Source organism: Pseudomonas yamanorum (genome assembly GCF_900105735.1).
GTDB lineage: Bacteria > Pseudomonadota > Gammaproteobacteria > Pseudomonadales > Pseudomonadaceae > Aquipseudomonas > Aquipseudomonas yamanorum.
The window spans coordinates 2602893-2833578 of record NZ_LT629793.1 but is presented as its reverse complement, the minus strand read 5'-3'; the positions used below and the strand labels follow the sequence as shown (position 1 = coordinate 2833578).

The window sequence follows — 230686 nt, the reverse complement described above, 5'->3', positions numbered from 1 at the left end:
TGCCACGGCGCCATCCGCGCTAATCGGCGCCTGGCCCTGCCGGAAATGAACGGTTTGCTGCGGGACATGGAAAACACCGAGCGCAGCGGCCAGTGCAACCATGGCCGACCGACCTGGACCCAGATGGGCCTGGACGACCTCGATAAACTGTTCTTGCGCGGTCGTTGATGAGTGCCTTGCCCCCCGCAATCTTCCTGATGGGCCCGACGGCGGCCGGCAAGACTGACCTGGCCATCGAACTGACCAAGGTCTTGCCATGCGAGTTGATCAGTGTCGACTCTGCACTGGTTTACCGGGACATGGACATCGGCACCGCCAAACCCTCAAAAGAGCTGCTGGCCCAGTACCCGCACCGGTTGATCAACATTATCGATCCCAGCGAGAGCTATTCGGCGGCTGATTTTCGTAATGATGCCCTGGCGGCCATGGCCGATATCACTGCGCGGGGCAAAATTCCGCTGCTGGTGGGTGGCACGATGCTCTATTACAAGGCTTTGCAGGAAGGCCTGGCAGACATGCCACCTGCCGATGCCCAGGTGCGCGCCGAACTTGAAGAAGAGGCTGCGCGCCTTGGCTGGCAAGCCCTGCACGACCAGTTGGCTGCGGTGGATCCAGTTTCCGCCGCGCGGATTCATCCCAATGACCCCCAGCGGCTGACGCGGGCGTTGGAAGTCTGGCGGGTCAGTGGCCAGACCATGACTGAACACAGGCTGAAACAAACTGCGCAAAGTGCTGAAGCAGGCGCCTCGGGGCACTCACAATTGCCCTATACTGTGGCGAATCTGGCCATCGCTCCGACGGATCGCCAGGTGTTGCATGAACGAATTGCACAAAGATTCACAATTATGTTGGAACAGGGGTTTGTGGAGGAGGTCGTAGCACTGCGTTCAAGAGGTGACCTGCATCCCGGGCTGCCTTCGATACGTGCTGTAGGCTACCGCCAAGTCTGGGATCATCTGGATGGCAAGCTGACGTCAGCCGAAATGCAGGAGCGCGGCATCATTGCCACGCGCCAATTGGCGAAGCGCCAGTTCACATGGCTGCGCAGCTGGACTGATTTACACTGGTTGGACAGTCTGGATTGCGACAATCTGTCACGCGCCTTGAAATACTTGGGAACGGTCTCCATATTGAGCTGAGTCCTTGCAATTGCCGTCTATCCTTGGGGGTGTGACGGCCATAAGCTATCTATTTTCCGATTTTTTATTATTGATCCTTAAAGGAGTGCGGCACATGTCAAAAGGGCATTCGCTACAAGACCCTTACTTGAATACTTTACGTAAAGAGAAAGTTGGGGTTTCCATCTATTTGGTCAACGGTATCAAGCTGCAGGGCACGATTGAGTCGTTCGACCAGTTCGTGATTCTGCTGAAAAACACCGTAAGCCAAATGGTTTACAAACACGCTATCTCGACCGTAGTGCCGGTTCGTCCGATTCGTCTGCCTAGCGCAACCGAAGAACAGGGTGACGCCGAGCCTGCACCGGGTAACGCCTGATAGGAGTCTCCTTTGTTCTTTGAGCGCCACGGTGGTGGTGAGCGAGTAATCCTCGTTCACTTGGATGGACAGGACCCTGAGGCGCGCGAAGATCCGCAGGAGTTTCAGGAGTTGGCAAATTCGGCCGGCGCCGAGACCGTCGCGTTTTTTAACGTGCCGCGTCATCGGCCAACCGCCAAATTCCTGATTGGCAGCGGCAAGGTCGAGGAGCTGCGCGATCTGGTCCATGCCGAAAAGGCCGATCTGGTGATTTTTAATCATATCCTCACGCCCAGTCAGGAACGTAACCTCGAACGAGTTTTCGAGTGTCGCGTGATCGACCGCACGGGTCTGATTCTCGATATTTTCGCCCAGCGCGCCCGTACCCATGAAGGCAAGCTCCAGGTAGAACTGGCCCAGCTTGACCACATGAGCACCCGGCTGGTTCGTGGCTGGACTCACCTTGAGCGTCAGGGTGGCGGTATCGGCATGCGTGGCCCGGGTGAAACCCAGCTGGAAACCGACCGGCGTCTGCTGCGGGTGCGCCTGCGACAGATCAAGGGCCGCCTGGAGAAGGTGCGCAGCCAGCGCGAACAATCGCGACGTGGCCGTATGCGTGCGGATATCCCGACCGTTTCCCTGGTGGGCTATACCAACGCCGGCAAATCCACGCTCTTCAATAACGTGACGAAATCGGACGTGTACGCGGCCGACCAACTGTTCGCGACCCTTGACCCGACCTTGCGCCGTCTGGAACTGGACGACCTGGGGCCGATTGTCCTGGCCGATACCGTGGGTTTCATTCGTCACTTGCCCCACAAGCTGGTCGAGGCATTTCGGTCTACGCTCGAAGAGTCGAGCAATTCCGACCTGCTGCTGCACGTGATCGATGCGGCCGAACCGGATCGCATGTTGCAGATTGAACAGGTCATGGTGGTACTGGGCGAGATTGGTGCCCAGGACTTGCCGATCCTCGAGGTCTATAACAAACTCGATTTGCTTGAAGGCGTTGAGCCACAAATCCAGCGCGACGAAAACGGCAAGCCCCAGCGGGTCTGGCTGTCGGCGCGTGATGGCAGTGGTCTGGAATTGCTTGAACAAGCCATTGCCGAGTTGTTGGGCAGCGATTTGTTTGTTGGCACCTTGCGCTTGCCTCAGCGTTTTGCTCGACTGCGTGCACAGTTTTTCGAGCTGGGCGCGGTACAGAAAGAAGAACACGACGAAGAAGGTGTCAGCTTGCTGGCCGTTCGATTGCCGCGCTCGGAGCTGAATCGGCTGGTCAGTCGGGAAGGTGTTGTGCCGACGGAGTTCATCGAACAACACACTTTGCAATAAAAGCCTGAGAAAGCGGTTGTGCCGCTGTGACAGGCATTCTGTAGCATTGGTCGGCGCGCCGTGGGTGCGTCTTTGCTTTATCAGATGGAGAGCGCTATGGCTTGGAATGAGCCGGGTGGCAACTCGAATAATCAGGATCCTTGGGGTGGTAAACGCCGCAATAATGGCGACCGCAAGGGGCCACCAGATCTCGACGAGGCCTTCCGAAAGCTGCAGGAAAGCCTGAATGGGTTGTTCGGTGGTGGAAAAAAACGTGGTGGTGGTGACGAAGGCGGTCGTACGAGCAAGGGCGGTGGTTACGGCCTGCTCGGCATCGGCCTCGTTGTGCTGGCGGCCGTCTGGCTGTACAGCGCCGTCTATGTGGTGGACGAGCAGGAGCAAGCCGTGGTGCTGCGCTTCGGCAAGTACTACGAGACCGTCGGCCCTGGCCTGAACATCTATTTCCCGCCGATCGACAAGAAGTACATGGAAAACGTCACGCGTGAGCGTGCCTACACCAAGCAGGGCCAGATGCTGACTGAAGACGAGAACATCGTCGAAGTGCCGCTGACCGTGCAGTACAAGATCAGCAACCTGCAGGACTTCGTGCTGAACGTCGATCAGCCGGAAATCAGCCTGCAACAAGCGACCGAAAGTGCCCTGCGCCACGTGGTGGGTTCCACCGCAATGGATCAGGTGCTGACCGAAGGTCGTGAATTGATGGCCAGCGAGATCAAGGAGCGCCTGCAACGGTTCCTCGATACCTATCGCACCGGTATCACCGTAACCCAGGTCAACATACAGAGCGCAGCTGCACCGCGCGAAGTACAGGAAGCCTTCGATGACGTGATCCGTGCCCGTGAAGACGAGCAGCGTTCGCGCAACCAGGCTGAAACCTACGCCAACGGCGTCGTGCCGGAAGCCCGTGGTCAGGCCCAGCGCATCCTTGAGGATGCCAACGGTTACCGCGACGAAGTGGTCTCCCGTGCCAAGGGTGAGGCAGATCGTTTCACCAAGCTGGTGGCCGAGTACCGCAAGGCACCGGAAGTCACTCGTGAGCGTCTGTACCTGGACACCATGCAGGAAGTCTTCAGCAACACCAGCAAGGTTCTCGTGACCGGCAGCAAGGGCGGGCAGAATAATCTGCTGTACCTGCCGCTGGACAAGATGATCGAAGGTGGTCGTAGCAGCACCAGCGCACCGGCTACCGGTTCAACTGCCGCTGCCAACGAAGCGAGCGCCCGTGCGGCCGCTGACTTGCTGCAACAGCAAACACGTACCAGGGAGAGTCGTTGATGAGCAATAAATCGCTGACCGCCCTGATTGTGGGCGTCGTCGTGGTCATCGCTGCCTGGAACTGCTTCTATATCGTGTCTCAGACCGAGCGCGCGGTGTTGCTGCAATTCGGTCGCGTGGTCCAGGCAGATGTCCAGCCGGGCCTGCATGTGAAAGTCCCCTACGTCAACCAGGTGCGCAAGTTCGACGGCCGCCTGATGACCCTGGATGCACCGACACAGCGCTTCCTGACCCTGGAAAAGAAAGCCGTGATGGTTGACGCCTACGCCAAGTGGCGCGTCAAGGATGCCGAGCGTTTCTACACCGCGACCTCCGGCCTCAAGCAGATTGCCGACGAGCGTTTGTCGCGCCGTCTGGAATCGGGCCTGCGTGACCAGTTTGGTAAGCGCACCCTGCACGAGGTGGTATCCGGTGAACGTGATGCGCTGATGGCTGACATCACGCGTTCGTTGAACACGATGGCGGAAAAAGAACTGGGCATCGAAGTGATCGATGTTCGGGTCAAGGCTATCGACCTTCCGAAGGAAGTGAACCGCAGCGTGTTCGAGCGTATGAGCACCGAGCGTGAGCGCGAGGCTCGTGAGCACCGTGCCAAGGGTAACGAACTGGCAGAAGGGATCCGTGCGGATGCCGACCGTCAGCGTCGCGTACTGTTGGCAGAAGCCTATCGCGAGTCTGAAGAGGCTCGTGGTGATGGTGATGCTCAAGCCGCCTCGATCTACGCCAAGGCCTATGGCCAGGACCAGGAGTTCTACGCGTTCTACCGTAGCCTGCGTGCCTACCGTGAAAGCTTCGCGAACAAAACCGACGTCATGGTGCTGGACCCAAGTAGCGATTTCTTCCGCTACCTGGAAAAGTCCAAGTAACCCGCATGTAGTCTGAGAATCACTCCGTCGGGCGGCTAAAATGCCGGGCGGGGTGATCCTTTCAGAAAACGGGTGTATGATGCGGCAGCCGGGAAATTCCCGGCTTTTTTGCGTCTGCATGTTTGATTGTGGCTTTGCTCCGCAGGCGCCACAGGTTTTTCGAGGAAAGTGCCCGACGAGGCCGATTGTTGGTCGTTCGTCACGTCGCTCTTGCGCGTGGTTTATGCAGGGGCCGGGTATTTTCTGCTTCACTCAAGGCTCGCCCGAGGGCTGGCCGCCCGGATCATAGGGGAATGGCGTAATGGCAACGGTAGACCGCTGGCTGCTGCCAGATGGCATCGAAGAAGTACTGCCACCAGAAGCTGCACGCATTGAAATCGCGCGCCGCCAGGTGTTGGATCTGTTCCAGAGCTGGGGTTACGAGTTTGTCGTGACCCCCCATATCGAGTACCTGGAATCCCTGCTGACCGGCGCGGGCCAGGACCTGGATCTGCGCACCTTCAAGGTCATCGACCCGCAATCGGGCCGGCAAATGGGCTTTCGTGCCGACATCACGCCGCAAGTCGCGCGCATTGATGCGCACACCCTGCGTCGCGAAGGGCCGAGCCGCCTGTGCTACGCCGGCAGCGTGCTGCATGCTCAACCGCGTGCGTTGTCGTCGTCCCGCAGCCCGATCCAGTTGGGGGCCGAGTTGTACGGCGATGCCAGCCCGAGCAGCGACGTGGAAGTCATCAGCTTGATGCTGGCCATGCTGCAACTGGCCGATGTGCCGGATGTGCACATGGACCTCGGGCATGTCGGCATCTACCGCGGCCTGGCCCGTGCGGCCGGTTTGTCGGGTGAAGTGGAACAACAGTTGTTCGATGCCCTGCAACGCAAGGCCATCGATGAAGTGATCGCCTTGACGGCGGGCGTGCCTGCTGACCTGGCCGGCATGCTGCGTGCGCTGGTGGATCTGTGTGGCGGCCGTGAAGTGCTGACCGCCGCCCGTGATCGTCTGGCGAATGCGCCAGCTGATGTATTGGCGGCCCTGGATGACGTGCTGGCGATTGCCGAGCAGTTGTCTGCGCGCTTCCCGCAGTTGCCGCTGTATTTTGATTTGGGTGAGTTGCGCGGCTACCACTACCACACCGGTGTGGTGTTCGCGGTGTTTGTCCCGGGTGTTGGCCAAGCCATTGCCCAGGGCGGCCGTTATGACGATATCGGCGCCGACTTCGGTCGTGCCCGTCCGGCGACCGGCTTTTCCACTGATTTGAAAACCCTGGTGACCCTGGGGCGTGCTGAGGTCGAGCTGCCGTCTGGCGGTATCTGGATGCCCGACAGTACGGACGCAGCACTCTGGCAGCAGGTTTGCCAGTTGCGCAGTGAGGGTCAACGTGTAGTCCAGGCCTTGCCTGGGCAGCCATTGGCCGCCGCCCGTGATGCGGACTGCGACCGGCAATTGATTCAGCAGAATGGGCTTTGGCAAGTATCGCCACTGGCTTCTTGAGTTTTCCTGCCGGCCGCTGCCGGCACCAAGTTTGCGCGAATGAGGACAAGTGTTATGGGTAAGAATGTCGTAGTCCTGGGCACCCAATGGGGTGATGAGGGCAAAGGCAAGATCGTTGATCTGCTGACCGAACATGCTGCCGCCGTAGTGCGCTACCAAGGTGGCCACAACGCTGGCCACACCCTGGTCATCGATGGCGAAAAAACCGTCTTGCACCTGATCCCGTCGGGTGTACTGCGCGAAGGCGTGCAGTGCCTGATCGGCAACGGCGTGGTGGTTGCACCTGACGCCTTGCTGCGCGAGATCACCAAGCTGGAAGAGAAAGGTGTGCCAGTGCGCGAGCGCCTGCGTATCAGCCCTTCCTGCCCGCTGATCCTGTCCTTCCACGTTGCGCTGGACCAGGCCCGTGAAAAGGCCCGTGGCGAGCTGAAGATCGGTACGACCGGTCGCGGCATCGGCCCGGCCTACGAAGACAAAGTTGCACGTCGTGGCCTGCGTGTAGGCGACCTGCTCAACATGCCGCGCTTTGAAGACAAGCTGCGTGAACTGGTGGATTACCACAACTTCATGCTGGTGGGTTACTACAAAGAGCCAGCCATCGAGTTTGAAAAGACCCTGGCTGAGTGCAAGGAATACGCTGAGCTGCTCAAGCCGCTGATGCTGGACGTGACTGCCGAGCTGCACGACCTGCGTCGCGCTGGCAAAGACATCATGTTCGAAGGCGCCCAGGGTTCGTTGCTGGACATCGACCACGGCACCTACCCGTACGTCACCAGCTCCAACACCACCGCTGGCGGCGTTGCGACCGGTTCGGGCGTTGGCCCGATGTTCCTGGACTACATCCTCGGCATCACCAAGGCGTACACCACGCGTGTGGGTTCGGGTCCATTCCCGACTGAACTGTTCGACGACGTTGGTGCGCACCTGGCCAAACAAGGTCACGAGTTCGGCGCAACTACCGGCCGTGCTCGTCGTTGTGGCTGGTTCGACGCCGTTATCCTGCGTCGCGCTATCGATGTGAACAGCATCTCGGGCATCTGCCTGACCAAGCTGGACGTACTTGACGGCCTGGAAACCATCAACATCTGCATCGGCTACAAAGATGCGGAAGGTAAGGATGTTGCCCCGACTGATGCTGACAGCTACGTAGGGCTGCAGCCTGTGTACGAAGAAGTGCCGGGCTGGACCGAATCGACCGTGGGTGCCAAGACCCTGGAAGAGCTGCCAGCCAACGCTCGCGCTTACATCAAGCGCGTCGAAGAGCTGATCGGTGCGCCAATCGACATTATTTCGACGGGCCCGGACCGCAACGAGACCATCGTTCTGCGTCACCCGTTCGCTTAATAAGCTGTTGATGTAAAAAGCAAAGGGCTCCTTCGGGAGCCCTTTGTCGTTTCCGGCTGGTAAACGGCACGGCCCTTGCTATGGTTCTTTCTTTCGCGGTGCTATCAAATTAATGGCACCCGTGGTGGAGGGATTCCCAGTGTCTGCCGTTCTCTCATTGTTACAAAGCCGGCTGTTGCGGCCGGTGTTCGTTACCCTAGGTATCGCTCTTTTGGTGCAAGTACTGGTGGCCGTCGCCCTGACGCGAAGCACCGTCACTGCATTGGAAGCGGATTTGGGCAATCGCCTGGGCGTCGACAGCCAGAAACTGTCCGGCGAGTTGGCTCAGGCCGGAAAGGAAGTCACCTCCAGTCTGGACAGTCTGTCTTCCAGTACTCGCCAGCGTCTGACGGCAGGGCTTTCCACGCGCCTGCAGGAAGAGCAGAAGCAACTGCGTGCGACCTTGGAAAAAGACCTGCAGGACTCTGCCAGTGACATGGCGCAACTGCTCGCCTCGGTGGCGCCGCGCGCCATGTGGGACAGCGACGTGCCGACGCTGTCTGAGTTTGCCCGCAGAGCCCAGCGCAATCCCAACGTGTTGTTTGTGGTGTATGACGACGCGGCTGGCGAACATCTGACCCGTTACCTCAACCGTGAAAACCCGATTAACCAGGCGCTGCTGGAAAAGGGCAAAGGCGAACGAGCTCTGGATAAAGTGCTGGACGCGGCGAAAAATGATCCCTCGGTGTTCTACGTCGAAGCATCCATCAGCCCCAATGGCGTAGAGATAGGCAAGGTCCGCATGGGGGTTTCGACCGCCGCAGTAGAGACTGACCTGGCCGCGCTGGATAAGCGTTTTGCTGCACTGATTGCCAGCGGTGACCAGTTAGTGGGCGACAGTCTCAAGGGGGCCGCTGCGGACAGCGCTGCAGCCATGGGCGCGCGTTTGCAGTCGGCACAAGCCACGGCCAGCCAGATGACCGCCAATACCACCAATGCCGTGCAAGAGGCGGCAGGCACCTTGCGTTGGCGCATCGGCATGGGCCTGGCGGTTGTTGGCTTTGGCGTGTTGTTGCTGATTGCTGTGGTGCTCGGCCGCCGGGTGGTCAATCGGCTGAAGCTACTGATTGCGGCAATGGACGATCTGGCGGCAGGCGAGGGCGACCTGACCAAGCGCGTGCAGATCAACAGTCGGGACGAAATCGGCGATATGGCCTCGGCGGTCAATCGCTTTGTGGATAAGTTGCAGCCCATCGTGCGCGAGGCGGGTGATGTGGCCCAGCGGACCGGCGTGGAAATCGGCGCGATGACCCTGCGCAATGCGGGTGCCGATGCGGCCGCCGGCTTGCAGCGTGATGAAGTGGCTGAAAGCCTGCGGGCGCTGTCGCAAATGGCTGACGAGGCTCAGGCGGAAAGCCATGCGATGCAGGCGGCGTTGCAGCAGGTGGTGGATATTCGCCAGGCGACCGATGAGAACTCACGTACTTCAGCCGAAGTCGGCAGCCTGATCGAGGCGTTGGCGGGGCAGGTGCAGGCCGGGTCCAAGGTGATCGAGCGCCTGGCGCAGCAGAGCGAGCAGATTGAGGTGGTGTTGACGGTGATCCACGGGATTGCCGAGCAAACCAACCTGTTGGCACTTAACGCGGCGATCGAAGCCGCCCGGGCCGGTGAGACCGGGCGTGGCTTTGCAGTGGTGGCGGATGAGGTGCGAGCCCTGGCCAGCAAGACCCAGAGTTCTACCGGAGATATCCAGGCCCACATCGTAGCCTTGCAGCAAGGCGCCCGTGAGGCGGTAGAGACCATCGGCAAGGCTGGGCGCCAGGCCAGCGAAGGTCTGCTGGTATTGCGCGATAGCGTGCGCCTGCAGCAGTCGGTGCAGGCCTCGGTGGAGCAGGTGCATGCAGCGATTGGCCTGGCGACACGTGCGGCTGAGCATCAGGCGCAAGGTGCGCATGCGGTGCGTGGGCGGGTGGAGATCATTCATGCCCAGGCCGAGCGCGCGGCTCAGGCAGTGGTGGAGACCACCGCCAGTGGCAAAGTGCTTGACGGGTTGGCAGCGCAGTTGAAGGCGAGCCTGGGGCAGTTCAGGGCTTGATGTTGGCTGTTCCGGCCTCATCGCAGGCAAGCCAGCTCCCACATTTGACCGCATTCCAGAGTTGGAACTCGGTCGAATGTGGGAGCTGGCTTGCCTGCGATGGCGGATTCAGCGGCTCAGATACATCCGCGTCGTAAGCAGATACACCGGCAGCCCCGACACTAGAATAAGCAGTGCGGCATAAGGCGCCGCTGCCGCGAATTCCACATTCGAGGTATGCGCCCACACGGCAGTCGCCAGTGTGTTCAATCCAGTAGGACTAAGCAGCAACGTCGCCGTCAATTCCTTCATCGCATCCAGGAACACCAGCGCAAATGCCGCGCCCAATGCGGGGAAAATAATCGGTAATGTCACCCGGCAAAACGCACTGAACGACGACGCCCCCAGTGTTCTCGCCGCTTCTTCCAGTTGGGGTGCCGCCTTGTTCAGTGCTGTGCGGATCGGCGCCTGGGCCAGGGGCAAAAACAGCAACGCATAAGCGATCAGCAACAACGCCGACGTCTGATACAGCGCCGGCACGTAATGCAGCGCGAAGTACACCAGCGTCAGCGCAATCACCAGGCCGGGCAGGGCGTGCAGCAGGTATGGCAGGCGTTCGGCCCACAGTGCGAGCTGGCCTTTATAGCGCACCACCAGCAAGCCCACAGGCACTGCAAACAACAGGCAAAGCGCGGCGCCGCCCAAGGACAATGCCAAGGAAGAAAGCAGCGCCTCGCTGATCTCTGCAATCGGAAATGCCGCTGAACTGCCCACGGCCAGCCAGTAACCCAGCATGCCCAGTGGAATGCCGCTGCCAATGATCGCCAGGAGCAGGCAATACAGTTGCCCCACCGCCGCCCATTTGCCGAGTCGAACCTGTTCGGCATGTCGCGCCGCGCCCTGGCCGGTGCGCACATGCCGGCCTTTGCCGCGTACCCGCAATTCCAGCCAGAGCAGTGTCAGGCACATCACCAGCAGCACCGCCGAGAGCATTGCCGCATTGGCGTTACTGAATTCCAGCTCGAATTGTTGATAGATCGCGGTGGTAAACGTCTGCAGGCCGATGATCGACAGCGCGCCGAACTCCACCAGCATGTGCAGGGCAATCAACAGCGCCCCCGCCAGTAGCGATGGCCACAGCAACGGCAAGGTGATGCGAAAGAACACGCCCCAGCGATTCAGTCCGAGGGTGCGGGCCGATTCTTCCAGGGACGGGTCAAGATTGCGCAGGGTCGCCGCCACCGGTAGAAACACCAGCGGGTATTTGGACAGGGTCATCACCAGGATCGCCCCGCCCAGCCCTTCGAAATTGGCGCTCAATGAAACCCAGGTGAAGCTGCTGACGAACGCCGGCACGGCAAACGGCAGGCACAGGATCACTCCCCATATCCGCCGCCCCGGCAGGTTGCTGCGTTCCAGCAGCCAGGCCAGCGACAAGCCGATCACGCCGCAGGCCACGGTCACACCGACCATCAGCGCCAGGGTGTTGCGCAGCAGCCCGAACACATAAGGCCGCCACAGCAAATGCACCGCCTCGGCCCATCCTGCTTGCCAGGCCTTGAGGCCGACATACGCCAGCGGCAACAGGCTCAGGCCTACCAGCAGCAGGACTGGTAGCAGCAACCAGATCGAAGGGCGTTTGCGTCTCGGCGTAAAACCCCCGCGCAAGGCGGGGGCGGGGAGCGATGGGTTCATCAGTTCAAGCCAACGTCACGTTCCAGTTCCAGGGCTTCTTCGGCGTTGCCCAGGTCGGCAGGGGTGACTTTCGGCGGTTGCAGCTCGCTGAAAGGCTTGAGGCCGCGGTTGGATTCCATGCCCTTGCGCAACGGGTATTCGGCGGAGGTGTTGGTGATCACCCGCTGGCCTTCTTCGCTGGCCATGAAGGCCAACAATTGCTGGGCTTCCTTTGGATGCTTGCTGGATTTCAGCGCCGCAGCGGCAGACACGGTGATCAGGCCGCCGGCATCACCGTCGGTGAAGTAGTGCAGTTGTGAATCCAGGTTGGTTTTTTCTTTCTTCAGGGCGAACCAGTAGTAGTTGTTCACCAGGACGGTGGCGACTTCGCCATTTTCCACGGCCTTGAGCGCAACCATGTTGTTGCTGTAGACCTTGCCGAAGGCGCGCAGGCCGGTCAGCCATTCTTCAGCGGCTTCGCGACCGTGCAGCTTGATGATCGCCACGGCCTGTTCCTGGAATGCGCCGCTGGTGGGTACGAAACCGACCTTGCCTTGCCATTCAGGTCCGGCGAAATCCAGTACTGACTTGGGCAGGTCTTTCTCGGCGATCAGTTTCGGGTTGAACGCTACGACGCGGGTGCGTGCGGTCACGCCCATCCAGGCACCGTTGGCGGCCACGTATTCCTTGGGCAGAACGTCGAGGGTGCTGGCGTCGATGGTCGCCAGCAGGCCTTGCTCGCCGAGTTTATTCAGCGGCGGTGATTCTTCGGTGTAGATCACGTCGGCAGGGGAGCGGTCACCTTCTTCGACGACCTGGCTGGCCAGCTGGTTGCTGCTGCCCTTGCGCACATTCACGTGGATGCCGGTCTTGGCTTCGAAGGCCTTGGCAAGTTCATCGCCGACCTCCTTGTGTTGGCCGTTGTACAAGGTCAGTGCAACCTTGTCGGCAGAATAGGCGGCGGGCGAGAGCAGGGTCAGGCCGAGCAGAGTGATGGTCAGGCCACGCAGAAGGGATGTCTTGAGACGGGTATCGCGGATCATCATCCGGGGTGTTCCTCACTTGAGTGCAACAAATCGTTGCTAGGATAAACGATAAAGTTTCTCAGGTGCGGTCATGGGGCAAATCGGTCTGGAAGTTTTCAGACCCCGGAAACGCAAAAACCCGCTTTCGCGGGTTTTTGTGAGACTCAAGGTTAAAACCTTGAGTTTAGAATTGGTGCCCAGAAGAAGACTCGAACTTCCACGACCTTGCGGTCACCAGCACCTGAAGCTGGCGTGTCTACCAATTTCACCATCTGGGCAGCATCAGCAACGTTGCCGCTGTTGATGGAGCGAACTATACGGAGGGCTTTTTGATCTGTAAACCCCTGATTTGATTTTATAAATCAACTTTATGGTTAAAAATCAAAGACCTGAAACGCAAAAACCCGCTTTCGCGGGTTTTTGTGAGACTCAAGGTTGAAACCTCAAGTTTGGAATTGGTGCCCAGAAGAAGACTCGAACTTCCACGACCTTGCGGTCACCAGCACCTGAAGCTGGCGTGTCTACCAATTTCACCATCTGGGCAGCATCGTCAACGTTGCCGTCGTCGATGGCGCGCACTATACGGACCACTTTTTGCGCTGTAAAGCCCAGTTATCAAAAAAGCCTGGAAAATTTCGCGGGCGGTCGCGCAAGGTGCATTCCGAGGGCTACAAAGTGCTTTTACGGGCTTGTTGACACCTGAAATTTCCCGTTTCAATACGCGTATGCCAAACTAACCCTCATATAGACAAGGTGAAAACTCTCTAATGGCCGATTGGCAGTCCCTCGATCCCGAGGCCGCTCGTGAAGCGGAAAAATATGAAAACCCTATTCCTAGCCGTGAACTGATCCTGGCGCATCTCGCCGATCGGGGTTCGCCTGCTAGCCGCGAGCAGTTGGTTGAAGAATTCGGTCTGACCACCGAAGACCAACTCGAAGCCCTGCGTCGCCGCCTGCGCGCCATGGAGCGCGATGCCCAGTTGATCTACACCCGCCGGGGCACCTACGCGCCGGTGGACAAGCTCGACCTGATCCTCGGTCGTATTGCCGGCCACCGTGACGGTTTCGGCTTCCTGATCCCGGATGATGGCAGCGACGACCTGTTCATGAGCCCGGCGCAAATGCGCCTGGTGTTCGATGGCGACCGTGCCCTGGCGCGCGTTTCCGGCCTCGACCGTCGCGGTCGCCGCGAAGGCGTGATCGTCGAAGTGGTGTCCCGTGCCCATGAGTCCATTGTTGGCCGTTACTTCGAAGAAGGCGGCATCGGCTTTGTCGTGCCGGATAACCCGAAGGTCCAGCAGGAAGTGCTGATCACCCCGGGGCGCAATGGCGCCGCCAAGGTCGGCCAGTTCGTCGAGGTGAAAATCACCCACTGGCCAACTGCGCGCTTCCAGCCGCAGGGCGATATCGTCGAAGTGGTCGGCAACTACATGGCGCCGGGCATGGAAATCGATGTTGCGCTGCGCACCTACGATATCCCTCACGTCTGGCCTGAGGCTGTGCTCAAAGAAGCCGCCAAGCTCAAGCCGGAAGTTGAAGAAAAAGACAAAGAAAAACGCATCGACCTGCGTCATCTGCCGTTCGTCACCATTGACGGCGAAGATGCCCGCGACTTCGACGATGCGGTCTACTGCGAAGCCAAGCCCGGCAAACTGCGCCTGTTCTCCGGCGGCTGGAAGTTGTTCGTCGCGATTGCCGACGTGTCCAGCTACGTGAAGATTGGTTCGGCCCTGGACAACGAAGCCCAGGTGCGCGGCAACTCGGTGTACTTCCCCGAGCGCGTCATCCCGATGCTGCCTGAGCAGCTGTCCAACGGCCTGTGCTCCCTGAACCCGAAAGTCGACCGTTTGGCCATGGTGTGCGAGATGACCATCTCGAAAACCGGCGAAATGACCGACTACCAGTTCTACGAAGCGGTGATCCACTCCCAGGCGCGCCTGACCTACAACAAGGTCAGCACCATCCTGGAACAGCCGAAAACCAGCGAAGCCAAAGCCCTGCGCGGTGAGTACGGCCATGTCGTGCCGCACCTCAAGCAGCTCTATGCGCTGTACAAAGTGTTGCTGGGCGCTCGTCACGTGCGTGGCGCGATCGACTTTGAAACTCAGGAAACCCGGATTGTCTTCGGTTCCGAGCGCAAGATCGCCGCGATCACCCCGACCACCCGTAATGATGCTCACAAGCTGATCGAGGAATGCATGCTGGCGGCCAACGTGGCCACTGCAGAATTCCTGAAAAAGCACGAGATTCCGGCCTTGTACCGGGTGCACGACGGCCCGCCGCCGGAGCGTCTGGAGAAGCTGCGCGCGTTCCTCGGTGAGCTTGGCCTGTCCCTGCACAAAGGCAAGGACGGCCCGACGCCGAAGGACTACCAGGCTCTGCTCGCGAGCATCAAGGACCGTCCGGATTACCACGTGATCCAGACCGTCATGCTGCGCTCCCTGAGCCAGGCGGTGTACAGCGCCGATAACCAGGGCCACTTCGGCCTGAATTACGAGGCGTACACCCACTTCACCTCGCCGATTCGCCGTTACCCGGACTTGCTCACGCACCGGGCGATCCGCAGCGTGATCCATTCCAAGCAGAACACCCCGCACGTCAAGCGCGCCGGTGCCATGACCATTCCGAAAGCACGGATCTATCCGTACGACGAAGCGGCCCTGGAACAGTTGGGCGAGCAGTGCTCCATGAGCGAGCGCCGTGCCGACGAAGCCACCCGCGACGTAGTGAACTGGCTCAAGTGCGAGTTCATGAAAGACCGCGTGGGCGAGTCGTTCCCGGGTGTGATCACCGCCGTGACGGGTTTTGGCCTGTTCGTCGAGTTGACCGACATCTACGTCGAGGGCCTGGTGCACGTCACCGCCTTGCCGGGTGACTACTACCACTTCGACCCTGTGCATCACCGCCTGGCGGGCGAGCGCACCGGTCGCAGCTTCCGTCTGGGCGACACCGTGGAAGTGCAGGTCATGCGCGTCGACCTCGACGAGCGCAAGATCGACTTCGGCATGCCTGATAAACCAGCCGAGCCGACTGGCCGTAAAAAACGTGGCGGCGAAACGACTGCGCCGGCCAGCAAAGGCAAAGGTGCTCCTGCGAAAGCAGCGGTCGCCGAGCCTGCGCCAGCCAAGCCTGCTCGTCGTTCGTCTGCCAAGGACAAGGCCCCCGAAGCCTACCGCCCAAGCGATGCTGCGGCGAAAAACGCCGAGCTGCGCAAGAGCCGCGAGTTGAAGCAGCAGTTGCTCAACGAAGCCAAAAGCGGCGGTAAAGCGGCGTCTGGGGGAAAGTCCCGCGAGGCGGAAAAGCCGTCGAGCAAGCCGAGTAAACACCGTAAAGGCCCGCCAAAAGCGGGTTCGGCCCCCGCGAAAAGCGGCGGGTCGCGCAAACCTAAGGCCAAGTCATGAGTCTGGAAAAAATCTACGGCGTACACGCCGTAGAAGCATTGCTGCGTCACCACCCGAAACGCGTCAAGCAGGTGTGGTTGGCTGAAGGCCGCAGTGAGCCGCGCGTTCAAGCGCTGGTCGAGCTGGCCAATCAGAACAAAGTTGCCATCGGCCAGGCCGAGCGTCGTGAGATGGACGTCTGGGTCGAAGGCGTTCACCAAGGCGTGGTAGCGGACGTAAGCCCGAGCCAGGTCTGGGGCGAAGCGATGCTCGACGAGCTGCTCGATCGCACCGAAGGCGCGCCGCTGTTGCTGGTGCTCGACGGCGTGACCGATCCGCACAACCTCGGCGCCTGCCTGCGTTCGGCGGATGCTGCCGGTGCGTTGGCGGTGATCGTGCCTAAAGACAAGTCGGCAACCTTGACGCCTGTAGTGCGTAAAGTTGCCTGCGGTGCGGCGGAAGTGATTCCGCTGGTGGCCGTAACCAACCTGGCGCGCACCCTGGAGAAACTCCAGCAGCGCGGCCTGTGGGTCGTGGGGACGGCGGGGGAGGCTGAGGTCAGCATTTATGACCAGGACCTCACCGGCCCGACCATCCTGATCATGGGGGCCGAAGGCAAGGGCATGCGCCGCCTGACCCGCGAGCATTGCGACTACCTGGTGCACCTGCCGATGGCCGGTAGCGTCAGCAGCCTCAACGTTTCAGTCGCAACGGGCGTCTGCCTGTTCGAAGCACAGCGTCAGCGCGGCGCCAAGGCTAAAGCCAAGAAATAAGGCATAAGAGCGACGCAAGACCCTGTGGGAGCCGAGCTTGCCCGCGATGGCGGTGTGTCAGTCAGCAGAGATGTTGCCTGTGCCATTGCCATCGCAGGCAAGCCAGCTCCCACATTTGTTTTGTGTTTGCCTTGATTCTGCGTTGTTCAAATAATCACCAATCACCTTGCGCCCTTTCTCCCCCTTCTCTACAATTGCGCCCCTTGCCTTCATGGCAGGCACGCATGTGCCTCCCTTCGGCAAGATCCATAAGTGTCATTCACTCCTTGTCTGACCGTTTTTGAGCGGCAGGCTACAACCCGTAAGGAGCATTCATGCGTCATTACGAAATCATCTTTTTGGTCCACCCGGATCAAAGCGAGCAAGTCGGCGGCATGGTAGAGCGTTACACCAAGCTGATCGAAGAAGACGGCGGCAAAATCCACCGTCTGGAAGATTGGGGTCGTCGTCAACTGGCCTACGCAATCAACAATGTTCACAAGGCTCACTACGTGATGCTGAACGTTGAGTGCACTGGCAAGGCCCTGGCCGAGCTGGAAGACAACTTCCGCTACAACGATGCAGTGATCCGTAACCTGGTCATCCGTCGCGAAGAAGCCGTTACCGGCCAATCCGAGATGCTCAAGGCTGAAGAAAACCGCAGTGAGCGCCGTGAGCGTCGCGACCGTCCTGAGCACGAAGGCGCTGAAAGCGCTGATAGTGATGACAGCGACAACAGCGATAACGCTGACGAGTAATCCACGGACCTTTTAAGGAGCCTATCAAATGGCACGTTTCTTCCGTCGTCGTAAATTCTGCCGCTTCACCGCTGAAGACGTGAAGGAGATCGATTACAAAGATCTCAACACTCTGAAAGCCTACGTATCCGAGACCGGCAAAATTGTTCCAAGCCGCATCACCGGTACCAAAGCTCGTTATCAGCGTCAGCTGGCCACCGCTATCAAGCGCGCCCGCTTCCTGGCCCTGCTGGCCTACACCGACAGCCACGGCCGCTGAGACCGGGCAGTCGACAAGTAGTAAGGGATTGAATGCATGCGCGCCTTAGCTGAGTTCATCATGCGCGGTCGTGTGCAGGCCACTCTCGTAGTGGCTGGATGTGCAGCATTGCCGTTGTTGTATTGGTTGGGTGCTGCCGCAGGTTGCCTTGTGCTCCTGCGGCGCGGTTTGAAGGACGCCCTTGGCGTTCTTGCCCTGGGAATACTGCCGGCCTTGGTCTGGTGGTTGAAATTCGATGATCCACGGGTACTTCTGGTACTGCTCGGTTCATCGACCCTTGCGTTGGTTTTACGCGCAAGTGAGTCCTGGGTCCGTACGCTGCTGGTCAGCGTGGCATTGGGGTTGGTGTATTCACTGGCGCTTGGCGCGGCTTTCCGCCCGCAAATCGAGGCGCTGGCGCAGGAGATCATAAAGATCCTGCCGCTGGCCCTCGGGGATCTCTACCAGCAGTTATCGGTAGAGGAGCGAGCGCGCTTTGCGTCAGTGGTTGCACCGATGCTGACCGGCCTGATAGCGGCACTGTTGCAGATTGTCAGCGTGCTGAGCCTGATTCTTGGGCGTTACTGGCAGGCGTTGTTGTATAACCCGGGTGGTTTTGGTCGCGAATTTCGCAGTATCAGAATCCCCGCTGGACCGGCGATGTTGCTGCTGGCGTTCATGGTGGTCGGGCCGACGTTTGGCCTGGCGCTGTTGGTGCCGTTGTGCAGCGTACCGCTGGTATTCGCCGGGCTATCCCTGATTCATGGGCTGGTGGCGCAAAAGCGACTGGGCAGATTCTGGCTGGTGGGGTTGTACGTGACGCTGTTGCTGTTCATGCAGCTGATCTATCCGTTACTCGTGGTCTTGGCCATTGTCGACGGCCTGATTGATTTTCGCGGTCGTCTGGCGCCGAAAGACGCCGATAACGCGAACGGTGAAGGTTAAAAGTTAGAGGATTTTCACATGCAACTGATCCTTCTGGAAAAAGTCGCCAACCTGGGCAACCTGGGCGACAAAGTGAACGTTAAGGCCGGCTACGGTCGTAACTACCTGCTGCCATACGGCAAAGCCACCGCTGCAACCGCTGCCAACCTGGCTGCGTTTGAAGAGCGTCGTGCTGAGCTGGAAAAAGCAGCAGCAGACAAAAAAGCTTCGGCCGAAACTCGCGCTGCCCAACTGGCTGAGCTGGAAGTGACTATCACTGCCACCGCCGGTGACGAAGGCAAGCTGTTCGGTTCGATCGGCACCCACGACATCGCTGATGCACTGACCGCCTCCGGCGTTGAAGTGCAGAAGAGCGAAGTTCGTCTGCCGAACGGCACCATCCGCAACGTTGGCGAATTCGATGTAGCCGTGCACCTGCACGCTGAAGTCGAAGCAACCGTACGCGTTGTTGTGGTAGCAGCTTAAGCAGCACCTAACTGACTGGCACCTCGCGTGCCGGGCGGTTAACATCGGGCACGATCCTGTTCACAGGTCGTGCCTTTTGTTTTTCTGGCTTTTGTTTTTCTGTAGCCCCTGATTCTCCAACTATTCCAAGTGGCCATGAACGATATCTCCGCACCTGAGCAATATGACCTGCAAACCGCCGCCCTGAAGGTGCCGCCACATTCCATCGAGGCCGAACAGGCCGTGCTCGGTGGCTTGATGCTGGACAACAACGCCTGGGAACGCGTGCTGGATCAAGTCTCGGACGGCGATTTCTACCGTCATGACCACCGCCTGATCTTCCGCGCCATTGCCAAGCTGGCCGACCAGAACTCACCGATCGACGTGGTGACCCTGGCCGAGCAATTGGACAAGGAAGGCCAGACGTCCCAAGTGGGCGGCCTGGGTTACCTGGGTGAGCTGGCGAAAAACACGCCATCGGTCGCCAACATCAAGGCCTATGCTCAGATCGTCCGTGCGCGGGCCACGTTGCGCCAACTGATCGGCATCGCCACCGAGATCGCCGACAGCGCGTTCAACCCGGAAGGCCGTACCGCTGAAGAGATCCTCGACGAAGCCGAGCGGCAGATCTTCCAGATCGCCGAAGCCCGTCCGAAAACCGGCGGCCCGGTCAGCGTCAACGACCTGCTGACCAAGGCCATCGACCGTATCGATACCCTGTTCAACACCGACAACGCCATTACCGGCCTGTCCACCGGCTACACCGACCTCGACGGCATGACCAGCGGCCTGCAGCCCGCCGACTTGATCATCGTCGCCGGCCGTCCGTCCATGGGTAAAACCACCTTCGCCATGAACCTGGTGGAAAACGCCGTGTTGCGCAGCGACAAGGCCGTCCTGGTTTACTCCCTGGAGATGCCAGGTGAATCGCTGATCATGCGTATGTTGTCGTCCCTGGGCCGCATTGATCAGACCAAGGTGCGTGCCGGTCGCCTGGAAGACGACGATTGGCCGCGCCTGACCTCGGCGGTCAACCTGCTCAATGACCGCAAGCTGTTTATCGATGACACTGCGGGCATCAGCCCCTCGGAAATGCGCGCGCGTACCCGACGCCTGGTGCGTGAGCATGGCGACATTGCCCTGATCATGATCGACTACCTGCAGTTGATGCAGATCCCGGGTTCCAGCGGCGACAGCCGGACCAACGAGATTTCCGAGATTTCCCGCTCGTTGAAAGCCCTGGCCAAGGAATTCAACTGCCCGGTGGTTGCCCTGTCGCAGCTCAACCGATCTCTTGAGCAGCGTCCGAACAAACGCCCGATCAACTCCGACTTGCGGGAATCCGGAGCGATCGAGCAGGATGCTGACGTGATCATGTTCGTATACCGGGACGAGGTGTATCACCCGGAGACCGAGCATAAAGGCATCGCAGAAATCATTATCGGTAAGCAGCGTAACGGGCCAATTGGCACCACGCGCCTGGCCTTTATCGGTAAATACACCCGCTTCGAAAACCTGGCGCCGGGCAGCTACAACTTCGAAGACGAGTAAAAAGCCGTCTCGCCAATTCCGACTGCAAAGGTCGGAATTGGTCAAAATTTGTGCTATATTCCGCGCCCGCGATTTTTCATCTCAACACCGGTCACCGTCATGCAAACAGCCAAGCCGTTATTTGACTATCCCAAGTACTGGGCCGAATGTTTCGGTCCTGCGCCATTCCTGCCGATGAGCAGGGAGGAGATGGATCAGCTTGGCTGGGATTCATGCGACATCATCATCGTCACCGGTGACGCGTACGTGGACCATCCGTCGTTCGGCATGGCAATCATCGGCCGGCTGCTGGAGTCCCAGGGCTTTCGCGTCGGGATCATTGCCCAGCCCAACTGGCAGTCCAAAGACGACTTCATGAAGCTCGGCGAGCCGAACCTGTTCTTCGGCGTCGCGGCCGGCAACATGGACTCGATGATCAACCGCTACACCGCCGACAAGAAAATCCGTTCCGATGACGCCTACACCCCCGGTGGCATGGCCGGCAAACGTCCGGACCGCGCGAGCCTGGTCTACAGCCAGCGCTGCAAGGAAGCTTACAAGCACGTGCCGATCGTACTCGGCGGCATCGAAGCGTCCCTGCGCCGCATCGCCCACTACGACTACTGGCAGGATCGCGTTCGTAACTCGATCCTGATCGACGCCTGCGCCGATATCCTGCTGTACGGCAACGCCGAGCGGGCCATTGTCGAAGTCGCCCAGCGCCTGTCGTGGGGCCACAAGATCGAAGACATCACCGACGTGCGCGGCACTGCGTTCATTCGCCGTGACACGCCTGAAGGCTGGTACGAGGTGGACTCCACCCGTATCGACCGTCCGGGCAAGATCGACAAGATCATCAACCCGTACGTGAACACCCAGGACATCCAGGCCTGCGCCATCGAGCAGGAAAAAGGCCCGGTTGAAGACCCGGAAGAGGCCAAGGTCGTACAGATCCTGGCCAGCCCGCGCATGACCCGTGACAAAACGGTCATTCGTCTGCCGTCCGTGGAAAAAGTCCGTGGCGACTCAGTGCTGTATGCCCACGCCAACCGCGTGCTCCACCTGGAAACCAACCCGGGTAACGCCCGCGCGCTGGTACAGAAGCACGGCGAAGTGGACGTGTGGTTCAACCCGCCGCCCATTCCCATGACCACCGAAGAAATGGACTACGTGTTCGGCATGCCTTACGCCCGTGTTCCACACCCGGCGTACGGCAAGGAAAAGATCCCGGCCTACGACATGATCCGTTTCTCGGTGAACATCATGCGTGGCTGCTTCGGCGGCTGCACCTTCTGCTCGATCACCGAGCACGAAGGCCGGATCATCCAGAACCGTTCCGAAGAGTCGATCATTCGCGAAATCGAAGAGATCCGCGACAAGGTGCCAGGCTTCACCGGCGTCATCTCCGACCTCGGCGGCCCGACCGCGAACATGTACCGCATTGCCTGCAAGAGCCCGGAAATCGAATCCGCGTGCCGCAAGCCCTCCTGCGTGTTCCCCGGTATCTGCCCGAACCTGAACACCGACCACTCGTCGCTGATCCAGCTGTATCGCAGCGCCCGTGCGTTGCCGGGTGTGAAGAAGATCCTGATCGCTTCCGGCCTGCGCTACGACCTCGCGGTCGAGTCGCCGGAATACGTGAAGGAGCTGGTGACCCACCACGTTGGTGGCTACCTGAAGATCGCCCCGGAACACACCGAGGAAGGTCCGCTCAACCAGATGATGAAACCGGGCATTGGCAGCTATGACAAGTTCAAGCGCATGTTCGAGAAGTACACCAAGGAAGCGGGCAAAGAGCAGTACCTGATTCCTTACTTCATCGCTGCCCACCCGGGCACCACCGATGAAGACATGATGAACCTGGCCCTGTGGCTCAAGGGCAACGGCTTCCGCGCTGACCAGGTGCAGGCGTTCTACCCGTCGCCAATGGCCACCGCCACGGCGATGTACCACTCGGGCAAGAACCCGCTGCGCAAGGTCACCTACAAGAGCGACGCGGTGACCATCGTCAAGAGCGAAGAACAGCGCCGTCTGCACAAGGCCTTCCTGCGATACCACGACCCGAAGGGCTGGCCGATGCTGCGTGAAGCCTTGACCCGCATGGGCCGTGCCGACCTGATCGGGCCGGGCAAGGAGCAACTGATCCCGTTGCACCAGCCGGCCACCGACAGCTACCAGAGCGCCCGTCGCAAGAACTCGACGCCGGCTGGCAGCCACAAGGTTGCGAAGGAAACCACCACCAGGATCCTCACCCAGCATACCGGCTTGCCGCCCCGTGGCAGTGACGGCAGCAACCCGTGGGACAAGCGTGAGCAAGCCAAGGCCGCGGCCATGGCGCGCAACAAGCAGGCCGCCAAGGAACGCACCGACGCCGCCAAGGGCAAAGGCAAGAAGCCAGCCCGCAAGCCGGTCGTACCGCGTTGATCGCAGCCTGAATCGCAAAACGCCAGCCTCGTGCTGGCGTTTTGCTTTCTAGCGGGTGGGTAGCCTGTTTGTTAAGGTGGCGCCCATTCGAGCGCCATCCCAGGCAAGCCAGCTCCCACATGTAACCGGGTTTCAGCATGAGAATGCGGTCGAATGTGGGAGCGGGCTTGCTCGCGAAAGCGCCAGTTCAGACACCACCCATTTCAAGGAAGAACACCCCCATGAGCAGCCCCCTGCTTGGCATCGGCATGGACTCCAACCGCTCCCAGTTCATGGCGCGCCAGCGCATCGAAAGCCAGATCAACCTGCCACGCCTGTTTGCTGCCATCGACGCCGATCCCGGCATTGTGGGGGCGGGTGTGGTGTATATCGATGCTGACTTCAATGTCGTCACCCTGCGCGAATTCAAACCGATTTGCAGCATCAGGCCCAAGCGCATCATTTTGCGTGAGGCGCAAAAATACATAGCCCCGGCACAGTTTGTGGAGCAGGTGAAGACCAACCCTCGGGAAGGGCGCCTCATGAGCGAGACGTTCGATATGGGGTTGTCATGCTCCGCTGCGGTGATCGGCTGGATCGTTGTCTTCAGCGGCAGCGTTGCCGTACCGTTTACGGCGGGTGCCAGTGCCTTTGTGGTCGGCATTGGTGTTACGGCGGCGCTGGCCAGCAGCGCGCAATGTGGGTTTGGCGTAGCGCGTACCTACAACGAAATCCTTGACCCCGATGCCAATGACCGTATGGATGACGCCGAATGGTACGGCGCTGTTTCCCCCATCCTTGATGCCGCTTCTTTGGTGGGTATCGGCACCGGCGCACTGACGACGGTGAGATTGCTCAAGGCCAACAAGGCCGCCGCGTTGGGCAAGAGTTGGTACGAACTGCTCAAGGGCTTGAGCCGCCAGGAACGCAAGAAGTTGACCAAGGAACTGCTAAGCCTGAGGGACCCCAGCCTGACGCCCAAGTTGCTCAAGTTGCAGCAGCGCACAGGCAAGCTGACGAAGAGTTTCAGCTCCACCGAAATTCGCCACGCAACCCTGACCCAAATGAAAGATGCGCTGGGTGGGATATTAGGCCTCACCGGCAGCTACCGTACCGGTAATGTTGGCGCCGCCAGCACCCTTGCAATTGGCTTGTACGAGGACCTGACGGAATGAACGGCTTTCCCGACATGGGCAGTTTTCTCGCACGCTATTTCCCGGTGTTCATGGGCACGATCTTCATGGCGATCTTTTCCGGGGCGTCTGCTGTATCCCTGGCGGGCGTGACTTATTTACGTGACGTTGATCCGGGGCTCAAATCCAGCTACTCCGGGATTGCCATTCTGGTGTTGGTCACGGTGATAGTGTTTGGCAACGTAATGATCGCGCGCGGACGCTCGTGGGCCACCGGCTTGATGGCGGGTTACCTGGGATGTTGCCTGCTGTTCGTATTGCCGATGATTCAATACACCTCTCACGTGCTGGTCTATGGCTCGGCTGTCCTCTTCCCGTTGTTGGGGTTATTGCTGCTCAACAGCAAGCGCCACCGCGAAATGCGCCAGAAACTGCGCGAAGTGCGCCACCTGCGCGAAGCCGTGATCGCCAAGCACAAAGCACGGTGACTGGGTAGATTCACCACCCACCCTCACACTCCCGCCACAAATATGTGCAACCCTCGCACCACGACGGCAGCCATCGCGCCGTTTTGGTGCTGTACTGCACCGGGTCCCACGATAAAGCGCAATGACCACTGCTCTGGCATAAGTCTTGCGCGCTTTGTTTTCATGCCCTGGCTCGCAGGAGGCCGCCGTGTCGATTCATGTCGCGTTGCACCACGTTACGCATTACCGCTACGACCGCGCGGTCGAGCTCGGCCCACAGATTGTTCGTCTGCGTCCGGCGGCTCATAGCCGCACTCGGATTCTGTCCTACGCGTTGAAGGTGCTGCCGGAACAGCACTTCATCAATTGGCAGCAAGACCCCCAGGGCAATTACCTGGCGCGTCTGGTGTTTCCGGAAAAAACTGACGAATTGCGCATCGAAGTCGACCTGGTCGCCGAGATGGCGGTATTCAATCCGTTCGATTTCTTCCTGGAACCCTACGCCGAAAAAATCCCTTTCAGCTACGCCGCCGATGAGCAGCGCGAGCTGGCGCCGTACCTGGAAACATTACCGCTGACCCCGCGATTCGCCGCGTATCTGGCGGGTATCGACCGCACGCCGTTGCCGGCGGTGGATTTTCTGGTAGGCCTGAATCAGCGTCTGGCCGCCGATATCGGCTACCTGATCCGCATGGAACCGGGCGTACAAACTCCGGAATTCACCCTGGAAAACGCCTCCGGTTCCTGCCGGGATTCGGCGTGGTTGCTGGTGCAACTGCTGCGTAACCTGGGCCTGGCGGCGCGATTTGTGTCTGGCTATCTGATCCAGCTGACCGCCGACGTCAAAGCCCTCGACGGCCCGTCCGGCACCGAGGTGGATTTCACCGACCTGCATGCCTGGTGCGAAGTGTATTTGCCCGGCGCCGGCTGGATCGGCCTCGATGCCACCTCCGGCTTGTTCGCTGGTGAAGGGCATATCCCGTTGGCTTGTAGTCCTGATCCTTCCTCAGCAGCGCCCATCAGTGGCCTGGTGGAACCCTGCGAGTGCGAATTTACCCACGAGATGTCCGTGGAGCGGATTTGGGAGGCCCCACGGGTTACCAAGCCCTACACCGAAGAGCAGTGGCTGGCGATCCAGGCCCTGGGCCGGCAGATCGACGGTGACCTGCTCAAGGACGACGTGCGCCTGACCATGGGCGGCGAGCCGACCTTTGTCTCCATCGACGACCCTGACGGTGCGGAATGGAACACCGCCGCTCTCGGCCCGGACAAACGCCGATTGTCTGCCGAGCTGTTCCAGCGCATGCGCAAGCACTACGCGCCCAAGGGCCTGGTGCATTTCGGCCAGGGCAAGTGGTACCCCGGCGAGCAACTGCCGCGCTGGTCCCTCAACTGCTACTGGCGCCGCGACGGCGTGCCGATCTGGCACAACAGCGCATTGATCGCCGATGAGCAACAAAGCTATGGCGCCGACGGCGTGATGGCCGGGCGTTTTCTGGCCAGCGTCGCCGAGCGCCTGAAACTGCCTGCGCAGTTTGTATTCCCGGCCTACGAAGACAATTTCTATTACCTGTGGCGCGAAGGCGCCTTGCCGCAGAACGTCACCGCCGAAGATCCGCGCCTGGAGGACAAGCTCGAGCGCGAACGCCTGCGCAAAGTCTTCAGCCAGGGCCTGGATAAAGTCATCGGCCAGGTGCTGCCGCTGGCGCGAACGGCGGCCAATGACCGCTGGCAGAGCGGCCGCTGGTACCTGCGGGACAACCATTGCCGCCTGGTGCCGGGTGATTCGCCCTTGGGTTATCGCCTGCCACTGGCCTCGCAGCCGTGGGTGACGGCGGCGGACTATCCGTTCGTACATCCCACCGATCCCAACCAGGACCTGCCCGACCTGCCGACCCCCTCACAGTTGCAAAGCCACGGTGAGTCGGCCGCCAGCAAAGACCGTATTCCTAAGATCGACGAGTCCGCGGACTGGCTGACCCGCACCGCCCTGTGTGCCGAAGCGCGGGAAGGCCGACTGTACCTGTTCATGCCGCCGCTGGAGCGGGTCGAGGATTATCTGGAGTTGGTGGCGGCCATCGAAGCCACCGCTGAAGAGCTGCATTGCCCGGTGCTGCTGGAAGGTTACGAGCCGCCGAGCGACCCGCGCCTGAGCAACTTCCGGGTGACACCGGACCCGGGCGTGATCGAGGTCAACGTGCAGCCGTCCGCCACCTGGGACGAGTTGGTGGAGCGCACCGAGTTTCTCTACGAGGAAGCCCGGCAAACCCGCCTCACCACAGAAAAATTCATGATCGACGGCCGCCATACCGGCACCGGCGGCGGTAACCATTTTGTGCTCGGTGGCGCCACGCCGAAGGATTCACCGTTCCTGCGGCGTCCCGATCTGCTGCGCAGCCTGATCAGCTATTGGCATAACCACCCGTCGTTGTCCTACCTGTTTTCCGGCCTGTTCATCGGCCCGACTTCCCAGGCGCCACGGGTCGACGAAGCGCGTAACGACGCGTTGTATGAGTTGGAAATCGCCTTCGCGCAGATGCCCGAAGTGGGTGAAGAGTGTCCGCCCTGGTTGGTGGACCGCCTGCTGCGCAACCTGCTGATCGACGTCACTGGCAATACCCACCGCGCCGAGTTCTGCATCGACAAGCTCTACTCGCCCGACGGTGCCACCGGCCGCCTGGGCCTGCTGGAACTGCGCGCCTTTGAAATGCCGCCCCACGCCCGCATGAGCCTGACCCAGCAGTTGCTGCTGCGGGCACTGGTCGCGCGGTTCTGGCGTGAACCCTATGCGCCGCCGAAGCTGGCGCGCTGGGGCACAGAACTGCACGACCGCTTCCTGCTGCCGCACTTTATCGAGCAGGATTTTGCCGACGTGATCGTCGAGCTGAACGCTGCCGGTTATCCGCTGCGGGCCGAATGGTTTGCCGCGCACCTGGAGTTCCGTTTTCCCAAGGTCGGTGACTACGCCGTCAGCGGTATCGAACTGGAACTGCGCCAGGCCCTGGAACCCTGGCATGTGCTGGGCGAGGAGGGCGCGGTGGGCGGCACGGTGCGTTACGTGGACTCGTCCCTGGAGCGATTGCAGGTCAAGTTGAGCGGGCTGCCGCCCCAGCGTTACCTGCTGACCTGCAACGGCATCCCGGTGCCGTTGCAACCCACCGGGCGCGTTGGAGAGTTTGTGGCTGGCGTGCGCTATCGCGCGTGGCAGCCGGCCAACTGTTTGCAGCCGACCATCCCGGTGCATGCGCCGCTGGTGTTCGATCTTTTGGACACGTGGATGCAGCGCTCGCTGGGGGGTTGCCAGTACCATGTCGCCCATCCGGGCGGACGCAATTACGACAGCCTGCCGGTGAATGCCAATGAAGCTGAAAGCCGGCGGATGGCGCGGTTTTTCCGTCTGGGGCACAGCCCCGGGAAATTGCCGGTGCCGAGTGTGGTGATCAATGATGAATTGCCGATGACCCTGGATTTACGGCGCTTCCCCAATAAGAATGACTAAATGCGATTCAAAATGTGGGAGCGGGCTTGCTCGCGAATACGGTGTATCAGAAACACATTAAGTGACTGACACGCCGCTTTCGCGAGCAAGCCCGCTCCCACAGTTGGATCGCGTGGTTTGTGAGTTAATCTGACTTCCCTTGCCCCTGCCGAGCGTTCCATGCCCGACTTGCTCGACCGTTACCCGCTGACTGCGGGCACTTATCACGAACTGCTGGACGACAGCGGCGCGGTTCGTGCCCATTGGCAGCGCCTGCTCGATCACCTGCAACGCAGCACTCCGGCGCAACTCGCCCAGCGCCAGGCCCTGCTGACCCGGCAGATCCAGGAAAACGGCGTGACCTACAACGTCTACGCCGACCCCAAGGGCGCCGATCGCCCTTGGGAACTGGACCTGTTGCCCCACGTGCTGGCCGCCGATGAGTGGAAGCAACTCTCCGCCGGCATCGCCCAGCGTGCGCGCCTGTTGAATGCGGTACTGGCCGATCTCTATGGCCCGCAACGCTTGATCGCCGAAGGATTGCTGCCGGCAGAACTGGTGTTCGGCCATAACAATTTCCTGTGGCCGTGCCAGGGTATCCAGCCGCCCGACGGCGCGTTTCTGCACCTGTACGCCGTGGACCTGGCGCGTACGCCGGATGGCCGCTGGTGGGTGACCGCCGACCGTACCCAGGCCCCGTCCGGCGCCGGTTATGCTTTGGAAAACCGCACCATCGTGTCCCGCGCCTTCCCGGACCTGTACCGCGACTTGCAGGTGCAGCACCTCACTGGTTTCTTCCGCACCTTGCAGGAAACCCTGGCTCGCCAGGCGCCGAGCGACGACCAGCCACCGTTGATCGTGCTGCTGACACCGGGCCGTTTCAACGAAAGCTATTTCGAGCATTTGTACCTCGCCCGCCAACTCGGCTACCCGCTGGTGGAAGGCGGCGACCTGACGGTGCGCGACGCCACGGTGTACCTGAAAACCCTCAGCGGCCTGCGCCGGGTGCACGCGATCATGCGTCGCCTGGACGACGACTTCTGCGACCCGCTGGAACTGCGCACCGACTCGGCCCTCGGCGTGCCTGGCCTGTTGGACGCTGTGCGCCAAGGCAATGTGCTGGTGGCCAACGCCCTGGGCAGTGGCGTGCTGGAATCCCCTGGCCTGCTGGGCTTTTTGCCGAAGATCAATCAATTCCTGTTTGGCGAAGAACTGATCCTGCCGTCCATCGCCACCTGGTGGTGCGGTGAAGCGCCGGTGCTGGCCGAAGCCCTGGAAAAACTGCCGGAGCTGCTGATCAAGCCGGCGTTCCCGTCGCAAAGTTTCGCCCCGGTGTTTGGTCGCGACTTGAACGACGAACAGCGCGAGGCCCTGGCCGAACGTATGCGCGCACGGCCTTACGCCTACGTCGCCCAGGAACTCGCGCAGTTGTCACAGGCGCCGGTCTGGCACACCGTCGACGATCACCTTCAACACCGCGCCATCGGCATGCGCGTGTACGCCGTGGCCAGCGCCGACGGTTACCGGGTTTTGCCCGGTGGCTTGACCCGCGTGGCAGCGGAAGCCGATGCCGAAGTGGTGTCGATGCAGCGCGGCGGTGCAAGCAAGGACACCTGGGTGCTCGGCGAACGCGCCCTCGGTACCGAACAATGGCGCGCCCAGCGGGCCATCGGCGCCCATGACCTGGTGCGGCGTGATCCGTACCTGCCGTCGCGGGTGGTGGAAAACCTGTTCTGGTTTGGCCGTTATTGCGAGCGCTGTGATGACAGCGCGCGCTGGCTGCGGATCGTCCTCGCCCGCTATGTCGACGGAGACGACCCGCTGGCGCTGCAGGCGGCCGTTGAGCTGGGTGAGAACCTGCGACTGTTACCGGAGGAGGGGGAGTTGCCTGAGCGGCTTCAGGCGGCGTTGCTCGGTGATGACTGGCCGTCGAGCCTGCGGGCCAACTTGCAGCGTTTGCAGTGGGCGGCGTCCCAGGTGCGCGGCAAGCTGTCCCGGGAAAACTGGCAGGCGCTGGTGGAATTGCAGCGCGAAGCCCTGGAGCTGGAGAGCGAAGAGCCGGACTTCGGCGAACTGCTGGATTTCCTCAACCGCCTGGTGATGTCCCTCGCGGCGCTGTCGGGCTTTGCCCTCGACGACATGACCCGCGACGAAGGCTGGCGTTTCTTGATGATGGGCAGGCGCATTGAGCGCCTGCAGTTTCTCAGCAGCAGCCTGGCGGCCTTCCTGCGCGGCGTGGCGGTGTTCGATCAGGCCGGGCTGGAATGGTTGCTGGAACTGGGCAACAGCAGCATCACCTATCGATCGCGCTACCTCGCGGTGCCGCAATTGATCCCGGTGCTGGACCTGTTGCTGCTGGATGAGCAAAACCCTCACGCGGTGCTGTTCCAGCTGAAACTGGTGAGCCGCACCTTGCGTCGCTTGAATGACGATTTCGGCGTGCCCCGGGAAACCGGACTGGCGCCATTGGTGGAGCGCCTGGCGCGCTTTGACTTGGGCTGCCTGGAGAACCCGCTGTTCGGCGAGTCCAGTGTGCGCGCTGCGCTGGACGGCCTGGCCGACCTGCTGCAAGCGGTGGCCGATGAAAGCGGGCAAGTCTCGGACCGCCTGGCCTTGCGCCATTTTGCCCATGTGGACGATGTCAGCCAGCAAACGGTGTCTGTGTGATGAGTGCCCGCTACCAGATTTTCCACGATACCCATTACCACTACGACAGCCCGGTGTCCCTGGCCCAGCAGCTGGCGCACCTGTGGCCGCGGCCTTGCGCCTGGCAGCGCTGCAGCTCGCAGCAACTGGAGATCAGCCCCGAGCCGACCTCGCGCCGGGATGAGCTGGACGTGTTTGGTAACCCGATCACCCGGCTGGCGTTCGAGCGGCCCCATGATGAGCTGTTGGTCAACGCCGGGCTGACGGTGGAAGTGCTGGCGCGGCCGGTGCTGGATTTCAGCCTGTCGCCGGCCTGGGACCAGACCCGCAACGGCCTGACCTACAGCAGCCAGCCGCTGTCGGCCGAAGTGATCGAGGCCTGCCGCTATCGGTTCGAATCGCCCTATGTGCATTTGAAGAAAAGCTTCGTCGAGTTCTCCGAAGACTGTTTCCCGGCAGGTCGCCCTTTGCTGCTGGGTGTGCAGGCGCTGATGGAAAAGATTTTCAGCGAGTTCACCTTCGATGCCGAAGCCACCCAGGTCGCCACGCCGCTGGTGGAAGTGCTGGAGCGCCGGCGCGGCGTGTGCCAGGACTTCGCCCACCTGATGCTCGCGTGCCTGCGCTCCCGGGGCCTGGCGGCGCGGTATATCAGTGGTTATCTGCTGACCCAGCCACCGCCCGGCCAGCCACGGTTGATCGGCGCGGATGCGTCCCACGCGTGGGTGTCGGTGTTTTGCCCGGTGTCGGGTTGGGTGGATTTTGACCCGACCAACAATGTGCAGCCGGCACTGGAACACATCACCCTGGCCTGGGGCCGGGATTTTTCCGATGTTTCGCCGTTGCGAGGGGTGATTCTGGGGGGAGGGAGCCATGACCCGGAAGTGCGGGTGACGGTGATGCCGCTGGAGTAATGCACAAGATCGTTCCCACGCTCCGCGTGGGAATGCTTGTTGTGACGCTCTGCGTCACCCTGCACATATCTCAAATCGGGACGCGGAGCGCCCCAGGATGCATTCCCACGCGGAGCGTGGGAACGATCACCTATTCAGCGTCTTTCGGTGCTTCGGTGTCGTCTGTAGCCACTGTACCTTCAGCATCCGGGTTCAGTGCACCGGCTTCTTCGTCGGCTGCAATTTTCTTGCGCTGCAGCTTTTCCTCTTTCTTCTGCTCTTTGGCCAAGTCTCTCTGACGTTTGGCGAAGGAGTAATTAGGTTTTGCCATGGGCGATCCTCTGGGGTCGAAGGTGAGGTTGAGCGGCGCGTATTCTGCCTTTAATCGCGTCCCAAGGGTTAATCGGGTTTTTGGTCCACCCATTTGGGCAAGACCAGCGGTTGCCAGGCATCCAGTACGTCAAGCAGCTCAGCCGGCGATTCGCTCATTTGCAGCATGGCACGATGCGGGGCCCGGACGAAGCCTTCGCCGACGATATGATCAAGAAAATCGGTCAACTTGCGGTAAAAGCCGTTCACTTCGAGCAAGCCCAGCGGTTTGCCGTGGTAGCCGAGCTGGCCCCAGGTCCAGACTTCGAACAGTTCTTCCAGGGTGCCCAGGCCGCCCGGCAGTGCAATAAACGCGTCGCTCAGCTCGGCCATGCGGGCCTTGCGGGCGTGCATGCCGTCGACCACTTCGAGGCGGGTCAGGCCTTTGTGGCCGATTTCCAGGACTTTCAGGCTTTCGGGAATGATCCCGATCACTTCACCGCCGGCTTCCAGCGCCGCATCGGCGACGATGCCCATCAGGCCCACGGCGCCGCCGCCGTACACCAGGGTCAGCTTGCGCTCGGCCAGCGCGCGCCCGAGGGCTACGGCTGCTTCACGGTAGGCCGGATTGGTGCCGCTGCTGGCACCGCAAAACACACAGACAGACTTCAAGGACATACCTGACTCCACTCAGTTGTGGCTAAAGAGTAAAGGCTGGCGTGCGTCTCTCAAAGGATTAAACCTCGCGTTGAGGCGTTTCGCAGGTGCCGCTGGCGCCACAGGCATAGGCGGCAAGCAGGCTGCGGAACAGGCTATTGAGGTGCATGGCTCGGACTCCGGAAGGGTGATGAGCCGATCATAGGCCGGCATCAGTACTTTGGCCGGTAGATTGTGTCGATGAGTCTGATAGCCTAAAGTTGTATACAATCTGTTGACTCAGATCATAAGAATTCCCGCCTGCCTCAGGCACCCTTGTCGCAATACGCGTTTTTTAAACCCTGCCCTGGAGATTCACATGTTTGCCAAACTCGTTGCTGTTTCCCTGCTGACTCTGGCTAGCGGCCAGTTGCTTGCTGCAGAGTGCAAGGTCACTGTCGACTCCACTGACCAGATGTCCTTCAACACCAAGGCCATCGAAATCGACAAGAGCTGCAAGACGTTCACCGTCGAGCTGACCCACTCCGGCAGCTTGCCGAAAAACGTCATGGGCCATAACTGGGTGCTGAGCTCCGCCGCCGACATGCCTGGCATCGCCAGCGACGGCATGGCCGCCGGTATCGACAAGAACTACCTGAAAGACGGCGACACCCGCATCATCGCCCACACCAAGATCATCGGTGCCGGCGAGAAAGACTCCGTGACCTTCGATGTATCGAAGTTGGCGGCAGGCACTGACTATGCGTTCTTCTGCTCGTTCCCAGGCCACATCTCGATGATGAAAGGCACTGTGACCCTGAAGTAATCACCCTTCAGGCAAAAAAAAGCGCCCTTCGGGGCGCTTTTTTTTGCCTGTAGACAAGCTGCTCTTGTGGCGAGGGAGCTTGCTCCCGCTGGGTTGCGGAGCAGCCCCAATAAGGTCACCGCGTAGCATCAGAAAAAGCGCTAAGCAGGTTTCAGGGGCCGCTTCGCGCCCCAGCGGGAGCAAGCTCCCTCGCCACAACAAGCCCTTTTGCCACAATGAGCTGCTGAGTTACCTCAGGGAGCAAACGGCATCACCCGCTTGTGCTCGGTCTTGCGATAGGTGTCGCAGATGATCTTGAAGGCTTCCTCGCGCACCGGCTCGCCGTGGAGGAACGCATCGATCTCGGCATAGGTCACGCCATGGGACGCTTCGTCCGGCTTGCCCGGCGACAGGTCTTCCAGGTCGGCCGTCGGGATTTTCTCCACCAACGATTCCGGTGCACCAAAGTGCCGGGCAATCGCGCGTACCTGATTCTTCACCAGCCCGCTCAGCGGCGCCAGGTCGCAGGCGCCATCACCGAACTTGGTGAAAAAGCCCATCACTGCTTCCGCCGCATGATCGGTACCGATCACCAAACCACCGGCCGCGCCGGCGATGGTGTACTGCGCCACCATGCGCATGCGCGCCTTGGTGTTGCCCAGTACGAAGTCACGGGAGACCGCGGCCTTGCCTTCAAACGCCGCCACTTCATTGGCCAGGGATTTCACCGCCGGGCCGATGTTCACCGTGTGGCGCTCATCGGGTTCGATAAAGTCCACGGACGCCTGGGCGTCGTGTTCGTCGAACTGGGTTTCGTAGGGCAGGCGCACCGCAATAAAGCGGTAGGCGTCGTCACCCTTGGCAGCACGCAACTCTTGCATCGCGCGCTGGGCCAGCAGGCCGGCGGTCAGGGAGTCGACGCCGCCGCTGATGCCCAGCACCAACGTCTTGAGGCCTGAATTGAGCAGGCAATCCTGGATAAAGGTAACGCGCCGGGCGACCTCCGCCTCAAGGGCGGCCTGGTCCTTGAACGGTGGTTGGACCTTGAGCTGTTCAGCAATCTCGCGCTGTACGGCTTGCATGATTCACTCCTTGCTGGGTAGGGCAGGTACTTTGAAAACGTGGCGCAAATAAGCGACGAAGTTCGGATCGGTGCAGTGGGTCTTGCCCGCTTCATCAGAGATCTTTGCGACGGGCTGGCCATTACAGGCGGTCATTTTAAGCACGATGCTCATCGGTTCCACACCTGGAATATCACAGGTCAGGTTGGTGCCGATGCCGAAGCTCACATTGATCCGACCACGCAGTGCGCGGAAAATCTCCAGCGCCTTGGGCAGCGAGAGGCTGTCGGAGAACACCAGGGTCTTGCTCATCGGCTCGATCCCCAGCTTGTGATAGTGGGCGATTGCCTTTTCGGCCCATTGCACCGGGTCACCGGAGTCGTGGCGCAGGCCGTCGAAGAGCTTGGCGAAGTACAGGTCGAAATCGCCGAGGAACGCATCGGTGGTGATGCAATCGGTCAGGGCGATGCCCAGCAGGCCACGGTACTCGCGCACCCAGCAGTCGAGGGCGGCGATCTGGCTGTCGATCAGCCGCGGGCCGAGTTGCTGGTGGGCCATGATCCATTCGTGAGCCATGGTGCCCAGCGGCTTCATGTTCAGCTCGCGGGCCAGGTGCACGTTGCTGGTGCCGACAAAACGCCCGGGGAAGTCGTGCTTGAGCACGTTCACCACTTCTTCCTGCACGCGGTAGGAGAAGCGCCGACGGGTGCCGAAATCCGCCACCTGCAATTCGGAAAGTTCTTCGACGCTGGCATTCGCCGTCAGCCAGTCGAACTTGCGATACAGCTGCTCGCGGGCCTGTTCGAGGATCACGGTCTGGTAGCGATAGCGGTTACGCACTTCGCTGACGATGGCGAGCATCGGCACTTCAAACAGGATCACATGCAGCCACGGCCCGCGCAGGCGGATAAACAGCTCGCCGTTTTCGATGCCGGTGTGCACGTAGCGCAGGTTGAAGCGAAACAGCCCGAGGAAACGCAGGAAATCCGGCTTCATGAAGCTGATGCGCTCCAGGAAACCCAACTGGTCGGGGCTCAGGCTCAGCTCGGCGAGGCGCTCGATCTGGTAGCGGATCTCCGCCAGGTACGGACGCAGGTCTTCACTGTTACGGCAACGAAACTCCCATTCAACTTCCACGTTCGGGTAGTTGTGCAGCACCGCCTGCATCATGGTCAGCTTGTAGAAGTCGGTGTCGAGCAGGTTCTGCACGATGCGATCGGCAAACACACTCTCGCTCATAACGGGAATCTCCAGACGGTTCGGCGATGGGCGCCGACCTTTACGCACAATTAAGGAATGGCGCTAGTGGCGCATAGACCTGTGCTGTTTTGCCAGTGATTTTTTTGAGGATGGCTACCAGCGCCATCGCAGGCAAGCCAGCTCCCACAGGTGAATGCATTCCAAAATGTGGGAGCTGGCTTGCCTGCGATAGCGGTATTGCAGACAAAGAAGCTCAATCAGACTCAACCTGCTCCATCATCCACTTCACAAAATCCCGCACCTTGGGCACTTCCGCCGAGTGTTCGGGGTAGGCCAGGTAATAGGCGTCCTGGCTCGGCATCGCGTGCTGCCAGGGGATCACCAGCTTGCCTTCGGCCAACTCCTCTTCCACCAGAAATCTGGGCAATAGCGCCACGCCGCAGCCCACTTGTGCGGCGCGGATGCACATATAAAAGGTTTCGAAGCGCGGCCCGTGGTAGCTGTGTTCGGTGTGATAACCCTGGGCGGCGAACCAGTCGTGCCAGCCCTGGGGGCGCGAGGCGTTTTGCAGCAGCACCAGTTCGCTGAGTTGTGTGGGGTCGGTAAACGGTTGCGCGGGCAGGCTGTCGGGCGAGCACACGGGCACCAGTTCTTCGCTGAACAGCTTCAGGCTTTCAGTGCCAGGCCGTGAGCCCTGGCCGAAGTAGAAGGCCAAGTCGGCCTTGCCTTGCAGCAGCTCGTCGGGCTCCTGTTCGTTGCACAGGTCCAGGTGAATCTGCGGATGCCGCAGTCGCCAGCCCTTGAGGCGCGGCACCAGCCAGCGCGCGCCGAAGGTGTAGGGCGTGGACACCCGCAGCACTTCAGTCTCGCCGCCATAGGAGCGCAGGTAATGGGTGGACATCTCCACCTGGGTGAGGATCTTGCGCACTTCCACCAGGTACAGATCGCCCGCCGGGGTCATCTGCAAGCGGCGGCGCACCCGGCGAAACAGCAGGTGCTGCAGCAGCTCTTCCAACTGCGCGACCTGTTTGCTGACGGCGCTCTGGGTGAGGTTCAGCTCCTCGGCGGCGCGGGTAAAACTCAGGTGGCGGGTAACCGCTTCGAAACACTGCAAGGCGGTGATCGAGGGCAAATGTCTTTTATTCAGCACGGCACGCCTCTTTTTGTTCTTAGCATGAATAAACGGAATGATATCTCGCCTAATCGTCGTTTGTTGGCAAGTCTTGGTCCAGCTACAAATAAGGTCTGGATCGCCGTGTGAACTGGCGGCGCATATTTCTGTTTGTGGATTGAAGGAGTGACCCATGGTTGCCGCATTGCTTGATCGTCTCGGGGTAAACCCGGCGCTGTACCAGTCGGGTAAACAACCCGTGCATTCGCCCATTGATGGCAGCCGGATTGCCAGTGTGCACTGGGAAGGCGCCGCCGAGGTGGAGCAGCAGGTCAGTCGCGCCGAGCATGCATTCGACGCTTGGCGCAAGGTGCCGGCCCCCCGTCGTGGTGAGCTGGTGCGCCAGTTCGGCGACGTGTTGCGCGAGTACAAAGCCGACCTCGGCGAGCTGGTGTCGTGGGAAGCCGGCAAGATCACCCAGGAAGGTTTGGGTGAAGTGCAGGAAATGATCGACATCTGCGACTTCGCCGTCGGCCTGTCGCGCCAACTGTACGGCTTGACCATTGCCTCCGAGCGCCCAGGCCACCATATGCGTGAAACCTGGCACCCGCTGGGCGTGGTCGGCGTGATCAGCGCGTTCAACTTTCCGGTCGCGGTATGGGCGTGGAACACCGCGCTGGCGCTGGTATGCGGCAACGCGGTGATCTGGAAACCCTCGGAAAAGACCCCGCTCACTGCCCTGGCCTGCCAGGCGCTATTCGAGCGCGTGTTGAAGAACTTCAGCGATGCGCCGCCGTACCTCAGCCAAGTGATCATCGGTGGCCGCGATGCCGGCGCCGCACTGGTGGATGACCCGCGCGTTGCGCTGATCAGCGCCACCGGCAGCACCCGCATGGGCCGCGAAGTGGCACCGAAAGTCGCCGCACGTTTTGCCCGCAGCATTCTCGAGCTGGGCGGCAACAACGCGATGATCCTCGGCCCAAGCGCCGACCTGGACATGGCCGTGCGCGCCATCCTGTTCAGCGCCGTCGGTACCGCCGGGCAGCGCTGCACCAGCCTGCGCCGCTTGATCGCCCATGAGTCGGTCAAAGAGGAAATCGTCACCCGCCTCAAGGCCGCGTATTCCAAAGTGCGCATCGGCCATCCGCTGGAAGGCAACCTGATCGGCCCGCTGATCGACAAGCACAGCTTCGAAAACATGCAGGATGCCCTGGAGCAAGCCTTGAGCGAAGGCGGCCGGGTGTTTGGCGGCAAGCGGCAGTTGGAAGACAAGTTCCCCAACGCTTACTACGTGTCGCCGGCCATTGTGGAAATGCCGGAGCAGAGTGATGTGGTGTGCACCGAGACGTTTGCACCGATTTTGTATGTGGTGGGCTATACCGATTTCGCTGAGGCGCTGCGCCTGAACAATGCGGTGCCACAGGGCCTGTCTTCGTGCATCTTTACCACTGACGTGCGTGAAGCTGAGCAGTTCATGTCGGCGGTGGGCAGTGATTGCGGGATCGCCAACGTCAACATCGGCCCGAGCGGCGCGGAGATTGGTGGCGCGTTTGGCGGTGAGAAAGAGACCGGTGGCGGGCGTGAGTCGGGTTCGGATGCATGGCGCGGGTACATGCGTCGCCAGACCAACACCGTGAACTACTCGCTGGAACTGCCGCTGGCCCAGGGCATCACCTTCGACTGAATCTCTGCTCGAAGTGCGGTCAATGTGGGAGCTGGCTTGCCTGCGATAGCATCACCCCGGTGTAACGGATGCACCGAGGTGCCTGCATCGCAGGCAAGCCAGCTCCCACATTTGATCGGGTTCGCACATCAACAATAGTGGTTTGTTAGGTCTCATCGGAGTCTGGCAATGGCATTACGCGAAGCATGTTTGTGGGAGCAACTCACCCCTGGCCGGCCGGATCGCGCTGCGCTCAAGGGCGAGGTCAAGGTGGATGTGTGCGTGATCGGCGCCGGGATCACCGGTTTGTCGGCGGCCATTCACCTGCTGGAACAAGGTAAAAGCGTCGCCGTACTCGAAGCCCATCGCACCGGCCACGGTGGTTCGGGGCGCAACGTGGGGCTGGTCAACGCCGGGATGTGGATTCCCCCGGACGAGATCGAAGCCGGTTTTGGCGAAGCGGTAGGCAGCCAGCTCAACCGCATGCTCGGCGCGGCACCGTCCCTGGTGTTCAGCCTGATCGACAAATACAACATTGATTGCCAATTGCGCCGCGAGGGCACGTTGCACATGGCGCATAACGCCCGTGGCGAGGCGGATCTGCGCAGTCGTGAAGAACAATGGAAGCGTCGTGGCGCACCGGTGGAGCTGTTGACCGGCGCGGCCTGTGAGCAAGCCACCGGTACCAAAAAGATTGCTGCCGCCTTGCTCGACCGACGTGCCGGTACCTTGAACCCAATGGCCTACACCAGCGGCTTGGCCAATGCCGCAGTCGGGCTGGGCGGGCAGTTGTTTGACCATTCCCCGGTCACCCGACTGGAACGCCAGGGCCAGCACTGGTCTGTGCAGACTGCCCAGGGCTCAGTGCAGGCCGAACAGGTGGTGATCGCCTCTAACGCCTACACCGAAGGTGAGTGGACTGAGCTGCGCCGCAACTTTTTCCCCGGTTATTACTATCAGGTGGCGTCGGCCCCGCTGACCGACGAAGCCGCACAACAAATTCTCCCAGGCGGCCAGGGCTCCTGGGACACCCGCCAGGTACTCAGCAGCATCCGCCGCGACGCCGAAGGCCGGCTGCTACTCGGCAGCCTGGGCAACGGCAACCAGAAACCCGCCTGGTTCCTCAAGGCCTGGGCCGATCGGGTGCAGCAGCACTACTTCCCGTACCTCAAACCGGTGCAGTGGGAATGTACCTGGACCGGCTGCATCGCCTTCACTCCGGACCACTTGATGCGCCTGTTCGAGCCGGCTCCCGGGTTGGTGGCGGTCACCGGTTACAACGGGCGCGGCGTGACGACCGGCAGTGTCGTGGGCAAAGCCTTTGCGGACTACCTGTGTCACCAGGATCCACAGGCACTGCCGATCCCCTTCGCACCGATGCAGCCGCTGGCTGGTGTGGGCCTGCGCAGCTGTTTGTATGAGGCGGGGTTCTCGCTGTATCACGCGGGCCAATGCCTGCGGATCGTGATCTGATCAACGAAATACCGCTCAGAAGCCTGCATTTTCTTAGCCGGCTACTAATCTGTATTGGTGCGAGTCGTAGCAGTAACGCACTGTAAATGTGCACTTCCGTTACGCACGCTGTTACAGGTTCAAGGGTGGCCGTTTAATGGCCGGGTTGCAGTGCTTGAACGGTCGGGTTGCACTTTATGGATCCAATGGTTGCACCCTGTTGAGATAGACGGTTGCACGTCCAATCAAAAGGCGCCCAAAAACCTGTAATAACAATGACACCGTGTCTTTTTGAATAATAAAAACGTAATGGCACGCCGCTTGCTCTGGGCTTTCGCTGAAAGTTTTTGAAGTGAAGCTGCAGTGCCAATTCAACAAAAACCTCGGAGCACCACTCATGTCCCAGACGTTTTACAAGAAAGGTTTCCTGGCCCTCGCCGTTACTGCGGCGCTGGGTGTTTCTGCGTTTGCTCAAGCTGATGTGAAGATTGGCGTAGCGGGGCCGATGACCGGTGCCAACGCGGCATTTGGCAAGCAGTACATGACAGGTGCCCAGGCGGCAGCCGACGTCATCAACAAGGCCGGCGGCATCAATGGCGAGAAAGTCGTGCTGGTTGCCGGCGACGATGCCTGCGAACCCAAGCAGGCCGTGGCCGTGGCCAACCGTCTGGTTGACCAGGACAAAGTGATCGGCGTGGTCGGGCACTTCTGCTCCTCGAACACCATTCCGGCCTCCGAGGTTTATAACGACGCTGGTGTGATCGCGATCACCCCAGGCTCCACCAACCCGCAAGTGACCGAGCGCGGCATGACCGCCATGTTCCGTATGTGCGGCCGTGACGACCAGCAAGGCATCGTGGCCGGCGACTACATTGTCGACGTGCTCAAGGGCAAGAAAGTCGCGGTTATCAACGACAAGGACACCTACGGCAAAGGTTTGGCAGACGCTACTGCGGCGCAGTTGACCAAGCGTGGCGTGAAGCCGGTGCTGGAAGAAGGCCTGACCCGTGGCGAGAAAGACTTCAGCGCCCTGGTCACCAAGATCCGCTCCACCGGTGCTGATGTCGTGTACTTCGGCGGCCTGCACCCGGAAGCCGGTCCACTGGTTCGCCAGATTCGTGAAGCCGGCTTGAAGGACGTCAAGTTCATGTCCGATGACGGCGTGGTCACCGACGAACTGGTAGCGACCGCCGGCGGCGCACAATACGTGGACGGCGTGTACATGACCTTTGGCGCCGACCCGCGCCTGCTGCCAGACAGCAAGGCCGTGGTGGAAGAGTTCCGCAAAAGTGGCACCGAGCCTGAAGGCTACACCCTGTATGCCTATGCTTCGCTCCAGGCCCTGGCCGCTGGCTTCAATGGCGCCAAGTCCAACAAGGGCGAAGACGCGGCCAAGTGGCTGAAAGCCCACCCGGTCAAAACCGTCATGGGCGAGAAGACCTGGGACGCCAAGGGCGACCTGAAAGTCTCCGACTATGTGGTTTACCAGTGGGACAAGGATGGCAAGTATCACCAGCTGGAAAAGCAGAAGTAATAGTTAGCGCGATGGGTTAGACGCCACTTGACCCTGTGGGAGCCGGGCTTTTGTGGGAGCTGGCTTGCCTGCGATAGCGTCACCTCGGTTTGACTGACATTCCGAGGTGTCTGCATCGCGGGCAAGCCCGACTCCCACACAAGCCAACTCTCACAAGGGGACGTGGTTGCCAGCCTCTTTTGTGTCTGTCTTTTCCTCCTAGAAGATCCGCACACCCACAGGTGTGCAGGCTCTCACTGCGTGAGATTGCGTTATGGATGGTATTTTCCTGCAGCAACTGGTCAATGGGCTGACCCTCGGGTCTGTCTATGGCTTGATCGCCATCGGCTACACAATGGTCTATGGCATCATTGGCATGATCAACTTCGCCCACGGCGAGGTTTATATGATTTCCGCTTACCTCGCGGCGATCAGTCTGGCACTGCTGGCTTACTTCGGCATCGAATCCTTCCCGCTGCTCATCCTTGGCACCCTGATCTTCACCGTCGTCGTCACTGGCGTTTATGGCTGGGTCATCGAGCGTGTCGCCTACAAACCGCTGCGCAACTCCACCCGACTGGCACCGCTGATCAGCGCCATCGGTATCTCACTGATCCTGCAGAACTACGCGCAGATCGCCCAGGGCGCCAAGCAACAAGGCATCCCGACGCTGCTGGCCGGCGCCTGGAGAGTCGACATCGGCACCGGCTTCGTGCAGTTGACCTACACCAAGGTGTTCATCCTGGTGGCCGCGTTTGTCGGCATGGGCCTGCTGACCTACATCATCAAGTACACCAAGCTCGGCCGCATGTGCCGCGCAACCCAGCAAGACCGCAAGATGGCGTCGATCCTCGGCATCAACACCGACCGGGTCATCTCCTACGTATTCGTGATTGGTGCCGCCATGGCCGCGTTGGCCGGTGTGCTGATCACCCTGAACTACGGCACGTTCGACTTCTATGCCGGCTTCATCATCGGCATCAAGGCATTTACCGCAGCGGTACTCGGTGGCATCGGTTCCCTGCCTGGGGCCATGCTGGGCGGGATCATCCTGGGTATTTCCGAGTCGCTGTTCTCGGGGTTGATCAACTCTGACTACAAAGACGTGTTCAGTTTCTCCCTGCTGGTGGTGATCCTGATTTTCCGTCCCCAGGGCCTGCTCGGTCGCCCACTCGTGGCGAAGGTATAACTATGTCTGCTGCCTACTCTATCGATATCAAGAAAAGTGTCGTCGATGCGGTACTCGCCGGGCTGATTTCGCTGATCGTGTTCGGTCCGATCGTCGGCGTAGTCCTCGACGGCTACAGCTTCAACCTGCAACCGGCGCGTGTCGGCATCCTGGTGGCCATTGTGATGGTCGGCCGCTTTGCCATGAGCCTGTTCCTGCAAACCCCCAGGGGCCTGCGGATTCTGCAAGGTTTTGAAAGCACCGGTTCCGGTGTACATGTACTCAAGCCCGACTACAAATCGCGCCTGCGCTGGATCATCCCGGCGTTGATCGTGATTGCCATCGTGTTCCCGTTCTTCGCCAACAAATACCTGCTGACCGTGGTGATCCTCGGGCTGATCTACGTGTTGCTGGGCCTTGGCCTGAACATCGTGGTGGGCCTGGCCGGGCTGCTCGACCTGGGTTACGTGGCGTTCTACGCCATCGGTGCCTATGGCCTGGCGCTGGGTTATCAATACCTCGGCCTGGGCTTCTGGACAGTGCTGCCGCTGGCGGCGATCTGCGCGGCGCTGGCGGGGTGCATTCTCGGGTTCCCGGTGCTGCGAATGCACGGGGATTACCTGGCAATCGTGACCCTGGGCTTCGGTGAAATCATCCGCCTGGTGCTGAACAATTGGCTGTCGTTTACCGGTGGCCCGAATGGCATGCCGGTGCCGTCGCCAACGTTTTTCGGGCTGGAGTTCGTGCGTAAGGCGAAGGATGGCGGGGTGCCGTTCCACGAGTTCTTCGGCATCGACTACAACCCCAACTTCAAATTCCTGTTCATCTACATCGTGCTGTTCCTGGTGGTGCTGCTGGTGCTGTACATCAAGCACCGCCTGACCCGCATGCCGGTGGGCCGCGCCTGGGAAGCCTTGCGCGAAGATGAAATCGCCTGCCGTTCCATGGGCCTCAACCACGTGCTGGTGAAGCTCTCGGCGTTCACCATTGGCGCTTCCACTGCCGGCCTGGCCGGGGTGTTTTTCGCCAGCTACCAGGGCTTCGTCAACCCGTCGTCATTCACCTTCTTCGAGTCGGCGCTGATCCTGGCCATCGTGGTATTGGGCGGCATGGGCTCGACCGTTGGCGTAGTGATTGCCGCGTTCGTACTGACCGTGGCACCGGAGCTGCTGCGCAGCTTCTCTGAATACCGCGTGCTGCTGTTCGGCGTGTTGATGGTGGTGATGATGATCTGGCGACCACGAGGCTTGATTCGTATCAGCCGTACCGGTGTAGTCCCACGTAAAGGAGTGGCGCCATGAGCAAGGAAGTCGTCCTCTCCGTGGAACACCTGATGATGCACTTCGGTGGCATCAAGGCCTTGAGCGATGTGAGTCTCAAGGTCGAACGCAACTCGATCTTCGCTTTGATCGGCCCCAACGGCGCCGGCAAGACCACGGTGTTCAACTGCCTGACCGGGTTCTACAAAGCCTCCGGCGGGAAGATCGAACTCAATGTGCGCGGCAAGCAGACCAACGTGATCCAGCTGCTGGGCGAGCGCTTCAAGGCCACCGACTTTGTTTCGCCGAAGAGCTTCGTCAGCCGGGTGTTCTACAAAATGTTCGGCGGCACCCACCTGGTGAACCGTGCCGGTTTGGCGCGCACCTTCCAGAACATTCGCCTGTTCAAGGAAATGTCGGTGGTGGAGAACCTGCTGGTGGCCCAGCACATGTGGGTCAACCGCAACATGCTCGCGGGCATCCTCAACACCAAGGGGTACCGCAAGGCAGAAAGCGATGCCCTCGACCATGCCTTCTACTGGCTGGAAGTGGTGGACCTGGTGGACTGCGCCAACCGCCTGGCCGGCGAGTTGTCCTACGGTCAACAACGCCGCCTGGAAATCGCCCGCGCCATGTGCACCCGGCCGCAGATCATCTGCCTCGACGAACCGGCTGCCGGCCTCAATCCCCAGGAAACCGAAGCCCTCAGCGCGATGATTCGTCTGCTGCGGGACGAGCATGACTTGACGGTGGTACTGATCGAACACGACATGGGCATGGTGATGAGTATTTCCGACCACATCGTGGTGCTGGACCACGGCAACGTGATTGCCGAGGGCGGCCCTGAAGCAATCCGCAATGATCCTAAAGTGATCGCGGCTTACCTGGGCGCTGACGAAGAGGAACTGGTATGAGTGAGCCAATCCTCGAACTGAAAGACCTGGACGTGTACTACGGCCCGATCCAGGCCCTGAAGAAAGTCTCGCTGCACATCAACGAAGGGGAAACCGTCAGCCTGATCGGCTCCAACGGCGCGGGTAAATCCACGCTGCTGATGTCGATCTTTGGCCAGCCACGGGCCGAGTCCGGGCAGATCATCTACCGCGGCGTCGACATTACCCACAAGTCGTCCCACTACATCGCCTCCAACGGCATTGCGCAGTCGCCGGAAGGGCGGCGGGTGTTCCCGGACATGACCGTCGAGGAAAACCTGCTGATGGGCACCATCCCGATTGGCGACAAGTTCGCCACCGAGGACATGCAGCGGATGTTCGAGCTGTTCCCGCGGCTCAAGGAGCGGCGTAACCAGCGGGCGATGACCATGTCCGGTGGGGAGCAGCAGATGCTCGCCATCGCTCGTGCGCTGATGAGTCGGCCCAAACTGTTGCTGCTGGACGAGCCGAGCCTGGGGCTGGCGCCGATTGTGGTGAAGCAGATCTTTTCCACGCTGCGGGAGCTGGCGTCTACCGGCATGACCATCTTCCTGGTGGAGCAGAACGCCAACCATGCGCTGCGCTTGTCGGATCGGGCATACGTGATGGTCAACGGCGAGATTCGCCTTACAGGCACCGGTAAGGAGCTGCTGGTGAATGAGGAGGTGCGTAACGCCTACCTCGGCGGGCATTAAGTCGTTCGCAGATCCAATGTGGGAGCGGGCTTGCTCGCGAAGGCGGTGTATCAGTCACATATGTATAGACTGACACTCCGCCTTCGCGAGCAAGCCCGCTCCCACATTTTTTTGCGTCGCCTGCAGGCTTTCCTGAAATTGTGGACAACAAATCCAGACACCTGCCAAAGCGCGACATATAGCCGCCGCAAATCCCTGTTTTGTCACAGTTTTGACTTGTCCCCAACCACTGTGGAACCAGCTGTGGGTAACGTGGGAGTAGCTGGCTGGAGGCCTTTGTTTTCGTGGCTTGTAGCGCGGTGGTTGTTTATTGAGCAGTGAGTTTTTCGCGACACCTCGAGGGTTTTGTCAACCTGTTTAAAGACACAGGTATATGACCGGAAGATGTCACTCCGGCCTGTGGATAAGTCTGTGACTAAACTCTGGAAAGAGTGCCGCAGAGGCCGGAATGACTGGCCTGGGGCCATCGTCCTGATTGCACCGTTTTGAACCGGGCTACATATGGCTCGCTCAAGGTCAAGCAAAAAACTTTTTGAATTGCACTGAAAGCCTTGTGTACTGCGGCTTTCAGCTTTTTGCACTTGCCCCCAAAGACTGTGGACGGGGCTGTGGATAAGGTGCGCGCACATGGCTGCACACCACGGCCTGTATGGCTCCCAAGTGATTGGTTGAATTTCGTACAGTATGAGCGGCATTCACCTGTGTCCACAGCGTGTATCAGTTGCCGCCAGCCCGGCAGCCGGGCATTCTGCTGGCTGATTTTTTACTCGTAGCCCTGCAAGGAGAACACCATGTCCAATACGCTGTTTATTACTGGCGCGACCTCCGGTTTTGGCGAGGCTTGTGCCCGCCGTTTTGCCGAAGCCGGCTGGAAACTGGTGCTCACCGGCCGTCGCGCAGAGCGTCTGAACGCCCTGTGCGCCGAGCTCTCCAAGCAGACCGAAGTTCTCGGCCTGGTGGTGGACGTGCGTGACCGCAAGGCCATGGAAGAGGCAATTGCCAACCTGCCGCCTTCCTTTGCCACGCTGCGCGGGCTGATCAACAACGCCGGCCTGGCGGTGGGCACCGACCCTGCGCCCAAGTGCAGCCTCGACGATTGGGAAACCATGGTCGACACCAACATCAAGGGCCTGCTGACCACCACCAGCCTGCTGTTGCCGCGCCTGATCGCCCACGGCCGTGGCGCCGGCATCATCAACCTTGGCTCCATCGCCGGCAGCTACCCGTACCCGGGCAGCCACGTGTATGGCGGCACCAAGGCCTTCGTCAAACAGTTCTCGCTGAACTTGCGTTGCGATCTGCAAGGTACCGGCGTGCGTGTGACCAACATCGAGCCGGGCCTGTGCGAAAGCGAGTTCTCCCTGGTGCGGTTTGCCGGTGATCAGGCGCGTTATGACGCGACCTATGCCGGTGCCGAGCCGATCCAGCCACAGGACATTGCGGACACGATCTTCTGGGTGCTGAATACCCCGGCACACGTGAACATCAACCGTCTGGAACTGATGCCGGTAAGCCAGACCTGGGCCGGGTTTGCGATTGAGCGTGGCGCCAAGGGCTAAGTTCGTCGAGCTGTGTGGCGAGGGAGCAAGCTCCCTCGCCACAGGTTTTTGTCAGCCTTGAATATGCGGCAAATCGGCCAAAACAGGACATAAGGTACACTCCACCCCTGAAAGCCCCGCCGCGCTGTGCGGTTCAAAGGTTTTGACAGGAGGATATGTGAGTAACCGAGGTGAGCAGTCGCTGCTCAAACAATCGACCATCCTGATGTTCGCCGTGGCGATCGCCGGGATCGTCACGGGTGTGGTGTCGGGCGCCCAATCGATTTTATTCGACGGCTTTTTCTCGCTGATCGCCACCGCCATCAAGGTGCTGATGCTGATCACGGCCAAGCTGATCGCCAAGAAAAGCAACGAACGTTTCCAGTTCGGCTATTGGCACCTGGAACCCATGGTGCTGCTGATCGAAGGCAGCTTCCTGCTGTTGATAGCCATCTATGCGTTTCTCAACGGTGTGTTCGGCATTATCAATGGCGGGCGCGATATCGAGTTGGGCCTGGTGATCATCTACGCAGCGGTGTTTACCGTCGTCGAGTTCGCCTATTTCTTCTATGTGCGTTATCGCAATCGCACGCTCAAGTCGTCGCTGATCCAGTTCGACAACATCAGCTGGCTGGTGGACGCGATGCTGTCGGTGGGGCTGCTGGTGAGCTTCCTGGCGGCGCTGTTGCTCAAGTCCCAGGGCTACGGGCAGTGGGCGGTGTACGTCGACCCGTTGATCCTGATCCTGCTGGCGTTGAGCATGCTGGCGCCGGCCTTCAAGATCCTGCGCCCGGCGCTGCGGGATGTGCTGGGAATTGTACCGGACCAACTGGACGGCAAAGTCCGCGAAGTGATGGACGCGGCCCAGGCCAAGCATGGTTTCGACGACTACGTGTCCTACGTGCAGAAGCACGGGCGGGCGCGGTTTATCGAGATTCATGTGGTGCTGCCGGCGGATTACCCGGTGGATAACGTCGCCACCCTGGACGGGCTGCGCGAAGAAATATCCACAGGGCTGGGCAAGCCGGACGCTGCCCGCTGGCTGACGATCAGTTTTACCGGGGATCGCAAATGGATTGCGTAAGGCCCAGGTAGCACGTCGCCAAGTGGTAAGGCGTGGTCGACGGCATGTCCCGTCGGCTGACTTGCCCCTTGGCATCCAGGCACTCATTCCAGCCTTTGTCGTGCAGGAAGCGCTGTTGCAGCGCCAGCAATTGGCGTTGCAGCACGGCTTCGCTGTTGGGCCGCAAGGTCAGCGCCCGCAGGTATTCGGCCTGGGCCCAGATGCGTTGGGTACCGTCGCGTAGGCTGCCGTCCAGGGCCAGCATGCCGCTGACCGCGCCGGTCAGGTTATCCACACCCTTTTGCTCGGCATAGCTGAACGCTTTGTTCAGGGACGCGTGCAGCGGTGTGCCTCGCAACAAGTTCGAAGACTCTAGCAGGAAGAACCATTCGAACTGGTGCCCCGGCTCAAACCAGTTATCCACAGCCCCCAGCGGTTTTTCCATCATCACGCCGTGCTGGCGGTCGATGAAGCGCTTTTGCATGGCGTTGGCCAGGTCCAGCAATGCGTCCTGGGTGACGGCGTCTTCACGCACGGCCAGCGTGGCGAGGAAGCCTTCGGCCAGGTGCATCAACGGGTTTTGTAGAGGGCCGGACTTGAGGGACGACCAGTTACGCTCCAGCACCGCTTCATACAGGCCGTCGCCGGTGGCGAAGCGTTCGGCGACCACTTCCAGGGCCGCGTCCAGTACCGACTCCACCAGAGATTCACGCACCTTGGCCCAATAGTGGGCGCAGGCAAAGATGATGAAGGCGTGGGTGTAGAGGTCCTTGCGTTTGTCCAGTGGCTTGCCGTGGGCGTCGATGCTGTAGAACCAGCCGCCGTGCTCGGCGTCGTGGAAATGCCGTTGCAGGGAACGGAACAGCGCGGCGGCGCGCTCCTCGGCAAAGGCTGCGCCGGGCTCGCCGATCAGGCTGGCGAACAGGTACAACTGCCGTGCGCAGGCCATGGCGCGGTAGCGTTGCGGGGGCAACGGCCGATGGTCGGCGTCCAGGGCCTCATAGGGCAGCGCCAGGTCGGCATTCCAGCCCGGGCCATGCCAGAGCGGCACGATCAGGTCGTGGAAGTGCGTCAACACAGCGGTCAATTGAGGCTTGAGGGCGGAGCTTGGAGCGATGGGCATCGGCTGGCGTCGTCACGGCAGGGGTGTTTGCGCGACATGGTATCAGGCTTGGGGGAAGTGGTGGCTGTGAGTCCGCCATCGCGGGCAAGCCCGGCTCCCACAGGTGATCGAGTACACCTGTGGGAGCCGGGCTTGCCCGCGATGGGGCCATTGGAAACGCTGAAAATCTCAGGCTGCGAGCAACCAAACCCCAGTCGCCGCCGAAGCCGCGCCCGCCACCCGCACCAACGGCGCTGCCGCCGCCGGCAGGAAGCGCACCACGGCATAACCCGCCGCATGCAGAACCGCTGTCGCACCCACGAACCCTACGGCATACGCCCAAGGGCTGGACATATCAGGCAGCTCCAAACCATGCGCCACGCCATGGAACAGCGCAAACAGTGCAGTCGCCGCCACCGCCACGAACAACGGTGGTCGCACCGCCAGCGCAACCGCCAGGCCCAGCGCCAGCACCGACGCGGCAATTCCGCTTTCCAGCGCCGGCAATGCCAGCCCTTCAAAGCCCAGCATTCCGCCGATCAGCATGGTGCCGACAAAGGTGCACGGCAGCGCCCAGCGTGCTGAGCCTTTTTGTTGGGCGGCCCACAAGCCCACGGCGACCATCGCCAGCAAGTGGTCGATGCCGCCCAGCGGGTGGCTGATACCGGCCACCAGGCCGTTGTCGCCGTGGCCGGGGTGGGCGAAGGCGAGAGCGGGAGTGAGCAGCAAGGCTGCGGCTGCGAGAAGTGTATTGAGGCGCATGGACAGGCTCCTTGTTGAGGTTGATCAGGCTGCGGTCAGCAAGCCCTGGCGTTCGATGAAGGCGACGATTTCTTCCAGGCCGACGCCGGTTTTCTGATTGCTGAAGACGAAAGGTTTACCGCCGCGCATGCGCTGGGTGTCGCTGTTCATAAGCTCCAGAGACGCGCCCACCAGCGGTGCCAGGTCGATCTTGTTGATCACCAGCAGGTCGGATTTGCAAATCCCGGGCCCGCCTTTGCGCGGCAGCTTGTCGCCGGCCGACACATCGATCACGTAAATGGTCAGGTCCGAGAGTTCCGGGCTGAAGGTGGCCGACAGGTTGTCGCCGCCGGATTCCACCAGGATCAGGTCCAGGCCGGGAAAGCGCCGGTTCAGTTGGTCTACCGCTTCGAGGTTGATCGAGGCATCTTCGCGAATCGCGGTGTGGGGGCAGCCGCCGGTTTCCACGCCGATGATGCGCTCGGGCGCCAGGGCCTGGTTGCGCACCAGGAAGTCGGCGTCTTCGCGGGTGTAGATATCGTTGGTGACCACCGCCAGGTTGTAGCGATCACGCAGGGCCAGGCACAGGGCCAGGGTCAGGGCGGTCTTGCCGGAGCCGACCGGCCCGCCGATGCCGACGCGCAGGGGTTGGGTGTTCATATGATTCTCCAAGATAAAGTGCCCTAGGAACGGAACAGGCGGCTGTACTGGCGCTCATGGGCCATGCACGCCAGGGACAGGCCAAAGGCGGCGCTGCCGTAGTGGTTGGGGTCGAGTTGGCTGGCGTCCTGCTGGGCTTGTTGCAGCAGCGGCAGCAGTTCACTGGTCAGGCGCTGGGCGGCTTGCTGGCCCAGTGGCAAGGTTTTCATCAGCACCGCCAGCTGGTTTTCCAGCCAGCTCCACAGCCAGGCGGCCAGGGCGTCGTCGGGGCTGATCTGCCAGGCGCGTGCGGCCAGCGCCCAGCCCAGGGCCAGGTGTGGTTCGGGTCGCAGGGCGAGAAACTCCCGCGCGGCGTCATCCAGTTCCGGCAAGCCTTTCAGCAGTTGGTGCAGGGAGTAACCCATCTGCCGGCTTTCCTGGTACAGCTCGCGGGTTTCGCGGCTGGCGCGGTGTTCCTCACACAACTGCGCGAGGCGTGGCCAGTCCTGTTCAGCGGCGGCCTTGCAGTGGGCGAGCAGCAGCGGCGCCTCGAAGCGCGCCAGGTTGAGCAACAGTTGATCACTGATCCACCGCCCGGCACTTGCCGGGTCGGTCACGCGGTCTTGCTCCACGGCCATTTCCAGGCCCTGGGAATAGCTGTAGCCACCAATCGGCAGCTGCGGACTGGCCAGACGCAACAGCGCCCAGGCTGGGTTCATAGACGTACGCCGAACTGATGCAGCTTGGGTGGGTAGTTGAAGTCTTCGTCGCCATGGCGGGAGTGATGGTGGCCACCGCCATAGGCGCCGTGTTCCGGCTGAAAGGGTGCCTCGATGGTTTCAGTCGTCGCACCCAACTGATCAAGCATGGCCTTGAGCACGTAGTCATCCAGCAGGCGCAACCAGCCGTTCCCCACTTGCAGCGCCACGTGGCGGTTGCCCAAGTGATAGGCGGCGCGGGTCAGTTCAAAGGCACTGCTGCAGGTGACGTGCAGCAGTTGTTCAGGCCGGGCGCACACGCGTACGACACGTCCGTCTTCGGCCTGTAGGAATTCGCCATCGTGCAGCGGCGGTTGACCGCGCTCCAGAAACAGGCCGACGTCTTCTCCATCGGCACTGAAACAGCGCAAGCGGCTTTTGCTGCGGGCTTCGAAATTCAGCAGCAACTCTGCGGCCCAGACGGGTTCGGGGGCGATTCGGCGGTGGATCACCAGCATCAGAAAGCTTCCAGCTATGAGCGATAAGCAAGCTAGAGCAAGGGTCTTGCCAACCACGCGGGGAGTAGGAATTCCCTGTAGGCAGGCGGCGTGTGCCACCTGATGGCGCAGGAAATTATTCCAAAATGTTTCATTTTGGTGCGCGAGTGGATTTATAGCACCGGATTCGGGCGCTCGGCGTTGAATTCCATGGCTCGTTGCATGAAATTTCTTTCATCTTTGGGGGTGGAAGAGTTGTTTCGGATTTTTCCCACGCAGTTACAGGATTAGGCGGTCATCGGGTTACGCGCTGTTTCATTAGGATTCCGCTCCGTGTTTAATTCTCAGCGGTTCCATCATGTACAAGTCATTTTTCTGTTTAATCATTGTCAGCTTGTCGCTCACCCTTTCATCCGCTTCGGCCAATCTCCATCGGGCCCCGGCATTTACCCCGCGGCCTTCTATCGACAACGTAATCGATCGTGCCCATGCGCTGCTGGGCACGCCCTACAAGTGGGGCGGCACCTCGGTGCGGCAGGGCTTCGATTGCAGCAGCTTTCTGGTGTACCTGTTCAAGACCGAAGCCAACATTCATCTGCCCCGCACGACGTCTGAGATGCACCGCTCAACCGCGGCCACGATCAAGCGCGATGCATTGCAACCGGGTGATGCCGTGTTTTTCAGGGGCAACGGGCGCGGCCAGGTCAGCCACGTCGGTCTCTATATAGGTGAGGGCAAATTCATTCACTCGCCCCGCACCGGCAAAAGCGTGCGCATCGATTCACTGGCCAACAGTTACTGGAACAAGAACTACACCACCGCCAAGCGTTTCCACGCCGTGCGCTGATTTATTCAGTGCTGCCCAAGCCTTGCCAATGCTTGAGGCCAATGAAGATAAAGCGCAGTTGCTGGGTGATCTTGGCTTGAGGCGTGAGGTGCGCAGGCAGCGCTTCGGCGGGCGGGTCGATGATGTCGGGCAGGGTGGCGAACACGCTCTTGACGATCAGGTCGGCCATTACGTGTAAACCGTCGGCATCCAGGTGCTGGAGCTTGGGCATCAGGGTCAGGTCGGCGGCGAGGTCGCTGGTGATGTCTTCGCGCAGGGCACCAATGGCTTGGCGCACGGCGAGGCTGCCACCGTATTGCTCGCGGGCCAGAAACAGGAATTGCGAACGGTTGGCGGCGACCACATCCAGGAAAATCCGTACCGAGGCATCAATGATGCCGCCCATCACGAATTCATTGTGGCGCACCAGGCGAATCGTCGCGCGAAAGGTCTGGCCGACTTCACTGACCAATACCAGGCCCAACTGATCCATATCGGCAAAGTGACGGTAGAAACCGGTGGGCACGATGCCGGCGGTCTTGGCCACTTCACGCAGGCTCAGGCTGCCGAACCCACGGCCACACTCCATCAGATGGCGGGCTGCGTCCATCAGGGCGAGTCGGGTCTGTTGCTTCTGTTCGGCACGGGGCAGCATTGGCAGGCGGGCTTTGTGGACAAGGACAGCGACGCACTCTAGCAAATCAGCTTTGCCAGCGTCGAACTTCAAAAGGGAGAAGGGCGTTGCGGTTCACACAAAGTCAAAGCCCGATCGGGTGATCGGGCTTTTTTCCAGGGCCAGCACGGGCTTAGCTCTGTGCTTGATGCAGTTCTGCCAGACGGTCAGCACCGCCTTCAGCTACGGAACCGGCGTAGGCGCGTTCGTTGGCTTGTTCAGCACCGCCTTCAACCAGACCTTTCTGTTCCAGGCGATCACGGCCACCTTCGGCAACAGCGTTGCGTTCCATCAGGCGATCAGCGCCACCTTCAACCAGACCTTTCTGTTCCAGACGATCACGGCCACCTTCAGCGACGCCTTCGGTGTAAGCACGTTTGTTGGCTTGTTCCGAACCGTTTTCAGTGATGCTGCCGTTGTAGTCGGTGTTGTTCTTGTCCGAAGCACCGCTGCGAGCCAGGGTTTGGCTGAAGTGGGAAGCATCGGCTTTCACTTGTGGGGTGGCCTGTTCAGCAGCTGGCAGGGCAAATGCGCTGGTGGCCAGGACGGAAAGTACAAAGCTTGCGAGTAATTGGCGTTTCATGATGGGTTGCTCCTTGGGAGGGCGATAAATTGGGTACAGGGCTAATGCTACTCTTGATAAGTCGATATAAAAGTTCATAAACACAATGGTAATAATCAACAGAATTGATTGTTCCCTGCGAGGGCTCTATCTCGCAGGTCTCAAGCCCGCGCTTTTGCACCGAGGTGGGTATTTTCGACACGATCGTGGGTAACAACGGTGCGTGGTTGATGATTGAAATTGTCTGATTGGTCAGGAAAGGCGGTTTTTACCGCTAATTCATCAATGGGGTTAAACCCCCGTGCCGTTTGTCAGTCGTAGCCATATAAGCTGTAGTCAAAACGTGCGCCCCAATGCGCCCGCTCAGTCGTAACCTGGAGTCCTGTGCAATGACGCGCACTCGTAAAATTCTCGCCTGGAGCTGCGCCAGCTTCGTTTTGTTAATCGCCATTGTGGTGTTGGTCCTGGTGTTCTTTGACTGGAACCGGATCAAGCCGCCGCTCAACGCCAAGGTCTCCGAAGAGCTGCATCGACCGTTTGCCATCAATGGCAACCTGGCAGTGGTGTGGCAGCGTGAGCCCGATGAAGGCGGCTGGCGCGCCTGGATTCCGTGGCCCCATGTGATTGCCGAGGACCTGACCCTGGGCAACCCCGATTGGTCGAAAACCCCGCAGATGGTCACCCTCAAGCGCGTGGAATTACGCATCTCGCCCCTGGCGTTGCTGGCCCAGCGCGTGGTGATCCCGCGTATCGACCTCACCGAACCGAGTGCGCAATTGCAGCGCCTGGCCGATGGCCGCGCCAACTGGACCTTCAAGTTCGACCCCAAGGACCCGAATGCCGAACCCTCCAACTGGGTGGTGGACATCGGCGCCATCGGCTTCGACAAAGGCCACGTGACCCTCGACGACCAAACCCTCAAGACCCAACTCGACGTAGTGATTGATTTGCTCGGCAAGCCAATTCCCTTCGGCGAAATAGTCGGGGACGCCGACGCCAAGAAGGCCCTGGAAAAAGGCTCGGCGCCGCAGGATTACGCGTTCGGCCTCAAGGTCAAAGGCCAGTACCACGGCCAGAAGCTCGATGGCACCGGCAAGATCGGTGGCCTGCTGGCGTTGCAGGACGCGGCCAAGCCGTTCCCGCTGCAAGCCCAGGCCAGGATCGGCGACACCAGCATCGCGCTGGCCGGCACCCTGACCGACCCGATGAACCTCGGCGCCCTCGATCTGCGCCTCAAACTCTCCGGCAGCAGCCTGGGCAATCTCTACCCACTCACCGGCGTGACCTTGCCGGATTCGCCGGCCTATTCCACTGACGGCCACCTGATCGCCAAGCTGCATGAGGCCAGTGGCGCGTCGTTCCAGTATGAAAACTTCAACGGTAAGATCGGCAACAGCGACATCCACGGCAACCTCGGCTACGTCGCCAGCCAGCCGCGGCCCAAACTCACCGGTGCGCTGGTCTCCAACCAGTTGTTGATGACCGACCTGGCGCCGCTGATTGGCGCCGACTCCAACGCCAAGCAAAAAGCCCGTGGCGGCGAAAGCAAGCAGCCGGCGACCAAGGTGTTGCCGGTGGAAGAGTTCCGCACCGAACGCTGGCGCGACATGGATGCCGACGTTGAATTCACCGGCAAGCGCATCGTCCACAGTGCCGAATTGCCGTTCACCGATCTTTACACCCACCTGGTGTTGAACGACGGCCAGTTGAGCCTGGAGCCCCTGCGTTTCGGCGTGGCCGGTGGCAAGCTCGACGCGCAGATTCGCCTTAACGGGCGTACTACGCCGATGGAAGGCCAGGCGAAACTCACCGCACGTAACTTCAAGCTCAAGCAGTTGTTCCCAACCTTTGAACCGATGAAAACCAGCTTCGGTGAACTCAACGGCGATGCGGATATTTCCGGGCGCGGCAATTCTGTAGCCGCATTGCTCGGCACGTCGAATGGCGATCTGAAGATGTTGATCAACGACGGCGCCATCAGCCGCGGACTGATGGAAATAGCCGGGCTCAACGTCGGCAACTACGTGGTCGGCCGCCTGTTTGGCGATAAGGAAGTGAAGATCAACTGTGCGGCCGCAGACTTCGGTATCAAGTCGGGCCTGGCGACGACTCGCCTGTTTGTGTTCGATACCGAGAACGCGATCATCTACATCGATGGCACCGCGAATATGGCCAGCGAGCAGCTTGACCTGACGATTACCCCAGAGTCCAAAGGCTTCCGCCTGTTCTCCCTGCGCTCGCCGTTGTACGTCAACGGGCCGTTTATCAAGCCCAACGCTGGTGTGAAGGCGGTGCCGCTGATGTTGCGTGGTGCGGGTATGGTTGCACTGGGTGTGATTGCCGGCCCGGCGGCGGGTTTGCTGGCGCTGGTGGCGCCGAGCGGCGATGAGCCGAACCAGTGTGCGCCGTTGCTGCAACAGATGAAGGAAGGCAAGGCACCTAAAACAGTGAAGGGCTAGCTGACAAAACCGGGAACCAAATGTGGGAGCGGGCTTGCTCGCGAAGGCGGTGGATCAGTCAAGAATGTGCCGACTGATCCACCGCCTTCGCGAGCAAGCCCGCTCCCACATGGGTTTTGCGGTGTGAGCTGTGTTAGTTACAGGTCCTTCAGAATATCCGCCATGTCGTCGGCGTGTTCTTCTTCCTGGGCCAGGATCTCTTCGAAGATCCGGCGAGTGGTCGGGTCTTTGTCGCCGATGTACTGGATGATCTCGCGATAGCTGTCCACCGCGATGCGCTCGGCCACCAGGTCTTCGTAGACCATTTCCTTCAGCGTATTGCCGGCCACGTACTGCGCGTGGGAGTTTTTCGACAGCAGGTCGGGGTTGAACTCCGGCTCGCCGCCCAACTGCACGATGCGCTCGGCCAGCTTGTCGGCGTGTTCGGCTTCCTGGGTCGCGTGCTCGAGGAATTCCTCGGCGGCGACATGCGCCTTGACGCCATTGGCCATGAAGTAGTGGCGCTTGTAGCGCAGCACACACACCAGTTCGGTGGCCAGTGATTCGTTGAGCAGACGCAGGATTTCCTGGCGGTCGGCGTCATAGCCTTCAGTCACGGCACCGTTTTCGACGTTCTTGCGGGCGCGGTCACGTAAAGTGGCTACGTCAGACAAATGTGAGTCAGTCATCTCATTCTCCTGGTACTAATCCGGTTTTGCGCCACGCTCTGTCGGCGTGATCGCTCACTGGTTGTGAGTCCCAGGCAACCCGAAAAGTTTTATCGGATTTTCCAGCGTGTGTCCCGACAGCCGCGCTTCCTCCTGCAACCACTCAAAAAACGCCCGGACCGGCGGATGCCGTTCACGCCCCGGCACGCACAGGGCGCTGTAGCCGGCGCCGTTGACGCGGATCTGTGGCCGGTAAGGCACCAGCAACCCGCTGGCGACGCTTTCCGAGACCAGGATATTGCTCGCCAATACCAGGCCCTGGCCGGCAATCGCTGCTTGCAAGGCGTAGTGTTCTTCGTCGTATTCGCGCAGTGGCGAAGCGGATTGCAACCAATCTTCCCCGGCTTTTTCGCACCAGGCCTGCCAGCCCAGGGCGTACAGCTTGGAGTTGTGCCAGCGCACGCTGATCAGGGTCGGGGTGCGCTCGCGCGCCAGGGCGACTTGTTCGGGGGAGCCATACACGGCAAAACACTCATCGAACAGGCACAAGCCGTAGAGGTTTGTGTAGTCGTCGATGCTGTAGCGGATCACCAGGTCGACGCTGGCGTCCTGCTGCAAATCGACGACGGCGCAGTTGGTGTCCAGACGCAGGCTGATATCCGGATGGGCGGCATAGAAGCGGCCGAGTCGCGGCACCAGCCACAGGGCAGCGAACGCCGGCGTGGTGGATAAGGTGAGATTGCCGGCGCTGCGTTGCGGGCGCAGGGTATCGACGCTTTGCGCGACGTCCAGCAGGGCGCCATGCAGGCTGTGGAACAGGCGCTCGCCGCGTTCCGTCAGGCGCACCTGGCGCGGCAGGCGCTCGAACAGCTGCACGCCGAGCCAGGTTTCCAATGAGCGAATCTGATGGGACACCGCCGTCGGCGTTACCGACAACTCCTGGGCGGCGGCCTTGAAGCTCAGCAGGCGCGAGGCCGATTCAAAGGCGCGCAGGGCGGTCAGGGGCAGCGAGGCAAACATGTGAGGCTCCATGGATGAATTCAGTTCATCCAAAACAATTATTGCTCATTTGTGAGGAAGGCCGCTCGACTCTAGATTTGTGCGTAACAGAGGCAGCCATTCAGGTTGCCTGAGTCTAGCGTGTGAAGGCCAACAGATGAAAAAAATGCTTGCGATCCATTCCAGCCCCCGCGGCGAACGTTCCCACTCCCGGCGCCTGGCCGAGGTGTTCCTGGTCGCCTGGCACACCGCCAATCCCGACGCGCAGCTGACCCGCCGCGAAGTGGGCCGGGCATCTATCCCCCACGTCAGCGAAGCGTTCATTGCCGCCAGCTTCCACCCGGAGCCGCAGGCAATGCCGTTGTCCATGCGCGCCGATTTGCAACTGAGCAATGAACTGGTGGCCGAGCTGGTCGAGCACGAACTGCTGGTGATTTCCGTGCCGATGTACAACTTCGGGATTCCCAGCGGCCTCAAGGCCTGGATCGACCAGATCGTGCGCATGGGCCACACCGTAGATATCACTCAGGACAGCCAGGGCATCGCCCACTACCAGCCGTTGCTGTTGGGCAAAAAGGCGCTGATCATCACCAGTCGCGGCGGCAGCGGCTTTGGCCCGGGCGGGGAAAACGAGGCGATGAACCACGCCGATCCGCACCTGCGGACCGCGCTGGGGTTTATCGGCATTGAAGACGTCACAGTGATCGCCGCAGAGGGCGAGGAGTCCGACCCGAGCGTGTTCCGTCGCTCCTGCGATGCGGTCGAAGGCCAACTGCGCGATCTGGCCGGGAGCTTCTGAGGTGTCCTGGCTCTTCCTGCTGATCGCTGCCGGGTTTGAGGTGACGTTCGCCATGGGCATGAAGTACGCCGACGGTTTCACCCGGCTGTGGCCATCGCTGGTCACCGTCATCGCGGCCGTGGGCGGGATCTACTTCCTGACCCTGGCCATGCGTGAGTTGCCGGTGAGCGTGGCCTACCCGATCTGGACCGCCATTGGTTCACTGGGCACGGTGTTTCTCGGGTTTGCGCTGTTGGGGGAGAGCCTGACGCTGATCAAGCTGCTGTCGGTGGGCTTGATCGTCGCCGGCGTGGTGGGGCTCAAGTAGCTTCAGGCGCGCCGACATTGCTGCGAACCGGTGTCGTCCAGCGCTCCGACAAAATCACCCCGCCCAAGGTCAGCAAGCCGCCCACCAGGTGATACATCGCCAGTTGCTCCTTCAACACCACGGCGGCAATCAACGCGGTAATCAACGGCAGCAGGTTGAAAAACAGCGTGGTGCGGCTTGGGCCGAGGGTCTTCACCGAATGCATCCACGCCAACGGCGCGAGCATCGAGGCCAACAGGCAGGCGTACAGCACCAGCGGGATATTCGACCAGCCAAGGCCGGCCTTGTCGGAGAGCAGGAACAGTGGAAACAGCACCACCACTGCCACCAGCACCTGCAAATACAGCAACACCAGCGGCGGCAAACGCAGCTGCCATTTTTTCAGCAGGGTGCTGTAGACCGCGTAGGCCAGCGTGGCCACCAGCATCATCGCGTCACCCATGTTCAGCCCGTGTTGCAGTAGCGCGCTGAGACTGCCGGCGGAAACCACCACCACCACGCCGGCGAACGACAGCACGGCACCGGTCAGGGCGCCTAAGGTCAGGCGTTGGCCAAGGCTGATGATGGCGGCGGTGAGGGCCATCAGCGGCATCAGCGACAGGATGATGCCCATGTTGGTGGCCGAGGTCAGGTTCGCGGCGTAATACGCCAGGCTCTGATACACCGCCATGCCCAGCACGCCGAGGATGAAGATCTTGCCCAGGTTGGGGCGAATCAGCGACCAATTGGCGATGACGGGTTTAAGCATGAACGGGGTAAACAGCACGCCCGCCAGCAGCCAGCGATAAAAGCCGATCTCGGCAGGGAAAATCGTCCCCACCGCGAGTTTGTTGACCACGGTATTGCCGGCCCAGATAAAAATGGCCAGTAACGGATAAGCGTATTGCATCGAAAGGAGCCTGTTGCGTCTATGAGCGGCGATTATCCTTTGTCTGGATCGAAGCCTATACTTCGATCCAGCCATCCGACCTTTGTATCCAGACAATATGCCGAAGAAGTACATCAACCTTCCCGATTTCGACCAGTTGCCGTCCCCGGTGTATTTCCGCTATTCGGAATTCGAGGCCGACACCCATGCCAGTGCGCACCAGCATGCCTGGGGTTCCCTGGACTACTCGGCCCGAGGCGTGATGCGTTTTGAAGTGGCCGGCAGCCGCTTCATGTCGCCGCCGCAGTACGCGGTGTGGATTCCGCCAAACACCCAGCACAGTTCCTACAATGCCCAGGCGATCGTCTACCGCTCGGTATATCTGGCGCCCGCCTTGTGCGAGCAATTGCCGGCGCAGCCGTGCACCCTGACCATCAGCGATATCCTCAAGGCGATCCTCAGTGATTTTGCCGAGCGTGACGTCAACATTCCTGAGAATGAAGCCGATGTGCGCCTGGCCCAGGTGCTGGTGGACCAGCTTCGGCAGGCCCCGGTGCACGATTGTTTCCTGCCGTACGCCAGCCATCCCGGGTTACTCAGCGTGCTGGAGGGTATGCAGGCCGATCCCGGGAATAACCGTGCGCTGGCCCAGTGGGCGGAGCAGGTACATGTCAGTGAGCGCACCCTGGCCCGGCAATTCGTGCGTGAGCTAGGGATGAGTTTCGGCGAATGGCGCCAACGCCTGCGTTTCCTCGCGTCCATCGAAGCGCTGGACAGCCCGCGCAGCGTCCAGGAAGTGGCCTTTGACCTGGGCTACAGCACCGCCTCGGCGTTTATCGCGATGTTTCAGCGCCAGGCCGGCTGCACGCCGGAGCAGTACCGTCGGACGAATATTCGTAGCAGGTGAACGTGTAACAGGGTTTGACTACACTGCTGGGGAGGCCGTGCCCCTCGGCACGGTAACAGGGAGAAAACTCCATGAAGATGCTGCGTATTCCGCTGTTGATGATGGGCTTGCTGTTGTGTTCCCAAGGCTTTGCCGCGACTGCCGCACAGACGGCTCAGCAACAAAAAATGACCACTTGCAACGCCGAAGCCAAGACCAGTGGCAAAACCGGTGATGATCGCAAGGCATTCATGAGCACCTGCCTCAAGGCCGCCCCGGCTGCCAACGACGCCAAGACCCTTACGCCACAGCAGCAAAAAATGAAAGACTGCAACGCCACGGCGAAAACCCAGGCGCTGACCGGCGATGCACGTAAAACGTTTATGAGCACCTGTCTGAAGAAATAATGATGCAGAACCCTGTGGGAGCTGGCTTGCCTGCGATTGCGACCTGACAGTCGATGCCTTCGTTGACTGACCCACCGCTATCGCGGGCAAGCCAGCTCCCACATTGGGCCGGGTTTAGACTTCTCGCTTGATTCACCCAAGGCTGGCAGACTGCCCATCCTTTAACGCCGTTCGTTTTGAGGCTGTATGCCAACGTTTTCTCAGCGTCACGTGTTGTTGTTGGTCAGTTGCGTGCTGATTTTTGGCGGGCTGCTGCTGGTTTTGCCGTTGAAGTTGCTGCCGAGCCTGCTGGCCGGGCTGCTGGTGTATGAGCTGGTCAACATGCTCACCCCGCAGTTGCAGCGATTAATCGAAGGCCGGCGGGCGCGCTGGTTGGCAGTGGCGTTGCTCGGGACTTTGATCGTCAGCATCCTGACCCTGATCTTTGCCGGGGCCATCAGCTTCCTGCTGCACGAAGCGGAAAACCCGGGGGCTTCCCTGGATAAATTCATGGGCGTGGTCGACCGAGCCCGCGGCCAGTTGCCGCCGTTTCTCGACGCGTACTTGCCGGCCAGCGCCGCAGAGTTCCGCGTGGCCATCGGCGAATGGCTGAGCAAACACCTCAGCGAATTGCAGTTGGTGGGCAAAGACGCCGCGCACATGTTCGTGACCTTGCTCATCGGCATGGTGTTGGGCGCGATCATCGCCCTGCAGCGGGTGCCGGACCTCACCAAGCGCAAACCCCTGGCGGCCGCGTTGTTCGACCGCCTGCACCTGCTGGTCCAGGCCTTTCGCAACATCGTCTTCGCCCAGATCAAGATCGCTGCGCTGAACACCGCGTTCACCGCGATCTTCCTCGCGGTGGTGCTGCCGCTGTGCGGGATTCACCTGCCGCTGACCAAGACGTTGATCGTGCTGACGTTCCTGCTGGGCCTGTTGCCGGTGATCGGCAACCTGATGTCCAACACCCTGATCACCATCGTGGCTCTGTCGCTGTCGATTTGGGTGGCGGTGGCGGCGTTGGGCTACCTGATTGTGATCCACAAGGTCGAGTACTTCCTCAACGCGCGGATCGTCGGTGGGCAGATCAGTGCCAAGTCGTGGGAATTGCTGTTGGCGATGCTGGTGTTCGAAGCCGCCTTCGGCCTGCCGGGGGTGGTGGCGGGGCCGATTTATTATGCGTACTTGAAGAGTGAGTTGAAGCTGGCGGGGATGGTTTAGGCATTGATGTTGCCTGGACTGGCCCCTTCGCGAGCAAGCCCGCTCCCACATTCGGCTGCATTCCAAAGTTGGAACTCGGTCAAATGTGGGAGCGGGCTTGCTCGCGAAGGGCGCGCCACGGTTTCAGCTAAAACTCAGTAGCCGTAGCGCTTGCTGGCCTCAATCGCCAGACCACTGCCGATACTGCCAAAGATATTCCCTTCCACATGCTGCGCATTCGGCAGCATCGCCGAGATGCTGTGGCGCAGCGCCGGAATCCCGCTGGAACCCCCGGTAAAGAACACTGTGTCCACCTGGGCCACGTCCACCGAGGCATCGTTGAGCAACTGGGTCACGCTGTTGCGCACCCGCTCCAGCAAGCCATCAATGGCCGACTCGAACAATGCCCGACTCAATTCCACGCTCAAGCCTGGTTCGACCCGGTCCAGCAGCACATGGCGGCTGTCCTGTTGGGTCAGCTGGATCTTGGTTTCTTCCACTTCCATCGCCAACCAGTGCCCGGCGCGCTGTTCGATCAGGTTGAACAGCCGGTCGATGCCGCCCGTGTCCTCGATGTCGTAGCGCATGCTGCCCAGCGCGAGCTTGGATTTCTGCGAGTACACCGAGTTGATGGTGTGCCAGGTCGCCAGGTTCATGTGGTGGCTGGTGGGCATGTAGGCGCCGCTCTTCATGCGGCTGCCGTAGCCGAACAGCGGCATCATGCCGGCCAGCGAGAGTTGCTTGTCGAAGTCGGTACCGCCGATATGCACACCGCCGGTGGCGAGGATGTCGTCGTGGCGGTTGTCGATCTGGCGGCGCTCGGGCGACAGGCGCACCAGGGAGAAGTCAGACGTACCCCCGCCGATGTCGACAATCAGCACCAGTTCTTCTTTCTCGATGGTGGACTCGTAGTCGAAGGCCGCGGCAATCGGTTCGTACTGGAACGAGATGTCCTTGAAGCCGATCTTGCGGGCTACGTCCACCAGGGTGTTTTCGGCTTCCTGGTCGGCCATCGGGTCGTCGTCGACGAAGAACACCGGGCGGCCCAGCACCACTTCGTCGAACTCACGCCCGGCGGTGGTCTCGGCACGGCTCTTGAGTTGGCCGATAAACAGCGCCAGCAGGTCGGTGAACGGCATGGCCGTGCCCAGTACGCTGGTGTCGTGCTTGATCAGCTTGGAACCCAGCAGGCTCTTGAGCGAGCGCATCAGCCGGCCTTCGTAGTTTTCCAGGTACTCGTGCAGGGCCAGGCGACCGTACACCGGGCGGCGCTCTTCGAAGTTGAAGAACACCACCGACGGCAGCGTGATCTTGTCGTCCTCCAGCGCGATAAGCGTTTCCATGCCGGGACGAATCCAGCCGACGGTGGAGTTGGACGTGCCGAAGTCGATACCGCAGGCACGGGCTGGGGATGGGTTTTTCATGTCAATCGGGTTCCGGTTGAAAAACGGCCGCGCAGTGTATGCCACCCGCGTGCAGATGCGTAGGCCGACTATCCGCTAAATACAACGGACTTGTTACCTTGAAAGCCCGGTGTTTGCCCCCAAATCCTCCCCATACGGTTGGTGGCTGCAGGATTCTGCCCGCAGCGCCGATAAACTTCTGACGCACCCTTCGGTCACAAGATTGAGATCGGTCAATCCAGACGCCGCAAACAGGCGCATGCTGTGACGCTGGCAGTGCGATATCGATAACGGACGGTGATACTCCCGATGGACTTCAAAGACTATTACAAGATTCTCGGCGTCGAGCCGACTGCCGACGACAAGACGATCAAGGCCGCCTATCGCAAGCTGGCGCGCAAATATCACCCGGACGTGAGCAAGGAAAAGGACGCCGAAGCCAAGTTCAAGGACGCGTCCGAAGCCTATGAAGCGCTGAAAAGCGCCGACAAACGCGCCGAATACGACGATCTGCGCAAATACGGCCAGCATGGCCAGCCGTTCCAGGGCCCGCCAGGTTGGCAGAGCCGTGGTGGCTATGGCGGCGGTGGCCAGGACACCGGCGACTTTTCGGACTTCTTCAGCTCGATCTTCGGTTCGCGCGGCAATGGTTTTGGTGGTGCCCAAGGCCGTAGCGCCGGGCGCCGGGGGCAAGATGTGGAAATGGAACTGCCGGTCTTCCTCGAAGAGACCCTGTCCAACGAGTCCAAGCAGGTCAACTTCCAGGTGCCGCAATACAACGCGGCCGGCCAGCACGTCAGCAACACCACCAAGAGCCTGAACGTGAAGATCCCGGCCGGTGTGGCCGACGGCGAGCGCATCCGCCTCAAGGGCCAGGGCGCGCCGGGGATTGGCGGTGGTGCCAATGGTGATCTGTACTTGATCATCAAGTTCGCGCCACACCCTAAATTCGATGTGGAAGGTGAGAACCTGATCATCACCCTGCCGCTGGCCCCGTGGGAGCTGGCGTTGGGCACGGAAGTGGCGGTGCCGACCCTCACCGGCAAGATCAACCTCAAGGTGCCCGCCGGCAGCCAGAACGGCCAGCGCATGCGCGCCAAGGGCCATGGCTTGTTGAACAAGGCCGGGCAGCGCGGTTACCTGTTTGTGCAACTCAAGGCGGTGATGCCGAAAAACACCGACGACGAGGTCAAGGCGTTGTGGCAGGAACTGGCACAAAAAGCCGCCTTCGATCCAAGAGAATCATGGAGTAGCTAACGATGAGCAGTCCCCGTTTGGTTCAAGTGAACATGGCAGAATTCTGTGAGGCCACCGACCTGTCGGTGGCCTACGTGATCGAAATCGTCGAGCACGGCATCGTTGAACCGGTGGGGACCAGTCCCGAGTCCTGGCGCTTTACCGATTACGAGCTGGCCCTGGCCAAGCGTGCCTCGGCGCTGCAAAAGGACTTGGAGCTGGAATGGGAAGGCGTCGCCCTGGCGCTCGACCTGCTGGAAGAAGTCCAGCAACTGCGGGCCGAGAACCAGATGCTTAAGCAGCGGCTGGGGCGGTTGGTGCAAACGCCGTAAGTCCGTCAGGCGATGTTGCAGCGCTCCTTGCATGGTACCCAGTCGCGCAGGGTCAGCGACCGAATCTCTTGCGCTTCCGCCACGGCCAGTTGCAGTTGCACATCTTCAGCCTGGGTTGTGTATTCGTCATCAGTCAGGCTGCCCGCAAGGTGCTCCTCGGATAACGCATTCAACCGCACATCATAGTGGTCCCTCAGGGCGCTGAACGCTTCCCCATACTGCTTGCGGATAAAGGCCTGCCAGAACTCACGGCCCAGCAGTGATTGTACGAAGGCCTTGGAGTTGTCCAGTCGTTCGATTCTGATGGCGACATTAGCCAGTATCTGCGGCGCCACTTGCCCCGTTGCGAGGTAGCGGGCCTCAATGGGTTGACCAGGCAGGCCAAGGCGGCGTGCCAAGCCCATGCGATAGGCCAGGCGGATTTCAATATCTTCGAGTTTTTCCAGGGCGGCGACTTTTTGTTCAGGAGTCATGCTCGACATGCGAATCATGCCTTCTCGAACCCGAATCTCCCCGCTGGCTGATTTTTCCACCTCGTCCAGGCGAAAGAGGCCCTTGCCCAACTCGTACAGTGCCGGTCCCGCCTCGCCATCGCTGGCCCCTTGTGTGGCTTGCCACGTCAGCACCTTGACCTCCATGTCACTGAATACCAGGGCCGCCCGATCACCACAGCGCGGGTCACCCGCCAGGTTGAACAGCTCTTCACACAAGCCATCGTCCCGTGCCGCGTCGAGCAGCTGCCACAGGCGTGATTGCAGGTCGGTGTAGCCGCGGCGGTACTCCGCCGATTCTTTAAGGTTGTCGAGGATGTCGAGGAAGATCTGCGCGCCGGGTTTTTCGGCAATCGACTCCCACAGGCTGCGTCTTATGTCGATTTCCTCGGGTGACAGACCGTCCATCCAGTGCTGGTATGCCGGCTCCGGTGTGTCGTCCAGCACCTGTTCTTGAGGGGTGCGAACCTCGACGGTCGCGGGCCGTGGCGCCCGATAACGCATCGCGTGTGCCTGCCGGCGCTCCGCAGCCTCGGGGTGGAGTAAGGTTGCATTGTTCCAATACTCAATCAACTGCCTGCGGGCTTCTGTGGTCAGCGGGTTACCGCCGATAAATGTGACGTTGTTGACGCGGATGACTGCCTCGGCCTCCTCGGGTGGCGGGTTGACTCGGGACTCGGGCAACTGCGTGATACGGTTCTCGGTCAGGTCAACGGTGTCCAACGCCTGATGTGGCCCCAGGCCCTGCGGCCACTCGGTGATCCCGGTGTTTCTCAAATTCACCCCGCGCAGGTTCGGCAGGGTACCGAAGTTGGGGGTACGCGCCAGGGGGTTGCGGCTCAGGTCGACCGTCTTGAGTGAGGTGAGCCCCTCCAGCAGATCCACGTCGGCCTCGGTCAGAGACAACCGGTTGCCCCTGAGGTCCAGGCGGGTGAGCCGGTTCATCCGGGCAACGCTGGGCGGGATTGAACGCAACTCGCCGTTTGACAGTTCGAGCCAACGGGTGTGGCTGAAGTGGCCGAGAAACTCATCCAGACTGTACAGGGATCGCATGCCCTGCAGTTTGATTGACCCTACGTGGCTGAAATCCGCTTCCAGCGCCGGCAAGTCACCGACGCTCAAACCGAGTGCTTCAAGCGTGTAACCGATGGGAGAACCATCACGGGCCAGGGCTTTGGGGGTCATGCGCCGCCAGCACTCCTTGAGGTTCCGGGCAAATTGCCGGCGGTGACTGGCATCCCCTACGCGAAGGTTGGCGTCGTCGGCCGCCACCAGGAACCGTTGTGCGGCCCAGGCGTCCAGCTGGCTGTTCAAGGTTTGCCATTGGCCTTCCAGGCGTGTCAGTTCGGCCGGCGCCCCGTCGCCTGCATCCAATACGAGTCGCTCGTTTTCATCCTCGCTGAAGCCGGGGAAAAGCTCCCTTGCCCGCAGCATTTCGTCGGTGTGGCTCAAGGGGACTTCGAATGCGCCAGGCTGGCCGCCGTTGCGCCAGCCCGGGCGGGTTCGTGAAAGGCGAGTGATGTACGCACGCATCTGTTGATTGGCTCGCGGGGTGAACGGGTTGTCACGCAGGCGGGTCATGCGGTTGAGACGGATGCTGGCCTCTACCTTTTCGGGAGCAGGGTTGAGCAGGCTGTCGGGCACCGCGCTCAGGTGATTGCCGGACAGGTCGACCTCCCTCAGCTCCGGCAATTCCAGCAGGCCCGTGGGCCACTGGTTGATCCGGGTGTAACGCAGCTCCAGCTTGCGCAATCGGAGCAGGGTGCTGAAATCGGGCAGGGCGCCCAAAGGGTTGTCGTTCAGGGACAGTTCTTCCAGGCGGCTCAGGCCGGCCAGTTGGCCGGCGCTGGTTTCGCTCAGGCGGATCGCATTGGCGGACAGGTCCAGGTGCGTCAGCTCCTTCATTGCCGTGATTGCTTCGGGCAGTTCGGTCAGCGTCTGGCGTCCGATACCGCCGACTTGCTTGAGGGTCATACGTTTCAGATTGGGGAAGTTGCCAAGGAACTGCCCGGCGCTCTCGGTGAAGCTCACCTGCTCGAGAACCAACTCCTCGACGTGGCCAAAGTCGGCGTTCACGTTGGGCAGGTTCACCTGGGCGCTGATTTCCAGGCGACGCCCGCTATTGGCCCCGGCACGGGCCACGGTCTGTCGGCGCCAGCAGTTCCTCAACGCATCGGCCGCCGACCGCTCCCGGCCGCCCGGGTCCACCCCAAATGGACGCCGGCTCGTCTCTTCACGGGCACTGCGTTTAACCCAGTCCTTGAGCGCGCGGTCGAGGGTGGCGTACTGGTTTTCCCTGCGCGTCAATTCACTGCGGGCATCGCTCCCGAGGGTCTCGATGAAGGCGTGTGCTTGCTCGTCGTTGAACCCCGGATACAGCTTGCGCACCCGCGTATGGGTGCTGCGCAGTTGATTGAGTTTGTGTAGCGGGGAGCCCCCTGGCAAACGCTGGTTTCCCGCCAACGGTTTGCGCAGCACCGGGTAATCCAGCAGCACCGAGCGTAGCTCATCCCGGGCCAATGGCGCTTGCCGGACCCGCTGCTTCAAAGTGCCGGCGTCCCGTGCCGCGTCGCCCAGCGCGCGGCGCTGGCCTTGTTCGAGCCGCGACAGAACAGCGCCATACAGGTCGGTGGTGCCGAACGATCCGTCTTCACCCATCGCCAGTTGCAGCGGCGGCGCGTCGGCAACTGGACCGACGGCGTCAATCAGCGGACCCTGTTCGCTGCCCAAGCGGATTTCTACCCGCAGGTTTGGGTCCCATCCCGGCAAGCTGGGCAACGTATGCAAGGCCAGGCGCCGACTGTCCTGGCTCTCCAATGCATCCAGGTACAACCCTTCATAGGCCCTTGCCATCCGCACTTGCTGCTGGCTTTCTCGCGCCAGGGCAGTGAGCCGAGGTGACAACTTCTGATGTCCACTCAGCGCGGTTAAATCCGCGTCCGTGGCCGTTTCCAGCAACTGCCCGGCAACCTCGGCCGGGAGACCGGAAAACAGGTCCATGAGCTGTTGTACCTGGGGCGAGCGGGCCAGATTATGGGCGCGGTAATCCGCGTCGAACAGCGAGGCCCGGCAGTCCCTGGCGGCCTGGGCAACTTCCCGGCGCCAGAGCATCGCCTGTTCGTCCAGCACACGAGGGGTAGGATCGAGGACCGCCGGATAGGTCAGGCCTTGTTGCGCCACCACGCGGTCGGTGACCGCCGGGTCAGCCTGCGCGTAATCCAGCGGATCATCGCTGCCCATTTGCTCGATAAACGTCTCAAGTCGCTGATGCAGGCGAAAGCGCTCAAGGCAATCGGTCAACAGGGCGGGCGGCAGTTGCAGGTCTACATGCAGTTGGCGCAGTTGATCGGCGGTGGTGCCACTCGCCAAGCGCACCTGTTCCAGTTGCGCGTCGCTCAAGCCTCGGGTGCGGTAGCCCAGGCGACGCATCAGCATCGGGCCGTCCCACGTCAGCGGCTCTTCGCCTTCATGCAGCCAGGCGCCCGCGCCGTTATGCGCCACCTGCGGGGCATAGGCGTCGGAGCGTGTGGGGTGTTGTATGCGATAGGTGTCACCGTCGGGCTCGGGTTTGAGCGCGTACAGTTGATCGTCGAGGGGCAGCAGGGGGTGTTGGCCGTGACTGTGCAACCCCAGGTCATCAACGGCAGCATTCCTGGGCAGCACGACTTCACTGCGATAGGGCGTAAGGTCCGGCTTCCACAGACGCGGCTCGCCGCCTGGCAGTTGAATAGGTTTGAGCTCCCGTACCACCGCTGGCGGTGCCGTCAGTTTCATCAGGCCTTTTCCGGCACCGACCGTCAAGGCCAGGGTTGCCAGGTTTTGCGCGACGTCGAACCAGTGGTCTTTCGCCGCCTCCCGGTCACCTTCGCTCCATTCCATCACCCCATCGAAGGTCTCATACAGCAACTGGCCCGCCATGGCGGCCAGCATGATTTCGCCGACCACCGGGACGAACGCCAGCGCCAGGCCAATCACGGTCGCGCCGCCTTCCAGCCAATGGGCGATTTTTTGTGCGCGCACCCGGGCGTCGACATCGGCGGTGGGCACTGCCTGGTTGCGGGCATCACTGAGGGCCTTGTCGCGCCCATGCTCAAACAGGTTGGTCCACAGATCGACGTTGCCTGCCCACAGGCCGCGTCTTGAGACCACCATCAAGTACAGGTCGGGAGCGTCCGTCCTTACAACCCTGCAGCCGGTTTTCGGTGGGGGAAGTTTCTGCGGCAGCACCGTATCTGCCAATACCGGGAAGGCGATGTGCAGCATCGTTTGGGTCACCGACGAGCGCGCCACTGTGTCGATTACGGAGGTGGAGCCGGCAGCGGGTTGCGTAAACCGGTTGAAGAACGCCGGCTTGTCGTGTTCATCGAGAAACCGGCTGAAAAAGCGTTGGTAGCTTGTGGGCCCCGGGAGGTCGTTACTGCCTGGCTCGCTCGGTTCTTTATCGCGCGTTATCCACTGACGGTTCAGTTCGGCTCTCAGCTCCCCCAGGTTGTCGTAGCGCTTGAGCGGGTGCTGCGGATCGTGGGGGAGATAGACGATGAAGTCAGTGGCGTATTGGTATTTTTCCACTGGCATAAACACCACGCTCCCCATCAGCGCGCGGTCCATTACGCTCAGGCAACTGAACCACACGGGCTTGCCACCCAGCGTGGGGTTGCGTTCGCCGTCGACAACCTTAAGCACCATGACGAAATCATCCGGGCGAATATCCTGCTTGAGCAACGCCAGGTACGCCGCGGCCCTGAGGGCGTCTTTCTGGCTGGTGATCACGGTGTCGCGCAACCGGGCGGCCACAGCTTCGTCGGTGGGCAGTAATACTTCCTTGAGGTGAGCCTGGTAGCGGGCACCCACGTCCAGTGTGCGGCACAACCTGATAAAGGCGGGCACTCTCAGCGTCTGGCTGATAGTGGGAGACGCACCCTCCCGGTCCGGGTGTTGGGTAAACCCGGAGGCGGGATCAAATGCGCCGTCTTCACCTTCGCTGGCTTCAAAGTTATGCAGGGTGGCCTGTATCAGTGAAACCTCGAGTACTTTGTATTCGCCGGCCTTGACCCCCAGCTTGCCGAGCTTCAGTGGCTCATACAAACGAAGATAGGTGCCTTCGACATCCACGCTGATGTTGAATTGTTCTTTCAGCGCGCTGTTGAGCAGGCCTGTGGCGAACGGCATGAGTGCCTGGATATTTGCCAGGTGTTTATCCACAGCGTGCTGAGATTTGAAACTGGTTTCATTGAACGCCTTCAACGTTCTTCGCTGCAGCGGCGATAAGCTGTCTATCCACTGCGCCTGTTCTAGCCTGGCCTGTTTCAGCGCGACTATCCGGTGGGCCGGCGCTTGCACCAACCAGTCTGGAATAGCCTGGCGAATGAACTCATTGTTGTCGTCTAAAGATGAGGCGGGAGTAACAGCGGGGGCATCCTGCATGGGGGCATTCCTTTGGATAGGCAAAGGAAAAAGGCTACTGAAAACCGCTGTGGATTAATAAGTCGAAAACCCGTTGGGTAACTCGCAATAGTTACCGCATCGGCCCCGGATTACGCATGGGTTGGCGACTTAATTACCCCTTGGAATCCACCCTGTATGCATCGGGCGTGGAGCTGCCTTTTGAGGGTTCAGGCAGGGGCGTTCAAACCATTCAAATAGCTACCGCCGAGTGCCAGGGGCGACTGATTAAGGTCATCGCCTTTATTTCCTCAACGGTACTCGTATATGTCAGCACCTCAAGCCTCTGCCCCTCTTTTGCCGGGCAGTGAAGGGCGTCACTATGCACAGATCAAGGCCGCCATCCCCGAGAGTCTGATCAGCGCATCCCCCGCACTGCGCGCAGCCATCAGGCAGGCCAGGCCAGAGATCCCCGTCTGGTACGCGGCCGCCACTGCGGAGCAGAGGGCGTTACTCAAAAAACTGTCAGAGGCAAGCTTCAAGTCCAACAAAGCGCTGGAGCAACTAACGGCCAGGGTGCAAGAGGTCAACGCGTTCGCCCAGCCATTGCTGGAGGCGGCGTTGAAGGCCGCGGGGTTTGAGCTGGACGTCAACCAGGTGCATCTGCGCCTCTATGTACCGGTCGAAGGACTAGCGACAGGCTACCGGACCAAGACCTTGTCCCTGTTGCAAGCGGCCTTGAATAATTTTGAGGAGCGTGAGACCCACGCCGGGTTCTCTGACAGTGCTTCAGGTTTTATCACTGCGCCCGGCGCGGATGGGCATTTCGAGCGCTATACCACGTCCCTGACAATCGAGACCTTCGCCCGGTTATGTCGCGACCTGGACTTGGGTAAGCGGTACCAGGAGCACCTCACTACCTACCTGTTGCCCGTGCAAACCGTGTCCAGGGGCTTGCTGCGCGAGCGTTTTATCAACCGGCAAAAGGATGCCTTCAGGGCTGCCGCCTACGTGGCGTTGCTCAAGGGGGATATTGGCAGTGACGACTATGCGCTGCTGCTGCGCATTGCCAATGGCGAGCGACGCATCAAGCTCGGTAACAAGCAGGTCTGGCATCGCTGGCCCACTATCATGGACCTGCAAATGCACGGCTGCCTCATGATCGACCCGAGCGTGGAGCATCGCTATGGGAGCTGGTTTATCGTCTATATCCCCGACCACCCCGACCATCCCATCAAGCGCTACGAAACCCATGCCGCGTACGTAGAAGAAACCACCCGCGAGCTGACCGCTTATAAACCCGAGGACTACTGGGATAGCAGAGGGGTTCAGGTCACGGCGCATCAACAGTTTTTCTCCCGGTTCATCGGGAAAAAATACCTGGCTTACTACTACGGGCGGTTCACCGAGAAACGCGTCGATGAACCCCTCAGGCGCGTGGCCCTTGGTCCTGATCCAGCGTGGCGACAGTACTACGCAAGAAAATCGCTCATCGAACTCCAGGCGATCAACGCCCTCTTAAAGTCCCCGCGACATATCAGCCGCACGCCGCAGGACCAGCCAAACCTGAACCTCAACGCCCACCCGATCAAGGGGCTGTGGATCGACGTCGATCCTTGGGACGAGCTGTACGCCGACATGCGCAAACGCGCACTCGACGATGCCTTGAGCATGGCGGTGCCCACCGCTCAAACCGACGCTGCCGGGCGTGACCGGCGGCTGGCGCATTTGATGAACATTGGCCTGTTCGCCGTGAACCTGGTGTCGATGATCATTCCTCCGTTGGGGGCAGTGATGGCAGTGGTCACGGCCGGGCAACTGCTGTACGAAGTGTTGGAGGGCGTGGTTGAACTCGGCCAGGGTGACCGCGAGGCCGGCTGGGCGCATATCGGTGATGTGCTGGACAACCTCGCGCAATTGGCGGTGGGCGGCGCTGCATTGCATTTCAGCGTGTCGCCATTTATCGAGGGGCTCAAGGCGGTCAGGCTGCCGTCGGGAAAGGCCCGCTTGTGGAAGCCCGACCTCGCGCCCTATGCGCAGGACATCCAACTGCCTGCGGGCTCGATTCCCGACCCGGCGGGGTTGCATACCGTCAGCGGGCGTCAGGTGGTGTCAGTGGACGGCAATCGCTACGCGGTGACCGCGCAAGACGAACCGGGCGTGTACCGGGTCCAGCACCCCAACAGGCCTGGGGCGTATGAGCCACAGATCGTCAACAACGGTTCAGGCGCCTGGACCCATGAAGCCGATGAGCCCCTGACGTGGCAAGGCGCTCCGCTGATGCGGCGATTGGGCCATGTGATGGAAAACCTGAGCGATACGCAGTTGGAGCAGGTGCGCAAGATCAGTGACACCGACGAAAGCGTGCTGCGCCGGTTGTATGTGGAAAGCGAGCCCACTCCGGCAATCACACTCGATACGGCGGTGCGCATGCGGGCTTACGGGCGTGCCGAAAGCTTGAGTGGGCAGATCCTTGCGGGGTCGATGTCGATGGACCTGGGCAGCTACGCTGCGTCGTTGATGGTGGAAATGCCCGGCTGGCCCTCCGGCAGGACCATCGAAGTATTTGACGGTCATGGCGCAAGCAGGACGTCTTCGCTTTACGGCCAACCTCATACACCCGGGACCAGTCTTATCAGCATCAGTCGCATAGACCTGTTCGGCGGCAAGCTGCCCGCGCTGATCGTCGAGAGTTTGCCCGAGGAGCAGCTTAAAAACCTGCTCGGCCAGAACCTGCCTTACGGGGCCGCGCCGCGTAGCCAGGCGTTGCAGGCGCGGCTGGGGATCCATGCAAAACAGTCCCTGCGGCGGGTGTTCGACAGCCTCTACCTCGGGCGGTCATCGCCTGACAGTGCTGAACTGCAACTGTTTGCGCGGGACTTCAAAAGCCTGCCCAAGGCGATGGCTCAGGAGCTGTTGGGCGGTGCCACCGCCGAGCAGCGGGCGGCCTTGATTGCCAAGGGCAAGATTCCCCTGGAGCTGGCGCAGCAAGCGCGCCAGAAGCTTGGGGAGTTACGCCTGACTCGAGCGTATGAAGGGCTGTACCTGGACGCGTTGGCCAATGCTGACACTGAGGCTCTGGTGCTCAATACCCTGGAGCGCCTTCCCGGCTGGCGAAACAACCTGCGCATTGAAATGCACGAAGGCTCGGTGAGCGGGCGCTTGCGTGCCAGCTATGGCCAGCCTGGGTCCAGCAACCTCAAGCTGTTGGTGCGAGTGGGCGATGGTCGGTATCAGGCGTTTGACACTCAAGGCAACGAGTTACACGGGGTCGATAGCTTGTACGCTTCCTTGCAGCACGCGCTGCCGGATGCGCATCGCCAGTCCCTGGGGTTAGCCGATGTGGGGCAGGGGCCGCAACTTGGAAAGCTGATTCAACAGCACGCCCTGTCCCGTGCCGGCCTGCGTAAGGTACTGGGCATGCAACCGTTGGACACACGCTTTTTCGTGCCGCCGCAGCGCTCTTCTCTCGGGCGGGTCGGTTATTCCTGGAGTGGCCGTGGAGGGGAGTCCTGGGAGCACAAAGTTCAGCAGCGTATCAAAGCCCTTTATCCCGCTTATGACGAAGCGCAGATTGCTCGACTGCGTGCACCTCACGCGCCGGCCGACGATACCTGGCTCATCTCCCTGGAGCAGGAGTACGAAACGCTCTGCTCCACGCTGGAGGCCTGGGAAGCATCACCGATCCAGGGTTATGGTGACGCCAATAGCGCTGAATACCGAGAGCAGCGTGCCATTCGTAAAAAACTGGGAAGGTTGTTGATTAAAGCCTGGCGGCGTGTGGGTAAGGTTGATGTGGATGTTTTCGGGAATACGCTGGGCCAGAAGATCGAACTGGAGGGAGTTGAGATACAACCTCAGCTGGGGTCGCTTCCGGCGCTGAGCGCCAACTTTGATCACGTCACTTACCTGGAAATCTCCGACGCGGAACTGACCGATGCTGTCGAGCCTTACCTGGCTCCCTTTCGCGGCTTGCGCACCCTCAACCTGAACCACAACCTGCTCACTCGCCTGCCCCTGTTGCTTGAGCATCTGCCCAGGCTTGAGGTGTTGAGCCTGGCGGAAAACGCGATTGTGCTGGACGTCGCGGCCGTCAACCGATTGAAGAATCTCACCCGACTCCACACACTCAATTTGGAGTCCAACCCGCTGGGCATGGCACCGGATATCAGCCGGATGGGCCGGCTGTTTCGGGTTCTTCTGGGCAATAGCGGGCAAAGTGTTTGGCCGACTGGCATCTTCGACATGCCCCGGCCACGCTGGTTTACCCTGATCCTGGAAGGTAACGCGCTTGAAGTGCCGACGGTCGAGCCAGGTTCAGTGAAGGCTGCGATTCTTGCGCGCACCCATGTCAGCCGGACCTTGCTGACGTCCGAGGGCCTGCACCAGCTCAAGCGGTATATCGAATCTGTTGGCATGGACCCGGAGCGGCAATTTCCACCCGGAGGGATGGAGGACAGCGCCCGATGGAAAGCCGGCCTCACCCACCGGGAGTGGGGCGCCTTGCAGTCCATATGGAATGCCGTGGAGGAGGCCAAGGGCGCCGAACCGTTCTTTAACGAAATCCGCAAGTTGAGGGAGTCTGCCGATGTCGTATTGGAAGGCTTCGAGGAAGACCTTACGGCCAAGGTCTGGCGAATGTTGCGCGCCATGGCCGATAACACCCGGCTGCGTGAGAAGCTTTTCGACATGGCGATGGCGCCTACCAGTTGCGTTGATGCGGGCACCCAGTTGTTCAATGCCATGGGGATCGAAGTGATGGTGTATGAGGCTTCGATCCACCCTGACCCCGACGTGGTCGCGCAACTGATGCTGACGGTGGCCAAAGGCAGGACTCGGCTCAACAAGCTGGGAGAAATTGCTCGCGCCCGAGTAGTGGCATTGAGTGAGCAAGGCCGCAAGTTCCCCAATGATCCGATTCGGCGAATCGATGCCGCTGGAAACCCCGAACGGGCTATCGATGAAGTAGGGATCTATCTGGCGTTTTCGACCGGGTTGGCCGAGCGGCTTGAGCTGCCCTGGCAATCAGGGGATGTAATGTACCCTGAGTCTGACGTCACCTCGCAGATGCTGGACGATGCTTTTGATCGGGTCATGGCATTGGAGGAGGGCGGCCTGCTCAGGGATGCCCTCGTCGAGTTGGACTTCTGGGATGAGTACCTTGAGCGCTCGACGCCCGCGGCCTTTGTCTGGCTGACGCGCAAAAGGGCGGCGCTGGAAGACTTGACGAGTGCCATGAATGATCTGGCGGCCAATGGTCGACTGCCTGAGTCGCAGAAGATGGCCCTGCGCAATACCCTGCGCAATTCGGCCCTGATGCTGGACAAGTCGGTTGAGGACTTCCCTCCCGGCACGCCCATGCACCAGGACGTCTATGATGCGCTTGCGGTGAAACTGCACGAGGAGCGCAAGGCGATTCTCCAGAGGCTCACTGACGAGGCTCTGGAGATCGCGCTTCAGAACAGAAAATAACGCTGCGCCATCGGCAGCACATCCGCCGGTTCACACCACAGCAACACACCGTCGGCCTTGACCTGATACGTCTGCGGGTCGACCTCGATATCCGGCAGGTAATCGTTGTGGATCAAGTCGGTTTTCTGCACCTCGCGGCAACCCTTGACCACGGCGATCTGCTTCTTCAAGCCCAACTGCTCGGGCAAGCCTGCCGCCAACGCCGCCTGGCTGATAAAGGTCAGGCTGGTGGCGTGCAGCGAGCTGCCGAAGCTGGCAAACATCGGGCGGTAGTGCACCGGTTGCGGCGTCGGGATCGAGGCGTTGGCGTCGCCCATCAGGCTTGAGGCAATCGCGCCGCCCTTGAGGATCAGCGTCGGCTTGATCCCGAAAAACGCCGGGCGCCACAGCACCAGGTCGGCCCACTTGCCCACTTCAATCGAGCCCACTTCGTGGCTGATGCCATGGGTGATCGCCGGGTTGATGGTGTACTTGGCGATGTAGCGTTTGGCGCGGAAGTTGTCGTTGCCTTCGCCGTCGCCGGGCAGTGGCCCACGCTGTTTTTTCATCTTGTCGGCAGTCTGCCAGGTGCGCGTGATCACTTCGCCGACGCGGCCCATGGCCTGGCTGTCGGAGCTGATCATCGAGAACGCGCCGAGGTCATGCAGGATGTCTTCGGCGGCAATCGTCTCGCGGCGGATGCGGCTTTCGGCGAAGGCCACGTCTTCGGCAATGCTCGGGTCCAGGTGATGGCAGACCATCAACATGTCCAGGTGTTCGTCGATGGTGTTGCGGGTGAACGGCCGGGTCGGGTTGGTGGAGCTGGGCAGCACGTTGGGGAAGCCGCAGGCCTTGATGATGTCGGGCGCGTGGCCGCCACCGGCGCCTTCGGTGTGGTAGGTGTGGATGGTGCGGCCCTTGAAGGCGGCGAGGGTGGTTTCGACAAAGCCGGATTCGTTGAGGGTGTCGCTGTGAATCGCCACCTGCACGTCGTACTCGTCGGCGACGCTCAGGCAGTTGTCGATGCTCGCCGGCGTGGTGCCCCAGTCCTCGTGCAGCTTCAAGCCAATGGCGCCGGCCTTCACTTGTTCGATCAACGGCTCCGGCAGACTGGCGTTGCCCTTGCCGGTGAAGCCGATGTTCATCGGAAACGAATCGGAAGCCTGGAGCATGCGCGCCAGGTGCCACGGGCCCGAGGTACAGGTGGTGGCGTTGGTGCCGGTGGCCGGCCCGGTGCCGCCGCCGATCATGGTGGTGACGCCGCTGGTCAGCGCCTCTTCGATTTGCTGTGGGCAAATGAAGTGGATGTGCGTATCGATGCCGCCGGCGGTGAGGATCATGCCTTCACCGGCGATCACTTCGGTGCTGGCGCCGACGCAGATGGTCACGCCGGGCTGGATGTCCGGGTTGCCGGCTTTGCCGATGGCGAAGATGCGGCCGTTCTTCAGGCCGACGTCGGCCTTGACGATGCCCCAGTGGTCGATGATCAGCGCGTTGGTGATCAGGGTGTCGACCACCTCATGGGCGAGCAGTTGGCTCTGGCCCTGGCCGTCACGGATCACCTTGCCGCCGCCGAATTTCACTTCTTCGCCGTAGACGGTGAAATCCTGTTCGACTTCGACGAACAGCTCGGTGTCGGCCAGGCGGACCTTGTCACCCACGGTGGGGCCGTACATGTCGGCGTAGGCTTGGCGACTGATTTTCATGTGTTTGCCCTGAGAAATTTGTGTTGAATGTGAAGTCGCTTTCGCAGGCAAGCCAGCTCCCACAGGGGAATGCATTCCAAAGGTGGGAGCTGGCTTGCCTGCGATGAGGCCCTAAAGGTCACCCATGATTTTCCCGGCAAACCCGAACACCCGGCGCTTGCCGCTCAATTCCACCAGTTCCACTTCACGACTCTGCCCTGGCTCAAAGCGCACGGCGGTGCCGGCCGGGATGTTCAGGCGCATGCCACGGCTGGCGGCACGGTCGAACGTCAGTGCGTCGTTGGTCTCGAAAAAGTGATAGTGGGAACCGACCTGGATCGGCCGGTCGCCGCTGTTGGCCACGCTCAAGGTGGCGGTGCGCCGACCCACGTTGAGTTCGATGTCGCCAGGCTGGATCTGAAATTCGCCAGGAATCATGCAGGTTGCCCCAGGGTCTTGAAGTAGATGGCGGTCGGGGTGTAGCGCCCGTCCGGGCTTTGGCAGTAGTCGGGCAATTCACCGATCTTGGTGTAGCGCAGCGACTGGTAGAACGCTTCGGCACCGGAGCCGGCTTCGGTGTCCAGGTACAGCAACCCGCGTTTGTACTGGCGGGCACTCAGTTCCAGGGCGCTCATCAGTTGCTGGCCGAGGCCGCGGCGCCGGGCTTCGCTGTGCACCAGCAGCTTTTGCACTTCGGCACGGTTCAGGCCGTTGGCTTTCATGCACAGCGCCAATTGCACGCTGGCGATGACGTGCTCATCACGCACCACCACCCACAGCAGCAGGCTGCCATCGTTAAGGCTGGCCTGCACGCCGTTGAGATAAGTGCCGGCCTGGGCTTCATCGAAGTCGGCCATGAAGCCCACCGATGCGCCGTGCTTCACGGCGTCCAGCAACAGCTCAATCAAACCCGGGCGGTAATGGGCAAAACTCTCGGCATTGACTCGACGCAGTTGGGCGTTCATCGGTGTCACTCCTTGGGCGGCGTAGCGCCTGGGTTGAGCGTCAGTTGCATGAAGGTCAGGTCCAGCCAGCGTCCGAACTTGGTGCCGACCTGGGGCATCTGCCCGGTGGTGATGAAACCCAAGCGCTCATGCAGGCGGATCGAGGCCTGGTTGCCGCTTTCGATGGCGGCGACCATCACGTGTTTGTCGCAGGTTTTCGCCCGCTCGATCAGCACCTGCATCAGCTGTGGGCCGAGGCCTTTGCCGCGCTGGTCGTTGCGCACGTACACCGAGTGTTCGACCGTGTGGCGAAAGCCTTCGAAGGGCCGCCAGTCACCGAACGAGGCATAGCCGATGACCTGCTCGTCTTCGATGGCCACCAGGATCGGGTAAAACTGCGATTGGCGGGCACTGAACCAGGCCTGGCGGTTGCCCAGGTCTACCGGTTGTTCGTTCCAGATCGCCGTGGTGTTCAGCACCGCGTCGTTGTAGATATCGCGAATCCCTGGCAAATCGGCGTGCACCGCATCACGAATCAAAAAGGACATGGCCGGACCTCAGGCGATGGGTTGGTGGACGGTGACCAGCTTGGTGCCGTCGGGGAAGGTGGCTTCCACCTGGATGTCCGGGATCATTTCCGGAATGCCTTCCATCACCTGTTCACGGGTGAGCAGGGTGGTGCCGAAGTGCATCAGCTCGGCGACGGTGCGGCCATCGCGGGCGCCTTCCATCAGCGCGGCGGAGATGTAGGCGATGGTTTCCGGGTAGTTGAGCTTCACACCGCGCGCCAACCGCCGCTCGGCCACCAGGCCGGCGGTGAAGATCAGCAGTTTGTCTTTTTCCCGTGGGGTCAGGTCCATCGTTCAAAGTCCTTCAAACAACATTCATAAAAACACTGAAGATCCGATGTGAAAGCTGCTTTATGTGGGAGCTGGCTTGCCTGCGATGCGGGCGACTCGGTATGTCTGATGTACCGAGGTGATGCCATCGCGGGCAAGCCCGTCTCCCACGGGGAGCAGGGTCGACTTTTGATCTTCATGTGCTCCAGATTCTCGGTGATACCGCCTCGCGGCCCAGTACGGCCGGGCGCAGCAGGCGCCACAGCGCGATCAGCCAAGCTCGCGCCAGCAGCGCTTCACTGGCCAGGCAGCGGGCCACCAGCAGGCCGGGCAATTGGGTCAGGTCGCCGCGTACCGCGTGGGGCAGGGAGCGGCATTGTTCGAGCAGTTCAGGGTCGATTTCGCCGGTCACCAGCAAGGTCGCAAACACCGGTTGCCCATCCAGCCCGATGGGCGAGTCGAGCAAACCGTCGGCGCCCACAATGCGCTGGCGTTCATGCCAAATCAACTGGCCGTCGCGGCGGATATCCAGGTGCGACTGGAAGTGCCCGAGGTCGAAACGCTCGCCGCTGGCGGGGCGCCCCAGGGCGACTACGTCCCAGTAAAACAGCCGGGCATCGCCTTGCAGGTCGATGCGAGTGGTGAGTTCGGCCTGGGCGGCGCTGAACACGATGGTCTCCTGCGGCAGCCATTCCAGCGTCGCACCCGCCTCAACCGTCAGCTCCAGTTTCTGATAGGCCGGCCCGCCGGCGCGGTACCACTTGGCCGCGCCGGGGCTGGTCAGTTGCGCCCAGGCGCCTTCGGCGACATGGGCCGTGATGTCGAGGCGATCACCGCCGGCAATCCCGCCCGGCGGGTGCACGATGATGTGCTGGCACACCTCGGGGCCTTCGGCGTACAGGTGCTTTTGCACCCGCAGCGGGCCGAGGTGACGGCGCATCACCGGGCGCGTGGTGTCGCCGAAGCACGCGTAGCCGAGTTCCAGCTCGGCGTGCCAGCTGGGGGTGAACAGCGCGGTGGGGGCAGGTAGGGTCATGGTCAGTGCTTATCGTTAGGACGCTACAGATTAGATCGTAACGAGCCCGCGCACACCCTCGCTTTCCATATTTTCTCCACGCCCCTGCTGGACGATTTCGCCTCGGGACATCACCAGGTACTGGTCGGCCAGTTCAGCGGCAAAATCATAGAACTGCTCCACCAGCAGAATCGCCATGTCACCGCGTGCCGCGAGCTTCTTGATCACCGCGCCGATCTCCTTGATCACCGACGGCTGGATGCCTTCGGTGGGTTCGTCGAGGATCAGCAGGCGCGGGCGGCTGGCCAGGGCCCGGCCGATAGCCAGCTGCTGTTGCTGGCCGCCGGACAAGTCACCGCCCCGGCGTTGCTTCATTTGCAGCAGCACCGGGAACAGCTCGTAGATGAAGGCCGGCACCTCTTTGGCCTCGGAGCCAGGGAAGCGTGACAGGCCCATCAGCAGGTTTTCTTCCACTGTCAGGCGGCCAAAAATCTCCCGGCCCTGGGGCACGTAAGCGATACCGGCGTGCACCCGCTGGTGCGGCTTGAAGCCGGTAATGGCCTTGCCTTCCCAGTTCACCGCACCTTCCTTGGCCGGCAGCAAGCCCATCAGGCACTTGAGCAAGGTGGTCTTGCCCACGCCATTGCGGCCCAGCAGGCAGGTGACTTCGCCGACTTTTACCTCAAAGGAAAGCCCGCGCAGGATGTGGCTACCGCCGTAGTACTGGTGCAGCTTGTCGACTTGCAGCATGTTCAAAATCTCCTCAATTCCTTGTGGGAGCTGGCTTGCCTGCGATACAGGCGACTCGGTGTATCAGCTGCACCGTGTCGATGCCATCGCAGGCAAGCCAGCTCCCACATGAAGCATCAGCGACCGAGGTAAACCTCGATCACCCGCTCATTTTCCTGCACCTGTTCCAGCGACCCTTCGGCCAGCACGCTGCCCTGGTGCAACACTGTCACGTGGTCGGCAATCGAGCCGACAAAGCCCATGTCGTGCTCCACCACCATCAGCGAGTGCTTGCCCGCCAGGCGCTTGAACAGCTCGGCGGTGAACTCGGTTTCGGCGTCGGTCATGCCGGCCACCGGTTCGTCCAGCAGCAACAGTTGCGGGTCCTGCATCAGCAGCATGCCGATTTCCAGGAACTGCTTCTGGCCGTGGGACAGCAAACCGGCGGGGCGGTTGACCGAGGCGGTCAGGCGGATGGTGTCGAGGACTTCGCTGATGCGGTCTTTCTGCTCGCCGCTCAAACGCGCCCGCAGGCTGGCCCACACCGACTTGTCGGTCTTCTGCGCCAGCTCGAGGTTTTCGAACACGCTGAGGGCTTCGAATACCGTGGGCTTCTGGAACTTGCGACCGATGCCGGCCTGGGCGATCTGCACTTCGCTCATGCTCGTCAGGTCCAGGGTTTCGCCGAACCAGGCCTTGCCGTGGCTGGGCCGGGTCTTGCCGGTGATCACGTCCATCAGCGTGGTCTTGCCCGCGCCGTTGGGGCCGATGATGCAGCGCAATTCGCCGACGCCGATGTACAGGTTCAAGTCGTTCAACGCCTTGAAGCCGTCGAAGCTGACGCTGATGTCTTCCAGGGTCAGGATGGTGCCGTGGCGGGTGTTCAGGCCTTTACCCGCAGCCTGGCCGAGGCCGATGGCATCGCGGGCGCTGCCCTGGTCTTTGTTGGGTTCAAGGATAGGTTCGAGCATAAATTCGGCCGTCGCTGTGATCCTCATTGGTCGCCCCTTTTCTTCAGCAGGCCAATCACACCCTTGGGCAAATACAGGGTGACGATGATGAACAGCGCACCGAGGAAGAACAGCCAGTACTCAGGAAACGCCACGGTGAACCAGCTTTTCATTCCGTTGACCACACCGGCGCCCAGCAGCGGGCCGATCAAGGTTCCGCGCCCGCCGAGGGCCACCCACACAGCGGCCTCGATGGAGTTGGTCGGCGACATTTCGCTGGGGTTGATGATGCCTACTTGCGGCACATACAACGCGCCCGCCAAACCACACAGCACCGCGCTCAACACCCACACGAACAGCTTGAAGCCACGTGGGTCGTAGCCGCAGAACATCAGGCGATTTTCCGCATCCCGCAGTGCCGTCAGCACCCGACCAAACTTGCTCTGGGCCAGGCGCCAGCCGATGTACAGGCTCGCCACCAGCAACGCCACGGTGGCCACAAACAGCACCGCCCGCGTGCCCGGTTCGGTGATGCCAAACCCGAGGATGCTGCGGAAATTGGTAAAGCCGTTATTGCCGCCAAACCCGGTCTCGTTGCGGAAGAACAGCAGCATCCCGGCGAAGGTCAGGGCCTGAGTCATGATCGAGAAGTACACGCCCTTGATCCGCGAGCGGAAGGCGAAGAACCCGAACACCAGCGCCAGCAAGCCCGGCGCCAACACCACCAGGCACATCGCCCAAAGGAAGTGGCTGGTGCCGGTCCAGTACCACGGCAACTCGGTCCACGACAAAAAGGTCATGAACGCCGGCAGCTCATCGCCGGACGCCTGGCGCATCAGGTACATGCCCATGGCATAACCGCCCAGCGCAAAAAACAGGCCGTGGCCGAGGGACAACATCCCGGCATAACCCCACACCAGATCCAGGGCCAGGGCGACAATGGCGTAGCACAGAATCTTGCCCACCAACGTCAACGTATAGGCGGAAACGTGCAGCGGGTTTTCCGGTGACAACAGCGAGAACAACGGCAGCGCCAGCAGCAGAATCAGTACCACTGCACCGACCGCGACGGTCACCTTGGGGCCGGCCTTTTGCGCGGCCGTGAGCATCAATGGCTGGTTCATCAGTCGATCACCCGTCCTTTCAGTGCGAAGAGTCCTTGCGGGCGTTTCTGGATGAACAGAATGATCAGCGCGAGGATCAGGATCTTGCCGAGTACGGCACCGATCTGCGGTTCGAGAATCTTGTTGGCTATCCCTAAGCCGAAGGCGGCCATGACGCTACCGGCCAACTGGCCGACGCCGCCGAGCACCACCACCAGGAACGAGTCGATGATGTAGCTCTGGCCGAGGTCCGGGCCGACGTTGCCGATCTGGCTCAGGGCAACACCGCCGAGGCCGGCGATGCCGGAACCGAGGCCAAAGGCGAGCATGTCTACGCGCCCGGTGGGCACGCCGCAGCAGGCTGCCATGTTGCGGTTCTGGGTCACAGCCCGCACGTTGAGGCCCAGGCGTGTCTTGTTCAGCAGCAGCCAGGTCAGCACCACCACAAACAGCGCGAAGGCGATGATCACGATGCGGTTGTACGGCAGCACCAGATTGGGCAGCACCTGGATCCCACCGGACAGCCACTCGGGGTTGGCCACTTCAACGTTCTGCGCGCCGAACACCAGGCGCACCAACTGGATCAGCATGAGGCTGATGCCCCAGGTGGCGAGCAGGGTTTCCAGTGGGCGGCCGTAGAGGTGACGAATCACCGTGCGCTCCAGGGCCATGCCGATGGCGGCGGTGACAAAAAACGCCACCGGCAGCGCGATCAGCGGGTAGAACTCGATGGCCTGGGGCACGTAGCGCTGCATCAGTAACTGCACCACATAGGTGGAGTAGGCGCCGAGCATCAGCATCTCGCCGTGGGCCATGTTGATCACCCCGAGCAAGCCGAAGGTGATCGCCAGGCCGAGCGCTGCCAGCAGCAGGATCGAACCCAGGGACATGCCGCTGAAGGCCTGGCCGAGAATCTCGCCCACCATCAGTTTGCGTTTGACCTGAGCGAGGCTGGTTTCGGCGGCGGTGTGTACCGTGGCGTCGGCTTCGACGCCGGGGGCGAGCAGGGCTTCCAGGCGAGTGCGGGCCAGCGGGTCGCCGGTGCCACCGAGCAAGCGCACGGCGGCCAAGCGCACGGCCGGGTCGGGGTCTACCAGTTGCAGGTTGGCCAGGGCGAGGCTGAGGGCAACGTGTACGTCGTCATTGGTTTCGCCGGCGAGTTGCTGGTCGAGGAATTTCAGCTGCGCAGGTTGTGCGCTTTTTTGCAGAGTCTGGGCGGCGGCAAGGCGCACCTTGGGGTCGGCGGCGAGCAATTCCTGGCTGGCTTGCACGTTGTCGATCAGGCCGCGCAGGCGGTTGTTCAGGCGTACGGTTTTGGTCTCACCGTTGACCGTGATCTGGCCTTGTTGCAGGGCGTCCACCAACTCGATGCGCGCCGGGTCGGGCTGGGCGGCCCAGTCCTGGAGCAGCTTGGCTTGTTGCATCGGGTTGGCGTTGATGAAGTCTTCGGCGTCGCTGGCGTGTGCGGCGAAGGGCAGCAACAGCAGGGCGGCGAGGATGAAGCGATATAGGGCAGTGGGCATACAAAATGTCCTGATCATGCACGGACAATGTGGGAGCGGGCTTGCTCGCGAAAGCGCTGGCTCAGTTTCGGATGCGTCGACTGACACACCGCTTTCGCGAGCAAGCCCGCTCCCACATTTAGACCGAGTCGGTCTTAGTTGCTCTTGACGGCGTAATCCGGCTTTTTGTCATTCCCCGGAATGTACGGGCTCCACGGTTGCGCCCGAATTGGCTCCTGGGTCTGCCACACCACCGAGAACTGCCCGTCAGACTGGATCTCACCGATCATCACCGGCTTGTGCAGGTGGTGGTTGGTCTTGTCCATGGTCAGGGTGAAGCCGGACGGCGCGGCAAAGGTCTGCCCGGCCATGGCTTCACGCACTTTGTCGACGTCGGTGGACTTGGCTTTCTCCACCGCCTGCGCCCACATGTGGATGCCCACGTAGGTGGCTTCCATCGGGTCGTTGGTCACGGCTTTGTCCGCGCCCGGCAGGTTGTGGGCCTTGGCGTAGGCTTTCCAGTCGGCGACGAATTTCTTGTTCACCGGGTTCTCCACCGACTGGAAGTAGTTCCAGGCGGCGAGGTTGCCCACCAGCGGCTTGGTGTCGATGCCGCGCAGTTCTTCTTCACCCACGGAGAAGGCGACTACCGGTACGTCGGTAGCCTTCAGGCCCTGGTTCGCCAGCTCTTTGTAGAACGGCACGTTGGAGTCGCCATTCACGGTGGAGATCACGGCGGTCTTGCCACCGGCCGAGAACTTTTTGATGTTGGCCACGATGGTCTGGTAATCGCTGTGGCCGAACGGGGTGTAGACCTCTTCGATGTCTTTATCGGCTACGCCCTTGGAGTGCAGGAACGAACGCAGAATCTTGTTGGTGGTGCGCGGGTACACGTAGTCGGTGCCCAGCAGGAAGAAGCGCTTGGCGCCGCCGCCTTCTTCGCTCATCAGGTATTCAACCGCCGGGATCGCCTGCTGGTTCGGCGCCGCACCGGTATAGAACACGTTCGGCGACATCTCTTCGCCTTCGTATTGCACCGGGTAGAACAGCAGGCCGTTGAGTTCTTTGAACACCGGCAATACCGATTTGCGCGACACCGAGGTCCAGCAACCGAACACCACGGCGACCTTGTCCTGGGTCAGCAACTGGCGGCCCTTTTCAGCGAACAGCGGCCAGTTGGAAGCCGGGTCCACCACTACCGGTTCAAGCATCTTGCCGTTCACGCCGCCCTTGGCGTTGATCTCGTCGATGGTCATCAGCGCCATGTCTTTCAGCGAGGTCTCGGAGATCGCCATGGTCCCGGACAGCGAGTGCAGAATGCCGACCTTGATGGTCTCGGCGGCCTGCACCGTCCAGGTCATGCCCATCGCGGCGATGGATGCCGACAGTGTGAAAGCCTTGATCAAGCTGCGACGCTTCATTGTGCAATCTCCATGACTCAATGATGTGATGAGGGAGTGATTGCAAAGGCTGTGCCGGGGCGCGCAATCGTGGTGCGCGCGAGCTGTGATCGGTCTGTGGGGGTGGGCGATGCACCAATGCGGCGCCATTCCCGGCGGCGTGTGCGCGCAGGCGCACCCTGATGGTGCCTGATGCCCCGAGCCTTAACTATCTAATGCCTGCGTCCAGCCAAACCCTTGAAAGTGAAGCCTGCCTGGCGCCCTCGGCAACCCAGGGACAGCGTCAGTTTTCTTAACTTCACTCAAGTGGCGATGGACATGGACAGTACTCACATTCAAGACGATCAAGCGGCGAGCATGCGCAGGCCGGTTCCCCATCTGGGGCCGGCATTCGTCACCGACCACGATGCCGCCCATTGGGCGCATCAACAGATCGGCAACCGGCGGGAGACGGTATTTGGCGGGCTGGTTTTCAAGCGTGATGACGGGATGTACCTGCCGACCGTACCGGTGGCCGGCACCGCCACTGCATTCGATTTCCAGAGCGACCTGCTCAAGGTCGATGCCAACAGGAATTTCCTGGCGTACGAGGGCCACAGCGTTCACGCCCTGTACAGTTCGCGCGCCGGGGACGGCGCCCGGCGCTCCGCGCAGATACAGCACTGGACAGACGCGCAGCGCCGCCTGGATCGCAGCTTTTTCCCCATCAATATCCTGCGCATCATCATCCAGGTGCGCAGGCTGTGCACCCGTTACTACCTGTCCGGGTTCTATGGTTCGCTCATCCAGTATGAAAGCAGCGGCTCTGCGACTGAGGCCAGCTTCTTGAGCAAGTTGATGGCGGCCAAGCCTGCGGCCGATTTCGACGACTACATCGCCTTTATCAATGAGGCGGCCAGAGCCGGTTACCTGCGGGTCATCGTTGCCAACGCCGAGTTGGGTGGAAAGCCTGGCCAACTGCTGACGCCGTGGACACTCAATCAAACCCTGTCGCAGATCGGGCAGGAGGCACTGGCGCCCCTCGCCAGCCCAGTCAGCCGCCGGTGGCAGGACGCGGTGCGAGCGGTTTTGCCGCCGCTGGGGTTCGCACGGCAGGAGAGCCACTTTGGCTATCTGTACAAAAGCGCGTCGAACCAGTTCGTGGCCGAATTTCCGTCGGACGAACTCAAGGCGGCGTTTGCGCTGACCAGTGGCAAGTTGTCGCTGCCTAAAGTGCACAAGGCGGACAGTGAGTTTTTAACCTTCGGTATTTACTGCTCCCTATCGCCGCAGGCGAAACCCACCGTGGCGAAGGAGTCGTGGCTGGCCGAAAATTTCTTCCCGGCTTCTGCGTTGGCTGCCGTGGCGATGATGGCGGGGACCGACGACCTGGGCTTGCACTTTTACTTGCGTGCCAACGACGGCGCGCTGCTGATGTACCACTGCACAGGCTCGCAGGCGCAGTCCCGGTTGTTCGCCAATTACGGTGCGGAGATCGACAGGCGCTTGAAGGACGGTACCTTGAGCCCTTCCGAGTTTGTCCGGCAGGTGGCCGCTGTGGGTACGCTGACGGTGGTTGAGCCCGGACGGGTATGGGACAAGGCCGGAGTGGTAGGACCGCAATGGCGGGCCTTCGCGAAAGTCCATGCGTCGCTGAGCCCTGCCTTCGTCACCGCCGATGACGCTGCACGCTACCTGCATTACACGGTGGGTTCACCCCACGGCTCTTTTCTCCAGGCTTACATCTTCAAGCGCAGCGATGGGCTGTTTGTGGCCTCCAGGCTGTCAGACCCTGACACGTGGCGGTCGTTGTGGGGTGGGGCATTGCCCGCCGACAACGCTGTGACGCGGGTCGAGCTTGAAGGCCACCAACTGGTTGGCGAGTTCAATCGACCTGTCTACGACCTGGCCGAGGTGCGTGCCAACTATCCTCAAAAAACCTCGCGACAACTGGCGCTCCTGATCAGTACACCGTCGACTCAAGCAATCGACATGACGCTGGTTTTTTCCGATCAGATCAAGGTGCTTTACACCAGCGGAACGAACGGTACGTTGATCAAATACGCTGTCAGCGGCTCTCGGGCCGAGCGTGAATTCGGCGAGTACCTGGCGCGAGTTGAGCGCGATGGCCAAGGTGTGGCCCGCGTACAAGGTTTTGACGGCACTCGTGAAGGGCTGATCAAAGAGCTGGTAAAACTCGGTGAGTTGACGGTGCTGCTGGCGGATGAGACCTGGTACAACGTCCAGGGCCGAGTCCCGGCCACCTGGGAACCCGAAACGCCTTTCGCCGCCGCAGCCCCCATTAATGCGCCCCTGAGCTGGGTTTTCACTGACCTGGCAACCGCCGCCCGTTATGCCCATGACCGTATGCAGGCAACGGCGGATGGCCGGCGAGTCGGCTGCATCCTCAAACACTCGAGTGCAGAGCAGTATGTGGTCAGCGAACCTTGCGCACCGATACCCGCCGGCGAAGCCCTTTTCGAGTTGGCGAATGTTTTTCGCAATGCCGGCCTGCCGCCAGGCTTCGCCCTGCGTGGCTGGTACTGCCGCAGCGAACCGGACGCCACCGGCATCGCCGCCGAACCCTGGCTGTACGAGGCGTTTATCGACACCACGGATTTTGCCCAGGGGATTGCCGCGCTGCGCATCCACCCCGAGAGCAATCCGGCCTTCTACCTCAGCACGGCGGACGGCGCTCAGCTGGCTTATGACGCTTCCGGCTCGGCCGAGGAAAGCCAGCTCTACCAGGTGCTGCCCGATGGCCGGGTAACGGACAACGGGCTGGGAGATGAGCTGCGAGCCGCTACCGTGACGCCCCACGAGATGATCCAAAAGGTCGCCGGCGCCGGGGCGCTGTCGGTGTTGCAACCGGGCACGTTGTGGGATGTGGCGGGGCTGGTCGCCGACACCTGGCGACCTTACGCCCTGGCACCTCGCCCGCAACTGAGCCGCGGTTTTCTCCAAATAGAAGACGCGGCACGCCACGCTCACGGGCAAATCGGCAGCTGGCGTGAGGGCGAATACTGCGGCTATATCCTGCAGCGTCCGGACGGCCTTTATGTGGCCACCGAGCCATTGCCGGCCAGTGACGCCGGGCGCTTTGCCCAGGGCGTTGTCTACCCCCAGGACGTCAAGGGCCGCTCACTGCTCCCGCCCCGTCACGTGCTGAAGGCCGTATACGGTTCCAGCCGAGGGGTTTCGCTGCTGGAACCCGAGCGCCTGCAGCGCCCGGGCTGGTCGCGGGACGATGCCTGTCTGGAGGCGCAGATGTTCAGCGCCCTGGACGTGCACACGCTGATCCGCAAACGCCAGCAGGTGTCCGTGGCCTACCTGTCGGGCGCCGAAGATTGTTTGCTGGCGTATGACCTGATCGACTCACCCGCCCAGGCGAGCCTGTTCAAGGCGCTCGACCCCTCGCCCCAACGCAGCCCGGCGGCCCTCAACCTGGCCAACGGCACATTGACGGCGATGGAGTGGATTCGGCAAGTAGCGGCGGCCGGCAGTGTGCGGGTGGTGCTGGGCAACCCGTTGTGGGGCGCGCCGGGGCTGATCACCGAGCACTGGCAGCCACGCCTGCCGATACTCCGGCGCGAACGGACGGAGCTGGTTGCCTATGGTCCGGCCTGCGCCAGTGCCGCTGACGCGGCTCGGGCACTGCACACGCGCCTGGACCATGAAGCACCGACGCAAACCGGTTTCGGTTTCATGCTCAAGCATCGCGATCAGGACGCTTTTGTCTGCTCCGAGCTTGTACCCGCCTGGGATAAGGCCGGGCTGTTCGCCTTGAACGCCGTGTTTGCCGTGGATGACGACGGCGAATTCATTTACCCGGCGGGTTATCAACTGCATGCCTTGGTTTACCGGCGCAACTGGATGCCACAGGGGCTGACCACCGCCGAACACTGGCTGGCACAGCATTTTATTTCGGCGGCGGATCTGGCCAGTGCCACCGTCGAGGCCAAGCGCCAACGGGAGACAGGCGCACTGACGGGCTTGCCGGTGTTTATCTCGACACTGGACCAGGCGCTGCTGCAGGTACAAACGCCGGTGTCATCGACGCTGTTCAACCCGGTGCGTCAGCCGTCGGGGGTCTTTGAAGACGTGCAGACCTTGATGGCCAGCGGGCAGCTCTCGGCAATCGGGTTTGTCAACGAAGTGGCGAAGTTGAGCTGGTTGAGCGTTTTGGTGCCGAGCGAATGCTGGGGGTTGGCGGGTAAGCTGGATGTCAGCCAAGCCCCATGGACCGCCTTCGCCAACTTTATGCGTCGCCCATTGAGCCCGCTGTTCAGTCATCAGGCCGATGCGGTGCGTTACGCCCACCAACAGCTGGGCACACAGCGCGACACGCTGCATGGCGGGCTGGTGTTGCAGCGCAACGGCAAGTTTGTCGCGACCCTGGCGGTGCCGGTGTTGAGTGAAGACTTCGACCCGAACGTCATCCTGCCGGGCCTGGACGTCAGCCAGGCGCTGCTGGCCCCCGGCTGGAAAATGGTCGCGCGCTACCGGTCACGTCCCGCCCGGGTGCTGGGGTTCTGGTTGCCCTCTGAAGAAAACGCGGTGTATCAAAACCTGTTCTCGACCAACGTGCTGGGGACTGCCCTGAAGTCAGGCCACCTGTGGACCCACGAATACCTGCTGACGCCCGATGGCTCACTCATCGGTTTCAGTACCCAGGACGTGGAGCGGAGCTTGCTCGCCCCGGCCCAGCGCAACGAAGCGACACAGTTGCTCAGCCACCTGGAAACCTCCCTGGCCCCCAACAGCCTGGCGCTGCACGACCCTTACAGCAATGCCGTCGAGCAGCAGATGCGCAGCGGCCGCAAGAGCCCCACCGAGCTGGTCAATCAGCTGGCGCGGGTGGGGACTTTGCAGGTACTGGAGGGCGGCCCGTTGTGGGGCACTGCCCAGCGTGTGCTGCCGGGCTGGATGCCCGGCCTGGCCTATGTTGCACCGCAGACGGCGGTCCATGCCGTGGCGGATCGGCAGCTGGGCCCGGTGTTCAAGCATGCCGACGACGCGGCACGCCATGGTCATCAATACGCCCAGGCGCGCACTGAACTGAGCTTCGGCGTGATTCTCAAGTCCTCCGACAATGGGCATTTTGTCGCCTGCGCGCCGGTCAAGGGGGATGACCTGGGCTTTGCTCTCGACCGGGCGTTCCTGCGCGGCCAGTTGCCCATCGGGTACAGCCTGCAAGGCCTGTATCTGAGACTCCCGCAGCGCGCGGCGCCCGAGTTGCCCCAGGCCGAAGGCTACGCGCAACTGATGGCTCCGGCCGTGGTGCTGGCGGCGCTGAGCTTTTCGCGGGTGGCACAGAGCGAGCGTTTCCTGGCGTTGTATGTGTCGTGCCCCGATGGCTCACTGTTTCGGTATCAGGCAGTGCAGATCGATCCGGATTGGGATTCCAGCCGTCGGCAGGCGGCGTATCTGAAACACCTTAACAGTCGTGGCAGCATCGACAGTCATGTGCTGAAACTGGTGGAGTCCGGCGAGCTGCGGGTACTCGACAGCAGCCCGTTCTGGGACGCCTTGTTGCCACGCATAAAGCGCCTGGCCACGACACTGGCAGTGCTCGATACCCGCCTGGCCCTTGGCCCGTTGTGCGCGCACCCGGACGATGCGGCGCGCCTGGCGTGGCAACAGGTTGTGCCGCTGGCGCACCAGCCGCGGCTGGGGGCGCTGCTGGGCAACGGCGACAGCGACACCTTCATCGCCGTGCAACCGGTGGCAGACCCGGGCCCCTCGGTGGCCGTGGGACTGCGGCCGGATACACCGGCCTACAAGGCACTGTTCGAGGGCATCATGAACCTCGGCTATCCCAGCACATCGACCCGCTACCCGGCGGGCTACAAGGTGATGGGCGTCCAGCAGTTGTTCAAACTCGACACCGAGCGCCAGCATCTGGGGGATCGCTACGAAGAAGGCCTGGCCCACAACTTCATTGCCCAGAAGGAAATTCGCGGGTTCATCGAGATGCTGCGCCAGGGCAAGATCGCGGGGGCGCGTTACTACTTCACCCCGGTGCACGGCGCGTTGATTGTCTATGAGCCCAGCTATCACGCGGACGAAAGCCAGTTGCTGCGGGATGACTGGATCGATGAAGACACGGGTGTGATGAAGGTCAAGCCCAGCGAGGTGATCCGTCGGTTGGCGACCTCGGGCAAGCTGACCATCCTGGAAACCGACCGCTTCTGGCAACCCCGCAGCCAGGTGGCACGGCGCTTGTTGCAGGCTTTCAAGCAGGCCGACCAGGGTGTTTAACGCTTGCGCATCAAGCCGATAAAAAACAGCCCGCCGATGGCCGCCGTGGCCACACCGATGGGCAGGTCTTCGGGGGCGATCATCGTGCGGGCCGCCACATCGACCCAGACCAGGAACACACTGCCCAACAGTACGCACACCGGCAGCAAACGCCGGTGTTCGGCACCCACAAGACGCCGGGCAATGTGCGGCACCATCAGCCCGACAAAGCCGATGGAACCGCTGATGGACACCAGCACGCCGGTCATCAGCGAGGCGATCAAAAACACCTTGAGCCGCACATTGCGCGCGTTCAGGCCCAGGGTCACGGCGGTCTGTTCGCCGGCCATCAGCGCGTTCAACGGGCGTGCCATCCCCAACAGCAACACCAGCCCCAGCAACACCGTGGCGAAGGGAATTGTCAGCAGTTCCCAACGCGCCAACCCGAGGCCGCCGAGCATCCAGAACATCACCGCCGAGGCCGCGCGATGGTCGCCCATGAACAACAGCAAATTGGCCACCGCCATCATCACGAACGACACCGCCACCCCGCATAGCAGCAGGCGGTCACTCTCCAGCCGACCGTTGCGACTGGCCACCGCCAGCACCACGATCATGCTCAGCAACGCGCCGATGAACGCCGCGATGGGCAGGGTCAGCAGGCCGATCACTTCACCCACATGCAACACCACGATCACCGCGCCGAGGGTGGCGCCGGAGGTCACGCCCAGCAGGTGCGGATCCGCCAGCGGGTTGCGCGTCACCGCCTGCAACACCGCACCAATCAACGCCAGCCCGGCGCCCACCAGGGCACCGAGCAACATGCGCGGTACGCGGATCAGCCACACGATATGTTCCTGCCCGGCGCTCCAGTCCACCTCGCCCATGCCGAAGGCTTTATGCAGCAAGATCCGCCACACCACGTCCACCGGCACCCGCGCCGAGCCGAACCCCAGCGAGACCACGCATGAGATCAGCAACAACGCGCCAAGGGCACTCAGCAGCAGGGCGTAGCGACGGGTAATCATTCGCCGTGGAACCCCTTGGCCAGGGTTTCAACCGCCAGCACGTTGTCGATGCCCGGCGTGGCTTGCACGTAGGGGATCACGATAAAACGCTGGTTCTTGATGGCGTCCACCGATTGCAGCGCCGGGTTGTTCAGCAGGAACTGCTCTTTTTGATCGGCGGTGATTTCGCTGTAGTCGACGATCACGATGACTTGCGGATTGCGCTCCACCACGGTTTCCCAGTTGACCCGGGTCCAGCTGGCGTCCACGTCATCCAGAATGTTGCGGCCGCCGGCGGCATCGATCAGCGCCTGGGGCATGCCCAGGCGGCCGGAGGTCATGGCGCGGTCTTCGCCGCTGTCGTAGAGGAACACGCGAGGTTTGTCGACCGGCAGGTTTTTCTGCACTTCGGCCACCTGTGCCTGCATCTGTGCAATAAGCGCATTGGCGCGGTCCTGCACGTCGAAGATCTTGCCCAGGTTGCGCAGGTCGTTATAGGTGTCTTCCAGGGTGGCCGCCGGGCGCTTCATCACGAAGGCACAGGACTCCGTCAGCTCATAGACGTTGATGCCCAACGGTTGCAGGGTTTGCGGGGTGAGGTCGCCACCGACGCGCATGCCGTAGTCCCAGCCGGCGAAGAAGAAGTCGACGTTGGCATTGAGCAGGGTTTCCACCGACGGGTATTTGCTCGCCAGTTCCGGCAGGCCGTCGAGGATCTGCGCCATTTCCGGCGTCACGGACTTCCAGCCGGTCACGCCGCTGTAGCCGGCCATGTGCGACTTGAGGCCCAGGGCGAGCATCATCTGGGTCATGTTGATGTCGTGGCTGACCGCGTGTTTCGGGGCCTCGGCGAAGGTCACTTCGCGGTTGCAGCTCTTGATTTTCAGCGGGTAATGGGTCGCTTCGGCGAACGCTTGAGCAGTGCCGAGCAGCAACGCGAGAGACAGCAGGGAGCGCAGGATCATGGTTGGGTTATCCAGGTAATTCGGGGGTAGCCGGACAAGGGGTGAGTGTCGATCAATGCTTCAACGCCGAACACTTCGCGCAGCAATTCGGCGGTCAGCACCTCGTGAGGTGTGCCGCTGGCGACGATGCGCCCGTGGTTGATCACGTACAGCCGATCGCAGAACGCGGCGGCCAGGTTCAGGTCGTGAATGCTGGCCAGGGTGCCGATGTTCAGGCGTTTGACCAGTTGCAGCAATTGCAGCTGGTAGCGCGGGTCGAGGTGGTTGGTCGGTTCGTCGAGGATCAGCAGTTGCGGTTGCTGGGCCAGGGCGCGGGCCAGGATCACCCGCTGCTTTTCACCCCCCGAGAGGGTGGCGAAGGCGTGGTCTTCAAAGCCCAGCAGGCCGACGGATTCGAGGGCCTGGCGGATCAGGTTGCGGTCTTCAAGGGTGTCGCTGTCGAACAGGCCCTTGTGAGGTGTGCGGCCCATGGCGACCACTTCATCCACCCGCAGGCCGAACGCATCGGGAAATTCCTGGAGCACCACGGCGATACGTTGTGCGCACCATTTCGAGGATTGCTTCCAGACGTTCTGGTGTTCCAGCAGCACCTCACCCGCAGCCGGTTTGCTGAACCGGTAGGCACAGCGCAGCAGGCTGGTCTTGCCGCTGCCGTTGGGACCGATCAGCCCGACAAACTCACCGGCACCCACCCGCAGGCTGGCATCACGCAGTTGGAACTGGTGATGGCAGTGCTCATGGCCGGGAGGGGCCCAGGCGAGGTCGGTGAGGTTGAGTGAGGTCATCTTTACTCTCAGGTCCAACACAGGACAAATGTGGGAGCGGGCTTGCTCGCGAAAGCGGTGGATCAGTAACAGATACAGTGCCTGACACACCGCATTCGCGAGCAAGCCCGCTCTCACATTTGGACAGTGTTGCGTTCAGTTAGAAGGTGTAGTCCGCCGTCACAAAGAACGACCTGGGCTCGCCCAGGATCCATTGCTGGCCGTCATTGTATTGGCTGACGGCGTAGGTGCGGTCAAACAGGTTATTCAATTGCAGGCCCAATGTCGTGTTGCGCATGGCTTTCCACGACACGCTGGCGTCGACCACGGTGTAGCTCGGCACTTCGCTGGTGTTGGCGGCGTTGGCGAAACGCGAGTCTACATAACGCACGCCGGCACCGGCGCGAACGTCGTCAGTGATGGCCTTGCTCAGCCACAGGTTGGCGGTGCGGCGCGGTACGTCGGTGGGGCGGTTGCCGTTGCGGGACACGGCCTGGCCGTTGACCACTTCAGAGAAGTCGTCGTACTGCGCACGTACGATGGCTGCGTTGGCTTGCAACTGCCAGGCGTTCGGCAATTGCAGGTCGAGGCTGGCTTCCAGGCCGTTGGAGGATTGCTGGCCGACTTGTTCCTTGAGGGTGGTGCCTGGGATGCTCACCAACAGCTTCTTTTTGACGATGTGGTAGGCCGCCAGCGTCCATTCACCCCGCGAGTCCCAGAACGCCTGCTTGAGGCCGATCTCGGTTTGCTTGGCGGTGGACAGGCCGAACTGCTGCTGGCTCGGGCTCAGGGTAATCAGGCTGCCGACGCCGTCGGTGCTGGTGGCGTACTGGCCGTATACCGAGGTGTCCGGGGTGATCGCGTAGACCAGGCCGGCTTTCCAGTTGTTGCCGGTGAAGGTCTTGTTGGAGTCGCTGCCATCCACCAGGGAGTCACTGTCGATGTGCACGTAATCGCGGCGCACGCCGGTGATCAGCGACAGTTGATCAGTCAGTTGCAGGCGGTTTTCGGCGAACGCAGCCAGCTGTTTGGTGGTGCTGACGGACTGCGGGACGAAGGGGCTGGCGCTTTCAAACGGTTGCGGTACCGGGTGGTTGATGTCCACCGGTTGGCCGGCGTTCGTCAGGTCATCGAACGGCGAGTTGCTGGCCAGGCGAAAGCGAATGCGGTTGTACTCCACCCCTGTCACCGTCTGGCTGTCGAGGCCGAACAGGGTGTGTTTGAAGGTAAAGGTCTGGCGGTCGCCGATCTGTTCCTGGTTGTGCTTGATGCCCAGGTAGCTCTGGCGCACCAGGCCGCCGTCGACGTAGTTGTAGCTTTCGGCGTTCTGCCAGCGGCGCTGGTTCTTCAGGTACGACAGTTCATTGGTGGCGGTGACGTTGTCGTTGATCTGCCACTCGCTGGTCAGGCGTGTCCACTGGTCGTTGTAGTGCTGGATATCGTTGCTGACGTTGTAGTTCTTGTCCCGCAGCCCCTTGTGCAACTGGCCGTTGATCAGCGGTGTGCCGTAGTCGTTTTGCGGGGTCTGGTCGCCGTAGTCGGAGGCCAGGGTGAAGCTCAGGTTATCCGCTGCTTGCCAGCGCAGGGCGCCGCTGACGAAGTCGCTGCCGGACTCGCCACGGTCGATGAAGCCGTTGCTGCGCAGGCGGTTGATGTTCAGGCGATAGCTCAGGGTGTCGGTCAGCGAGCCACCGCTGTCGAGGGCTTGCTGCTGGCGGTCATAGGAACCGTAGCCCAGGCGGACATGGTTCTCGATCTCGCCCTCGAAGGGTTTCTTCGCGATGGTGTTGATCACCGCGCCGGTGGCGCCCTGGCCGTACATCACCGAGGCCGGACCGCGCAGTATGTCCACCCGCTCCACAGACCAGGTGTCCACCGGGAAAGTGGAAGTGCCGGCGCCATCGAACATGCGGGCGCCGTCGTACAGTTGCAGCACCGAACTCTGGCCAGTGAAACCGCGTGCCGACAACGAGGTGCCGCCGTCGCCCGGCGTGCCGGTACGGCTGATGCCGGTGGCCCGGGAAATGGCGTCCTGCACCGTGGCATCGCCCCGTGCGCGAATCTGCTTGCCGGTCTGGCTTTCAACGCTGCCCGGGGTTTGCAGGGCTGTGAGGTTCAAGCGCGAACCTGCCGTGGTCGGGGTTTGCAGGTCGACGCGCTCGTCGTCGACGGCTGGGGCGGAGACGGCACTGGCGGGAAGCGTCAGGGCCTGGGCAGTGTTTTGCAGGGCGAGCAGGCACAGGCCGGACGCAAGGTACTTGTTCATCGGACGATAAATCGCTTCTTCGAGGCGGTACTCGCCGCTGGGCGCGGCGAGTGGGGGAACGCATTAAGTGTTACAACATAACACTTTGTGCGGCGTGGGCGAAAGCCCGCGTAAGACTACATAACGCCTCTAGGCAGGGCATCTCGTCTGTTTCACGCTGAACCTGAAGCAGATTCACGTTGGCCAAACAGACGTGAAAGCACCAGGCGATCCAACGCCCAGACCACGATCAATGAGGCGCCCACCAGCGGAAAGACAATCGCCAGCCCGAGCATGATCACCATCGCGGTTTTCCATTTCGGCAGGTCATGGCGCAGCGGTGGAACCCCCAGCCCACCCTGCGGCCGGCGCTTCCACCAGATCACCACACCGCTGATGGCACTGAGCAGGATCATCAGGCAAATCAGCAGCACGATGATCTGATTGACCACGCCAAACATCTTGCCTTCGTGCAGCATCACGCCGGACTCGGTAACCCGCGCCACGGTGTTGTAGTGCTCCCAGCGCACATCGGCCAGGACCTTGCCGGTGTATTGATCCACATGCAGGGTCGCGTCATTGCGCGGGTCATTGGCGAACACCGCGAGGGTGAACACGCCTTCGGCGGTGGTGGGGAAGGTGACGCTGTAGCCGGGCTCGACCTTGCGTGAGTTGGCGAGGTCGACCACCTGTTGCAGGCGGATACTCGGGGCTGCCGGGCCCTGGCTCATGCCGGCGTGCTTCATGTGCTCGGCATGCTCGCCAGACATCGGCATCGGCGTGTTTTCCATGGCCCACGGCACGGTCTGTTGGCTCGCGGTGTTGAGGCTGCGGGCCTGCTGGTCGGACTGCGGTACGTTGTTCCACATCGCCGCCGGGAATTTATTCCACAGTTCGGCATATTGCTTGCCCCAGAAGCCGGTCCAGGTCATGCCGCTGAGCAGCATCATCAGCAGGAACGCCGCGCCCCAGAAGCCGGCGACTGCGTGCAAGTCCCGCCAGAACAGCCGGCCACGGCTGCCCAGCCGTGGCCACAAAATGCCCGCTGCCGACTTGTTTCGCGGCCACCACAAGTACAGGCCCGAGATCACCAGCATCACGCCCCAGCCGGCAGCCAGTTCCACCAGGCGATCGCCGACGGTGCCGATCATCAACTCACCATGCAGCGCACGTGCTATGGCTTGCAGATTGTATTTGGAATCCTGTTCACCGAGCACGGTGCCGCTATACGGGTCGACGAATACAGTCACTTCGTGCCCGTCGTTACGCATCACGAATTGCGCGCTGCTGGTGGTGTCGGCAGGCGGCAGGTATTTGCTGATCTTGCCTTGGGGATACGCGGCCTGGGCGCGTTGCAGTTGCTCGTCGGCACTCAGTGCGTGTTCGGCGCTTTGCACCGTCAGCAGGTTGCCGTACATCAGCGGGTCGAGCTGAGGCTTGAACAAGTAGATGATGCCGGTCAGGGCCAGCAGCACCATGAATGGCGCAACAAACAGCCCGGCGTAGAAATGCCAACGCCAGGCCAGGTTGTAGAAGGAAATCTTGGGTGGGTTCATCAGGGTGTGCTCCGCAAAGGCTTGGATTTTTTGTGTTATCGAGGACGCCATCGCGAGCAGGCCGGCTCCCACAGGGGAATGCATTTCCACTGTGGGAGCTGGCTTGCCTGCGATGCTCTTAGAAGCTCATGTCCACCTTGGTCCAGAGCGTACGCCCCGGTTCCTTGATGGCTTGCGGGTCATTGGCCGGGTAGCCGAACCCGGCGTTGCCGGCCAGGTTCAGGTGCTCGGCGTACGCCTTGCCGAACAGGTTGTCGACGCCCGTGCTGACCTTGAAGTTTTTGTTGATGCGATACGCCGCGTTCAGCGAGAACACGCCAAAGCCCGAGCTCTTGTCGAAGTCCTTACCGACCACGTTGCCCTTGTTCTGGTCGATGCGGTTTTGCGCCGCGACCACCCGCCACAAAGCACCGGCACTCCAGTCGTCCTGGCTGTAGGTCAGCCCGAAGCGCGCATCCAGCGGCGGGATTTGCGGCAGCGGTTTGCCGTCGCTGCTGTTCTTGCCCCAGGCGTAGGCGAAGGTGGCATCGGCTTTCCAGTTGGCGGTCAGCTTGTACGCCGCCCCCAGCTCGCCGCCCATGATTCGTGCGTCGACGTTGCGCGCCTGGGAAGTGGTGCCCATCATTCCCGGCCGGTAGTCGAACAGGATGAAGTCGCGTACCTGGCCGACGTAGCCCGAGGCCCAGGCGTCAAGGTCTGCGGATTTGTATTGCAGGCCGAAATCCAGCTGGGTGGTTTTCTCGGGCTTCACACCATCAAAGGCATTCACTGAACCGACCGCCCCAGTGTTGGGGGAAAACAGCTCCCAGTAGTCCGGGAAACGTTCGGAGTGTCCTAGGCCGGCGTACAGGGTGGTCGGGCTGTCGGCCAGGTCGTGCTCGTAGCGCACAAAGCCCGACGGCAGTGTATCGGCGCGGGTGTTGCCGGCGGTGGGGTTGGGGCTGCTCATCATCCCGGAGCTGATGGTTTGCCGGAAATCCTTGGCCGAGGCTCGGTCCACACGAGCGCCAGTGATCAGGCGGTCGCGGTCGGCGGCGTACCAGGTCAGTTCGCCGAATACGCCGTAGTTGTGGAAGTTGGCGTCCTTGGTGCGGGGCAGGTCTTTGTAGGTGTCGACGCCCATGGCGCTGCGTTGGCGGTGCTCGTTGGTTTGCGCATCAAGGCCGCTGATCAACTGCACATCGGCCCAACGCCAGGTGGCCTTGATGCGTGCGCCGAGGGTGCGGCGGTCGACGTTGGACGCCATGGGGCCGGCCATCATCCCGGTGCCCGAAGGGACGCGCAGGGTGTAGTTGTCCATCACATGATCGGCGTAGTTGTAGTAGACCTGCGCTTCGACCTTATCCAGCACTTCGCCGATATTCGACTTCTCGAATCGCAACCCGAGGCTTTCGCGCAAAAACTGCGAGCCATCCATTCCACGTCCGGCGTAACGGGCTTCGCCGTCGCCACGGCCAGCGGTGAGTTCCAGCAGGGTGTCGGCGTCCGGGGTCCAGCCCACGGCCACGTCGCCGTTCCACTTGTCGTAGCGCGAGGCGACGGTGTCGTTGTTGCCGTCCTTGTAGTCATCGGCGTGGGCCTGGTTGCCTATCACCCGCACATAACCCAGCGGCCCGCCGGCTGCTGCGTCGACGACTTTGTCGAAACGCCCGTTGGAGCCCGCCAGGATGCTGGCGTTGACCCGCGTGCCCAACTCGCCGAATTGCTCGGGCTCGCGTTCGAACAGGATCGTGCCCGCCGAAGCACCCGGCCCCCAGAGCACGGTTTGCGGGCCTTTGATGACCGTCAGCTTGTCGTAGGTTTCCGGCGAGATATAGGAGGTGGGGGCGTCCATCCGGCCGGGGCAGGCGCCGAGCATCATGCTGCCGTTGGTGAGGATGTTCAGGCGTGAGCCGAACATGCCCCGCAGCACCGGGTCACCGTTGGTGCCGCCGTTGCGCACCAGGGCGAAGCCGGGGATGGTCTTGAGGTAGTCGCCGCCGTCGCTGGCGGGTACCGGTTGGCGCGGGTCTTTTGGGTTGGTGACGACGGTCAGTGGTGAGCTTGGGGCAATGGCGGTGATCACCGTCGGGCTCAGTTCGTTCTGGTCGGCATGCTCGTCGGCGTGGACCTGTGGAACCAGCAGCGCGCCACACAGAACGGCGAACACGGGAGTACATCCCAAACGGGTGTCAGCAGAAAACCTGGACATGAAAAATTCCATCAGTCATTCGTAAACAACACGGCCAGCAGCCTGCGGCTGTCTGTCTAAAGTCGGCCGGGGTGAAGTAACGGTGTGAAGTGCTTACGCGATGATGGGCGGGGCGCGGCTGCGGGCACCGGGGAACACGGTTTGCCGGGCATGCCCCAGGCGTGGGGCGGGGGTGAGGGCATTGGCGGGTGGCGGGCTGCCAAGGGTGACAAACGACACACTGCCCGGCAGCGCCGGGCAACTGAAAAGCAGGCTGCAATAGCCGCACTTTTCCCAGAGCACGTGGTGTTCGTCGGGGGCCTTGTTGTGGTCGGTCGCAGGCGATGCGTCGCCATGGCAGCTCGGCGCGTCCATGGACATTTCCATGGACATACCGGCGTGATGATCCATCGGCATCGCTTGGGAAATCAGCGGACCGATAAAGATCATCAGCATGGCGAACAGGCTGATCCAGCTTCCGCGCATAAGGCTCACAGGCTTACGGCGGTGCGGGGACAACCTGGCGCGTGGGGCGCCCATCAAGCGTTATCTATTGGGCGTGCATGTGCTCGTGGCCGGCCATGGGCGGTTGCTTCTGCACCGACACTTCCACCTTCACCGGCCCGGCCTTTTCAAAATTCAGGGTCAGCGGGAAATGCTGGCCGTCACGCAATGCGCTACGGTCCTTCAGGTCCAGCAGCATCACGTGGTAGGCCATGGGGGCGAACGTCAGGTCGCCTTTGGCCGGCACCGCGACGCTGGTCACCTGCTGCATCTTCATCAGATCGCCCTGCATCACATGCTCATGCAGCTCGGCCTTGGCGGCCACGGGCGTGTCGACGCTGAGCAGCCGGTCAGCGTTTTCGCCCTGGTTATGAATCACGAAATACGCCGCGACGGTTGGCGCGTTGGGCGGCAGTTCCTGGGACCAGGGTTCGCTGACCACCAGTTCGCCGACCTTGAAGTCTTCGGCATTGGCAGCAGCACACACCGGCAGCAACAACGCAGCCAGAAGCAGGGAAGATTTGAGCATGGCAGTTCTCCAGAACGGTTCTAAACGCAGTTCACTTGCGAAGAAATCAGACCGTTGGAGACGCGCGGGGGTTAAGGCTCGGCCATTGCTGGCGCGGGGTGGGGGATTGCAATGACGGCGGTGGCAAGTCTTGCACCGCGTCGAAACGAGCAAAGAACAGGCTTGGTGTGTGCCCGGGCAGCGCGACCAGAGGCGCCGAGCCCGAGCAACACCAGCAATGCTGCATGGTGGAGTGATCGTCCTGCTGCGGCGCCGGAATCTCCAGCTTGCCCAGGGCAATGGCTGTCAGTTTCGTGCCATTGGAGGAGCAGAAACTGCCCCAGAGCAGTTGGTCGAGGGCATTGTTCGAACGCTGCATCGCCCCGGCCATCGGCATGGCAAACGCATTGAACAGCACTGCAAAGCAGGCGATCCAGGCAAATGCAAAGCGTTGACGGGCCATGGCGGACAATCCGTAGGGTTAAGCGATCAGGTGGGTATTTAGCCTGATCGGGGGGGATAAGTAAAAAGGAGCGGTGTGGTTTGGTGTCGCAGTGCTGGATTCAGGATAGACGGGAATCAAGGATTTCCATTTTTTTCAAATGGGCTGCAATGTTCAGTGCGACAGCTGAACGCTGTGCCCGATTCGAATGTGGAGGTCATCCGCAGAAATTTCCGGCTGATCAGTGCGACGAATACAACTCATCAAAACAAAGAATTGGCGCCGACAAACCGATCACCGTAAAACTTCAAAAAAAAGGAAAGTACACTCCATGACCTTACTGATGTTTGTCCTGCTCAGCTTATTCGCCGGCTTCGCAGTGCCCTTGCAAGCCGGGACTAACGCAAAATTAGGCAGTCTCCTGGGCCACCCTTTGTGGGCAACCGCAGTTTCCTTGTTGGTCAGCCTGGTCGTTCTCATCGTTGTCATCATTGTTGTAAAAGCACCCCGTCCGAACTTGTCGGCGGTACAAGAAGGTCCGTGGTGGATTTGGATGGGCGGTGTCGCGGGTGTGTTTTACATCACCGTCGCCTTATTGATGGCCCCCCGGCTCGGCGCGCTGAACTTCATCATGGCGGTATTGGTCGGCCAGCTTATCGTTTCAATCGCGATTGACTATTTTGGCCTGATCGGCTTTCCCAAGCAGTCTCTTAATATTAATAAACTGGTCGGCGTAATCGTCGTCATTGGAGGTTTTCTTATTACTACGCGCACTTGAAAGCAAACGACGGGGTCACCGAAACAGAAGACTTCTTCATGTTCCCGAGTCAGGGATTGACGACAGCTATTATTTTTAAAAAGGTGAGGCAATGACTAACCAATCTGCAACTGCTACGTATGACGCCATTGGCGAACGCTTCGAGGCGTTCACGGACACGGCTTCCCAGCGCTCAGTAGAAACCGCGACGTTTTTCCATATGGTCGGTGATGTCAAAGGCAAATCCGTACTGGACCTGGCCTGCGGCTTCGGCTTCTTTGGTCGTGAGTTGTATCGCCAGGGCGCAAGCAAAGTGGTCGGGGTGGATATTTCCGCCTCGATGATTGACCTGGCTCGCAAGGAATCGGCGCGTAACCAGGAAGCGATCGAGTTCCACGTCAGCGATATCTGCGACCTGGGCATCCTCGGCAAATTCGACCTGGTGACCGCCGCCTGGCTGTTCAACTACGCCGACTCGCCGGCAAAACTGGACAAGATGTTCCAAGTGGTGGCCAAGAATCTCGCCCCTGGCGGCCGCGTCGTGGCCTACACCGTGGAGCCGACGTTCCAACTGCAACGCGGCAACTTCACCAAGTACGGCGTGCATGTGCTGACCGAAGAAGCCCACGAAGGCGGCTTTCGCCACCACGCTGAATTCGTCACCCAGCCACCCAGCGCCTTTACCTTTCATCGCTGGAGCCGTGAGCGTTATGAACTGGCGATCATGAAGGCCGGCTTCTCGCGTCTGCAATGGCAAAAACCCCTCATCTCCGAAGCCGAGCGGGCCAAACATCCTAAAGGCTATTGGGATGATTTCGAGCGCAACTGCCTGCAAACCGGGCTGATCTGCACCCTATGAAAGCCGGGCACGCGGCACCTGGGTGCGCGTGCCTTTTCTTTACAGCAGCAGGAAACCAAGCGTTATGACTTCCAAGGGTTTCAACCATTGGCCGGTGTTCGACGGCCCCCTGACCGCCGAGATGACCGACCGATTTTTGATGGGCCTGCCTGAGCACTTCCAGGACGCGCTTAACCTGAAGCTGCCCCTGGCCGCCTGGCGCCAGGTCTCGGAAGAGTCCATCGAACAGTTGGCTGAACGCGTGGAAAACCCGGTCTCGCCACTGGCCTGGCGCTATGCCGCCGCCCAACTGCTGGCCCTGACCATGGACCCACGGCTCGACGTGCTCAATCCGGCAATGATTCACATCAGTGGCGGCCAGGTCGAAATCGGCCTGCCAGAATCGGCGGTGGATCAAGTCATGCACGACCTGCAGGGTCTCGGCCTGGACCGAGACTGGATCGCCAAGGAAGTACCGCGACATCCGGTACACCTGCAACCCTACGCCATTGGCAAATACCCGGTGAGCAACCTCGAATACCGCGCCTTCCTCGAAGCCTCGGGCCAGGCGCGGATTCCCGAAAGCTGGGCGTTCGGCCAATATCCCAACGCGCGCGCCAATCACCCGGTGTACGGCATCACCGCCGAAGACGCCGACGCCTACGCCGCCTGGCTCAGCGCAGCCAGTGGCCAGGCCTTCCGCCTGCCCACCGAAGCCGAATGGGAATACGCCGCGGCCGGCCCGGAAAACCTCGAATACCCCTGGGGCCCGACCTTTCTGCCGCAGCATGCCAACACCGCCGAAATGGGTCTGTTCGACACCACCCCGGTCGGCTTGTTGATCGAAGGCGCCTCGCCCTTTGGCTGCCTGGACATGGCCGGCAACGTCGAAGAGTACGTCAGCGATGACTATGCCCCCTACCCAGGCGGCACGGCTATCACCGACGACCTAGTCACCGTGGTCGGTAACCATCGGATCGCCCGCGGCGGCAGTTTCACCCGCTTTCGCGACCTGACTCGCAATTGCCGACGCCACGGCAAATACCCGCGACAGATTTATGTAATGGGTTTTCGCCTCGCCAAGACCCTGTAGACCCCTCGCTGTTTTACAACGAATAAATTCAAACAAAAACGCGTTAATCATTCAGCATGGAAGGAACCGCAAATGACCCGCCTAAGCGTACGCAATCACGTTGATATTCCCTTGGATGACACGTCGCATCCCGGTACTTTTTATACGTTCAGTGGATTGGAAACCGCCCTCGAACATATTGTCATTAAACTGGGGCCGGCTAATCCGGTCAGTCCGTTAGTGCGGATTCATTCCGAATGCCTGACGGGTGACGTATTCAGTTCACAGCGCTGTGATTGTGGCCCTCAATTAAATGAGTCCATCGACCGTATGCGAGAAGTTGGTGGCTATTTGATTTACCTGCGCCAAGAAGGTCGCGGTATTGGCTTATATGCAAAGTTGGATGCTTACCGCCTGCAAGATTCTGGCATGGATACCTTCGAGGCGAATGCACACCTTAACTTCCCCGAAGATGATCGCGACTTTTCCATGGCCGCCGGCATGTTAAAAGCGTTGGATATCAAGCGTTGCCAATTGATAACTAATAATCCGGAAAAAGTTCAGGCCTTGGTTGATAACGGTATTATCGTCGATAAAGTCATTCCCACCGGCGTATTTGTCACGCGCCATAACACCCATTACCTGCAAGCCAAAGTCGATAAAAAAAATCACGTGATCAAGCTGGTGAAATAACTCGCTTGCGCGGCCGAATCATTCAGGTCGCCCGCAATAAGCCAACCTCAACATTAAGGATAATGACGCATGAGACATTTTGGCCCTATCAGCGGTATTGCAACGTTCAACGATACCTACGTCGCCACCGCTGGCTATGACAACCAGGTCATCCTCTGGGACGCAAAAACCAAAACCCCGATCCAGCGCGTACTCCACGACCACCTGGCCAACCAATGCGCGTTCAATGCCAGCGGCACGTTGCTGGTCAGTGCCAGCAGCGACTACACCGCCCGCGTCTGGGAAATTCCTTCGCTGCGCCTGAAGAGCGTGCTGGTCGGCCACGATGACGACATCGAAATGGCAGCCTTCTCGCCGGATGGCCAGACCATCGCCACCTGCTCCCGCGACCACACCATCCGCCTGTTCAATCTCAGTGGGCAAACCCAGAAGATCCTGACAGGGCATGAGGCCGATGTGATCTCGGTGTGCTGGTCCGCAGACGGCCAGACCCTGGTGTCGAGCAGCGATGACGGTTCGATCCGCCGCTGGGACGCCGCCTCCGGCGCGCAACTGGACATCATCGACCTCGGCGGTGTCGAGACCGACACCGTGGCCTTGTCCCGCGAAGGCATCATCTTTGCCGGTGACGACGAGGGCAAGATTTCGGTGATCAGCAGCAGCGGCACCTACCTGCAACCGGCCCACGCCGCCGGGATCAAACGCATTGTGTGGAACGACGCCCAGCGCCTCCTGGTCAGCCTGAGCTACGACCGCTGCGTAATGCTATGGAAACTGACTGCCGACAACCGCCTGGAAAAAACCGCACAGACCTCACTGCCAAGCATCATCTGGCCGCGCAGTTGCGCATTGCTCGGTGACCAGCGCATCGCCTTCGTGACCTTTGGTTCCACCTACGCCACCTGGGATTTCACTACCCAGCAATGGGACGTCAGCGGCATCGAGCCGGCCATCAGCCTAAACGCGGTGACGGTGGTCGGCGACGACATTTACAGCATCGGCGACGCCGGCATCCTGCAGATCAATGGCCAGCCCAGCACCAAGGCCGGCAGCCTGTGCAATTTCCTGCTACCATTCGGCGACAGCGTGTTGACCGGCGGGCAAATGGGCACGGTGTTCGACGCCAAGACCGGCGACGTGATCTACCAGCACCGCTCACCGCTCAACTGCGGCACGACCTTTGAAAAGGACGGTGAGCTGCACGCCGCGATTGGTACTTACACCGGCGAAGCCTTGATCTTCAACCTGAAAGATCAGCAGCCGCAGTTCCTGCGCGAAGTGCGCATGCATGAAAATGCGATCAAAGGCATCGCGGCGGATGAACAGTATTTGTTCAGCGTGTGCGCGACGGCGGCGGCGGCGTTTTTCCGCATTGCCGACTTCGAGCTTGAGACCTACCTCGATAAAGCCCACGACCGCATTTCCAACGGTTGCACACAGATCCAGGGCGGCTTTGCCAGCATCGGTCGGGACCTCAAGCTGCGCCTGTGGCAGGCTGGCAACAGCGAAGTCTATGACACACCCCACAGCCACTCGATCAAGTGCATTGCCATCTCCAAGGACCGCAAGATGATCGCCACGGGCAGCTACGGCGGTACCGTGGCCGTGTTCGACCTGGCCAAGCGCAGTTGGGCAAAGGTGGAGAAGATTACCGCCAGCGGTATCTCCTGCCTGACCCACGACGCCGAAGGCAGCGGCTTCCTCGCCAGTGCCTATGATGGCCGCATCTACCCGATCACCGCCCAGGCTTCGGCACGGCAAACGCGCCCATGACCCACTTCAGCGAAATCGACTTTCAACATATGCAGCATGCATTGTCGTTGGCCGAGCGCGGCAGTCACTCCACCTGGCCCAATCCTCGGGTCGGGTGTGTCATCGCCCACGGTACGCATATCGTGGGTGAAGGCTGGCATCGGCGTGCGGGTGGCCCGCACGCCGAAGTGTTTGCCCTGCGCCAGGCCGGTTCCCTGGCCAAGGGCGCCACCGCTTATGTGACGCTCGAACCGTGCAGCCATGTCGGCCGCACGGGGGCCTGCCATCAAGCGCTGATCGAGGCCGGCGTGGCGTGCGTGATCGTGGCCCATGAAGACCCGTTCAAGCAGGTCGACGGGCGCGGCATCGCCGAACTTCGCGCCGCCGGGATCGAGGTCAAGGTCGGCTTGCTCAACGTCGCGGCGTGGGAACTGAATCGGGGTTTCTTGTCCACGGTCAAGCGCAAGCGGCCCTGGGTGCAGTTGAAGATGGGCATGAGCCTGGACGGCCGCACCGCGTTGAACAATGGCAGTTCGCAGTGGATCACCGGCACCCGGGCGCGCGCCGATGTGCAGTACTGGCGCGCGCGCAGTGCGGCGATCCTGACCGGTAGCGGCACCGTGCTGGCGGATAACCCCTCGCTGACCGTGCGTGAAATGGCGTCCGCCGAGGCCATCGCGCCAGTACGGGTCATCCTCGACAGTCAGGCGCGCGTGCCGCAGACCGCACGGGTGTTCGACGACCGGGCGCCAAGCCTGCATGTAATGCACGAGCGCCATGTACCGCAAGACGCCAACGGCGAACGCCTGCTCGGCCTGCCGGGCAATCAGCAGGGTCTGGATCTGCATGCCCTGATGGCTCACCTGAGCGAGCGCGGCCTGCATGACCTCATGGTGGAAGCCGGCCCGACACTGGCCGGCAACCTGTTGCGCGCAGGCCTGGTCGACGAGTTGCTGCTGTACGTGGCACCGCGTCTGCTCGGCGACCTGGCACGGCCATTGGTGCATTTGCCGGAGCTGGAACACCTGACGCACTCACTGGACTTTGCCCTGTACGACGTCACCCAACTGGGGCAAGACCTGCGTTTACGCCTGCGCCCCGATCAATCGACCAGTACGGTATGAGCCACCACTTGCTTGACTTGATCGCGCAACCACGCATGTGCCGGATCGTCACAGAAACGCTGGTGCCAGATCTGCACAAACGGAAAGCGCGGAATGCTGAACGGTGGCGGCAATTGCACCAGGTCCGGGTTAAGCAGGGTGTCCTCCAGGGTTCGCGTCGCGACGGTGAGGATCAGGTCAGTGTTGTGCAACAGGCTTGGCGCGGTGCGCCAGTGCGGCACGCTCACGGCGATACGACGGCGCAAGCCCTCGGCGCGCAACACGCTGTCGACTTCGCCATTGGCGCCACCGTCCATGGACACCTGGATATGCGGGCGCTCCAGGTAGCTCTCCAGGTCCAGCATGCCTTCCTTGGACAAGGTCCGCCGGTCGAGCAGGCAGGAAAAACTTTCCTCGAACAACACTTCCATCGACACATCGGGCGTCAGGCTGGGGAACACCCCCAGGGCCAGGTCGATCTTGCCCTGCGCCACTTGCTCGAACATCCCGTGCCGGCTGCCCTGGGTCACCACCAGGGTGGTGTTCGGCGCCTCTCGACGCAGTCGCACCAGCAATTTGGGCAAGATAATCGCCGCGCCATAATCCGACATCGCCAACTGGAAGGTGCGTTGAGAGCGGGCCGCGTCGAAGTCGATGGACTTGCCGAACAGCGTTTCAATCTGGCTGAGAATCTCGCGCAGCGGGTCCTGGATGTTTTGCGCCATGGCGCTAAGCATCACCTCATTGCCCTTGCGGATCAGGATCGGATCGTCCAGCAGCACTCGCAACTTACTCAGGGAATGACTGATGGCCGGCTGGCTCAAATTCAGCCGCTCCCCCGTGCGGGTGACGTGTTTTTCGGTCAGCAGTGCATGGAGCACCACCAACAGATTCAAATCGATGTTGCGCAGTAAGACGGTGACCATGCGATGAATTCCATTTCAGGGAGCAACCCTTTAAAAAGGAGCAAAACATGCCTCAAATCAAACGAATTATTGAGACCGCGCTGTACGTGGATGACCTTGAGCGCGCCAAAGCGTTTTACAGCCAGCACCTGCAACTGGAAGTGATGGTTGAGAGCAGCGTGCTCGTCGCGTTCAACGTTGGCCAACAGAATACTCTCTTGCTGTTCAAACGGGGCGCCTCTGTACACACCAAGTATTTGAGCGGCGGCGAGATCCCGCCCCACGACGCCAGCGGGCGTATTCATATCTGTTTTGCCATCGATGCCGAAGACCTGCCGACCTGGGAGACGCGTCTGGACGCGGCCAATATCGCCATCGAAGGGCGTACGCACTGGCCCAAGGGCGGATCGAGCGTTTACTTCCGTGACCCGGATGCGAACCTCGTCGAACTGCTGACACCGGGCTGTTGGCCCATTTACTGATTGCTCTTCAAGGAATGAAGCTTATGCCTCACGTCAGCACTCCGGGACGTGCCGTTTCCCGAACCACCGTGGCATTGCTGATCGCCGCGCTCCTGTTGCTCGCCCTGGCCTGGGGCTTATGGCGCTGGAGCCATCCGGCCGTTGCCTCCTATGCCCCGGCGCCGATAAAAGTCGCGATTGCGCCGGTCAGCGATGCACCGTTCACCCGCTACCTGGAGGCCATTGGCGAACTGGAGGCGGTGCAACAGGTGAGCGTGCCCGCCGAAGTCGGCGGGCGCGTTGTGCAATTGCCGGTAGAGTCCGGCCAGCGTGTCGAGCGGGACCAAGTGCTGGTCAAGCTCAACGACGCGCCACAGCGCGGTAGCCTGATGCGCCTGCAAAGCGAGCTGGAAAACGCCAAGGTCAAGCTGGAACGTTCGCGCAGCCTGGTCAAGGTCAGCGCTATCTCCCACGAAGCCTTCGACAATGCCCAGACCGAGTACACCACGGCCCAAGGAGCCCTGCAGGAACTCAAGGCGCAGATTGATCAACTGACCATTCGCGCCCCTTTTGCCGGCACCCTGGGGATTCGCAAGGTGCACTTGGGGCAGTACGTCAATCCGGGCGACAGCCTGATCAACCTGGTCGGCGACCAAGGCCTGTACGTCAATTTCAGCGTGCCGGAACAAGCGCTGGCGCAACTCAAGGTCGGCAACCGCGTGAACGTGCAGCTCGATGCCCTGCCGGGGCAACACTACACCGCGCGCATCAGCAGCATCGACCCGTTCCTCGATCGCGCGCGCACCTTGAGTGTCCAGGCGCTACTGCAAGCGCCGACGCCCGGCGCCTTGCCGCGCATGTTCGCCAAAGTGCGCCTGCCCCAGCCGCTGCCGAGCAGTACCCTGACCGTGCCGGAAACCGCGATCACCTATAACGCCTATGGTGAAGATGTGTTTGTGGTGCAACCCTCGCCAGACGCCAACACCCCGCCGGTTGCACGGCGGGTGCTGGTCAAGACCGGCGAACGCCGGGATGGCCGGGTAGTGATCGACTCGGGGTTGAATCCGGGTGAACAGGTGGTGATTTCCGGGCAGATCAAGCTCAGCGACGGCGCCGCCATCGAACCCCTTGAGCGCACGGTGTTGAACGACGCCAACACGCCCGCGCGGCTGAGCATGTCCGGAGAGCAACCGTGAAATTCACCGACCTCTTTGTGCGCCGCCCGGTGCTGGCCCTTGTGGTCAGTCTGCTGATCGTGCTGGCCGGCCTCAAGGCTTACCTCGACCTGCCCGTGCGCCAGTACCCGCTGCTGGAAAGCTCGGTGATCAGCGTCACCACTGACTATCCCGGCGCTCCCGCCGAGCTGATGCAAGGCTTTGTGACCCAGCCGATCAACCAGTCCCTGGCCTCGGTGGAAGGCGTGGACTACGTCAGCTCGACCTCGGTGCAGGGACGCAGCCAGATCACCTTGCGCATGGCCCTTAATCAGGATTCGGCCAAGGCCCTGAGCGATGTGATTGCCAAGGTCAACCAAGTCAAATATCGCCTGCCGGAACAGGCCTACGACCCGGTTATCGAGCGCTCCGCTGGCGACGCAACGGCCGTGGCCTATGTGGGATTTTCCAGTGATTCGCTCAGCGCTTCGGCCTTGAGCGATTACCTCAGTCGCGTGGTGCAGCCGCTGTTTTCCACCATCGAGGGTGTGGCCAAGGTCGAGACCTTCGGCGGCCAGCGCCTTGCGATGCGCCTGTGGCTCGATCCGCAGCGCATGGCAGGCCACGGTATCAGCGCGGCTCAGGTCGAACAGGCCATCCGCGACAATAACTTCCAGGCAGCACCGGGGCAGATCAAGGGCCAGTACGTGGTCTCCTCGATCCAGGTCAATACCGACCTGAGCAGCCTGGATGAATTTCGCAACATGGTCATCAGCAACAATGGTGACCACCTGCTGCGCCTGCGCGACATCGCCACCGTCGAGCTCGGTTCGGCCGCCTATGAAACCAGTGCCTTGATGGATGCCAAGCCGGCGGTACATCTGGGTCTTTACGCAACGCCCAAGGGCAATCCGCTGCTGATCGTCGCCGATATCAAGCGCCTGCTGCCGGCCATCGAGAAAACCTTGCCGCCGGGGGTCAAGGTGGCGCTGGCGTTCGAGACCGCGCACTTTATCGAGGCGTCGATCATCGAAGTGATCGAGACCCTCATCGAAGCGATCCTGATCGTGGTGGTGATCATCTACCTATGCCTGGGCTCGGTGCGCAGCGTGATCATCCCCATCGTCAGCATCCCGCTATCGATGCTCGGCGCTTTGGGGCTGATGACGTTGTTCGGGTTCAGCATCAACCTGCTGACGCTGCTGGCGATGGTGCTGGCCATCGGCCTGGTGGTGGATGACGCCATCGTGGTGATGGAGAACATCCACCGTCATCTCAAGGAAGGCCGCACGGCCCTGCAAGCCGCGCTGTTCGGCGCACGGGAAATTGCCTCGCCGGTGATCGCCATGACCATCACCCTGGCCGCCGTCTATATGCCCATCGGACTGATGAACGGCCTGACCGGTGCGTTGTTCAAGGAGTTTGCCCTGACCCTGGCCGGCGCGGTGCTGGTCTCCGGGGTCATCGCCCTGACCCTGACCCCGGTGATGTGCGCCAAGCTGCTGCCCAGCCAGGAGCACGAAGGGCGCATGAGCCGCCTGGCCGAGCGCTTCTTCCAGCGTCTGGCGCGCCTCTACCAGCGCGCGCTGCTCGGCTCGTTGCGCAGGCGAGGGCTGATCCTGCTGCTGGGCGCACTGGTGCTGATCAGTCTGCCCTGGCTGTACGGGCAGGCCAGCAAGGAACTGGCGCCGAATGAGGACCAGGGCAACCTGCTGCTGGCGATCAAGTCACCGCAACACGCCAACCTCGATTACGTGGAGCGCTATGCCTATCAGTTGAGCGAGATTCTCGGCCAACTGCCGGAGACCGTCAGTACCTGGATCATCAATGGCAACGACGGGGTGGCGGCCAGCTTCGCGGGCGTCAACTTCAGCGAGTGGTCGCAACGTTCACGCAGCGCCGCGAGTATCCAGGCCGAACTGCAACAGAGCGTGGATGCGGTGGAGGGCAACTCGATCTTTGTGTTCCAGTTGCCGACACTGCCCGCTTCGACCGGCGGTTTGCCGGTACAACTGGTGATGCGCAGCACCGAGGACTACCGCTCGTTGTACCAGGCCATGGAAGAGCTGAAGACCCAGGCACGGGCCAGCGGCCTGTTTGCGGTGGTCGATAGTGACCTGGCCTTCAACAACCCGGTGACCCAGGTGCGCATCGACCGCAGCAAGGCCAACAGCCTGGGGATCCGCATGCAGGACATCGGCAGCACCCTGGCGGTGTTGATCGGCGAAAATTACACCAACCGCTTCGCCTTGCAGGGCCGTTCTTATGATGTGATCCCCCAGAGCCAGGCGTCGCGCCGCCTCACGCCCCAGGACCTGAATGCCTTCTACCTCGATACCGACGCCGGCCAGCAGGTGCCGCTGTCGACCGTGGTCAGCCTGCACAGCGTGATCGAGCCGAACAAGCTCAAGCAGTTCAATCAGCAGAACAGCGCGACCTTCCAGGGCATCCCGGCGCCGGGGGTCAGCCTGGGTCAGGCGGTGGCGTTTTTGCAGGCGCACAGCCAACAGCTGCCGGCCAGCTTCAGCCATGACTGGCAGGCCGATTCGCGCCAGTTCATTCACGAAGGCAATGCGTTGATGCTGACGTTCCTGTTTGCGCTGATCGTGATCTATATGGTGCTGGCCGCGCAGTATGAAAGCCTGACCGATCCGCTGATCATCCTGATCACGGTGCCGCTGTCGATCTGCGGCGCGTTGATCCCGCTGGCCCTGGGTTTGGCCACGATCAACATCTACACGCAGATTGGCTTGGTGACGTTGATCGGACTGATCAGCAAACACGGGATCCTGATGGTCGAGTTCGCCAACGAGTTACAGCTGCTATACCGCTGCACACCGGCTCAGGCGATCATTCGCGCGGCGCGAATTCGTCTACGCCCGATCCTGATGACCACCGCCGCGATGGTGGTTGGCCTGGTGCCGATGCTGTTCTCGTCCGGCGCCGGCGCCAGCAGTCGATTTGGCCTGGGGCTTGTGATCGTTATCGGGATGCTGGTGGGCACCTTGTTTACGCTGTTCGTGTTGCCGTCGGTCTACACCCTGCTGTCACGAGCGCATAAGCCGGTAATTGATTGGGAGGTGATAGAAAAAACAGCTGCAGGCTTCAAGCCTCAAGCTTAAAAGCAAACGGGCGTCCTGAGGACGCCCGTTTCAGTCAGTGCCTGTAGCCGGTGGAATCCGCACCTAAGACCTGTTGATCAACCTTATTGAAGCACTGGCCTCGGCCAACGCGCTGAGTTGCGACTTGGCATTTGTTCGTGTCAGGTCATAACGACTGTAATGCTTGCAGTACCGAGTTGACGGTCGTGAACTCCCGGTCCACCTCCGGCAACACCGGCCGCTTCAACACCAGCACCGGCACCCCACGCTCCCGCGCCACTTCCAGCTTTGGCTCCGTGGCGCTGCTGCCGCTGTTCTTGCTGATCAGTACATCAATCTGCCGGCGCTCAAACAACGCCCGTTCATCCTCGATCAAAAACGGTCCACGGGCACCGATCACTTCACAACGTTCATTGCCCGGATATACGTCCAGCGCGCGCAGCGTCCAGAACTGCTCGGAGGGGATTTCGTCGAGGTGCTGCAACGGTTCGCGGCCCAGGGTGAACAGCGGCCGCTTGAAGGGTTTCAAGGCTTTGATCAACTCCGCCCAGTCACTGACCTCGCGCCAGTCATCACCGGCCTGTGGCTGCCATGCCGGGCGGCGCAGGGCCCAGCAGGGAATGCCGCACACACCAGCGGCGCGGGCCGCGTTGGCGCTGATCTGCGCGGCATACGGATGAGTCGCGTCCACCACCCGTTCGATGCCTTCGTCGCGAATAAACTGCGCCAGGCCATCAGCGCCGCCATAGCCGCCGACGCGCACTTCACAAGTAAGGTCGGTCGGCACCCGACCAACACCCGCCAGGCTGTAGATATGCTCCGGCCCCAGTGTGCGGGCAATGGCCAGGGCTTCCGTCACGCCGCCCAGCAGCAGGATGCGTTTCATAGCGGCTTGATCACTTCCAGCAGGGTGATCGGCAGCGCCTGGCGCCAGGTATCAAAGTCCCCCAGTGGCTGGGCCTGGGCCACATGAATGCGGGTCAGTTCGCCGCCGTATTGTTCGCGCCAGGCCATCAGGGTCATTTCGCTTTGCAGGGTCACGGCGTTGGCCACCAGCCGGCCGCCGGGGCGCAGGTGTTGCCAGCAGGTGTCGAGCACGCCGTCGCGGGTGACGCCTCCGCCGATGAAGATGGCGTCGGGCGCTTCCAGGCCAGCGAGTGCGTGGGGCGCGGTGCCGCGAATCAACTGCAGGCCTGGGACGCCGAGTGCGTCACGGTTGTGTTCGATCAACAGTTGCCGACCTTCATCGGCTTCGATCGCCAGCGCGCGGCAACTGGAGTGGGCGCGCATCCATTCGATCCCGATGGAGCCGCTGCCCGCGCCCACGTCCCACAGCAGTTCGCCGGGCATCGGCGCGAGGCGGGCGAGGGTCATGGCGCGCACGTCACGTTTGGTCAGTTGGCCATCGTGCTTGAAGGCCGAGTCCGGCAGCCCCGCCAGGCGTGACAGGCGGGCTGTGTTGGCGTCGGCCACGCAGTCGATGGCCATCAGATTCAACGCGGCAATCGGTTCACCTGGCCAATCCCGGGCGATGCCGTCGATGCGCCGCTCATCCGGCCCGCCGAGGTGTTCAAACACCCTCAGACGACTTGCGCCAAAGCCACGCTCAGCCAACTGCGCCGCCATCGCCGCCGGGCTCTGGCCGTCATTGCTCAGCACCAGTAAACGCACGCCGCTGGCCAGGTGCGCATTCAGCGCCGCCAACGGCCGGGCAACCACCGACAGCGTCACTACGTCCTGCAACGGCCAGCCCAAACGCGCCGCCGCCAATGACACCGACGAAGGCGCCGGCAGAATCAGCAGCTCATCGGCGGGCACCTGCCGCGCCAGGCTCGCGCCCACGCCATAGAACATCGGATCGCCGCTGGCCAGCACGCACACCGCTTCACCGCGCCTGGCCAGCACCGGTTCCAGGGAAAACGGGCTCGGCCACAGCTGGCGTTCGCCACGGATACATACCGGCAACAAGTCCAGCTGGCGCTGGCCGCCAACAATGCGCGAGGCGCGCAACAGGGCGTGCCGGGCGTTTCTGCCCAGGCCCTTGAAGCCGTCTTCACCGATGCCTACTACCGTCAGCCAGGGCGACATATGAATTCCTTGAACGACATCCGACGGGCAGGCTTTTCATGCCGCCGGACAAAGCAGGCATAATACCGCGCCTTTACCCGTGAACCGGTAGCCCTGTGAAATCAATACCACCGTCCAATACCTTGCGTCCCTCGGCCTGTCCGGGGTTGCTGCGTATTGTCCAGGCGTTGGACGGCGGGATTTGCCGGATCAAGTTGGCCGGTGGTTCGATCCTCGCCGAGCAGGCCCTTGCCGTGGCCGATGCGGCCCTGGCCCATGCCGGCGGCGTGATCGAGGCGACCAACCGCGCCAACCTGCAGATTCGCGGAATAGGTGCCGAACAGGACGCATTGATCGCCGCCTTGCTGGCCGCTGACCTTGGGCCCAGAAGCGCCGCCGGTGACGATGTGCGCAACCTGATGCTCAGCCCCAGCGCCGGTATCGACCGCGAGATGCTGTTCGACACACGGCCGCTGGCTGACGAAATCCTCGCCACCCTGGAAACCCACCCGCGTTTCCATGAGCTGTCAGCCAAGTTCGCCGTGCAACTGGACGGCGGTGAAGCCCTGGCGATGCTCGAGCATCATCACGACCTGTGGTTGTCGGCGTTCGACGCCAATGGCCAGACGCTGTTGGCATTCGGCCTGGCAGGCTGCCCGGCGCAGGACGCGCCATTGGCCGCCGTGCCTTTGGCGCAAGGGCATGCACTGGTGGTGGCGGTTCTGGAGCTGTTCCTTGAACTGGCCCGGCCCGATCAAACCCGCATGCGCCACCTGCTGGCTGAAACGTCTGTGGATAACTTTCTGCGGCAGCTAAATCTGCCCTTGCAGCCGGTTGACGGCTTTTCACGCCATTCCAACCCCGCGCCGCTGCACCTGGGAAGTTATCCACAGCGTCAAAAAAACCAGGTCTACGTCGCTGCCGTCGCACCCTTGGGCCGCCTGGATTCGGCGATGCTCAGGGGCGCCGCGCAGCTGGCCGTCGACCATGGCGACGCCACCCTGCGTGTCACGCCATGGCAGGGCCTGCTGCTGCCCAATATCCGTGACGCGGCGGCTGTCATTGAACGCCTCGAACGGCTTGGCTTTTTGTGCTCGGTGGACCAACCCCTGGCGCGCCTGATCGCCTGCACCGGCTCCAGCGGATGCGCCAAAGGCCTGGCCGACACCAAGACCGACGCCCTGCAATTGGCAACGCTCGTGCCCGGCCACAGCGTGCACCTGTCCGGCTGCCCACGTTCCTGCGCCGCCGCACACACCGCGCCCGTCACCTTGCTGGCGGTAAGCCCCGGCCACTACGACCTCTATTTCCGCGACGCAGGCCAGCCCGGTTTCGGCCGCCTGCACGCGCGCACTCTTTCTATTGAAGCGGCGGGCGCCTTGTTGCGCGCCCACCCACGGAGCAACACCGATGATTGATTACATCCGCGACGGTCAGGAGATCTATCGCAACTCCTTCGCGATCATTCGCGCAGAAGCCAAGCTGGATCGCATTCCTGCCGACCTGGAAAAACTCGCCGTGCGGGTGATTCATGCCTGCGGCATGGTCGACGCGATCGACGGCCTGCAATTTTCCGAAGGTGCCGGCAAGGCCGGGCGCGAAGCCCTGGCCGCCGGCGCGCCGATCCTGTGTGATGCGCGGATGGTTTCCGAAGGCGTGACCCGGACGCGCCTGCCGGCCAACAATCAGGTGATCTGCACCCTGCGCGATGACAGCGTGCCGGCGTTGGCCCGCGAGCTGGGCAACACCCGTTCCGCCGCCGCCCTGGAACTGTGGCGCCCGCACCTGGAAGGTAGCGTGGTGGTAATCGGCAATGCGCCGACAGCGCTGTTCTACCTGTTGGAAATGCTCGACGCCGGCGCGCCAAAGCCCGCGCTGATTCTCGGTTTTCCGGTGGGCTTTGTCGGCGCCGCCGAATCCAAGGCGATGCTGGCGGCAGACAGCCGCGGCGTACCGTTCGTGATCATGCAGGGCCGCTTGGGCGGCAGTGCGATGGCCGCCGCCGCGGTCAACGCCTTGGCCACGGAGGTCGAATAATGCCGGCACGCGGACGTTTGATTGGCCTGGGCGTAGGCCCCGGTGACCCGGAACTGATTACCCTGAAAGCCCTGCGCCTGCTGCGCGAGTCGCCGGTGGTGGCGTACTTTGTGGCCAAGGGCAAGAAGGGCAATGCCTTCGGCATCATCGAAGACCATTTGGTGCCCCAGCAAACCCTGATGCCGCTGGTGTACCCGGTGACCACTGAAGTGCTGCCCGCGCCGCTGTCCTACGAGCAAGTGATCAGCGATTTCTACGACACCGCCAGCGTCGACGTTGCCGCACACCTGGATGCCGGGCGCGATGTGGCGGTGATCTGCGAAGGCGACCCGTTCTTCTACGGTTCCTACATGTATTTGCATGACCGCCTGGGCGAGCGCTACGACACTCAGGTGATCCCGGGTGTGTGCTCGATGCTCGGCGGCGCGTCCGTGCTGGGTGCGCCGCTGGTGTATCGCAACCAGAGCCTGTCGGTGCTCTCTGGCGTATTGCCCCATGACGAACTCAAGCGTCGCCTGGCGGATGCCGACGCGGCGGTGATCATGAAGCTGGGCCGCAACTTCACTAAGGTGCGTCAGGTATTGGAAGAGTTGGGGCTGGCGAGCCGGGCGTTGTATGTCGAGCGCGCGACCATGGCCAATCAGAAAATCGTCGCTCTGGACCAGGTCGATCCAACGTCCTCGCCGTATTTCTCGCTGATCATCGTTCCTGGTGAAAGGTGGCAAGGCTGATGACGGCTCCCGCGATTGTCATTCTGGGGCAGGGCAGTCTCGCCACTGCCCGGGCTATCCAGCAGGTGTATCCCGACGCACTGATCCACGGCCTGGCCGGACGGGTTGAAGGTGCGGATCAGTCCTATAACGAATTCGGCGCCAGCGTGCGCCAGTTGTATCAACAGGGCACGCCGATCATCGCCCTGTGCGCCGCCGGAATTGTGATCCGCACCCTGGCGCCGCTGCTGCTGGAGAAGGGCGTCGAGCCTGCCGTGCTGGCAGTCGCCGAAGACGGCAGCGCGGTGGTGCCGCTGCTCGGTGGCCTGGGGGGTGTGAACGTAATGGCGCGGGAAATCGCCGCCGCCTTGGGCGTTGCCGCTGCGATCACCACCAGTGGCGAACTGCGTTTCGGCACCTGCCTGCTCAACCCGCCCAGCGGTTATCAGCTCGGGGATCTGGAACTGGGCAAACGCTTTGTTTCCGATTTGCTGGCGGGTGAATCGGTGCGCATTGAAGGCGCGGCGCCATGGCTGGATCAGGCCAACTTGCCCCAGAACCAGCAGGCGCGTCTGGCGATTCACGTCGGCAGTGCCGAGCGTACGCCCGCCGCTAATGAACTACTGATTTATCCGAAAAACGTGTTGGTTACTTGCCAGTCGGGGCCGCAACTGGCCGCACGCATTCGTGCAGCGTTGCAGGATGCAGGGCTCGCCGTGCAGTCCCTGGCGTGTTTGCTGGCGTCTGAAACCGAGATGGCCGATTCGTCGCTGCATGAAGCTTCAATCGAGTTGGGGGTACCGTTGCGCTTCGCCAGTTTGGCGACCCAAACGGACATCGCCATCACGGTGGCCGATGCACCGCTGGACCTGTCCCAGGTCGGTCGTCCCCGTGGCCGCCTGGCGGTCATCGGTTTGGGCCCCGGCGCTGCCGAACTGATGGTGCCAGCGGTAAAGGCTGAACTGGCCCGCTGCACCGACGTGCTGGGTTACGAAACCTATGTGCGCATGGCCGGGCCGTTCCGCCCGGACCAGATCCAGCATTGCACCGACAACCGCGAAGAGATGCAGCGCGCCCGTCACGCCTTTGAGCTGGCGGCGCAGGGGCGTTCGGTGGTGGTGGTGTCTTCGGGTGACCCAGGCGTATTCGCCATGGCCGCTGCGGTGATCGAAGCCTTGCACGAGTCCAGCGACCCGGCCTGGCATCAGGTCGACCTGGAAATCCTGCCGGGTGTGTCGGCATCCCTCGCCACGGCGGCGCAGGCGGGGGCGCCGCTGGGGCATGACTTCTGCGTGATGTCGCTGTCGGACAACCTCAAGCCCTGGTCGATCATCGAGAAGCGCCTGGACCTGGCTTCCCAGGCCGACCTGGCGCTGGCGTTCTACAACCCGATTTCCCGTGCTCGGCCCTGGCAGTTGGGGCGCGCCCTGGAGATCGTCGCGCAGCACCGCACGGCCGAGACGCCCGTGGTGTTGGGCCGCGATATCGGTCGGCCGGGCCAGACCCTGCGAGTCACCACCCTGGGGCAACTGACCCCGGAGCAGGTGGACATGCGCACGATGGTGCTGATCGGTTCGTCCACCACCTGTGTATTCCCACGGGCCGGGGGCGGCGAATGGGTGTATACGCCACGTTGGTATGGCGAGAAACCCGCGTCCTGAACAGAGGTGGCCCCGCAATGGGGCCGCTTTGAAAGAGTCGCCAGGTGATGGAAGAAAGGTCTGCTTGCCAGGTGGTTCTTGCAGCGGGTCGAGTCTTATCTTTCGCTTCTGGTTGAAGAAAAATACGGCCTCTTTTCGCACCGCAGGTTGATCCCCAACGTTTACTCACCGTCGCCGCCAGCAGTGATTTTTCCTGCGCACCGCAGCGCGTTCTGCCTTCGATTTCCAGCACCTCAAAATCCCCGGCAACTCGACTAGTGTTGGCGTTAAGCCCCATGTTGGGGGTTATGGAGAAATGGCTATGGAGCGAAATAACAGACGGATCAACAGCGCAAAAAGGAGGAAGCTGATTGCCGCATACCGGCTTCCGGGCGCGTCCAGCTTGTCGCCGGGGTTGAGCGCGCCGGTGAAGCTCGAAGGTGATGATGAGCTGAACGCGGCAGTGGTGAACAACAGTGTCATGTCGTTTGTGGAAGGCATGACGAGCCTCAACAAGGAGTACACCCGCAAAAGCTATTTGCTGGCGAGCAGCTACGTCAGTGATGTATTGCGGATCGCCCGGGGAACAGAGGCCTGGTACAACGAATTCATCAAGGTGATGAGCAGCCTGGGCTGGATGCCGGTCAGGAGCAGTTTCGAGCGGGTATACACCACTCGCAAAGGGCTGTCGGTGCAGTTGGCGGCGCTGAATCTGGTGGCGGCCACGGTGGCCTCGACGTTCCTGTCCGGGCCATTGATCAGTGCACTGCCCAAGCGGGTGGGGGAGGCTATCGAAGCCTTGAAGCAACTCCCGGCTTCATTTGAGTTATTCAAACGAAATACCACGACCCATGAGGGCGGAGATTTCGGCTTGGCGTCCTGTTCGGAAACGGCGGGGGAAGTGTCGATGGTGCTGGTGACCTACAGTTCCCACGGCGTCAGCAAGCAGTGGGGCATGCCGTTTCTGGAGTGGGACAGTGCGTCCGTTGAAGCCTTCAGTGGCCGCACCTGCCTGGTGCTGAACAGTTCGGTGGTCAACGAAGCCACGATTCAACTGATGCGCGACAGCGCAGGGGACAAGGTCCGCCTGGCTATCGCCCAATACAGGATTTGACCTACGGCACCAGGTAACCGCGTACCCCGGTGAAGATGATTTGCGCTGCCAGTGCACACACAAACAACCCCATCAAGCGGCTGACAATCTGCAAGCCCTGGTCACCGAGAATGCGTTCGATACGGTTGGACAGGTACAGCACCACACCCACCGTAAGGCTGGCCAGGGCGATGCTGAGGATGGCGGTGATCTTATCGTCCCAGTGCGGCTGGCTGACGCCCATCACCAGCAGCGCACCGATGGTACCGGGGCCGACGGTCAGGGGGATGGTCAGCGGGACGATGGTCACGTCCTGCTGCACGTTATCGGTCTGCACCGCCGACTTGCCTTGGGCCATGCCCAGGGCCGAGATGAACAGCACACTGCCGGCGCCGATGCGGAAGGCGTCGACGGTGATGCCGAACACACTGAAAATCACCCGGCCGAACAGGTAGAGCAACACGCTTGATACCAGGGTGGCGAGGGCCACTTTCCAGGCCAGGCGCCGCCGCTCCTTGCTGGAGTAACCGCGAGTCAGGCTGATAAAGCAGGAAAGCACGAAGAAGGGGCTGTAGAGCACCAGCATCTTCAGGTAAACGCTGAATAGCACATGGAGCATGGTGGGAGCTCGCAGCGAAGGAGGGCGAGCGGGAGTTTATCAGGCCTGTGGCTGAGCGCTATCGGTGAAGCGACAACAATCCAATGTGGGAGCGGGCTTGCTCGCGAAAGCGGTGTATCAGTCAAACATGTATTGGCTGACACACCGCTTTCGCGAGCAAGTCGCACCGCCGCTCCCACATTTTGATCTGCGCCATGCCTGGGTCAGGTAGGTGCGTGCTCAGGGCGCTGTTGGCGCTGCGCCACCCAGTACTCCACCAGCTCGCGCAATTGCGACAACTCCACCGGCTTGGCCATGTGCCCGTCCATCCCGGCCTGGCGCGCACGCTCTTTGTGTTCCGAAAGAATGTGCGCCGTCAGCGCCACCACCGGGGTACGAATGCGCTGGTTGCTGACTTCCCACGCCCGCAGTTGCTGGGTGGCGGAGAAGCCGTCGAGGATCGGCATTTCACAGTCCATCAACACCAGGTCATACCGCTGGGTTTTCATCGCTTGCAACGCTTCTTCACCATTGCTCGCGGTGTCCGGCTGCAGGTTGAGCTTGCCGAGCATGCCACGAATCACCTTGGTGGAGATGCTGTTGTCTTCGGCCACCAGAATCCGGAAGTCATTCGGCACGGTCACCGGGACCGGTGCGCTGATCGCCGCCTGGCGCGGTTGCACAGTGCCCTTGCTGCGTTGGGTCAACTCGTCGGCAAGGGTGGTCTTGAGGGTGTAGCCGGCCACGGGTTTGGCGAGGATGCGTTTGATCCCGCAGTTGCGCGCGATGATCTTGCTCGGCGCATTGCTGATGCCGGTGAGCATGATCAGCAAGATGTCGTGGTTCAGGCTCGGGTCTTCCTTGATCTTCGCCGCCAGTTGCATGCCGGTCATGCCGGGCATGTTCTGGTCCAGCAGCACCACATCGAAGTAATCCCGCAGGTGCGCCTTGGTGCGCAGCAGCGCCAGGGCTTCCTTGCCCGAAGGCACGGCACTCACGTTCAGGCCCCAGGCCGTGCATTGCTGCACCAGCACTTTGCGGCAGGTGTCGTTGTCGTCCACCACCAGCACGCGCGCGCCCTTGAGCGGGCCGTCGAGGTCGGAGGTTGGATGTTCGAGACGTTCCGGGTCCAGTGGCAAGGTCAGCCACAGGGTGCTGCCTTGTTGGCTGCCACTCTTGATGCCGAACTCGCCGTTCATCAACAGGATCAACTGGCGGGCAATGACCAGGCCCAGATGGCCGCTCAGACGTGTGGCAGACAGGAAATTCTTGCTGTGCAATTCGCTGTGCAGCAGGGCGTCGCGCTCGGCGGGCTCCATCGGCAGGCCGCTGTCTTGCACCGCAATGCGCAGGCGCGGCTTGCTGCTGCGCTCGTCCAGCGCCACGACGATCAGCACTTCGCCTTCATCGGTTTTTTGCAGGGCGTTTTCCAGCAGGCTCAACAGTGCCTGGCGCAGACGCGTCGGGTCGCCGCTGATGACTCGTGGCACCTGGGGCTGGATAAAGCTGATCAGCTCGACGTTTTGCTGCTCGGCCTTGGCGCGGAAAATACTCAGGCAGTCTTCGATCAACGCGTTGAGGTCGAACTGCACGTCATCCAGTTCGATCTGCCCGGATTCGAGCTTGGAGATGTCGAGAATCTCGTTGATCAGCGTGAGCAATTCGTTGCCGGCACTGTGGATGGTTTGCACGTAGTCGCGCTGCTTGACCGACAGCGGCGTGCCCAGCAGCAGTTCGGTCATGCCCAGCACGCCGTTCATAGGGGTGCGGATTTCGTGGCTGATCTTCGCCAGGAACTCGGCCTTGGCGGCGATTTCGGCATTGCTCGCCGCCAGATCGCGGCTGAGGCTGAAGTTGTCTTCGGTGATGGCGCGCTGGCGTTCGCCCAAGGCCAGGCTCATCAACAGGCCGCTGAGGCAGATAAAACCGAGCAGGGTAACGATCAAGCCTTGGGGCGCCACCAGTGTCAGGCCCAGCAAGGCCGGCAGGATAATCAGCGTGCCGATGTTGAATATCACCATCGCCACCATGAACAGGCGCGCCGGGCGATAACCTTTTTGCCAGTGATAGGCAGAGACGAACAGCATGCTCAGGCCGGCCAGCGCCACCAGGGCGTAGGTGATGATGTTCAGCGGCAACGTATTGACGAACAGCAGCAAAAGCCCGCTGAGGACGATCAACAGAATGTCGGCCATCAGCAGTTTGTTCAGCGGATGCGGGCCAAGAGGCGCAAAGAAGCGATAGGCAAACATCAGCCCGCACGGCGCCGTCAGCAGCAGGGCGAGGTACGCGCCGGGGGTTTGTACCGCGTGCCAGTTCGGCAGCCACGGGCCGACCACATTGAGCAACAGCGCCAGGCTGAGCAGCAGCAACACTTCGCAGGCGGCGAGCCACAGGCTGCTGCGGGAGCGATGGTAGGCGTAGCGGGTCAGGTTATGCAGGATCAGCATCACCAGGCAGCCGAACAGCAGCCCGTAGATCAGCGTCTGGTTCTGGTTGGCCGCGGCGAGTACGGCGGGCTCCAGGGTGATGTAGGGGCGCAGCTCGTGTTCCGAGACCATGCGCAGGTACACGTCCAGCGGCTTCTGGCTTTGGGGCATCGGCAGCATGAAGTCGCTGCTGGGCAGCGGGCGCTCGGCCTGGGGCTGGCGGGTGCCGGTGGCTTGCTGCTCCACCAGGGTGTCGCCGTCGAGCACGTACAGGTTCAGATGTGCCAGGTCTGGGGCGAATACCCGTAGCACTTGCTCGTGCTTGCCGGGTTGCAGCCTGAAGCGCACCCACAACGCACCGTCCGGTTGCGCGGCGGTAATCCGGTCCAGTTCGATGGGGCTGAATTGATTGATGTAGCGGGGCGAGCGGATGTCGCTCAGTTGCAGATCGGCCTGTTCGTCAAGCAATACCGCCCAGCCACTGCCTTGTGCCGCGGCCTGGGCCGGAAGCAAGCAGAGCAAGGTCAGCAGACTGACAGTGAAACCTATGGCGATCCTGAGCCAGCGCACGGCGAAATCCCTTCGTAGGTTGATGCATGGGTATAACTATGCGCGGGGCCACAAGCGTAGGGCAAGGGCCAAGGGCCCCTGCCTAACCGAACGGATAGCTGTTTACTGACTTTCGCCACGCTCACGGGCAATGGCGCGGTAGCCAATGTCGGTGCGGTAGAAGCAGCCTTTCCAGTCGATCTTCGCCGCCAGCTTGTAAGCCTGTTGCTGGGCGGCATCTACGCTACTGCCCATGGCGGTTGCGCACAATACGCGACCACCGGCGGTGACGACCTTGCCATCCTTGAGCGCGGTGCCCGCGTGGAACACCTTGCCTTCCAGCGTAGCAGCCGCATCCAGACCTTCAATCACATCGCCCTTGGCGTAGTCGGCCGGGTAGCCGCCGGCGGCCAGCACGACGCCAACGCTTGGGCGCGGGTCCCACTGGGCTTCGACCTTGTCGAGGGCCTGGGCCAGCGCCGCCTCCACCAGCAGTACCAGGCTCGATTGCAGACGCAGCATCACCGGCTGGGTTTCCGGATCGCCGAAGCGGCAGTTGAACTCGATGACTTTCGGGTTACCGGCCTTGTCGATCATCAAGCCGGCGTACAGGAAGCCGGTGTACACGTTGCCTTCATCCGCCATGCCGCGCACGGTTGGCCAAATCACCAGGTCCATCACGCGCTTGTGCACTTCGGCAGTCACTACCGGAGCCGGGGAGTAAGCACCCATGCCGCCAGTGTTCGGGCCGCTGTCGCCGTCACCCACACGTTTGTGGTCCTGGCTGGTGGCCATCGGCAAAACGTTCTTGCCGTCGACCATCACGATGAAGCTGGCTTCTTCGCCGTCGAGGAATTCTTCGATCACTACACGCGAACCGGCTTCACCGAAAGCGTTGCCGGCGAGCATGTCGCGCACGGCGTCTTCGGCTTCGGCCAGGGTCATCGCGACGATCACGCCTTTGCCGGCGGCCAGGCCGTCGGCCTTGATCACGATCGGTGCACCGACCTCACGCAGGTAAGCCAGGGCTGGCTCGATCTCGGTGAAGTTCTGGTAGTCGGCGGTCGGGATCTTGTGGCGTGCCAGGAAATCCTTGGTGAAGGCTTTCGAGCCTTCCAGCTGGGCAGCGCCGGCGGTTGGGCCGAAGCAGTCCAGGCCACGGCTGCGGAACAGGTCCACAACGCCAGCCACCAAGGGCACTTCCGGACCGACGATGGTCAGGGAAACGTTTTTCTCGGCAAAGTCCGCCAGTTGCTCAAGGGCCAACACGTCGATGGCGACGTTTTCGCACTTGGCTTCAATGGCGGTGCCGGCGTTGCCGGGGGCGACGAAAACTTTCTGGACGCGTGGGTCCTGGGCAACTTTCCAGGCCAGGGCGTGTTCACGGCCACCGCTGCCAATGATCAAAACATTCATTTCAAAAACCTCGGATGACGCTGAATTCTGATCCTTCCCACGCTCTGCGTGGGAATGCCTCTTGTGACGCTCCGCGTCACGCTTTGGGACGCGGAGCGTCCCGGGCTCCATTCCCACGCCGAGCGTGGGAACGATCATCTGTTAGTGGCGGAAGTGGCGCATGCCGGTAAACACCATGGCGATGCCGGCTTCATCGGCCGCTGCAATCACTTCTGCGTCACGCATCGAGCCGCCTGGCTGGATCACCGCTGTCACGCCAGCCTTGGCCGCATTGTCCAGGCCGTCGCGGAAAGGGAAGAATGCGTCGGACGCCATCACCGAACCCTGTACCTGCAAGCCGGCATGCTCAGCCTTGATTGCAGCGATACGTGCCGAGTTCACGCGGCTCATCTGGCCGGCGCCAACACCGATGGTCTGGCGATTCTTGGCGTAGACGATGGCGTTGGATTTAACGTACTTGGCGACTTTCCAGGCGAAGATCAGGTCGTTGATTTCCTGTTCGGTCGGGGCGCGCTTGGTCACCACTTTCAGGTCGGCGCTGCCGATCATGCCGATGTCGCGGCTCTGTACCAGCAAGCCGCCGTTGACGCGCTTGTAGTCCCAGGCAGCGGCACGCTCAGCCGACCACTCGCCGCAGGCCAGCAGGCGCACATTGGCCTTGGCAGCAACGATGGCGCGGGCTTCTTCACTGACGGATGGGGCAATGATCACTTCAACGAACTGACGCTCGACGATCGCCTTGGCGGTCTCGGCATCCAGCTCACGGTTGAAGGCAATGATGCCTCCGAAGGCCGACTCGGTGTCGGTGGCGTAGGCCAGTTCGTACGCCTGGCGGATACCGCCTTCAGCGTCCGGGCTCACGGCCACGCCGCACGGGTTGGCGTGCTTGACGATCACGCAGGCTGGCTTGACGAAGCTCTTCACACATTCCAGCGCGGCGTCGGTGTCGGCCACGTTGTTGTAGGACAGCTCTTTGCCTTGCAGTTGGGTCGCGGTGGCGATGCCGACTTCAGCAGGCTTGGCCTCAACGTAGAACGCCGCGCTCTGGTGCGGGTTCTCGCCGTAGCGCATTTCCTGGGCTTTGATGAACTGGCTGTTGAAGGTGCGCGGGAACTGGCTGCGACCTTCAGTGCTCAGGGTTTCAGCCGCTTGGTTCACGGTGCCCATGTAGTTGGCGATCATGCCGTCGTAGGCGGCGGTGTGTTCGAAGGCCTTGAGCATCAGGTCGAAGCGCTGGGCGTAGGTCAGGCCGCCGGCTTTCAGGCTTTCCAGTACGTTGGCGTAGTCGCTGGCGTTAACCACGATGGCCACGTCTTTGTGGTTCTTGGCTGCCGAGCGAACCATGGTCGGGCCGCCGATATCGATGTTTTCGATGGCGGTCGGCAGGTCGCAGCCTGGCTTGTTGATGGTGGCTTCGAACGGGTACAGGTTAACGGCCACCAGGTCGATCGGCTTGATGCCGTGCTCGCTCATGATGGCGTCGTCGATACCGCGACGACCGAGGATCCCGCCGTGGATTTTCGGGTGCAGGGTCTTGACCCGACCGTCCATCATTTCTGCGAAACCGGTGTAGTCCGCCACTTCCACTGCGGCCACGCCGTTGTCCCGCAGCAGTTTGAAGGTCCCGCCGGTGGAGAGAATCTCCACGCCCAGGGCTTCCAGCTCCCGGGCAAATTCGAGGATCCCGGTCTTGTCGGAGACACTGATCAAGGCACGGCGGATCGGCAGGCGGGTAGTCTGGTCGGTCATTTCAATTTCCATCAAAAGCAAAGGAGTCAGCAAAAAAGGCGTCCGTTTTTACGCGGGCGCCTTTCTGGTTTGATTGAATGCTTACAGCAAATCGTACTGCTTGAGTTTCTTGCGCAGCGTGCCACGGTTCAGACCGAGCAGCTCACTGGCCTTGGTCTGGTTGCCCTTGACGTAGTTCATTACGCTTTCGAGCAACGGCGCTTCGACTTCGGAGAGCACCAGGTTGTACACGTCCGTGACGGCAGCGCCCTCAAGGTGGGCGAAATAATTGTGCAGCGCCTTCTCGACACTCCCGCGAAGGGTCTGGCCTTCTTCGCTCGGCGTGTTGAGGTGCTGTTTCAAATTGACGTTGTCGCTCACGGGTGTTGTTCCACTCACTAAAGTCTCGGTCATCATCGTCATGCGGCCACCCCTTCTCCGTCCCCTGTCACCAGGCTCTTGTAACGCTCGGTGAAGAACTCACGAACGTTGGCGCACTGTGCTTCCGTATCATCCAAACGATTGAAGTGGGCGCGAAACTCCTTGGCGCCCGGCAAGGTTGCGAGATACCAGCCCACATGCTTGCGAGCAATGCGTACGCCCATCACGTCTCCATAGAAGGCGTGCAGGGCGGCCAGATGCTCTAGCAGAATACGTTCCACCTCGATCAGCTCCGGTGCCGGCAAGGTTTCGCCGGTACGCAGAAAATGCTCGATCTCACGAAAAATCCACGGCCGCCCCTGGGCAGCCCGGCCAATCAACAGGCCATCGGCGCCGGTCGCGTGCAGCACGCGCCGGGCTTTCTCGGCCGAATCGATGTCGCCGTTGGCAAAGACGGGGATCGACACCGCCTGCTTGATCGCGGCAATGGTGTCGTACTCGGCTTCACCGGTGTAAAGGTCGGCGCGGGTGCGGCCATGCACCGCCAGCGCTGTAATGCCCGCCTGCTCGGCGATCTTCGCCACCGTCAGGCCATTCTTGTTGTCCCGGTCCCAACCGGTGCGGATCTTCAGGGTGACCGGCACATCCACTGCAGCGACCACGGCATGCAGGATCTCGCTCACCAACTGCTCATCCTTCAACAGGGCAGAACCTGCGGCCTTGTTGCAGACCTTCTTGGCCGGGCAACCCATGTTGATATCAATAATCTGTGCCCCCAACTCCACGTTGGCCCGGGCCGCATCCGCCAGCATTTGCGCATCACCGCCGGCGATCTGTACCGAGCGGGGCTCGGGATCACCTTCGTGGATCATGCGCATCCGCGACTTGCGGGTGTTCCACAAGCTCATGTCGCTGGTGACCATTTCCGAGACTACAAGCCCTGCACCCAAACGCTTGCAAAGCTGACGAAAGGGCTGGTCGGTGACGCCCGCCATCGGGGCGAGGATCAAGCCGTTGTGCAATGTGTATGGGCCGATGCGTACCGCCGACATAGGACTTCCCTGTTGTGGGGCCGGATCATTAGAGTTCGAAAAAGGGTTGGCATGATACCCGCTCTCGATGACTGGATAAAGGCTGAATTGGATAAAATCTGAACAGTTATTTTCTTATCGCCGCTGGTTTGGTCAAGGGCGGTGCAGTCAAGAATCCGCCGTCAAACCTTACCCCGTGTGCCGGATCACTCGGGAGAGTGGAAGCTCAGGCTGTAATTCACCGCTTTGTTGCCCGGGTCGAGGATATCCAGGGCAATGTGGATCGGCGTCTGGGAGGGCATCTCGGTCACGCCGGCCAACTCGCCGCTGAGGTATTCGGCGGGTTTGAAGCGACGACTGGCGATCATATTCCCGTTCATGTCGGCAAAGCGTAGCTCCAACAGCGGGAACGGTTGGGAGAATGTCGCGCGGTTATAGATGATTGCGTCCACCACCAGGGCGCCCGCGAACTCCGGGTGGCTGCGCACGACCAGATTGCTGCTCTTGATGTGGGCGATATCGACCCGTGAGGGCACGGTGCAGCCCAGTTTCGGGCACAGTTCTTGAAACCACGGGCGGTAGGCGTCCTGGCGTGCCAGGTCGTCGAATTGGTAGGCGACGTATTGTCCCGCCAGGCCGGCGGCGGCCAGCAACACCAGCAAGCCCCAGAACAGGCGGCGACCCCAGCCGGAGGCGCGCTTCTGGGAGTAGAGGTGCAGCGGATCGTCTTCCAGATCCGAAAGCAGGTCGTCATGGGCGCTGGCCTCGGGGCGAGGGCGCTTGCGTTTGGGCTGCGGGCGTTCGGGTTGTTCGGCTTCCGGCTCTTCTGCTACGGCGGTTACCGGTGGATCGAGTTCGTCATCGGTGGTGTTCGCGTGCAGCACTGGTTCGTCGTCGGGCTCGACCGCTTCAAACGACATCGACGGTTCGGTGCGCTTGGGTTTGCCGGGGCTTGCCTTTGCCGGTTGCGGTTCATCATCGGCCGGTTGCGGGGCTTGCGCCCGTTCATCCCGTGGCTCACTGAACAGGCTGGCGGCCCATTGCTCTTCCTCGGCCTTGGCCGTATCGCGGCTGGCGCTGAGGGCGTCTTCCTTTTGCCGACGGTCGGTGCCGGGTTGGCGACGGTCTGCACCCACAGGCTGGGTGTGTTGAATCTCGCGACGTTCCAGCTTGGCCAGTTCTTCGTCGAGGTCCAGGTTATCCAGGTCAAGCTCTTCGGCGTTCCATTGCTTCTGGCTGATGGCCCGCGGTGCTTCGGGTGGCGGTTCTGCTGCTGGTGGTGGCTCTACCGCTGTTGGTGCCTGGGGCACGGGCGCACTGGCGCGCTGCTCCAGCAGTTGGCGAGCGGCATTGAACACTTGCAGGCATGAGCCACAGCGCACCACGCCACGGGCCACGCTCAATTGAGCGTGGTTGACGCGAAAGCGTGCTTGGCAATGTGGGCACTGGGTGACGAAACTGTCGGTCATGCGGCCATCCGATTCATGCAGGCGCTCATTCTAGCGCCGACGACCACTGATGCGTACCCAGCCATCGCGGTTGGCGATCGGATCCAGCTCGAAATCCTGGGCGTAGGCGGCGGCAACGTCTTCGCCTTGTTCGGCGAGGATGCCCGACAGCGCCAGGCGGCCGCCCGGCTTGACCAGGCTCGACAGCTGCGGTGCCAGGGCGACCAGCGGCCCGGCGAGGATGTTGGCCACCAGTACGTCGGCTTGCACCTGGGGCAATTGCTCCGGCAGGTACAGCGGGAATTTCTCTTCAGCGATGTTATTGCGCCCGGCGTTATCGCGGGAGGCTTCCAGGGCTTGCACGTCGATATCGGTACCGACGGCTTCCTTGGCGCCCAGCAGCAGGGCGGCGATGGCCAGGATCCCTGAACCGCAGCCGAAGTCCAGCACGTTGCAGTCTTTCAGGTCCTGGCCGTCAAGCCATTCCAGGCACAGGGCGGTGGTCGGGTGAGTGCCGGTGCCGAAGGCCAGGCCCGGGTCCAGCAGCAGGTTGACGGCGTCAGGCTCGGGGGCGGCGTGCCAGCTCGGCACGATCCACAGGCGCTGGCCAAAACGCATCGGCTGGAAGTTGTCCATCCAGCTGCGTTCCCAGTCCTGGTCTTCGATGATTTCGCTGTGGTGTTCCGGCAGTGGGCCGCCGGTGAGCAGTTCCATATGGGCCAGTACGCTGGCGGCATCGGTGCCGTCTTCGAACAGGGCCAGCAGATGGGTGTGGGACCACAGCGGGGTGGTGTTGAGCTCAGGCTCGAAGATCGGCTGGTCTTCGGCGTCCATGAAGGTCACCGACACGGCGCCCACTTCGAGGAACGCGTCTTCGTAGGTTTCGGCTTGTTCTGGGCTGATGGCGAGACGGACTTGCAGCCAAGGCATGGCGGGCACCTTTGAAAAAATGAGTGTGCAGCGGGGTAGGGCTGCGAAAGACGCGCAAGTTTACGCGAGCGAACAGCAGAAGACGACTGTACTGCTGGTGTACACAGAACAAAAATGTGGGAGCGGGCTTGCTCGCGAATGCGGTGTTTCAGTCATGGATGTGTTGACTGGCATACCGCATTCGCGAGCAAGCCCGCTCCCACAAGGGGAATGTATCCATCCAGGAAAGACGGGTGGGCACAAACAACAAAGCCGCCCGAAGGCGGCTTTGTTGGGTGGATCACTTCGCTTACTGATTAGCCAGCTTGTGTTCCAGGTAGTGAATGTTCACACCACCTTCGCAGAAGCCTTCATCGCGAACCAGATCCCGATGCAACGGGATGTTGGTCTTGATGCCGTCTACCACGATTTCGTCCAGGGCATTACGCATACGGGCCATGGCCTCGTCGCGGGTGGCGCCCCAGGTGATCAGCTTGCCGATCAGCGAGTCGTAGTTGGACGGAACCTTGTAGCCGCTGTACAGGTGCGAATCCACGCGTACGCCGTTGCCGCCGGGCGCGTGGAAATGCTTGACCAGGCCAGGGCTTGGGATAAAGGTTTTCGGGTCTTCGGCGTTGATCCGGCACTCCAGGGAGTGGCCGTGGATCTTCACATCATCCTGGGTAAACGACAGCTTGTTGCCAGCGGCGATGCTCAGCATCTCCTTGACGATGTCGATACCGGTGACCATTTCCGAAACCGGATGCTCTACCTGCACACGAGTGTTCATCTCGATGAAGTAGAAACGGCCGTTCTCGTACAGGAACTCGAAAGTGCCCGCGCCACGGTAGTTGATGTCGATGCACGCCTTGACGCAGCGAGCCAGTACTTCCTGGCGAGCGGTTTCATCCAGGCCCGGTGCTGGCGCTTCTTCCAGTACCTTCTGGTGACGACGTTGCAGCGAGCAATCGCGGTCGCCCAAGTGGATGGCGTGGCCCTGGCCGTCGGACAGTACCTGCACTTCCACGTGACGTGGGTTGGTCAGGTACTTTTCCAGGTAGACCATCGGGTTGCCGAACCAGGCGCCCGCTTCGGAGCGGGTCTGCTTGGCGGCTTCGATCAGGTCTTCTTCCTTGTGCACCACGCGCATGCCGCGACCACCACCGCCGCCGGCGGCCTTGATGATCACCGGGTAACCGACTTCGCGACCAATGCGCAGGGCGGTTGCCTCGTCTTCAGGCAGCGGGCCGTCGGAACCTGGAACGGTTGGCACGCCGGCCGCGATCATGGCGTCCTTGGCTGATACCTTGTCGCCCATCAGGCGAATGGTTTCAGCTTTCGGGCCGATGAAGGCAAACCCGGATTTCTCTACCTGTTCGGCGAAATCGGCGTTTTCCGCGAGGAAGCCGTAGCCCGGGTGAATACCATCGGCACCGGTCACTTCAGCGGCGGCAATGATGTTCGAGACTTTCAGGTACGAGTTCGTGGCCAGTGGCGGGCCGATGCAGATGCTTTCGTCCGCCAGTTTCACGTGCATCAATTCGGTATCGGCCGTCGAGTAAACAGCGACGGTCTTGATGCCCTCTTCCTTACAGGCGCGCAGGATACGCAGCGCGATCTCGCCGCGGTTGGCGATCAGGACTTTTTGCAGTTTCTTCGCAGGTTTCAACATCGAAGGCGCTCCGCGGTTCAAACGATGGTGAACAGCGGCTGGTCGTACTCAACCGGCTGACCGTTTTCTACCAGGATGGATTCGATAACGCCGGCTTTTTCAGCCGTGATGTGGTTCATCATCTTCATCGCTTCAACGATGCAGATGGTGTCGCCCACTTTCACGGTTGCGCCGACTTCAACGAAGGCTGGCGAGGTCGGTGCCGGGGTGCGGTAGAACGTACCGACCATTGGCGACTTGACCACGAAACCGTTCAGTTTTGGAGCAGCCGGGGCTTCGGCAGCAGCCGCAACCGGAGCAGCAGCCACTGGCGCAGCGGCCGGAGCCGGCGCTTGCATCTGAGGTGCGTAGAACTGTTGGGCCGGGGTCTTGCTGTGACGGCTGATCCGTACGGATTCTTCGCCTTCCTTGATCTCCAGCTCGTCGATACCGGATTCTTCCAGCAGTTCGATCAGTTTCTTAACTTTACGGATATCCATGAATCATCAACTCCCAAAGGGTCGGTCAGGGGCGCTTGGCCGTGTCTTCAAGCTGTTCCAGGGCGGCCTCCAGGGCCAGTCGGTAACCGCTGGCGCCAAGGCCGCAGATCACTCCTACCGCAACGTCGGAGAAGTAAGAGTGATGGCGGAAAGGTTCGCGTTTGTGCACATTCGATAAATGCACTTCGATGAATGGGATGCTCACCGCCAGCAGCGCGTCACGTAATGCAACGCTTGTGTGCGTAAAAGCGGCGGGATTGATCAGGATAAAGTCCACGCCTTCGCTGCGCGCGGCATGGATGCGATCAATCAGTTCGTACTCGGCATTGCTTTGCAGGTAGAGCAGATGGTGGCCGGCATCACGTGCCCGTCGTTCCAGATCGAGGTTGATCTGTTCGAGGGTCACTGACCCGTAGACGCCCGGTTCGCGGGTGCCGAGCAGGTTCAGGTTGGGTCCGTGAAGAACCAGTAAGGTCGCCATCGGCTGTTCCTTGTTATTGATGTGGGCACGGTAGAACCCGGCGACTATGCCGCAAAGGCTTTGTGACTGTCCAGTTCTATGCAGTAGGCAGCACGATTAGCGAGGATTGCGCAAAATATGTGACCGCAAGGCTGAATCCGGTCAGTGTGGGAGCGGGCTTGCTCGCGAAGGCGGTGGTTCAGCCGCCACATGCGTTGACGGGTGCGCCGCCTTCGCGAGCAAGCCCGCTCCCACATTTTGATCTTCACAAGACAGGAGAGCCGGTTAGACGCGGAATGCCTGCACGGCGGTATTGAGTTGCCCGCCAAGTACCAACAAGTGCTCTCCCTGGCGGCGTCCCTGGCCAATTCGCAGCAAGTTGTCCTCACCCAGCTGGTGAATCCGCTCACTGTTATCGCGGATTTCGCTCACGGCACCACTCTGCTGGGCGGTGACATCGGCAATCCGCACCGCAGTGTCGGAGATGGTCTGGATTGCCCCGACGATTTCATCCAGTGCACCATCAGCCGCCTGGGCCTGCTCGGCGGTGGCTTCGGCGTGTTCGACCTGGGCGCGCATGCCCTCCACCGACTGCCGGGCGGCGGTTTGCAGGCCGGCGATCAGGTGCTGGATTTCGGCGGTGGCGCCGGCGGTGCGTTGGGCCAGGGAGCGCACTTCATCGGCTACCACGGCGAACCCGCGCCCGGCCTCACCGGCCCGGGCGGCTTCGATGGCGGCGTTCAGCGCCAGCAAGTTGGTCTGGTCGGCAATTGAGCGAATCACCGTGAGTACGCCGCCGATGGTTGCGGATTCCTCGGCGAGTTTCTCGATCATCTGCGCATTTATCTGCACTTCGCCGACCAAGGCGTGCAACCCGGTCAGGCTCAGGCCGATCACCCGTTGGCCCTGTTCCACGGCTTGGCCTGCACTGCGGCTGGCCTGGGCGGCCTGGCTGGCGTCGCCGGCAACCTGCTGGATCGTGGCTTCCAGTTCGCCCAGGGAATCGCGAATCTGCGCGGTGTCACCGGCCTGGCGCTCGGCACCGTCGTGCATGCCGCTGCTCAATTCGGCCAGGGCGCTGCTGCTGCCGGCCACTTGCTCGGCGTTGCCGCGGATGGTGCCCACCAAGTCCACCAGATAAGCACGCAGGCGATTCAGGGACTCTTCGATATCGTGCAGTTCGCGGTTGGTCTTGCCCAAGGCAATGTGTTGGCTGAAGTCGCCTTCGGCCCAGGTGGACAAGGCGGGCGCCAGGTTGGTCAGCACCCGCGCCAGGCGTCGCTGCAAGGTGTCGATCAACAGCGCGATCAGCAAAATCAGGCCGATCATGACGCCTTGCATCAGCCGCACTTCACCCTGGATCTGCGCATGCTGGGCCCGCACCACCGGCCCCAGCCCGGCAATGGCTTGCTGCACCGCGTTGATTTTCAGGTGGGTGCTACTGGCCAGTTCGGTGCGTTGCTGGATTTGTTCGCGGGTGCGTTTCAGCTCGGCGGGGTAGCGAGTCAGCAGGCTGTTGAGTTCGCGCTTGAGGTCGACGCCGGTGTCTTGGGCCACGGCTTTTTCAGTGTTTTCCAGGCCCATCATGGCCGAGAAATCGTCGGTACTGGACTCGCTGCTGGCGGTCACCCCCAGTAATGGCAGTTGCCCCAGCAGGTCAGCCTGGCTGCGGATATTGCTGACTTCGCGCTCCACATCGTCAGCCAGTTCGCTGCGCCCGCTGCTTACCAGCTTGTCTCGGGCCAGGGAGAGTTTGGCCAGGTGCTGGGACGCCGCGAGCAACGGCGGCAGATAACGCGCCGCGTCGGGGGAGGTGACACCGCTGGCGTACTGATTCATTTGCTCCAGATTGGCGCCGAGCTCGCGTTCGGCTTGCAGCAGCAAGGCCTGCGGGTCGCCCGCCAGCTTGCCGGCGGCCAGCAGGTCGGTCTTGCTGAAGTTATCCAGGTCTTCCAGGCTGGGGCGCAGGTTTTGCGCCAGGTCTGCGGGTAACTCATCCAGATGCTGCAACAGGTTTTCCAGGCTCTGGCTGGCGCTGCTCAGGCGCAGGGCGTCGCCGCTGGCCAGGTAATCGTCGATATTGCGCGCGGCCTGGTTTTGAAAGGTCTGCGACAGGCCGAGGTAGCGCTCCATCAACAGATAGGGCCGCTCCAGGGCGCGTTGCGACCACCAGAGCGTCGCGCCCAGAGCCAGGCAAACGGCGACCAGAAGGAGGGTGTTCAGATTCGTCAGCAGCTTCAGGCGCATGCGTGGTTTCAACCGACAGCAGAAGTAAGTGCCTGAAGTTATTGCGTTTCTATTACAGAGTTATGACGGATTCGGTGGATTCCGGTGAAAAGGTGGCACTTTGCTTTGATGCGCGCGCCGACATCACCCGGTTACGCCCCGCATCCTTGGCGCGGTACAGCGCCTCGTCGGCCTGGGCCGCCATCATCAGGCTGTCGGAGCCATCACACAGTTCCACCACGCCGGCGCTGAAGGTGCACCACAAATCCTGGGGCTGGGCGGGGTAGTGAATCTCGGCAAAGCGCCCACGGATTTCGTCGAGCACTTTGCAGGCGGCGTCGAGATCGGTGTCGGGCATCACGATGGCAAATTCTTCACCGCCGTAACGGCCTATATAGTCGGTCTTGCGCAGGCGCTGCTTGAGAAACAGCGCGAGGCTTTTGATCACCCGGTCGCCCATGGGGTGGCCGTGGCTGTCGTTGACCCGCTTGAAGTGGTCGATGTCGAGCATCGCAAAGCTCAGTGGCTTGCTCTCGCGGCGTGCGCGGAAGCTGCAGTCTTCGAGCAATTGCAGGATGTGCGTATGGTTGTACAGCCCGGTGAGGCTGTCGCGCACCATCCGCGCCTTGAGGTTGCGCGCCCGCGCCGCACGGTTGCGTACGGTGGTAATCAGGTGCCGCGGCTTGATCGGCTTGGTGAGGAAGTCGTCGCCGCCTTCGCTCATGGCGTCCAGTTGCTTGTCCAGGTCGTCTTCGGCCGAGAGGTAGATGATCGGCACGCTGACGTAGCGGTCGTTGTGGCGGATCACCTTGGCCAGTTCGGTACCGGTGCAGGCCGGCATATACATGTCGAGGATGATCAGGTCGGGCTGGAAATCCGCCAGCTCGGCCATGGCCTGGATCGGTTCGATCAGCGTGCGGGTGACGATGCCGGCGCTGTTGAGCAGGCGCTCGGTGTGCATCGCCTGGGCCCGCGAGTCGTCGATAATCAGCACTTTATAAGGTTCGTACTGGGCGACGCAGGTCAGTACTTCGATTTTTTCCAGCAGGCTCGACGCCTCCAGGGTTCCGGTGAGGAACTCCTGGCCGCCGGCGCGCACGGCGGCCAGGCGGGTGGGGGTGTCGGTTTCGTGCAGGCTGAAAAACAGCAGCGGCAGTTTTTGCTCCAGGCCTTCCTGGGCTTCGGCGGCGAGTTTCAAGCCCAGGCCGGTGCCGCAGAAATCCACATCCATGACGATGGCTGCCGGCAATCGCTCGGCCATCGATGAGCGAAATGCTGCCACGCTGTCGAGGGACTGGGCACTCAAGCCGAAAAACTCCAACTGCTTGGCCAGGCGCTCGGCGCGGTCGTGGTCGGCCAGCATCACGTAGATCGGCTTGCGCATCGGCGGCAGGAGGGTTTGTTCCAAGTGGTCGCCCTGGCGCAGGCCGGTACGGGACAGGCGCTGCATCAGGCGATTGAGTTCGGTGATCAGGTGGCTGCTCAGGCGGCCGCGGTTGTCGTCCACCGCCTTGAGTGAAGCGTTGATCTGGTGCGCCAGTTGGCCGTGCTCCGGCTGCTCGAAGCGTTCGGCAAAACGCAGCAGGCGCAGGTTGGCCTCGCCGAGTTCGGTCAAGTCGGCGGTCGACCATTCGCTGCGTTGCAGGCGCTGCCAGATCTCAAGAATTTGACGTGCCTGATGAATTACCCGCTGGGCAAAATGGTGCTTGAGACGCTCACGGCTGGGGTCTTCTGGCTCGGTCATATCCTGACTACTAGTTAGGCTGCATGCTGAGGTCGAACTGATGGCTCTATGCTAGCACCTCTTTTCCGTTGCACGAGTGTCATACGTCAATTAACTGCAAGGTCGCAGAGATTCATTTATCGACCATGCAGTCGCGCGGGCGTAAACAGCGTGCATCCTTTATAGTCGAACCGCGTACTCGCGCCACCCTGGCTAAAAGCGCCGCACTGCTCGGCACGATGGGGCAGGGTTGTGGTCGTAGCTATTGAACTCAAGTGATTGAAAGGATATCGCCATGCTGGACTGGAAAAACCGCGCAGGCAGTGCAAAGGGCCCGGCCCCTGAAACCAAGTCGGCCCCCCGCAGCTATTTCCGTAACCTGCTGATGAGCCGCGCGTTGCTCTCGCTGGTTGCGTTGTACCTGTTGGTCACCGGTGCCCTGGGTTGGTACTGGAGCGAAGAGCCTGCGTTGTTCCCGGTCCAGCAGAATGCGCAAATTGCCGCCGAGAAGGATGGCAAGCAGATGGTGGTGGGCTTTACCACCGTCGAAACCCTCAAGACCGTGGTAGGCACCCTGCTGAACAAGCCGGGTGGCTACATTTCCAACGACCGTTTCCCACCGGGCCTGTGGATGGACAACATGCCGAGCTGGGAATACGGCGTGCTGGTGCAGGTACGTGACTTGACCCGTGCCTTGCGCAAAGACTTCGCCCGTTCCCAGTCGCAGTCGGCGGAAGACGCGGACCTGGCCAAGGCCGAGCCGCGCTTCAACTTCGACAACAAGAGCTGGGTGCTGCCGTCCAGCGAGTCGGAATACCAGGAAGGCATCAATTCCCTGAGCCGCTACGAAGCGCGTTTGTCTGACCCGAATCAGCGCGGCGCGCTGTTCTATGCCCGTGCCGACAACCTGAACAACTGGCTGGGTGATGTGGCGACCCGTTTGGGTTCGCTGTCGCAACGGCTGTCGGCCAGTGTGGGTCGGGTCAAGCTCAACACCGCGCTGAAAACCGAAGCGCTGGCGCCGGGTGAAGTGCCGCAGGTCGATGAAGAAGTGGTGGAAACCCCATGGATGCAGATCGACAACGTGTTCTACGAAGCCCGCGGCCAGGCCTGGGCCCTGTCCCACCTGCTGCGCGCCATCGAAGTAGACTTCGCTGATGTGCTGGCCAAGAAGAACGCCACCGTCAGCGTGCGCCAGATCATTCGTGAGCTGGAAGCTTCGCAGGAACCCGTGTGGAGCCCGATGATTCTCAACGGCAGTGGTTTTGGCATCCTGGCCAACCATTCGCTGGTGATGGCCAACTATATTTCCCGGGCCAACGCTGCAGTGATCGACTTGCGTCAGCTCCTGAACCAGGGTTGATGATGGACGCTTCCACCAGGGAGGCTGCGCACCGCGCCGCCTCCGACGCCGAACTGATTGCCTGGGTCGACGAGCAGGACAACCTGCTCGGCAGCCTGGTGCGCTCCGACCTGCGCCAGCGCGGGCTAATCGGGCGCTGCACCTTTATCTTCCTGTTCAACTCTGCCGGTGAGCTGTGTGTGCACCGGCGCACCCTGAGCAAAGCCATGTACCCGGGGTTCTGGGACACGGCGGCGGGCGGAATGGTGGCGGCCCACGAGTCCTACGCCGAATCGGCGGCCCGTGAGCTGGAAGAGGAACTGGGTGTCAGCGGCGTCGAACTGACCGCCCACGATCACTTCTACTTCGAAGACGGCGACAGCCGGCTCTGGTGCACCTCGTTCTCGGCTGTATGGGACGGGCCCCTGCGAATCCAGCCGGAAGAAGTCATGGAGGCGCGCTTTCTGCCCCTGGCGACGGTGCTGGAGGAGGCCGAGCAAAAGCCCTATTGCCCGGATGCCCAGGAAGGCTTGCGTCGTTATTTGGCCCTGCGTCGCTAAAGTTGCATAAATTGGCGCCATTTGGCTCTTAGCAAGGGGCCTTTTTGCCGTTACACTGCGCGACTTTTCAGGCTGAACCGCTCTCGCGGTTCAGTAGCGCTGCCCCTGCCTGAGTGGGGCTTCGCGGTCGATGATCCCATCGATCAGTCTTTGTCCTCCCAAGAGGATTGCCGGTGGCCAAAAAAGCCGCATCCTTCGCCGCCCTTGGTGGCCTGGTATTTTCCACCGACGCAGGTCGACACTGCCCGGACTGTCGCCAGCCCGTGGACGCGTGTACCTGCAAAACAACCCTGATTCCCGAAGGCGATGGTATTGCCCGCGTCCGTCGCGAGAGCAAGGGCCGTGGCGGCAAGACGGTGACCACCATCACCGGCGTGCCCCTGGCCGAAGATGCCCTGAAGGAGTTGGCCACGATGCTGAAAAAGCGCTGTGGCACGGGTGGTGCCTTGAAAGACGGCATCATCGAGATTCAGGGCGACCACGTCGAGTTGCTGTTGGCCGAGCTGATCAAGCTGGGTTACAAGGCGAAGAAATCCGGCGGTTAGCAGCTTCTGTGAAAACCACCCCGATGACCCGCTTGCTGAACGCGAACTGTCGTCTCCATGGTTTTCACAGAGCCTGTTCCTGACCGGTGTCTAAACTCTGTCCTGCAAGTGGGGTCTACCCCTCTCACAGGCAAATCGTCATTTTCATTCTTTAGACTGCGCCAGCCTCTGATCAGGCCGGTGCACTTCGACTTCATTTATAGGGGACTTCGATGTCCGTACGACGCACACGCAAAGACGATGGCAGCCAATGGACAGTTGCGGACAGCCGCAGTGTTTACGGGATTCGCCATTGGGGGGCCGGGTATTTCGCGATCAATGATGCCGGTCGCGTTGAAGTCCGTCCGAACGGCCCGAACAGCACGCCTGTCGACCTGTACGAGCAAGTAGACGAGCTGCGCAAAAGCGGCCTGTCCCTGCCGTTGCTGGTGCGCTTCCCCGACATCCTGCAAGACCGCGTGCGCCAGCTGACCGGTGCCTTCGACTCCAATATCGAGCGCCTGGAATACCAGAGCCAATACACCGCGCTGTACCCGATCAAGGTGAACCAGCAGGAAGCGGTGATCGAGAACATCATCGCCACCCAGGACGTGTCCATTGGCCTGGAAGCCGGCTCCAAGCCTGAGCTGCTGGCCGTGCTGGCCCTGGCCCCGAAAGGCGGCACCATCGTCTGCAACGGTTACAAAGACCGTGAGTTCATTCGCCTCGCGCTGATGGGCCAGAAGCTCGGCCACAACGTATTCATCGTGATCGAGAAAGAATCCGAAGTCGGCCTGGTGATCGAAGAAGCCGCCAACCTCAAGGTCAAGCCTCAGGTGGGCCTGCGGGTGCGCCTGTCGTCCCTGGCGTCGAGTAAGTGGGCAGACACCGGTGGCGAGAAATCCAAATTCGGTCTGTCGGCGGCGCAACTGCTGTCGGTGGTCGAGCGCTTCCGCGCGGCGGGCCTGGACCAGGGCATCCGCCTGCTGCACTTCCACATGGGTTCGCAGATCGCCAACCTGGCCGACTACCAGCACGGGTTCAAGGAAGCCATTCGTTACTACGGCGAACTGCGCAACCTCGGCCTGCCGGTGGACCACATCGACGTGGGCGGCGGCCTGGGAGTGGACTATGACGGTACCCACTCGCGTAATGCCAGCTCCATCAACTACGACATGGACGACTACGCCGGCGTGGTCGTGGGCATGCTCAAGGAATTCTGCGACGCGCAAAGCCTGCCGCATCCGCACATTTTCTCCGAGAGCGGCCGTTCCCTGACCGCCCACCACGCCATGCTGGTGGTGCAAGTCACCGACGTCGAGAAACACAACGACGACGTGCCGCTGATCGAGAACAAGGAAAGCCTGCCGGAAACCGTGCAATGGCTGGTGGACCTGCTGGGCCCGACCGACATTGAAATGGTCACCGAAACCTACTGGCGCGCCACTCACTACATGAGCGACGTGGCCACCCAGTACGCCGACGGCAAGATCACCCTGGCAGAAAAAGCCCTGGCCGAGCAGTGCTACTTCGCCGTCTGCCGCCGCCTGCACGACTCGTTGAAAGCCCGCCAGCGTTCCCACCGCCAGGTGCTGGACGAACTCAACGACAAGCTGGCCGACAAGTACATCTGCAATTTCTCGGTATTCCAGAGCCTGCCGGACACCTGGGCCATCGGCCAGGTGCTGCCGATCCTGCCGCTGCATCGCCTCGACGAAGAGCCGCTGCGCCGTGCGGTGCTGCAGGACCTGACCTGCGACTCCGACGGCAAGATCAAGCAGTACGTCGACGAGCAAAGCATCGAGACCAGCCTGCCGGTGCACGCCGTGAAAGAAGGTGAGGACTACCTGCTGGGGATCTTCCTGGTGGGTGCCTACCAGGAAATCCTTGGCGACATGCACAACCTGTTCGGTGACACCGACTCGGTGAACATCTACCAGCGCGAAGACGGTTCGGTGTACAGCGCCGGGATCGAGACCCACGACACCATCGAAGACATGCTGCGCTACGTGCATTTGTCGCCGGAGGAGTTGATGACTCACTACCGTGACAAGTGCGCCAGCGCGAAGATCACGGCGGCGGAGCGGACTCAGTTCCTGGATGCGTTGCGTCTTGGTTTGACGCGTTCGTCGTACCTGTCCTCGTAAGTACACCGACTTCAAGGTAGACCCGGCTCTAATGTGGGAGCCGGGCTTGCCCGCGATGACGGAGTATCAGGCAGCCAATGGGCTAGCTGACCCACCGCCATCGCAGGCAAGCCAGCTCCCACCTTTGATCAGCGTTTTGGCAGTACCCTCCTTATAGGGCCTGAACGATGTCGGGCAAACTCCTGCAAGTGTTCACCCTGGCCATCGCGACGCTGCTCGCAGCCTGCTCCCCGATCAAAGTGCTCAACGCACTCACCCCCACCAGCACCTTCACCAAAACATCTTCCATCGCCTACGGCGACGACCCCCGCCAGAAACTCGATATCTACCGCCCCGTCACCGCCTTGCCCGACGCGCCCGTCGTGGTGTTTTTCTATGGCGGCAGCTGGAACAGCGGCTCAAAGGATGACTACGGTTTCGTCGGCGAAGCCCTGGCTTCGCGCGGCATCGTGGTGGTGATCGCCGACTACCGGCTTTACCCACAAGTGCGCTACCCACTGTTTTTGCAGGACGGCGCCCAAGCAGTTGCGTGGGCGCATCAGCACAGTGCCGATTACGGTGGCGATCCCCGCAAGCTGTATGTGATGGGCCACAGTTCCGGTGCGTACAACGCGGCAATGCTGGCGCTGGACCCACAGTGGTTGGCCGGGGTCGGCCTGTCGCCGTCAGTCTTCAAGGGATGGATCGGCCTCGCCGGGCCGTATGATTTCCTGCCGATTGAAAACCGCGAGGTGCGCCCGGTGTTCTTCTTCCCGGATTCGCCACCCGATTCCCAACCCATCAACCACGTCAGCCATGACGCGCCGCCGAGCCTGTTGATTGCCTCGGTGGACGACAACCTGGTCAACCCCACGCGTAATACCGGCGGGTTGGCGAACAAGCTGCGGGCGGCGGGCGTGCCGGTGGAGGCGTTCTACTTCACCAAGACCAGCCACGCGACATTGGTGGCCTCGATCTCCCGGCCGCTGCGCTGGCTGGCGCCCGTGTTGGACCGGGTCACGGCGTTTATCAAGTTCACGCCGGGCCAGTGAGCCAGCGGTCCTGTTTGTTCAGGCGCCAGGCAATCGCCCACAGCGTCAGGCTGCGCAGGGCCATGAACAGCAGGAAGGTTATCCACAGGCCGTGATTGCCCAGGCCCTGCAAGGCCCAGGCGAAGGGCAGCACAATCACCACCGTCAGCAGCATGCCGTTGCGCATTTCCCGGGCGCGGGTGGCGCCGATGAACAGGCCGTCCAGCAGGTAGCTCCACACCGCAATCAGCGGCAACACGGCGAGGTAGGGCAAGTAGATATCGGCGGTTTCGCGCACGCTCGGGATGTCGGTTTGCATGGCGATAAACAGGTGGCCGAACACGGCGAACAGGATCGCGAAACCGACGCTGGCCAGCAGCGACCAACCACAGGCCACCACCAGCGAGCGGCGCAAGGCGTGGCGGTCGTGGGCGCCGATGGCGTGGCCGCATAACGCCTCCACAGCATGGGCCAGTCCGTCCAGGGCATGAGCCGTCAGCAACAAACCATTCAGCAGCAGCGCGTTCGCCGCCACCGTGGCATCACCCAAGCGAGCGCCTTGCACGGTAATCATGAAAAACACCGATTGCAGGGCCAGGCTGCGGATGAAGATATCGCGGTTCACCGCCAGCAGCGGGCGCCAGCTTTGCCATAGTTTGAGCGCGGCCCAGGCGATATGGCCGGGGTAGGCCCGCAGGGCTTTTTGGGTGAGGGCCAGGCCAAGGAGGGCGCCGGTCCATTCGGCGATCACCGAGGCCCGGGCCGAGCCGACCACGCCCCAGTCCAGGCCCAGCACGAACCACAGGTTGAGGGCGATGTTGACGAGGTTGGTGGTCAGCAGAATCGCCAGCGGTGCGCGGGCGTTCTGAGTGCCGAGGAACCAACCCACCAGCGCGTAGCTGGCCAGGGCGGCCGGCAGGCCGAAGAGGCGGGTGTGGAAGAATTCGCGGGTCAGTTGGTTCAGTTCGGGCGAGGGCTGCATCCAGTCCAGCACCAGGCCGCTTAACGGAATGCCGATACTGCCGAGCAACATCGCCAGGCCCAGCGCCAGCAGTAGTCCTTGCAACAGAATCTGCCGCAGTGCGGCCCCATCACCGCGCCCGGCGGCCTGGGCGGCAAACCCGGTGGAGCCCATACGCAGGAAGCCCATGGCCCAGGCGAGGAAGGTGTACAGGCTGGCCCCGACGGCCACGGCACCGAGTTGATGGGCGTGGGGCAGGTGGCCGATGACCATGCTGTCTACCAGCGCTACCAGCGGCACGGAAATGTTCGACAGGATCATCGGCGCGGCGAGGGCCCACACGCGGCGGTGGGTGGGGCGGTCGCGCCAGTCGGTTAGCAGGGAAGTCATGCGGGCTCCTTTGGGGAGCGGTAGTGTAACTGGCTGCACGCTCATCTGTTGCCTGGGCGATCGCTATCGCGGGCAAGCCCGGCTCCCACACTTGGAATGCATTCCCCTGTGGGAGCTGGCTTGCCTGCGATAGCGATCACCCAGGCAATGAAGGCTTAAGTTTTACGCGGGTGCAGGCATTCGATTGAGCGGTCGACGGTGGTCTTGGCAATTTCCAGCAGATGCCAAACCGCCAGGATCTTCGCCCGCTGTGGACTCTCCAGCAGCTCGCTGCAATCAAGCGCAGTCGCCGAGGCGCTGCTCAGCAGGCTGGCGGTGTAGAGCAGGGAATCTTCGAATTGCGCTCACTAATTCCGGGCGACTAAACCCGATCACTGATAGGCAGTGAAGGAGCGAAGACTAGCCACCGGTCCGGGCAGGCACAAGGCTGAAAGATTGTCTCGGAAACGTCCCTCAAATTAAAGGGATTTGCCTTGCTCGCCCTTTATTAATGCACCACCCAACTGAGCACCCAGAGCCCGAGCATCAACCAGATAATCCCCATGATGATTGAAGCCCGCATAAACGCGCGCACCGCCGAGTACAGCAGCATCAAGCCGATAATCAGCATGAGGATGCTGATGATCGAGGTGTCCATCCCTAAGGATCTGGACAGCCCGTCGACAAAGTCGCCGCCCGCGTGGGACAGGGTGTTGAACAGCCCGCTGAACAACTCGACGATAAAGTGGATGATCTGGCCGATCTTGAGACCCAGCCATCCGAAAAAATCTGTTTGCATGTGTGTGTCCTGATAAGACGGTGGGCGTAGCTGCCGAACCTGAGCCTTTGTTCGTTATTGGCCCAAGCTAGTTCCCTTCTAGCATAGAGGTTTACGGGCCGCAGGGATTCACTTGCCTTCGCGCGGCTTGCGCCCGAAGCTATACACCTTCAGGAGCCCCCCATGAATCTCGACCACCTCACCGAACGCCTGCACCGCATCCGCGATACCAACGACTGGAAGCAATTCCACAGCCCCAAGAACCTGGCGATGGCCGCCAGCGTTGAAATGGCCGAGCTGGTGGAGATATTCCAGTGGCTGAGCGAAGACCAGTCGCGCCAGTTGCCCGTCGACAAACTCGCCCATGCCGGCCAGGAAGTGGGCGACGTTGTGCTGTACCTGCTGCTGTTGTGCAGCGAATTGGGGTTGGACATGGATCAGGTGGTACAGGCCAAACTGGCCGACAGCGAACGGCGGTTTGCCAAATGAGTGACCGTCATTTCGACCAGCTTGCCACCCGTTTCGCCGAGAAGATCTACGGCGGCGCCAAGGGCGCGATTCGCCTGGCGGTGCTCCAGGCCGACCTGATTGAAGCGCTGCCGGATCGTCCGCTGCGGGTACTGGATATCGGTGCCGGCCTGGGCCATATGTCACTGTGGCTGGCCGAGCGCGGCCACGACGTGACCCTGGCGGAACCCGCTGAGCCGATGCTCGAAGGCGCCCGCCAGCGTTTCGCCGAAGCCGGGCAGACCGCCACCTTCATTCAGGCACCCTGGCAAGACCTGCTCGGCCAGCTCACCGAACCCTACGACCTGGTGCTGTGCCACGCCGTGCTGGAATGGCTGGCCGAACCCCACGCGATCCTGCCGGTGTTGCACCAGTTGACCGCACCCGGTGGCTGGCTGTCCCTGGCCTTCTACAATCGCGATGCGTTGATTTACCGCAACCTGCTCAAAGGCCACTTCCGCAAAATGCGCAAGAACGACATGGCCGGTGAAAAGCAGAGCCTCACGCCGCAGCAACCCCTGGACCCACGGGAGTTGGCGACGCAACTAGAGGGCCTGTGGCAGGTCGAAACCCAAAGTGGCGTGCGGGTGTTCCACGACTATATGCCGGTGGAATTCCAGGCCCGCGCCGAGTTGCTGGATTTGTTGGAGATGGAGCTCGCACATCGTCGTCACCCAAGCTTTGCCGGACTTGGGCGTTATTTGCACTGGATCTGCCGTCCGGTTTAAGCGGCCCAGTCTGCGGAGGTCGAAATGAAGCGCTGTCTTGGACTGATCCTGCTGGGCCTGGGCCTGGCGGGTTGCCAAAGCCCCAACCCGTATGTGGCGGCATCCGCCCCGATGCCGCCGGCCCCTGCCCAGGCGGCCAACACCTTTGATGCCAGCGCCTACCCTGCGCCGGTGCGCGACTATGGCGCCTATCGCAGTTGGGCCTGGCTCAACAACCAACTGCCGGCGGGTTCGGCCTGGGCCGATTCGGCGCAGATCGCCGAGGCCGTCAGCGGCGCCCTCGACCAGCGCGGCCTGCGCCCTTTGCATGACAACCGCGCCCCCGACCTGCTGGTGAGCGCCGATGTGCGCCTGGAAAAGCGCCTGCGCCAGGTTCAGGACGACTATGGCTACGGTTACGGCGGCTATAACCGCTACGGCAACGGCTACGGCATGTACAACAGCGTGCCGGTGGTACGCACCTATGAAGTGACAGTGGCGGTGGCGCGCATCAGCTTGTTCGACGCGCGTACCCGCCAGCCGGTCTGGAGCACCAGCGCCGAAACCACGAGCCAGGGCAGCCTCAGCGAACGCGCCGATTCCCTGCGTGAGGCGATGCAAAAGGCAATGACTGCCTACCCACCCAGTTAGCAGCTATTCTCATCTCAGGCCCGGATCGTCTTTTGGAGAACAACCATGCTTCGTCGTATTGCTGCACTTGCTGTTGTTGTGTTGCTGGGCGGTTGCCAGACCAGCCAGGTCAACCATGATTTCGACGCCAGCCGGGACTTTGGCGCGTACCGCAGTTGGAGTTGGAAAGAACCCGCGCTGCAATACCGCCCGGATGACCCGCGGATCAAGAGTGACCTCACCGAACAGCGCATCCGCCAGGCCGTGGGCGAGCAACTCGACCAGCGTGGCCTGCGCCCTGCGGCGCCGGGTACTAAGGCTGACCTGAATGTGCAGACCTACCTGATCGTCGAAGACCGCCAGCAACAAGTCACCACCAACTACGGCGGCGCCTGGGGTGGCCCGTGGAATGGTTATTGGGGCGCGCCGATGTATAACGAAACCCGCAACATTACCTACAAGGTCGCCACCATCCAGATCGACTTGCTCGACGGCAAGGACGGCAAACTGGTGTGGCGTGGCAGCGATGAGCAAATCCTCGCCAGTTCGCCCGAGCCACAGGACCGCAGCGCCGCTATTCGTGCCACGGTGACCAAGGTGCTGTCCAACTACCCGCCTCATTAATTGCTTGATCAGCCCTCCGCCAGTCGCCGATCTATGGCGACTGGCCTGCAGCCCCCGCCGCTCTTGACTACACTCCCAGGCAACACAGGAGAGTAAGCGCTCGGCAATCTGCCGGCAAAGGAGTGCTCGATGTCTCTTCGACTTCGTTCCGGTCGCCTGCCCGGGTATGCAAGGCAGCGTGGTGCGATTGGCTTGATTGCGGCCGTGACCCTGGGCATCGCCTTGGTATTCCTGTTGCTGGTTATCGATAGCAGTCGCCTGTACCTGGAAAAGCGCAAGTTGCAGTCCGTGGCCGATACGGCAGCCCTGGAGGCTGCCAATCGTGGCGGGCAATGCGCACCGAGCACCACGGCCAACGATTACGCCACGCAGAACGCCACGCGCAATGGCTTCACGATTGTCGCCAACACCCGGGCACTGGCGGTCACCTGCGGCACGTTGGTGACCAATGCCAGCAATCAGCGGGTCTTCAGCGCCAACGCCACTAAAAACGATGCGATTCAGGTGGTAGCCTCCGAGACCGTGGCGACCAGCGTCGCCGGCGGCATATGGAACATGGTCAACGGTACTGCGGTGACCGCGCAGACGACGGTGAATGCAGTGGCGGTCGCCGCACTGGGGCCGCCGCTGGCGTCATTGACCATTCGCAGCACGGCGTTGGTCGTGGATACGAACAACGCGCCCCTGCTTAACGCGCTGACCGGCGGATTGTTGGGCGGCGCCGTGAATCTCTCGGTGGCGGGCTGGAACGGCCTGATCAACACCAATATTTCTTTGCTGAGTTACCTGAACCAACTGAAGCTCGACCTGGGGCTGACGGCCGGTGGTTATACACAGGTACTGGGCAACACCATCGCGGTTGGCCAACTGATTCAGTCGGCAATCAATGTGCTGGACCCCACGCATACATTGTCGGCCACTGCGACCATTGCCAGCCTACAGGCCCTGAAAGTCGCAGCGGGTGCGACCACGGTGGTGCTGGGCAATGTGCTGTCGGTGGAGAGTGGTGCCAGCGTCGCCGCCCTGGCGGTCAACATGCGGGTGTTCGACCTGATTCAGGGGTTCGTGCAATTGGCCAACAAGCAAAACGGACTGGTGGCCAGTTTCCCTATCAACTTGCCGGGGGTGGCGCAAATCACTGCCAGCGTCCAGGTGTTGCAGCCGCCACAGCTGTCGGCCATCGGTAACCCGGCGCTTGCCACGGCGGCCGGGCAGAATCCCATGACCGGCCCAAACCGGATTTACGTACAAACGGCTCAGTTACGCACGAAGCTGTCGGTTAACCTGCCGATACTCAACACCGTCTCCACGCTGACTAACGCGGTGACCGGGTTGGTGAGCCCGCTGCTGGGTACGTTGGACGCGCTGCTCAGCCTGAACCTGGTCGGGGTGATCAATTCGTTGACCTGTGCGATCTCGTGTACTTCGCCGGTGTTGCAAGTGCTGCCGCCGCCGGTGGGTATCGATATCGAGCTGGATGCGGCGAGTGCCGCCAGTTGGGTCACCGGTTACAGCTGCGCCAGCCCGACCACTAAAACCCTGACCACGGCCACCAACACATCACTGGTCAATCTGCGGATGGGCCAGATTGCCAGCAGCAGCGTTTTCGGGACTGGCCCTACACCCCCTACGGTGGTGGTGACGCCGTTGAAGATCGTCGATATCGGTACGAAGACCTGCACATTAATTGTGTTCTGCAATCCGGTGGTGATGGGCGTAGGCGGAGGGTTGGGGTTATCGGCCAATATTTCGGCAGGCGGTACCTACAACATTCCCTACACCTACCAATCGCCGAATTTGCCGGAGATTTCCCAGCCACCGTATTACTCCAGCTACAGCACCACCAATATCGTCAGCGGCCTGACCGATCCGGTGAACGGCGTGACGGCCGGGCTTAACCTGAATATGTACGGGCCTACCCCCGGCAACGCGAACCTGCTGGGCAACCTGATCGGCGGCCTTGGATCGGTTTTAAGCGGCGTGACCACGGCGTTGCTCAACGTGTTGAATGCCACGCTGATACCCTTGATCAATTCGTTGGTGAATACCCTGTTGCTGGGGCTGGGAGTCGACCTTAACCAGGTCGGCGTGGGCGCCAACCTCAGTTGCCACTCGGGTAATGCGTATCTGGTGATCTAAACCTCGCTCACCGCCGGCAACTCCACACAAAACTTCGCCCCATGTTCACTGTTGGCGACGCTCAACCGGCCGCCCATGTTCTCGACAATGCCATAGCTCACTGATAACCCCAGGCCGGTGCCCACGCCAATCGGCTTGGTGGTGAAGAACGGTTCGAAAATCCGCTCCAGCAGCCGTGGGTCAATCCCGCCGCCGTTGTCCTCGACCCAGATGCGCACGTGACGGCTGTCGTGTTCGATCTGCACCGAGATCCACGGCCGCAGGTCGCGGTCGTGTTCGCGCTTGCTCAGCAGAGCATCGCGGGCGTTGACCATCAGGTTGATCAGCACCTGCTCCAACTGGTCGACGTAGCCTTTGACCTGCACCGCAATGTCCGTCTGCGTCACCCGCAGTTCTATGCCTTTGCCACGCAGGCCTTCAGTGAGCAGCGACAAGGTGCCTTCCACCGCCTGCGCCGGGTTGAAGGGCTGTTGTTCGACTTCAGAGCGGCGGCCGAACACGCGCATATGATCCACCACGCGGGCGGCTCGCTGGACCTGGGAGTCGATGCGCTGGAGTTTTTCCGTCAGGTAGTCGATCTGTGCATCACCGTTGCTCAAGCGCTTGAGCACGTTGACGATGGCCATGCGCATCACATTCAGCGGCTGGTTGATCTCGTGGGCCAGGCCGGTGGCCATTTCGCCGAGGGTGGCCATTTTGGCGCTTTGGGTCAGTTGCTGCTGGGAGCGGCGCACTTCGGTGTTGTCGCGGCCCACGGCCTGCACTTCCTGCAACTGGCCCTGTTCGTCGAATACGCCCCGGTCCGACCACACCCACCAGGCATGTGTGCGCCCCGGCAATTGCAGGCTGATTTCGGCGGTGCTCACGGGGAACTCCGGGGTCAACTGCCGGATGCGCTGCACAAATGCCTCGCGTTGTTCTTCGGACAACCACTGGCTGAGGTTCATGCCCGGCAGTTGTTCAGGCAGGCACTCCATGTAGTTGGCCAGGGGGGTATTACCGAAGGTCAGGGTCAGGTCCGGGCGGTAACGGCAGATCATCGCAGGGGAGTCTTCCACCAGGATTCGATAGCGTTCCTCGCTTTCCTTGACCCGTTGCGCCGCCAGGGTCGTCTCGGTCACATCCAGCCACAGGCCCACGGCTTCCACGGGCAACCCGAGATCGTCGCGTAGCAGTCGGGCTTCATCCAGCAGCCAGTGGTAATCGCCCTGTTTGTCGAGCACTCGGTAGCGACTGCGCACGTTGCCTTCGCGCAGCAGTCGGCGGGTACGGTCGAAGTAGAGGTCGCGGTCTTCGGGGTGGATCCATTGGTTCAGCGTCGCCGGGGTGAAGTCGGCCAGGGTGCGGCCCAGCAGCGGCAGCAGGCTGTCGCTGAAGAACACCGGTTGCAGCGTGCCTTCGACGTAGCGCTGCACGTAGATCACGGCCGGGGAGCTGGCGATCAGGTTGTCCAGGCGTGCGTGGGCGGCGGCGGCCTGTTGAGCCTGGTTTTTTATATCGCTGATGTCGAGCATGAAGCCCACCAGGCGGCGGTGCCCGCCCGAGCCCAGCGCTTGCCCCTGTACGCGGTACCAGATGGGGTTTTGCGTCGGGTCGGTAGGTTGCAGGCGAACGCTGGTGGACAGCGGCTTGCCCAGGGTCTTGAGGTCTTGCAGGCGGCTGGCGAGCTCTTCCCGGTCGGCAGGGTGAATCAGCTTGAGCCACATCGGCAACGAGAGCCGTGTGGTGGACTCGCCGTGGTTGAGGGTGTGCAGCAACTGCGGGGCGAGTTCAATGTCCTCACTGTGGGGGGGCAGTTCCCACCAGCCGGTGCCGAGCAGTCCCTGCAGGGCGTCGAGGCGCTCCAGTTGCTGCTGATGGTGCTGTTCGCGCAGGCGGCCGAGCAACGGTGCGGCGAGGGCGGCGGTCAGTTGCAGCCAGTCACGGTCGCTGGTGTGTTCCTGGCGGCTATAAAGGCCGCACAGCAACCATGCACCCACGCCATGACCATCGTGATAGGGCACCAGAAAACCATCGGTATTGCCAAACAGCCCTTGCAGGCGCGGGTGGTCGCTGTGGCCTCGGTTTACCCCCAGGCTCACCGGCGCTGTACCGCCCAGGCTGTCGAGGCTGGCGCCCAGGGCTTGCCCGTTGCTCCAAAGTGCCGGAGCGTCGTGGGATGTGTAACAGCCCTGGATACACCACTCCTGGCCCTGCTCGTCCAGCAAGGCAATCGCAGTGCAGGGGACGTGCCAGTGCTGGGAGATGGTCTGGAGAGTGTCTTGCAGCACCTCGGGCAGGCGCGTCAGGCTGCAGACCCGTAGTTGCTCGCTGATCTGGTCGTTTACGCGCTGATTGTGTTCGCGTCGCTGAGTCAGTTGGCGATGGGCAATCAGGTCGCCAATGTCCAGCAATTGAAGGAGCCAAGCCTTGCCCTCGGGTTGAACCCAGCCGCGGGTATGCAGGGTTTGCCCGGCAAGCCCTTTGAACTCCAGGTCCAGGCTTTGCCCCTGCCAGTCGCCGGGCGTGCCTTCAATCACCAGGCTGCTCATCGGCGTGAGGTATTCGAGCAGCAAGGCAGGCTGGTGCGGTTGCGCGGCGGGCTGTTCCAGCCGATGGCGCAGCGGGCCCTGGATGTCCAGCACGCGGCCTTGGGCGTCCAGGTAGAACAACAGGGCGGCGGTGGTGGGCAGTGCTGCCGGCGCGTCCGCATCCAGGTGGTTGCCACGGCCGAGCAGGCGGCCGAACAATTTATCCCCTGAGGTCAAAACTGCATGCTCGATTGGGCCGAAAGCGTGGGAGGCAGGGCGGGGACGGTCCCAAAGCCTGGCAGTACCAGAAACGGCAACACGTTCTGAAGGCTGGACGTTGGATAGTTGATTTGCACCGTCAACAGCGAGCTCGCGCTATAGGTTGCCGTGACATACGTGGGCAGGAACTTGAACGACGAGGGGATCCAGGACAATTGTGCCTGCGCCGCGGCGACGGCCTGATTGGGCAGTGCCGTTATGTAGTTAGGCGTGGAGGGGTCCAGCGCGACGCTACGCCTTACGCCTTCAGCGGCGGCTTGGGTAAAGGACTGCATCAACAGTAACGGCAGGCTGTAGCTGACCAGACCATAAAACACGGCAAAAAAAATCATGAAGACCATCGCGAACTCCAGCGCGGCGGCACCTTTTTGCTTTCTAGGGAGGTCTTTTTTCATGACTCGTCTACCCTGACTACCACTACCTGATATCAGCATAGAATCAATCAGCAAAAAGGGATTTTTTTTACGTGATTCAAAGCCTCGTCCTATTCGTTTGGCTGGCGCTGTGCGCTGTGCAAGATATCCGTCTACGTCAGATCTCCAACCGCTTGACCCTCGGCGCAGGCTTGCTGGCGCTGGTTTACCTGCTCTGGAGCGGTACCACCTGGCTCGGCGCGCCTGCCGCCGAGGGTGGCGGGGCATTTGCCCTGGCGCTGTTGTTTACCCTGCCGGGTTACGCGCTGGGCCGTCTGGGGGCCGGTGACGTGAAGTTGATCGCGGCATTGGGACTGGCGACCAACTACCTCTACGTATTGGGCACTTTCATCGGCGCAGGCCTCGCCAGCGCGGCGTGGCTGCTGCTGGCCCCCAGGCTGTGGCCGCTGATGAATCAAGAGCTTAAGAACACCTTGCAGTACCTGCATCCGGAACGCTCGGCCAGACAGCCGTTCGTGCCGTTTTTATGGGTCGGGTTTTGCCTGGCCTGGCTTTGGATCCCATTAGTCGCCACGTAGGCTATCGCTATGTACATAGTAGGAAAGTACGTCTACGTTTATGGGTATGTTGTATAGGAAAGTGGTCGGAATGGATCGGTCGGTCTTTGGCTTGCCCAGGCATGGAGTAGCGCGTGAACAAGCTTACCTCTGAAGTGAAAGTGCTCGTTGTCGATGATCAGCCCCTGATCGTGGAAGAGCTTTGCGAATTTCTTGAAAGCAACGGTTACCGTTGCGTCCCTTGTGCCTCCAGCCAGCAAGCCATCGAGCGTTTTCGCGACGATGCCGAGATCGGCCTGGTACTGTGCGATCTGCATATGCCGGACATGGATGGCATCGAACTGGTCCAGGCTCTGCAACGCCTGGCCGGCAAGCAACGGGTCTTTGAGGCCATCATGTTGACGGGGCGTGCGGACAAGCAAGACGTGATCAAGGCCCTGCGTGCCGGGATTGCCGATTACTACCAGAAGCCAATCAATCTGGGCGAATTGCTTGAAGGGTTGCAACGCCAGGTTGTGGCGCTGCAAGACCGGCAGAAAAACCTCGACCTGGGGCATCTGAACCAGAAGCTGCAGTTTCTCTCGGCGTCCATCGACGATCTTTATCATGACCTCGACAAGGTGCGCAGCAGCCCGCAGTCGACCCTGTCGAATGAAGCCGATGGCGAAGTCAGCGACACTGACCGCGTTGAAATACCGGCGATCTTCAATCAGTTGTCCCCACGCCAGTTGGATGTCGCCAGGCTGGTAGGCAAGGGCCAGACCAACTATCAGATTGCCTGTGAGCTGGGCATCACCGAAAACACGGTGAAACTCTACGTGTCCCAGGTGCTGCGCCTGACCCATATGCACAACCGCACCCAGTTGGCGCTGGCGCTATCGCCGAATAACTCACCGGCACGCCAGCGCGTGACTGCCCACTAGTTACTGCTGCCGCCGCCTGGGGTGTTGCCGCCCTGTTTCTGGTCGTAATACTCAGGAATAGGGTGTTTGTAACTCTCCAGCAGGCGTTGCATGGTCAGGTCACGTTCAGCGGGCGTGGCCTTTTGCAGGTGGGTGGATGCTTGTTCGCCGCTGACTTGCAGCTGCAGCCAGCCTTCGGTCTGTTTTTGCTGTGGCGACGAAGGTCCTGGTTCAATAGCCAACGCCGTCAGCGGCAGGCTGGCGAACAGCAGAGTGGCGAGCCGTGTGAGTTTCATCCTGTGTACTCCCTTCAAACCTATTTGACCGGCGCTTGCAGTGCGTCGCTTACGGTTGCGACCTGATCTTTGGGTGGTGTCGCCGGTGAGGCCGGTGCCTTGAGTTGCTGCGCCCGGGCTTGGGCCTGCGTCACTTGTTCCGGGCTCAGGCCCATGCGGCTGGCCACTTGTGCGGCTTGTTCCCAATTGTCCTGATAGATCATCAGCGTCACCAGATTGATGGCCGCCAATTGATCACTCTGCTTGAGCTCCATGGCTGTGAGGAATTCAAAGCGTGCGTCTTCCAGGCGCCTTTGATTGAGGTACACAACACCCAGGTCGTTACGGATTTTCTCGTCGGTGGGCGACATCCTGGCCGCGCGTTGCAAGTGCGCCATGGCTTGGCCGTTGTCCCCCCTGGCAGCAGCCAGCTGCCCAAGGCCGTGCTCGCCTTCGGCGGCCATGCAGGTGCCGAGCAGGCTGCGGTACAGCGGTTCGGCTTCGCTGCGGCCCAGCAGGCGGTACACCTTGGCCTGGCGCTGGCGCACCTGGGGCAGGTTGTCCGGCAGGTTTTGCAGGTTGGCCAGGCTGGCGTGAAGCTTGCCCTCGTTGGCCATGTCGTCGGCCAGGTTCAGTGACAACTCCTGATTGGAGTTTGGCTTGGCACAACTGCCTTGTGCGCTGAAGCCCGCCCACGGCAGTTGCCCGTTGCTGGCACAACCGCCTAACAACAACAGGCTGCAGGCGATCATCAATGTCTTCATTGCATGTCCTCTCAAGGCGCGAAGGCTTTGGCAATGGCGATAAAGCCAGGGCCGGCCAGTACGATCAGTAACGCAGGAAACAGGAACAGCATCATCACCACGGACATCTTGGCGGACATCTTGGAGATGTATTCCTGCAAGCGGGTCAGGCGCCGGTCATCCAGCAGTTGCTTGAGCGACTGCAGCGACTTCATCGCACCACCGCCCTGATGCAGCAGTTGCTGGAGGATCAGGCACGTGTCGCTGAGCTCATCGACGGCCAGCATCTCGCTGGCCTTGTTCAACTCCTCGCCCAACTCCAGCCCGGAATCGACGCGTGCCAGCACCAGGCGCAGTTCGGCGGTCAGCACCGGCAACAGTTTCTGCGCGTCGTATGCCATGACCCTGAGCGCCTGCTCTACGGCCATGCCTGACTCAAACAGAATGCGCACCAGGGGAATGAAGGTTGCCACTTCCCGGGCGATTTTGTCCTGGCGCCTTTTGGCGAGTGAAACCAGGATTCGCTTGGGCAGCAGGTAGCCGATGATCAGGGCCAGCAGGGGGATCACCCACCCATGCTCGGTGCCGGGAAAAAACAGCTCCAGTGCCAGCGCGGTCAGGCCCATCAGAAGTATCGGCGAAGCGATCTGGCAGGCGGCGAACATCGAACGCTGGCTGGCCTTTCTCCAGCCCATGCGGTTGAGCAGGGTTTGGGTTTCGTTATCGAGGCTGACGGTGCGCTGGCCGATCCGGGTGCTGCCCAGTTGGTGCAACCACTCACTCATTTTGTCGTTACGGCTTGGCTCGCCTTGCAGCCTTTGGGTGACCAGGCGTTGCTGACGACGACTGCTCAAGATGTTGGTCACCAGCAGCAATAACGCGGCAAGAAATAATACGGCACTGATCACTATCGCCATCTCAGATACTCCGCAACATGCGCCACAGCGCCACGCAGCCGATGACTTGCAAGGCGAACGCACCGAGCATCAGGCGTTGGCCGCTGTGGTCATCCCACATGGCCATCAGGTACACCGGATTAACGATCAGGAAGTAGCCCGCAACACTCACCGGCAGCACTGCGAGTACCAATGCGGTCACCCGGGTTTCACCCGTCATGGCGCGTAATTGCCGTGCGCCCTGGTCGCGCTCGCGAATCATCTTGATCAGGTTTTCCAGCAGCTCGCTGGCGTTGCCTCCGTAGCGGTGGTTGACCTTGAGGCCCAGGGCAAACAGGCGCAGTTCATCCTGTTCATAAAATTCGGCATAGTCATGAGCGGCCTCTGGCAGGCTGACACCCAGTTGCACATTGCGCTTGATGCGGCCCATGGATTTTTTCAACGGGTCGTCACTGGCATCGATGCCGCTCAGGATGGCGTCCGCCAGGGTGCGTCCGGATTTGAGGCTGCGCACTGCGTGGTCGAGCAACTGCGGCAGTTGCTCGACCATTCGGCGCAGCCGGCGCTGGTAGCGTACGGCGATGTACAGGCGCAGTGCCAAGGGCGGTGCCGCCACCATGACAAACAGGCCTATCCACTCGCCTACCAGCCACCCCAGCAGGGCACCGAAGGCCCAAAGGCTCAGCCACAGGCCCAGGCGTTCGGTCGGCCTGCCAAGGCCTGCACGGATAAAGGTGCGTTCCAGGCGGGTGGCTACTGTGTTGTCTTTCAGGGACTGGGGTTGCCCTTCGGCCAAGCGCTCCAACACCCTGTCGGTCTGGGCCTTGCGCAAACCGTTGCGCATCAGGCCTATCCCCAGCACCAGAAGGGCCACGGCGAGCAGGCTAAGCAGAATCGGACCGATCATGGGATGGCCTCCTAACCCGGCAGGTGACTTTCTTGGCGCAACTTGTCACCGGCCGGATTGACGGCTTCCCGCAGGAAGCCGAAGCCGGTGCGCTTGTCGTGGCGGAACAGGGTATTGGTGACATACACGTCCTCGCGTATGCCCACCACTTCCACCACTTCGCTGACACAGCGGCGGCCATCGGGCAGGCGCGTCAGCTGGATCACCACATCCAGGGCCGCGCAAATCATTTGCCGCAGGGTTTTTTCCGCCACCACCCGCCCGGTGAGACCCACCAGGGTTTCCAGTCGCAGCAACGCGTCCTGGGCATTGTTGGCGTGGACGGTACTCATTGATCCGTCGTGGCCGGTGTTCATGGCGGTCAACACATCGATGACTTCCACGCCCCGGATCTCGCCGAGGATGATCCGGTCGGGCCGCATCCGCAGGGCGTTGCGGATCAAGTCACTGGCTTTCACCTCACCATGGCCCTCAGCGTTGGGCGGCCGGGTTTCCAGGCGCACGACGTGGGGATGGCCCAGCTGCAACTCGGCCACGTCTTCGATGGTGACCAAGCGCTCGCGAGGGTTGATCAACTGGCTGAGAATGTTCAGCAGTGTGGTTTTACCGGTGCCGGTACCACCGCTGATCAGGATGTTGCAGCGCTTGCCGACGGCGTCCTGGAAGAATTCGAAAATCCCTTGGTCGATGGTTTGCATGGCTACCAGGTCGCTGCTCTTCAGCATGTCTTTGCGAAACTTTCGAATCGACAGGCAGGGGCCGTCCAGGGCAATCGGCGGGATGATCGCATTGACCCGGCTGCCATCGGGCAGGCGCGCATCCACCATCGGCGACGACTCATCCAGCCGGCGTCCCAGGGGCGCTAGGATGCGCTGCATTACCCGCTCCACATGGTGGTCGTCAATGAAGCGCAAATCACTTTGTTGCAGCAGGCCATCGCGCTCGACGAACACCCGATGCGGGCCGTTGACCAGGATCTCAGTGACCGTCGGGTCCCGCAGCAGTACTTCCAGCGGGCCGAAACCGGTCAGTTCATCGACGATCTCTTCTGCCAGGCGTTCCATCTCGTAGCGGGAAATCGCCAGGTGCATACGTGTGATGTATTCGGCGACCTTGTCGATCACAAACTGCGCCAGGGATTGGCGTGAGCTCTCCAGGAGGTTTTTTCCCGACTCTTCGATGGCATCGATGATGTAGCGATGCAGCACCAGTTTCAGGCCGTCATGATCGGTGTTGCCGGCGCTACCGCGCGGGGTAACGCCAAACAGCTTCTCGCCGTTCATTTGGTCCTCAGAAGGCGGTTAAGCCAGTTGGTGGAGGGTTTTTCCAGGCCTTCGGAGCGTTTTGCCAGGCGCTCGCCCAAGGCACGCAGCGCTTGCGTCAGGCTTTCCCGCGGGGCCAGCGAGAATAAGGTTTGCGCCTGGTTTTTGGCACTCAGGCGAACTTCCGGGCTCCAGGGCAATACGGCGATCACTTCCAGCCCGAAGCTTTTGCCCAGCGCTTCCGAGTCGGGGGCGGCACCCTTGAGGTAGCGGTCGACCAGCAGCCGGGCATGGTCCAGCTTCATGCCTTTTTCTCGCCACAGGTTGAGTACCGCCAGGTTACGGCGGCAGTCCGGTACGCTTTGGTCGGTACACCACAATAGTTTGTCGCAATGGCTGACAAAGGTGCGCAAGGCTTCGCTGTCGGGTTGGCCGGTCAGGTTCACCACGATGTGCTGGAAGTGCTGGCGCAGGGCACTGAGCAACATGTACAGCTCAGCTGCACTGGTGCGGTCCAGCGGCTCATCGTTATTGTGATAGGCGAGAATGCGCAGGCCGGCTTCGGCCGAGGTGAAGGCGCTGTTGATCAGGGTGGAGTCCAGGCGTCGCAAGTGGCGCAGGGCATCGCCGAAATGGAAAGAGCTTTCCAGCCCCAGCAGCGCCAGGCTGTCAGCGAGAGGCAGGCCCAGGTCGAGCAACAACGTTTGCTGCCCGCTTTTTTGCACCACCAACGCCAGGTGGCTGGCGATCAGCGCACCGTCGGCATTGCCTTGGGTGCCGTAGAGTACGGTCAGCCCGCCCAAGTGGGCATTCGGGGTAACGGCCGGCAAGCGTTTGCTCAGGCGCCGAACCAGGCCGGCAACCTCACTGGCGCGCGAGCCGTAGGCGACGAAATCCCGCGCACCGGCACGCATCGCGTTCAGCACAAGCTGGTTGTCCATGCCATCGCCCAAGGCCACGATGGCAAGCAGAGGCTTGGCCTCCAGGGCGCCTTCGATCAGGGCGCACTGGGTGGTCACGTGTTCACGGTCCAGGCCAATAAACACCAGGTTGGCAAACGTCACGTCCACCAGTGCCAGCAGTTCATCGAGGCTGCCGGCGCCGGCGCTGACCACCTGTCCCAAGGGCGCAAGCGCCCCCTGAAGCCATTCCAGATCCGTGGTGTTGCGGGTAATTGCCAAAAAGGTCTGGCTCAGGCTTTCGCTCATTCGGACAGTCCACTGCGGCGGTCGAAATTACCGTTTTCGAGGAAATACAGGCGGTACCAGTTCGGGTCGTAATTGCGCAGTTTTTCACCCGGCAATGAGGGCAGCTTGGCGTTGGCGGCCAGCGGCTGTACCAGGTGCGGGGTGACGATCATAAGCAGCTCTTTTTCCTGGCGGCTGACGTTGGAGTCGCGAAAGAACGCACCGAGGATCGGGATGTCCCCCAGGCCGGGGAATTTGCTGACGCTTGAGGTGTTGTTGGTGCTGATCAGGCCGCTGATCACGAAGCTTTCGCCGTCGGCCAGGGAGATGCTGGTGTCGGTGCGCCGGACCGTCAGTGCTGGCACCGAGATACCCTGGATAGTGACTGCGTTGCTGTAGTCCAGCTCACTGACCTCTGGCGCGACCTTCAGGGAAATTCGCCCATGGTCGATGACGGTCGGGGTCAGGGTCAGGCGGATGCCGAACTCTTTGTATTCGATGGAGATGGTGTTGCTGCCGCTGCTGGGCACCGGGATTGGTACTTCACCACCGGCGAGGAAGGTTGCACTTTGCCCGCTGAGCGCCACCAGGCTCGGACGGGCCAGGGTGTAGGCAAACCCACTGCTTTCCAGGGCGTTGATCATGGCCGAGACACGGCCACCGCCGAAGCCGATGTTGAAGGTGTCATTGTTCACCGGCAGTCCGCGAAATCCCGTGGCCGCCGCGTTGGCGACATTGTTGGGGGCGCCGAACAAAAAGTTGCCGCCCCGGCCAAAGATCGAGGTACTGGCTTCCTTGAGTTTGGTGCGGCTCACTTCCACAAAGCGGATGTCGGTTTGCACCTGGCTGGGCAACGTCGGGTCATCGGACGGCGACAGGGCCAGACTGGTCAGGGCCGACGTGGCCTTGCCCTGGACAAACACCATGCTCTGGCGCGGGCTGCTGGAACAGGCCGTCCAGACCATCAGGCTGGTGGTGCCGGAGGCGACGCCAGTGAGCAGGAACGCCTGGTTGCCATTGACCTGCACGTCGGCCACTTTTGGATCGCCAATGGCCAGCCGCGTAATCGGTACCGGCGATTGGATCGCCTGTTGAGCGCCTTCACCCAACTCCAGTACCGCCGGCAGTTGGCCCAGGCCTGTGCAGTTGCCGGACGCCGCCAGCGCCACCTCGACAGGCAGGCTCAAGGCGAAGAGACCCCAGAGTACTCGTGAAAAAAACCACACGGAACGACTGCTCATTCAAGGCATCCTTAGCTCTTTCAGGGCGTTTGTTGAGTCACCTGGTTGCCGCGTATTACCTCGACCCCCGAGCGTTTTGGAGCGCCATTGGCTGGGCCGATGCTGTTGAGGGGCACCGGGCTGAAGGACAGTTGGTTGAACTGATAGAGATCGCGCTTGGTGTTTTCCAGGTTGATCGCGGACTCCGTTTCACCGGCCCAGTACTGGCTCAGCAATTGTTCGTCGGCGCTGCGTACGGCCAGGCGCAATACGCCGGATTGGGCGGCGAGCATCAGCCGGCTCATGAGCTGCTCCGGTACGGCGAGGACGACCGTACGTGCGCTGGCACGACTCTGTTGTGCCTTGAGTTTTTCATCCGCGGTGGTCGGTGGTACAGAGCCTGGCTGGCCATCGTTGGTCAGCCCCAATTGGTCGCCCACACTCAGCAGACGCAAGGCGGGCACGATGACTTGTGCAGACTGCTGCGGGTTGCCGCCTTCCTGACGCAGGAAGAGCAGGACGTCCACATAATCGCCCGGGGTCAGTTGCCCGCCGGCACCGATCACTTCATCCACCGCTACGGCGAGGGCGCGCTCGTTGGGACGGATCATCCGCGCCAGGGTGCCGCCGGGGTTGAAGCTTTCCTCCGTCAGCCAGGTACCGGCCGACAGCGGCCGCCAAGGGACTTTGCCCACGGCCTGGTCGAGGCGGGTCAGGCTGCCGGCAGGTACGGTGCGCAGTCTTTCCAGGACCAGGTCGGCGGCGGTGAGCTCAACAAAAGGTGCAACGTCATGGGCCAGGACCACCACCGGTTGGCGTGTCTGGTCTTCGGTGACGGGCTGCACCACTTCAGGTGATTGGGCCACGGGCGGGGGGACAGGGGCAGGGCGGCTGAGAACCAGGCCCCAGTAGCCTGCAATCAGTGCACCTACCAATAGCAGCCCGGCGAGGATCAAGCTAATCCGACTGTTCATGAAGGCTCTCCCTTTCCTGCTGCATCCACTGCGCTTTCCTACTAATGCCTGCGTATTCGGATCGCTTCGAGCTTCTAACTATTTCGCTATTTGAAGGTAGTTCAGCTAGGACAAAACGCCATTACCGGGCGAAAAATATCTCCAGAACCTCTGCAAAAGTTGGATTTTTGGCGTCAGCCCGCCGACTAATACTTTGTGATTAATCAGTTCTTACAGTTGTTGGTATGGGGTTTGTTGACAATGCTCTAGTGGCACACCGAAATCATTTTTGTGATGCCGCGATACCAGCGCCGTTGGCGCAAAGGAGAAGTCATTATGTTCCTTGATCTTATTCGCATGGGTTTCATCAAAGTCCAGGTTTTTTTCTATTCGAAAGAGGGCGCGTCGGGTATCGAGTATGCTCTGGTAGCGGCGATGGTTGCGGTGGCGCTGGCTGCTTTTATTACACCCATCCGGACGGCGATAACCGGCGTCTTTACTGCGATACAGGCTGCCATTCACACCTGACCCCTGGTCCTCGCGCAAGCACGTGCAGGTTCCGCTGAATGATCTATTGCGTATCAGGCATTTTCCCATGAACGCCTCTTTGTCTCCCCGGCAACAAATCCTTTTGGTGGATGACGAAGAGGACGCCCTTATTGAACTGGCGGAGTCGCTGGAGAATGAGGGCTTTGTCTGTTTTACCGCCACCTCGGTCACCTTCGCTTTGCAGGAGCTGACCCTGCACCCCGATATCGCCCTGGTGATCACCGACCTGCGCATGCCCGAGGAGAGTGGTATTTCCTTGATCAAGCGCCTGCGCGAACACACCGCTCGCCAGCACCTGCCGGTGATCGTCATGTCTGGCCATGCCGAGATGGATGATGTCAGCGACATGCTGCGCTTGCAGGTGCTGGACCTGTTTCGCAAGCCGATCTATCTGGTGCGCCTGATCGACACCCTCAACAACCTCTTCCCCATCCCGAAAATCAGACTGATGTAGGAGCGAGCTTGCTCGCGAAAAACGTCAACGATAACGCGGGCAGTCTGGTTCCCCGCGTTGTCTGGACGCTCTTCGCGAGCAAGCTCGCTCCTCCAGGGGTCAGAGTTGGTAGCTGAAACTCAGCGTATACCGCGGCCGCCGATTGAAGCTGTCCAGGGCGATGTCCGACATCGGCTTGGCCGCTTCCAGCGCAATGTTGTAGTACTTGTTATCCCCGAAGCGCAGGCCCACCGCCGCCGATGACATGTTGTTGCCCTTGACCGGCAGCTCGTTGAACCAGGTCTTGGCCTTGTCCAGCACCACATACGGCTGCAGGATTTTTACCCACTCGCCACTGCGGTTGAAGCTGTAGTTGACCTCATACGCCACGCCCCAACCCTTGTCGCCCGAGCCCTGGTCATCCGGATAACCACGCCCGAAATTCTGCCCGCCGAATGTCGCGCGTTCGCTGTCGGGCAGGGTGTCGTTGCTCCAGTAGAAGGCACCCGATGCCACGCCTTGCCAGTGGTCGAAGAACTTGTTGCTTTGCACCCCCGACAGACGCAGGCGGAAGAATTCCAGGTCCGGCTGCGTGCCTTCGATATCGCTGTGGGTGCGTGCCCCCAGGCCGTTGATTCCCTGGTAGAGCCCGGCGCTGAGAATCCGCAGCTGGCGGTCGTCGGACTTGCGCCAGTCGCCCTCGAACGCGAGGGCTCGCAGGTCGGTTTCCACGTCGAAGCGCAGCGGGTAACCCACGAGTTGATAGCGGGTAGTTTGGTCCACCGCGTAAAGGCGCGTGCCAAGGGTCAATGACTCCGTGGGGGAGGCAATCAAGGGGTGAGACAGGCCGATGGAGTAGCGGTCAATCGCCTGGTGCGGCTTGAGCTCAAAGCCACCGTCCAGTTGTACGTTGCTGTTGGGGTCGGCGCGGTAGCGTTCAGCGTTGAGTACCAACTGGCTGCCTTCGGCATTGATGAACTGGCTGTAGCCCAGGCGGTAGTAATGCTCATCATCCTTGCCCGGCGGGAACAGGCCACTGAGGCTCAATTGCTCGCCCATCGAGGTCTGGGAGTTACTGGTGGCGGCCAGCAGCGCCTGCGTGCCGCTACGGTTGTCTTCGTCCAGGCTCATGCTGGTGGTGAACGGTTTGCGGCTGGCCTGGATCTGCATGTGCGTGCCGCCATCGGTGGTGCCGGGTGGCGGCACTTGTGCCTGCAACGTCACACCCGGGATACGCCCCATCAGCGTGGTGTAGCGCTCGAAGGTCTTGCGGGTCAGCGGGCGTTCACCCAGCAGCTTGGCCGCCAGCTTGTCGACGTAGGCCGAGACTGAGCCGATGTCGCCCTGCACGTTGTAATCCTTGATGTAGCCCTCCACCAGCACCACGTGCACCAAGCCATTTTCGAAGCGCTGGTCGGGCAGGTAGGCGTAAGACAACAGGTAGCCGTCCTGCTGGTAGCGGCGGGTGATGCCGCGGGTGGCTTCGATCAGTTGGGCGAGGGTGGTTTCGTGGCCAATCAGCGGCTCGAAAACCTGGGCCACGTCCTTGAGTGGATAGATCGTGCCGCCGTCGATTTGCAGCTTGCGGATGGTCACTTTGGTGTCCATCAACAGCGGCTGGTTCTGGGTGGCGGCCGGCTCGGGCAACTGGGTCTGCGGCGTGACCGGGCGATAGGCGTCGGCGGGGAGGTTGGGCACCGGCAGGTTGCGAATGGTGTCGTTGCTGTTGAGGAAGCTGGGCAGGGTCTCGGCGTGGACACTGGCAGCAATCAGGGTGAGTAGAAACAAAGGCGTCAAGGCGCGCATAGGACACTCCATGGTCAAACTGCAGCAGCGTTTCGCGGATTCCCGCCGGGCTCTGGGGCGCGGTTCGGGAGGGCCTTTCACTGGCCAATAAAAAAGACGAGAGACTCATTGGAATCTCTCGTCTCAACCAAGCGTAGGCGCTGGAGGGGAGGCCGTCTAATGGCCAGGTGCAATTCTATTTTTTGCCGGTCAGCCCGCCGAGCAAGCCGCCCAGGCCTCCACCGGTGTTTGTGTTTGCAGTGCCTCCGGCGGATGCGCTGGCACCCACGTTCAAGCCGCCGAGCAGGCCGCCACCGCTACTGCTGGTACCTCCGGTGACCAAGCCGCCCACCGAGCCGACAGTATTACCCACTGCATTCAGGGTACCGCCTACGGCGTTGGTGATCGGGTTGGCATTGGCTGCCGTCAGGTTGGTGCCCAGACCGCTGACTGCGCCGCCGACTTGGGTCACCAGGCCGTTCACCGGTGCACCGATACCCGTGCTGGTGCCGATGTTTTGGGTCAGCCCGGTAACGCCCGTCGTCACTGGGTTCAGTGCGGCGCCGACATTGGTCGCCAGACCCGCGACCGGAGCCGTGGCGCCGGTGTTGGCTACGCCATTGCCGCCAATCAGGGTGCCGAGGGACGCGACGGTGTTGCCCACGGCACCACCGGTTACGCCCGCAGCACTGACAGTGCCATTGGTGTTGCCGATGTTCAGCCCGTTGCCGACGTTGGCGACGAGGCCACCGACCAGCTCAGGCAGACCCGATTGCGGGGCCGTGGTTGCCGGATTGACGTAGCCACTCGACTTATCAAGGGTGGTGCCGACGCCAGTCAACACGCCGCCGACGAGTGTCCCGACAGGGTTGCCTGCACCGCCGGCACCGGCCACCTGGCCACCCAGGCCGGTGACAGTGGCGCCCACTTTATCGATCAAGCCACCGACCGGATTGCCCAGGCCCGTCTTATTGCCCAGATTACCCGTGGTGTTTTCCACCAGAGAGACGACGGGCACCAGTACGCTTTTACCGACCGTATTGGTCAAGCCGCCCAGTGGCCCGGTGGTGCTGGCCGTGCTCAAGGTGTCGCCAAGCATGGTCACGGTTTGGCCGACTTTATCGACCAGGCCACCTGCCGCGCCGCCTACACCGCCGGTCAAACCTCCGACCACGGGAATGCCACCCAACGTAGTGCCCAGGGACTTGCCGGTGTTGGACACGCCGGTACCAAGGTCGGCCACGCCATCAGCCACACCGGCAACGGTGGTGCCCAAGGCGTTGCTATTGGTACCCAGGGTGCCCAGGCCGTTAGTCAGGCCGCTGCCGATGCTGTTGACGGCAGTGCCCGTAGCGGTGACTAACCCGCCAGCGGTAGTGCCGACAATTGGCACCGTGGTCAGGGTCGTACCCAGATCGCCCACTGCGGTGCCGACATTACCGACAACACCGCCTACAGCGCCCACTACCTGGCCGGTGACCAGAGGAGTGGTGGAACCTGTACCGCCACCGGTGCCACCGCCAGTACCACCACCTGTGCCGCCACCAGTACCGCCACCAGTACCTCCGCCGGTGCCGCCACCAGTACCTCCGCCGGTGCCGCCACCTGTGCCGCCACCAGTACCTCCGCCAGTGCCACCACCTGTGCCGCCACCAGTCCCTCCGCCAGTGCCGCCACCGGTACCTCCGCCGGTGCCACCACCAGTACCTCCATCTGTGCCGCCACCGGTACCACCGCCAGTGCCTCCGTCAGTGCCACCGCCGGTACCGCCGCCAGTGCCGCCACCCGTTCCGCCCCCCGTTCCGCCGCCACTACCACTGCCAGCATCCGGAGATGACGCCGCAACGCTACTGTGATGACCACCACCACCGCTGCTGCAGCCTCCGAGGCTAACTGCCAGAATCAGGGCCAGCGCGGTACTTGCTTTCCACAACACGACTTGAGTTTTCATGATTGAGTTCCTTGCACCAGATACAGCCTTTGCTGTTATCGAAGTTCGCTGTTTCTAGGGGCAGCGATACATTCGTCCGTTGTGGCTATAACAGACCCGGGTGCGTTATCTCGCAATGCTCAACTTGGTATTAACAATTTATATACAGATAGAGTTAGTCTGCTTAGCGACTAATACCAAGGATGTAGTGGGGGAGGGTTTAGAAGCTGCGAGGTGTTTAAAATCATAGGGTTAATAAAGATAGCGGGCTATCGATAGCCCGCTATAACTTAGGATGTATATATACAATTTATCAGGAGATTGGCCGCCAACGCCCCGTCATGTGTTCAATATCCCCGGCGCCCTTTAGTTGTAACTCGCCACTGGAGCCGGCGGCACTTGTCAGTAAGGTTACTTCACTGGGTAAGCGCACCGGCTTTTTAAACTCGACGTCTATTTCGATATTGGCCGCAGGCAAATGCTCGCTCAGTGCGGCCAGTGTGCGTGCCTTGTTCCATAACCCATGGGCGATGGCCTGGGGGAAGCCAAACAACCTGGCAGTGAGGGCACTCAAGTGAATCGGGTTGTAGTCGCCGGACACCCGGGCGTAGCGGCGGCCGATGTCGGTGGGGGCTTTCCAACGGGTCAGCTCGCTGACGCTGGTAGGGGCTTGCAGGGTGTGGTCCGCCGCAGCGCCATCGAGTTTCACCCCGCGACAGAGCATCCGGCTTTCGGCTTCCCACAGCAGCCCCAGTGAATCCTCGACCGTGGTTACGATATCGAAGGTCGCGCCCTTGGCATGGGGCTGCAAGTTCTGCGCGTAGACACCGACGGTCAGGTCACTCACACCTCCCAATGGGCGCAGGATGCGGATCCGGTTGCTCAGGTGGATCAACCCCAGCAGCGGGAATGGAAACGCCTTGTCGGTGAGCAATTGCATCTGCAGGCCGAACGCCAGGATATGGGGATAAGTGGCCGGCAGTACCGGGCTCTCGGCAAACCCGCAGACCTTGCGATAGGCGTCCACATCCTTGGGGTTAACGCTGACCCGGCAGCGCAGCCCTTGTTGCGGCAACGTGGTACCGGTGATCTTGCGCTTGAGCGCCGCACGCCAATACAGCGGCGGCAGAGACGGGGTGCTGCCTAATGTGTGCCACTCCATGTTTACGCTCCCAATAGACTTTGCCCACACACCCGCAACGCTTGCCCGCTGACCGCGCCCGATCCAGGTTGGCCGAGCCAGGCCACCGCTTCGGCAACGTCCTGGGGCAAGCCGCCCTGGCCCAGGGAGCTCATGCGCCGCCCGGCCTCACGCAAGGCGAAGGGAATATGTGCGGTCATCTGGGTTTCGATGAAGCCTGGGGCCACGGCGTTGATGCTGATCCCGCGTTCCCCCAGCAACGGCGCCCACGCCTGTGCCAGGCCGATCAGCCCCGCCTTGCTCGCGGCGTAGTTGGTTTGCCCGCGATTGCCGGCGATTCCGCTGATGGACGCCAGCAGCACCACGCGGCCGTTGTCGTGCAGGGTGCCGCCGTCCAGCAGCGCCTTGGTCAGCACTTGCGGCGCGTTGAGGTTGACTGCCAATACCGCGTCCCAGTATTCGGGCGTCATGTTGGCCAGGGTTTTATCGCGAGTGATGCCGGCGTTGTGCACCACGATGTCGAGGCCGTCCGGCAGGTGTTCGATCAACTGGGTGGCGGCGTCTTCGGCACAGATATCCAGGGCGATGCTGCGGGCGCCCAGGCGCGCGGCCAGGGCATCGAGGTCGGCCTTGGCTTGGGGCACGTCCAGCACAATCACCTCGGCGCCGTCACGAGCCAGGGTTTCGGCAATCGAGGCACCGATACCTCGGGCCGCCCCGGTCACCAGTGCCTTGCGCCCGGCCAGTGGTCGGGTCCAATCCTCGACCTGGGTCGGGCAGGCATTCAAACGAATCACTTGGCCTGAGATGTAGGCGCTTTTGGGTGAGAGGAAGAACCGCAGCGCACCTTCCAGCTGGTCTTCGGCGCCTTCGCCCACATACAGCAACTGCAGGACGCCGCCGCTGCGCAGCTCTTTCGCCAACGAGCGGCTGAAGCCTTCAAGGGCGCGCTGGGCGCTGGCGGCGAACGGGTCGCTGAGGCTTTCCGGAGCGCGGCCAAGGATCACCAGATGCGCGCTGTGATCGAGGTTCTTCATCAACGGCTGAAAGAATTCCCGCAGCTGCTTGAGTTGATCGGTGTGCTGCAACTGGCTGGCGTCGAACACCACGGCCTTGAGCTTGGGCCCGTGGCCGGGAATCCAGGTGGTTGCCGTCGACGATTCGGTGCCGTAGCTATAGATAGCGTCGGTCAGCTTATTGGCGAATGGCAGGATTTTTGTTGCCAGCGGGCCGCCGCCGATCAGCAGCGCACCCTCCACCGGGCGCAGGCGTCCAGCCTGCCAGCGTTCCAGGCGCACCGGTGACGGCAGGCCAATGGCGGCGACCAGGCGATGGCCGAGGCTGGAGTTGGCGAAGTCGATATAACGGTCAGACATGGAACGCTCTCCGAGTGCTGGGGTTCAAACGGTGGACCATCAATAGGTGAAAGTCGTTCGATTGAGCCTAGGCTAGGCTCAGAGATTCACCCCATAACCTCAAGGGAGCTTTCCATGACTCAATTGCGCCGTGTAGCGATCATTGGCGGTAACCGCATCCCCTTCGCCCGCTCCAATGGCCCTTACGCCACGGCGAGCAACCAGGCGATGTTGACCGCCGCCCTGGAAGGCCTGATCGAACGCTACAACCTGCACGGCCTGCGCATTGGCGAGGTGGCCGCCGGGGCGGTGCTCAAGCATTCCCGGGACTTCAACCTGACCCGCGAGTGTGTACTGGGCTCGCGGCTGTCACCACAAACCCCGGCCTACGATATCCAGCAGGCTTGCGGCACGGGGCTGGAAGCCGCGTTGCTGGTGGCGAACAAGATTGCCCTGGGGCAGATCGAAAGCGGGATTGCTGGCGGCGTCGACACCACGTCTGATGCGCCGATCGGGGTGAATGAGGGGTTGCGCAAAATCTTGCTGCAGGCCAATCGCAGCAAATCCATGGCGGATAAATTAAAAGTCCTGTTACAACTTCGCCCCCATCACCTTAAGCCGGAACTGCCGCGCAACGGCGAACCGCGCACCGGGTTGTCCATGGGCCAGCACTGTGAATTGATGGCGCAGACCTGGCAGATCCCCCGCGCCGAGCAGGATCAGCTGGCGTTGGAAAGCCACCACAAAATGGCCGCGTCTTACGCTGAGGGCTGGCAAAACGATTTGCTCACGCCCTTTCTTGGCCTGACCCGCGACAACAACCTGCGCCCTGACCTGACCCTGGAAAAACTCGCCAGCCTCAAGCCGGCCTTCGAGCGCAGCGAAAAGGGCACCCTTACCGCTGGTAATTCGACGCCGCTCACCGATGGCGCCTCGTTGGTGCTGCTGGGCAGTGAAGCCTGGGCCAAGGAGCGCGGTTTGCCGATCCTCGCCTACCTGCGCGATGGCGAAGCGGCGGCGGTGGATTTCGTCAACGGTGCCGAAGGCTTGCTGATGGCGCCGGTGTATGCCGTGCCGCGCTTGCTGGCCCGCAATGGCCTGACGCTGCAGGACTTCGATTACTACGAGATCCACGAAGCCTTCGCTGCCCAAGTGTTGTGCACGCTGAAGGCCTGGGAAGATCCGGAATACTGCAAGACCCGCCTGGGGCTGGACGCACCGCTGGGCTCCATCGACCGCAGCCGCTTGAACGTCAAAGGCAGCTCTTTGGCCGCCGGTCATCCGTTTGCCGCCACTGGCGGGCGGATCGTCGCCAACCTGGCCAAGCTGTTGGACGCGGCTGGCAAGGGCCGGGGCCTGATCTCGATCTGCGCCGCCGGAGGCCAGGGCGTCACCGCGATTATTGAGCGCTGATCTCGGCTATGATTCGGCCGCCGGTCAATTTGGCATATTGGATGCATTCTTAAGCGGTCAAAGGTCGGTACCCTCTCCCCGCGGCGAGAGGATTGCCGTATAACGAGTGCCATACGCGTGTTTGGTAATAAAGGACCCACAATAAAAGCTGATGAAGACTCCTAAACGCATTGAACCCCTGATCGAGGACGGTCTGGTCGACGAGGTGCTGCGCCCACTCATGAGTGGTAAAGAAGCAGCTGTTTACGTGGTGCGCTGCGGCAACGAGTTACGTTGCGCCAAGGTCTACAAGGAGGCGAATAAACGAAGTTTTCGTCAGGCGTCCGAATACCAGGAAGGCCGTAAGGTCCGCAACAGCCGCCAGGCCCGGGCCATGGCCAAGGGCTCCAAGTTCGGCAAGAAAGAAACCGAAGACGCCTGGCAGAACGCCGAAGTAGCAGCGCTGTTTCGTCTGGCCGGTGCGGGCGTTCGCGTGCCCAAGCCGTACGACTTCCTTGAAGGCGTGCTGCTGATGGAGTTGGTGGCCGATGAATACGGCGACGCGGCGCCACGGCTGAACGACGTGACGCTGGAGCCGGACCAGGCCCGCGAATACCACGCCTTCCTGATTACCCAGATCGTGCTGATGTTGTGTACCGGCCTGGTGCACGGTGACCTTTCCGAGTTCAACGTGCTGCTGACGCCGACGGGCCCGGTGATCATCGACCTGCCCCAGGCGGTGGATGCGGCGGGCAACAACCACGCGTTCACCATGCTGGAACGGGATGTGGGCAACATGGCTTCCTACTTCGGGCGCTTTGCCCCGGAGTTGAAGAAGACCAAGTACGCCAAGGAGATGTGGGCGCTGTACGAAGCCGGCACTCTGCACCCGGCCAGTGTCTTGACCGGCGAGTTCGACGAGCCGGAAGAGCTGGCTGACGTGGGCGGTGTTATCCGCGAGATCGAAGCGGCGCGGCTCGATGAAGAGCGTCGCCAGGCGATCCGTGCGGCCGATGATGCTCCACCGAGCAAAGCGTCGGAAGAGCCACCGCCGCCGCCTTGGATGCAGTGATCTAACGGCGAGTGGATATCCAACTGTGGGAGCGGGCTTGCTCGCGAAAGCGGTGGTTCAGTCAACTGATGTATTGACTGACACTCCGCATTCGCGAGCAAGCCCGCTCCCACATTTGGTTCCGCGCATGTCTGGTTAAACTTGCTCAGGCGCAACAACTGCCCGACGCCAACTCCTTGAGAATCGGGCAATCCGGCCGATGATCACCCTGGCAGTGTTCCACCAGGTCCTGCAACGTATCGCGCAACTGCCCCAACTCGCGGATCTTCTGGTTCAGCTCATCGATGTGCTGGCGGGCCAGCGCCTTCACGTCGGCACTCGCGCGCCCTCGGTCTTGCCAGAGGGTCAGTAGCTTGCCGACCTCCTGAAGGGAGAACCCCAGGTCCCGCGATCGCTTGATAAACGCCAGGGTGTGCAAATCATCGGCGCTATAAATGCGGTAGCCGCTGTCGGTGCGATGGGCGGCTTTCAACAAACCGATGGACTCGTAGTAACGAATCATCTTGGCACTCAGGCCGCTTTGGCGTGCTGCTTGGCCAATGTTCATGGACGTTCGTCCTCCAGATCCTTGGGTTTCCAGGTTTTCAACAGCAGCGCATTACTCACCACGCTGACACTGGACAGGGCCATGGCCGCGCCGGCCATCACCGGGTTGAGCAGGCCGAACGCGGCCAGCGGAATGCCGATCAAGTTATACACAAAGGCCCAGAACAGATTCTGTCGAATTTTCGCATAGGTCTTGCGACTGATTTCCAGGGCGGCGGGCACCAGTCGTGGGTCGCCGCGCATCAGGGTGATCCCGGCGGCGTGCATGGCCACGTCGGTACCGCCGCCCATGGCGATGCCGATGTCGGCCGCGGCCAGGGCCGGTGCGTCGTTGATGCCATCGCCGACCATCGCGACGACGCCGGTCTTTTTCAGCTCGGCGACCGTGGCGGCCTTGTCGGCGGGCAGTACTTCGGCGTGCACGTCATCGATGCCCAGGGCGTCGGCGACCACGCGGGCGCTGCCACGGTTATCGCCGGTCAGCAGGTGGCTGCTGATATGCCGCGCCTTGAGTGCTTGTATCGCTTGCAGGGCGCCCGGTTTAAGCGTGTCACCGAAGGCGAACAAACCCAGTACGCGAGGCTGCGGGCCTTGCTCGATCAGCCAGGACAAAGTGCGGCCTTCGGCCTCCCAGGCGCTGGCCGAGTCGGCGAGATCACCGGTGCTCAAGCCGGTTTCTTCCAGCAGGCGACGGTTGCCCAGCGCCAGTTGCCGACCGTCGAGAGTGCCTGCGATGCCGCGCCCGGTCAGGGACTGGCTGGCGCTGACATCAGCCACGTTCAAGCCCTGTTCGGCGCAGGCATCCAGCACTGCCTTGGCCAGCGGGTGTTCACTGCCGCGTTGCAGCGCGCCGGCCTGTTGCAGCAGGACCGCTTCATTGCCATCGACGGCGGCCAAGTGCGCAATTTTCGGGGTGCCGGAGGTCAGGGTGCCGGTCTTGTCGAACACCACGGAGCTGACTTCATGGGCGCGTTCCAGGGCTTCGGCGTCCTTGATCAGAATGCCATGGCGGGCGGCGACGCCGGTGCCGGCCATGATGGCGGTGGGTGTAGCGAGGCCAAGGGCGCAAGGGCAAGCGATCACCAACACGGTCACGGCATTGATCAGCGCAACTTCCAACGGCGCGCCATACAGCCACCAGCCGGTCAGCGTGGCCACGGCCAGCACCAGCACCACCGGCACGAACACCTGGCTGACTTTATCCACCAGCTTCTGGATCGGAGCCTTGGCGGCCTGGGCGTCTTCCACCAGGCGGATGATCCTTGCCAATACGCTCTCTGCACCAAGAGCCAGGGTGCGCACCAGCAGCCGGCCTTCGCCGTTGATGGCGCCGCCGGTGACGGCATCGCCCGGCTGCTTCGGCACCGGCAGACTTTCACCGCTGATCAGCGCTTCGTCGGCGTGGCTTTGGCCTTCGACTACTTCGCCGTCCACCGGGAAGCGTTCGCCGGGTTTGACCAGCACCAGGTCATTCAGCTTGAGGGCGGTGATGGCAACGTCCTGCTCGCGGCCATCGATCACTTGAATCGCCCGCTCCGGGCGCAAGGCTTCCAGGGCGCGGATGGCACTGGCGGTCTGGCGCTTGGCGCGGCTCTCCAGGTATTTGCCCAGCAGGACCAGGGCGATCACCACGGCCGAGGCTTCGAAATACAGATGGGGCATCGTGCCGGCGGACGCTGTGAGCCATTCATAGATACTCAGGCCGTAACCGGCGCTGGTGCCGATGGCTACCAACAGGTCCATATTGCCGGCCCCAGCGCGTACGGCTTTCCAGGCGGCGATATAGAAGCGTGCGCCGAAGATGAACTGCACCGGGGTGGCCAGGGCAAATTGAACCCAGGCCGGGAGCATCCAGTGCAGGCCGAACGGTTGCACCAGCATCGGCAGCACCAACGGCGCGGCGAGCAGGATCGCCAGCAGCAGCGACCAACGCTCATGGCTCAGGCGTTGTTCCTGGCTGGCCTGGGTGGCGGTTTCGCTTTGGGGCAGGGTGGCGGTGTAGCCGGCCTTGTCGACGGCGGCGATCAGCACGCTGGGGTCCATTTGGCCGAGCACTTCAATGTGGGCGCGTTCGTTGGCCAGGTTGACGCTGACGCTTTGCACCCCGGGCACTTTGCCCAGTGCCCGTTCAACCCGCCCGGCACAGCTGGCGCAGGTCATGCCGCTGATCGGCAGGTCGAAGGTGGTGGATCCGTTCATGGGCAGTACTCCAGGAGAGATTGCCCATAGGATCAACCTTGACCTGTGGGGAAGGTCAAGGCACTTTTTACTGTAGGAGCGAGGGGGACGCCTAGTGCTTGCTCGCGAAGGTCGTGAACGATAACGCGCCTATCCTGAATGAACGCGGCGCTCTCAGGTTTTTCGCGAGCAAGCTCGCTCCTACAGGTTTTCGGGGCTTAATACTCCAGTGCTGCCGGCTTCAGGTACATGCCGTCCGGACCTTGCGCGATACGCAACTTGCGCACGTCGCCCGCCTTTAATGTGATGTTTTGCGCAGGTGGCGCGAGCATGCCCGGCAAGCACCCCTGGGATTGCCCCGGCAACAACTTCAGGCGCAACGACACATTCCCGGCCGGCAAGTTGAACGAGGTGGCCTGCTCCTGGAACAGCCGCCCGGCCAACTGGTCCTGGATGTACAAGCCAATCTCGCAGTTGGTGGGCACTTCCAGGCGCTCCCGGGAAATAATCAGCACCGCATAATCTTCATCTGCGCTGACCGGTGGCACAGCAGCAAACAAGCCCATCAGGCTGACAAGGCCAAAAAACGACCAGCGCATGGTGAATTCTCCGAGGTTTACATCGTGGATAGGTGCAGCTTGGCCGAGGGCGCGAATGAATGCCAGCCCGGCCGATGTTTTCAGAACTTGACCTTGCCATCGTGGCAAGGTCAAAACTGCGGGCAACCTCATCAAAGGAGTCATGTCATGCAAGTATTCAGCGTTGAAGGAATGACCTGCGGCCACTGCGTTCGCTCGGTCACCCAGGCGGTGCAGGATAAGGACCCGGCGGCCAGCGTGCGCGTCGACCTCGCGGCAAAGGAAGTCGGCGTGGAAAGCAGCCTGCTGTCGCCGGCGGAGGTGATCAACCTGATCAGCGAGGAAGGCTACAGCGTCAAGCTCGCCTGACTTTCTGATAGTTAGCGAGCTAACTTAATGTTCAAGGCACCCATGCCCGGCTAGACTGTCGGGCTGCCGACTCACCTGGGTGCCTGATGAACCTTCGTATAATTCTGATTTTGGGGGCCTTGAGCGCGTTTGCGCCGTTGGCCATCGACTTCTACCTGCCGGGTTTTCCGGCCATGGCCGTGGCATTCGGTACCGACGAAAAACACATTCAGCTGACCTTGGCCGTGTACTTCACGGGCCTGGCAATCGGCCAGTTGATCTATGGGCCGCTGGCGGACCGCTTTGGCCGACGCGGGCCGCTGCTCAGCGGTGTCACCCTGTTTACCCTGGCGTCGTTCGCGTGTGCGTACGCGCCTTCCCTGGAGTGGCTGATCGGCGCGCGTTTCGTCCAGGCCTTGGGCGGTTGCGCAGGCATGGTGATCTCCCGGGCGGTGGTCAGCGATAAATGCGACGCGGTGGGCTCGGCCAAGGTGTTTTCCCAATTGATGCTGGTCACCGGGCTGGCCCCGATCCTCGCGCCGTTGGCGGGCGGGGTGATGGTCGGTATCTGGGGCTGGCAGTCGATATTCCTGGCGCTGACGGCATTCAGCGTGATGGCGGCCATCGCGGTAGCGGTCGGGCTGCCGGAAAGTTTCCCGGCCCATCAACCGCGCCAGCCGCTTTCGGGCGCGTTGCGCCAGTACGGTCGGTTGCTGTCGGACCGGGTGTACCTGGGCTATGCCTTGACCGGTGGCATCTCGATTGCCGGCATGTTTGCCTACATCGCGGGCTCGCCTTTCGTCTTTATCAAACTCTATGGCGTGCCCGCCGAGCACTATGGCTGGGTATTCGGCTCCAACGCCGCCGGCTTTATCCTGGTGGCACAGGTCAATGCGCGTCTGCTGGCCTCGCGCGGCCCGGCGTTTCTGCTGTCGCGCACGGTGTGGGTCTACCTGGCGGCGGGCCTGTCGTTGCTGGCCATTACCGCTTTGCGCACTGACGCCTTGTGGCCACTGCTGGTACCGCTGTTTATCTGCATCGCCAGCCTGGGCTGCATTCTGCCGAATACGTCGGCCTGCGCTATGAGCGGGCAGGGCGCACGGGCGGGCAGCGCGTCGGCGTTGCTCGGGTGCATTCAGTTCGGTGTGGCAGCAGGCGCTGCATCGTTGGTCGGCGTGTTGCACGACGGCACGGCGATGCCGATGGCAATGGTCATCAGCTTGTGTGGCGTGCTTGCGGTGACGTTCGCGATGCTGACCCGGCGCCTGCAGCGCCAACGGGCACTGCAAGCGGCGGACTGAGCGGGTCAGCCAGCAGAACGCTGCTGGCTTTCGGGGAATCGGTGAGGGGCCTGGATACGGGTTTGCAGGGTGTCGGCAAACGCGCGGGCTTCGGCCTCACTGCGGAAGGTAAAGGCGTTGTGGTCGAGACGGACCTGCCATTTGTTGCCTTCGGATCTTGCTAGCGCTTTTATCAGGATCTTCATTGCTGACTTCCTCACGTAAATTGCGTGGCAAAGGCGGCCAATATAAACCCGAATACGCTCACAAATATGACAAGGATCAAGTCTCTGACTAGCGGTGTCGTCCATTACTCACATGAATAACAGACGACACTGACAGAACCTTTCGTTAGAACCCTTCCAGCACGATCTTGCCCTTGGCCTTGCCGCTTTCCAGCAGTTCGTGGGCGCGGCGCAGGTTGGCCGCGTTGATCACGCCAAAGTGCTCGCCCACCGTGGTTTTCAGGGTGCCGGCGTCGATCAGTTCGGCGACGCGATTGAGCAGGTTGTGCTGCTCGATCATGTCACTGGTCTCGAACATCGAGCGGGTGTACATGAACTCCCAATGCAGCGACAGGCTCTTGCGCTTGAGCTTGCTGACGTCCAGCACCTTGGGATCATCGATCAGCGCCAGTTTGCCCTGGGGAATCAGCGCTTCCACCAGTTGGTCCAGGTGCTGGTCGGTCTGGGTCAGGCTGGCGACGTAGTTCACCTGCGGATGGCCGGCGTTTTTCAGCTCTTCGCTCAGCGGTTTGCTGTGGTCGATCACCAGGTCGGCGCCCAGGTCCTTGGCCCACGTTTGGGTTTCAGGGCGGGAGGCGGTGCCGATGACTGTCAGGCCGGTGAGCTGTTTCGCCAATTGGGTCAGGATCGATCCCACGCCACCGGACGCACCGACGATCAGCAGGCTTTGGCCTTCATCGGTCTTGCCTTCACGCACTTGCAGGCGTTCGAACAGCAACTCCCAGGCGGTGATGGCGGTCAGCGGCAGGGCGGCCGCGTCGGCGAAACCCAGGGTTTTCGGCATGTGGCCGACGATGCGCTCATCCACGGTGTGCAGTTCGCTGTTGCCGCCGGGACGTACCAGGGAGCCGGCGTAGAACACCTTGTCACCGACCTTGAACAGGCTCACTTCACTGCCCACGGCCTTGACCACACCGGCCACGTCCCAGCCCAGCACTTTGGCGGCACCGTTTTCCGGGGCGACGTTCTGGCGCACCTTGGTGTCCACCGGGTTCACCGAGATGGCTTTGACTTCCACCAGCAGGTCGCGAGGGCCGGCGACCGGTTCTGGCAGTTCGATGTCTTGCAGGGATTTTGGATCGTTGATGGGCAATGCAGCGTAGTAGGCAATGGCTTTCATGAGGGTTTCCAAAAAGGGGTCGGTTGATCAGGCAAGAAACTTCAGGCGCTTGAGTTCGAAATGCTCGAGCACGTCGGCAGCCTTGGCGCGGAAATTCTGGATATGGGCGCTCTGGTCGTGGTCGGCCAGCGCGGCGTCGTCACTCCAGCGTTCGAGCATGTAGAAGGTCTCGGGGTGTTGCAGGTCCTGATGCAGGTCGTACTGCTGGCAGCCGGCTTCGGTGCGGGTCGGCTCCAGCAGCTCGCGCAGCAGGGTTTCCAGGGTAGCCTGTTGGCCGGGTTTGGCGATCAGCGTGGCGATGACGTTAAAGGCAGCGGACATATTCGACTCCAGACACGTGATGAACGGGATGGACAGATAATTGGCTATTTCTCTCGAAGATAAAACCCGCTAAAAGAGCAGTCTCTTTCAATGTTTTTTTGATAATGGGCGGTCGACGTGCTGCGTTTTGATGACTTGCAGTTGTTTGTGCGTGCGGCAGACCTGGGCAGCCTTTCGGCGGCGGCGCGGGTCATGGACATGTCGGCGGCGGTGGCCAGCGCGGCGTTGAAGCGTATCGAGCAGCAACTGGGCGCGCGGTTGCTGGCGCGCTCCACCCGCAGCCTGCGCCTGACCGCCGAGGGTGAGGGCTTTCTGGAGTACGCCCGGGCCGCCTTGAGCAGCCTGGATGAAGGCCGGCGCTTATTGGCCAGTGGCCAGGACCAGGTCAGCGGGGTGCTGCAACTGTCGGCGCCGTCGGACTTTGGTCGTAACCAGCTGCTTCCCTGGCTGGATGAGTTTCAGCGTGAATACCCCGACTTGAGCGTACGCCTGCTGTTGGGCGACCGGATTGCCGACCTGTTCCGCCAGCCGGTGGACATCGCCTTGCGCTACGGTGAACCCGAAGACTCCAGCCTGATCGCGCTGCCCATCGCCCCGGACAACTACCGCGTGCTCTGCGCCGCCCCCAGCTATCTGGCGCGGCATGGCGAACCGCGCCATCTGGAGCAGCTCACCCAACACAATTGCCTGCTGTATATGCTCGGCAGCCGGGTGCATGACCATTGGGGTTTCAACGATGGCAAGCGCGACGTCAGCCTGACGGTGACCGGTGACCGATTCAGTGACGACGCCGATGTGGTGCGGCGCTGGGCGGTGGCTGGGGTGGGTATCGCCTACAAGTCCTGGCTGGATGTGAGCTCTGATGTGCTGGCCGGGCGCCTGCGCCTGATCCTGCCGGAGCTGCGGGGCGAGCGCACGCCGCTCAACCTGTTGTGCGCCCATCGAGCGCAGCTGAGCAAGCCGATCAATCTTCTGCGGGAAATGCTCGTTGCTCGTTGTGCGACATTGACTGCGCAGTTGCCGGAGCGGTCGGCCTCTACACCCTGACTCCGGGAATATCGGGAAATTTCCTTCAGCCTCTGTCCTTGGTTGCGCTGTAAGACGGCACGGAACCGGGCGTTTTCACGCTTATACTTTTCTGCGAACTGCAGCAGACGAATGATTCAACAGGGAGTGAATGAGCACATGGAACAGGCACCTTGCATCAGTCAGATTGCCACTTTGCTGGCCGACCCGAAACGTACCGCAATGGTCTGGGCGTTGATGGATGGCTCGGCCAAACCCTCCGATGAATTGGCTCTACTGGCGGGGCTGTCGCCGGCCTCGGCCAATGCTCACCTGACGCGATTGACGGCCGGCGGCCTGCTGCGCGTCGAAGCCCGTAGCGGCAAACGCTTTTTTCGTGTGGCCGCTGCCGACGTAGGGGCTGCCGTGGATGCCTTGGCCTGTACCACCATGGCCAGAATCACCCGCAGCACGCCCGCTCATTCCCAGTCCCTGATTGCGCCTGCGGCATTACGGCGGGCCAGGCTTTGCCAGGGGCATCTCGGTGGCGAGCTGGCGGCGGGGTTGTATCAACGGATGATGACGGCAGGGTGGATCGAGCGTGCGGAGCAGCGCACGGAAGTGACGCCCCTTGGCGCACGCAAACTCGCAGCGCTGGGGATTTTTACCCAGGCACTGGCTCAGCCGATCGTGTGCGATTGTTTTGATTGGAGCGAACAGCAGCCGCACCTGGGCGGTGCGTTGGGGGTCGCGCTGTTGCAGCTGTGTTTGCAGTCGAACTGGGTCAGTGTGATCAATGAGTCCCGGGCGCTGCAGGTCAGTGAAGCCGGGCAACTGGAAATTGCCCGGCTCGCCAGACCGGTCGGTGATTAAGGCTTGACCAACCGTGCATCCAGGCTGTTTTGCGCCAGACGTTTGGCCTGGTCCTGGGTCATGCCCAGGGAGGTGTACAGCGCATGGAAGTTCTCGGTGACATAACCGCCGAAGTACGCCGGGTCATCCGAGTTCACCGTGACCTTCACCCCACGCTCGAGCATGTCGAGGATGTTGTGTTGCGACATGTCGTCGAACACGCACAGCTTGGTGTTGGACAACGGGCACACCGTCAGCGGGATCTGCTCGTCGATGATCCGCTGCATCAGGCGTTCGTCTTCAATGGCGCGTACACCATGGTCGATACGCTGGATTTTCAGCAGGTCGATGGCTTCCCAGATGTACTCCGGCGGGCCTTCTTCGCCGGCGTGGGCGACGGTCAGGAAACCTTCGTGACGGGCACGATCGAACACGCGCTGGAACTTGCTCGGCGGGTGACCCATTTCCGAACTGTCCAGACCCACGGCAACAAACGCATCACGGAACGGCAGCGCCTGGTCGAGGGTTTTCTCGGCCTCTTCTTCGCTCAAGTGGCGCAGGAAGCTCAAGATCAAACCACTGGTGATGCCCAGTTGTTGCTCGCCGTCTTTCAACGCGGCAGCGATGCCATTGAGCACCACTTCGAAGGGCACGCCACGGTCGGTGTGGGTCTGTGGGTCGAAGAACGGTTCGGTGTGGATCACGTTCTGCGCCTTGCAGCGCAGCAGGTAGGCCCAGGTCAGGTCGTAGAAGTCCTGGGAGGTGCGCAGTACATCGGCGCCCTTGTAGTACAGGTCGAGGAACTCTTGCAGGTTGTTGAAGGCGTAGGCCTTGCGCAGGGTTTCGACGTCGTTCCACGGCAGCGCGATCTTGTTGCGTTCGGCCAGGGCAAACAGCAGCTCAGGCTCCAGCGAGCCTTCCAGGTGCAGGTGCAATTCAGCCTTGGGCAGGGCGTTGAGCCAATCGTACATTTATAAATTCTCATCAGGTGCAATGGCGGCATTCTACAGGCGCACGCCGAAATAATCGGCAAAACCTGACCAAGCGGTGAGCATCCGCGATCGTCGTGCAAGCGATGCGTGAACTAAGGTGTAACGAAACGTTAGCGGCGCGGTGCAGTCTGTACCCCATCAATGACGGATTCGCCGCGTTTAAAAGGCCTGCAATGCTCACATCTATCAAGCAAGAAAAATTCATGCTGCTGGCGCTGATTGCCGCCATCGCCGCTTACCCGCTGGAGCACTGGATGCTGGGCAGCGGGCAGATGGTGGCGCTGCTCAGCGGCATCGCGCTGATTGGCTTTATCGTCGTGGCCTCGATGCGCGTGGCCCATCACGCCGAGCAACTGGCGGAAAAGGTCGGCGACCCCTACGGCACCATGATCCTGACCCTCGCCGCGGTGCTGGTGGAAGTGGTGATCCTGGCGATCATGATGAGCAACGAGCCGTCGCCGACCCTGGTGCGTGACACCATTTATTCGGCGGTGATGCTCGATATCAACGGCATCCTTGGCCTGGCTGCACTGATGGGCGGGATCAAGCATGGCGAACAGTCCTACAACGACGATTCGGCACGCACCTACAGCGTGATGATCCTAACCGCCATGGGCGTGTCGATGGTGGTGCCGGAATTTATTCCCGAGGCCGACTGGAAAATCTACTCGGCCTTCACCATTGGCGCGATGGTGGTGCTCTACACGTTGTTTCTGCGGATGCAGGTGGGGCCCCACAGTTATTTCTTCAGCTACAGCTACCCGGAAAAGCGCCGCAAGAAACAGCCGGAAGAAGAGTCGCCGCCGATCAACCTGGCGTTCTCCATCGGAACCCTGGTGTTTGGCGTGATCGTGATTGGCGCGTTGGCCGAGGTGATGTCCAAGACCCTCGACCTGGGCCTGGAAGGAACGGGTGCCCCACCGGTGATCACGGCGATCATCGTGGCCGCGATTTCCGCCGCCCCGGAGATTCTGACTGCGTTGCGCGCGGCGCTGGCCAACCGCATGCAGTCGGTGGTGAACATCGCGCTGGGTGCGTCGCTGTCGACGGTGATCCTGACGGTGCCGGTGATGGAAGCCATGGCCTTGTACACCGGCCAACCGTTTCAGATGGCAATGACGCCGGTGCAGACGGTGATGGTGTTTATTACGCTGATCGTCAGCGCGATCAACCTCAACGATGGCGAAACCAACGCCATCGAAGGGATGACCCATTTTGTGTTGTTTGCGACGTTTATCATGCTGTCGCTGTTGGGGTTGTAACCGATCCTGAACACACCGCAGAAATAATTGTGGAAACCGGGCTTGTGTGGGAGCGGGCTTGCTCGCGAATACGGAGTGTCAGTCGCCAGATATGTTGACTGACCCAACGCTTTCGCGAGCAAGCCCGCTCCCACATTTGGAAAGTGTTTCTTCAGTTAAGTCCGGTTGATCAGTTCCCGCGCCGCCTGGCTGTGATCGGCAATCAAACCTTTCAAATCAAGGCCCTCGACCTGCCCGTCGATCACCCGCCATTTACCGCCAACCATCACCCGGTCCGCCCGGTCGGCGCCGCACAGCAGCAGGGCCGAGATCGGGTCGTGGCTGCCGGAAAAGCGCAGCTCATCCAGTTTGAACAACGCCAGGTCGGCCTGTTTGCCTACGGCCAGTTCGCCGATGTCGCTGCGACCAAGTAACTGCGCCGAGCCTTTTGTAGCCCAGCCCAATACCAGCTCCGGGGTGATCTTTTCCGCGCCGTAACGCAGGCGCTGGATGTACAGGGCCTGGCGCGTTTCGAGGATCATGTTCGATGCATCGTTGGATGCCGAACCGTCCACGCCCAGGCCAATGGGCGCGCCGGCGGCGAGCAGGTCGAGGGTCGGGCATATTCCGGAAGCCAGGCGCATGTTCGAGCTCGGGCAATGGCAGATCCCGGTACCGGCAGCACCGAGGCGCGCGATTTCTTCCGGGTTGAAGTGAATGCCATGGGCCAGCCACGTGCGCGGGCCGAGCCAGCCGACGCTGTCGAGGTAGTCCACGGTGCGCAAGCCGAAACGCTGCAGGCAGAAGTCTTCTTCGTCGAGGGTTTCTGCCAGGTGGGTGTGCAGGCGCACGTCGAGGTTGTTGGCCAGTTCGGCGCTGGCTTCCATGATTTCCGGGGTGACGGAAAACGGGGAGCAGGGCGCCAGGGCGATCTGGATTTGTGCGCCGTCGCCGCGCTCGTGGTACTGACGGATCAGGCGGCGGCTGTCTTCAAGGATCACCTCGCCCTGCTGCACGGTTTGTTGCGGTGGCAGCCCGCCGTCGGCTTCGCCCAGGCTCATGGAACCGCGAGTCAGCATGGCGCGCATACCCAGTTCGCGCACGCTGTCGACTTGCACGTCGATCGCCTGTTCGAGGCCGTCCGGGAACAGGTAGTGGTGGTCTGCCGCGGTGGTGCAGCCTGAGAGCAGCAATTCAGCCAGGGCCACTTTGCTCGCCAGGGCGAGTTTTTCCGGGGTGAGTCGGGCCCAGACCGGGTACAGGGTTTTCAACCAGGGGAATAGCGGCTGGTTAACTACCGGTGCCCAGGCGCGGGTCAGGGTTTGATAGAAATGATGGTGAGTGTTGATCAGCCCCGGAAGGACGACATGCTCGCGGGCATCGAAGACTTGTCCGCAGGGCATGGCAGGCTCTTGGCCGAGGCCAAGGACTTCGACGATCACACCGTCCTGCAGCACCAGGCCGCCACGGGCGTCGAGGCCATTGGCGGTGAAAATCGCGAGGGGGGTTTTTAACCAGATACGGGTCGCAGGCATTGGCCGGCTCCTCTGAATGATGGGTTCAGGTTTGCCAGCTCAGTGTTGCCCTGTCTGCTGATCCAGGGTCGCCGGGAAGGGCGAGGTGCGCAGTTTACGTGTGGATCGTTATCGACGGCAATCGGCCGATAACGATCCCGGGTTGTTTACCAGGCGATGGTGTCGCCTTTGTAGTCCACAAAGTGATGGCCGCCTTTGCCGCTGTAGGCATTCACTTGGTCGATCAGGCCGCGCACGCTGGTGGGCACGTCGATGTGTGCGTTTTCGCCGCCCATGTCGGTTTTCACCCAGCCCGGGTGCAACGACAGTACGGTCAGTTTCTGGTCGCCCAACTGGGTGACGAAACTGTTGGTCATGGAGTTGAGGGCGGCCTTGCTGGCTTTGTAGAGCGCCAGGTCCGAGCCGTCGGGGATGGTCACGCTGCCGAGGATCGAACTCATAAAGGCCAACACGCCAGTATCGGGGCGGATCTGCCCGACGAAACGCTGGGCCAGGTTGATTGGCGCCACGGCGTTGGTGAAGAACAGTTGGCCGACTTCAGCCAGGGTGGCGTGGCCCGGTTCCTGATTGGCCGGGCCTTTGACGCCGGCGTTGACGAACAGCAGGTCGAAGGTTTTTGCCTTGAGGCGCTGGCTCAGGGCGATCACGGCCTGTTGGTCATCCATGTCGAGCTTTTCGATCTGGACCGGGCCCAGGGCCTTCAAGGCATCGGCCTTTTGCGGATCGCGCACGGTGGCGGTGACGTCCCAGCCGTCCGCCAGCAGTTGCTTGGCCAGGCCAAGGCCCAGGCCCCTGGAGGCGCCGATAATCAGTGCGGTTTTTGAAGTGGACATGAATGGCTTCCTTTGACGGTGGAGGTTCACGGGTTCAGTGGACAACGCTGGCCGAGCCTTTGCTGCAACTCCTGGCGCAGTTGGTCGAGTTCGGCGATGCGGGTTTCGATCAGGTTAAGCTTGTCTTGCAGCAGTTGGGTCACGGCGCTGTCGGGGTCTGGAGCTTGCCATAGTGCGCCGACGCTGTTGCCGATTTCACCCAGGCTGAAGCCCAGGCGCTGGGCGGTCTTGATGTAAAGCACCAACTGCACCATGTCGGCGGGATAGTCACGGTAACCGTTGGCACTGCGTTGCGCGGCAATCAATCCGCGTTGTTCGTAGAAGCGCAGGGTGTCGCGGCTGACCTGGCTGGCCTGGGCTAATTCGCCGATACGCATGCAGAGGGCTCGAAGGGGCTTGACCCTGGAGCATACTCCAGGCTTTAGCGTGCTGGCTTCTTGAATTGAAGGAGCTTGCTGCTATGTGGACTGCACACCAATACCGTCAACTGGTTCGGGCCAGCGGCTGGTACGACTTGATCGTCACCGCGGCGCTGGTCACCCCCTGGACCTTTGTTCTGCTGCACAACGCCTTGGTGGCGTTGAATCTGCCCGGCGAACTGCCACCGTTCGCGCCAGTGCATATGTTGATGGCCAACCTGATGGGCTCGATTGTGTGCGTGTGGTCAGTGCTGCGAATCCGCGATCCCCAAGCGATATTTGGCCGCTATGACGCGGCCGGCCGGGTGTTATTTGCCACTTGGCAGATTTACGCGCTGGCCCACGGCGCAAGTTTAGTGCTGGTGATTGTCGTGGTGTTTGAAGTGCTGTGGGCGGTAGCGCAGTTGATGCCGGTGCGCCGTCCGGCAAGTTGATCAAAAAATGCTCAGTTACGCCGGGGCGTTGCGGGCTCTGCCGCCGGCTCACTCTTGCACGGGTTATCCACAGGTTGCTCCACAGTAATTGTGCGCAAGCGTGTTCGGTGGATATAAGCGCTGCGGCCCTTTGTTCTAAAGGACATAACCCGCCTAACTGACTGTTTTTGAGCCGGATTAATACTTTAGTGTGGCGGGCTGAGCAAAAACTGAACAACCGCCTGAAAGGCTTGTGACAGAAGGGTTACAGGCGAGTGTGCTCAGGTTATCCACAGGCAGGTGCACAGCAGATGTGGGCAGTTTCAGCGCTCTAGCAGAATGCGCCCGCGGCTCAGGTCGGCGAGCTGAGTTTGCAAGGTGTCGATATGCGCTTCGCCGAGGGCCAGTTGCAGGTCGACGCCATTGGCGGTGAAGGTTTCTTCCATCACCAGCCCGCCCAGTTCGGCCACCCGTAGCTTCACCAACTGCAGCTCGGCAAAACCACAGGAGCAACTCAGTGGCACACGTTTGATCAGCTCGACGCGTTCGGCCGCTTGCAGGCACTTGTTGGCGCCGCCGCCATAGGCCCGGGCCAGGCCGCCGGTGCCCAGTTGGATGCCGCCGTACCAGCGGATCACCAGCACTACGACCTGGTCGCAGTCCTGCGCCTCAATCGCGGCCAGAATCGGGCGCCCGGCCGTGCCGCCGGGCTCGCCGTCATCGTTACTGCGGTATTGGTCGCCCAGTTTCCAGGCCCAGCAGTTGTGCGTGGCATTCAGGTCGCTGTGCTGGTCAATGAAGGCCTGGGCGTCCTGAGGGGTGCTGATGGGGGCGGCGAGGGTAATAAAGCGGCTTTTGCGAATTTCTTCGCGAAACTCGCAAAGGCCGGTAAGCGTGAAAGGCATGGGCAACTTCGTTTAGAGGGCCGGCTTGATGCCACAGCCTTTGAGAATGATGTGGATAAGGTTGGTGCCAGCGTCTTCCATGTCCTGCTTGGTCAGCTTGGTACGCCCGGTCACGCGGCAGATTTGCGTGGCAAAGTCGGCGTAATGCTGAGTGCTGCCCCACAGCAGGAAGATCAGGTGCACCGGGTCGATAGGGTCCATCTTGCCGGCGTCGATCCAGGCCTGGAATACCGCCGCACGGCCGCTGAACCAGGCGCGGTAGTCCTGGCTGAAATATTCGGTCAGGCACTCACCGCCGCTGATGATCTCCATCGCGAAGATCCGCGAGGCTTGTGGCTGGCGCCGGGAAAATTCCATCTTGGTGCGGATATAGCGGGTCAGCGCTGCGGCGGGGTCGTCCTCGGCGGTCAGGGTGTTGAAGGTGCTGTCCCAGAGTTCGAGGATGTTGCTGAGCACGGCAATGTACAGGCCCAGCTTGTTGGTGAAGTAGTAGTGCAAGTTGGCTTTCGGCAACCCGGCACTCGCCGCGATGGTGTTCATGCTGGTGCCCTTGTAGCCATGACGGGCGAACTCGTCTTCGGCAGCCTGCAAAATCGCTTGTTCGTTCTTTTGCCGAATGCGGCTTGCAGGTTTTCCGGCGTGGTTGCTGTGGGCAGGAACTTCGAGGCTCATGGAGGTTTCCGTGCAGATCGATGAATACGACGTGTGCACAGATAACCCACCCTCAAGCCCCAGACAAGTCCCGATACGATAAAACCGTCAAAGCGGCTCCAGAGTGTCGCTTTCCAGGGCCCGGTTTGCGGCATCTGCGGTGGCTTTGGGTTCAGGCAGTAACAAGCACAACGCAATGGCGGTCAGGCCGCCGCTGGTGATGGCGGAGTCGAACAGGTTCTGCACCAGCGTTGGCATCAGGTGCAGCAGGTTCGGTTGGGCCGCGATCCCCAGGCCGACGCCAAACGAGGTGGCGATGATCAGCATGCTGCGCCGGTCCAGCGGGGCCTGGGCGAGGATGCGCACGCCGGCGGCGGCGACACTGCCGAACATCACCAGGGTTGCCCCACCCAGCACCGGCTTGGGGATTTGTTGCAGCACCGCGCCGATCAGCGGAAACAGCCCGAGGCAAAACAGCACCACGCCGATGTACAGGCCGACGTAACGGCTGGCGACGCCGGTCAGTTGGATCACGCCGTTGTTCTGGGCAAAGGTGGTGTTGGGGAAGGCGCTGAAGGTGGCGGCGATCATGCAGCTGATGCCGTCCCCCAGCACGCCGCCCTTGAGCCGGCTTATATAGGAAGGGCCGCTGATGGGTTGGCGGGCGATCATGCAATTGGGGGTGAGGTCGCCGACGGTTTCGATGGTGCTGATCAGATAAATCAGTGCCACCGGCAGGAAAGCGCTCCAGTCGAAGTTGAAACCGAAGTGAAACGGTGTGGGCAGGCTGATCAATGGCAAGTCAGGCAGCGCTTGGGGCACCAGTTTTCCGCTGAACCAGGCGGCGAGGCTGCCCAATGCCAGGCCGATGATAATGGCACTGAGGCGTACCCATGGGGTGTTCGAGCGGTTGAGCAGGATGATGGTCATTACCACGAACACACCGAGTGCCAGGTTGGTCGGGGCGCCGAAGTCCGGGGCGTTGAAGCCGCCACCCAAGTCGGTGATACCGACCTTGATCAGGCTGATGCCAATCAGGGTGATGACGATGCCGGTGACCAGGGGTGTGATCACTCTTCTCAGTTGGCCGATAAACCGGCTCAACACCACCTGCACGGCTGCACCGAAGAAGCACACGCCAAAGATCATCGCCAGGATGTCTTCCGGGCTGCCGCCGCGTTGCTTGACCAGAAAACCTGCCGACAACACCGCACCGAGAAACGCGAAGCTGGTGCCTTGCAGGCAGATCATCCCGGCGCCAATGCCAAACGGCCTACGCGCCTGAATGAAGGTACCTACACCGGAAACCATCAATGCCATGCTGATCAGGTAGGGCAGGTGAGCGGTCAGGCCGAGGGTGGAGCCGATGATCAGTGGGGGAGTGATGATGCCGACAAACGCGGCCAGTACATGCTGCAACGCAGCAAGCAATGCAGGCAAAGGTTTGGGCCGATCGTTGAGGCCGTAGATCAGGTCACTTGGGTTTTCGGATTCTGGCGACATGGTGGGGAGCTCATGGCTGATGGTTCGAGATCCCCTTGTCTTGCAAAAAGCTGTCCAGCTGCTCAGGTTTTTCTGCGAGGCCCGTGTTAGCGCGTTGCGGCCAGACTTTCGAGGAAGCTTTCCAGCACCAAATGAGGGCGACGGCCCTTGCGCGTGACCGAAGCGAGGCTCAAATCGTAAAAGCGTGTAGCTGGTTTCAGCGCGCGCAGTCGGCCTTGTTGTACCCACAGACTGGCGTAGTGGTCGGGCAGGTAGCCGATGTAGCGGCCGGTCAGGATCAGGAAGGCCATGCCTTCGCGGTCCGAGGCGCTGGCGGTGCAGTTGAGTGCCTGGTAGTGCGCCTGGATATCGGCGGGCAGGCGGAAGGTCGGGGCGATGGCGTCCTGGCTGTTGATGCGTTCGTCGTCCAGTTGCTTGTCGTCGGCGTAAAACAGCGGGTGGCCGACTGCGCAGTAGAGCAGCGAGCGTTCGCTGTACAGCGGCTGGTATTCAAGCCCCGACAGGGCGCTGGCCTGGGGGACTACGCCGACGTGCAGGCGACCGTCGAGCACACCTTGTTCGACTTCATTGGGGGCGATCATGCGGATCTGGATCTGTACGTCCGGGCCGCGCTCCTTCAATTGCGCCAAGGCGTGGGTGATGCGCATGTGGGGCAGGGTGACCAGATTGTCGGTCAGGCCGATGATCAGCTCGCCGCGCAAGTGCTGGTGCAGGCCGTTGACCTCGGTGCGGAAACTTTCCAGGGCGCTGAGCAGCTGCAACGCCGACTGGTACACCTCGCGCCCTTCCTCGGTCAGGGAAAACCCCGCCCGCCCGCGTTGGCACAGGCGTAGGCCGAGGCGTTGCTCAAGATCACTCATTTGCTGGCTGATGGCCGAGCGACCAATCCCCAGGACGGTTTCCGCCGCCGAGAAGCCGCCGCATTCCACCACGCTGCGAAAGATGCGCAACAGGCGGATATCGAAGTCGCTGACTTGGGCCAGTGGGTCGGGTCGACGGCTGCTCATAGTTTAGTGAAGGCCTGACTGAAGGTTAGAAGAGTTGGATTTCACCGACTTTATCCCCGTGGCAATTTAGCTGCAACAACGCTTTTCAAATCCCTACGCTGCCTTTCGCCTTGCGAGGTTTTGCTCATGAACATGCCCGAAAACGCTCCGTCCACCCTGGCCAGCCAACTGAAGCTGGACGCGCACTGGATGCCGTACACCGCCAACCGCAACTTCCATCGTGACCCGCGTCTGATCGTGGCGGCCGAGGGCAGCTGGTTGACCGATGACAAGGGGCGCAAGGTGTATGACTCGTTGTCGGGTCTTTGGACCTGCGGCGCCGGGCACACCCGCAAGGAAATCCAGGAAGCGGTCTCCAAGCAACTGGGTACGTTGGACTACTCGCCGGGCTTCCAATACGGTCATCCATTGTCGTTCCAACTGGCAGAAAAGATTACCGACCTGACCCCGGGTAACCTGAACCACGTGTTCTTCACCGACTCCGGCTCCGAGTGTGCCGATACCGCCGTGAAGATGGTGCGTGCGTACTGGCGCCTGAAAGGCCAGGCGACCAAGACCAAGATGATCGGCCGTGCCCGTGGTTACCACGGTGTGAACATCGCCGGTACCAGCCTGGGCGGCGTCAACGGCAACCGTAAGATCTTTGGTCAGGCGATGATGGATGTTGACCATCTGCCTCACACCCTGTTGGCGAGCAATGCGTTCTCCCGTGGCATGCCGGAGCTGGGCGGTATTGCCTTGGCGGATGAGCTGCTCAAGCTGATCGAGTTGCACGATGCGTCGAACATCGCCGCAGTGTTTGTTGAACCGATGGCAGGCTCTGCTGGCGTGCTGGTTCCGCCACAGGGTTACCTGAAGCGTCTGCGTGAGATCTGCGATCAACACAACATCCTGCTGGTCTTCGACGAGGTGATCACCGGCTTCGGTCGTACCGGTTCGATGTTTGGTGCTGACAGCTTCGGTGTGACCCCGGACCTGATGTGCATTGCCAAGCAAGTCACCAACGGTGCGATTCCGATGGGCGCGGTGATTGCCAGCACTGAGATTTATCAGACGTTCATGAACCAGGCGACGCCTGAGTACGCGGTGGAATTCCCACACGGTTACACCTACTCGGCTCACCCGGTGGCATGCGCGGCTGGCTTGGCGGCACTCGACCTTCTGCAGAAGGAAAACCTGGTGCAGAGCGTGGCCGAAGTCGCACCGCATTTCGAGAATGCGCTGCACGGCCTGAAGGGCAGCAAGAACGTGATCGACATTCGTAACTACGGCCTGGCCGGTGCGATCCAGATTGCGCCGCGTGACGGTGATGCGATTGTGCGTCCGTTCGAAGCCGGCATGGCTTTGTGGAAAGCCGGCTTCTACGTGCGCTTTGGCGGCGATACCTTGCAGTTCGGGCCAACCTTCAACAGCAAGCCGCAGGACTTGGATCGCTTGTTCGATGCGGTCGGCGAAGTGCTGAACAAGATCGACTGATTTCTCCTTCTATATAGAACAACTTTTCAGGAGCCCTGCATGAGCCTCATCCAGCATTTGATCAACGGCCAACTGGTGACCGAGAACGGTCGCACGGCTGACGTGTATAACCCGTCGACTGGCCAGGTGATTCACCAGGTGCCGTTGGCCAGCCGCGAAACCATTCAAAGCGCCATCGACTCGGCCAAGGCGGCCTTCCCGGCCTGGCGGAATACACCACCGGCCAAGCGTGCCCAGGTGATGTTCCGTTTCAAGCAATTGCTGGAACAGAACGAAGCGCGGATCTCCCAACTGATCAGCGAAGAGCACGGCAAGACCCTGGAAGATGCGGCGGGTGAGCTGAAGCGTGGGATCGAGAACGTGGAGTACGCGTGCTCGGCGCCGGAAATCCTCAAGGGTGAGTACAGCCGTAACGTTGGCCCGAACATTGACGCATGGTCTGACTTCCAGCCGTTGGGTGTGGTGGCGGGTATTACGCCGTTCAACTTCCCTGCAATGGTGCCGCTGTGGATGTATCCACTGGCGATCGTCTGCGGCAACTGCTTCATCCTCAAACCGTCGGAACGTGATCCAAGCTCGACGCTGCTGATTGCACAACTGTTGCAGGAAGCGGGCTTGCCTAAAGGTGTGCTGAGTGTGGTGCACGGCGACAAAGGCGCGGTGGATGCGCTGATCGAAGCGCCGGAAGTCAAAGCGTTGAGCTTTGTGGGTTCGACGCCGATCGCCGAGTACATCTATTCGGAAGCTACCAAGCGCGGCAAGCGTGTACAGGCGCTGGGCGGGGCGAAGAACCATGCGGTGCTGATGCCGGATGCGGATCTGGACAACGCAGTCAGTGCCTTGATGGGCGCGGCGTATGGTTCGTGCGGTGAGCGTTGCATGGCAATCTCTGTTGCCGTGTGTGTTGGCGACCAGGTAGCGGATGCGTTGATTGCCAAGTTGGTGCCGCAGATCAAGGCGCTGAAGATTGGTGCGGGCACTTCCTGTGGCTTGGACATGGGGCCGCTGGTGACTGGCCAGGCGCGGGATAAAGTCAGTGGCTATATAGAAGACGGCGTTTCTTCGGGCGCTGAGTTGGTGGTCGACGGGCGTGGGTTGAGTGTTGCGGGCCATGAAGAAGGTTTCTTCCTGGGCGGTAGCTTGTTCGATCGCGTGACCCCAGAGATGCGTATCTATAAAGAAGAGATCTTCGGGCCGGTGCTGTGCGTGGTTCGGGTGAGCAGTCTGGAAGCGGCTATGCAACTGATCAACGATCACGAGTATGGCAACGGTACCTGCATCTTCACCCGTGACGGTGAAGCGGCGCGGTTGTTCTGTGACGAGATTGAAGTGGGCATGGTTGGCGTCAACGTGCCGTTGCCGGTGCCGGTGGCGTATCACAGCTTTGGTGGCTGGAAGCGTTCGCTGTTTGGCGACTTGCATGCCTATGGGCCGGATGGGGTGCGTTTCTACACCCGTCGCAAGGCGATTACCCAGCGCTGGCCGCAACGGGCCAGTCATGAGGCGTCGCAGTTTGCCTTTCCCAGCTTGTAAGTTCGGTCAGTAGAAGGCCGGCCCCTTGGGGCCGGCCTTTGCTTTTCAGGGCTTTTTTGACCGATATGACAGTATTGTGAAAAAAGGTGTTGACGGCAGATTCTGGAAGTCTATAATTCGCCCCACTTCCGGCGCAGTCGAAACGGAAAACTCCTTGGTAAACAAAGAGTTATGTAGGTTTCGACAGCGGGCTGCTTCAGATCATCGAAGCCCAGAAGGAGTTGATAGGGACGTGTTGTTTAGCTCTATTAACGGTTCGATCTTCTCGGTCGAAAGCGGAGAAAAAGAGGTGTTGACAGCAGCGTGTAACGCTGTAGAATTCGCCTCCCGCTAACGAGAGATCGGAAGCGCAAGTGGTTGAAGTTACAAAGGAAACTTTGAAAACTTCTGAAAATAATCACTTGACAGCAAATGAGGCTGCTGTAGAATGCGCGCCTCGGTTGAGACGAAAGATCTTAACCAACCGCTCTTTAACAACTGAATCAAGCAATTCGTGTGGGTGCTTGTGGAGTCAGACTGATAGTCAACAAGATTATCAGCATCACAAGTTACTCCGCGAGAAATCAAAGATGTAACCAACGATTGCTGAGCCAAGTTTAGGGTTTCTTAAAAACCCAAAGATGTTTGAACTGAAGAGTTTGATCATGGCTCAGATTGAACGCTGGCGGCAGGCCTAACACATGCAAGTCGAGCGGTAGAGAGAAGCTTGCTTCTCTTGAGAGCGGCGGACGGGTGAGTAATGCCTAGGAATCTGCCTGGTAGTGGGGGATAACGTTCGGAAACGGACGCTAATACCGCATACGTCCTACGGGAGAAAGCAGGGGACCTTCGGGCCTTGCGCTATCAGATGAGCCTAGGTCGGATTAGCTAGTTGGTGGGGTAATGGCTCACCAAGGCGACGATCCGTAACTGGTCTGAGAGGATGATCAGTCACACTGGAACTGAGACACGGTCCAGACTCCTACGGGAGGCAGCAGTGGGGAATATTGGACAATGGGCGAAAGCCTGATCCAGCCATGCCGCGTGTGTGAAGAAGGTCTTCGGATTGTAAAGCACTTTAAGTTGGGAGGAAGGGCAGTAAATTAATACTTTGCTGTTTTGACGTTACCGACAGAATAAGCACCGGCTAACTCTGTGCCAGCAGCCGCGGTAATACAGAGGGTGCAAGCGTTAATCGGAATTACTGGGCGTAAAGCGCGCGTAGGTGGTTCGTTAAGTTGGATGTGAAATCCCCGGGCTCAACCTGGGAACTGCATTCAAAACTGACGAGCTAGAGTATGGTAGAGGGTGGTGGAATTTCCTGTGTAGCGGTGAAATGCGTAGATATAGGAAGGAACACCAGTGGCGAAGGCGACCACCTGGACTGATACTGACACTGAGGTGCGAAAGCGTGGGGAGCAAACAGGATTAGATACCCTGGTAGTCCACGCCGTAAACGATGTCAACTAGCCGTTGGGAGCCTTGAGCTCTTAGTGGCGCAGCTAACGCATTAAGTTGACCGCCTGGGGAGTACGGCCGCAAGGTTAAAACTCAAATGAATTGACGGGGGCCCGCACAAGCGGTGGAGCATGTGGTTTAATTCGAAGCAACGCGAAGAACCTTACCAGGCCTTGACATCCAATGAACTTTCTAGAGATAGATTGGTGCCTTCGGGAACATTGAGACAGGTGCTGCATGGCTGTCGTCAGCTCGTGTCGTGAGATGTTGGGTTAAGTCCCGTAACGAGCGCAACCCTTGTCCTTAGTTACCAGCACGTAATGGTGGGCACTCTAAGGAGACTGCCGGTGACAAACCGGAGGAAGGTGGGGATGACGTCAAGTCATCATGGCCCTTACGGCCTGGGCTACACACGTGCTACAATGGTCGGTACAGAGGGTTGCCAAGCCGCGAGGTGGAGCTAATCCCAGAAAACCGATCGTAGTCCGGATCGCAGTCTGCAACTCGACTGCGTGAAGTCGGAATCGCTAGTAATCGCGAATCAGAATGTCGCGGTGAATACGTTCCCGGGCCTTGTACACACCGCCCGTCACACCATGGGAGTGGGTTGCACCAGAAGTAGCTAGTCTAACCTTCGGGAGGACGGTTACCACGGTGTGATTCATGACTGGGGTGAAGTCGTAACAAGGTAGCCGTAGGGGAACCTGCGGCTGGATCACCTCCTTAATCGACGACATCAGCTGCTCCATAAGTTCCCACACGAATTGCTTGATTCATTGAAGAAGACGATAAGAAGCAGCCCGAAATTGGGTCTGTAGCTCAGTTGGTTAGAGCGCACCCCTGATAAGGGTGAGGTCGGCAGTTCGAATCTGCCCAGACCCACCAATTTTGTGTGGGAAACGCCTGTAGAAATACGGGGCCATAGCTCAGCTGGGAGAGCGCCTGCCTTGCACGCAGGAGGTCAACGGTTCGATCCCGTTTGGCTCCACCACTACTGCTTCTGAAAGTTTTGAAAGCTTAGAAATGAGCATTCCATCGTTGTGATGGTGAATGTTGATTTCTAGTCTTTGATTAGATCGTTCTTTAAAAATTTGGGTATGTGATAGAAAGATAGACTGAACGTTACTTTCACTGGTAACGGATCAGGCTAAGGTAAAATTTGTGAGTAATTGCGAATTTTCGGCGAATGTCGTCTTCACAGTATAACCAGATTGCTTGGGGTTATATGGTCAAGTGAAGAAGCGCATACGGTGGATGCCTTGGCAGTCAGAGGCGATGAAAGACGTGGTAGCCTGCGAAAAGCTTCGGGGAGTCGGCAAACAGACTTTGATCCGGAGATGTCTGAATGGGGGAACCCAGCCATCATAAGATGGTTACCTTACACTGAATACATAGGTGTATGGAGCGAACCAGGGGAACTGAAACATCTAAGTACCCTGAGGAAAAGAAATCAACCGAGATTCCCTTAGTAGTGGCGAGCGAACGGGGACTAGCCCTTAAGTGGCTTTGAGATTAGCGGAACGCTCTGGAAAGTGCGGCCATAGTGGGTGATAGCCCTGTACGCGAAAATCTCTTAGTCATGAAATCGAGTAGGACGGAGCACGAGAAACTTTGTCTGAATATGGGGGGACCATCCTCCAAGGCTAAATACTACTGACTGACCGATAGTGAACTAGTACCGTGAGGGAAAGGCGAAAAGAACCCCGGAGAGGGGAGTGAAATAGATCCTGAAACCGTATGCGTACAAGCAGTGGGAGCAGACTTTGTTCTGTGACTGCGTACCTTTTGTATAATGGGTCAGCGACTTATTTTCAGTGGCGAGCTTAACCGAATAGGGGAGGCGTAGCGAAAGCGAGTCTTAATAGGGCGTCTAGTCGCTGGGAATAGACCCGAAACCGGGCGATCTATCCATGGGCAGGTTGAAGGTTGGGTAACACTAACTGGAGGACCGAACCGACTACCGTTGAAAAGTTAGCGGATGACCTGTGGATCGGAGTGAAAGGCTAATCAAGCTCGGAGATAGCTGGTTCTCCTCGAAAGCTATTTAGGTAGCGCCTCATGTATCACTGTAGGGGGTAGAGCACTGTTTCGGCTAGGGGGTCATCCCGACTTACCAAACCGATGCAAACTCCGAATACCTACAAGTGCCGAGCATGGGAGACACACGGCGGGTGCTAACGTCCGTCGTGAAAAGGGAAACAACCCAGACCGTCAGCTAAGGTCCCAAAGTTATGGTTAAGTGGGAAACGATGTGGGAAGGCTTAGACAGCTAGGAGGTTGGCTTAGAAGCAGCCACCCTTTAAAGAAAGCGTAATAGCTCACTAGTCGAGTCGGCCTGCGCGGAAGATGTAACGGGGCTCAAACCATACACCGAAGCTACGGGTATCACCTTCGGGTGATGCGGTAGAGGAGCGTTCTGTAAGCCTGTGAAGGTGAGTTGAGAAGCTTGCTGGAGGTATCAGAAGTGCGAATGCTGACATGAGTAACGATAATGGGTGTGAAAAACACCCACGCCGAAAGACCAAGGTTTCCTGCGCAACGTTAATCGACGCAGGGTTAGTCGGTCCCTAAGGCGAGGCTGAAAAGCGTAGTCGATGGAAAACAGGTTAATATTCCTGTACTTCTGGTTATTGCGATGGAGGGACGGAGAAGGCTAGGCCAGCTTGGCGTTGGTTGTCCAAGTTTAAGGTGGTAGGCTGGAATCTTAGGTAAATCCGGGATTCTAAGGCCGAGAGCTGATGACGAGTTATCTTTTAGATGACGAAGTGGTTGATGCCATGCTTCCAAGAAAAGCTTCTAAGCTTCAGGTAACCAGGAACCGTACCCCAAACCGACACAGGTGGTTGGGTAGAGAATACCAAGGCGCTTGAGAGAACTCGGGTGAAGGAACTAGGCAAAATGGCACCGTAACTTCGGGAGAAGGTGCGCCGGTGAGGGTGAAGGACTTGCTCCGTAAGCTCATGCCGGTCGAAGATACCAGGCCGCTGCGACTGTTTATTAAAAACACAGCACTCTGCAAACACGAAAGTGGACGTATAGGGTGTGACGCCTGCCCGGTGCCGGAAGGTTAATTGATGGGGTTAGCTAACGCGAAGCTCTTGATCGAAGCCCCGGTAAACGGCGGCCGTAACTATAACGGTCCTAAGGTAGCGAAATTCCTTGTCGGGTAAGTTCCGACCTGCACGAATGGCGTAACGATGGCGGCGCTGTCTCCACCCGAGACTCAGTGAAATTGAAATCGCTGTGAAGATGCAGTGTATCCGCGGCTAGACGGAAAGACCCCGTGAACCTTTACTATAGCTTTGCACTGGACTTTGAATTTGCTTGTGTAGGATAGGTGGGAGGCTTTGAAGCGTGGACGCCAGTTCGCGTGGAGCCAACCTTGAAATACCACCCTGGCAACTTTGAGGTTCTAACTCAGGTCCGTTATCCGGATCGAGGACAGTGTATGGTGGGTAGTTTGACTGGGGCGGTCTCCTCCTAAAGAGTAACGGAGGAGTACGAAGGTGCGCTCAGACCGGTCGGAAATCGGTCGTAGAGTATAAAGGCAAAAGCGCGCTTGACTGCGAGACAGACACGTCGAGCAGGTACGAAAGTAGGTCTTAGTGATCCGGTGGTTCTGTATGGAAGGGCCATCGCTCAACGGATAAAAGGTACTCCGGGGATAACAGGCTGATACCGCCCAAGAGTTCATATCGACGGCGGTGTTTGGCACCTCGATGTCGGCTCATCACATCCTGGGGCTGAAGCCGGTCCCAAGGGTATGGCTGTTCGCCATTTAAAGTGGTACGCGAGCTGGGTTTAGAACGTCGTGAGACAGTTCGGTCCCTATCTGCCGTGGACGTTTGAGATTTGAGAGGGGCTGCTCCTAGTACGAGAGGACCGGAGTGGACGAACCTCTGGTGTTCCGGTTGTCACGCCAGTGGCATTGCCGGGTAGCTATGTTCGGAATAGATAACCGCTGAAAGCATCTAAGCGGGAAACTAGCCTCAAGATGAGATCTCACTGGAACCTTGAGTTCCCTGAAGGGCCGTCGAAGACTACGACGTTGATAGGTTGGGTGTGTAAGCGCTGTGAGGCGTTGAGCTAACCAATACTAATTGCCCGTGAGGCTTGACCATATAACACCCAAGCAATTTGTATGCTCCAAGCTGAAAGGCGAAAGAGACCAGATTGCGGTGTGTGAAGACGAAACGAACCGAAAGTTCGAAAGACTCACAAAACACCGAAGCTATCACATACCCAATTTGCTGAAGCGAGGCCAACTGGCCACGACTCAGTACCCGAATTTCTTGACGACCATAGAGCATTGGAACCACCTGATCCCATCCCGAACTCAGCAGTGAAACGATGCATCGCCGATGGTAGTGTGGGGTTTCCCCATGTGAGAGTAGGTCATCGTCAAGATTAAATTCCGAAACCCCTGATTGCTAACGCAATCAGGGGTTTTGTTTTGGGCGGTCGAAAACATTCCGGCCGACCTCGCTTGCAGCTTGAAGCCGCCTTCAATGCTAAAGTCCATCCCTCGATTTTGCTTTTCCCAAGGAAGCCGTTATGCCGGATGCGACGTCCCTCAGTGCTGGATTCATGGTGGTTCACGGCAACCGCCTGGATGAGCTGCGCAGCCTGGTTGTCAGTTGGATGCGTCGTTACCCGCTGGCTCCCCTCGAAAACGAAATCGCCTTGGTACAAAGCAACGGCATTGCCCAATGGCTCAAACTGGCGCTGGCCGAAGACCCTGAAGATGACGACATGGGCGGCTGCGGCATCGCTGCCGCAATCGACGTACAACTTCCCGGCAGCTTCATGTGGCAGCTCTATCGCATGGTCCTGGGCAAAGATGAAATCCCGGCCAAGTCCCTGCTGGACAAAGCCCCACTGACCTGGCGTCTCATGCGCCTGCTCCCCGAACTGATCGACCAGCCCCACTTCGAGCCCCTGCAACGCTTCCTGACCCACGACACGGACCTACGCAAACGCTACCAACTGGCAGAACGCCTCGCCGACCTGTTCGACCAATACCAGGTCTACCGTGCCGACTGGCTGGAAGATTGGGCTGCCGGGCGTCATCAACTACGCAATGGCCGAGGCGAATCCAAACCCCTGAGCCCAGCCAACTGCTGGCAAGCCGAACTATGGCGTGCCCTGCTGCTGGATGTCGGAGAGGAGGGCATGGCCCAGAGTCGTGCCGGTGTTCACCAGCGCTTTATCGAGCGCATCAACACCCTCGAAAAGGCCCCGGTTGGCCTGCCTTCCCGCGTGATCGTTTTCGGCATTTCTTCCCTGCCAGCCCAAGCCCTGGAAGCGCTCGCCGGCCTCGCCCGTTTCAGCCAAGTGCTGCTGTGCGTGCACAACCCATGTCGCCACCACTGGTCTGACATCGTCGCCGACAAAGACCTGCTCCGAAACGAATACAAACGCCAGGCCCGCAAAACCGGAATGCCGGTCACCATCGACCCACAAACCCTGCACCAGCACGCCCACCCGCTGCTCGCTGCCTGGGGGAAACAAGGTCGCGACTACATCAACCTGTTGGACAGCTACGACGACCCCAACAGTTACCGCTCGGCATTCCGCGACGGCCGTATCGACCTGTTCAGCGAGAGCGAGCCCACCACCTTGCTCAACCAGCTCCAGGACGACATCCTCGAACTGCGCCCGCTCAACGAAACCCGCGAACTCTGGCCAAGCGTCGACCTGAAGCGCGACACTTCCATCCGCTTCCACATAGCCCACAGCGCCCAACGCGAAGTAGAAATTCTCCACGACCAGCTACTCCAGCGCTTCAGCGCCGACCCCACGCTACGTCCACGGGACATCATCGTCATGGTCCCCGACGTCGACAGCTACGCGCCGCATATTCGTGCCGTATTCGGCCAACTTGATAGAAGCGACCTACGCTTTATTCCGTTCACACTGACAGACCAAGGCCAGCGCGGCCGCGACCCATTGCTGATCGCCGTCGAACACTTGCTCAAGCTCCCCGACAGCCGCTTCCCGGTCAGCGAAATCCTCGACCTGCTCGACGTCCCGGCCCTGCGCGAACGCTTCGGCATCAAGGAGCGCGACCTGCCGACCCTGCACCGCTGGATCGAAGGCGCAGGCATCCGCTGGGGCCTCAACGCCGAACAACGTGCGGGTCTCGGCTTGCCCCAGGAGCTGGAGCAAAACAGCTGGCGTTTCGGCCTGCGCCGCATGCTCCTGGGCTACGCCGTCGGTACGGGATCTGCCTGCGACGGCATCGAGCCTTACGATGAAATCGGCGGCCTCGACGCTGCCTTGATCGGCCCGCTGGTCGCGCTGCTCGACGCACTGCACGACGCCCACCAGGCACTGTCACAACCCGCCGCGCCAACAGAATGGGGCGAGCGCCTGCAAAACCTGATGCAGCTGTTTTTCCTCCCGAGCAACGAGCACGACGACTACCTCCTGGGCCAACTCGAGCAACTGAGAGAAACCTGGCTGGAGACCTGCGAGTCCGTTGGCTTGCACGACGAGCTACCCCTGACCGTAGTCCGTGAGGCCTGGCTGGCAGGGCTCGACCAGGGCCGACTGTCCCAACGCTTCCTCGCAGGTGCTGTCAATTTTTGCACCCTGATGCCCATGCGTGCGATCCCGTTCAAGCTGGTGTGCCTGCTGGGCATGAACGACGGCGACTACCCGCGTGCGCAACCGCCGCTGGACTTCGACCTGATGGGCAGCGACTACCGCCCAGGTGATCGATCACGGCGCGAAGACGACCGCTACCTGCTGCTCGAAGCCCTGCTCTCGGCCCGCGACCAGCTCTACATCAGCTGGGTTGGCCGCAGCATCCGCGACAACAGCGACCGCCCGGCATCCGTCCTGATCGGCCAGTTGCGCGACCACATCGCCAGTGGTTGGCACACCACCAGTGGCGACCCCCTCCTGGAAGCCACCACCCAGGAACACCCGCTCCAGCCCTTCAGCGCCCGCTATTTCCACGAAGGTGACGAGCTGTTCAGCTACGCCCGCGAATGGCAGTTGCTCCACGCAACCCCGGACAGCCTCCCCGAGACTGACAGCCTCGCACCCTACACCCAGGAAGAACCGCTGAGCCTCGGCCAACTGCAAGACTTCCTGCGCAACCCGGTCAAACATTTCTTCAGCCAGCGTCTGAAAGTGTTTTTCGAAGCCGCCGAAGTTCCGCTGGAAGATGAAGAACCCTTCGTCCTCGACGCACTGCAGCGCTATAGCTTGAGCGACAGCTTGCTCACGGCGGCACTCACTCGCCCCGACAACCTCGACGAAGCCCTCAACGCCCAGGCCCTGCGCCTGCAAGGCAGTGGCTTGTTGCCGATGGTTGGTTTCGGCGAATGCCTGCGTAAAGAACTGATAGAACCTTTGCCTGATCTGCTGCAACGTTACCAGCAGCTCCTGGCCCTTTGGCCCACCCCGCACACCAGCGCCGAGCCGATCAGTTTTGAGCATCAGGGCATCCAGCTGGAAGGTTGGATCAGCGGCCTGCATCAACGCAGCGACGGCAGCTTTCTAAGCGTCACCGCCATCCCCAACAGCATCGGCTCGATCAAGACCCGCAAGTGGCATCGCCTGATTCGCCCGTGGGTGAACCACCTGGTGGCCTGTGCCTGCGGACTGCCATTAAGCACCGGCCTGGTTGCGAGCGACGACACCCTGCTATTGGCCCCGCTGGAGCAAGCCACCGCCCAGGAGCTCCTCGGTAACCTGCTGCTCGCCTGGAAAACCGGCATGAGCGAACCGCTGCCGATCGCCGTTAAAACAGCGTTCGCCTGGCTCGGCCAAACCGACCCGGCCAAAGCGCAAGCCGCCGCCAGCAAAGCCTACGAAGGCGACGGCCAAACCACCGACGGCGAGCGCCGTGAAAGTCCCGCGCTCACCCGCCAGTTCCCCGACTACGCGGCCTTGATCGCCAGCGAAGAATTCGAGGGTTGGTGCGAAACCCTCTATCGACCGTTGATCAACGCCCCCTGGCGATCACTCACCAGCGCGGAGGCCAGCGCATGAGCGGCACAAAACCCCTGGCCCTGGCGTTCCCGCTCAAGGGTAGCCAGCTGATCGAAGCCAGCGCCGGCACTGGCAAGACGTTCACCATCTCGGCGCTTTACCTGCGTCTGGTACTTGGCCACGGCGGTGACGAGTCGGGCTTTGGCCGCGAGTTGCTGCCGCCGCAAATTCTCGTCGTGACCTTCACTGATGCCGCCACCAAAGAGCTGCGCGAACGTATCCGTATCCGCCTGGCGGAAGCCGCACGTTTTTTCCGTGAAGAAATCGAAGAACCCGATGCACTGATCGCCGAACTGCGCGACCAATACAGCCCCGAACAATGGGCCGGCTGCGCCAATCGCCTGGACATCGCTGCCCAATGGATGGACGAAGCGGCCGTCTCGACCATCCACAGTTGGTGCCAGCGCATGCTGCGCGAACACGCTTTCGACAGCGGCAGCCTGTTCACACAGACCCTGGAAACCGACCACAGCGACCTGCTCGGCGAAGTGCTACGCGACTACTGGCGATTGTTCTGCTACCCGATGCACGACGACGCATTGAACTGGGTGCGCAACAATTGGGGCGGCCCGGCAGCGCTGATGCCACGGGTACGCGCGTTGTTCAACAGCGAGCGGCCCATGGATGAAACTCGCGACCCCGCCGAGCTGATCAACGAATGCCTACAAGAACGCCGCCAAGCCCTCGTCGCGCTCAAGGCGCCCTGGCAACAATGGGCAGAAGAGTTGCGCAACATTTGCCTCCAGGCCGTCGCTGCCAAAGCCGTCGATGGTCGCAAGATGCAAGCGCGTTACTTCGAGCCCTGGTTCGAAAAAATCAGCGCCTGGGCGGCTGATGAATCCCTTGAGCAACTGGACATCGGCACTGGTTTCACCCGCCTGACGCCCGACGGCATGGCCGAAGCCTGGAAAGGCGAACCACCACGCCATCCGGGTATCGATGCCATGGCCAGCCTCAAGGTCAGCCTCGACGCCCTGCCAACGCCGGATGCCGCCGTGCTGCAACACGCCGCCGGCTGGGTAGGAAAACGCTTCGAAGAAGAAAAGCGCCGGCGCGCCGAAATGGGCTTCGACGACATGCTGATCCGCCTCGACGCCGCCCTGCAAGCCGACGGCGGCGAGCGCCTGGCCAGTGTGATCCGCGAGCAATTCCCGGTCGCCCTGATCGATGAATTCCAAGACACCGACCCGGTGCAATACAGCATCTTCGACAGCATCTACCGCATCGAAGAAAACCACCTCGACAGCGGCCTGTTCCTGATCGGCGACCCGAAGCAGGCGATCTACGCCTTCCGTGGTGCCGACATCTACACCTATCTGCGGGCGCGCCAATCCACCACCGGCCGCCATCACACCCTGGGCACCAACTTCCGTTCGAGCCACGCCATGGTCGAGGCGGTAAACCATGTGTTCCAGCGCGCCGAAAAAGGCCGTGGCGCGTTCCTGTTCCGCGAACCCGACGGTACGAATCCGGTGCCGTTCCAGTCGGTATTGTCTCAAGGCCGCAAGGAACAACTGCAGGTCAACGGTCAGACGTTGCCCGCGCTGAACCTCTGGCACCTGCCCACCGACCAGCCGATCTCCAACGTGCTCTACCGCCAACAGCTGGCCGCGACCTGCGCCAGCCAAATCGTTGCATTACTCAACGGCGGCCAGCAGGGAACTGCGGGATTCCTGAGTAAAGACGGTAGCTTCAAAGGCGTTCTGCCGTCGGACATCGCCATCCTGGTGCGCGATGGCAAGGAAGCCCAAGCTGTGCGCAGTGAGTTGGCTGCCCGTGGCGTACGCAGCGTTTACCTGTCTGATAAGGATTCGGTGTTCGCCGCCCAGGAAGCCCACGACCTTCTGGCCTGGCTCAAGGCTTGCGCCGAGCCGGACGTCGAGCGCCCGCTGCGCGCCGCCTTGGCCTGCGTCACCTTGAACCTGTCACTACCCGAATTGGAGCGTCTGAACCAAGACGAACTGGCGTGGGAAAAACGCGTGATGCAGTTCCGCGACTACCGCACGATCTGGCGCACCCAAGGTGTGCTGCCGATGCTGCGTCGTCTGTTGCACGACTTCCAATTGCCGCAAACCCTGATCACCCGCAGCGATGGCGAGCGGGTACTGACCAACCTGCTGCACCTCTCGGAATTGCTGCAACAGGCGGCCGCGGAGCTGGACGGCGAGCAGGCATTGATTCGCCATCTGGCCGAACATCTCGCGCTCTCCGCTCAGGCCGGTGAAGAGCAGATCCTGCGCCTGGAAAGCGATGAGCAACTGGTCAAAGTAGTGACGATCCACAAGTCCAAGGGACTGGAGTACGACCTGGTCTTCCTGCCGTTTATTTGCTCGGCAAAGCCGGTGGACGGCAGCCGCTTGCCATTGCATTACCACGACGCAAACGGCAAATCCCAAGTCAGCCTCAAGCCCACCGCCGAGCTGATCGCCCAAGCCGACGACGAGCGCCTGGCCGAAGACCTGCGCCTGTTTTACGTGGCGCTGACCCGCGCCAAACACGCTTGCTGGTTGGGGATCGCAGACCTGAAGCGCGGCAATAACAACAGCTCGGTGTTGCACCTGTCGGCCTTGGGCTACCTGCTCGGCGGCGGTGCTTCACTGGGCGAGTCCGCCGGCCTGACCCGCTGGCTGCTCGACCTGCAGGAAGGTTGCCCGGCGCTGCATTACGCAGAAATGCCCGAAGCCGATGCGGTCATATTCCACCCGCCGCGCAACGAAGCCACTTTGCTCGCGCCGCTGTTGCCCAAACGCAAGGCCGCAGAAAACTGGTGGATTGCGTCCTACAGCGCCCTGCGTATCGGCGAGAGCATGAGTGCTGCGAGCCTTGAAGCGCCGGAGAGCCCACAAGCGCAGAAGCTGTTCGACGACGAACGCCTCGACCCGGATGCCCCGCGCGAAGTGCCGGCTTCCGGTGGAGATATTCACCGCTTCCCACGTGGGCCAAACCCTGGCACCTTCCTCCACGGCTTGCTGGAATGGGCGGGCGGCGAAGGCTTCAACGTGACTCCGGAGGCCATCGAAGATGCTGTCGCCCGCCGCTGTAACCGGCGTGGATGGGAAGGCTGGATCGGTACTCTCAGCGGCTGGCTCGGGCACCTGTTGCAAGCCCGGCTGCCGCTGGGCAACGGGCAGATGGCCCTCAATGAGTTGCAGCACTACCAGATCGAAATGGAATTCTGGTTTGCCAGTCACAAGGTCGATGTCCTCGCGCTCGACAAACTGGTGTGCCAGCACACTCACAATGGCGTGTCCCGCGTGGCCGCCGAACCGGTGCTGCTCAACGGCATGTTCAAGGGCTTTATCGACCTGACCTTCGAACACGAAGGCCGTTACTACGTGGCTGACTACAAATCCAACTGGCTCGGTCCTGACGATTCGGCCTACACACAACAGGCCATGGAACTGTCGATCCTCGATCATCGTTACGACCTGCAATATGTCCTTTACCTGCTGGCCCTGCATCGCCAGCTTAAGGCTCGCCTGCCGGATTACGACTACGACCGCCACGTCGGTGGCGCGTTGTACCTGTTCTTGCGCGGCACCCATTCCGCGAGCCAGGGCGCGTATTTCACCCGTCCGCCCCGGGAATTGATCGAAGGCCTGGACCTGCTGTTCCAAGGCAAACCGCTACCACCCAAGGCCGAGCCCGCCTGGGAACAAGGAGAGCTGCTATGAGCCTGTCGCCGTTACCGCTTGAGGAGTTGACGCCCCTCAGTCGCGCCGCCGACCTGGTGCAATTGCTCAATCTCTGGGTGCAGCGCGGCTGGTTGCGTGCGTTGGATAAAGCCTTCGTCGGCTTCCTCCATGAGCTTGATCCCCAGGCTGATCCCCTGGTGTTGCTGGCCGCCGCCCTGACCAGCCACCAACTGGGCCACGGTCATGTGTGCCTGGACCTGTTCGAAACCCTCAAGGCGCCGGACTTTGCTCTGTCGCTGCCGCCCGAAGGCGATGCGCAAACGGGCGTCATGCTGTTGCCATCGCAATTGCTCGACGGCCTGGACGGCGCCCATTGGTGCCATGCCCTGGCCGCCAGCCGCCTGGTGGCACTGGCCGTCGATGGCAGCGAGGACGCGCAAAGCCGGCCACTGGTGCTGTCGGGCAAACGCCTGTATTTGCGCCGCTACTGGACTTACGAGCGACGTATCGACAGCGCCCTGCGCCTGCGACTTGCCACCCGGGAAAGCGTTGCCAACGATCTGCCCGAGCGTTTGAATCGCCTGTTCGACCAGGCCCCGCCGGACGGCGTTGTCGACTGGCAAAAACTCGCCTGCGCCCTGGCCACACGCGGTGCATTCAGCATCGTCACCGGCGGCCCGGGCACCGGCAAGACCACCACGGTGGTGCGTTTGCTTGCGCTGTTGCAGGCACCCGCGGTAGAGAACGGCAGCGCGTTGCGCATCCGCCTGGCGGCACCTACCGGCAAGGCGGCCGCGCGCTTGACCGAGTCCATCAGCCAGCAAGTGCTGTCGCTGAAAGTGCCGGATGCGGTGAAGGAAAAAATCCCGACCCAGGTAACCACCGTTCACCGGTTGCTGGGCAGCCGGCCCGGCACCCGACACTTCCGACATCACATCGGCAATCCGTTGCCCCTGGATGTGCTGGTGGTAGACGAAGCCTCGATGATCGACCTGGAAATGATGGCCAACCTGCTGGATGCCTTACCACCCCATGCCCGTCTCGTGCTGCTGGGCGACAAGGACCAGTTGGCCTCGGTTGAAGCCGGTGCGGTGCTGGGTGATTTGTGCCGCGATGCCGAAGCCGGTTTCTACAGCCCGCAAACCCGCCAGTGGCTGCAACAGGCCAGCGGCGAAGACCTCGGCGCCAGCGGCTTGCAGGAAGACCTCGACGGTAGCCACCCCTTGGCGCAACAAGTGGTGATGCTGCGTTACTCGCGGCGTTTCGGCGAAGGCAGCGGCATCGGCCAATTGGCCCGTTGGGTCAACCAGCAAAACCCTGAACAGGCCCGCAAATTGCTGGCCGCCCGCAGCCATGCCGATCTGTTTTGCGTCAGCCTCAAGGGCGAGCACGACCATGCCCTGGAGCGCCTGGTGCTGGACGGCCATGGTGAAGGTGCCCTCGGTTATCGCTATTACCTGAAGCTGCTGCAGACGGCGCGTCCGTCCCTCGACACTCCACGGGATGACGAAGCCTGGACGCTCTGGGCGCAAAAGCTGCTGAAAGCCTTCGATGCATTCCAGTTGCTCTGCGCCGTACGCAAGGGCCCGTGGGGTGTCGAGGGCTTGAACCTGCGCATCACCGCCGCGCTGCTAAAGGCCCGGCTGATCGACAACGACCAGCAATGGTACGAAGGGCGCCCGGTGTTGATGACCCGCAACGATTACGGCCTGGGCCTGATGAACGGCGACATCGGCATCGCCCTGAAACTGCCCGAGAGCGACGGTGGGCCGCAGGTGCTGCGCGTGGCGTTCCCGCGTAACGATGGGCAGGGCGGCGTGCGCTTTGTGCTGCCAAGCCGGCTTAACGATGTGGAAACCGTTTATGCGATGACGGTGCACAAATCTCAGGGCTCTGAGTTCACCCACACCGCACTGATTCTGCCGGATGCCCTGAACCCGGTGCTTACCAAAGAATTGATCTACACCGGTATCACCCGGGCCAAGGACTGGTTCAGCCTGATCGAACCCCGAGGGGGCGTATTTGAAGAGGCGGTGAGTCGCAAGGTGAAGCGCTTGAGTGGACTGATGCTGGAACTGGGCACTTGATCGATAAAGAAGCTGACCGATGGGTCATCTAAATTTTCTGATCCAAATGTGTGATTTTTCTTAATAAAATGTCGGAATCCTCCTGGGTGTCGCCTCGGGGGTTTTCCGCCGTTGTGCTATCGTTGCGGCATCATCCCGAGAAGATCAAAGAGAATCGCTGCATGAACGTGGCTGTCTCGCCCACAGAGCGAAGTTTGAGCTGGAGACGAATGCTGCTGTTGGCGCTTCTGTGGATCTTCACGCCTCTCGCTTTTGCCCAGCCCCTCGCCGGCATGGCTGATCAGCGAGCCAAGTCGGTCACGCAGGTGGTCCTCGGAATCCTCAGTTACGCCCGTTGGCCGGTAGAACCCGCGCAATTGCGCCTGTGCATCGTCGGGCCGACCCAATACACCGATGACCTGGTCAAAGGCACCACCCAGGCTACCGGCCGTCCGGTAGTGGTCCAGCGTTTGCTGGCTGACCATCCGGACATCGCCAATGCCTGCGATGCCGTTTACATCGGCCAATTGACCAGCGATGAGCGCAGCCGCCTGTTCGCATCACTGATCGGCCATCCGGTGCTCAGCATCAGCGAAGGCGGCGATCAATGCACCGTGGGCAGCCTGTTCTGCCTACGGGTGGCCGACGAGCAGGTGTCGTTCGAGGTCAACCTTGACTCGGTTGCCCGCAGCGGTGTGCGCATTCATCCGAGCGTACTGCAACTTTCCCGACGTCGAGCGCCGGGGTCATGAGTATCGATAAAGGGCCAGTGCGGCCTACCTTGCGTTCGGTGATCGGGCGTGGGCACCTGAGCCTGGCGCTGCTGGCAGTCGGTATGGCGAGTATTTCCCTGACCCTGCTCGGCGTGCTCGCGCTACGGGTGTATGCCGACCACAACCTGCACCTGATCGCCCGCTCCATCAACTACACCGTGGAAGCGGCGGTGGTGTTCAACGACAGCGCGGCGGCCACTGAAGCATTGGCCGTGATTGCCTCAGAAGAAGAGGTGGCCGAGGCCGAAGTCTTCAACGTTGAAGGCAAGCAACTGGCACATTGGGAGCGCCCGGAAACCGGGATGCTGTCGATGATTGAGCTTCAGTTGGCGCATGCCTTGCTCGAGCAGCCCATCACCCAGCCGATCCTGCACCAGGGCCAGGTCATCGGCAGCGTGCACCTGACAGGCCACGGCGGCAGCCTGTTGCGCTTCCTGCTCAGCGGCCTCGCCGGGATCCTGGTGTGCACCGCCCTCAGCGCCTGGGTTGCACTGTACCTGGCGCGGCGTCTGTTACGCGGCATCACGGGGCCGTTGCACAGCCTGGCCTCGGTGGCCCACGCCGCCCGCAGCGAGCGAGCGTTTGACCGGCGCGTACCGCCGGCGAAAATCGCCGAACTCGACAGCCTGGGCAACGACTTCAATGCCTTGCTCGACGAACTGGAAGCCTGGCAGACCCACCTGCAAAGCGAAAACGAAACCCTCGCCCACCAGGCCAGCCACGACAGCCTGACCGGTCTGCCCAACCGTGCGTTTTTCGAAGGCCGGCTGATCCGCGCCTTGCGCAGCGCCGCCAAGCTCAACGAGAAAGTGGCGGTATTGTTCCTGGACAGCGACCGCTTCAAAGACATCAACGACAACTTCGGCCATGCCGCTGGCGATGCAGTATTGGTGGCAGTGGCCACGCGCATTCGTGCGCAACTGCGCGAAGACGATTTGGTGGCACGCCTGGGCGGCGATGAATTCGCCATTTTGCTGTCACCTCTGCACAGACTCGAGGACGCCCAGCGCATTGCCGAAAAAATCATCGCCAGCATGGACGCGCCCATTGCGCTGCCCGGCGACGCCCACGTATTGACCTCACTCAGTATCGGCATCGCCGTCTACCCTGATCATGGCGCCACCCCCGGTAACCTGCTCAACGCCGCCGACGCGGCGATGTACCAGGCCAAACGGCTCTCCCAGGGTGGTCAGCAAACGGCGGAATCCGAGTCTCCCGCCGCCAACGTTCAACACAGGAGTTGATCCCTTGTTCTCGACCGCACGCTTTTTATTCATCACCTTGCTCGTGGCCTTGCTCGCCCTGAGTGGCTGCCAGACACCGCCGCCCAAAGGCCTTACACCGGCGCAAATCGCCGTGCTCAAACAGCAAGGCTTCGAACTGACTGACGAGGGCTGGGCCTTCGGCCTGTCGGGCAAGGTACTGTTTGGCAGCGATGTCGAAAGCCTGAATGCCCCCAGCACCGAGATCGTCCAGCGCATCGGCAAGGCGCTGATGGGTGTGGGTATTGAACGCGTGCGGGTTGACGGTCACACCGACGCCTCGGGCAAGGAAACCTACAACCAGCAACTTTCCCTGCGCCGGGCCAAAAGCGTCGCGCACGTGTTGGCAGGCGTTGGCATGAAGGAGGAAAACGTACAACTGCGCGGGCTGGGCAGCAGCGAGCCGGTGGCGTCCAACGCGACAGCGGCGGGGCGCACCGAGAATCGCCGGGTGTCGATTGTGGTAATTGCGGACTAGTCTGGCTTTCGGGCAATTCGAGTTGGAATGCAATCAATGTGGGAGCCGGGCTTGTCCGCGATAGCGGTGTATCAGTTGATGTATTGGGTGACTGACACACTGCTATCGCGGGCAAGCCCGGCTCCCACAGTTTATTTAATCCGCAAACACCATCTCCCGCGTTTCCCCCATCAACAACGGCTGATTCTGCTCCGTCACCTCACGGATGTAATCCCACAGCAGGGTGATCCGTTTCAACTTCCTCAAATCCTCGCGGCAGTACATCCAGAACTGCCGCGTAATGTTGATCTCCTTGCCCAGCACCGGCAGCAACCGCGGATCCTGCGCTGCCAAAAAGCACGGCAGGATCGCCAGCGAGCGCCCTTGCTGCGCCGCCACGTACTGCGCAATCACGCTGGTACTGCGCAAGCTCGCGCTGGCGCCGGGCACCACATTCGCCAGGTACAACAGCTCTGAACTGAACGCCAAATCATCCACGTAGCTGATAAACGGATGCTCGGCCAGGTCCGCTGCGCGCTGGATGGGCGGGTGCTGGTCCAGGTATTCCTGGGTCGCGTACAACTGCAGCTTGTAGTCGCACAGTTTGCAGCACACGTAGGGCCCATGCTCCGGCCGCTCAAGAGCAATGACGATATCCGCCTCGCGCTTGGACAGGCTGATGAAGTGGGGCAGGGGCAGGATGTCCACGGAGATCGCCGGGTAGGTGTCGACGAAGTGGCTCAGTTGCGGGGTGACGAAGAAGCTGCCGAAACCCTCGGTGCAGCCCATGCGCACGTGGCCTGACAACGCCACGCCGGAGCCGGAAACCTGTTCGCAGGCCATGTGCAAGGTGCTTTCGATGGACTCGGCGTAACCCAGCAGACGCTGGCCTTCGGTGGTCAATACGAAGCCGTTGGTCCGGGATTTTTCAAACAGCAGAGTGCCCAAGGATCCTTCAAGGGAGGTAATGCGCCGCGACACGGTGGTGTAGTCCACCGCCAGGCGCTTGGCGGCGACGCTGGCCTTGCGGGTGCGGGCGACTTCGAGGAAAAACTTCAGGTCATCCCAGTTCAGGGAGCCTAATGACGTGATGTTTTTTTGCATATTGGACCGGCTTTTATGTGCGTTCTTATTAGAAGTTTGCACATCTATACTCCAAAAACAGTCCGAACGCCTCATCCTCAAGGCGATTCAACGCCTTGGTTCTCTGCATACCTACAAGAATTGGAGACCACATGAACGCATCTGCCGATATTTCCGTGCAACAGGTCAAGCTGCTGATCAACGGCGAGTGGGTCGAGTCCAAGACCACTGAATGGCAAGACATCGTCAACCCCGCTACCCAGCAAGTACTGGCCCGTGTGCCGTTTTCCACCCCAGCAGAAGTCAACGCTGCCATTGACGCCGCCCATCGCGCCTTCCAGACCTGGAAGCTGACGCCGATCGGTGCGCGCATGCGCATCATGCTCAAGCTGCAAGCCTTGATCCGCGAGCACTCCAAGCGCATCGCCGTGGTCCTTAGCGCCGAGCAGGGCAAGACCATTGCCGACGCGGAAGGCGATATTTTCCGTGGCCTGGAAGTGGTCGAGCATGCGTGCTCCATCGGCACCCTGCAGATGGGCGAATTCGCTGAAAACGTCGCGGGCGGTGTGGATACCTACACCCTGCGCCAGCCGATCGGCGTGTGCGCGGGCATCACCCCGTTCAACTTCCCGGCGATGATTCCGCTGTGGATGTTCCCGATGGCCATTGCCTGCGGTAACACCTTCGTACTGAAACCTTCTGAGCAGGATCCGCTGTCGACCCTGCTGCTGGTTGAGCTGGCGCTCGAAGCCGGCGTGCCAGCCGGTGTGCTGAACGTGGTTCACGGCGGCAAGGATGTGGTGGATGCGTTGTGCACCCACAAAGACATCAAGGCGGTGTCCTTCGTCGGCTCGACCGCCGTGGGGACTCACGTCTACGACCTTGCCGGTAAACACGGCAAGCGCGTGCAATCGATGATGGGCGCCAAGAACCACGCCGTGGTGCTGCCGGACGCCAATCGCGAGCAAACCCTGAACGCCCTGGTCGGTGCCGGTTTCGGCGCGGCTGGCCAGCGTTGCATGGCGACTTCCGTGGTGGTGCTGGTGGGCGCGGCCAAGCAATGGCTGCCGGACCTCAAGGCCCTGGCGCAAAAACTCAAGGTGAATGCCGGCAGCGAAGCCGGTACCGATGTGGGCCCGGTGATCTCCAAGCGCGCCAAGGCACGTATTCTCGACCTGATCGAAAGCGGCGTGAAAGAAGGTGCCAAGTTGGAACTGGATGGCCGTGGCATCAAGGTTCCAGGTTTCGAGGACGGCAACTTCGTCGGCCCCACCCTGTTCTCCGGCGTGACCACCGACATGCAGATCTACACCCAGGAAATCTTCGGCCCGGTGCTGGTGGTGCTGGAAGTCGACACCCTCGACCAAGCCATCGCCCTGGTCAACGCCAACCCGTTCGGTAACGGCACCGGCCTGTTCACCCAGAGTGGCGCGGCGGCGCGTAAATTCCAGAGCGAAATTGACGTCGGCCAGGTCGGCATCAACATCCCGATCCCCGTGCCGGTGCCGTTCTTCAGCTTCACCGGCTCCCGTGGTTCGAAACTCGGTGATCTTGGCCCGTACGGCAAGCAAGTGGTGCAGTTCTATACCCAGACCAAAACCGTCACCAGCCGCTGGTTCGACGACGACAGCGTCAACGATGGCGTCAACACCACCATCAATCTGCGCTGATCGAGGAGACGACCATGAAGATTGCATTTATCGGCCTGGGCAACATGGGCGCGCCGATGGCGCGCAACCTGATCAAGGCTGGCCATGCGCTGAACCTGTTCGACCTGAACCAGGCCGTGCTCAAGGAACTGGCCGAGCTGGGCGGCACCATCAGCGCCTCACCGCGCGCGGCAGCAGAAGGCGCCGAGCTGGTAGTGACCATGCTCCCGGCTGCGGCCCATGTGCGCAGCGTATGGCTCGGTGAAGATGGCGTGCTGGCCGGCATCGGCAAAGGCGTGCCAGCGGTGGATTGCAGCACCATCGACCCGCAGACCGCCCGCGATGTAGCCGCGGCGGCAGCAAAACAAGGCGTGGTGATGGCCGATGCCCCGGTGTCCGGCGGCACCGGCGGTGCCCAGGCCGGGACGCTGACCTTCATGGTCGGCGCCACGCCGGAACTGTTCGCCACTCTGCAACCGGTATTGGCGCAGATGGGCCGTAACATCGTCCATTGCGGCGAAGTCGGCACCGGGCAAATCGCCAAGATCTGCAACAACCTGCTGCTGGGTATCACCATGGTCGGCGTCAGCGAAGCCATGGCCCTGGGCGATGCGCTGGGTATCGACACCCAAGTGCTAGCGGGAATTATCAACAGTTCCACCGGACGCTGCTGGAGTTCGGACACCTATAACCCATGGCCCGGGATTATCGAAACGGCGCCGTCGTCCCGGGGTTATACCGGTGGGTTTGGTGCGGAACTGATGCTCAAGGACCTTGGGCTGGCCACTGAAGCCGCCCGCCAGGCGCACCAGCCGGTGATCCTCGGCGCAGTGGCGCAGCAGTTGTATCAATCGATGAGCCAGCGTGGGGAAGGGGGCAAGGACTTCTCGGCGATCATCAACAGCTATCGCAAGCCCCAATAGGGGATTTTCCGGGAACCCGCCTCAAGCGGGTTCCCGGGTTTTTGGCCGTCAGGCAAACACAAAATACTTACGCACCGTCTCGACCACTTCCCACGTCCCTTTCATTCCCGGCTCCACCACAAAGATATCCCCAGCTCGCAAATGGATCGGCTCCAGGCCGTCCGGGGTGATCACGCAGTAGCCTTCCTGGAAGTGGCAGTATTCCCACTTCACATACTCCACCCGCCATTTGCCCGGGGTGCAGATCCAGGTGCCCATGATCTTGCTGCCGTCTTCGCTGGTGTAGGCATTGAGGTTGACGGTGTGGGGGTCGCCTTCGAGTTTTTCCCATTTGCAGGCGTCCAGCACCGGCAGTGGGTGGGTGTCGCGCAGTACGGTGATCGGCTTGGACATGATGATTCCGAGGCAGTGGGAGGGAGTCCGAACCCTATCGCCTTGGGCGGCCCACCAGTGGTCTGAACTCGACATCGGGATGCCCAGAAGCGCAGGTGCGCGGATTGAAACATCCAATCACCAATCAGCCATTTCCTCGCAGTAAGTGCGAAAGATTTCCCGCTTTGCGCTGGAATTCGCAAGAATATTTACAGCTGGCCCTCGTATCATTCACCCCAGTAACGACCGAGAGCCTTGAAATGAATCCAATAAAAACGTGGTGGGACATCAGCCCGCCCTTGAGCACCGCGACCCCGACCTGGCCGGGTGATACGCCGTTTCAGGAAGAGCGGGTCTGGCAGTTCGGCCCCGAGTGCCCGGTGAATGTCGGACGCATCACCCTGTCGCCCCACACCGGCGCCCATGTGGACGCGCCGTTGCACTACAGCGCTGACGGTGCGCCCATCGGTGAAGTGTCCCTGGATGTGTACATGGGCCCGTGTCGGGTGCTGTATTGCCTGGACAGCGGCGCGCTGGTGCAGCCACATCAACTGGAAGGCCGCCTGGAGAACCTGCCGGAGCGGGTGCTGCTGCGCACTTATCAACAGGCGCCACTGGATACCTGGGATTCGAATTTCACCGCCGTCGCCCCGCAAACCGTCGAGCTGCTGGCCAACCTCGGTGTGCGCCTGATCGGCATCGACACGCCGTCCCTGGACCCGCAGCAGTCCAAGACCATGGATTCCCACAACGCCGTCGCCCGTCATGGCATGGCGATTCTCGAAGGCATCGTCCTCGACGACGTACCGGAGGGCGATTACGAGTTGATCGCGCTGCCGCTGCGTTTCGCCAACCTCGATGCCAGTCCGGTACGAGCCATTCTCCGCCCGCTCAAGGAGCCCACGCGATGAGCCAGTGTCCTTTCTCCCCTGACTACCAGCCGCCGGAAGAATGGCATAACGCCGAGCTGAATTTTTCCGAGTCCATGAGCTATGGCGACTACCTGGACCTGGGCAAAGTGCTCAGCGCCCAGCACCCGCTGTCGCCGGACCACAACGAGATGCTGTTTATCATCCAGCACCAGACCTCCGAGCTGTGGATGAAACTGATGCTCCACGAACTCAAGGCCGCCCGCGAACACGTGCGCCTGGGTGAGTTGCCACCGGCGTTCAAAATGCTGGCGCGGGTGTCGCGGATCTTTGACCAACTGGTGCACGCCTGGGCAGTGCTGGCGACCATGACGCCGTCGGAGTACAAGTCGATTCGCCCGTACCTGGGCCAGTCGTCGGGCTTCCAGTCGTTCCAGTACCGGGAAATCGAATTCATCCTTGGCAATAAAAGCGCGGCGCTGTTGCGGCCCCACGCCCATCGTCCGGACCTGTTGAACGAGCTGAAAGTGGCGATTGCCACGCCGTCGCTGTATGACGAGGCGATCAACCTGATGGCCAAGGCCGGCCTGGCGATCGACCCCAAGCGCGCCGAACGCGACCCGACGGCGCCGACGGTTCACGATGAATCCGTGGAGGCAGCGTGGCGCGAGGTTTATCGCGACCCGAGCCGTTATTGGGACCTGTACCAACTGGCCGAAAAATTTATCGACCTGGAAGATTCCTTCCGTCAGTGGCGCTTCCGCCACGTCACCACTGTAGAGCGGATCATCGGTTTCCAGCCAGGTACGGGCGGCACCGAAGGCGTGGGTTACCTGCGCAAGATGCTCGACACCGTGCTGTTCCCCGAGTTGTGGCGAGTGCGTTCCACGCTGTAATCAAGGCCCAACAAAAAGCCCCGGTACTCATCAGTACCGGGGCTTTTCATTTGAAATACGATCCAAATGTGGGAGCGGGCTTGCTCGCGAAAGCGGTGTGTCAGTCGACCTACCCGCTGACTGACACTGCGCCTTCGCGAGCAAGCCCGCTCCCACATGGGTTATTGCGCTGTTACTGCCTTCGCGTTGTTCAACCGCAACCGGTACGCCACATAGATGATCCCGACCCAGACCGGAATCGCATACACCGACGCCCGTACACCCGGAATCGCCAGCATCACGCAGATGATCATCAGCATGAACGCCAGGCACAGGTAGTTGCTGAACGGGAACCAGAAGGTCTTGAACGACGGCACCACGCCTTGCTCGCCCATGGCCTTGCGGAACTTGATGTGGGTCAGGCTGATCAGCGCCCAGTTGATCATCAGCGAGGCAACCACCAGCGCAAACAACAGCTCCAGTGCGTCATGCGGCGCGACGTAGTTGATCACCACACACAGCAGCGTCACCAGGGCCGAGATGCCCAGGGCACGCAGCGGCACGCCTTGCTTGTTCAACTTCATCAGCGCTTTCGGCGCGTCGCCCTGCTCGGCCAGGCCGAACAGCATGCGGCTGTTGCAGTACACGCCGCTGTTGTACACCGACAGTGCCGCGGTCAGGACCACGAAGTTGAGGATGTGGGCGGCGGTGTCGTTACCGATCAAGGAAAAGATCTGCACGAACGGACTGCCGCTGTAGGCATCGCCCGACGCGCCGAGGGTTTGCAGCAGTTGGTCCCATGGGTACAACGACAGCAGCACGGTAAGTGCGCCGACGTAGAAAATCAGGATCCGGTACACCACCTGGTTGATCGCCTTCGGGATCACCTTGCGTGGCTCACTGGCTTCGGCGGCGGTAATGCCCACCAGCTCCAGGCCGCCGAACGAGAACATGATGAACGCCATGGACATCAACAGCCCCATGCCGCCATTGGGGAAGAACCCGCCGTGGCTCCACAGGTTGCTCACCGAGGCTTGCGGGCCGCCGGTGCCGCTGAACAGCAGATAGCAGCCGAGCACGATCATGCCGACAATCGCCACCACCTTGATGATCGCGAACCAGAACTCGGTCTCACCGAAGAACTTCACGTTGAGGGTGTTGATCAGGTTGACCAGCACAAAGAACACTACCGCACTGACCCAGGTCGGAATTTCCGGCCACCAGAACTGGATGTACTTGCCCACCGCTGTCAGCTCGGCCATGCCCACCAGCACGTAGAGTACCCAGTAATTCCAGCCGGCCAGGAAGCCTGCGTAACCGCCCCAGTACTTGTGGGCAAAGTGGCTGAAGGAGCCGGCCACCGGTTCCTCGACGATCATCTCGCCCAGCTGGCGCATGATCAGGAACGCGATGAACCCGGCTACCGCGTAGCCCAGGATCATCGACGGCCCCGCCGACTTGAGCACGCCCGCCGAGCCGAGGAACAGCCCGGTCCCGATTGCCCCTCCCAAGGCAATCAGCTGAATATGCCGGTTCTTCAGGCCACGCTTGAGGCCCACCGGGTTAACCATGTCATCCGCCATTAACATTCCCTTCTACTTGTTTTTTTCAGGGTTGATCGCACACCGAACCAGCCCCTCATACCGCTGAGGGGTCAGATATTACTCTCGGTAAACTTTTCGTAATACAGCTGAACGCCATCAAGTGCCTGATCCAGCAGCCATTGTTTGATGGATTCGACCATCGGTGGCGGCCCGCACACGTACATATCCGCCGATTGATCCCGCAATTCGGCCAGGTCGAAATGCTCAGTGAGGTAGCCGCGTTTGCCGGGCCAATCCGAAGGTGGGTCGCTGAGTACTTCGGTGTAGCGAAAGTTTGGGATTTTTTCGGCATAAGCGGCGATGCGGGCGGCCTCGCACAAATCTGCCGCACCGCGCACGCCGTAATACAGATGCACCGGCTGTTGGCAGGCGCTGGTGGCCAGGTCATCGAGCATGCCCACCAGCGCCGATAAACCAGTGCCACCGGCCACCAACACCAGCGGTCGGGTGACATGCCGAAGGTAGAAGGCACCCAATGGCGCCTCCAACAGCACCTCATCGCCGACCTGGCAGCGCTCGCGGATGTAGTTGCTCATCACGCCATCGGGCAGCAGGCGGATCAGGAACTGCAATTGATTGCCCGGGCGGTTGGCGAAGGAGTAGGAGCGCCAACTGTCGGTGCCGGGAATCGACAGGCGGGCATATTGGCCCGGCAAAAAGTCCAATGAGTTCTCAAGCTGCAGGTGCAGGATCGCCGTGCTGGTCGAGATCTGCTGCACATTGCTCACCGTGCTGCGGATTTGTACTGGCTCCGGCGCGTTGCACAGGCTGGAATCAAAATCGAAATAAAACGCCGCGTCGGACTGGACCCGGGTCTGGCAGCTGAGCATTTTGCGTTGTTGCAGGTCGAGGCTGGAGAGGGCTTCCTCATCCACGTAGTCCTGGGTGAAATCGCCGGACTCGCAACGGCCCTGGCAAGTGCCGCATACGCCTTCGCGGCAGTCGAGCGGGATCTTGATGCCGTTGCGCAAGGCTGCGTCCAGCAGGATCTCATTGGCGCCCACCGGGAAAAACAGGGTCTTGCCGTCGGCAAAACTGAAGGCCACTTTGTGATTCATATGATCGCTCTCTAAAACGCCCCGTAGCAGCTGCCGAGCCTTGGCGAGGCTGCGTCTGCGGAGTGTCAGGTGCGCCGCAGACGCAGCCTCGCCAAGGCTCGGCAGCTGCTACGGGGGAGGTGTTCAAAGGTGATAGAAATCCAGCACCGAGTTGATGGTGTCGTTGAGCAGCAGCGCATGCTTGCGGGTGATCAACCAACTGTCGCCATCGGGCTTGAGGCTGTAGGTGGCGCTGCCATAGAACTGCTCCGATGTGGCCAGCCGATAGAACAACGTGTGCCAGTTCAGTTTCACTTCCAGCAGCCCGCCGGATTGCTCTGCAATCCGTACGTTGTTGATCAAATGCAGCGTCCTCGGCATCGGCGTGGCCGACGCGGCCTTGCCTGTGCGCAAGCGAAACACCCGGTCCTCCAGCCCTGAACGGTTGGCGTAGTAGATCAGCGACATCTCGCGCTTCGGGTCGCGGGTGTAGACGTGTTCCGAGTCCCACTGCGGCAGGTGGAACTCACTCTGCGGGTCGAACAGCTGCACGTAGGCGTCCCAATCCTGGGCATCGCACAGCTCGGATTTACGGTAAAAAAACTGCTCGATCCGGTACTGCAATTGCGCATTCATCATTTCACCTCCCGCAGTTTCAGGGCTTGGGCATCGAGCCCGTCCAGCAGGAATTTCTGCCAATTGCGGTGCTGGTTGACGTACAGCCCTTCGTGGGTGAATTCGGTCCCGGTCATCGCCGGCTGGATGCCGATGGCTTCGCTGTTGGGCGTCGGCCCGGTTTCCCAACGGTGGCTGCCGCGGGAGATATCGCTCCAGCGCTCCAGGCGGCCCTGGAAGCCGCGCTGGGCTTCGCGAAACTCCACCAGGTCATCCGGCGTGCCCATGCCCGAGACGTTGAAGAAATCCTCGAACTGGCGAATGCGGTTTTCTCGGTCGGCGTCAGACTCGCCTTTCACCCCTAGGCACTGGCTGATGATCTCGGTCTTGTTCCAGGCGATGGGGCGGATGATTCGCAACTGCGAGCTGATCTGGTCGAGAAAGAACAGGCTCGGGTAGATGTTCAGGTTGCGCAGGCGGTGCATCATCCATTCGGCCTTTTGCTGGCCGTGTTCTTCGATCAGGCGCGGCATGATGGTGGCGTAGCCGGAGCGGACCGTCGGATTCGGCATGTCACTGAACAACAGGCTGTGGCCATTGTTGAACGCGAACCAGCCGTCATCGGTATTCGCGTCGCCGGCGCCGAGCTTGCTGTAGTCCAGCGTTGTGGCGGAGCCCGTGCCGTTTTCCGTGTTGACCTGCTGGCGATGCTGCACCGTGGCCACGTAGTTGTAGTGCACGGTGCTGACGTGATAACCGTCCAGGCCGTTTTCGTTTTGCAGTTTCCAGTTGCCGTCGTAGGTGTAGGCGGATTTGCCCGGCAGCACTTCCAGCTCACCGGTGGCCGACTGGGCGACCATCATGTCGAAGAACACTTTGGCGTCGCCGAGGAAGTCTTCCAGGCTGTCACTGCCGTTCACGTCGAGGCTGATGAACACGAAGCCCTTGTAGCTCTCGATCCGCGCCTTTTTCAGGCCGCGGGTGGCTTTGTCGAACCCCTCCGGGTATTCCCCCGGCGCCTTGACCTTCACCAGCCGGCCATCGCTCTTGTAGCACCAGGCGTGGAACGGGCAGGTGAAGGTGGACTGGTTGCCCTTGCCGACTCGGGTCAGGGTGGTGCCGCGATGCTGGCAAGCGTTGATCAGCGCGTTGAGCTGGCCTTCGCCGTCGCGGGTAATGATCATCGGCTGGCGCCCGGCGCGCATCGTCACGAAGTCATGTTTGTCGGCCAATTCGCTTTCGTGACAGGCGTAGATCCAGTTCTTTTCGAAGATCAGTTCCATCTCCAGGTCGAACAGCTCCGGCTCGGTGAACATGTCCCGGGCGATGCGGAACACTTCATCCACCGGACGAAAGTCCAGGCAGCCTTCGATAAAGCTTTTCCACTGCTCGACGCTTCTTGCACCACTCATGGGAGGCACCTTTTTTGATAATGGCTAAACGGGTAGGCCATTAAGAGGCTGCGGCGGGGTGGCGGGCTATCCGGTTAATGGGGGAAGGTGGGCCACTTAGTTGGGCACGAAATACCCACGGCGGTGCAGGGCAGGGGGGGAATGCGCTACTGTCTTGCAAGGCGATTGTCGGAAAAGTCGGTGCGTTATCCACTTAATCGACGGTTGCTATCCACCCAGTGGCAATGCCGCTGGCGTGGCGCAAAACTTGCTGTTGCTCTACCAGGACGCGCCGTCAGAGCGCGCCGGCCACAATTGCCGTGGGTGCCCCGTGATGAGTAGCAATACACGCGATATACGTATCGAGCGCTTCGACCTTGAAGGCGCCTGCAGCTGGATGTCCGGCATTTGCGGGCCGCACCGGCTGCAGACCGCGACGCCGGAACGCATCCGCTTTCACCACAGTGCCAATGTGTTCAAGTCCCGCGCCACCACGCTGGGGATTATCGAATACGGCACCGACGTCACCATCGACATCGAAGACGCCGAGCACTTCAGCAGCTACAGCCTGAGCCTGCCGTTGGTGGGCGAGCAGGAACTGAGCAAGAACGGCGAACGGCTCAGTTCCAACCGCGATCAGGGCGTGATCATCTCGCCCAATGAGCATCAAGTGCTGGCGATCTCCGGTGACTGCCGCAAGTTGCAGGTAGTGATCACCCGCGCGGCGATGAGCGAATCCCTGGAAGGCCTGCTGCAACGGCCGATTGAAGCGCCGCTGCGCTTTGAGTCGGTGATGGATGCGGTGGATGGCGCCCCGGCGTCGTGGTGGCGCATGGCGCGGTATTTCATCGCCGAACTGGAGCGCAGCAGCGAGCTGTATGACCAGGCGGCGTTTACCCGGGATCTGGAAAGCTCGCTGATCAAGGGCCTGATTCTCGCCCAGCCGAATAACTATTCCGAAGAACTGCGGGACGTGCTGGGGGTGAAGCTGCCGCACTATCTGATCCGTGCGCGGCAGTACATACACGACAACGCCCGGGAGGCGGTGCATCTGGAGGACCTTGAGGCGGCGGCGGGGGTTTCGCGCTTCAAGCTGTTCGATGCCTTTCGAAAATACTTCGCCCTGTCGCCCATGGCTTACCTGAAGAAATACCGCCTGGGTGCCGTGCGCCAGGAAATTCTCGAACACGGTTCGACCCGCACTATCTCCGAGATCGCCCTGGGTTGGGGCTTTACCCATCTGGGGCGATTCTCGGCCGAGTACCGCAAGCTGTTCGATGAATCTCCCAGCCAGACCCTGCAACGCAACGACGCCCGACGCATGCGTGGATGAACACTTTACGCAAAAACAACGGAGATCAACTGTGGGAGCGGGCTTGCCTGCGATAGCGGTGGCTCAGCTTGTATCTTCTTGGCTGACCCACCGCTATCGCAGGCAAGCCAGCTCCCACAGGGGATTTGTGCCGGTTGTGAAATCTCAGATCAACTCTTCCACCAGTTGCAGGCAATGACTGAGCCCCGGCGACTGGTCATTGATCCGCCGGCTGAGAATGATCGGCGAAGTGGCCGTGGCTTCCACCACCGGGGTATAGCCGATATCGGCACGATGCAGCACCTGCACCGAGGCCGGCACCAAGGTCACGCCCATGCCCGCGCCCACCAGGCCGATGGCGGTCTGCAATTCATTGGTCCACTGCGCCACCTTCAGGCTCAAGCCATGGGCATCGAACAGCGCGATCACATGGTCGGCGTAGCTGGGCCGCGGGTTACCGGGATACAGCACGAAGGGTTCAGCGGCCAATTGCGCCAGGGTGGCCGGGGCGCCCAGCAGGGGATGCCCGGCGGGCAACACGGCCACCAGCCGATCTTCCACCAACACCCGCTGCACAATCGCCGGATCGTCGATGCGAATCCGCCCGAAACCCACGTCTATGCGCCCGGCCTTGAGGGCTTCGACCTGTTGCAACGTGGTCATCTCGGAAAGGCCCAACTCCAGTTCCAGGCCATCATGGCTGCGCAGCCGTCGAATCAACTCCGGCAACACCCCATACAGCGTCGACGGCGCAAAACCGATACCCAGCCAGGTCTTTTCGCCCAAGCCAATGCGCCGGGTGCTATCGCAAACCTTGCCCAGTTGCTCCAGCAGCGCGTTGGCGTGCTCATAGAAAAACCGCCCGGCCTCGGTCAGCCGCAACGGCCGCCCGCGTTCCAACAGGACCACGCCCAGTTCGTCCTCCAGTTGCTGAATCTGCCGGCTCAACGGCGGCTGGGCAATGTGCAGGCGTTCGGCGGCGCGGGTGAAGTTGAGGGTTTCCCCCAGCACCTGGAAGTAACGCAGATGGCGCAGTTCCATAAGGACTCCATTCATACCTTGAGGGTATTGTTCGAGACTCATTCTATATTGGAAGCCAGCAGAGATCCGGAACAGAATCAGGCCAAATCTATAAAGAACCCAACGGGTATTGCCATGCCGATTTGCGCCATCGAGTCGATCGAGACCATCATCGTCGACCTTCCTACCATCCGCCCGCACAAGCTGGCGATGCACACGATGCAGAACCAGACCCTGGTGGTCATCCGTGTGCGCTGCGCCGACGGTATCGAAGGCATTGGTGAATCCACCACCATCGGCGGCCTGAGCTACGGCAATGAAAGCCCCGACAGCATCAAGATCAACATCGACCGGCACTTCGCGCCGCTGCTGCTCGGTCAGGACGCGAGCAACATCAATGCCGCCATGTTGCGCCTGGAGCGCAGCATTCGGGGCAACACCTTTGCCAAGTCGGGCATCGAAAGCGCCTTGCTGGATGCCCTCGGAAAACGCCTGAATTTGCCGGTCAGCGAGCTGCTCGGCGGCCGCGTGCGGGACGCCTTGCCGGTGGCTTGGACCCTGGCCAGTGGCAACACCGAAAAAGACATCGCCGAGGCCGAGAAGATGCTCGACCTGCGCCGCCACCGCATCTTCAAATTGAAGATCGGTGCCGGTGAAGTCAGCCAGGATTTGGCCCACGTCATCGCGATCAAAAAAGCCCTGGGCGACCGCGCCAGTGTGCGGGTCGACGTTAACCAGGCCTGGGACGAAGCCGTGGCCCTGCGCGCCTGCAAGGTGCTGGGTGACAACGGTATCGACCTGATCGAACAGCCGATTTCGCGCAACAACCGTGGCGGCATGGTCCGGCTCAACCTGTCGAGCCCGGCGCCGATCATGGCCGACGAATCCATCGAATGTGTGGAAGATGCCTTCAACCTGGCCCGCGAAGGCGCGGCCTCGGTGTTCGCCCTGAAGATCGCTAAAAACGGCGGCCCGCGTGCGGTATTGCGCACCGCGGCGATTGCCGAAGCGGCGGGCATCGGCCTGTACGGCGGCACCATGCTCGAAGGCGGTATCGGCACCCTGGCCTCGGCCCATGCCTTTCTCACCTTGAACAAACTGGCGTGGGACACCGAGCTGTTCGGCCCGCTGCTGCTCACCGAAGACATCCTCGCCGAGCCGCTGGTGTACCGCGATTTCCACCTGCATGTCTCCACCGCTCCGGGCCTGGGCCTGGCCATCGATGAAGAGCGCCTGACGTTCTTCCGTCGCGATAAATAACCCGAGGACACTTGCGATGTTGTTCCACGTAAAAATGACCGTGAACCTGCCCGTCGACATGAACCCCGAGCGCGCTGCCGGCCTCAAGGCTGAAGAAAAAGCCTTCTCCCAGCGGCTGCAACAAGAGGGCAAATGGCGCCACCTGTGGCGCATTGCCGGGCTGTATGCCAACTACAGCGTGTTCGATGTCGACAGCGTGCAGGAACTGCATGACCTGTTGATGCAACTGCCGCTTTATCCTTACATGGCCATCGAAGTGAATGCCCTGTGCCGGCATCCATCGTCGATCCGTGAGGATGATCGCTGAGTCTGTTTTTTCACCTAATAATTACAAGATGAGGATTGCACCATGTCCATCCGACTTTCCCAGACTGCTCACGCCCAACAGTTTCTCGAAGAAGCCAGCGGCAACCTTAACGACGGCGGCAACCCACGGGCCAAGGCGCTGATCTACCGGATCCTGCGGGACACGGTGAACATCATCGAAGACCTGGAAGTGACCCCGGAAGAGTTCTGGAAGGCGGTCAACTACCTCAACGAACTGGGCAAGAATCAGGAAGCCGGGTTGCTCGCGGCCGGCCTGGGCCTGGAGCATTACCTGGACATGCTGATGGACGCGGCAGACGAGGAAGCCGGCAAATCCGGCGGCACTCCGCGCACCATCGAAGGCCCGCTGTATGTGGCCGGTGCGCCGCTGTCCAAATACGAGGCGCGGCTGGATGACGGGCAGGACCCGGGCGTGCCACTGTTCATGCAAGGCCAGGTGCGTGACACCAACGGCAAGCCGCTGGCGGGCGCGATTGTCGATGTGTGGCAGGCCAACACGGGCGGCACGTATTCGTGGTTTGACGGCACGCAGTCGGAGTTCAACCTGCGTCGGCGAATCGAGACCGATGCCCAGGGCAACTACCGTTTCCGCAGCATCGTACCGTCCGGGTATGGCTGCCCGCCGACCGGCCCGACCCAGCAGTTGCTCGACCAGTTGGGGCGCCATGGCCAGCGGCCGGCGCATATCCACTTCTTCATCTCGGCGCCGGGCCATCGGCACCTGACCACGCAGATCAACCTGTCGGATGACCCGTACCTGCATGATGATTTTGCCTATGCGACGCGGGATGAGTTGATCGCCGAAATTCGCTTCAGCGAGGACGCAAACCTGGCGAAGGAGTTTGGTGTGGAGGGGCAGTTTGCACAGATTGATTTTGACTTCGAGTTGCAGCCTGCGGCAGCGCCGGTAGAACAAAAGCGCATGCAGCGAGTGCGCGCACTCGAAGACTGAACCCGGTAAAAAAGGTGGGAGCTGGCTTGCCTGCGATAGCGGTGGTGACTGACACACCGCTATCGCAGGCAAGCCAGCTCCCACCTTTGATGTGTGGTGTTCGTGCTATTTGCGAACAACCAGATCGAGCAAATCATCCCGATCCTTGATCTTCTGCAACACAATCTCCGACCGAATATCCATCACCCCCGCCGTGCGGTTCAGGTGGTTCACAATGAAATCCGAAAAGTGCTTGAGGTTGCGCGCCTGCACCCGCAGCACATAATTGCTCGCCCCCGTAATCACATACGCACTGGCCACTTCCGGCCACCCCTGCACCTTCTTGATAAACGTCTCGTGCCAATCCTCCACATCCTGACGCAACGACAGGTGGACGATGGCCTCCAGCTCAATCCCCAACTGCTCGGCGTTCAACACCGCTCGATAACCGCTGATGATTCCTTCGCTCTCCAGCAGGCGCAAACGCCGCAGGCAAGCCGAGGGCGACAGGGCGACTTTCTCCGCCAGTTCCTGGTTACTGATACGGCCATCCTGTTGCAGGAAATGCAGAAGGCGCAGGTCGGTGGCGTCGAGAATCATGGTTAGAATAAATCCGCGTGTTTGGGGGTTAAATTCGAATTTCCTACAGCTTAATTAGCCTGTTGCCCGCCACTTTGCACGAAAATTCTCTAAAGCTTCGTTCATTATTTGGCTCATTGTCACTACAAGAACAGGACTGACCATGACCACCCGCACCCATTGCCTGACCCTCGACGCCCAGGATCCGCTGGCACCATTGCGCAACCAATTCGCCTTGCCGGCCGGGGTGATCTACTTCGACGGCAACTCCCTCGGTGCGCGCCCGGTAGCGGCACTGGAGCGGGCGCAAGCGGTGATCGCCGAGGAGTGGGGCAATGGCCTGATTCGCAGCTGGAACAGTGCCGGCTGGGCCGACCTGTCCCAGCGCCTGGGCAACCGCCTGGCCCCGCTGATCGGTGCTCGCGACGGTGAAGTGGTGATCACCGATACCACCTCCATCAACCTGTTCAAAGTGCTCAGCGCAGCGTTGACTGTGCAACGCGAGCGAGCGCCAAGCCGCAAGGTGATCGTCAGCGAAGCGAGCAATTTCCCCACCGACCTGTACATCGCCGAAGGCCTGACCGAACTGTTGCAACAGGGCTACTCCCTGCGCCTGGTCAATAGCCCGGACGAACTGCCCCAAGCCATCGACCAGGACACGGCCGTGGTGATGCTCACCCACGTCAACTACAAGACCGGCTACATGTACGACATGCAGGCCCAGACTGCCTTGAGCCATGAATGTGGCGCACTGGCGATCTGGGACCTGGCGCATTCGGCGGGGGCGGTGCCGATCGATCTGCATCAAGCCGCGGCCGATTATGCGATTGGCTGCACCTACAAGTATCTCAACGGCGGGCCGGGCTCCCAGGCGTTTGTGTGGGTCAATCCGGCGCTGGTGGATGTGGTCACGCAGCCGCTGTCGGGCTGGTTCGGGCATACCCGACAGTTCGCCATGGAATCGCGTTATGCGCCGAGCCAGGGCATCGCCCGCTACCTGTGCGGCACCCAGCCGATTACCTCGCTGGCGATGGTGGAGTGTGGCCTGGATATTTTTGCCCAGACCGACATGGCCAGCCTGCGCGCTAAGTCCCTGGCGTTGACTGACCTGTTTATCGAGCGGGTGGAAAGTCGTTGCGCTGCCCACGACCTGACCCTGATCACCCCGCGTGAGCATGCCCGACGGGGTAGCCATGTCAGCTTCGAACACCCGGAAGGCTATGCGGTTATCCAGGCCTTGATCGCCCGTGGCGTGATTGGTGATTATCGTGAGCCGCGCATCATGCGGTTCGGCTTTACCCCGCTGTACACCAGCTTTGCTGAAGTGTGGGATGCGGTGGAAATCCTGGGTGAGATTCTCGATCAGAAAGCCTGGGACCAGCCGCAATTCAAAGTTCGCCACAGCGTCACCTGATACAACACAAAACCCCTGTGGGAGCTGGCTTGCCTGCGATGCAGACACCGCGGTATTTCAGTTAAACCGAGGTGATGCCATCGCAGGCAAGCCAGCTCCCACAAGGTTCAGGGCAAGCAACAAACAGTGCAATCACAATAATAAAGGGGCACGCCACGTGACCACGCCAGACCAAGGCTTTGCCGAAATAACCAATCGCGAACTGGGCCTCAGGCGCCAGCTCACTTCCGGCCAGATGAGCATGATCGCCATCGGTGGCGCCATCGGCACCGGGCTGTTCATGGGCAGCGCCTACGCCATCGGCTATGCCGGGCCCAGCGTGCTGGTGAGCTATGCCATCGGCGCACTGATCACCTTGTTGCTGATGGGCTGCCTGGCAGAGATGACCGTGGCGCATTCCACCTCGGGCTCGTTCGGCGCGTATGCGGAGTTTTACGTCAGCCCGCTGGCGGGTTTCCTGGTGCGTTATGCGTACTGGGCGGCGATTGTGCTGGCGGTGGGCGCCGAGGTCACGGCGGTGGCGATGTACATGAAGTACTGGTTTGCCAACGTGCCGGAATGGGTGTGGATCGTCTCGTTCTCCAGCGTGTTGATCGTGCTCAACGCCATCAGCGTCAAGACCTTCGGCAACTTCGAGTACTGGTTCTCCACGATCAAGATCAGCGCCATCGTTGGCTTCATCATCCTCGCGGTGTATGTGGTGTTCGGCTCCGGCAATCCGGATTACGGCGTGCAGAACTACACCGCCCACGGCGGCTTTTTCCCGAACGGGTTGAGCGGCATGTGGATCGCGGTGATCGTCTCGATCTTCAGTTACCTGAGCGTGGAAATGATCGCGGTGGCCGCCGGTGAAGCGGCCGACCCGGAGCAGGCGGTGAAGAAAGCCTTCCGCGCGACCATCGTGCGGCTGGTGGTGTTCTACCTGCTGACCCTGGCGCTGATGCTCGCCATCGTGCCGTGGAACCAGGCCGGCCATGCCCAGAGCCCGTTCGTCACGGTGATGCAGACCATCGGCATTCCCGGCGCCACCGGGGTGATGAACTTTGTGATCCTGATCGCCGCCTTGTCGGCGATGAACAGCCAGCTCTACATCACCACCCGCATGATGTTCAGCCTGTCCCGCGCCGGCTTCGCGCCCAAGTCCATGGGCGCCTTGAGCAAGAGCGGGATCCCGTTGAACGCCTTGTTGCTGTCCAGCTCGGGCATTGCCCTGGCAACCCT

The 230686-nt window shown here is 61.1% G+C and carries 189 protein-coding genes, 4 tRNA genes, 3 rRNA genes and 3 pseudogenes (2 of these 199 only partly in view); 103 read left to right on the top strand and 96 right to left on the bottom strand.

Features of this window, described 5'->3' with window-relative positions; all coding sequences use genetic code 11:
- The 9 genes from mutL to BLU46_RS13470 form a co-directional block, all read left to right on the top strand.
- A protein-coding gene (gene mutL / locus BLU46_RS13510) for a DNA mismatch repair endonuclease MutL (RefSeq protein WP_167410191.1) crosses the window boundary here: on the top strand, nt 1-168 show its final stretch. 1731 nt of this gene lie to the left of the window's left edge; the window shows 168 of its 1899 coding nt (coding positions 1732-1899); its start codon lies beyond the left edge, outside the window; the stop codon is at nt 166-168.
- Nucleotides 168-1139, top strand: a complete 972-nt coding sequence (gene miaA, locus BLU46_RS13505; protein WP_093202357.1) for a tRNA (adenosine(37)-N6)-dimethylallyltransferase MiaA — start codon at nt 168-170, stop codon at nt 1137-1139. Before mutL ends, miaA begins: the two co-directional genes overlap by 1 nt.
- 94 nt (nt 1140-1233) lie before the next feature.
- Complete coding sequence (gene hfq / locus BLU46_RS13500) at nt 1234-1497, top strand: RNA chaperone Hfq (protein WP_003217515.1); 264 nt, start codon at nt 1234-1236, stop codon at nt 1495-1497.
- A 12-nt stretch (nt 1498-1509) separates the two neighbouring features.
- Nucleotides 1510-2811 carry a ribosome rescue GTPase HflX gene (gene hflX, locus BLU46_RS13495; protein WP_003217514.1) on the top strand — a complete coding sequence of 434 codons (1302 nt, stop codon included), beginning with the start codon at nt 1510-1512 and terminating at the stop codon, nt 2809-2811.
- 96 nt (nt 2812-2907) lie between these two features.
- A complete protein-coding gene (hflK, locus tag BLU46_RS13490) occupies nt 2908-4086 on the top strand; it encodes an FtsH protease activity modulator HflK (RefSeq protein WP_017478341.1) in 1179 nt (392 codons plus the stop codon).
- The gene (hflC, locus tag BLU46_RS13485; protein ID WP_017478342.1) at nt 4086-4952 is read left to right on the top strand and encodes a protease modulator HflC; all 867 of its coding nucleotides are present in this window, start codon (nt 4086-4088) and stop codon (nt 4950-4952) included. Before hflK ends, hflC begins: the two co-directional genes overlap by 1 nt.
- Nucleotides 4953-5253: 301 nt before the next feature.
- Complete coding sequence (locus tag BLU46_RS13480) at nt 5254-6441, top strand: ATP phosphoribosyltransferase regulatory subunit (protein ID WP_093202353.1); 1188 nt, start codon at nt 5254-5256, stop codon at nt 6439-6441.
- Nucleotides 6442-6495: 54 nt separating this feature from the next.
- Nucleotides 6496-7785, top strand: coding sequence for an adenylosuccinate synthase (locus BLU46_RS13475; RefSeq protein ID WP_003217505.1), 1290 nt, complete (start codon nt 6496-6498; stop codon nt 7783-7785).
- 139 nt (nt 7786-7924) lie between these two features.
- Complete coding sequence (locus BLU46_RS13470) at nt 7925-9859, top strand: methyl-accepting chemotaxis protein (RefSeq protein ID WP_063033385.1); 1935 nt, start codon at nt 7925-7927, stop codon at nt 9857-9859.
- A 108-nt stretch (nt 9860-9967) separates the two neighbouring features.
- Here BLU46_RS13470 and BLU46_RS13465 read toward each other — a convergent pair whose 3' ends face one another.
- The 4 genes from BLU46_RS13465 to BLU46_RS13450 all read right to left on the bottom strand — a co-directional run bounded on the left by BLU46_RS13465 (nt 9968) and on the right by BLU46_RS13450 (nt 13080).
- Nucleotides 9968-11533: an ABC transporter permease gene (locus BLU46_RS13465; RefSeq protein WP_093202348.1), complete on the bottom strand. Its 1566-nt coding sequence runs from the start codon at nt 11531-11533 to the stop codon at nt 9968-9970.
- The gene (locus BLU46_RS13460; RefSeq protein ID WP_063033383.1) at nt 11533-12558 is read right to left on the bottom strand and encodes an extracellular solute-binding protein; all 1026 of its coding nucleotides are present in this window, start codon (nt 12556-12558) and stop codon (nt 11533-11535) included. Before BLU46_RS13460 ends, BLU46_RS13465 begins: the two co-directional genes overlap by 1 nt.
- 170 nt (nt 12559-12728) lie before the next feature.
- Nucleotides 12729-12815, bottom strand: a tRNA-Leu gene (locus tag BLU46_RS13455).
- A gap of 178 nt (nt 12816-12993) precedes the next feature.
- Nucleotides 12994-13080 (bottom strand) — tRNA-Leu (locus BLU46_RS13450).
- A gap of 224 nt (nt 13081-13304) precedes the next feature.
- Here BLU46_RS13450 and rnr point away from each other — a divergent pair.
- The 13 genes from rnr (at nt 13305) to BLU46_RS13385 (ending at nt 31622) form a co-directional block, all read left to right on the top strand.
- Entirely contained in the window at nt 13305-15938 is a 2634-nt protein-coding gene (rnr, locus tag BLU46_RS13445; protein ID WP_093202344.1) for a ribonuclease R, read from the top strand.
- Complete coding sequence (rlmB, locus tag BLU46_RS13440) at nt 15935-16690, top strand: 23S rRNA (guanosine(2251)-2'-O)-methyltransferase RlmB (protein WP_003217493.1); 756 nt, start codon at nt 15935-15937, stop codon at nt 16688-16690. The genes rnr and rlmB overlap by 4 nt, the downstream gene beginning before the upstream one ends.
- A 314-nt stretch (nt 16691-17004) precedes the next feature.
- A complete protein-coding gene (rpsF, locus tag BLU46_RS13435; RefSeq protein WP_003217491.1) occupies nt 17005-17427 on the top strand; it encodes a 30S ribosomal protein S6 in 423 nt (140 codons plus the stop codon).
- Nucleotides 17428-17455: 28 nt separating this feature from the next.
- Complete coding sequence (gene rpsR, locus BLU46_RS13430) at nt 17456-17686, top strand: 30S ribosomal protein S18 (RefSeq protein ID WP_002551829.1); 231 nt, start codon at nt 17456-17458, stop codon at nt 17684-17686.
- A gap of 36 nt (nt 17687-17722) precedes the next feature.
- Nucleotides 17723-18610, top strand: coding sequence for a YybS family protein (locus BLU46_RS13425; protein WP_063033381.1), 888 nt, complete (start codon nt 17723-17725; stop codon nt 18608-18610).
- An 18-nt stretch (nt 18611-18628) separates the two neighbouring features.
- A complete protein-coding gene (gene rplI / locus BLU46_RS13420) occupies nt 18629-19075 on the top strand; it encodes a 50S ribosomal protein L9 (RefSeq protein ID WP_003171376.1) in 447 nt (148 codons plus the stop codon).
- A 135-nt stretch (nt 19076-19210) separates the two neighbouring features.
- Entirely contained in the window at nt 19211-20605 is a 1395-nt protein-coding gene (gene dnaB, locus BLU46_RS13415) for a replicative DNA helicase (RefSeq protein WP_003217484.1), read from the top strand.
- A gap of 99 nt (nt 20606-20704) precedes the next feature.
- Nucleotides 20705-23008 carry a YgiQ family radical SAM protein gene (locus BLU46_RS13410; protein WP_093202340.1) on the top strand — a complete coding sequence of 768 codons (2304 nt, stop codon included), beginning with the start codon at nt 20705-20707 and terminating at the stop codon, nt 23006-23008.
- A 221-nt stretch (nt 23009-23229) separates the two neighbouring features.
- On the top strand, nt 23230-24162 hold the full coding sequence (locus tag BLU46_RS13405; RefSeq protein WP_003217480.1) for an NAD synthetase: 933 nt from the start codon (nt 23230-23232) through the stop codon (nt 24160-24162).
- Nucleotides 24159-24608 carry a hypothetical protein gene (locus tag BLU46_RS13400; RefSeq protein WP_093202336.1) on the top strand — a complete coding sequence of 150 codons (450 nt, stop codon included), beginning with the start codon at nt 24159-24161 and terminating at the stop codon, nt 24606-24608. Before BLU46_RS13405 ends, BLU46_RS13400 begins: the two co-directional genes overlap by 4 nt.
- 187 nt (nt 24609-24795) lie before the next feature.
- The gene (locus BLU46_RS13395; RefSeq protein ID WP_063033379.1) at nt 24796-28086 is read left to right on the top strand and encodes a transglutaminase family protein; all 3291 of its coding nucleotides are present in this window, start codon (nt 24796-24798) and stop codon (nt 28084-28086) included.
- 159 nt (nt 28087-28245) lie between these two features.
- Nucleotides 28246-30732, top strand: coding sequence for a circularly permuted type 2 ATP-grasp protein (locus BLU46_RS13390; protein ID WP_063033378.1), 2487 nt, complete (start codon nt 28246-28248; stop codon nt 30730-30732).
- Complete coding sequence (locus tag BLU46_RS13385; RefSeq protein WP_017478354.1) at nt 30732-31622, top strand: transglutaminase family protein; 891 nt, start codon at nt 30732-30734, stop codon at nt 31620-31622. The genes BLU46_RS13390 and BLU46_RS13385 overlap by 1 nt, the downstream gene beginning before the upstream one ends.
- 130 nt (nt 31623-31752) lie before the next feature.
- Here the strand turns inward: BLU46_RS13385 and BLU46_RS13380 are convergent, their stop codons facing one another.
- On the bottom strand, nt 31753-31932 hold the full coding sequence (locus BLU46_RS13380) for a hypothetical protein (protein ID WP_017478355.1): 180 nt from the start codon (nt 31930-31932) through the stop codon (nt 31753-31755).
- A 68-nt stretch (nt 31933-32000) separates the two neighbouring features.
- Nucleotides 32001-32588, bottom strand: a complete 588-nt coding sequence (locus BLU46_RS13375; RefSeq protein ID WP_063033377.1) for an LOG family protein — start codon at nt 32586-32588, stop codon at nt 32001-32003.
- 337 nt (nt 32589-32925) lie between these two features.
- Here BLU46_RS13375 and azu point away from each other — a divergent pair, with 337 nt between their 5' ends.
- Nucleotides 32926-33372: an azurin gene (gene azu, locus BLU46_RS13370; RefSeq protein WP_008439083.1), complete on the top strand. Its 447-nt coding sequence runs from the start codon at nt 32926-32928 to the stop codon at nt 33370-33372.
- Nucleotides 33373-33605: 233 nt separating this feature from the next.
- Here the strand turns inward: azu and nadE are convergent, their stop codons facing one another.
- The 3 genes from nadE to BLU46_RS13350 form a co-directional block, all read right to left on the bottom strand.
- A complete protein-coding gene (nadE, locus tag BLU46_RS13360; protein WP_003217462.1) occupies nt 33606-34433 on the bottom strand; it encodes an ammonia-dependent NAD(+) synthetase in 828 nt (275 codons plus the stop codon).
- A gap of 3 nt (nt 34434-34436) precedes the next feature.
- The gene (gene pncB, locus BLU46_RS13355) at nt 34437-35651 is read right to left on the bottom strand and encodes a nicotinate phosphoribosyltransferase (RefSeq protein WP_017478359.1); all 1215 of its coding nucleotides are present in this window, start codon (nt 35649-35651) and stop codon (nt 34437-34439) included.
- Between the two features lie 214 nt (nt 35652-35865).
- Nucleotides 35866-36762, bottom strand: a complete 897-nt coding sequence (locus tag BLU46_RS13350; protein WP_017478360.1) for a LysR family transcriptional regulator — start codon at nt 36760-36762, stop codon at nt 35866-35868.
- Nucleotides 36763-36916: 154 nt separating this feature from the next.
- Here BLU46_RS13350 and amaB point away from each other — a divergent pair, with 154 nt between their 5' ends.
- The 9 genes from amaB to BLU46_RS13305 all read left to right on the top strand — a co-directional run bounded on the left by amaB (nt 36917) and on the right by BLU46_RS13305 (nt 48027).
- A complete protein-coding gene (gene amaB, locus BLU46_RS13345; protein WP_017478361.1) occupies nt 36917-38407 on the top strand; it encodes an L-piperidine-6-carboxylate dehydrogenase in 1491 nt (496 codons plus the stop codon).
- A 168-nt stretch (nt 38408-38575) separates the two neighbouring features.
- Nucleotides 38576-39859, top strand: coding sequence for an L-pipecolate oxidase (gene amaA / locus BLU46_RS13340; protein WP_008439081.1), 1284 nt, complete (start codon nt 38576-38578; stop codon nt 39857-39859).
- Nucleotides 39860-40235: 376 nt separating this feature from the next.
- Nucleotides 40236-41372 (top strand): ABC transporter substrate-binding protein, encoded by a 1137-nt coding sequence (locus tag BLU46_RS13335; RefSeq protein ID WP_017478363.1) that lies wholly within the window; start codon nt 40236-40238, stop codon nt 41370-41372.
- Between the two features lie 253 nt (nt 41373-41625).
- Nucleotides 41626-42540: an ABC transporter permease subunit gene (locus BLU46_RS13330; protein ID WP_003217447.1), complete on the top strand. Its 915-nt coding sequence runs from the start codon at nt 41626-41628 to the stop codon at nt 42538-42540.
- A gap of 2 nt (nt 42541-42542) precedes the next feature.
- Nucleotides 42543-43820 (top strand): high-affinity branched-chain amino acid ABC transporter permease LivM, encoded by a 1278-nt coding sequence (gene livM / locus BLU46_RS13325; protein WP_017478364.1) that lies wholly within the window; start codon nt 42543-42545, stop codon nt 43818-43820.
- Nucleotides 43817-44692 carry an ABC transporter ATP-binding protein gene (locus BLU46_RS13320; protein ID WP_063033375.1) on the top strand — a complete coding sequence of 292 codons (876 nt, stop codon included), beginning with the start codon at nt 43817-43819 and terminating at the stop codon, nt 44690-44692. The genes livM and BLU46_RS13320 overlap by 4 nt, the downstream gene beginning before the upstream one ends.
- The gene (locus tag BLU46_RS13315; RefSeq protein WP_063033374.1) at nt 44689-45405 is read left to right on the top strand and encodes an ABC transporter ATP-binding protein; all 717 of its coding nucleotides are present in this window, start codon (nt 44689-44691) and stop codon (nt 45403-45405) included. The genes BLU46_RS13320 and BLU46_RS13315 overlap by 4 nt, the downstream gene beginning before the upstream one ends.
- Nucleotides 45406-46196: 791 nt before the next feature.
- Nucleotides 46197-46964 carry an SDR family oxidoreductase gene (locus tag BLU46_RS13310; protein WP_017478365.1) on the top strand — a complete coding sequence of 256 codons (768 nt, stop codon included), beginning with the start codon at nt 46197-46199 and terminating at the stop codon, nt 46962-46964.
- Nucleotides 46965-47121: 157 nt separating this feature from the next.
- Nucleotides 47122-48027 (top strand): cation diffusion facilitator family transporter, encoded by a 906-nt coding sequence (locus BLU46_RS13305; RefSeq protein WP_017478366.1) that lies wholly within the window; start codon nt 47122-47124, stop codon nt 48025-48027.
- On the opposite strand, the gene BLU46_RS13300 is transcribed toward BLU46_RS13305, so the two are convergent.
- The 5 genes from BLU46_RS13300 to ureE form a co-directional block, all read right to left on the bottom strand.
- Nucleotides 47999-49129, bottom strand: a complete 1131-nt coding sequence (locus BLU46_RS13300; RefSeq protein ID WP_063033371.1) for an AGE family epimerase/isomerase — start codon at nt 49127-49129, stop codon at nt 47999-48001. The genes BLU46_RS13305 and BLU46_RS13300 overlap by 29 nt on opposite strands.
- 168 nt (nt 49130-49297) lie before the next feature.
- Entirely contained in the window at nt 49298-49870 is a 573-nt protein-coding gene (locus tag BLU46_RS13295; protein ID WP_093202326.1) for a HupE/UreJ family protein, read from the bottom strand.
- 24 nt (nt 49871-49894) lie between these two features.
- Complete coding sequence (ureG, locus tag BLU46_RS13290) at nt 49895-50509, bottom strand: urease accessory protein UreG (RefSeq protein WP_003217431.1); 615 nt, start codon at nt 50507-50509, stop codon at nt 49895-49897.
- 23 nt (nt 50510-50532) lie between these two features.
- Nucleotides 50533-51207 carry an urease accessory protein UreF gene (locus BLU46_RS13285; protein ID WP_093202320.1) on the bottom strand — a complete coding sequence of 225 codons (675 nt, stop codon included), beginning with the start codon at nt 51205-51207 and terminating at the stop codon, nt 50533-50535.
- Complete coding sequence (ureE, locus tag BLU46_RS13280; RefSeq protein WP_093202315.1) at nt 51204-51704, bottom strand: urease accessory protein UreE; 501 nt, start codon at nt 51702-51704, stop codon at nt 51204-51206. The genes BLU46_RS13285 and ureE overlap by 4 nt, the downstream gene beginning before the upstream one ends.
- Nucleotides 51705-52041: 337 nt before the next feature.
- Here ureE and BLU46_RS13275 point away from each other — a divergent pair, with 337 nt between their 5' ends.
- Entirely contained in the window at nt 52042-52530 is a 489-nt protein-coding gene (locus tag BLU46_RS13275; RefSeq protein WP_093202310.1) for a C40 family peptidase, read from the top strand.
- Between the two features lies 1 nt (nt 52531).
- Here BLU46_RS13275 and BLU46_RS13270 read toward each other — a convergent pair whose 3' ends face one another.
- Nucleotides 52532-53164 carry a TetR family transcriptional regulator gene (locus tag BLU46_RS13270; RefSeq protein ID WP_017478372.1) on the bottom strand — a complete coding sequence of 211 codons (633 nt, stop codon included), beginning with the start codon at nt 53162-53164 and terminating at the stop codon, nt 52532-52534.
- Between the two features lie 151 nt (nt 53165-53315).
- Nucleotides 53316-53765 carry a hypothetical protein gene (locus tag BLU46_RS13265; protein WP_063033368.1) on the bottom strand — a complete coding sequence of 150 codons (450 nt, stop codon included), beginning with the start codon at nt 53763-53765 and terminating at the stop codon, nt 53316-53318.
- 368 nt (nt 53766-54133) lie between these two features.
- Here BLU46_RS13265 and BLU46_RS13260 point away from each other — a divergent pair, with 368 nt between their 5' ends.
- A complete protein-coding gene (locus tag BLU46_RS13260; protein ID WP_093202306.1) occupies nt 54134-56203 on the top strand; it encodes an AsmA family protein in 2070 nt (689 codons plus the stop codon).
- A 137-nt stretch (nt 56204-56340) separates the two neighbouring features.
- On the opposite strand, the gene BLU46_RS13255 is transcribed toward BLU46_RS13260, so the two are convergent.
- Both BLU46_RS13255 and BLU46_RS13250 read right to left on the bottom strand, forming a co-directional pair.
- Nucleotides 56341-56871 carry a ferritin-like domain-containing protein gene (locus tag BLU46_RS13255; RefSeq protein WP_017478375.1) on the bottom strand — a complete coding sequence of 177 codons (531 nt, stop codon included), beginning with the start codon at nt 56869-56871 and terminating at the stop codon, nt 56341-56343.
- 54 nt (nt 56872-56925) lie between these two features.
- The gene (locus BLU46_RS13250) at nt 56926-57882 is read right to left on the bottom strand and encodes a LysR substrate-binding domain-containing protein (RefSeq protein WP_172834534.1); all 957 of its coding nucleotides are present in this window, start codon (nt 57880-57882) and stop codon (nt 56926-56928) included.
- Nucleotides 57883-58006: 124 nt separating this feature from the next.
- Between BLU46_RS13250 and BLU46_RS13245 the strand changes: the two genes are divergently transcribed.
- Both BLU46_RS13245 and BLU46_RS13240 read left to right on the top strand, forming a co-directional pair.
- The gene (locus BLU46_RS13245; protein ID WP_063033365.1) at nt 58007-58648 is read left to right on the top strand and encodes an FMN-dependent NADH-azoreductase; all 642 of its coding nucleotides are present in this window, start codon (nt 58007-58009) and stop codon (nt 58646-58648) included.
- Nucleotide 58649: 1 nt separating this feature from the next.
- Nucleotides 58650-58955, top strand: a complete 306-nt coding sequence (locus BLU46_RS13240) for a DMT family transporter (RefSeq protein ID WP_063033364.1) — start codon at nt 58650-58652, stop codon at nt 58953-58955.
- Here BLU46_RS13240 and BLU46_RS13235 read toward each other — a convergent pair.
- On the bottom strand, nt 58948-59844 hold the full coding sequence (locus BLU46_RS13235; protein ID WP_093202297.1) for a DMT family transporter: 897 nt from the start codon (nt 59842-59844) through the stop codon (nt 58948-58950). The two genes, BLU46_RS13240 and BLU46_RS13235, sit on opposite strands and share 8 nt — an antisense overlap.
- A gap of 97 nt (nt 59845-59941) precedes the next feature.
- Here BLU46_RS13235 and BLU46_RS13230 point away from each other — a divergent pair, with 97 nt between their 5' ends.
- From BLU46_RS13230 to BLU46_RS13220, 3 genes are all read left to right on the top strand, one after another.
- Nucleotides 59942-60730 carry an AraC family transcriptional regulator gene (locus BLU46_RS13230; protein ID WP_063033362.1) on the top strand — a complete coding sequence of 263 codons (789 nt, stop codon included), beginning with the start codon at nt 59942-59944 and terminating at the stop codon, nt 60728-60730.
- Between the two features lie 71 nt (nt 60731-60801).
- Nucleotides 60802-61116, top strand: coding sequence for a PsiF family protein (locus tag BLU46_RS13225; protein WP_017478381.1), 315 nt, complete (start codon nt 60802-60804; stop codon nt 61114-61116).
- Nucleotides 61117-61302: 186 nt separating this feature from the next.
- Complete coding sequence (locus BLU46_RS13220) at nt 61303-62316, top strand: AI-2E family transporter (RefSeq protein ID WP_003217402.1); 1014 nt, start codon at nt 61303-61305, stop codon at nt 62314-62316.
- Nucleotides 62317-62450: 134 nt separating this feature from the next.
- Here the strand turns inward: BLU46_RS13220 and BLU46_RS13215 are convergent, their stop codons facing one another.
- Entirely contained in the window at nt 62451-63719 is a 1269-nt protein-coding gene (locus BLU46_RS13215; protein ID WP_093202293.1) for an Hsp70 family protein, read from the bottom strand.
- A 288-nt stretch (nt 63720-64007) separates the two neighbouring features.
- Here BLU46_RS13215 and BLU46_RS13210 point away from each other — a divergent pair, with 288 nt between their 5' ends.
- The gene (locus BLU46_RS13210) at nt 64008-64955 is read left to right on the top strand and encodes a DnaJ C-terminal domain-containing protein (RefSeq protein ID WP_003217399.1); all 948 of its coding nucleotides are present in this window, start codon (nt 64008-64010) and stop codon (nt 64953-64955) included.
- A gap of 2 nt (nt 64956-64957) precedes the next feature.
- Nucleotides 64958-65266, top strand: a complete 309-nt coding sequence (locus tag BLU46_RS13205; RefSeq protein ID WP_003217397.1) for a chaperone modulator CbpM — start codon at nt 64958-64960, stop codon at nt 65264-65266.
- 5 nt (nt 65267-65271) lie between these two features.
- Here the strand turns inward: BLU46_RS13205 and BLU46_RS13200 are convergent, their stop codons facing one another.
- A complete protein-coding gene (locus tag BLU46_RS13200; protein ID WP_093202288.1) occupies nt 65272-71181 on the bottom strand; it encodes an NEL-type E3 ubiquitin ligase domain-containing protein in 5910 nt (1969 codons plus the stop codon).
- Nucleotides 71182-71466: 285 nt separating this feature from the next.
- Here BLU46_RS13200 and BLU46_RS13195 point away from each other — a divergent pair, with 285 nt between their 5' ends.
- Entirely contained in the window at nt 71467-76611 is a 5145-nt protein-coding gene (locus BLU46_RS13195; protein ID WP_093202284.1) for a dermonecrotic toxin domain-containing protein, read from the top strand.
- Here BLU46_RS13195 and ureC read toward each other — a convergent pair.
- The 11 genes from ureC to urtA form a co-directional block, all read right to left on the bottom strand.
- A complete protein-coding gene (gene ureC / locus BLU46_RS13190) occupies nt 76596-78296 on the bottom strand; it encodes an urease subunit alpha (protein ID WP_063033358.1) in 1701 nt (566 codons plus the stop codon). The genes BLU46_RS13195 and ureC overlap by 16 nt on opposite strands.
- Before the next feature lie 111 nt (nt 78297-78407).
- Nucleotides 78408-78713, bottom strand: a complete 306-nt coding sequence (locus BLU46_RS13185; protein ID WP_063033357.1) for an urease subunit beta — start codon at nt 78711-78713, stop codon at nt 78408-78410.
- Nucleotides 78710-79240, bottom strand: coding sequence for a GNAT family N-acetyltransferase (locus BLU46_RS13180; RefSeq protein ID WP_063033356.1), 531 nt, complete (start codon nt 79238-79240; stop codon nt 78710-78712). The genes BLU46_RS13185 and BLU46_RS13180 overlap by 4 nt, the downstream gene beginning before the upstream one ends.
- 5 nt (nt 79241-79245) lie before the next feature.
- Nucleotides 79246-79767 carry a GNAT family N-acetyltransferase gene (locus BLU46_RS13175; protein WP_063033355.1) on the bottom strand — a complete coding sequence of 174 codons (522 nt, stop codon included), beginning with the start codon at nt 79765-79767 and terminating at the stop codon, nt 79246-79248.
- Nucleotides 79768-79776: 9 nt separating this feature from the next.
- Nucleotides 79777-80079, bottom strand: a complete 303-nt coding sequence (gene ureA / locus BLU46_RS13170) for an urease subunit gamma (RefSeq protein WP_003217383.1) — start codon at nt 80077-80079, stop codon at nt 79777-79779.
- Between the two features lie 175 nt (nt 80080-80254).
- Entirely contained in the window at nt 80255-81094 is an 840-nt protein-coding gene (locus tag BLU46_RS13165; protein WP_093202279.1) for an urease accessory protein UreD, read from the bottom strand.
- A gap of 30 nt (nt 81095-81124) precedes the next feature.
- Entirely contained in the window at nt 81125-81823 is a 699-nt protein-coding gene (gene urtE / locus BLU46_RS13160; protein WP_017478391.1) for an urea ABC transporter ATP-binding subunit UrtE, read from the bottom strand.
- A 116-nt stretch (nt 81824-81939) separates the two neighbouring features.
- Entirely contained in the window at nt 81940-82800 is an 861-nt protein-coding gene (gene urtD, locus BLU46_RS13155; RefSeq protein ID WP_003217378.1) for an urea ABC transporter ATP-binding protein UrtD, read from the bottom strand.
- Nucleotides 82797-83876, bottom strand: coding sequence for an urea ABC transporter permease subunit UrtC (urtC, locus tag BLU46_RS13150; protein WP_093202273.1), 1080 nt, complete (start codon nt 83874-83876; stop codon nt 82797-82799). Before urtC ends, urtD begins: the two co-directional genes overlap by 4 nt.
- Nucleotides 83876-85378, bottom strand: coding sequence for an urea ABC transporter permease subunit UrtB (gene urtB, locus BLU46_RS13145; RefSeq protein WP_063033352.1), 1503 nt, complete (start codon nt 85376-85378; stop codon nt 83876-83878). The genes urtC and urtB overlap by 1 nt, the downstream gene beginning before the upstream one ends.
- Nucleotides 85379-85512: 134 nt before the next feature.
- Complete coding sequence (gene urtA / locus BLU46_RS13140) at nt 85513-86778, bottom strand: urea ABC transporter substrate-binding protein (protein WP_093202268.1); 1266 nt, start codon at nt 86776-86778, stop codon at nt 85513-85515.
- A gap of 297 nt (nt 86779-87075) precedes the next feature.
- Between urtA and BLU46_RS13135 the strand changes: the two genes are divergently transcribed.
- Nucleotides 87076-92997 (top strand): hypothetical protein, encoded by a 5922-nt coding sequence (locus BLU46_RS13135; protein WP_093210155.1) that lies wholly within the window; start codon nt 87076-87078, stop codon nt 92995-92997.
- Here BLU46_RS13135 and BLU46_RS13130 read toward each other — a convergent pair.
- The 9 genes from BLU46_RS13130 to BLU46_RS13090 all read right to left on the bottom strand — a co-directional run bounded on the left by BLU46_RS13130 (nt 92994) and on the right by BLU46_RS13090 (nt 103158).
- Nucleotides 92994-94004 (bottom strand): FecCD family ABC transporter permease, encoded by a 1011-nt coding sequence (locus BLU46_RS13130; protein ID WP_063033349.1) that lies wholly within the window; start codon nt 94002-94004, stop codon nt 92994-92996. The genes BLU46_RS13135 and BLU46_RS13130 overlap by 4 nt on opposite strands.
- Nucleotides 94001-94948 (bottom strand): ABC transporter substrate-binding protein, encoded by a 948-nt coding sequence (locus BLU46_RS13125; RefSeq protein WP_093202264.1) that lies wholly within the window; start codon nt 94946-94948, stop codon nt 94001-94003. Before BLU46_RS13125 ends, BLU46_RS13130 begins: the two co-directional genes overlap by 4 nt.
- Nucleotides 94945-95733 carry an ABC transporter ATP-binding protein gene (locus tag BLU46_RS13120; protein ID WP_093202259.1) on the bottom strand — a complete coding sequence of 263 codons (789 nt, stop codon included), beginning with the start codon at nt 95731-95733 and terminating at the stop codon, nt 94945-94947. The genes BLU46_RS13125 and BLU46_RS13120 overlap by 4 nt, the downstream gene beginning before the upstream one ends.
- Before the next feature lie 139 nt (nt 95734-95872).
- Complete coding sequence (locus BLU46_RS13115) at nt 95873-97978, bottom strand: TonB-dependent receptor (protein WP_093202256.1); 2106 nt, start codon at nt 97976-97978, stop codon at nt 95873-95875.
- 152 nt (nt 97979-98130) lie between these two features.
- Nucleotides 98131-99513 carry a PepSY-associated TM helix domain-containing protein gene (locus BLU46_RS13110; RefSeq protein WP_093210154.1) on the bottom strand — a complete coding sequence of 461 codons (1383 nt, stop codon included), beginning with the start codon at nt 99511-99513 and terminating at the stop codon, nt 98131-98133.
- Nucleotides 99514-99631: 118 nt separating this feature from the next.
- On the bottom strand, nt 99632-101704 hold the full coding sequence (locus BLU46_RS13105) for a TonB-dependent copper receptor (protein WP_093202252.1): 2073 nt from the start codon (nt 101702-101704) through the stop codon (nt 99632-99634).
- Nucleotides 101705-101797: 93 nt separating this feature from the next.
- The gene (locus BLU46_RS13100) at nt 101798-102169 is read right to left on the bottom strand and encodes a DUF2946 domain-containing protein (protein WP_017478401.1); all 372 of its coding nucleotides are present in this window, start codon (nt 102167-102169) and stop codon (nt 101798-101800) included.
- 64 nt (nt 102170-102233) lie between these two features.
- On the bottom strand, nt 102234-102716 hold the full coding sequence (locus BLU46_RS13095) for a copper chaperone PCu(A)C (RefSeq protein ID WP_063033343.1): 483 nt from the start codon (nt 102714-102716) through the stop codon (nt 102234-102236).
- Nucleotides 102717-102762: 46 nt separating this feature from the next.
- Nucleotides 102763-103158 (bottom strand): DUF2946 domain-containing protein, encoded by a 396-nt coding sequence (locus tag BLU46_RS13090; protein ID WP_063033342.1) that lies wholly within the window; start codon nt 103156-103158, stop codon nt 102763-102765.
- A 310-nt stretch (nt 103159-103468) separates the two neighbouring features.
- Here BLU46_RS13090 and BLU46_RS13085 point away from each other — a divergent pair, with 310 nt between their 5' ends.
- The 6 genes from BLU46_RS13085 (at nt 103469) to ribD (ending at nt 109373) form a co-directional block, all read left to right on the top strand.
- Entirely contained in the window at nt 103469-103915 is a 447-nt protein-coding gene (locus BLU46_RS13085) for a DMT family transporter (RefSeq protein WP_017478404.1), read from the top strand.
- A gap of 91 nt (nt 103916-104006) precedes the next feature.
- Nucleotides 104007-104753: a class I SAM-dependent methyltransferase gene (locus BLU46_RS13080; protein ID WP_063033341.1), complete on the top strand. Its 747-nt coding sequence runs from the start codon at nt 104007-104009 to the stop codon at nt 104751-104753.
- Nucleotides 104754-104817: 64 nt separating this feature from the next.
- Nucleotides 104818-105825 (top strand): formylglycine-generating enzyme family protein, encoded by a 1008-nt coding sequence (locus tag BLU46_RS13075; protein WP_093202249.1) that lies wholly within the window; start codon nt 104818-104820, stop codon nt 105823-105825.
- Nucleotides 105826-105897: 72 nt separating this feature from the next.
- Entirely contained in the window at nt 105898-106497 is a 600-nt protein-coding gene (locus BLU46_RS13070; protein ID WP_063033339.1) for a GTP cyclohydrolase II, read from the top strand.
- Between the two features lie 69 nt (nt 106498-106566).
- Nucleotides 106567-108270 (top strand): WD40 repeat domain-containing protein, encoded by a 1704-nt coding sequence (locus BLU46_RS13065; protein ID WP_093202245.1) that lies wholly within the window; start codon nt 106567-106569, stop codon nt 108268-108270.
- Nucleotides 108267-109373: a bifunctional diaminohydroxyphosphoribosylaminopyrimidine deaminase/5-amino-6-(5-phosphoribosylamino)uracil reductase RibD gene (ribD, locus tag BLU46_RS13060; protein ID WP_093202241.1), complete on the top strand. Its 1107-nt coding sequence runs from the start codon at nt 108267-108269 to the stop codon at nt 109371-109373. The genes BLU46_RS13065 and ribD overlap by 4 nt, the downstream gene beginning before the upstream one ends.
- Here the strand turns inward: ribD and BLU46_RS13055 are convergent.
- Nucleotides 109352-110278 (bottom strand): LysR family transcriptional regulator, encoded by a 927-nt coding sequence (locus BLU46_RS13055; protein WP_063033336.1) that lies wholly within the window; start codon nt 110276-110278, stop codon nt 109352-109354. The genes ribD and BLU46_RS13055 overlap by 22 nt on opposite strands.
- 47 nt (nt 110279-110325) lie before the next feature.
- On the opposite strand from BLU46_RS13055, the gene BLU46_RS13050 reads away from it, so the two are divergent.
- Genes BLU46_RS13050 through BLU46_RS13040 form a run of 3 tightly spaced genes read left to right on the top strand, consistent with a single transcriptional unit; the run spans nt 110326 to nt 114994 of the window.
- Complete coding sequence (locus BLU46_RS13050) at nt 110326-110739, top strand: VOC family protein (protein ID WP_063033335.1); 414 nt, start codon at nt 110326-110328, stop codon at nt 110737-110739.
- Between the two features lie 23 nt (nt 110740-110762).
- Nucleotides 110763-111914, top strand: a complete 1152-nt coding sequence (locus BLU46_RS13045) for an efflux RND transporter periplasmic adaptor subunit (protein WP_063033334.1) — start codon at nt 110763-110765, stop codon at nt 111912-111914.
- The gene (locus BLU46_RS13040; RefSeq protein ID WP_093202237.1) at nt 111911-114994 is read left to right on the top strand and encodes a MexW/MexI family multidrug efflux RND transporter permease subunit; all 3084 of its coding nucleotides are present in this window, start codon (nt 111911-111913) and stop codon (nt 114992-114994) included. The genes BLU46_RS13045 and BLU46_RS13040 overlap by 4 nt, the downstream gene beginning before the upstream one ends.
- Nucleotides 114995-115139: 145 nt before the next feature.
- On the opposite strand, the gene BLU46_RS13035 is transcribed toward BLU46_RS13040, so the two are convergent.
- Nucleotides 115140-115859: a cobalt-precorrin-6A reductase gene (locus tag BLU46_RS13035; protein WP_063033333.1), complete on the bottom strand. Its 720-nt coding sequence runs from the start codon at nt 115857-115859 to the stop codon at nt 115140-115142.
- Nucleotides 115856-117061, bottom strand: coding sequence for a precorrin-6y C5,15-methyltransferase (decarboxylating) subunit CbiE (gene cbiE / locus BLU46_RS13030; protein ID WP_093202234.1), 1206 nt, complete (start codon nt 117059-117061; stop codon nt 115856-115858). The genes BLU46_RS13035 and cbiE overlap by 4 nt, the downstream gene beginning before the upstream one ends.
- Nucleotides 117062-117156: 95 nt before the next feature.
- On the opposite strand from cbiE, the gene cobG reads away from it, so the two are divergent.
- From cobG to BLU46_RS13005, 5 genes are all read left to right on the top strand, one after another.
- A complete protein-coding gene (gene cobG / locus BLU46_RS13025; protein WP_331717203.1) occupies nt 117157-118458 on the top strand; it encodes a precorrin-3B synthase in 1302 nt (433 codons plus the stop codon).
- Nucleotides 118451-119077 (top strand): precorrin-8X methylmutase, encoded by a 627-nt coding sequence (locus BLU46_RS13020; RefSeq protein WP_063033330.1) that lies wholly within the window; start codon nt 118451-118453, stop codon nt 119075-119077. Before cobG ends, BLU46_RS13020 begins: the two co-directional genes overlap by 8 nt.
- Nucleotides 119077-119808 carry a precorrin-2 C(20)-methyltransferase gene (locus BLU46_RS13015; protein WP_093202226.1) on the top strand — a complete coding sequence of 244 codons (732 nt, stop codon included), beginning with the start codon at nt 119077-119079 and terminating at the stop codon, nt 119806-119808. The genes BLU46_RS13020 and BLU46_RS13015 overlap by 1 nt, the downstream gene beginning before the upstream one ends.
- Nucleotides 119808-121448, top strand: coding sequence for a precorrin-3B C(17)-methyltransferase (cobJ, locus tag BLU46_RS13010; protein WP_093202222.1), 1641 nt, complete (start codon nt 119808-119810; stop codon nt 121446-121448). The genes BLU46_RS13015 and cobJ overlap by 1 nt, the downstream gene beginning before the upstream one ends.
- Nucleotides 121449-121749: 301 nt before the next feature.
- The gene (locus tag BLU46_RS13005) at nt 121750-122541 is read left to right on the top strand and encodes a hypothetical protein (protein WP_063033327.1); all 792 of its coding nucleotides are present in this window, start codon (nt 121750-121752) and stop codon (nt 122539-122541) included.
- A gap of 1 nt (nt 122542) precedes the next feature.
- Here the strand turns inward: BLU46_RS13005 and BLU46_RS13000 are convergent, their stop codons facing one another.
- The 13 genes and pseudogenes from BLU46_RS13000 to BLU46_RS12940 all read right to left on the bottom strand — a co-directional run bounded on the left by BLU46_RS13000 (nt 122543) and on the right by BLU46_RS12940 (nt 139590).
- A complete protein-coding gene (locus tag BLU46_RS13000) occupies nt 122543-123139 on the bottom strand; it encodes a MarC family protein (protein ID WP_003217330.1) in 597 nt (198 codons plus the stop codon).
- A gap of 203 nt (nt 123140-123342) precedes the next feature.
- Nucleotides 123343-126117 carry a hybrid sensor histidine kinase/response regulator gene (locus BLU46_RS12995; RefSeq protein ID WP_063033326.1) on the bottom strand — a complete coding sequence of 925 codons (2775 nt, stop codon included), beginning with the start codon at nt 126115-126117 and terminating at the stop codon, nt 123343-123345.
- A 102-nt stretch (nt 126118-126219) separates the two neighbouring features.
- The gene (gene purD / locus BLU46_RS12990) at nt 126220-127512 is read right to left on the bottom strand and encodes a phosphoribosylamine--glycine ligase (protein WP_063033325.1); all 1293 of its coding nucleotides are present in this window, start codon (nt 127510-127512) and stop codon (nt 126220-126222) included.
- A 141-nt stretch (nt 127513-127653) separates the two neighbouring features.
- Nucleotides 127654-129261, bottom strand: coding sequence for a bifunctional phosphoribosylaminoimidazolecarboxamide formyltransferase/IMP cyclohydrolase (gene purH / locus BLU46_RS12985; protein ID WP_093202218.1), 1608 nt, complete (start codon nt 129259-129261; stop codon nt 127654-127656).
- 81 nt (nt 129262-129342) lie between these two features.
- Nucleotides 129343-129663 (bottom strand): DNA-binding transcriptional regulator Fis, encoded by a 321-nt coding sequence (gene fis, locus BLU46_RS12980; RefSeq protein ID WP_003186237.1) that lies wholly within the window; start codon nt 129661-129663, stop codon nt 129343-129345.
- The gene (gene dusB, locus BLU46_RS12975) at nt 129660-130673 is read right to left on the bottom strand and encodes a tRNA dihydrouridine synthase DusB (protein ID WP_017478423.1); all 1014 of its coding nucleotides are present in this window, start codon (nt 130671-130673) and stop codon (nt 129660-129662) included. The genes fis and dusB overlap by 4 nt, the downstream gene beginning before the upstream one ends.
- Before the next feature lie 185 nt (nt 130674-130858).
- Nucleotides 130859-132121, bottom strand: coding sequence for a DUF3426 domain-containing protein (locus BLU46_RS12970; protein ID WP_093202213.1), 1263 nt, complete (start codon nt 132119-132121; stop codon nt 130859-130861).
- A 30-nt stretch (nt 132122-132151) separates the two neighbouring features.
- Nucleotides 132152-133030: a 50S ribosomal protein L11 methyltransferase gene (prmA, locus tag BLU46_RS12965; RefSeq protein WP_017478425.1), complete on the bottom strand. Its 879-nt coding sequence runs from the start codon at nt 133028-133030 to the stop codon at nt 132152-132154.
- Nucleotides 133031-133319: 289 nt separating this feature from the next.
- The gene (accC, locus tag BLU46_RS12960) at nt 133320-134681 is read right to left on the bottom strand and encodes an acetyl-CoA carboxylase biotin carboxylase subunit (RefSeq protein WP_010174033.1); all 1362 of its coding nucleotides are present in this window, start codon (nt 134679-134681) and stop codon (nt 133320-133322) included.
- A 17-nt stretch (nt 134682-134698) separates the two neighbouring features.
- Complete coding sequence (accB, locus tag BLU46_RS12955) at nt 134699-135160, bottom strand: acetyl-CoA carboxylase biotin carboxyl carrier protein (protein ID WP_003217309.1); 462 nt, start codon at nt 135158-135160, stop codon at nt 134699-134701.
- A 25-nt stretch (nt 135161-135185) separates the two neighbouring features.
- A complete protein-coding gene (gene aroQ, locus BLU46_RS12950; protein WP_017478426.1) occupies nt 135186-135641 on the bottom strand; it encodes a type II 3-dehydroquinate dehydratase in 456 nt (151 codons plus the stop codon).
- Between the two features lie 264 nt (nt 135642-135905).
- Nucleotides 135906-136400 (bottom strand): annotated as a pseudogene (locus BLU46_RS33525) (methyl-accepting chemotaxis protein); the annotation flags it as partial.
- 1519 nt (nt 136401-137919) lie between these two features.
- Entirely contained in the window at nt 137920-139590 is a 1671-nt protein-coding gene (locus BLU46_RS12940) for a response regulator (RefSeq protein ID WP_063033322.1), read from the bottom strand.
- Between the two features lie 274 nt (nt 139591-139864).
- Between BLU46_RS12940 and BLU46_RS12935 the strand changes: the two genes are divergently transcribed.
- The 5 genes from BLU46_RS12935 to BLU46_RS12915 all read left to right on the top strand — a co-directional run bounded on the left by BLU46_RS12935 (nt 139865) and on the right by BLU46_RS12915 (nt 145173).
- Complete coding sequence (locus BLU46_RS12935) at nt 139865-140932, top strand: DUF2333 family protein (protein WP_063033321.1); 1068 nt, start codon at nt 139865-139867, stop codon at nt 140930-140932.
- A gap of 2 nt (nt 140933-140934) precedes the next feature.
- The gene (locus BLU46_RS12930) at nt 140935-141471 is read left to right on the top strand and encodes an NUDIX hydrolase (RefSeq protein WP_063034071.1); all 537 of its coding nucleotides are present in this window, start codon (nt 140935-140937) and stop codon (nt 141469-141471) included.
- A 173-nt stretch (nt 141472-141644) separates the two neighbouring features.
- Nucleotides 141645-142016, top strand: a complete 372-nt coding sequence (locus BLU46_RS12925) for a translation initiation factor Sui1 (protein ID WP_063033320.1) — start codon at nt 141645-141647, stop codon at nt 142014-142016.
- 212 nt (nt 142017-142228) lie between these two features.
- Nucleotides 142229-144142 carry an arginine decarboxylase gene (gene speA / locus BLU46_RS12920; protein WP_017478431.1) on the top strand — a complete coding sequence of 638 codons (1914 nt, stop codon included), beginning with the start codon at nt 142229-142231 and terminating at the stop codon, nt 144140-144142.
- A gap of 167 nt (nt 144143-144309) precedes the next feature.
- Nucleotides 144310-145173 carry an alpha/beta hydrolase gene (locus BLU46_RS12915; RefSeq protein WP_093202207.1) on the top strand — a complete coding sequence of 288 codons (864 nt, stop codon included), beginning with the start codon at nt 144310-144312 and terminating at the stop codon, nt 145171-145173.
- On the opposite strand, the gene BLU46_RS12910 is transcribed toward BLU46_RS12915, so the two are convergent.
- The 3 genes and pseudogenes from BLU46_RS12910 to BLU46_RS12900 form a co-directional block, all read right to left on the bottom strand.
- The gene (locus tag BLU46_RS12910) at nt 145157-146503 is read right to left on the bottom strand and encodes an MATE family efflux transporter (RefSeq protein WP_093202204.1); all 1347 of its coding nucleotides are present in this window, start codon (nt 146501-146503) and stop codon (nt 145157-145159) included. The two genes, BLU46_RS12915 and BLU46_RS12910, sit on opposite strands and share 17 nt — an antisense overlap.
- Before the next feature lie 155 nt (nt 146504-146658).
- Nucleotides 146659-146841: pseudogene (locus BLU46_RS33205) on the bottom strand (DUF6124 family protein); the annotation flags it as partial.
- A 149-nt stretch (nt 146842-146990) separates the two neighbouring features.
- Complete coding sequence (locus BLU46_RS12900; RefSeq protein ID WP_003212934.1) at nt 146991-147281, bottom strand: hypothetical protein; 291 nt, start codon at nt 147279-147281, stop codon at nt 146991-146993.
- Between the two features lie 162 nt (nt 147282-147443).
- Between BLU46_RS12900 and BLU46_RS12895 the strand changes: the two genes are divergently transcribed.
- From BLU46_RS12895 to BLU46_RS12875, 5 genes are all read left to right on the top strand, one after another.
- Nucleotides 147444-147749, top strand: coding sequence for a MazG-like family protein (locus BLU46_RS12895; RefSeq protein WP_093202201.1), 306 nt, complete (start codon nt 147444-147446; stop codon nt 147747-147749).
- A complete protein-coding gene (locus BLU46_RS12890; RefSeq protein ID WP_003212930.1) occupies nt 147746-148495 on the top strand; it encodes a methyltransferase domain-containing protein in 750 nt (249 codons plus the stop codon). The genes BLU46_RS12895 and BLU46_RS12890 overlap by 4 nt, the downstream gene beginning before the upstream one ends.
- Nucleotides 148496-148519: 24 nt before the next feature.
- A complete protein-coding gene (locus tag BLU46_RS12885) occupies nt 148520-149125 on the top strand; it encodes a DUF4136 domain-containing protein (protein ID WP_063033315.1) in 606 nt (201 codons plus the stop codon).
- Nucleotides 149126-149170: 45 nt separating this feature from the next.
- A complete protein-coding gene (locus BLU46_RS12880) occupies nt 149171-149728 on the top strand; it encodes a DUF4136 domain-containing protein (RefSeq protein WP_003212927.1) in 558 nt (185 codons plus the stop codon).
- A 129-nt stretch (nt 149729-149857) separates the two neighbouring features.
- Entirely contained in the window at nt 149858-151867 is a 2010-nt protein-coding gene (locus BLU46_RS12875) for a pilus assembly protein TadG-related protein (RefSeq protein ID WP_172834533.1), read from the top strand.
- Here the strand turns inward: BLU46_RS12875 and BLU46_RS12870 are convergent.
- Nucleotides 151864-154614 (bottom strand): PAS domain-containing sensor histidine kinase, encoded by a 2751-nt coding sequence (locus tag BLU46_RS12870; protein WP_093202198.1) that lies wholly within the window; start codon nt 154612-154614, stop codon nt 151864-151866. The genes BLU46_RS12875 and BLU46_RS12870 overlap by 4 nt on opposite strands.
- Nucleotides 154611-155051, bottom strand: a complete 441-nt coding sequence (locus BLU46_RS12865; protein ID WP_063033311.1) for a TadE/TadG family type IV pilus assembly protein — start codon at nt 155049-155051, stop codon at nt 154611-154613. The genes BLU46_RS12870 and BLU46_RS12865 overlap by 4 nt, the downstream gene beginning before the upstream one ends.
- Nucleotides 155052-155122: 71 nt before the next feature.
- Between BLU46_RS12865 and BLU46_RS12860 the strand changes: the two genes are divergently transcribed.
- Complete coding sequence (locus BLU46_RS12860; protein ID WP_093202195.1) at nt 155123-155608, top strand: prepilin peptidase; 486 nt, start codon at nt 155123-155125, stop codon at nt 155606-155608.
- 113 nt (nt 155609-155721) lie between these two features.
- Nucleotides 155722-156510, top strand: a complete 789-nt coding sequence (locus BLU46_RS12855) for a response regulator transcription factor (RefSeq protein WP_063033310.1) — start codon at nt 155722-155724, stop codon at nt 156508-156510.
- On the opposite strand, the gene BLU46_RS12850 is transcribed toward BLU46_RS12855, so the two are convergent.
- The 8 genes from BLU46_RS12850 to cpaB are packed head-to-tail and all read right to left on the bottom strand — an operon-like array spanning nt 156507 to nt 163953.
- Nucleotides 156507-156785, bottom strand: a complete 279-nt coding sequence (locus BLU46_RS12850; RefSeq protein WP_063033309.1) for a DUF3613 domain-containing protein — start codon at nt 156783-156785, stop codon at nt 156507-156509. The genes BLU46_RS12855 and BLU46_RS12850 overlap by 4 nt on opposite strands.
- A gap of 20 nt (nt 156786-156805) precedes the next feature.
- Complete coding sequence (locus BLU46_RS12845; RefSeq protein WP_063033308.1) at nt 156806-157528, bottom strand: tetratricopeptide repeat protein; 723 nt, start codon at nt 157526-157528, stop codon at nt 156806-156808.
- A gap of 11 nt (nt 157529-157539) precedes the next feature.
- Nucleotides 157540-158424 carry a type II secretion system F family protein gene (locus BLU46_RS12840; RefSeq protein ID WP_063033307.1) on the bottom strand — a complete coding sequence of 295 codons (885 nt, stop codon included), beginning with the start codon at nt 158422-158424 and terminating at the stop codon, nt 157540-157542.
- Nucleotide 158425: 1 nt separating this feature from the next.
- Complete coding sequence (locus BLU46_RS12835) at nt 158426-159310, bottom strand: type II secretion system F family protein (RefSeq protein WP_063033306.1); 885 nt, start codon at nt 159308-159310, stop codon at nt 158426-158428.
- Nucleotides 159311-159321: 11 nt separating this feature from the next.
- Nucleotides 159322-160593: a CpaF family protein gene (locus tag BLU46_RS12830; RefSeq protein ID WP_063033305.1), complete on the bottom strand. Its 1272-nt coding sequence runs from the start codon at nt 160591-160593 to the stop codon at nt 159322-159324.
- Nucleotides 160590-161780, bottom strand: a complete 1191-nt coding sequence (locus tag BLU46_RS12825; RefSeq protein WP_063033304.1) for a pilus assembly protein — start codon at nt 161778-161780, stop codon at nt 160590-160592. Before BLU46_RS12825 ends, BLU46_RS12830 begins: the two co-directional genes overlap by 4 nt.
- Complete coding sequence (locus BLU46_RS12820; protein WP_093202192.1) at nt 161777-163000, bottom strand: type II and III secretion system protein family protein; 1224 nt, start codon at nt 162998-163000, stop codon at nt 161777-161779. Before BLU46_RS12820 ends, BLU46_RS12825 begins: the two co-directional genes overlap by 4 nt.
- Nucleotides 163001-163020: 20 nt before the next feature.
- Nucleotides 163021-163953 (bottom strand): Flp pilus assembly protein CpaB, encoded by a 933-nt coding sequence (cpaB, locus tag BLU46_RS12815; RefSeq protein WP_063033302.1) that lies wholly within the window; start codon nt 163951-163953, stop codon nt 163021-163023.
- A 315-nt stretch (nt 163954-164268) separates the two neighbouring features.
- On the opposite strand from cpaB, the gene BLU46_RS12810 reads away from it, so the two are divergent.
- Both BLU46_RS12810 and BLU46_RS12805 read left to right on the top strand, forming a co-directional pair.
- Nucleotides 164269-164460 carry a Flp family type IVb pilin gene (locus tag BLU46_RS12810; RefSeq protein ID WP_063033301.1) on the top strand — a complete coding sequence of 64 codons (192 nt, stop codon included), beginning with the start codon at nt 164269-164271 and terminating at the stop codon, nt 164458-164460.
- A 67-nt stretch (nt 164461-164527) separates the two neighbouring features.
- Complete coding sequence (locus tag BLU46_RS12805) at nt 164528-164935, top strand: response regulator (protein ID WP_017478453.1); 408 nt, start codon at nt 164528-164530, stop codon at nt 164933-164935.
- Between the two features lie 99 nt (nt 164936-165034).
- On the opposite strand, the gene BLU46_RS12800 is transcribed toward BLU46_RS12805, so the two are convergent.
- The 4 genes from BLU46_RS12800 to BLU46_RS12780 form a co-directional block, all read right to left on the bottom strand.
- Nucleotides 165035-166720, bottom strand: a complete 1686-nt coding sequence (locus BLU46_RS12800; protein WP_063033300.1) for a ShlB/FhaC/HecB family hemolysin secretion/activation protein — start codon at nt 166718-166720, stop codon at nt 165035-165037.
- Between the two features lie 175 nt (nt 166721-166895).
- On the bottom strand, nt 166896-168650 hold the full coding sequence (locus tag BLU46_RS12795; protein ID WP_231988887.1) for a collagen-like triple helix repeat-containing protein: 1755 nt from the start codon (nt 168648-168650) through the stop codon (nt 166896-166898).
- 292 nt (nt 168651-168942) lie between these two features.
- On the bottom strand, nt 168943-169791 hold the full coding sequence (locus BLU46_RS12785) for a MaoC family dehydratase (RefSeq protein ID WP_093202189.1): 849 nt from the start codon (nt 169789-169791) through the stop codon (nt 168943-168945).
- A 2-nt stretch (nt 169792-169793) separates the two neighbouring features.
- Nucleotides 169794-171146 carry a 3-oxoacyl-ACP reductase gene (locus tag BLU46_RS12780; protein ID WP_093202186.1) on the bottom strand — a complete coding sequence of 451 codons (1353 nt, stop codon included), beginning with the start codon at nt 171144-171146 and terminating at the stop codon, nt 169794-169796.
- Nucleotides 171147-171260: 114 nt separating this feature from the next.
- Between BLU46_RS12780 and BLU46_RS12775 the strand changes: the two genes are divergently transcribed.
- Together BLU46_RS12775 and BLU46_RS12770 are read left to right on the top strand one after the other, a co-directional pair.
- The gene (locus BLU46_RS12775; RefSeq protein WP_063033295.1) at nt 171261-172538 is read left to right on the top strand and encodes an acetyl-CoA C-acetyltransferase; all 1278 of its coding nucleotides are present in this window, start codon (nt 171261-171263) and stop codon (nt 172536-172538) included.
- Nucleotides 172539-172689: 151 nt separating this feature from the next.
- Nucleotides 172690-173589 carry a PA4780 family RIO1-like protein kinase gene (locus tag BLU46_RS12770; RefSeq protein ID WP_017478460.1) on the top strand — a complete coding sequence of 300 codons (900 nt, stop codon included), beginning with the start codon at nt 172690-172692 and terminating at the stop codon, nt 173587-173589.
- Nucleotides 173590-173734: 145 nt separating this feature from the next.
- Here BLU46_RS12770 and cueR read toward each other — a convergent pair whose 3' ends face one another.
- Nucleotides 173735-174136 carry a Cu(I)-responsive transcriptional regulator gene (gene cueR, locus BLU46_RS12765; RefSeq protein WP_093202183.1) on the bottom strand — a complete coding sequence of 134 codons (402 nt, stop codon included), beginning with the start codon at nt 174134-174136 and terminating at the stop codon, nt 173735-173737.
- The gene (locus BLU46_RS12760; RefSeq protein ID WP_093202179.1) at nt 174133-176334 is read right to left on the bottom strand and encodes a heavy metal translocating P-type ATPase; all 2202 of its coding nucleotides are present in this window, start codon (nt 176332-176334) and stop codon (nt 174133-174135) included. The genes cueR and BLU46_RS12760 overlap by 4 nt, the downstream gene beginning before the upstream one ends.
- Before the next feature lie 98 nt (nt 176335-176432).
- Between BLU46_RS12760 and BLU46_RS33200 the strand changes: the two are divergent.
- A pseudogene (locus BLU46_RS33200) lies at nt 176433-176525 on the top strand (outer membrane lipoprotein carrier protein LolA); the annotation flags it as partial.
- A gap of 6 nt (nt 176526-176531) precedes the next feature.
- On the opposite strand, the gene BLU46_RS12750 reads toward BLU46_RS33200, so the two are convergent.
- The gene (locus BLU46_RS12750) at nt 176532-176912 is read right to left on the bottom strand and encodes a hypothetical protein (RefSeq protein WP_063033292.1); all 381 of its coding nucleotides are present in this window, start codon (nt 176910-176912) and stop codon (nt 176532-176534) included.
- A gap of 147 nt (nt 176913-177059) precedes the next feature.
- Between BLU46_RS12750 and BLU46_RS12745 the strand changes: the two genes are divergently transcribed.
- Nucleotides 177060-177260 carry a heavy-metal-associated domain-containing protein gene (locus BLU46_RS12745; protein WP_063033291.1) on the top strand — a complete coding sequence of 67 codons (201 nt, stop codon included), beginning with the start codon at nt 177060-177062 and terminating at the stop codon, nt 177258-177260.
- Nucleotides 177261-177346: 86 nt separating this feature from the next.
- The gene (locus tag BLU46_RS12740) at nt 177347-178540 is read left to right on the top strand and encodes a multidrug effflux MFS transporter (RefSeq protein ID WP_063033290.1); all 1194 of its coding nucleotides are present in this window, start codon (nt 177347-177349) and stop codon (nt 178538-178540) included.
- A gap of 5 nt (nt 178541-178545) precedes the next feature.
- Here BLU46_RS12740 and BLU46_RS12735 read toward each other — a convergent pair whose 3' ends face one another.
- The 3 genes from BLU46_RS12735 to BLU46_RS12725 all read right to left on the bottom strand — a co-directional run bounded on the left by BLU46_RS12735 (nt 178546) and on the right by BLU46_RS12725 (nt 180205).
- Nucleotides 178546-178725, bottom strand: a complete 180-nt coding sequence (locus tag BLU46_RS12735) for a hypothetical protein (RefSeq protein ID WP_063033289.1) — start codon at nt 178723-178725, stop codon at nt 178546-178548.
- 145 nt (nt 178726-178870) lie between these two features.
- Nucleotides 178871-179884 (bottom strand): zinc-binding alcohol dehydrogenase family protein, encoded by a 1014-nt coding sequence (locus BLU46_RS12730; protein ID WP_063033288.1) that lies wholly within the window; start codon nt 179882-179884, stop codon nt 178871-178873.
- A gap of 27 nt (nt 179885-179911) precedes the next feature.
- Nucleotides 179912-180205, bottom strand: a complete 294-nt coding sequence (locus tag BLU46_RS12725; protein WP_063033287.1) for a putative quinol monooxygenase — start codon at nt 180203-180205, stop codon at nt 179912-179914.
- A gap of 117 nt (nt 180206-180322) precedes the next feature.
- On the opposite strand from BLU46_RS12725, the gene BLU46_RS12720 reads away from it, so the two are divergent.
- Both BLU46_RS12720 and BLU46_RS12715 read left to right on the top strand, forming a co-directional pair.
- Nucleotides 180323-181252, top strand: coding sequence for a LysR family transcriptional regulator (locus BLU46_RS12720; RefSeq protein ID WP_063033286.1), 930 nt, complete (start codon nt 180323-180325; stop codon nt 181250-181252).
- A 138-nt stretch (nt 181253-181390) separates the two neighbouring features.
- On the top strand, nt 181391-182083 hold the full coding sequence (locus BLU46_RS12715; RefSeq protein WP_093202176.1) for an ArsR/SmtB family transcription factor: 693 nt from the start codon (nt 181391-181393) through the stop codon (nt 182081-182083).
- Here BLU46_RS12715 and BLU46_RS12710 read toward each other — a convergent pair.
- Complete coding sequence (locus BLU46_RS12710; protein ID WP_008430770.1) at nt 182080-183033, bottom strand: adenosine deaminase; 954 nt, start codon at nt 183031-183033, stop codon at nt 182080-182082. The two genes, BLU46_RS12715 and BLU46_RS12710, sit on opposite strands and share 4 nt — an antisense overlap.
- Nucleotides 183034-183227: 194 nt before the next feature.
- Between BLU46_RS12710 and BLU46_RS12705 the strand changes: the two genes are divergently transcribed.
- Nucleotides 183228-184316: a calcium:proton antiporter gene (locus BLU46_RS12705; protein WP_063033284.1), complete on the top strand. Its 1089-nt coding sequence runs from the start codon at nt 183228-183230 to the stop codon at nt 184314-184316.
- Nucleotides 184317-184471: 155 nt separating this feature from the next.
- Here the strand turns inward: BLU46_RS12705 and BLU46_RS12700 are convergent, their stop codons facing one another.
- The 3 genes from BLU46_RS12700 to BLU46_RS12690 form a co-directional block, all read right to left on the bottom strand.
- Nucleotides 184472-185830: an 8-oxoguanine deaminase gene (locus BLU46_RS12700; RefSeq protein WP_093202173.1), complete on the bottom strand. Its 1359-nt coding sequence runs from the start codon at nt 185828-185830 to the stop codon at nt 184472-184474.
- A gap of 146 nt (nt 185831-185976) precedes the next feature.
- Nucleotides 185977-186663, bottom strand: a complete 687-nt coding sequence (locus tag BLU46_RS12695; protein ID WP_063033282.1) for an SDR family oxidoreductase — start codon at nt 186661-186663, stop codon at nt 185977-185979.
- A 26-nt stretch (nt 186664-186689) separates the two neighbouring features.
- The gene (locus BLU46_RS12690) at nt 186690-187040 is read right to left on the bottom strand and encodes a MerR family transcriptional regulator (RefSeq protein WP_003211171.1); all 351 of its coding nucleotides are present in this window, start codon (nt 187038-187040) and stop codon (nt 186690-186692) included.
- A gap of 83 nt (nt 187041-187123) precedes the next feature.
- On the opposite strand from BLU46_RS12690, the gene BLU46_RS12685 reads away from it, so the two are divergent.
- A complete protein-coding gene (locus BLU46_RS12685) occupies nt 187124-187516 on the top strand; it encodes a hypothetical protein (RefSeq protein ID WP_063033281.1) in 393 nt (130 codons plus the stop codon).
- 302 nt (nt 187517-187818) lie between these two features.
- On the opposite strand, the gene BLU46_RS12680 is transcribed toward BLU46_RS12685, so the two are convergent.
- From BLU46_RS12680 to BLU46_RS12665, 4 genes are all read right to left on the bottom strand, one after another.
- Nucleotides 187819-188400: an IMPACT family protein gene (locus BLU46_RS12680; RefSeq protein WP_093202169.1), complete on the bottom strand. Its 582-nt coding sequence runs from the start codon at nt 188398-188400 to the stop codon at nt 187819-187821.
- 12 nt (nt 188401-188412) lie between these two features.
- Nucleotides 188413-189072 (bottom strand): TetR/AcrR family transcriptional regulator, encoded by a 660-nt coding sequence (locus BLU46_RS12675; RefSeq protein WP_003211175.1) that lies wholly within the window; start codon nt 189070-189072, stop codon nt 188413-188415.
- Nucleotides 189073-189159: 87 nt separating this feature from the next.
- Complete coding sequence (locus tag BLU46_RS12670) at nt 189160-190554, bottom strand: uracil-xanthine permease family protein (protein ID WP_093202165.1); 1395 nt, start codon at nt 190552-190554, stop codon at nt 189160-189162.
- An 86-nt stretch (nt 190555-190640) separates the two neighbouring features.
- Entirely contained in the window at nt 190641-191561 is a 921-nt protein-coding gene (locus BLU46_RS12665) for a LysR family transcriptional regulator (protein ID WP_010174131.1), read from the bottom strand.
- Nucleotides 191562-191687: 126 nt separating this feature from the next.
- On the opposite strand from BLU46_RS12665, the gene BLU46_RS12660 reads away from it, so the two are divergent.
- The 13 genes from BLU46_RS12660 (at nt 191688) to BLU46_RS12595 (ending at nt 212225) form a co-directional block, all read left to right on the top strand.
- On the top strand, nt 191688-193037 hold the full coding sequence (locus BLU46_RS12660; RefSeq protein WP_063033278.1) for an aspartate aminotransferase family protein: 1350 nt from the start codon (nt 191688-191690) through the stop codon (nt 193035-193037).
- A gap of 39 nt (nt 193038-193076) precedes the next feature.
- Nucleotides 193077-194570 carry a CoA-acylating methylmalonate-semialdehyde dehydrogenase gene (locus BLU46_RS12655; RefSeq protein ID WP_063033277.1) on the top strand — a complete coding sequence of 498 codons (1494 nt, stop codon included), beginning with the start codon at nt 193077-193079 and terminating at the stop codon, nt 194568-194570.
- A gap of 626 nt (nt 194571-195196) precedes the next feature.
- Nucleotides 195197-196733: ribosomal RNA gene (locus BLU46_RS12645) — 16S ribosomal RNA — on the top strand.
- Between the two features lie 82 nt (nt 196734-196815).
- Nucleotides 196816-196892: transfer RNA gene (locus BLU46_RS12640), tRNA-Ile, on the top strand.
- A gap of 30 nt (nt 196893-196922) precedes the next feature.
- Nucleotides 196923-196998 (top strand) — tRNA-Ala (locus tag BLU46_RS12635).
- Between the two features lie 236 nt (nt 196999-197234).
- Nucleotides 197235-200128: ribosomal RNA gene (locus BLU46_RS12630) — 23S ribosomal RNA — on the top strand.
- Between the two features lie 170 nt (nt 200129-200298).
- Nucleotides 200299-200414 (top strand): 5S ribosomal RNA (gene rrf / locus BLU46_RS12625).
- The 16S, 23S and 5S rRNA genes sit together here with 2 tRNA genes alongside, the layout of an rRNA operon.
- A 147-nt stretch (nt 200415-200561) precedes the next feature.
- A complete protein-coding gene (gene recC, locus BLU46_RS12620; protein ID WP_093202160.1) occupies nt 200562-204011 on the top strand; it encodes an exodeoxyribonuclease V subunit gamma in 3450 nt (1149 codons plus the stop codon).
- On the top strand, nt 204008-207685 hold the full coding sequence (gene recB / locus BLU46_RS12615) for an exodeoxyribonuclease V subunit beta (RefSeq protein ID WP_093202156.1): 3678 nt from the start codon (nt 204008-204010) through the stop codon (nt 207683-207685). Before recC ends, recB begins: the two co-directional genes overlap by 4 nt.
- Nucleotides 207682-209733 (top strand): exodeoxyribonuclease V subunit alpha, encoded by a 2052-nt coding sequence (gene recD, locus BLU46_RS12610; protein ID WP_093202152.1) that lies wholly within the window; start codon nt 207682-207684, stop codon nt 209731-209733. The genes recB and recD overlap by 4 nt, the downstream gene beginning before the upstream one ends.
- A 161-nt stretch (nt 209734-209894) precedes the next feature.
- The gene (locus tag BLU46_RS12605; RefSeq protein WP_063033273.1) at nt 209895-210464 is read left to right on the top strand and encodes a YfiR family protein; all 570 of its coding nucleotides are present in this window, start codon (nt 209895-209897) and stop codon (nt 210462-210464) included.
- Nucleotides 210461-211729, top strand: a complete 1269-nt coding sequence (locus BLU46_RS12600; RefSeq protein WP_063033272.1) for a diguanylate cyclase domain-containing protein — start codon at nt 210461-210463, stop codon at nt 211727-211729. Before BLU46_RS12605 ends, BLU46_RS12600 begins: the two co-directional genes overlap by 4 nt.
- A 4-nt stretch (nt 211730-211733) precedes the next feature.
- A complete protein-coding gene (locus BLU46_RS12595) occupies nt 211734-212225 on the top strand; it encodes an OmpA family protein (protein ID WP_063033271.1) in 492 nt (163 codons plus the stop codon).
- A 135-nt stretch (nt 212226-212360) separates the two neighbouring features.
- Here the strand turns inward: BLU46_RS12595 and BLU46_RS12590 are convergent, their stop codons facing one another.
- Entirely contained in the window at nt 212361-213308 is a 948-nt protein-coding gene (locus BLU46_RS12590; RefSeq protein ID WP_093202147.1) for a LysR family transcriptional regulator, read from the bottom strand.
- A 131-nt stretch (nt 213309-213439) separates the two neighbouring features.
- Between BLU46_RS12590 and BLU46_RS12585 the strand changes: the two genes are divergently transcribed.
- On the top strand, nt 213440-214957 hold the full coding sequence (locus BLU46_RS12585) for a CoA-acylating methylmalonate-semialdehyde dehydrogenase (protein WP_093202143.1): 1518 nt from the start codon (nt 213440-213442) through the stop codon (nt 214955-214957).
- A 14-nt stretch (nt 214958-214971) separates the two neighbouring features.
- Nucleotides 214972-215859 carry a 3-hydroxyisobutyrate dehydrogenase gene (gene mmsB, locus BLU46_RS12580; protein ID WP_093202138.1) on the top strand — a complete coding sequence of 296 codons (888 nt, stop codon included), beginning with the start codon at nt 214972-214974 and terminating at the stop codon, nt 215857-215859.
- Between the two features lie 48 nt (nt 215860-215907).
- Here the strand turns inward: mmsB and BLU46_RS12575 are convergent, their stop codons facing one another.
- Complete coding sequence (locus tag BLU46_RS12575; RefSeq protein WP_003212331.1) at nt 215908-216252, bottom strand: cupin domain-containing protein; 345 nt, start codon at nt 216250-216252, stop codon at nt 215908-215910.
- Nucleotides 216253-216491: 239 nt separating this feature from the next.
- On the opposite strand from BLU46_RS12575, the gene kynB reads away from it, so the two are divergent.
- Both kynB and kynA read left to right on the top strand, forming a co-directional pair.
- Nucleotides 216492-217142: an arylformamidase gene (gene kynB / locus BLU46_RS12570; RefSeq protein ID WP_093202135.1), complete on the top strand. Its 651-nt coding sequence runs from the start codon at nt 216492-216494 to the stop codon at nt 217140-217142.
- Entirely contained in the window at nt 217139-217996 is an 858-nt protein-coding gene (kynA, locus tag BLU46_RS12565) for a tryptophan 2,3-dioxygenase (RefSeq protein ID WP_063033266.1), read from the top strand. Before kynB ends, kynA begins: the two co-directional genes overlap by 4 nt.
- Nucleotides 217997-218157: 161 nt before the next feature.
- On the opposite strand, the gene BLU46_RS12555 is transcribed toward kynA, so the two are convergent.
- The 4 genes from BLU46_RS12555 to antA form a co-directional block, all read right to left on the bottom strand.
- Nucleotides 218158-219558 (bottom strand): amino acid permease, encoded by a 1401-nt coding sequence (locus BLU46_RS12555; protein ID WP_003212324.1) that lies wholly within the window; start codon nt 219556-219558, stop codon nt 218158-218160.
- Nucleotides 219559-219629: 71 nt separating this feature from the next.
- The gene (antC, locus tag BLU46_RS12550; protein WP_093202127.1) at nt 219630-220637 is read right to left on the bottom strand and encodes an anthranilate 1,2-dioxygenase electron transfer component AntC; all 1008 of its coding nucleotides are present in this window, start codon (nt 220635-220637) and stop codon (nt 219630-219632) included.
- A 123-nt stretch (nt 220638-220760) separates the two neighbouring features.
- A complete protein-coding gene (gene antB / locus BLU46_RS12545; protein ID WP_063033264.1) occupies nt 220761-221252 on the bottom strand; it encodes an anthranilate 1,2-dioxygenase small subunit in 492 nt (163 codons plus the stop codon).
- Complete coding sequence (gene antA / locus BLU46_RS12540) at nt 221252-222643, bottom strand: anthranilate 1,2-dioxygenase large subunit (protein WP_093202122.1); 1392 nt, start codon at nt 222641-222643, stop codon at nt 221252-221254. The genes antB and antA overlap by 1 nt, the downstream gene beginning before the upstream one ends.
- A 313-nt stretch (nt 222644-222956) precedes the next feature.
- On the opposite strand from antA, the gene BLU46_RS12535 reads away from it, so the two are divergent.
- Nucleotides 222957-223955, top strand: a complete 999-nt coding sequence (locus BLU46_RS12535) for an AraC family transcriptional regulator (protein WP_093210152.1) — start codon at nt 222957-222959, stop codon at nt 223953-223955.
- Between the two features lie 144 nt (nt 223956-224099).
- On the opposite strand, the gene BLU46_RS12530 is transcribed toward BLU46_RS12535, so the two are convergent.
- On the bottom strand, nt 224100-224975 hold the full coding sequence (locus BLU46_RS12530; protein WP_093202118.1) for a LysR family transcriptional regulator: 876 nt from the start codon (nt 224973-224975) through the stop codon (nt 224100-224102).
- 114 nt (nt 224976-225089) lie between these two features.
- On the opposite strand from BLU46_RS12530, the gene BLU46_RS12525 reads away from it, so the two are divergent.
- From BLU46_RS12525 to catA, 3 genes are read left to right on the top strand one after another with little or no spacing between them, the layout of a single operon-like run.
- Nucleotides 225090-226214 carry a muconate cycloisomerase family protein gene (locus BLU46_RS12525; protein ID WP_093202113.1) on the top strand — a complete coding sequence of 375 codons (1125 nt, stop codon included), beginning with the start codon at nt 225090-225092 and terminating at the stop codon, nt 226212-226214.
- A 16-nt stretch (nt 226215-226230) separates the two neighbouring features.
- A complete protein-coding gene (gene catC / locus BLU46_RS12520; protein WP_093202109.1) occupies nt 226231-226521 on the top strand; it encodes a muconolactone Delta-isomerase in 291 nt (96 codons plus the stop codon).
- Nucleotides 226522-226563: 42 nt separating this feature from the next.
- Complete coding sequence (catA, locus tag BLU46_RS12515) at nt 226564-227493, top strand: catechol 1,2-dioxygenase (protein ID WP_076013815.1); 930 nt, start codon at nt 226564-226566, stop codon at nt 227491-227493.
- 105 nt (nt 227494-227598) lie between these two features.
- Here catA and BLU46_RS12510 read toward each other — a convergent pair whose 3' ends face one another.
- The gene (locus tag BLU46_RS12510) at nt 227599-228072 is read right to left on the bottom strand and encodes an Lrp/AsnC family transcriptional regulator (protein ID WP_003212305.1); all 474 of its coding nucleotides are present in this window, start codon (nt 228070-228072) and stop codon (nt 227599-227601) included.
- A 142-nt stretch (nt 228073-228214) separates the two neighbouring features.
- On the opposite strand from BLU46_RS12510, the gene kynU reads away from it, so the two are divergent.
- Nucleotides 228215-229465, top strand: coding sequence for a kynureninase (gene kynU, locus BLU46_RS12505; RefSeq protein ID WP_093202104.1), 1251 nt, complete (start codon nt 228215-228217; stop codon nt 229463-229465).
- Nucleotides 229466-229622: 157 nt separating this feature from the next.
- A protein-coding gene (locus tag BLU46_RS12500) for an amino acid permease (protein WP_093202099.1) crosses the window boundary here: on the top strand, nt 229623-230686 show its 5' portion. Its footprint extends 343 nt past the window's final position; 1064 of the gene's 1407 nt are visible here — the first part of the coding sequence; it begins with the start codon at nt 229623-229625; its stop codon lies beyond the right edge, outside the window.

What these genes read in the sequence shown, in the direction of transcription:
- BLU46_RS12880 (WP_003212927.1), top strand. Translation starts at nt 149,171, where the DNA reads ATGCTTCGTCGTATTGCTGCACTTGCTGTTGTTGTGTTGCTGGGCGGT.
- BLU46_RS13100 (WP_017478401.1), bottom strand. Translation starts at nt 102,169, where the DNA reads ATGCGCGGAAGCTGGATCAGCCTGTTCGCCATGCTGATGATCTTTATC.
- ureA (WP_003217383.1), bottom strand. Translation starts at nt 80,079, where the DNA reads ATGGACCTGACCCCACGGGAAAAAGACAAACTGCTGATCTTCACCGCC.
- BLU46_RS12705 (WP_063033284.1), top strand. Translation starts at nt 183,228, where the DNA reads ATGCTCACATCTATCAAGCAAGAAAAATTCATGCTGCTGGCGCTGATT.
- BLU46_RS12680 (WP_093202169.1), bottom strand. Translation starts at nt 188,400, where the DNA reads ATGCCTTTCACGCTTACCGGCCTTTGCGAGTTTCGCGAAGAAATTCGC.
- cobJ (WP_093202222.1), top strand. Translation starts at nt 119,808, where the DNA reads ATGACGGCTCCCGCGATTGTCATTCTGGGGCAGGGCAGTCTCGCCACT.
- BLU46_RS12915 (WP_093202207.1), top strand. Translation starts at nt 144,310, where the DNA reads ATGTCGGGCAAACTCCTGCAAGTGTTCACCCTGGCCATCGCGACGCTG.
- BLU46_RS12750 (WP_063033292.1), bottom strand. Translation starts at nt 176,912, where the DNA reads ATGCGCTGGTCGTTTTTTGGCCTTGTCAGCCTGATGGGCTTGTTTGCT.
- cpaB (WP_063033302.1), bottom strand. Translation starts at nt 163,953, where the DNA reads ATGAACAGTCGGATTAGCTTGATCCTCGCCGGGCTGCTATTGGTAGGT.
- BLU46_RS12900 (WP_003212934.1), bottom strand. Translation starts at nt 147,281, where the DNA reads ATGCAAACAGATTTTTTCGGATGGCTGGGTCTCAAGATCGGCCAGATC.
- BLU46_RS12665 (WP_010174131.1), bottom strand. Translation starts at nt 191,561, where the DNA reads ATGAGCAGCCGTCGACCCGACCCACTGGCCCAAGTCAGCGACTTCGAT.
- purD (WP_063033325.1), bottom strand. Translation starts at nt 127,512, where the DNA reads ATGAATGTTTTGATCATTGGCAGCGGTGGCCGTGAACACGCCCTGGCC.
- BLU46_RS12935 (WP_063033321.1), top strand. Translation starts at nt 139,865, where the DNA reads ATGCTGGACTGGAAAAACCGCGCAGGCAGTGCAAAGGGCCCGGCCCCT.
- BLU46_RS12530 (WP_093202118.1), bottom strand. Translation starts at nt 224,975, where the DNA reads ATGGAACTGCGCCATCTGCGTTACTTCCAGGTGCTGGGGGAAACCCTC.
- BLU46_RS13460 (WP_063033383.1), bottom strand. Translation starts at nt 12,558, where the DNA reads ATGATGATCCGCGATACCCGTCTCAAGACATCCCTTCTGCGTGGCCTG.
- BLU46_RS13270 (WP_017478372.1), bottom strand. Translation starts at nt 53,164, where the DNA reads ATGCTGCCCCGTGCCGAACAGAAGCAACAGACCCGACTCGCCCTGATG.
- BLU46_RS13105 (WP_093202252.1), bottom strand. Translation starts at nt 101,704, where the DNA reads ATGTCCAGGTTTTCTGCTGACACCCGTTTGGGATGTACTCCCGTGTTC.
- BLU46_RS13020 (WP_063033330.1), top strand. Translation starts at nt 118,451, where the DNA reads ATGATTGATTACATCCGCGACGGTCAGGAGATCTATCGCAACTCCTTC.
- BLU46_RS13380 (WP_017478355.1), bottom strand. Translation starts at nt 31,932, where the DNA reads ATGGCAAAACCTAATTACTCCTTCGCCAAACGTCAGAGAGACTTGGCC.
- BLU46_RS13265 (WP_063033368.1), bottom strand. Translation starts at nt 53,765, where the DNA reads ATGAAACGCCAATTACTCGCAAGCTTTGTACTTTCCGTCCTGGCCACC.
- nadE (WP_003217462.1), bottom strand. Translation starts at nt 34,433, where the DNA reads ATGCAAGCCGTACAGCGCGAGATTGCTGAACAGCTCAAGGTCCAACCA.
- BLU46_RS13480 (WP_093202353.1), top strand. Translation starts at nt 5,254, where the DNA reads ATGGCAACGGTAGACCGCTGGCTGCTGCCAGATGGCATCGAAGAAGTA.
- BLU46_RS12725 (WP_063033287.1), bottom strand. Translation starts at nt 180,205, where the DNA reads ATGTCCGCTGCCTTTAACGTCATCGCCACGCTGATCGCCAAACCCGGC.
- BLU46_RS13255 (WP_017478375.1), bottom strand. Translation starts at nt 56,871, where the DNA reads ATGACTGACTCACATTTGTCTGACGTAGCCACTTTACGTGACCGCGCC.
- BLU46_RS13175 (WP_063033355.1), bottom strand. Translation starts at nt 79,767, where the DNA reads ATGTCCTTTTTGATTCGTGATGCGGTGCACGCCGATTTGCCAGGGATT.
- BLU46_RS13185 (WP_063033357.1), bottom strand. Translation starts at nt 78,713, where the DNA reads ATGATTCCTGGCGAATTTCAGATCCAGCCTGGCGACATCGAACTCAAC.
- catC (WP_093202109.1), top strand. Translation starts at nt 226,231, where the DNA reads ATGTTGTTCCACGTAAAAATGACCGTGAACCTGCCCGTCGACATGAAC.
- BLU46_RS12740 (WP_063033290.1), top strand. Translation starts at nt 177,347, where the DNA reads ATGAACCTTCGTATAATTCTGATTTTGGGGGCCTTGAGCGCGTTTGCG.
- BLU46_RS12690 (WP_003211171.1), bottom strand. Translation starts at nt 187,040, where the DNA reads ATGCGTATCGGCGAATTAGCCCAGGCCAGCCAGGTCAGCCGCGACACC.
- BLU46_RS13335 (WP_017478363.1), top strand. Translation starts at nt 40,236, where the DNA reads ATGTCCCAGACGTTTTACAAGAAAGGTTTCCTGGCCCTCGCCGTTACT.
- ureE (WP_093202315.1), bottom strand. Translation starts at nt 51,704, where the DNA reads ATGCTGGTGATCCACCGCCGAATCGCCCCCGAACCCGTCTGGGCCGCA.
- purH (WP_093202218.1), bottom strand. Translation starts at nt 129,261, where the DNA reads ATGACCGACCAGACTACCCGCCTGCCGATCCGCCGTGCCTTGATCAGT.
- BLU46_RS13045 (WP_063033334.1), top strand. Translation starts at nt 110,763, where the DNA reads ATGCCTCACGTCAGCACTCCGGGACGTGCCGTTTCCCGAACCACCGTG.
- rnr (WP_093202344.1), top strand. Translation starts at nt 13,305, where the DNA reads ATGGCCGATTGGCAGTCCCTCGATCCCGAGGCCGCTCGTGAAGCGGAA.
- BLU46_RS13065 (WP_093202245.1), top strand. Translation starts at nt 106,567, where the DNA reads ATGAGACATTTTGGCCCTATCAGCGGTATTGCAACGTTCAACGATACC.
- azu (WP_008439083.1), top strand. Translation starts at nt 32,926, where the DNA reads ATGTTTGCCAAACTCGTTGCTGTTTCCCTGCTGACTCTGGCTAGCGGC.
- BLU46_RS13230 (WP_063033362.1), top strand. Translation starts at nt 59,942, where the DNA reads ATGCCGAAGAAGTACATCAACCTTCCCGATTTCGACCAGTTGCCGTCC.
- BLU46_RS12670 (WP_093202165.1), bottom strand. Translation starts at nt 190,554, where the DNA reads ATGTCGCCAGAATCCGAAAACCCAAGTGACCTGATCTACGGCCTCAAC.
- BLU46_RS13405 (WP_003217480.1), top strand. Translation starts at nt 23,230, where the DNA reads ATGAGCAGCCCCCTGCTTGGCATCGGCATGGACTCCAACCGCTCCCAG.
- BLU46_RS12890 (WP_003212930.1), top strand. Translation starts at nt 147,746, where the DNA reads ATGAGTGACCGTCATTTCGACCAGCTTGCCACCCGTTTCGCCGAGAAG.
- ribD (WP_093202241.1), top strand. Translation starts at nt 108,267, where the DNA reads ATGACCCACTTCAGCGAAATCGACTTTCAACATATGCAGCATGCATTG.
- BLU46_RS13035 (WP_063033333.1), bottom strand. Translation starts at nt 115,859, where the DNA reads ATGAAACGCATCCTGCTGCTGGGCGGCGTGACGGAAGCCCTGGCCATT.
- BLU46_RS13125 (WP_093202264.1), bottom strand. Translation starts at nt 94,948, where the DNA reads ATGATCCTGCGCTCCCTGCTGTCTCTCGCGTTGCTGCTCGGCACTGCT.
- BLU46_RS13385 (WP_017478354.1), top strand. Translation starts at nt 30,732, where the DNA reads ATGAGTGCCCGCTACCAGATTTTCCACGATACCCATTACCACTACGAC.
- antA (WP_093202122.1), bottom strand. Translation starts at nt 222,643, where the DNA reads ATGAGTGGTGCAAGAAGCGTCGAGCAGTGGAAAAGCTTTATCGAAGGC.
- BLU46_RS12535 (WP_093210152.1), top strand. Translation starts at nt 222,957, where the DNA reads ATGAGTAGCAATACACGCGATATACGTATCGAGCGCTTCGACCTTGAA.
- BLU46_RS12660 (WP_063033278.1), top strand. Translation starts at nt 191,688, where the DNA reads ATGAACATGCCCGAAAACGCTCCGTCCACCCTGGCCAGCCAACTGAAG.
- BLU46_RS13465 (WP_093202348.1), bottom strand. Translation starts at nt 11,533, where the DNA reads ATGAACCCATCGCTCCCCGCCCCCGCCTTGCGCGGGGGTTTTACGCCG.
- fis (WP_003186237.1), bottom strand. Translation starts at nt 129,663, where the DNA reads ATGACGATGATGACCGAGACTTTAGTGAGTGGAACAACACCCGTGAGC.
- recD (WP_093202152.1), top strand. Translation starts at nt 207,682, where the DNA reads ATGAGCCTGTCGCCGTTACCGCTTGAGGAGTTGACGCCCCTCAGTCGC.
- BLU46_RS13220 (WP_003217402.1), top strand. Translation starts at nt 61,303, where the DNA reads ATGCCAACGTTTTCTCAGCGTCACGTGTTGTTGTTGGTCAGTTGCGTG.
- BLU46_RS13400 (WP_093202336.1), top strand. Translation starts at nt 24,159, where the DNA reads ATGAACGGCTTTCCCGACATGGGCAGTTTTCTCGCACGCTATTTCCCG.
- hflC (WP_017478342.1), top strand. Translation starts at nt 4,086, where the DNA reads ATGAGCAATAAATCGCTGACCGCCCTGATTGTGGGCGTCGTCGTGGTC.
- BLU46_RS12605 (WP_063033273.1), top strand. Translation starts at nt 209,895, where the DNA reads ATGAACGTGGCTGTCTCGCCCACAGAGCGAAGTTTGAGCTGGAGACGA.
- BLU46_RS12775 (WP_063033295.1), top strand. Translation starts at nt 171,261, where the DNA reads ATGACTCAATTGCGCCGTGTAGCGATCATTGGCGGTAACCGCATCCCC.
- cueR (WP_093202183.1), bottom strand. Translation starts at nt 174,136, where the DNA reads ATGAACATTGGCCAAGCAGCACGCCAAAGCGGCCTGAGTGCCAAGATG.
- livM (WP_017478364.1), top strand. Translation starts at nt 42,543, where the DNA reads ATGTCTGCTGCCTACTCTATCGATATCAAGAAAAGTGTCGTCGATGCG.
- ureC (WP_063033358.1), bottom strand. Translation starts at nt 78,296, where the DNA reads ATGAAAATCAGTCGCCAAGCCTACGCCGACATGTACGGCCCCACCGTG.
- BLU46_RS12910 (WP_093202204.1), bottom strand. Translation starts at nt 146,503, where the DNA reads ATGACTTCCCTGCTAACCGACTGGCGCGACCGCCCCACCCACCGCCGC.
- BLU46_RS13310 (WP_017478365.1), top strand. Translation starts at nt 46,197, where the DNA reads ATGTCCAATACGCTGTTTATTACTGGCGCGACCTCCGGTTTTGGCGAG.
- amaB (WP_017478361.1), top strand. Translation starts at nt 36,917, where the DNA reads ATGGTTGCCGCATTGCTTGATCGTCTCGGGGTAAACCCGGCGCTGTAC.
- BLU46_RS12810 (WP_063033301.1), top strand. Translation starts at nt 164,269, where the DNA reads ATGTTCCTTGATCTTATTCGCATGGGTTTCATCAAAGTCCAGGTTTTT.
- hfq (WP_003217515.1), top strand. Translation starts at nt 1,234, where the DNA reads ATGTCAAAAGGGCATTCGCTACAAGACCCTTACTTGAATACTTTACGT.
- BLU46_RS12555 (WP_003212324.1), bottom strand. Translation starts at nt 219,558, where the DNA reads ATGGCGGATGACATGGTTAACCCGGTGGGCCTCAAGCGTGGCCTGAAG.
- BLU46_RS13425 (WP_063033381.1), top strand. Translation starts at nt 17,723, where the DNA reads ATGCGCGCCTTAGCTGAGTTCATCATGCGCGGTCGTGTGCAGGCCACT.
- BLU46_RS13215 (WP_093202293.1), bottom strand. Translation starts at nt 63,719, where the DNA reads ATGAAAAACCCATCCCCAGCCCGTGCCTGCGGTATCGACTTCGGCACG.
- BLU46_RS13110 (WP_093210154.1), bottom strand. Translation starts at nt 99,513, where the DNA reads ATGAACCCACCCAAGATTTCCTTCTACAACCTGGCCTGGCGTTGGCAT.
- BLU46_RS12970 (WP_093202213.1), bottom strand. Translation starts at nt 132,121, where the DNA reads ATGACCGACAGTTTCGTCACCCAGTGCCCACATTGCCAAGCACGCTTT.
- BLU46_RS12885 (WP_063033315.1), top strand. Translation starts at nt 148,520, where the DNA reads ATGAAGCGCTGTCTTGGACTGATCCTGCTGGGCCTGGGCCTGGCGGGT.
- BLU46_RS13090 (WP_063033342.1), bottom strand. Translation starts at nt 103,158, where the DNA reads ATGGCCCGTCAACGCTTTGCATTTGCCTGGATCGCCTGCTTTGCAGTG.
- BLU46_RS13315 (WP_063033374.1), top strand. Translation starts at nt 44,689, where the DNA reads ATGAGTGAGCCAATCCTCGAACTGAAAGACCTGGACGTGTACTACGGC.
- BLU46_RS12805 (WP_017478453.1), top strand. Translation starts at nt 164,528, where the DNA reads ATGAACGCCTCTTTGTCTCCCCGGCAACAAATCCTTTTGGTGGATGAC.
- rplI (WP_003171376.1), top strand. Translation starts at nt 18,629, where the DNA reads ATGCAACTGATCCTTCTGGAAAAAGTCGCCAACCTGGGCAACCTGGGC.
- BLU46_RS13165 (WP_093202279.1), bottom strand. Translation starts at nt 81,094, where the DNA reads ATGACCCTACCTGCCCCCACCGCGCTGTTCACCCCCAGCTGGCACGCC.
- BLU46_RS12525 (WP_093202113.1), top strand. Translation starts at nt 225,090, where the DNA reads ATGCCGATTTGCGCCATCGAGTCGATCGAGACCATCATCGTCGACCTT.
- kynU (WP_093202104.1), top strand. Translation starts at nt 228,215, where the DNA reads ATGACCACCCGCACCCATTGCCTGACCCTCGACGCCCAGGATCCGCTG.
- BLU46_RS13475 (WP_003217505.1), top strand. Translation starts at nt 6,496, where the DNA reads ATGGGTAAGAATGTCGTAGTCCTGGGCACCCAATGGGGTGATGAGGGC.
- BLU46_RS12895 (WP_093202201.1), top strand. Translation starts at nt 147,444, where the DNA reads ATGAATCTCGACCACCTCACCGAACGCCTGCACCGCATCCGCGATACC.
- BLU46_RS13015 (WP_093202226.1), top strand. Translation starts at nt 119,077, where the DNA reads ATGCCGGCACGCGGACGTTTGATTGGCCTGGGCGTAGGCCCCGGTGAC.
- BLU46_RS13410 (WP_093202340.1), top strand. Translation starts at nt 20,705, where the DNA reads ATGCAAACAGCCAAGCCGTTATTTGACTATCCCAAGTACTGGGCCGAA.
- BLU46_RS13195 (WP_093202284.1), top strand. Translation starts at nt 71,467, where the DNA reads ATGTCAGCACCTCAAGCCTCTGCCCCTCTTTTGCCGGGCAGTGAAGGG.
- BLU46_RS12585 (WP_093202143.1), top strand. Translation starts at nt 213,440, where the DNA reads ATGAACGCATCTGCCGATATTTCCGTGCAACAGGTCAAGCTGCTGATC.
- BLU46_RS12795 (WP_231988887.1), bottom strand. Translation starts at nt 168,650, where the DNA reads ATGAAAACTCAAGTCGTGTTGTGGAAAGCAAGTACCGCGCTGGCCCTG.
- BLU46_RS13050 (WP_063033335.1), top strand. Translation starts at nt 110,326, where the DNA reads ATGCCTCAAATCAAACGAATTATTGAGACCGCGCTGTACGTGGATGAC.
- BLU46_RS12830 (WP_063033305.1), bottom strand. Translation starts at nt 160,593, where the DNA reads ATGAACGGCGAGAAGCTGTTTGGCGTTACCCCGCGCGGTAGCGCCGGC.
- speA (WP_017478431.1), top strand. Translation starts at nt 142,229, where the DNA reads ATGTCCGTACGACGCACACGCAAAGACGATGGCAGCCAATGGACAGTT.
- BLU46_RS13095 (WP_063033343.1), bottom strand. Translation starts at nt 102,716, where the DNA reads ATGCTCAAATCTTCCCTGCTTCTGGCTGCGTTGTTGCTGCCGGTGTGT.
- BLU46_RS12780 (WP_093202186.1), bottom strand. Translation starts at nt 171,146, where the DNA reads ATGTCTGACCGTTATATCGACTTCGCCAACTCCAGCCTCGGCCATCGC.
- BLU46_RS12730 (WP_063033288.1), bottom strand. Translation starts at nt 179,884, where the DNA reads ATGAAAGCCATTGCCTACTACGCTGCATTGCCCATCAACGATCCAAAA.
- kynA (WP_063033266.1), top strand. Translation starts at nt 217,139, where the DNA reads ATGAGCCAGTGTCCTTTCTCCCCTGACTACCAGCCGCCGGAAGAATGG.
- BLU46_RS13375 (WP_063033377.1), bottom strand. Translation starts at nt 32,588, where the DNA reads ATGTCCTTGAAGTCTGTCTGTGTGTTTTGCGGTGCCAGCAGCGGCACC.
- BLU46_RS13225 (WP_017478381.1), top strand. Translation starts at nt 60,802, where the DNA reads ATGAAGATGCTGCGTATTCCGCTGTTGATGATGGGCTTGCTGTTGTGT.
- cbiE (WP_093202234.1), bottom strand. Translation starts at nt 117,061, where the DNA reads ATGTCGCCCTGGCTGACGGTAGTAGGCATCGGTGAAGACGGCTTCAAG.
- BLU46_RS12770 (WP_017478460.1), top strand. Translation starts at nt 172,690, where the DNA reads ATGAAGACTCCTAAACGCATTGAACCCCTGATCGAGGACGGTCTGGTC.
- ureG (WP_003217431.1), bottom strand. Translation starts at nt 50,509, where the DNA reads ATGAACACCCAACCCCTGCGCGTCGGCATCGGCGGGCCGGTCGGCTCC.
- urtE (WP_017478391.1), bottom strand. Translation starts at nt 81,823, where the DNA reads ATGCTGCAAGTCGACAAGCTGCACCAGTACTACGGCGGTAGCCACATC.
- rpsR (WP_002551829.1), top strand. Translation starts at nt 17,456, where the DNA reads ATGGCACGTTTCTTCCGTCGTCGTAAATTCTGCCGCTTCACCGCTGAA.
- BLU46_RS13275 (WP_093202310.1), top strand. Translation starts at nt 52,042, where the DNA reads ATGTACAAGTCATTTTTCTGTTTAATCATTGTCAGCTTGTCGCTCACC.
- dusB (WP_017478423.1), bottom strand. Translation starts at nt 130,673, where the DNA reads ATGTCGGCGGTACGCATCGGCCCATACACATTGCACAACGGCTTGATC.
- BLU46_RS13250 (WP_172834534.1), bottom strand. Translation starts at nt 57,882, where the DNA reads ATGGAGCCTCACATGTTTGCCTCGCTGCCCCTGACCGCCCTGCGCGCC.
- BLU46_RS13005 (WP_063033327.1), top strand. Translation starts at nt 121,750, where the DNA reads ATGGAGCGAAATAACAGACGGATCAACAGCGCAAAAAGGAGGAAGCTG.
- BLU46_RS12685 (WP_063033281.1), top strand. Translation starts at nt 187,124, where the DNA reads ATGTGGACTGCACACCAATACCGTCAACTGGTTCGGGCCAGCGGCTGG.
- BLU46_RS12875 (WP_172834533.1), top strand. Translation starts at nt 149,858, where the DNA reads ATGTCTCTTCGACTTCGTTCCGGTCGCCTGCCCGGGTATGCAAGGCAG.
- hflK (WP_017478341.1), top strand. Translation starts at nt 2,908, where the DNA reads ATGGCTTGGAATGAGCCGGGTGGCAACTCGAATAATCAGGATCCTTGG.
- BLU46_RS13000 (WP_003217330.1), bottom strand. Translation starts at nt 123,139, where the DNA reads ATGCTCCATGTGCTATTCAGCGTTTACCTGAAGATGCTGGTGCTCTAC.
- BLU46_RS13330 (WP_003217447.1), top strand. Translation starts at nt 41,626, where the DNA reads ATGGATGGTATTTTCCTGCAGCAACTGGTCAATGGGCTGACCCTCGGG.
- BLU46_RS12940 (WP_063033322.1), bottom strand. Translation starts at nt 139,590, where the DNA reads ATGACCGAGCCAGAAGACCCCAGCCGTGAGCGTCTCAAGCACCATTTT.
- BLU46_RS12715 (WP_093202176.1), top strand. Translation starts at nt 181,391, where the DNA reads ATGGAACAGGCACCTTGCATCAGTCAGATTGCCACTTTGCTGGCCGAC.
- BLU46_RS13075 (WP_093202249.1), top strand. Translation starts at nt 104,818, where the DNA reads ATGACTTCCAAGGGTTTCAACCATTGGCCGGTGTTCGACGGCCCCCTG.
- BLU46_RS13070 (WP_063033339.1), top strand. Translation starts at nt 105,898, where the DNA reads ATGACCCGCCTAAGCGTACGCAATCACGTTGATATTCCCTTGGATGAC.
- miaA (WP_093202357.1), top strand. Translation starts at nt 168, where the DNA reads ATGAGTGCCTTGCCCCCCGCAATCTTCCTGATGGGCCCGACGGCGGCC.
- BLU46_RS12600 (WP_063033272.1), top strand. Translation starts at nt 210,461, where the DNA reads ATGAGTATCGATAAAGGGCCAGTGCGGCCTACCTTGCGTTCGGTGATC.
- BLU46_RS13285 (WP_093202320.1), bottom strand. Translation starts at nt 51,207, where the DNA reads ATGAACCCAGCCTGGGCGCTGTTGCGTCTGGCCAGTCCGCAGCTGCCG.
- BLU46_RS13085 (WP_017478404.1), top strand. Translation starts at nt 103,469, where the DNA reads ATGACCTTACTGATGTTTGTCCTGCTCAGCTTATTCGCCGGCTTCGCA.
- urtC (WP_093202273.1), bottom strand. Translation starts at nt 83,876, where the DNA reads ATGAACCAGCCATTGATGCTCACGGCCGCGCAAAAGGCCGGCCCCAAG.
- antB (WP_063033264.1), bottom strand. Translation starts at nt 221,252, where the DNA reads ATGAATGCGCAATTGCAGTACCGGATCGAGCAGTTTTTTTACCGTAAA.
- BLU46_RS12510 (WP_003212305.1), bottom strand. Translation starts at nt 228,072, where the DNA reads ATGATTCTCGACGCCACCGACCTGCGCCTTCTGCATTTCCTGCAACAG.
- BLU46_RS12760 (WP_093202179.1), bottom strand. Translation starts at nt 176,334, where the DNA reads ATGAACGGATCCACCACCTTCGACCTGCCGATCAGCGGCATGACCTGC.
- dnaB (WP_003217484.1), top strand. Translation starts at nt 19,211, where the DNA reads ATGAACGATATCTCCGCACCTGAGCAATATGACCTGCAAACCGCCGCC.
- BLU46_RS12700 (WP_093202173.1), bottom strand. Translation starts at nt 185,830, where the DNA reads ATGCCTGCGACCCGTATCTGGTTAAAAACCCCCCTCGCGATTTTCACC.
- BLU46_RS12800 (WP_063033300.1), bottom strand. Translation starts at nt 166,720, where the DNA reads ATGCGCGCCTTGACGCCTTTGTTTCTACTCACCCTGATTGCTGCCAGT.
- rpsF (WP_003217491.1), top strand. Translation starts at nt 17,005, where the DNA reads ATGCGTCATTACGAAATCATCTTTTTGGTCCACCCGGATCAAAGCGAG.
- recB (WP_093202156.1), top strand. Translation starts at nt 204,008, where the DNA reads ATGAGCGGCACAAAACCCCTGGCCCTGGCGTTCCCGCTCAAGGGTAGC.
- BLU46_RS12745 (WP_063033291.1), top strand. Translation starts at nt 177,060, where the DNA reads ATGCAAGTATTCAGCGTTGAAGGAATGACCTGCGGCCACTGCGTTCGC.
- BLU46_RS12820 (WP_093202192.1), bottom strand. Translation starts at nt 163,000, where the DNA reads ATGAGCAGTCGTTCCGTGTGGTTTTTTTCACGAGTACTCTGGGGTCTC.
- BLU46_RS13115 (WP_093202256.1), bottom strand. Translation starts at nt 97,978, where the DNA reads ATGAACAAGTACCTTGCGTCCGGCCTGTGCCTGCTCGCCCTGCAAAAC.
- mmsB (WP_093202138.1), top strand. Translation starts at nt 214,972, where the DNA reads ATGAAGATTGCATTTATCGGCCTGGGCAACATGGGCGCGCCGATGGCG.
- BLU46_RS12695 (WP_063033282.1), bottom strand. Translation starts at nt 186,663, where the DNA reads ATGTCCACTTCAAAAACCGCACTGATTATCGGCGCCTCCAGGGGCCTG.
- amaA (WP_008439081.1), top strand. Translation starts at nt 38,576, where the DNA reads ATGGCATTACGCGAAGCATGTTTGTGGGAGCAACTCACCCCTGGCCGG.
- BLU46_RS13390 (WP_063033378.1), top strand. Translation starts at nt 28,246, where the DNA reads ATGCCCGACTTGCTCGACCGTTACCCGCTGACTGCGGGCACTTATCAC.
- BLU46_RS12575 (WP_003212331.1), bottom strand. Translation starts at nt 216,252, where the DNA reads ATGTCCAAGCCGATCACCGTACTGCGCGACACCCACCCACTGCCGGTG.
- BLU46_RS13210 (WP_003217399.1), top strand. Translation starts at nt 64,008, where the DNA reads ATGGACTTCAAAGACTATTACAAGATTCTCGGCGTCGAGCCGACTGCC.
- BLU46_RS13295 (WP_093202326.1), bottom strand. Translation starts at nt 49,870, where the DNA reads ATGCGCCTCAATACACTTCTCGCAGCCGCAGCCTTGCTGCTCACTCCC.
- BLU46_RS12590 (WP_093202147.1), bottom strand. Translation starts at nt 213,308, where the DNA reads ATGCAAAAAAACATCACGTCATTAGGCTCCCTGAACTGGGATGACCTG.
- rlmB (WP_003217493.1), top strand. Translation starts at nt 15,935, where the DNA reads ATGAGTCTGGAAAAAATCTACGGCGTACACGCCGTAGAAGCATTGCTG.
- accC (WP_010174033.1), bottom strand. Translation starts at nt 134,681, where the DNA reads ATGTTGAAACCTGCGAAGAAACTGCAAAAAGTCCTGATCGCCAACCGC.
- BLU46_RS12930 (WP_063034071.1), top strand. Translation starts at nt 140,935, where the DNA reads ATGGACGCTTCCACCAGGGAGGCTGCGCACCGCGCCGCCTCCGACGCC.
- BLU46_RS12710 (WP_008430770.1), bottom strand. Translation starts at nt 183,033, where the DNA reads ATGTACGATTGGCTCAACGCCCTGCCCAAGGCTGAATTGCACCTGCAC.
- catA (WP_076013815.1), top strand. Translation starts at nt 226,564, where the DNA reads ATGTCCATCCGACTTTCCCAGACTGCTCACGCCCAACAGTTTCTCGAA.
- BLU46_RS12675 (WP_003211175.1), bottom strand. Translation starts at nt 189,072, where the DNA reads ATGAGCCTCGAAGTTCCTGCCCACAGCAACCACGCCGGAAAACCTGCA.
- BLU46_RS13080 (WP_063033341.1), top strand. Translation starts at nt 104,007, where the DNA reads ATGACTAACCAATCTGCAACTGCTACGTATGACGCCATTGGCGAACGC.
- BLU46_RS13245 (WP_063033365.1), top strand. Translation starts at nt 58,007, where the DNA reads ATGAAAAAAATGCTTGCGATCCATTCCAGCCCCCGCGGCGAACGTTCC.
- BLU46_RS13205 (WP_003217397.1), top strand. Translation starts at nt 64,958, where the DNA reads ATGAGCAGTCCCCGTTTGGTTCAAGTGAACATGGCAGAATTCTGTGAG.
- pncB (WP_017478359.1), bottom strand. Translation starts at nt 35,651, where the DNA reads ATGAGCGAGAGTGTGTTTGCCGATCGCATCGTGCAGAACCTGCTCGAC.
- kynB (WP_093202135.1), top strand. Translation starts at nt 216,492, where the DNA reads ATGAATCCAATAAAAACGTGGTGGGACATCAGCCCGCCCTTGAGCACC.
- aroQ (WP_017478426.1), bottom strand. Translation starts at nt 135,641, where the DNA reads ATGGCGACCTTACTGGTTCTTCACGGACCCAACCTGAACCTGCTCGGC.
- BLU46_RS13055 (WP_063033336.1), bottom strand. Translation starts at nt 110,278, where the DNA reads ATGGTCACCGTCTTACTGCGCAACATCGATTTGAATCTGTTGGTGGTG.
- prmA (WP_017478425.1), bottom strand. Translation starts at nt 133,030, where the DNA reads ATGCCTTGGCTGCAAGTCCGTCTCGCCATCAGCCCAGAACAAGCCGAA.
- BLU46_RS12840 (WP_063033307.1), bottom strand. Translation starts at nt 158,424, where the DNA reads ATGGCGATAGTGATCAGTGCCGTATTATTTCTTGCCGCGTTATTGCTG.
- BLU46_RS12835 (WP_063033306.1), bottom strand. Translation starts at nt 159,310, where the DNA reads ATGATCGGTCCGATTCTGCTTAGCCTGCTCGCCGTGGCCCTTCTGGTG.
- antC (WP_093202127.1), bottom strand. Translation starts at nt 220,637, where the DNA reads ATGAATCACAAAGTGGCCTTCAGTTTTGCCGACGGCAAGACCCTGTTT.
- BLU46_RS12850 (WP_063033309.1), bottom strand. Translation starts at nt 156,785, where the DNA reads ATGAAACTCACACGGCTCGCCACTCTGCTGTTCGCCAGCCTGCCGCTG.
- BLU46_RS12865 (WP_063033311.1), bottom strand. Translation starts at nt 155,051, where the DNA reads ATGAAAAAAGACCTCCCTAGAAAGCAAAAAGGTGCCGCCGCGCTGGAG.
- BLU46_RS12845 (WP_063033308.1), bottom strand. Translation starts at nt 157,528, where the DNA reads ATGAAGACATTGATGATCGCCTGCAGCCTGTTGTTGTTAGGCGGTTGT.
- BLU46_RS13235 (WP_093202297.1), bottom strand. Translation starts at nt 59,844, where the DNA reads ATGCAATACGCTTATCCGTTACTGGCCATTTTTATCTGGGCCGGCAAT.
- recC (WP_093202160.1), top strand. Translation starts at nt 200,562, where the DNA reads ATGCCGGATGCGACGTCCCTCAGTGCTGGATTCATGGTGGTTCACGGC.
- BLU46_RS12735 (WP_063033289.1), bottom strand. Translation starts at nt 178,725, where the DNA reads ATGAAGATCCTGATAAAAGCGCTAGCAAGATCCGAAGGCAACAAATGG.
- BLU46_RS13130 (WP_063033349.1), bottom strand. Translation starts at nt 94,004, where the DNA reads ATGATTACCCGTCGCTACGCCCTGCTGCTGAGTGCCCTTGGCGCGTTG.
- BLU46_RS13180 (WP_063033356.1), bottom strand. Translation starts at nt 79,240, where the DNA reads ATGAACGCCCAACTGCGTCGAGTCAATGCCGAGAGTTTTGCCCATTAC.
- urtA (WP_093202268.1), bottom strand. Translation starts at nt 86,778, where the DNA reads ATGAAGCGTCGCAGCTTGATCAAGGCTTTCACACTGTCGGCATCCATC.
- BLU46_RS13200 (WP_093202288.1), bottom strand. Translation starts at nt 71,181, where the DNA reads ATGCAGGATGCCCCCGCTGTTACTCCCGCCTCATCTTTAGACGACAAC.
- BLU46_RS13135 (WP_093210155.1), top strand. Translation starts at nt 87,076, where the DNA reads ATGGACAGTACTCACATTCAAGACGATCAAGCGGCGAGCATGCGCAGG.
- accB (WP_003217309.1), bottom strand. Translation starts at nt 135,160, where the DNA reads ATGGATATCCGTAAAGTTAAGAAACTGATCGAACTGCTGGAAGAATCC.
- BLU46_RS12785 (WP_093202189.1), bottom strand. Translation starts at nt 169,791, where the DNA reads ATGGAGTGGCACACATTAGGCAGCACCCCGTCTCTGCCGCCGCTGTAT.
- BLU46_RS13320 (WP_063033375.1), top strand. Translation starts at nt 43,817, where the DNA reads ATGAGCAAGGAAGTCGTCCTCTCCGTGGAACACCTGATGATGCACTTC.
- BLU46_RS12655 (WP_063033277.1), top strand. Translation starts at nt 193,077, where the DNA reads ATGAGCCTCATCCAGCATTTGATCAACGGCCAACTGGTGACCGAGAAC.
- urtB (WP_063033352.1), bottom strand. Translation starts at nt 85,378, where the DNA reads ATGCCCACTGCCCTATATCGCTTCATCCTCGCCGCCCTGCTGTTGCTG.
- BLU46_RS12825 (WP_063033304.1), bottom strand. Translation starts at nt 161,780, where the DNA reads ATGAGCGAAAGCCTGAGCCAGACCTTTTTGGCAATTACCCGCAACACC.
- BLU46_RS13260 (WP_093202306.1), top strand. Translation starts at nt 54,134, where the DNA reads ATGACGCGCACTCGTAAAATTCTCGCCTGGAGCTGCGCCAGCTTCGTT.
- urtD (WP_003217378.1), bottom strand. Translation starts at nt 82,800, where the DNA reads ATGAGGATCACAGCGACGGCCGAATTTATGCTCGAACCTATCCTTGAA.
- BLU46_RS13120 (WP_093202259.1), bottom strand. Translation starts at nt 95,733, where the DNA reads ATGACCTCACTCAACCTCACCGACCTCGCCTGGGCCCCTCCCGGCCAT.
- BLU46_RS13300 (WP_063033371.1), bottom strand. Translation starts at nt 49,129, where the DNA reads ATGCCCATCGCTCCAAGCTCCGCCCTCAAGCCTCAATTGACCGCTGTG.